Annotated in this window: 223 protein-coding genes, 2 tRNA genes and 1 other RNA gene (2 of these 226 only partly in view); 131 read left to right on the forward strand and 95 right to left on the reverse strand. The window is 49.2% G+C overall.

Annotated elements, in window-relative coordinates:
* The 5 genes in view from BDT_RS00595 to mltG are tightly spaced (at most 3 nt apart) and all read left to right on the forward strand, a layout consistent with a single transcriptional unit that may run on beyond the window.
* On the forward strand, window positions 1-1,153 hold the 3' portion of the coding sequence (locus BDT_RS00595; RefSeq protein WP_015089317.1) for an aminotransferase class III-fold pyridoxal phosphate-dependent enzyme. The gene continues 224 nt to the left of window position 1, outside the view; the window shows 1,153 of its 1,377 coding nt (coding positions 225-1,377); its start codon lies off the left edge, out of view; its stop codon occupies window positions 1,151-1,153.
* On the forward strand, window positions 1,154-2,500 hold the full coding sequence (locus BDT_RS00600) for a M20/M25/M40 family metallo-hydrolase (protein WP_015089318.1): 1,347 nt from the start codon (window positions 1,154-1,156) through the stop codon (window positions 2,498-2,500).
* Entirely contained in the window at window positions 2,497-3,525 is a 1,029-nt protein-coding gene (locus BDT_RS00605; RefSeq protein WP_041576755.1) for an arginine N-succinyltransferase, read from the forward strand. The genes BDT_RS00600 and BDT_RS00605 overlap by 4 nt, the downstream gene beginning before the upstream one ends.
* A 3-nt stretch (window positions 3,526-3,528) precedes the next feature.
* Window positions 3,529-5,046: a succinylglutamate-semialdehyde dehydrogenase gene (locus BDT_RS00610; RefSeq protein ID WP_015089320.1), complete on the forward strand. Its 1,518-nt coding sequence runs from the start codon at window positions 3,529-3,531 to the stop codon at window positions 5,044-5,046.
* On the forward strand, window positions 5,046-6,128 hold the full coding sequence (gene mltG / locus BDT_RS00615; RefSeq protein WP_015089321.1) for an endolytic transglycosylase MltG: 1,083 nt from the start codon (window positions 5,046-5,048) through the stop codon (window positions 6,126-6,128). The genes BDT_RS00610 and mltG overlap by 1 nt, the downstream gene beginning before the upstream one ends.
* Here the strand turns inward: mltG and BDT_RS00620 are convergent.
* Complete coding sequence (locus BDT_RS00620; protein WP_015089322.1) at window positions 6,125-6,619, reverse strand: hypothetical protein; 495 nt, start codon at window positions 6,617-6,619, stop codon at window positions 6,125-6,127. The genes mltG and BDT_RS00620 overlap by 4 nt on opposite strands.
* An 84-nt stretch (window positions 6,620-6,703) precedes the next feature.
* On the opposite strand from BDT_RS00620, the gene lysC reads away from it, so the two are divergent.
* From lysC to BDT_RS00650, 6 genes are all read left to right on the forward strand, one after another.
* Window positions 6,704-8,086: a lysine-sensitive aspartokinase 3 gene (gene lysC / locus BDT_RS00625; protein ID WP_041576757.1), complete on the forward strand. Its 1,383-nt coding sequence runs from the start codon at window positions 6,704-6,706 to the stop codon at window positions 8,084-8,086.
* A gap of 51 nt (window positions 8,087-8,137) precedes the next feature.
* Window positions 8,138-8,722, forward strand: a complete 585-nt coding sequence (locus BDT_RS00630) for a nitroreductase family protein (RefSeq protein WP_015089324.1) — start codon at window positions 8,138-8,140, stop codon at window positions 8,720-8,722.
* A 246-nt stretch (window positions 8,723-8,968) separates the two neighbouring features.
* The gene (gene dusB / locus BDT_RS00635; protein WP_015089325.1) at window positions 8,969-9,982 is read left to right on the forward strand and encodes a tRNA dihydrouridine synthase DusB; all 1,014 of its coding nucleotides are present in this window, start codon (window positions 8,969-8,971) and stop codon (window positions 9,980-9,982) included.
* 122 nt (window positions 9,983-10,104) lie between these two features.
* Complete coding sequence (gene typA / locus BDT_RS00640; protein WP_015089326.1) at window positions 10,105-11,916, forward strand: translational GTPase TypA; 1,812 nt, start codon at window positions 10,105-10,107, stop codon at window positions 11,914-11,916.
* Window positions 11,916-12,842 (forward strand): ABC transporter ATP-binding protein, encoded by a 927-nt coding sequence (locus tag BDT_RS00645; RefSeq protein ID WP_015089327.1) that lies wholly within the window; start codon window positions 11,916-11,918, stop codon window positions 12,840-12,842. The genes typA and BDT_RS00645 overlap by 1 nt, the downstream gene beginning before the upstream one ends.
* Window positions 12,842-13,630 (forward strand): ABC transporter permease, encoded by a 789-nt coding sequence (locus BDT_RS00650; protein WP_015089328.1) that lies wholly within the window; start codon window positions 12,842-12,844, stop codon window positions 13,628-13,630. The genes BDT_RS00645 and BDT_RS00650 overlap by 1 nt, the downstream gene beginning before the upstream one ends.
* Before the next feature lies 1 nt (window position 13,631).
* On the opposite strand, the gene BDT_RS00655 is transcribed toward BDT_RS00650, so the two are convergent.
* Genes BDT_RS00655 through BDT_RS00670 form a run of 4 tightly spaced genes read right to left on the reverse strand, consistent with a single transcriptional unit; the run spans window position 13,632 to window position 16,402 of the window.
* A complete protein-coding gene (locus BDT_RS00655; RefSeq protein ID WP_015089329.1) occupies window positions 13,632-14,039 on the reverse strand; it encodes a DUF523 domain-containing protein in 408 nt (135 codons plus the stop codon).
* Window positions 14,036-14,869, reverse strand: a complete 834-nt coding sequence (gene mtgA, locus BDT_RS00660) for a monofunctional biosynthetic peptidoglycan transglycosylase (RefSeq protein WP_015089330.1) — start codon at window positions 14,867-14,869, stop codon at window positions 14,036-14,038. The genes BDT_RS00655 and mtgA overlap by 4 nt, the downstream gene beginning before the upstream one ends.
* A gap of 7 nt (window positions 14,870-14,876) precedes the next feature.
* On the reverse strand, window positions 14,877-15,869 hold the full coding sequence (locus BDT_RS00665; protein WP_015089331.1) for an SDR family oxidoreductase: 993 nt from the start codon (window positions 15,867-15,869) through the stop codon (window positions 14,877-14,879).
* Entirely contained in the window at window positions 15,866-16,402 is a 537-nt protein-coding gene (locus BDT_RS00670; RefSeq protein WP_235046209.1) for a phosphatase PAP2 family protein, read from the reverse strand. The genes BDT_RS00665 and BDT_RS00670 overlap by 4 nt, the downstream gene beginning before the upstream one ends.
* Window positions 16,403-16,542: 140 nt before the next feature.
* Here BDT_RS00670 and BDT_RS00675 point away from each other — a divergent pair, with 140 nt between their 5' ends.
* Both BDT_RS00675 and BDT_RS00680 read left to right on the forward strand, forming a co-directional pair.
* Complete coding sequence (locus tag BDT_RS00675; RefSeq protein WP_038450500.1) at window positions 16,543-17,295, forward strand: flagellar motor protein; 753 nt, start codon at window positions 16,543-16,545, stop codon at window positions 17,293-17,295.
* A gap of 14 nt (window positions 17,296-17,309) precedes the next feature.
* Window positions 17,310-18,059, forward strand: a complete 750-nt coding sequence (locus BDT_RS00680) for an OmpA family protein (RefSeq protein WP_015089333.1) — start codon at window positions 17,310-17,312, stop codon at window positions 18,057-18,059.
* Here BDT_RS00680 and nagZ read toward each other — a convergent pair whose 3' ends face one another.
* Window positions 18,060-19,172 (reverse strand): beta-N-acetylhexosaminidase, encoded by a 1,113-nt coding sequence (gene nagZ / locus BDT_RS00685; RefSeq protein ID WP_015089334.1) that lies wholly within the window; start codon window positions 19,170-19,172, stop codon window positions 18,060-18,062.
* Between the two features lie 3 nt (window positions 19,173-19,175).
* On the reverse strand, window positions 19,176-20,054 hold the full coding sequence (locus BDT_RS00690; protein ID WP_015089335.1) for a hypothetical protein: 879 nt from the start codon (window positions 20,052-20,054) through the stop codon (window positions 19,176-19,178).
* A gap of 122 nt (window positions 20,055-20,176) precedes the next feature.
* On the opposite strand from BDT_RS00690, the gene BDT_RS00695 reads away from it, so the two are divergent.
* From BDT_RS00695 to BDT_RS00705, 3 genes are all read left to right on the forward strand, one after another.
* Window positions 20,177-22,396 carry a Tad domain-containing protein gene (locus BDT_RS00695; protein ID WP_015089336.1) on the forward strand — a complete coding sequence of 740 codons (2,220 nt, stop codon included), beginning with the start codon at window positions 20,177-20,179 and terminating at the stop codon, window positions 22,394-22,396.
* 95 nt (window positions 22,397-22,491) lie between these two features.
* The gene (locus tag BDT_RS00700) at window positions 22,492-24,000 is read left to right on the forward strand and encodes a hypothetical protein (RefSeq protein ID WP_015089337.1); all 1,509 of its coding nucleotides are present in this window, start codon (window positions 22,492-22,494) and stop codon (window positions 23,998-24,000) included.
* A gap of 8 nt (window positions 24,001-24,008) precedes the next feature.
* Window positions 24,009-25,019 carry a hypothetical protein gene (locus BDT_RS00705; RefSeq protein WP_041576764.1) on the forward strand — a complete coding sequence of 337 codons (1,011 nt, stop codon included), beginning with the start codon at window positions 24,009-24,011 and terminating at the stop codon, window positions 25,017-25,019.
* A gap of 54 nt (window positions 25,020-25,073) precedes the next feature.
* Here the strand turns inward: BDT_RS00705 and BDT_RS00710 are convergent, their stop codons facing one another.
* The 12 genes from BDT_RS00710 to BDT_RS00765 form a co-directional block, all read right to left on the reverse strand.
* On the reverse strand, window positions 25,074-26,267 hold the full coding sequence (locus BDT_RS00710; RefSeq protein ID WP_015089339.1) for an exo-beta-N-acetylmuramidase NamZ family protein: 1,194 nt from the start codon (window positions 26,265-26,267) through the stop codon (window positions 25,074-25,076).
* Between the two features lie 11 nt (window positions 26,268-26,278).
* On the reverse strand, window positions 26,279-27,268 hold the full coding sequence (locus tag BDT_RS00715) for a sugar phosphate nucleotidyltransferase (RefSeq protein WP_015089340.1): 990 nt from the start codon (window positions 27,266-27,268) through the stop codon (window positions 26,279-26,281).
* On the reverse strand, window positions 27,265-28,299 hold the full coding sequence (locus BDT_RS00720) for an aminoglycoside phosphotransferase family protein (protein WP_235046210.1): 1,035 nt from the start codon (window positions 28,297-28,299) through the stop codon (window positions 27,265-27,267). The genes BDT_RS00715 and BDT_RS00720 overlap by 4 nt, the downstream gene beginning before the upstream one ends.
* 41 nt (window positions 28,300-28,340) lie before the next feature.
* Window positions 28,341-29,210 carry a hypothetical protein gene (locus BDT_RS00725; protein WP_015089342.1) on the reverse strand — a complete coding sequence of 290 codons (870 nt, stop codon included), beginning with the start codon at window positions 29,208-29,210 and terminating at the stop codon, window positions 28,341-28,343.
* Between the two features lie 201 nt (window positions 29,211-29,411).
* Complete coding sequence (locus BDT_RS00730) at window positions 29,412-30,968, reverse strand: sigma 54-interacting transcriptional regulator (RefSeq protein ID WP_015089343.1); 1,557 nt, start codon at window positions 30,966-30,968, stop codon at window positions 29,412-29,414.
* A gap of 127 nt (window positions 30,969-31,095) precedes the next feature.
* Window positions 31,096-32,286 carry a mechanosensitive ion channel family protein gene (locus tag BDT_RS00735; protein WP_015089345.1) on the reverse strand — a complete coding sequence of 397 codons (1,191 nt, stop codon included), beginning with the start codon at window positions 32,284-32,286 and terminating at the stop codon, window positions 31,096-31,098.
* Window positions 32,287-32,306: 20 nt separating this feature from the next.
* Window positions 32,307-34,025, reverse strand: coding sequence for an ABC transporter ATP-binding protein (locus tag BDT_RS00740; protein WP_015089346.1), 1,719 nt, complete (start codon window positions 34,023-34,025; stop codon window positions 32,307-32,309).
* Between the two features lie 14 nt (window positions 34,026-34,039).
* Window positions 34,040-36,988, reverse strand: coding sequence for an excinuclease ABC subunit UvrA (uvrA, locus tag BDT_RS00745; protein WP_041576766.1), 2,949 nt, complete (start codon window positions 36,986-36,988; stop codon window positions 34,040-34,042).
* The gene (locus BDT_RS00750; RefSeq protein ID WP_015089348.1) at window positions 36,985-39,663 is read right to left on the reverse strand and encodes a penicillin-binding protein 1A; all 2,679 of its coding nucleotides are present in this window, start codon (window positions 39,661-39,663) and stop codon (window positions 36,985-36,987) included. The genes uvrA and BDT_RS00750 overlap by 4 nt, the downstream gene beginning before the upstream one ends.
* A 90-nt stretch (window positions 39,664-39,753) precedes the next feature.
* Window positions 39,754-41,148, reverse strand: coding sequence for a hypothetical protein (locus BDT_RS00755; RefSeq protein WP_015089349.1), 1,395 nt, complete (start codon window positions 41,146-41,148; stop codon window positions 39,754-39,756).
* 145 nt (window positions 41,149-41,293) lie between these two features.
* Window positions 41,294-41,728, reverse strand: coding sequence for a large conductance mechanosensitive channel protein MscL (gene mscL, locus BDT_RS00760; protein ID WP_015089350.1), 435 nt, complete (start codon window positions 41,726-41,728; stop codon window positions 41,294-41,296).
* A 15-nt stretch (window positions 41,729-41,743) separates the two neighbouring features.
* Window positions 41,744-42,454, reverse strand: a complete 711-nt coding sequence (locus tag BDT_RS00765) for a DUF481 domain-containing protein (protein ID WP_015089351.1) — start codon at window positions 42,452-42,454, stop codon at window positions 41,744-41,746.
* A gap of 71 nt (window positions 42,455-42,525) precedes the next feature.
* Between BDT_RS00765 and BDT_RS00770 the strand changes: the two genes are divergently transcribed.
* From BDT_RS00770 to BDT_RS00795, 6 genes are all read left to right on the forward strand, one after another.
* The gene (locus tag BDT_RS00770; protein ID WP_235046211.1) at window positions 42,526-42,828 is read left to right on the forward strand and encodes a hypothetical protein; all 303 of its coding nucleotides are present in this window, start codon (window positions 42,526-42,528) and stop codon (window positions 42,826-42,828) included.
* A 71-nt stretch (window positions 42,829-42,899) separates the two neighbouring features.
* Window positions 42,900-43,562, forward strand: coding sequence for a cell division ATP-binding protein FtsE (ftsE, locus tag BDT_RS00775; RefSeq protein ID WP_015089352.1), 663 nt, complete (start codon window positions 42,900-42,902; stop codon window positions 43,560-43,562).
* Window positions 43,559-44,452: a cell division protein FtsX gene (locus BDT_RS00780; RefSeq protein ID WP_015089353.1), complete on the forward strand. Its 894-nt coding sequence runs from the start codon at window positions 43,559-43,561 to the stop codon at window positions 44,450-44,452. Before ftsE ends, BDT_RS00780 begins: the two co-directional genes overlap by 4 nt.
* Before the next feature lie 3 nt (window positions 44,453-44,455).
* On the forward strand, window positions 44,456-45,571 hold the full coding sequence (locus tag BDT_RS00785; protein WP_015089354.1) for a murein hydrolase activator EnvC family protein: 1,116 nt from the start codon (window positions 44,456-44,458) through the stop codon (window positions 45,569-45,571).
* Window positions 45,572-45,575: 4 nt separating this feature from the next.
* A complete protein-coding gene (locus BDT_RS00790; protein WP_015089355.1) occupies window positions 45,576-46,952 on the forward strand; it encodes a S41 family peptidase in 1,377 nt (458 codons plus the stop codon).
* A gap of 63 nt (window positions 46,953-47,015) precedes the next feature.
* Window positions 47,016-47,576, forward strand: coding sequence for a hypothetical protein (locus BDT_RS00795; protein WP_015089356.1), 561 nt, complete (start codon window positions 47,016-47,018; stop codon window positions 47,574-47,576).
* A gap of 60 nt (window positions 47,577-47,636) precedes the next feature.
* On the opposite strand, the gene BDT_RS00800 is transcribed toward BDT_RS00795, so the two are convergent.
* Both BDT_RS00800 and BDT_RS00805 read right to left on the reverse strand, forming a co-directional pair.
* Window positions 47,637-48,338: a hypothetical protein gene (locus BDT_RS00800; RefSeq protein ID WP_015089357.1), complete on the reverse strand. Its 702-nt coding sequence runs from the start codon at window positions 48,336-48,338 to the stop codon at window positions 47,637-47,639.
* Window positions 48,339-48,464: 126 nt separating this feature from the next.
* Complete coding sequence (locus tag BDT_RS00805; RefSeq protein ID WP_015089358.1) at window positions 48,465-51,230, reverse strand: hypothetical protein; 2,766 nt, start codon at window positions 51,228-51,230, stop codon at window positions 48,465-48,467.
* 181 nt (window positions 51,231-51,411) lie between these two features.
* Between BDT_RS00805 and BDT_RS00810 the strand changes: the two genes are divergently transcribed.
* Together BDT_RS00810 and BDT_RS00815 are read left to right on the forward strand one after the other, a co-directional pair.
* Entirely contained in the window at window positions 51,412-51,762 is a 351-nt protein-coding gene (locus BDT_RS00810; RefSeq protein WP_015089359.1) for a thioredoxin family protein, read from the forward strand.
* A complete protein-coding gene (locus BDT_RS00815; RefSeq protein ID WP_015089360.1) occupies window positions 51,749-52,207 on the forward strand; it encodes a DUF4430 domain-containing protein in 459 nt (152 codons plus the stop codon). Before BDT_RS00810 ends, BDT_RS00815 begins: the two co-directional genes overlap by 14 nt.
* 94 nt (window positions 52,208-52,301) lie before the next feature.
* On the opposite strand, the gene BDT_RS00820 is transcribed toward BDT_RS00815, so the two are convergent.
* From BDT_RS00820 to BDT_RS00850, 7 genes are read right to left on the reverse strand one after another with little or no spacing between them, the layout of a single operon-like run.
* Window positions 52,302-52,937: a peptidylprolyl isomerase gene (locus BDT_RS00820; RefSeq protein WP_011162785.1), complete on the reverse strand. Its 636-nt coding sequence runs from the start codon at window positions 52,935-52,937 to the stop codon at window positions 52,302-52,304.
* 35 nt (window positions 52,938-52,972) lie between these two features.
* A complete protein-coding gene (locus BDT_RS00825; protein ID WP_015089362.1) occupies window positions 52,973-55,273 on the reverse strand; it encodes a glutamine-synthetase adenylyltransferase in 2,301 nt (766 codons plus the stop codon).
* Entirely contained in the window at window positions 55,266-56,651 is a 1,386-nt protein-coding gene (locus BDT_RS00830) for a PD40 domain-containing protein (protein ID WP_015089363.1), read from the reverse strand. Before BDT_RS00830 ends, BDT_RS00825 begins: the two co-directional genes overlap by 8 nt.
* Before the next feature lie 13 nt (window positions 56,652-56,664).
* Window positions 56,665-57,525 (reverse strand): TonB family protein, encoded by an 861-nt coding sequence (locus tag BDT_RS00835; protein ID WP_015089364.1) that lies wholly within the window; start codon window positions 57,523-57,525, stop codon window positions 56,665-56,667.
* Window positions 57,526-57,533: 8 nt separating this feature from the next.
* A complete protein-coding gene (locus BDT_RS00840) occupies window positions 57,534-57,950 on the reverse strand; it encodes an ExbD/TolR family protein (RefSeq protein ID WP_015089365.1) in 417 nt (138 codons plus the stop codon).
* A 2-nt stretch (window positions 57,951-57,952) separates the two neighbouring features.
* Window positions 57,953-58,690, reverse strand: a complete 738-nt coding sequence (gene tolQ / locus BDT_RS00845; RefSeq protein WP_015089366.1) for a protein TolQ — start codon at window positions 58,688-58,690, stop codon at window positions 57,953-57,955.
* A 60-nt stretch (window positions 58,691-58,750) separates the two neighbouring features.
* Window positions 58,751-59,617: a hypothetical protein gene (locus BDT_RS00850; RefSeq protein ID WP_235046212.1), complete on the reverse strand. Its 867-nt coding sequence runs from the start codon at window positions 59,615-59,617 to the stop codon at window positions 58,751-58,753.
* 196 nt (window positions 59,618-59,813) lie between these two features.
* On the opposite strand from BDT_RS00850, the gene BDT_RS00855 reads away from it, so the two are divergent.
* Genes BDT_RS00855 through BDT_RS00885 form a run of 7 tightly spaced genes read left to right on the forward strand, consistent with a single transcriptional unit; the run spans window position 59,814 to window position 66,215 of the window.
* Complete coding sequence (locus tag BDT_RS00855; protein ID WP_015089368.1) at window positions 59,814-60,269, forward strand: RrF2 family transcriptional regulator; 456 nt, start codon at window positions 59,814-59,816, stop codon at window positions 60,267-60,269.
* On the forward strand, window positions 60,262-61,719 hold the full coding sequence (sufB, locus tag BDT_RS00860; RefSeq protein ID WP_015089369.1) for a Fe-S cluster assembly protein SufB: 1,458 nt from the start codon (window positions 60,262-60,264) through the stop codon (window positions 61,717-61,719). Before BDT_RS00855 ends, sufB begins: the two co-directional genes overlap by 8 nt.
* Before the next feature lie 4 nt (window positions 61,720-61,723).
* The gene (sufC, locus tag BDT_RS00865) at window positions 61,724-62,482 is read left to right on the forward strand and encodes a Fe-S cluster assembly ATPase SufC (protein WP_041578198.1); all 759 of its coding nucleotides are present in this window, start codon (window positions 61,724-61,726) and stop codon (window positions 62,480-62,482) included.
* A 9-nt stretch (window positions 62,483-62,491) separates the two neighbouring features.
* Window positions 62,492-63,751, forward strand: coding sequence for a Fe-S cluster assembly protein SufD (gene sufD, locus BDT_RS00870; protein ID WP_015089371.1), 1,260 nt, complete (start codon window positions 62,492-62,494; stop codon window positions 63,749-63,751).
* Between the two features lie 5 nt (window positions 63,752-63,756).
* Window positions 63,757-64,986: an aminotransferase class V-fold PLP-dependent enzyme gene (locus tag BDT_RS00875; protein ID WP_015089372.1), complete on the forward strand. Its 1,230-nt coding sequence runs from the start codon at window positions 63,757-63,759 to the stop codon at window positions 64,984-64,986.
* Window positions 64,983-65,543 carry a NifU family protein gene (locus BDT_RS00880; protein ID WP_011162797.1) on the forward strand — a complete coding sequence of 187 codons (561 nt, stop codon included), beginning with the start codon at window positions 64,983-64,985 and terminating at the stop codon, window positions 65,541-65,543. The genes BDT_RS00875 and BDT_RS00880 overlap by 4 nt, the downstream gene beginning before the upstream one ends.
* 6 nt (window positions 65,544-65,549) lie before the next feature.
* Entirely contained in the window at window positions 65,550-66,215 is a 666-nt protein-coding gene (locus BDT_RS00885; protein ID WP_015089374.1) for a hypothetical protein, read from the forward strand.
* On the opposite strand, the gene BDT_RS00890 is transcribed toward BDT_RS00885, so the two are convergent.
* From BDT_RS00890 to ssrS, 3 genes are all read right to left on the reverse strand, one after another.
* On the reverse strand, window positions 66,186-66,743 hold the full coding sequence (locus BDT_RS00890; RefSeq protein WP_015089375.1) for a hypothetical protein: 558 nt from the start codon (window positions 66,741-66,743) through the stop codon (window positions 66,186-66,188). The genes BDT_RS00885 and BDT_RS00890 overlap by 30 nt on opposite strands.
* A complete protein-coding gene (locus tag BDT_RS00895) occupies window positions 66,725-68,710 on the reverse strand; it encodes a hypothetical protein (protein WP_015089376.1) in 1,986 nt (661 codons plus the stop codon). Before BDT_RS00895 ends, BDT_RS00890 begins: the two co-directional genes overlap by 19 nt.
* A 118-nt stretch (window positions 68,711-68,828) precedes the next feature.
* A non-coding RNA gene (gene ssrS, locus BDT_RS19020) (6S RNA) lies at window positions 68,829-69,008 on the reverse strand.
* 140 nt (window positions 69,009-69,148) lie between these two features.
* On the opposite strand from ssrS, the gene BDT_RS19140 reads away from it, so the two are divergent.
* Genes BDT_RS19140 through BDT_RS00925 form a run of 7 tightly spaced genes read left to right on the forward strand, consistent with a single transcriptional unit; the run spans window position 69,149 to window position 74,947 of the window.
* Window positions 69,149-69,307: a hypothetical protein gene (locus BDT_RS19140; protein ID WP_157865624.1), complete on the forward strand. Its 159-nt coding sequence runs from the start codon at window positions 69,149-69,151 to the stop codon at window positions 69,305-69,307.
* A 56-nt stretch (window positions 69,308-69,363) separates the two neighbouring features.
* The gene (gene xseA, locus BDT_RS00900; protein WP_015089378.1) at window positions 69,364-70,770 is read left to right on the forward strand and encodes an exodeoxyribonuclease VII large subunit; all 1,407 of its coding nucleotides are present in this window, start codon (window positions 69,364-69,366) and stop codon (window positions 70,768-70,770) included.
* 1 nt (window position 70,771) lies between these two features.
* Window positions 70,772-70,996, forward strand: coding sequence for an exodeoxyribonuclease VII small subunit (locus BDT_RS00905; protein WP_015089379.1), 225 nt, complete (start codon window positions 70,772-70,774; stop codon window positions 70,994-70,996).
* A gap of 2 nt (window positions 70,997-70,998) precedes the next feature.
* On the forward strand, window positions 70,999-71,868 hold the full coding sequence (locus tag BDT_RS00910) for a polyprenyl synthetase family protein (protein WP_015089380.1): 870 nt from the start codon (window positions 70,999-71,001) through the stop codon (window positions 71,866-71,868).
* Between the two features lies 1 nt (window position 71,869).
* Window positions 71,870-72,646: a TlyA family RNA methyltransferase gene (locus BDT_RS00915; RefSeq protein WP_015089381.1), complete on the forward strand. Its 777-nt coding sequence runs from the start codon at window positions 71,870-71,872 to the stop codon at window positions 72,644-72,646.
* The gene (locus BDT_RS00920; RefSeq protein WP_235046213.1) at window positions 72,615-73,616 is read left to right on the forward strand and encodes a patatin-like phospholipase family protein; all 1,002 of its coding nucleotides are present in this window, start codon (window positions 72,615-72,617) and stop codon (window positions 73,614-73,616) included. The genes BDT_RS00915 and BDT_RS00920 overlap by 32 nt, the downstream gene beginning before the upstream one ends.
* A gap of 8 nt (window positions 73,617-73,624) precedes the next feature.
* A complete protein-coding gene (locus BDT_RS00925; RefSeq protein ID WP_051026249.1) occupies window positions 73,625-74,947 on the forward strand; it encodes an aminopeptidase P family protein in 1,323 nt (440 codons plus the stop codon).
* Window positions 74,948-74,989: 42 nt separating this feature from the next.
* Here the strand turns inward: BDT_RS00925 and BDT_RS00930 are convergent, their stop codons facing one another.
* Window positions 74,990-76,306, reverse strand: a complete 1,317-nt coding sequence (locus tag BDT_RS00930; RefSeq protein WP_015089385.1) for a PAS domain-containing protein — start codon at window positions 76,304-76,306, stop codon at window positions 74,990-74,992.
* A gap of 297 nt (window positions 76,307-76,603) precedes the next feature.
* Here BDT_RS00930 and BDT_RS00935 point away from each other — a divergent pair, with 297 nt between their 5' ends.
* Complete coding sequence (locus tag BDT_RS00935) at window positions 76,604-77,968, forward strand: hypothetical protein (RefSeq protein ID WP_015089386.1); 1,365 nt, start codon at window positions 76,604-76,606, stop codon at window positions 77,966-77,968.
* On the opposite strand, the gene BDT_RS00940 is transcribed toward BDT_RS00935, so the two are convergent.
* Entirely contained in the window at window positions 77,961-78,704 is a 744-nt protein-coding gene (locus BDT_RS00940) for an HAD family hydrolase (protein WP_015089387.1), read from the reverse strand. The two genes, BDT_RS00935 and BDT_RS00940, sit on opposite strands and share 8 nt — an antisense overlap.
* A 51-nt stretch (window positions 78,705-78,755) precedes the next feature.
* Between BDT_RS00940 and BDT_RS00945 the strand changes: the two genes are divergently transcribed.
* Window positions 78,756-79,211, forward strand: coding sequence for a hypothetical protein (locus BDT_RS00945; protein ID WP_148278647.1), 456 nt, complete (start codon window positions 78,756-78,758; stop codon window positions 79,209-79,211).
* A 3-nt stretch (window positions 79,212-79,214) separates the two neighbouring features.
* Window positions 79,215-80,849, forward strand: a complete 1,635-nt coding sequence (locus tag BDT_RS00950) for a glycerol-3-phosphate dehydrogenase/oxidase (RefSeq protein ID WP_015089389.1) — start codon at window positions 79,215-79,217, stop codon at window positions 80,847-80,849.
* Here BDT_RS00950 and BDT_RS00955 read toward each other — a convergent pair whose 3' ends face one another.
* On the reverse strand, window positions 80,850-85,703 hold the full coding sequence (locus tag BDT_RS00955; RefSeq protein ID WP_041576772.1) for a hemagglutinin: 4,854 nt from the start codon (window positions 85,701-85,703) through the stop codon (window positions 80,850-80,852).
* 200 nt (window positions 85,704-85,903) lie between these two features.
* On the opposite strand from BDT_RS00955, the gene BDT_RS00960 reads away from it, so the two are divergent.
* The 9 genes from BDT_RS00960 to BDT_RS01000 all read left to right on the forward strand — a co-directional run bounded on the left by BDT_RS00960 (window position 85,904) and on the right by BDT_RS01000 (window position 95,897).
* Window positions 85,904-86,929 carry a hypothetical protein gene (locus tag BDT_RS00960; RefSeq protein WP_015089391.1) on the forward strand — a complete coding sequence of 342 codons (1,026 nt, stop codon included), beginning with the start codon at window positions 85,904-85,906 and terminating at the stop codon, window positions 86,927-86,929.
* Window positions 86,930-87,031: 102 nt separating this feature from the next.
* On the forward strand, window positions 87,032-88,075 hold the full coding sequence (locus tag BDT_RS00965) for a rod shape-determining protein (RefSeq protein ID WP_015089392.1): 1,044 nt from the start codon (window positions 87,032-87,034) through the stop codon (window positions 88,073-88,075).
* Window positions 88,076-88,134: 59 nt separating this feature from the next.
* Window positions 88,135-88,605, forward strand: a complete 471-nt coding sequence (locus BDT_RS00970; RefSeq protein ID WP_015089393.1) for a hypothetical protein — start codon at window positions 88,135-88,137, stop codon at window positions 88,603-88,605.
* On the forward strand, window positions 88,586-89,542 hold the full coding sequence (locus BDT_RS00975) for a zf-HC2 domain-containing protein (protein WP_015089394.1): 957 nt from the start codon (window positions 88,586-88,588) through the stop codon (window positions 89,540-89,542). Before BDT_RS00970 ends, BDT_RS00975 begins: the two co-directional genes overlap by 20 nt.
* Window positions 89,539-91,506, forward strand: a complete 1,968-nt coding sequence (locus BDT_RS00980; RefSeq protein ID WP_015089395.1) for a HAMP domain-containing sensor histidine kinase — start codon at window positions 89,539-89,541, stop codon at window positions 91,504-91,506. Before BDT_RS00975 ends, BDT_RS00980 begins: the two co-directional genes overlap by 4 nt.
* Window positions 91,507-91,538: 32 nt before the next feature.
* Window positions 91,539-91,754 (forward strand): hypothetical protein, encoded by a 216-nt coding sequence (locus BDT_RS00985; RefSeq protein WP_015089396.1) that lies wholly within the window; start codon window positions 91,539-91,541, stop codon window positions 91,752-91,754.
* 68 nt (window positions 91,755-91,822) lie between these two features.
* On the forward strand, window positions 91,823-92,566 hold the full coding sequence (locus tag BDT_RS00990) for a fimbrial biogenesis chaperone (protein WP_015089397.1): 744 nt from the start codon (window positions 91,823-91,825) through the stop codon (window positions 92,564-92,566).
* Complete coding sequence (locus tag BDT_RS00995; RefSeq protein ID WP_015089398.1) at window positions 92,563-94,980, forward strand: fimbria/pilus outer membrane usher protein; 2,418 nt, start codon at window positions 92,563-92,565, stop codon at window positions 94,978-94,980. Before BDT_RS00990 ends, BDT_RS00995 begins: the two co-directional genes overlap by 4 nt.
* Window positions 94,977-95,897, forward strand: a complete 921-nt coding sequence (locus BDT_RS01000; protein ID WP_015089399.1) for a hypothetical protein — start codon at window positions 94,977-94,979, stop codon at window positions 95,895-95,897. The genes BDT_RS00995 and BDT_RS01000 overlap by 4 nt, the downstream gene beginning before the upstream one ends.
* Window positions 95,898-95,950: 53 nt before the next feature.
* Here the strand turns inward: BDT_RS01000 and BDT_RS01005 are convergent, their stop codons facing one another.
* On the reverse strand, window positions 95,951-96,472 hold the full coding sequence (locus BDT_RS01005) for a hypothetical protein (RefSeq protein WP_015089400.1): 522 nt from the start codon (window positions 96,470-96,472) through the stop codon (window positions 95,951-95,953).
* 339 nt (window positions 96,473-96,811) lie between these two features.
* Between BDT_RS01005 and BDT_RS01010 the strand changes: the two genes are divergently transcribed.
* Window positions 96,812-97,417 carry a hypothetical protein gene (locus BDT_RS01010; protein ID WP_235046214.1) on the forward strand — a complete coding sequence of 202 codons (606 nt, stop codon included), beginning with the start codon at window positions 96,812-96,814 and terminating at the stop codon, window positions 97,415-97,417.
* On the opposite strand, the gene BDT_RS01015 is transcribed toward BDT_RS01010, so the two are convergent.
* The gene (locus BDT_RS01015; protein WP_235046215.1) at window positions 97,407-97,823 is read right to left on the reverse strand and encodes a JAB domain-containing protein; all 417 of its coding nucleotides are present in this window, start codon (window positions 97,821-97,823) and stop codon (window positions 97,407-97,409) included. The two genes, BDT_RS01010 and BDT_RS01015, sit on opposite strands and share 11 nt — an antisense overlap.
* A gap of 160 nt (window positions 97,824-97,983) precedes the next feature.
* Here BDT_RS01015 and lpoB point away from each other — a divergent pair, with 160 nt between their 5' ends.
* Window positions 97,984-98,583, forward strand: a complete 600-nt coding sequence (gene lpoB / locus BDT_RS01020) for a penicillin-binding protein activator LpoB (RefSeq protein ID WP_015089403.1) — start codon at window positions 97,984-97,986, stop codon at window positions 98,581-98,583.
* 3 nt (window positions 98,584-98,586) lie between these two features.
* Window positions 98,587-99,837 carry a COG3014 family protein gene (locus tag BDT_RS01025; protein WP_015089404.1) on the forward strand — a complete coding sequence of 417 codons (1,251 nt, stop codon included), beginning with the start codon at window positions 98,587-98,589 and terminating at the stop codon, window positions 99,835-99,837.
* A gap of 69 nt (window positions 99,838-99,906) precedes the next feature.
* Here the strand turns inward: BDT_RS01025 and BDT_RS01030 are convergent, their stop codons facing one another.
* Window positions 99,907-100,452, reverse strand: coding sequence for a polyhydroxyalkanoate synthesis regulator DNA-binding domain-containing protein (locus BDT_RS01030; RefSeq protein ID WP_011162824.1), 546 nt, complete (start codon window positions 100,450-100,452; stop codon window positions 99,907-99,909).
* 264 nt (window positions 100,453-100,716) lie between these two features.
* Between BDT_RS01030 and BDT_RS01035 the strand changes: the two genes are divergently transcribed.
* The gene (locus tag BDT_RS01035) at window positions 100,717-101,220 is read left to right on the forward strand and encodes a hypothetical protein (RefSeq protein WP_015089405.1); all 504 of its coding nucleotides are present in this window, start codon (window positions 100,717-100,719) and stop codon (window positions 101,218-101,220) included.
* Window positions 101,221-101,325: 105 nt separating this feature from the next.
* Window positions 101,326-103,209, forward strand: coding sequence for a tetratricopeptide repeat protein (locus BDT_RS01040; protein WP_041576775.1), 1,884 nt, complete (start codon window positions 101,326-101,328; stop codon window positions 103,207-103,209).
* 61 nt (window positions 103,210-103,270) lie between these two features.
* Here the strand turns inward: BDT_RS01040 and BDT_RS01045 are convergent, their stop codons facing one another.
* Window positions 103,271-103,909 (reverse strand): hypothetical protein, encoded by a 639-nt coding sequence (locus tag BDT_RS01045; protein WP_015089407.1) that lies wholly within the window; start codon window positions 103,907-103,909, stop codon window positions 103,271-103,273.
* Window positions 103,910-103,998: 89 nt separating this feature from the next.
* Between BDT_RS01045 and BDT_RS01050 the strand changes: the two genes are divergently transcribed.
* The 7 genes from BDT_RS01050 (at window position 103,999) to BDT_RS01080 (ending at window position 111,328) form a co-directional block, all read left to right on the forward strand.
* Window positions 103,999-104,553 (forward strand): hypothetical protein, encoded by a 555-nt coding sequence (locus tag BDT_RS01050; protein WP_235046216.1) that lies wholly within the window; start codon window positions 103,999-104,001, stop codon window positions 104,551-104,553.
* Window positions 104,554-104,629: 76 nt separating this feature from the next.
* Window positions 104,630-106,705: a PrkA family serine protein kinase gene (locus BDT_RS01055; RefSeq protein ID WP_015089409.1), complete on the forward strand. Its 2,076-nt coding sequence runs from the start codon at window positions 104,630-104,632 to the stop codon at window positions 106,703-106,705.
* Window positions 106,705-107,802 (forward strand): DUF444 family protein, encoded by a 1,098-nt coding sequence (locus tag BDT_RS01060; protein WP_015089410.1) that lies wholly within the window; start codon window positions 106,705-106,707, stop codon window positions 107,800-107,802. The genes BDT_RS01055 and BDT_RS01060 overlap by 1 nt, the downstream gene beginning before the upstream one ends.
* Before the next feature lie 3 nt (window positions 107,803-107,805).
* Window positions 107,806-109,335, forward strand: coding sequence for a SpoVR family protein (locus tag BDT_RS01065; protein ID WP_015089411.1), 1,530 nt, complete (start codon window positions 107,806-107,808; stop codon window positions 109,333-109,335).
* Between the two features lie 125 nt (window positions 109,336-109,460).
* A complete protein-coding gene (locus BDT_RS19025; RefSeq protein WP_015089412.1) occupies window positions 109,461-109,694 on the forward strand; it encodes a translation initiation factor in 234 nt (77 codons plus the stop codon).
* Between the two features lie 96 nt (window positions 109,695-109,790).
* Entirely contained in the window at window positions 109,791-110,468 is a 678-nt protein-coding gene (locus tag BDT_RS01075; protein ID WP_232468861.1) for a response regulator transcription factor, read from the forward strand.
* 47 nt (window positions 110,469-110,515) lie between these two features.
* Window positions 110,516-111,328 carry a gamma-glutamyl-gamma-aminobutyrate hydrolase family protein gene (locus tag BDT_RS01080; RefSeq protein ID WP_015089414.1) on the forward strand — a complete coding sequence of 271 codons (813 nt, stop codon included), beginning with the start codon at window positions 110,516-110,518 and terminating at the stop codon, window positions 111,326-111,328.
* A 13-nt stretch (window positions 111,329-111,341) separates the two neighbouring features.
* Here BDT_RS01080 and BDT_RS01085 read toward each other — a convergent pair whose 3' ends face one another.
* Genes BDT_RS01085 through BDT_RS01100 form a run of 4 tightly spaced genes read right to left on the reverse strand, consistent with a single transcriptional unit; the run spans window position 111,342 to window position 115,718 of the window.
* A complete protein-coding gene (locus tag BDT_RS01085; RefSeq protein WP_041576778.1) occupies window positions 111,342-112,874 on the reverse strand; it encodes a DEAD/DEAH box helicase in 1,533 nt (510 codons plus the stop codon).
* 50 nt (window positions 112,875-112,924) lie between these two features.
* Window positions 112,925-113,866: a tRNA adenosine(34) deaminase TadA gene (gene tadA, locus BDT_RS01090; RefSeq protein ID WP_015089416.1), complete on the reverse strand. Its 942-nt coding sequence runs from the start codon at window positions 113,864-113,866 to the stop codon at window positions 112,925-112,927.
* Window positions 113,866-114,618, reverse strand: coding sequence for a TerC family protein (locus tag BDT_RS01095; protein ID WP_041578205.1), 753 nt, complete (start codon window positions 114,616-114,618; stop codon window positions 113,866-113,868). Before BDT_RS01095 ends, tadA begins: the two co-directional genes overlap by 1 nt.
* Window positions 114,619-114,659: 41 nt before the next feature.
* Window positions 114,660-115,718: a hypothetical protein gene (locus BDT_RS01100; protein ID WP_015089418.1), complete on the reverse strand. Its 1,059-nt coding sequence runs from the start codon at window positions 115,716-115,718 to the stop codon at window positions 114,660-114,662.
* 178 nt (window positions 115,719-115,896) lie between these two features.
* On the opposite strand from BDT_RS01100, the gene rpsU reads away from it, so the two are divergent.
* The 5 genes from rpsU (at window position 115,897) to BDT_RS01125 (ending at window position 120,577) form a co-directional block, all read left to right on the forward strand.
* On the forward strand, window positions 115,897-116,091 hold the full coding sequence (rpsU, locus tag BDT_RS01105) for a 30S ribosomal protein S21 (RefSeq protein WP_038452062.1): 195 nt from the start codon (window positions 115,897-115,899) through the stop codon (window positions 116,089-116,091).
* A gap of 92 nt (window positions 116,092-116,183) precedes the next feature.
* Window positions 116,184-116,630 carry a GatB/YqeY domain-containing protein gene (locus tag BDT_RS01110; RefSeq protein ID WP_015089420.1) on the forward strand — a complete coding sequence of 149 codons (447 nt, stop codon included), beginning with the start codon at window positions 116,184-116,186 and terminating at the stop codon, window positions 116,628-116,630.
* Window positions 116,631-116,644: 14 nt separating this feature from the next.
* The gene (gene dnaG, locus BDT_RS01115) at window positions 116,645-118,513 is read left to right on the forward strand and encodes a DNA primase (protein ID WP_041576779.1); all 1,869 of its coding nucleotides are present in this window, start codon (window positions 116,645-116,647) and stop codon (window positions 118,511-118,513) included.
* Window positions 118,514-118,527: 14 nt separating this feature from the next.
* On the forward strand, window positions 118,528-120,357 hold the full coding sequence (gene rpoD, locus BDT_RS01120) for an RNA polymerase sigma factor RpoD (RefSeq protein ID WP_015089422.1): 1,830 nt from the start codon (window positions 118,528-118,530) through the stop codon (window positions 120,355-120,357).
* A gap of 143 nt (window positions 120,358-120,500) precedes the next feature.
* Window positions 120,501-120,577: transfer RNA gene (locus tag BDT_RS01125), tRNA-Met, on the forward strand.
* Window positions 120,578-120,750: 173 nt separating this feature from the next.
* Here the strand turns inward: BDT_RS01125 and BDT_RS01130 are convergent.
* The 3 genes from BDT_RS01130 to BDT_RS01140 are packed head-to-tail and all read right to left on the reverse strand — an operon-like array spanning window position 120,751 to window position 122,943.
* The gene (locus BDT_RS01130; protein WP_148278653.1) at window positions 120,751-121,176 is read right to left on the reverse strand and encodes a hypothetical protein; all 426 of its coding nucleotides are present in this window, start codon (window positions 121,174-121,176) and stop codon (window positions 120,751-120,753) included.
* A gap of 22 nt (window positions 121,177-121,198) precedes the next feature.
* A complete protein-coding gene (locus tag BDT_RS01135; RefSeq protein ID WP_015089423.1) occupies window positions 121,199-122,038 on the reverse strand; it encodes an FRG domain-containing protein in 840 nt (279 codons plus the stop codon).
* Between the two features lie 5 nt (window positions 122,039-122,043).
* Entirely contained in the window at window positions 122,044-122,943 is a 900-nt protein-coding gene (locus tag BDT_RS01140) for a GIY-YIG nuclease family protein (RefSeq protein ID WP_015089424.1), read from the reverse strand.
* Window positions 122,944-123,133: 190 nt separating this feature from the next.
* On the opposite strand from BDT_RS01140, the gene BDT_RS01145 reads away from it, so the two are divergent.
* The 3 genes from BDT_RS01145 to BDT_RS01155 are packed head-to-tail and all read left to right on the forward strand — an operon-like array spanning window position 123,134 to window position 127,633.
* Window positions 123,134-124,579, forward strand: a complete 1,446-nt coding sequence (locus tag BDT_RS01145; RefSeq protein ID WP_015089425.1) for an Eco57I restriction-modification methylase domain-containing protein — start codon at window positions 123,134-123,136, stop codon at window positions 124,577-124,579.
* A 2-nt stretch (window positions 124,580-124,581) separates the two neighbouring features.
* Window positions 124,582-126,261, forward strand: a complete 1,680-nt coding sequence (locus BDT_RS01150; protein ID WP_015089426.1) for an AAA family ATPase — start codon at window positions 124,582-124,584, stop codon at window positions 126,259-126,261.
* A complete protein-coding gene (locus tag BDT_RS01155) occupies window positions 126,239-127,633 on the forward strand; it encodes a 5-methylcytosine restriction system specificity protein McrC (RefSeq protein WP_015089427.1) in 1,395 nt (464 codons plus the stop codon). The genes BDT_RS01150 and BDT_RS01155 overlap by 23 nt, the downstream gene beginning before the upstream one ends.
* Here BDT_RS01155 and BDT_RS01160 read toward each other — a convergent pair.
* The 3 genes from BDT_RS01160 to BDT_RS01175 all read right to left on the reverse strand — a co-directional run bounded on the left by BDT_RS01160 (window position 127,593) and on the right by BDT_RS01175 (window position 130,383).
* Window positions 127,593-128,018 (reverse strand): hypothetical protein, encoded by a 426-nt coding sequence (locus BDT_RS01160; RefSeq protein ID WP_041576781.1) that lies wholly within the window; start codon window positions 128,016-128,018, stop codon window positions 127,593-127,595. The genes BDT_RS01155 and BDT_RS01160 overlap by 41 nt on opposite strands.
* Window positions 128,019-129,389: an SPL family radical SAM protein gene (locus BDT_RS01165; protein ID WP_015089428.1), complete on the reverse strand. Its 1,371-nt coding sequence runs from the start codon at window positions 129,387-129,389 to the stop codon at window positions 128,019-128,021.
* 331 nt (window positions 129,390-129,720) lie between these two features.
* Window positions 129,721-130,383 (reverse strand): hypothetical protein, encoded by a 663-nt coding sequence (locus tag BDT_RS01175; RefSeq protein WP_041576786.1) that lies wholly within the window; start codon window positions 130,381-130,383, stop codon window positions 129,721-129,723.
* A 65-nt stretch (window positions 130,384-130,448) separates the two neighbouring features.
* On the opposite strand from BDT_RS01175, the gene BDT_RS01180 reads away from it, so the two are divergent.
* The 3 genes from BDT_RS01180 to terL are packed head-to-tail and all read left to right on the forward strand — an operon-like array spanning window position 130,449 to window position 132,542.
* Window positions 130,449-130,652 (forward strand): RepB family protein, encoded by a 204-nt coding sequence (locus tag BDT_RS01180; protein WP_158320214.1) that lies wholly within the window; start codon window positions 130,449-130,451, stop codon window positions 130,650-130,652.
* Complete coding sequence (locus tag BDT_RS01185; protein ID WP_015089430.1) at window positions 130,652-131,107, forward strand: hypothetical protein; 456 nt, start codon at window positions 130,652-130,654, stop codon at window positions 131,105-131,107. The genes BDT_RS01180 and BDT_RS01185 overlap by 1 nt, the downstream gene beginning before the upstream one ends.
* Window positions 131,064-132,542 carry a phage terminase large subunit gene (gene terL, locus BDT_RS01190; RefSeq protein WP_015089431.1) on the forward strand — a complete coding sequence of 493 codons (1,479 nt, stop codon included), beginning with the start codon at window positions 131,064-131,066 and terminating at the stop codon, window positions 132,540-132,542. The genes BDT_RS01185 and terL overlap by 44 nt, the downstream gene beginning before the upstream one ends.
* Here terL and BDT_RS01195 read toward each other — a convergent pair.
* The 3 genes from BDT_RS01195 to BDT_RS01205 are packed head-to-tail and all read right to left on the reverse strand — an operon-like array spanning window position 132,539 to window position 134,576.
* Window positions 132,539-133,495 (reverse strand): DUF4268 domain-containing protein, encoded by a 957-nt coding sequence (locus tag BDT_RS01195; protein WP_015089432.1) that lies wholly within the window; start codon window positions 133,493-133,495, stop codon window positions 132,539-132,541. The two genes, terL and BDT_RS01195, sit on opposite strands and share 4 nt — an antisense overlap.
* Complete coding sequence (locus tag BDT_RS01200; protein WP_041576790.1) at window positions 133,492-133,854, reverse strand: helix-turn-helix transcriptional regulator; 363 nt, start codon at window positions 133,852-133,854, stop codon at window positions 133,492-133,494. The genes BDT_RS01195 and BDT_RS01200 overlap by 4 nt, the downstream gene beginning before the upstream one ends.
* Window positions 133,855-133,856: 2 nt before the next feature.
* A complete protein-coding gene (locus tag BDT_RS01205) occupies window positions 133,857-134,576 on the reverse strand; it encodes a recombinase family protein (protein WP_015089434.1) in 720 nt (239 codons plus the stop codon).
* A gap of 311 nt (window positions 134,577-134,887) precedes the next feature.
* On the opposite strand from BDT_RS01205, the gene BDT_RS01210 reads away from it, so the two are divergent.
* The 8 genes from BDT_RS01210 (at window position 134,888) to BDT_RS01245 (ending at window position 140,119) form a co-directional block, all read left to right on the forward strand.
* Window positions 134,888-135,895 (forward strand): hypothetical protein, encoded by a 1,008-nt coding sequence (locus BDT_RS01210; RefSeq protein WP_015089435.1) that lies wholly within the window; start codon window positions 134,888-134,890, stop codon window positions 135,893-135,895.
* A gap of 123 nt (window positions 135,896-136,018) precedes the next feature.
* Window positions 136,019-136,219 (forward strand): helix-turn-helix domain-containing protein, encoded by a 201-nt coding sequence (locus tag BDT_RS19515; protein WP_041576792.1) that lies wholly within the window; start codon window positions 136,019-136,021, stop codon window positions 136,217-136,219.
* A complete protein-coding gene (locus tag BDT_RS01220) occupies window positions 136,216-136,464 on the forward strand; it encodes a hypothetical protein (RefSeq protein WP_041576794.1) in 249 nt (82 codons plus the stop codon). Before BDT_RS19515 ends, BDT_RS01220 begins: the two co-directional genes overlap by 4 nt.
* An 8-nt stretch (window positions 136,465-136,472) precedes the next feature.
* Window positions 136,473-136,706 carry a hypothetical protein gene (locus tag BDT_RS01225; protein ID WP_041576796.1) on the forward strand — a complete coding sequence of 78 codons (234 nt, stop codon included), beginning with the start codon at window positions 136,473-136,475 and terminating at the stop codon, window positions 136,704-136,706.
* Entirely contained in the window at window positions 136,703-138,238 is a 1,536-nt protein-coding gene (locus BDT_RS01230; RefSeq protein WP_015089437.1) for a hypothetical protein, read from the forward strand. The genes BDT_RS01225 and BDT_RS01230 overlap by 4 nt, the downstream gene beginning before the upstream one ends.
* A 71-nt stretch (window positions 138,239-138,309) precedes the next feature.
* The gene (locus BDT_RS19520) at window positions 138,310-138,483 is read left to right on the forward strand and encodes a helix-turn-helix domain-containing protein (protein WP_419144692.1); all 174 of its coding nucleotides are present in this window, start codon (window positions 138,310-138,312) and stop codon (window positions 138,481-138,483) included.
* A complete protein-coding gene (locus BDT_RS01240) occupies window positions 138,473-139,567 on the forward strand; it encodes a tyrosine-type recombinase/integrase (protein WP_015089438.1) in 1,095 nt (364 codons plus the stop codon). The genes BDT_RS19520 and BDT_RS01240 overlap by 11 nt, the downstream gene beginning before the upstream one ends.
* A 9-nt stretch (window positions 139,568-139,576) precedes the next feature.
* A complete protein-coding gene (locus BDT_RS01245) occupies window positions 139,577-140,119 on the forward strand; it encodes a hypothetical protein (protein WP_041576800.1) in 543 nt (180 codons plus the stop codon).
* Window positions 140,120-140,453: 334 nt separating this feature from the next.
* Here the strand turns inward: BDT_RS01245 and BDT_RS01250 are convergent, their stop codons facing one another.
* On the reverse strand, window positions 140,454-141,131 hold the full coding sequence (locus BDT_RS01250; RefSeq protein WP_158320215.1) for a hypothetical protein: 678 nt from the start codon (window positions 141,129-141,131) through the stop codon (window positions 140,454-140,456).
* 116 nt (window positions 141,132-141,247) lie between these two features.
* Window positions 141,248-141,532: a hypothetical protein gene (locus tag BDT_RS01255; protein ID WP_041576802.1), complete on the reverse strand. Its 285-nt coding sequence runs from the start codon at window positions 141,530-141,532 to the stop codon at window positions 141,248-141,250.
* A gap of 96 nt (window positions 141,533-141,628) precedes the next feature.
* On the opposite strand from BDT_RS01255, the gene BDT_RS01260 reads away from it, so the two are divergent.
* Window positions 141,629-142,393, forward strand: a complete 765-nt coding sequence (locus BDT_RS01260) for a helix-turn-helix domain-containing protein (RefSeq protein ID WP_235046217.1) — start codon at window positions 141,629-141,631, stop codon at window positions 142,391-142,393.
* On the opposite strand, the gene BDT_RS01265 is transcribed toward BDT_RS01260, so the two are convergent.
* The 7 genes from BDT_RS01265 to BDT_RS01295 form a co-directional block, all read right to left on the reverse strand.
* The gene (locus BDT_RS01265; RefSeq protein ID WP_015089442.1) at window positions 142,390-142,632 is read right to left on the reverse strand and encodes an AbrB/MazE/SpoVT family DNA-binding domain-containing protein; all 243 of its coding nucleotides are present in this window, start codon (window positions 142,630-142,632) and stop codon (window positions 142,390-142,392) included. The two genes, BDT_RS01260 and BDT_RS01265, sit on opposite strands and share 4 nt — an antisense overlap.
* A 133-nt stretch (window positions 142,633-142,765) precedes the next feature.
* Window positions 142,766-143,251, reverse strand: a complete 486-nt coding sequence (locus BDT_RS01270; protein ID WP_015089443.1) for a methylated-DNA--[protein]-cysteine S-methyltransferase — start codon at window positions 143,249-143,251, stop codon at window positions 142,766-142,768.
* Entirely contained in the window at window positions 143,248-144,687 is a 1,440-nt protein-coding gene (locus BDT_RS01275) for an AlkA N-terminal domain-containing protein (protein ID WP_015089444.1), read from the reverse strand. Before BDT_RS01275 ends, BDT_RS01270 begins: the two co-directional genes overlap by 4 nt.
* 154 nt (window positions 144,688-144,841) lie before the next feature.
* Window positions 144,842-145,360 carry an outer membrane beta-barrel protein gene (locus BDT_RS01280; RefSeq protein ID WP_015089445.1) on the reverse strand — a complete coding sequence of 173 codons (519 nt, stop codon included), beginning with the start codon at window positions 145,358-145,360 and terminating at the stop codon, window positions 144,842-144,844.
* Between the two features lie 124 nt (window positions 145,361-145,484).
* Window positions 145,485-145,718: a hypothetical protein gene (locus BDT_RS01285; protein ID WP_015089446.1), complete on the reverse strand. Its 234-nt coding sequence runs from the start codon at window positions 145,716-145,718 to the stop codon at window positions 145,485-145,487.
* 194 nt (window positions 145,719-145,912) lie between these two features.
* The gene (locus BDT_RS01290; RefSeq protein ID WP_148278659.1) at window positions 145,913-147,454 is read right to left on the reverse strand and encodes a GIY-YIG nuclease family protein; all 1,542 of its coding nucleotides are present in this window, start codon (window positions 147,452-147,454) and stop codon (window positions 145,913-145,915) included.
* Between the two features lie 20 nt (window positions 147,455-147,474).
* Window positions 147,475-149,859, reverse strand: a complete 2,385-nt coding sequence (locus BDT_RS01295; RefSeq protein WP_051026252.1) for an ATP-dependent DNA helicase — start codon at window positions 149,857-149,859, stop codon at window positions 147,475-147,477.
* A 250-nt stretch (window positions 149,860-150,109) separates the two neighbouring features.
* Here BDT_RS01295 and BDT_RS01300 point away from each other — a divergent pair, with 250 nt between their 5' ends.
* On the forward strand, window positions 150,110-150,895 hold the full coding sequence (locus BDT_RS01300) for a hypothetical protein (RefSeq protein WP_235046218.1): 786 nt from the start codon (window positions 150,110-150,112) through the stop codon (window positions 150,893-150,895).
* Here the strand turns inward: BDT_RS01300 and BDT_RS01305 are convergent.
* Window positions 150,892-151,647, reverse strand: coding sequence for a substrate-binding periplasmic protein (locus tag BDT_RS01305; RefSeq protein WP_015089450.1), 756 nt, complete (start codon window positions 151,645-151,647; stop codon window positions 150,892-150,894). The two genes, BDT_RS01300 and BDT_RS01305, sit on opposite strands and share 4 nt — an antisense overlap.
* Window positions 151,648-151,698: 51 nt before the next feature.
* Between BDT_RS01305 and BDT_RS01310 the strand changes: the two genes are divergently transcribed.
* From BDT_RS01310 to BDT_RS01325, 4 genes are all read left to right on the forward strand, one after another.
* Window positions 151,699-151,971: a peptidylprolyl isomerase gene (locus tag BDT_RS01310; protein ID WP_015089451.1), complete on the forward strand. Its 273-nt coding sequence runs from the start codon at window positions 151,699-151,701 to the stop codon at window positions 151,969-151,971.
* A 2-nt stretch (window positions 151,972-151,973) separates the two neighbouring features.
* Entirely contained in the window at window positions 151,974-153,260 is a 1,287-nt protein-coding gene (locus BDT_RS01315; protein ID WP_041576806.1) for a Na+/H+ antiporter NhaC family protein, read from the forward strand.
* Window positions 153,261-153,374: 114 nt separating this feature from the next.
* Window positions 153,375-154,178, forward strand: a complete 804-nt coding sequence (locus BDT_RS01320) for a transporter (protein WP_015089453.1) — start codon at window positions 153,375-153,377, stop codon at window positions 154,176-154,178.
* A 153-nt stretch (window positions 154,179-154,331) separates the two neighbouring features.
* Complete coding sequence (locus BDT_RS01325; RefSeq protein ID WP_015089454.1) at window positions 154,332-155,618, forward strand: hypothetical protein; 1,287 nt, start codon at window positions 154,332-154,334, stop codon at window positions 155,616-155,618.
* On the opposite strand, the gene BDT_RS01330 is transcribed toward BDT_RS01325, so the two are convergent.
* A complete protein-coding gene (locus BDT_RS01330; protein WP_015089455.1) occupies window positions 155,599-156,486 on the reverse strand; it encodes a DMT family transporter in 888 nt (295 codons plus the stop codon). The genes BDT_RS01325 and BDT_RS01330 overlap by 20 nt on opposite strands.
* Window positions 156,487-156,636: 150 nt before the next feature.
* Here BDT_RS01330 and BDT_RS01335 point away from each other — a divergent pair, with 150 nt between their 5' ends.
* Window positions 156,637-157,191: a DUF4383 domain-containing protein gene (locus BDT_RS01335; protein ID WP_015089456.1), complete on the forward strand. Its 555-nt coding sequence runs from the start codon at window positions 156,637-156,639 to the stop codon at window positions 157,189-157,191.
* A 48-nt stretch (window positions 157,192-157,239) separates the two neighbouring features.
* Here the strand turns inward: BDT_RS01335 and BDT_RS01340 are convergent, their stop codons facing one another.
* From BDT_RS01340 to BDT_RS01350, 3 genes are all read right to left on the reverse strand, one after another.
* The gene (locus BDT_RS01340) at window positions 157,240-157,647 is read right to left on the reverse strand and encodes a glycine cleavage system protein H (RefSeq protein ID WP_041576808.1); all 408 of its coding nucleotides are present in this window, start codon (window positions 157,645-157,647) and stop codon (window positions 157,240-157,242) included.
* Window positions 157,648-157,730: 83 nt separating this feature from the next.
* Window positions 157,731-159,143: a type I glutamate--ammonia ligase gene (glnA, locus tag BDT_RS01345; RefSeq protein WP_015089458.1), complete on the reverse strand. Its 1,413-nt coding sequence runs from the start codon at window positions 159,141-159,143 to the stop codon at window positions 157,731-157,733.
* A 34-nt stretch (window positions 159,144-159,177) separates the two neighbouring features.
* Window positions 159,178-159,516, reverse strand: coding sequence for a P-II family nitrogen regulator (locus BDT_RS01350; RefSeq protein WP_015089459.1), 339 nt, complete (start codon window positions 159,514-159,516; stop codon window positions 159,178-159,180).
* 252 nt (window positions 159,517-159,768) lie between these two features.
* Here BDT_RS01350 and BDT_RS01355 point away from each other — a divergent pair, with 252 nt between their 5' ends.
* From BDT_RS01355 to BDT_RS01380, 6 genes are all read left to right on the forward strand, one after another.
* Complete coding sequence (locus BDT_RS01355; RefSeq protein ID WP_235046219.1) at window positions 159,769-160,371, forward strand: gamma-glutamylcyclotransferase family protein; 603 nt, start codon at window positions 159,769-159,771, stop codon at window positions 160,369-160,371.
* Window positions 160,364-160,846, forward strand: a complete 483-nt coding sequence (locus BDT_RS01360; RefSeq protein WP_015089461.1) for a tRNA (cytidine(34)-2'-O)-methyltransferase — start codon at window positions 160,364-160,366, stop codon at window positions 160,844-160,846. Before BDT_RS01355 ends, BDT_RS01360 begins: the two co-directional genes overlap by 8 nt.
* Before the next feature lie 131 nt (window positions 160,847-160,977).
* On the forward strand, window positions 160,978-163,644 hold the full coding sequence (gene secA / locus BDT_RS01365; protein WP_041576812.1) for a preprotein translocase subunit SecA: 2,667 nt from the start codon (window positions 160,978-160,980) through the stop codon (window positions 163,642-163,644).
* Window positions 163,645-164,427 carry a hypothetical protein gene (locus BDT_RS01370; protein ID WP_015089463.1) on the forward strand — a complete coding sequence of 261 codons (783 nt, stop codon included), beginning with the start codon at window positions 163,645-163,647 and terminating at the stop codon, window positions 164,425-164,427.
* Entirely contained in the window at window positions 164,408-165,013 is a 606-nt protein-coding gene (locus BDT_RS01375) for a hypothetical protein (RefSeq protein WP_015089464.1), read from the forward strand. The genes BDT_RS01370 and BDT_RS01375 overlap by 20 nt, the downstream gene beginning before the upstream one ends.
* Before the next feature lie 86 nt (window positions 165,014-165,099).
* Window positions 165,100-165,543, forward strand: coding sequence for an outer membrane protein assembly factor BamE (locus tag BDT_RS01380; RefSeq protein WP_041576814.1), 444 nt, complete (start codon window positions 165,100-165,102; stop codon window positions 165,541-165,543).
* Window positions 165,544-165,551: 8 nt separating this feature from the next.
* On the opposite strand, the gene BDT_RS01385 is transcribed toward BDT_RS01380, so the two are convergent.
* The 5 genes from BDT_RS01385 to BDT_RS01405 form a co-directional block, all read right to left on the reverse strand.
* Entirely contained in the window at window positions 165,552-166,244 is a 693-nt protein-coding gene (locus tag BDT_RS01385) for a hypothetical protein (RefSeq protein WP_041576816.1), read from the reverse strand.
* A 1-nt stretch (window position 166,245) separates the two neighbouring features.
* Window positions 166,246-166,902 (reverse strand): matrixin family metalloprotease, encoded by a 657-nt coding sequence (locus BDT_RS01390; RefSeq protein WP_015089467.1) that lies wholly within the window; start codon window positions 166,900-166,902, stop codon window positions 166,246-166,248.
* Between the two features lie 66 nt (window positions 166,903-166,968).
* Window positions 166,969-167,493, reverse strand: coding sequence for a hypothetical protein (locus BDT_RS01395; RefSeq protein ID WP_015089468.1), 525 nt, complete (start codon window positions 167,491-167,493; stop codon window positions 166,969-166,971).
* A gap of 76 nt (window positions 167,494-167,569) precedes the next feature.
* Complete coding sequence (locus BDT_RS01400) at window positions 167,570-169,069, reverse strand: acyl-CoA synthetase (RefSeq protein ID WP_015089469.1); 1,500 nt, start codon at window positions 169,067-169,069, stop codon at window positions 167,570-167,572.
* A 14-nt stretch (window positions 169,070-169,083) separates the two neighbouring features.
* Window positions 169,084-170,094, reverse strand: coding sequence for a ketoacyl-ACP synthase III (locus BDT_RS01405; RefSeq protein WP_015089470.1), 1,011 nt, complete (start codon window positions 170,092-170,094; stop codon window positions 169,084-169,086).
* Window positions 170,095-170,238: 144 nt separating this feature from the next.
* Here BDT_RS01405 and fabG point away from each other — a divergent pair, with 144 nt between their 5' ends.
* The 10 genes from fabG to BDT_RS01455 all read left to right on the forward strand — a co-directional run bounded on the left by fabG (window position 170,239) and on the right by BDT_RS01455 (window position 178,834).
* A complete protein-coding gene (gene fabG, locus BDT_RS01410) occupies window positions 170,239-170,988 on the forward strand; it encodes a 3-oxoacyl-ACP reductase FabG (protein ID WP_015089471.1) in 750 nt (249 codons plus the stop codon).
* A gap of 34 nt (window positions 170,989-171,022) precedes the next feature.
* Complete coding sequence (locus BDT_RS01415) at window positions 171,023-172,024, forward strand: alpha/beta fold hydrolase (protein ID WP_235046220.1); 1,002 nt, start codon at window positions 171,023-171,025, stop codon at window positions 172,022-172,024.
* Entirely contained in the window at window positions 172,021-172,797 is a 777-nt protein-coding gene (locus tag BDT_RS01420; RefSeq protein WP_015089473.1) for an alpha/beta fold hydrolase, read from the forward strand. The genes BDT_RS01415 and BDT_RS01420 overlap by 4 nt, the downstream gene beginning before the upstream one ends.
* A gap of 148 nt (window positions 172,798-172,945) precedes the next feature.
* Window positions 172,946-173,482, forward strand: a complete 537-nt coding sequence (locus BDT_RS01425) for a c-type cytochrome (RefSeq protein ID WP_041576818.1) — start codon at window positions 172,946-172,948, stop codon at window positions 173,480-173,482.
* Window positions 173,483-173,518: 36 nt separating this feature from the next.
* Entirely contained in the window at window positions 173,519-174,376 is an 858-nt protein-coding gene (locus BDT_RS01430) for an SCO family protein (RefSeq protein ID WP_235046221.1), read from the forward strand.
* A gap of 6 nt (window positions 174,377-174,382) precedes the next feature.
* Window positions 174,383-175,339: a cytochrome c oxidase subunit II gene (gene coxB / locus BDT_RS01435; RefSeq protein WP_015089476.1), complete on the forward strand. Its 957-nt coding sequence runs from the start codon at window positions 174,383-174,385 to the stop codon at window positions 175,337-175,339.
* 10 nt (window positions 175,340-175,349) lie between these two features.
* Window positions 175,350-176,957, forward strand: a complete 1,608-nt coding sequence (gene ctaD / locus BDT_RS01440; RefSeq protein ID WP_015089477.1) for a cytochrome c oxidase subunit I — start codon at window positions 175,350-175,352, stop codon at window positions 176,955-176,957.
* Window positions 176,944-177,609 (forward strand): cytochrome c oxidase subunit 3 family protein, encoded by a 666-nt coding sequence (locus BDT_RS01445; RefSeq protein ID WP_015089478.1) that lies wholly within the window; start codon window positions 176,944-176,946, stop codon window positions 177,607-177,609. Before ctaD ends, BDT_RS01445 begins: the two co-directional genes overlap by 14 nt.
* Before the next feature lie 3 nt (window positions 177,610-177,612).
* Complete coding sequence (locus tag BDT_RS01450) at window positions 177,613-177,948, forward strand: cytochrome C oxidase subunit IV family protein (protein WP_015089479.1); 336 nt, start codon at window positions 177,613-177,615, stop codon at window positions 177,946-177,948.
* 7 nt (window positions 177,949-177,955) lie between these two features.
* Window positions 177,956-178,834: a protoheme IX farnesyltransferase gene (locus tag BDT_RS01455; RefSeq protein WP_015089480.1), complete on the forward strand. Its 879-nt coding sequence runs from the start codon at window positions 177,956-177,958 to the stop codon at window positions 178,832-178,834.
* Window positions 178,835-179,045: 211 nt separating this feature from the next.
* On the opposite strand, the gene maiA is transcribed toward BDT_RS01455, so the two are convergent.
* Window positions 179,046-179,702, reverse strand: coding sequence for a maleylacetoacetate isomerase (gene maiA / locus BDT_RS01460; protein WP_015089481.1), 657 nt, complete (start codon window positions 179,700-179,702; stop codon window positions 179,046-179,048).
* 118 nt (window positions 179,703-179,820) lie between these two features.
* Here maiA and BDT_RS01465 point away from each other — a divergent pair, with 118 nt between their 5' ends.
* The 3 genes from BDT_RS01465 to BDT_RS01475 are packed head-to-tail and all read left to right on the forward strand — an operon-like array spanning window position 179,821 to window position 182,108.
* Complete coding sequence (locus BDT_RS01465) at window positions 179,821-180,492, forward strand: hypothetical protein (RefSeq protein ID WP_235046330.1); 672 nt, start codon at window positions 179,821-179,823, stop codon at window positions 180,490-180,492.
* Window positions 180,493-180,546: 54 nt separating this feature from the next.
* Window positions 180,547-181,104, forward strand: a complete 558-nt coding sequence (locus BDT_RS01470) for a porin family protein (RefSeq protein WP_235046222.1) — start codon at window positions 180,547-180,549, stop codon at window positions 181,102-181,104.
* A 23-nt stretch (window positions 181,105-181,127) separates the two neighbouring features.
* Window positions 181,128-182,108, forward strand: coding sequence for a fumarylacetoacetate hydrolase family protein (locus BDT_RS01475; RefSeq protein WP_041576822.1), 981 nt, complete (start codon window positions 181,128-181,130; stop codon window positions 182,106-182,108).
* A gap of 28 nt (window positions 182,109-182,136) precedes the next feature.
* Here BDT_RS01475 and BDT_RS01480 read toward each other — a convergent pair whose 3' ends face one another.
* Together BDT_RS01480 and BDT_RS19440 are read right to left on the reverse strand one after the other, a co-directional pair.
* Window positions 182,137-182,706 (reverse strand): superoxide dismutase family protein, encoded by a 570-nt coding sequence (locus BDT_RS01480; RefSeq protein WP_015089485.1) that lies wholly within the window; start codon window positions 182,704-182,706, stop codon window positions 182,137-182,139.
* Between the two features lie 57 nt (window positions 182,707-182,763).
* Window positions 182,764-182,886, reverse strand: coding sequence for a hypothetical protein (locus BDT_RS19440; protein ID WP_015089486.1), 123 nt, complete (start codon window positions 182,884-182,886; stop codon window positions 182,764-182,766).
* A 242-nt stretch (window positions 182,887-183,128) separates the two neighbouring features.
* On the opposite strand from BDT_RS19440, the gene BDT_RS01485 reads away from it, so the two are divergent.
* Window positions 183,129-188,597, forward strand: a complete 5,469-nt coding sequence (locus tag BDT_RS01485) for an alpha-2-macroglobulin family protein (protein WP_015089487.1) — start codon at window positions 183,129-183,131, stop codon at window positions 188,595-188,597.
* A complete protein-coding gene (gene pbpC / locus BDT_RS01490; RefSeq protein ID WP_148278661.1) occupies window positions 188,594-190,612 on the forward strand; it encodes a penicillin-binding protein 1C in 2,019 nt (672 codons plus the stop codon). Before BDT_RS01485 ends, pbpC begins: the two co-directional genes overlap by 4 nt.
* Here the strand turns inward: pbpC and BDT_RS01495 are convergent, their stop codons facing one another.
* Genes BDT_RS01495 through BDT_RS01510 form a run of 4 tightly spaced genes read right to left on the reverse strand, consistent with a single transcriptional unit; the run spans window position 190,613 to window position 195,295 of the window.
* Entirely contained in the window at window positions 190,613-191,020 is a 408-nt protein-coding gene (locus tag BDT_RS01495; RefSeq protein WP_015089489.1) for an OsmC family protein, read from the reverse strand.
* Window positions 191,021-191,072: 52 nt separating this feature from the next.
* Complete coding sequence (locus BDT_RS01500; protein ID WP_011162897.1) at window positions 191,073-191,576, reverse strand: response regulator; 504 nt, start codon at window positions 191,574-191,576, stop codon at window positions 191,073-191,075.
* An 11-nt stretch (window positions 191,577-191,587) separates the two neighbouring features.
* Window positions 191,588-194,983 carry a hybrid sensor histidine kinase/response regulator gene (locus BDT_RS01505; protein WP_015089490.1) on the reverse strand — a complete coding sequence of 1,132 codons (3,396 nt, stop codon included), beginning with the start codon at window positions 194,981-194,983 and terminating at the stop codon, window positions 191,588-191,590.
* Between the two features lie 6 nt (window positions 194,984-194,989).
* Window positions 194,990-195,295 (reverse strand): Hpt domain-containing protein, encoded by a 306-nt coding sequence (locus tag BDT_RS01510; RefSeq protein ID WP_235046223.1) that lies wholly within the window; start codon window positions 195,293-195,295, stop codon window positions 194,990-194,992.
* Between the two features lie 125 nt (window positions 195,296-195,420).
* On the opposite strand from BDT_RS01510, the gene BDT_RS01515 reads away from it, so the two are divergent.
* Window positions 195,421-196,314, forward strand: a complete 894-nt coding sequence (locus BDT_RS01515) for a phosphate/phosphite/phosphonate ABC transporter substrate-binding protein (RefSeq protein WP_041576825.1) — start codon at window positions 195,421-195,423, stop codon at window positions 196,312-196,314.
* Window positions 196,315-196,532: 218 nt separating this feature from the next.
* Entirely contained in the window at window positions 196,533-196,949 is a 417-nt protein-coding gene (gene rnk, locus BDT_RS01520) for a nucleoside diphosphate kinase regulator (RefSeq protein WP_015089493.1), read from the forward strand.
* Here rnk and BDT_RS01525 read toward each other — a convergent pair.
* Window positions 196,946-197,326, reverse strand: a complete 381-nt coding sequence (locus tag BDT_RS01525; protein ID WP_051026345.1) for a hypothetical protein — start codon at window positions 197,324-197,326, stop codon at window positions 196,946-196,948. The genes rnk and BDT_RS01525 overlap by 4 nt on opposite strands.
* A 125-nt stretch (window positions 197,327-197,451) precedes the next feature.
* Here BDT_RS01525 and BDT_RS01530 point away from each other — a divergent pair, with 125 nt between their 5' ends.
* Window positions 197,452-198,432: an NAD(P)H-quinone oxidoreductase gene (locus BDT_RS01530; protein ID WP_041576827.1), complete on the forward strand. Its 981-nt coding sequence runs from the start codon at window positions 197,452-197,454 to the stop codon at window positions 198,430-198,432.
* Window positions 198,433-198,438: 6 nt separating this feature from the next.
* Here the strand turns inward: BDT_RS01530 and BDT_RS01535 are convergent, their stop codons facing one another.
* The gene (locus BDT_RS01535) at window positions 198,439-199,365 is read right to left on the reverse strand and encodes a M14 family metallopeptidase (RefSeq protein WP_015089496.1); all 927 of its coding nucleotides are present in this window, start codon (window positions 199,363-199,365) and stop codon (window positions 198,439-198,441) included.
* 54 nt (window positions 199,366-199,419) lie between these two features.
* Here BDT_RS01535 and BDT_RS01540 point away from each other — a divergent pair, with 54 nt between their 5' ends.
* Together BDT_RS01540 and BDT_RS01545 are read left to right on the forward strand one after the other, a co-directional pair.
* Window positions 199,420-200,319: an aminoglycoside phosphotransferase family protein gene (locus BDT_RS01540; protein ID WP_015089497.1), complete on the forward strand. Its 900-nt coding sequence runs from the start codon at window positions 199,420-199,422 to the stop codon at window positions 200,317-200,319.
* Between the two features lie 86 nt (window positions 200,320-200,405).
* The gene (locus tag BDT_RS01545; RefSeq protein WP_015089498.1) at window positions 200,406-201,020 is read left to right on the forward strand and encodes a DUF899 family protein; all 615 of its coding nucleotides are present in this window, start codon (window positions 200,406-200,408) and stop codon (window positions 201,018-201,020) included.
* On the opposite strand, the gene BDT_RS01550 is transcribed toward BDT_RS01545, so the two are convergent.
* Together BDT_RS01550 and BDT_RS01555 are read right to left on the reverse strand one after the other, a co-directional pair.
* Window positions 201,017-201,865: a pirin family protein gene (locus tag BDT_RS01550; RefSeq protein WP_235046224.1), complete on the reverse strand. Its 849-nt coding sequence runs from the start codon at window positions 201,863-201,865 to the stop codon at window positions 201,017-201,019. The two genes, BDT_RS01545 and BDT_RS01550, sit on opposite strands and share 4 nt — an antisense overlap.
* Window positions 201,822-202,232 (reverse strand): STAS/SEC14 domain-containing protein, encoded by a 411-nt coding sequence (locus BDT_RS01555; protein WP_235046225.1) that lies wholly within the window; start codon window positions 202,230-202,232, stop codon window positions 201,822-201,824. The genes BDT_RS01550 and BDT_RS01555 overlap by 44 nt, the downstream gene beginning before the upstream one ends.
* 111 nt (window positions 202,233-202,343) lie before the next feature.
* Here BDT_RS01555 and BDT_RS01560 point away from each other — a divergent pair, with 111 nt between their 5' ends.
* Complete coding sequence (locus BDT_RS01560; RefSeq protein ID WP_015089501.1) at window positions 202,344-203,504, forward strand: benzoate/H(+) symporter BenE family transporter; 1,161 nt, start codon at window positions 202,344-202,346, stop codon at window positions 203,502-203,504.
* Here BDT_RS01560 and BDT_RS01565 read toward each other — a convergent pair whose 3' ends face one another.
* Complete coding sequence (locus tag BDT_RS01565; RefSeq protein ID WP_015089502.1) at window positions 203,505-204,122, reverse strand: 16S rRNA (guanine(527)-N(7))-methyltransferase RsmG; 618 nt, start codon at window positions 204,120-204,122, stop codon at window positions 203,505-203,507. It abuts the gene before it with no gap.
* Window positions 204,123-204,318: 196 nt separating this feature from the next.
* On the opposite strand from BDT_RS01565, the gene BDT_RS01570 reads away from it, so the two are divergent.
* From BDT_RS01570 to infA, 5 genes are all read left to right on the forward strand, one after another.
* Window positions 204,319-205,083: a hypothetical protein gene (locus BDT_RS01570; protein ID WP_080602313.1), complete on the forward strand. Its 765-nt coding sequence runs from the start codon at window positions 204,319-204,321 to the stop codon at window positions 205,081-205,083.
* A 61-nt stretch (window positions 205,084-205,144) separates the two neighbouring features.
* Window positions 205,145-205,642: a thiol peroxidase gene (gene tpx, locus BDT_RS01575; protein WP_015089505.1), complete on the forward strand. Its 498-nt coding sequence runs from the start codon at window positions 205,145-205,147 to the stop codon at window positions 205,640-205,642.
* 94 nt (window positions 205,643-205,736) lie between these two features.
* Entirely contained in the window at window positions 205,737-207,065 is a 1,329-nt protein-coding gene (locus BDT_RS01580) for a DEAD/DEAH box helicase (RefSeq protein ID WP_015089506.1), read from the forward strand.
* 229 nt (window positions 207,066-207,294) lie between these two features.
* The gene (locus BDT_RS01585; protein WP_015089507.1) at window positions 207,295-207,609 is read left to right on the forward strand and encodes an RNA recognition motif domain-containing protein; all 315 of its coding nucleotides are present in this window, start codon (window positions 207,295-207,297) and stop codon (window positions 207,607-207,609) included.
* A 65-nt stretch (window positions 207,610-207,674) separates the two neighbouring features.
* The gene (gene infA / locus BDT_RS01590; RefSeq protein ID WP_011162918.1) at window positions 207,675-207,896 is read left to right on the forward strand and encodes a translation initiation factor IF-1; all 222 of its coding nucleotides are present in this window, start codon (window positions 207,675-207,677) and stop codon (window positions 207,894-207,896) included.
* A 20-nt stretch (window positions 207,897-207,916) separates the two neighbouring features.
* On the opposite strand, the gene BDT_RS01595 is transcribed toward infA, so the two are convergent.
* A complete protein-coding gene (locus tag BDT_RS01595) occupies window positions 207,917-209,164 on the reverse strand; it encodes an NAD(P)/FAD-dependent oxidoreductase (RefSeq protein WP_015089508.1) in 1,248 nt (415 codons plus the stop codon).
* A 90-nt stretch (window positions 209,165-209,254) separates the two neighbouring features.
* Entirely contained in the window at window positions 209,255-209,839 is a 585-nt protein-coding gene (locus tag BDT_RS01600) for a dihydrofolate reductase family protein (protein ID WP_015089509.1), read from the reverse strand.
* A gap of 183 nt (window positions 209,840-210,022) precedes the next feature.
* On the opposite strand from BDT_RS01600, the gene BDT_RS01605 reads away from it, so the two are divergent.
* The 3 genes from BDT_RS01605 (at window position 210,023) to BDT_RS01615 (ending at window position 214,493) form a co-directional block, all read left to right on the forward strand.
* On the forward strand, window positions 210,023-211,252 hold the full coding sequence (locus BDT_RS01605) for a DEAD/DEAH box helicase (RefSeq protein ID WP_015089510.1): 1,230 nt from the start codon (window positions 210,023-210,025) through the stop codon (window positions 211,250-211,252).
* A 65-nt stretch (window positions 211,253-211,317) separates the two neighbouring features.
* Complete coding sequence (locus BDT_RS01610) at window positions 211,318-213,108, forward strand: sensor histidine kinase (RefSeq protein ID WP_015089511.1); 1,791 nt, start codon at window positions 211,318-211,320, stop codon at window positions 213,106-213,108.
* The gene (locus tag BDT_RS01615; protein WP_015089512.1) at window positions 213,108-214,493 is read left to right on the forward strand and encodes a sigma-54-dependent transcriptional regulator; all 1,386 of its coding nucleotides are present in this window, start codon (window positions 213,108-213,110) and stop codon (window positions 214,491-214,493) included. Before BDT_RS01610 ends, BDT_RS01615 begins: the two co-directional genes overlap by 1 nt.
* A 9-nt stretch (window positions 214,494-214,502) precedes the next feature.
* Here BDT_RS01615 and BDT_RS01620 read toward each other — a convergent pair whose 3' ends face one another.
* The 3 genes from BDT_RS01620 to BDT_RS01630 form a co-directional block, all read right to left on the reverse strand.
* Complete coding sequence (locus BDT_RS01620; RefSeq protein WP_015089513.1) at window positions 214,503-214,850, reverse strand: ArsC/Spx/MgsR family protein; 348 nt, start codon at window positions 214,848-214,850, stop codon at window positions 214,503-214,505.
* A 2-nt stretch (window positions 214,851-214,852) separates the two neighbouring features.
* On the reverse strand, window positions 214,853-215,404 hold the full coding sequence (locus BDT_RS01625) for a glutathione peroxidase (RefSeq protein WP_015089514.1): 552 nt from the start codon (window positions 215,402-215,404) through the stop codon (window positions 214,853-214,855).
* A gap of 69 nt (window positions 215,405-215,473) precedes the next feature.
* Window positions 215,474-216,331 carry a class I SAM-dependent methyltransferase gene (locus tag BDT_RS01630; protein ID WP_015089515.1) on the reverse strand — a complete coding sequence of 286 codons (858 nt, stop codon included), beginning with the start codon at window positions 216,329-216,331 and terminating at the stop codon, window positions 215,474-215,476.
* Window positions 216,332-216,480: 149 nt separating this feature from the next.
* Between BDT_RS01630 and BDT_RS01635 the strand changes: the two genes are divergently transcribed.
* The 3 genes from BDT_RS01635 to BDT_RS01645 are packed head-to-tail and all read left to right on the forward strand — an operon-like array spanning window position 216,481 to window position 219,205.
* On the forward strand, window positions 216,481-217,236 hold the full coding sequence (locus BDT_RS01635) for an SDR family NAD(P)-dependent oxidoreductase (protein ID WP_015089516.1): 756 nt from the start codon (window positions 216,481-216,483) through the stop codon (window positions 217,234-217,236).
* Complete coding sequence (locus BDT_RS01640; protein WP_041576830.1) at window positions 217,233-218,873, forward strand: CRTAC1 family protein; 1,641 nt, start codon at window positions 217,233-217,235, stop codon at window positions 218,871-218,873. The genes BDT_RS01635 and BDT_RS01640 overlap by 4 nt, the downstream gene beginning before the upstream one ends.
* Window positions 218,873-219,205 (forward strand): nuclear transport factor 2 family protein, encoded by a 333-nt coding sequence (locus tag BDT_RS01645; protein ID WP_015089518.1) that lies wholly within the window; start codon window positions 218,873-218,875, stop codon window positions 219,203-219,205. Before BDT_RS01640 ends, BDT_RS01645 begins: the two co-directional genes overlap by 1 nt.
* A 198-nt stretch (window positions 219,206-219,403) precedes the next feature.
* Here BDT_RS01645 and BDT_RS01650 read toward each other — a convergent pair.
* From BDT_RS01650 to BDT_RS19030, 8 genes are all read right to left on the reverse strand, one after another.
* Window positions 219,404-219,494 (reverse strand) — tRNA-Ser (locus tag BDT_RS01650).
* Between the two features lie 78 nt (window positions 219,495-219,572).
* On the reverse strand, window positions 219,573-220,076 hold the full coding sequence (locus tag BDT_RS01655; RefSeq protein WP_015089519.1) for a hypothetical protein: 504 nt from the start codon (window positions 220,074-220,076) through the stop codon (window positions 219,573-219,575).
* Complete coding sequence (locus BDT_RS01660; RefSeq protein WP_015089520.1) at window positions 220,073-221,182, reverse strand: 3-oxoacyl-[acyl-carrier-protein] synthase III C-terminal domain-containing protein; 1,110 nt, start codon at window positions 221,180-221,182, stop codon at window positions 220,073-220,075. Before BDT_RS01660 ends, BDT_RS01655 begins: the two co-directional genes overlap by 4 nt.
* 44 nt (window positions 221,183-221,226) lie before the next feature.
* Complete coding sequence (locus BDT_RS01665) at window positions 221,227-222,498, reverse strand: NAD(P)/FAD-dependent oxidoreductase (protein ID WP_015089521.1); 1,272 nt, start codon at window positions 222,496-222,498, stop codon at window positions 221,227-221,229.
* Between the two features lie 118 nt (window positions 222,499-222,616).
* A complete protein-coding gene (locus tag BDT_RS01670; protein ID WP_041576832.1) occupies window positions 222,617-223,960 on the reverse strand; it encodes an AmpG family muropeptide MFS transporter in 1,344 nt (447 codons plus the stop codon).
* Window positions 223,957-225,600, reverse strand: a complete 1,644-nt coding sequence (locus BDT_RS01675; protein ID WP_015089523.1) for a hypothetical protein — start codon at window positions 225,598-225,600, stop codon at window positions 223,957-223,959. The genes BDT_RS01670 and BDT_RS01675 overlap by 4 nt, the downstream gene beginning before the upstream one ends.
* Before the next feature lie 20 nt (window positions 225,601-225,620).
* Complete coding sequence (locus BDT_RS01680; protein WP_015089524.1) at window positions 225,621-226,076, reverse strand: GNAT family N-acetyltransferase; 456 nt, start codon at window positions 226,074-226,076, stop codon at window positions 225,621-225,623.
* On the reverse strand, window positions 226,073-226,606 hold the full coding sequence (locus tag BDT_RS19030) for an HNH endonuclease (protein WP_080602315.1): 534 nt from the start codon (window positions 226,604-226,606) through the stop codon (window positions 226,073-226,075). Before BDT_RS19030 ends, BDT_RS01680 begins: the two co-directional genes overlap by 4 nt.
* Before the next feature lie 160 nt (window positions 226,607-226,766).
* Here BDT_RS19030 and BDT_RS01690 point away from each other — a divergent pair, with 160 nt between their 5' ends.
* The 5 genes from BDT_RS01690 to BDT_RS01710 form a co-directional block, all read left to right on the forward strand.
* Window positions 226,767-227,240 (forward strand): FKBP-type peptidyl-prolyl cis-trans isomerase, encoded by a 474-nt coding sequence (locus tag BDT_RS01690; protein ID WP_015089525.1) that lies wholly within the window; start codon window positions 226,767-226,769, stop codon window positions 227,238-227,240.
* Between the two features lie 199 nt (window positions 227,241-227,439).
* Complete coding sequence (locus BDT_RS01695) at window positions 227,440-227,925, forward strand: YajQ family cyclic di-GMP-binding protein (protein WP_015089526.1); 486 nt, start codon at window positions 227,440-227,442, stop codon at window positions 227,923-227,925.
* 126 nt (window positions 227,926-228,051) lie between these two features.
* Window positions 228,052-228,408, forward strand: a complete 357-nt coding sequence (locus tag BDT_RS01700; RefSeq protein ID WP_041576834.1) for an RNA recognition motif domain-containing protein — start codon at window positions 228,052-228,054, stop codon at window positions 228,406-228,408.
* A 66-nt stretch (window positions 228,409-228,474) separates the two neighbouring features.
* Window positions 228,475-229,074: an arylesterase gene (locus tag BDT_RS01705; RefSeq protein WP_015089528.1), complete on the forward strand. Its 600-nt coding sequence runs from the start codon at window positions 228,475-228,477 to the stop codon at window positions 229,072-229,074.
* Window positions 229,071-229,398 carry the start of an ABC transporter ATP-binding protein gene (locus BDT_RS01710; protein WP_015089529.1) on the forward strand. 338 nt of this gene lie beyond the right edge of the window, so the window shows 328 of its 666 coding nt (coding positions 1-328); its start codon is at window positions 229,071-229,073; its stop codon lies beyond the right edge, outside the window. The genes BDT_RS01705 and BDT_RS01710 overlap by 4 nt, the downstream gene beginning before the upstream one ends.

Here is a 229,398-nt window from a genome sequence, read left to right on the forward strand (position 1 = left end):
TTACGTTGAGCTTGAAGACGGCAGCGTGAAACTGGATTTGATCAACGGTATCGGTATTCACCTGATGGGCCATTCTCACCCACGTGTGATTGCGGCCGCTGTGCGCGGATCTTTGGCGGACATTCTGACTCAAGGCAATTTGCAGCCGAACAACGAATACCGCCTGTTCACTGAAAAAATCGTTAAGCTGGCCAGTAAAAAAAGCCGCATGAAATATGCATGGATCGCCACTTGCGGCACCATGGCCAATGAAAATGCGCTGAAACTTTCCCGTCAGAAAAATTCCCCGGCTCGTTTCGTGATGGGCTTTAAAGACGCTTTCGCGGGTCGTTCCACAATGATGGCGGAAGTCACTGACAACCCGGCTTACAAGCAGGGTTTGCCAGAATATCACGAAGTTCTGCGTGTGCCGTTCTTTGATAAACGCGATCCGAAATCCGGTGAAAAAGCTTTGAACGTGATGAAAGAGCACGTGGCAAAACATGAAGGCAACATTTCTGTCTTTGGTTTTGAACCAATGCTGGGTGAGGGCGGTTATCAGGCAGCTCCTCGCGAATTCTTCATTCCACTTCTGGATTTCTGTAAATCCAAAAACATCGCTATCTGGGCGGACGAGGTTCAGACCTTCACGCGCACGGGCGAATACTTTGCTTTTGAAACTTTGGATATCGGTCAGTACGTCGACATCTGCACGATTGCAAAAACAGCGCAGGTGGGTGCGACTCTTTACACTGAAGAATACAATCCAAAACCAGGTCTGATCGCGGGCACGTTCTCTGGCTCCACACCTTCCTTGACGGCGGGTATGGAAATGCTGGACATGCTGGGTGAAGGATTCCTGGGTCCTCAGGGTCGTATCAATCAGATTCACAGACGTTTCATCGACGGCATCAACCGTTTGAATGAAACCACATGCAAAGGCATCGCTCAGGATGCGGGTGGTATGGGTCTGATGATCGCGTTCACTCCGCACGACGGCAAAAAAGAAAGCGTGAATGCATTCCTGAATAAACTGTTCCAAAACGGCGTGATCGCTTTCCCTTGCGGTAAAGATCCGGTGCGCGCGCGTTTCCTGGTGCCGGCGATCATTGAAGACGCGGACATCGACATCGCCCTGAAAGCGATTGAAAAAACTTTGCTTGAAGGAGTCTAGTTGGACTTCATCGAGGCCTGCCGACAACTGATCGCTATCGACAGCTCACCCACCCACGGCAATAAAGAATTGTCCAAGTGGGTGGCGGCCTTTTGCCGTCAGCGTGGATTGCACGTTGAAGAACAAGAGGAAGTTGTCGGGGACCTTGAGCAGGCAAATGTGATTGCCCGCCCCGTGGCAGAGCGCCCGGAAGCTGAGTTCCTGCTGCAAACGCATCTGGATACAGTGGACCCCGGGCCTTTTTCGCTTTGGACGGACACGGGCAGCAATCCGTTTGATGCGCATATCATCGATGGAAAAATCTACGGCCTGGGGGCTGCGGATGTGAAGCTGGATTTCCTTTGCAAACTGGAAGCTCTGGCGTCTTTCGGTGCCGACCGTGCGTGGCGTTTGCCGCCGGTGCTGGTTGGAACCTTTGGTGAAGAATCCGGCATGCAGGGGGCCCTGAAACTGATTCGCAAAAACAAGATTTCTGCGAAGATGGCCTTGATCGGGGAGCCCAGCGACTTGCGCGTGATTAATGCGGCCAAGGGTTTTGCCAGTGTTGAAATTCACGTGCCGTTCTCGGATGAAGAGATGCGCTATCGTGAAGAACACAACATGCGTGAAAGCACCTCGACACAGTCGAAAATTTTCCGCGGCAAGGCGGCCCACTCTTCCACTCCTCATTTGGGGGAAAGTGCGATTGCCAAGATGTTTGAATATCTCATGATGCTGCCGGATTCGGTGAACGTCATGGAGATGGATGGCGGCATTAACTTTAACACCGTTCCCAGTCATGCATTTTTGGAAATCGATATGGTGACCCAGATTGCCGAACCTATTTCCCGCAAGATTGCCAATATCTATCGCGCGGTGAAGGCTTTGGAGCTGGAGTTTTTGGATCACAAGGATGATGATTTTTATCCGACGACGCCGACACTGAATATTGGACTTATCCGCACGAATGAAGGTGACATTCAGATTTCTGGTTCCTGCCGTATCCCTCCGGTGATCACGCATGAAATCTATGAAGGCTGGATGGATCGTCTGCGCCAGGTGTGCGAAGCCAACGGCGCCACCTTCCGCGTGAATGATTATAAAAAACCCTTCCGAACCGAAGTGACTTCGATTCTGGCTAAGGGATGTCTGGATGAACTGCGGGCGATGGGTCTTGATGACAAGCCGATCACCCAGGCTTCGACGAACGAAGCCAGCATCTTCAGCCGCGTGGGCATTGAATGTGTGTGTTTCGGTCCCGGCAAAAGGGAAGGAAACGTACACACCCCTCAAGAGCATGTCTTGATTGAGGATCTACACAAAGCAATAGAGTTTTATAAAAGGATCATCGAAAGGTTTTGTTTATGAGTTTCATAATACGTCCGGTACATCACGATGATTTGAATCAACTGGTGGACCTCGCCAAGCAGTTCAATTTATTGAACCTGCCAGGCGATAAAAAAGTGATCGGTGAAAAGATCGATCGCAGTGAACAGTCGTTTGCAGGCAAACTTTCCAAAACCCAGTCCGAATATCTTTTCGTTCTGGAAGACGTCGAAGAAAAATACGTCGTGGGAAGTTCCCTGGTTCTGGCCAAACACGGTAACGACGAAGTTCCCCACAGTTATTTCAAAATTTTCAAACGTGACCACTTTTCCCAGGACTTGGGAGTGGGCTTTATTCATCAAGTTTTGCGCTTTCAGCTGGATTTTGACGGTCCAACAGAAATCGGAGGACTTCTTGTTGATAAGTCTTACAGACGTCGTCCGGAAAAGCTGGGAAAGCAGATCAGTCTTTCCCGTTTCCTGTATATGGGTCTTTATCCGGAACGTTTTGAAGATCGCGTGTTGTGTGAACTGACGCCGCCATTGACAGATGAGGGCCGCAGTGAATTCTGGGAGGCCCTGGGCCGCCGGTTCACGGGCCTTCCGTATCAGGAAGCGGATTTGTTGTCCCAGTCTCACAAGGAATTTATCGAAAGCCTGTTCCCGCAAGATGACATTTACCTGTGTCTGCTGGATGCAAAAGCGCGTCTGGTACTGGGGCGTGTGGGTGAAGCCACGAAGCCTGCTCAGCATCTTCTGGAAAGCATCGGCTTTAGCTATCTTGATGAGGTCGATCCTTTTGACGGCGGTCCTCACTATGGTGCAAACGTGTCCCAGATTCTGCCAATCACTCAAGGTCGTCGTTTGCGTGTGACCGAATTCAAAGATGCTGCTTACAAAGAGCAGGGTCTGGTGGCCACTACCGGCGAGGACTTTAAAGCTTCGTTGGCTTCTGCGGATATCCGTGGCAACGACGTGGCGTTGGCGCCGAAAGTGCGTCAGCTTTTGGGTATTGAAACCGGCGAAGAAATTTATATGTCTCCATTTAATTACAACAGAGGAAAATAGAAAATGAGCACCACCATCTTCCCAATCAAATACAAAGGTGACTTTATCAACGGACGTTTTGTTCCGGTCAGCAAAGGGGACGGCGAATTTAAGGACATCAGTCCTGCGGATCTGTCGGACCTGGTCATGACGGTGCCATTTAAACACGACCACATCGATGAGGCTTGCGTGGCCGCAAAGAAAGCCTATACAGGCTGGGCGATGCTGTCTGTGGACGAGCGCCGCGGTTATCTGATGCGTTTGAAAGAGCTTTTTGATTCCCACGCTGAACAAATGGCGCAGGTGATTTCCCGTGATACGGGTAAACCAACTTGGGAAGCATTGACTGAAGCAAAAGCCCTGGGCGCAAAAATCGACATCACTTTGAATCAGTCATTGAATCTGGTGGCGGAAGAAAGAATCCCCAACGCTCTTCCACAGGTGGAAGGTGTGATCCGTTATCGCTCCCGCGGGGTGATGGCGGTGGTGGGTCCGTTCAACTTCCCGGCGCATTTGCCGAATGGTCATATCATTCCGGCTTTGATCGCAGGCAACACAGTCGTATTCAAACCTTCTGAACAAACTCCGGCCGTGGGTCAGTTTATGGCTGAAATCTATGAAAAAGCCCAGTTCCCTCCGGGTGTATTCAACCTGGTTCAGGGCGATGGCGCTGCGGGCGGCCGCCTGGTGGCAAGCGAGCACGTGGACGGTATCTTGTTCACGGGTTCTTATGAAGTCGGTTTGAAAATCAAACAGGAAACCCTGACACACTACTGGAAAATTCTGGCTCTTGAAATGGGCGGCAAGAACGCCACAGTTGTCTGGGATGACGCTGATATGGACAAGGCGATCTATGAAAGCCTTGTGGGTTCATACATGACTGCGGGTCAGCGCTGCTCCTGCACCAGCCGAATCATTCTGCATCCGAAAATCGCCGAAGAATTCACAGAAAGATTCTATCAGGCAGCGAAAAAACTGACGATTGGTCACTGGACAGAAAACAACTTCATGGGTCCATTGATCAATGAAGCGGCGGTGGAAAAATACATTCGCTTCCAGGAAATCGCCAATCGCGAAAATTGTGAAAGCCTGATGCGTGGTAAAGCGCTGGATTTGAAACACAAAGGTTACTATGTAACGCCGTCGATCCATCTGGTGAACAAGTTTGATCCAAACAGTGTTTATCAGAAAAGCGAGATCTTTGGTCCGAACGTGGCAATCTATCAGTCTGACAACTTTGAAGAGGCGATGAACATCGTGAACTCTTCTGGATATGGCCTGGTGATGGCGCTGTTCTCCAAGAACAAGGAACTTTACGAGCAGGCTTTGTTGAAGGCTCGTGTCGGTCTTCTGAACTGGAATCGCACGACAAACGGATCCAGCTCCCGTCTGCCGTTTGGTGGCATGGGTAAATCCGGCAATGACCGTCCGTCCGCGCACTTTGCAATTCAGTATTGCACAGTTCCGGTTGCAAGCCTTGAAGATGCGACTCCTTTTGACCCGACAAAAATTCTGCCGGGCATGAACTTGGATATGAAGTAATGAAGAAAACGATTTTGGTTTTGGTTCTTGCGGTGGTGATCCTTTTGGCCTCTGTCGGTGGCGGCGTGGCCTATTTGGCGTATCAGTTTACCAGCTCCCGCCCTAGTGATGTGGCTCAGGATGTGGTTTACGAAGTCACTCCGGGAAAGGGTTTTGCCACGATTGCCAAAGAGCTTGAAGAAAAAGGCCTGGTGAAAAACGCCACGTTCTTTAATCTTTTTGCCCGCTTTAAAGGGGATCGTTCCAAAATCAAAGTCGGTGAATATCTTCTTCGTACCAACATGATTCCCGCTGAGGTTCTTGAGGCGATCACTTCCGGAAAAAGCATCGCCCGAAGCTTCACCGTCAGTGAGGGTCTTAGCACTTACGAGATTGCTGAACTTTACGAAAAGCAGGGCTTTGGCACGGCCGAAAGCTTCATGGCTTTGGTGCGTGACCCGGCTTTGATTCAAAGTCTTTTGGGTGAAAAAGCCGACAGTCTGGAAGGTTATCTGTTCCCGGAAACTTACATGCTGACCAAGTATACGGACACAAAAACGCTGATCTCAAACATGGTGAAGCGTTTCTTGTACGTTTATAACGAGGTGATGGCGCAGGCCGAAATCAAATCCATGACCCGCAATCAGGTTGTGACTTTGGCAAGTATCATCGAAAAGGAAACCGGGGCGCCGGAAGAACGTCCGCTGATTTCTTCAGTCTTCCACAATCGTCTGGCAAAGAAAATGCGTCTGCAAACGGATCCAACGGTGATTTACGGAAAAGCCGCAGCCTTGGGTAAAATCGTGATCAACATCACGCGCGCCGATCTGCAAACGCCGACTCGTTACAACACTTATGTGATCTACGGTTTGCCTCCGGGGCCGATTGCGAATCCGGGGCGTGAGGCGATTTTGGCGGCGGTGAAGCCTCAGGAAAGTCAGTATTTGTTCTTTGTCAGTCAGAACGACGGAACCCACGTGTTTTCTGAAGACTACAAAGGCCACCAGCGTGCGGTTCAGAAATTCCAGTTGGATCGTAAAGCGCGTGAAGGAAAATCCTGGAGAGACCTGCAAAAACGCCCAGGCACTCCGGATAAAAACTAGGGCTCAAAGCCCTCAGGAGCTGTCGCCCGGTCGAAGGATTTCGTATGCGGGTTGTAGCGGAAGATATTCAGTCTTGGCACCATCTGTTCATCGTAGGTTGGTGCCACAATCTCAAATGTCCCGTCCTTGTCCACATCCGTCAGTGCCAGATTCGTGGCATTTCCCTGAACCAGAACAAAGCCATCACGAACTTCATAAAGCGGCAGTCGGGCCATCAGGGTCAGGCCTTCGGCTGCGGCATCATAAACCTCAAGGCTGAGGCTGTTGCGGCTTTGAATTTTTAGCACCACCACTTTGGGGCCTTCCGGGCCCAGCGTGCCGTCCACTTTGGCGACGATCTTGCGCTCCGAACTTAAGAAAGCATCTTTGACTTTTCCGCGCAGGGAAGGGACCACGGCCACCACGGTCAGTGCCATGGCCACAAGGGCAAGGGCTCCCATAAGGATGATTTCTTTTTTCTTGAAAGTCGTTTCAGAGGTGGTCGCGTTCATAGGGAAAGTCTGCCATAAAAGTCGTTGAATGAAAAAGCATAACCGCATTAGGATATTCCCTGGCCCAAGGGCCAAGGAGTGCATGTGGCAAAACTGGTGGTTTCTAAATTTGGCGGCACCTCCATGGGGGATGCAGACTGTATGCTTCGTAGCGCGGAAGTCAGCTTCCGTCAGGGCTCTGGCCTGGTGGTCGTGTCGGCGACTTCTGGCACCACCAACGATCTTATTTCTTTGGGTAAGACGGCCGAATCCCAAGCCTGGCCGGAATCAGAAAAAATCCTTTCCAAGATTCAGGACAAACACAACAAGATCGCCCAGGATTTAAAACTGCCAGCGGATGCCAAAGCCCAACTTGAAACTCTGTTTGAAGAAATGAGCTCTTTGGCAAAAGGTGTGCATCTTTTGAAAGACTGCTCGGTGAAGGCCATGGACACCCTGATGAGTCTGGGCGAAAGAATGTCTTCGGTCCTTTTCACCGAAGCGATGTCTCAGGTTTTGAAAAAACACGGCGGCGTAAAAACGGCCGAGCTTTTGGATGTGCGCACGGTTCTGCGCACGGATGATCAGTTCGGTAAAGCCAAGCCCCTGACTTCTGAAGTCGCATCCTTGTGTCAGAAAAATCTTTCTTTCCTGCGCGATGGAAAGAAAGTCATGTGCACGCAAGGTTACATCGGCATGACCGAAGAAGGCATCACCACCACTCTGGGGCGTGGAGGTAGTGACTATTCCGCAGCGATTCTGGCGGAAGGTATTTCTGCTGACGTTTTGGAAATCTGGACGGATGTGGCGGGGATTGCAACGACCGATCCTCGTCTGTGCCCGAAGGCGCAGCCGATCAGCGAAATCTCCTTTAAGGAAGCTTCCGAACTTGCGACTTTCGGGGCGAAGATCTTGCATCCGGCAACTTTGCTGCCAGCAATTCGTAAGAACATTCCGGTTTTTGTAGGCTCCAGTTTCGATGCGGAAGCGCGTGGCACCTGGGTGCGCATGGATGTGAAAGATCACCCTTTGATTCGCGCGATGGCGCTAAGAAAAAAGCAGGTTCTGGTGACGCTTTCCACTCCGGAAATGTTGTACGCTCACGGTTTCCTGTTTCAGATTTTCAAGATCTTCAATGATCACAAGGTCAGCATTGATGCGATCACGACCTCTGAAATTTCAGTCAGTGTGACGTTGGATGACTCGACTTTGCTGAATAAAAATCTGATCAAAGATCTTTCCCAGATCGCCGATGTTCAGGTGGAAGAAAATCTGGCATTGATTTCTTTGATCGGAAACAACATCAACCACACGCCGGGCTTGGGAAAGAAAATCTTTGAAGCCATCCCGGACATCAACGTGCGTATGATCTGCCTGGGTGCGAGCAAACACAACTTCTGCTTCCTCGTTGCGGACGAACAAGGCCCTGAAGCCATCAAACGCCTGCATGCCTGCTTCATCGAAGCCGGCATCGAAGAAATGGCCTAAAAGGTACCTGCTACCTTTTGCATAAACGGTGCGACATGAAAGGATTTACGAATGGAAAAGAATGAATTTTACCAACTGTTGGAATCAAGAAAGTCCATTCGTAAGTACAAGGCCGAGCCGGTTCCTAAAGATGTGATCGAACGTGTGCTGGCCGCCGGGATGCAGGCGCCTTCGGGAAAGAATCGTCAGAACTGGAGATTCTTTGTTGTGACCGGAAATAAGCGCGACGAATATTTGAAGTACTCGCAAAAATCCTGGTTGGGTATCAAGGATGTTTTGTCGCAGCGACTGAAGCCTTCATTGTATGATTTCACCGAAAGATTTTTCTACACGCTGGGTGATGCGCCGGTGATTGTGTTCGCCTATTCCCACAACGATTCGGAAGAGCGCTATCACACCAGCATCGGTTCGGTGTACATGGCGGTGGAAAACATGAATCTGGCATGTCTGATGGAAGGTCTTGGCAGTTGCACGATGGGCGCCCCTTTGGAAATCAAAGAAGAGGTCGATCAGTTCCTGGGTGTGGATAAACTTCCGGAATACCAGCGAGGGGAGCTGGAGCTTCTGTGTGCGATGGTGATGGGATACCCGGATCACAACCCCCCGAAAGCCCCCGCCAAACCGAGGGTCGCGTAACTTGGTTTGAATAAGGAAAGTTAAGTATATAAAATCATTTATTTTTATTTAAACTAAAGGGTCCTTCCGGGCCCTTTTTCTTTGTCTTAAAACCACCTCAATCGAATAGAGATCCCGCGGGAAGGCGGATTCCCCGTAAAGTCCGTGGTCATCCGGCCTGAAAAACCTATAAGCTCTCGATTTCTTTTGTTTATTCGGCGGTTTTCTCTATCCATGGAAAGGGGATTTTGATATATCGCTTCCCCTATGAATCCAGTTGAAGCCTTAAAGACAAATCCCTTTGTCCTTGCCCCTATGGCCGGGATCACGGATCACGCTTTTCGCACCTTTATCAAAAAATTAGATGCCAGTGTTGTCGTCACCGAACTTGTCAGTGCCAGTGGTATTGAATACAAGTCTGATCGCACGTTGAAGTTGATGAGCTTTGATGAATCTCAGCGCCCCATCGGTATCCAGCTTTTTGGTGAAGAACCAGAAATCGTGGCTCGCGCGGCACAAGTGGCCGAGGCTGACGGCTGTGATTTCGTGGATCTGAACTTTGGTTGTCCTGTTCCGAAGGTCGTGAAGAAGGGGGCGGGTTCCGCCATCCTGAAAGACCCGGCCGCTGTGCAAAAGATGGTTTCCACCGTCAAAGCGGCGATTAAAATTCCTCTGACAATCAAGATCCGTACGGGCTGGGATGCGAATTCCCGCAACGCCACTGAGATTTGTAATATTGCCTACAACGAAGGGGTGTCCTGGGTTGCGATCCATGGGCGCACCCGCGCTCAGTCCTATACCGGACTTGCGGACTGGGACTTCATCGCCGACGTAAAAGCCAATACCAAGATTCCCATTCTTGGAAACGGAGACATCCTCACTCCTCGCCAGGCGAATTTGAGACTGCAGCAGTCCGGTTGTGACGGGGTTATGATCGGCCGTGGATGCCTTAAAAATCCATTTATCTTCATGGATGCCCTGTCCTTGTGGCGGGGCGAGCCGGTTAAGGACGTGAAGAGGGATTATGTGAGTCTGTTCCAGGGTCTGCAGAAAGAGATCGTGGCGCATTGTGATGAGCACATCACCGGGATCCAGCTCAGAAAGTTTGCAGCTTGGTTCTCAACAGGGTATTCTGGAGCGGCTCAATTCCGTAAGAATCTATTCCAGTCCAAAAGCAATGACGAGATCATGGCCTTAGCGAATGAGTTTTTCGCTGGGATTGGAAATGTAGAACAAGAAGACACCAGTCAGGAAGATTTCTTAATGGGCGGTCACGGTTAACAAACCGTGAACTGCAGGGGCCTCTGATGGCTTTTTGACAAGAGCCTGACGAGCATTTGTTTTGATTTTAGTTTAAGTTTTAAGTGTTTTGTTTTTAGAGAGTTTCATAACGAAGGGTAAATATGATTCAAGATCCGAAGAAAATTAGAAATATCGCGATCATCGCGCACGTCGACCACGGTAAGACGACACTGGTTGACCACTTGATTAAACAAGCAGGTACTTTCCGTGACAATGAGCACGTTGAAGAGCGCCTGATGGACTCCATGGATCTTGAAAAAGAACGCGGGATCACAATCGCGGCGAAGAATGCTTCCTTCATGTACAAAGATATCAAAGTTAACATCGTCGATACACCGGGGCACAGTGACTTCGGCGGCGAAGTTGAGCGTATCCTGAACATGGTTGATGGTTGTATCCTTCTTTGTGATGCTTCCGAAGGTCCATTGCCACAGACTCGTTTCGTTTTGAAAAAAGCTCTAGAGGGCGGCAAAAAAGTTATCGTTTGTATCAATAAAATTGACCGTTCTGATGCTCGTATTCAGGAAGTTCACAATGAATTGTTCGACTTGTTCATCGACCTTGATGCAACTGAAGAGCAATGTGATTTCCACACTGTATACGCTATCGCGCGTGAAGGTATGGCGACTTTGGATCCAGCGGTTAACACTGGTTCCCTGGAAGTTCTTTACGATGCAATCGTAAACCTGGTTCCGCCTCCAACAATTGAAGAAAACGCTCCACTTCAGGTTATGGTTTCCAACATCTCTTACAATGACTACGTAGGTCGTTTGGCGATCGGTCGTATGAGAGCGGGAACAATCAAAGTTGGTGACGAAGTTCTTTGCGTTCAGGCGAATGTTCAGAAGAAAGTTAAAGTATCCGCTTTGTTCCAGTACAAAGTCAGCTCTCAGGTTCCGGCTCAGGAAGTTGGCGCCGGTGACATGGTTGTTATCGCGGGTATGGAAGATTTCACTATCGGTGACACCATCACTTCTGTTTTGGATCCTCGTCCACTTCCGCGTATTCGCGTTGAAGAGCCGACTGTCGGCATGGTCTTCTCTGTAAATAACGGACCTTTCGCTGGTCTTGACGGTAAGAACGTTACTTCCCGTAAAATCATCGAGCGTCTTGAAAGAGAACTTCTGTACAACGTGGCAATTCGCGTTGAGAAAACAGACAGCACTGACGCCTTTAAAGTTGTAGGCCGTGGTGAGCTTCAATTGGGCGTTTTGATCGAACAAATGCGTCGTGAAGGCTTCGAGCTTCTTGTTTCCAAACCAACTGTTGTCTTCAAAGAAGAAAACGGCAAGAAAATGGAACCAATGGAAATCGCGGTTATCGATATCGAAGACGCTTACGTTGGTGCCGTAACTGAAAAGTTGGGTAAACGTAAGGGTGTGATGACCAACATGGTTCAAAAAGGTTCCGGCCGTACTCGTCTTGAGTTCCGTATTCCTTCCCGTGGTCTGATCGGCTACCGTTCTGAGTTCCTGACTGACACTCGTGGTACAGGTTTGCTGAACACCCAGTTCGACGGTTGGGATGACTACCGTGGCGAAATCGAACACCGTTTGAACGGTGCGATGATTTCTGACCGTAAAGGCACTGCAACATCTTACGCGATCTGGAATCTTCAAGAACGCGGTATTATGATGGTTGAGCACGGTGACGATGTGTACGAAGGCATGATCGTTGGTGAACACGCCAAGGAAAATGATCTAGAAGTGAACATCACTCGTGAAAAGAAATTGTCAAACGTACGTGCTTCGGGTTCTGATGAAGCTATCCGTCTGGTTCCAGTGAAAAAATTCACTTTGGAAAGAGCGATGGAATGGATCAAAGAATCTGAGCTGATCGAAGTTACGCCGAAGAACATCCGTCTTCGTTTGCGTGAATTGGATCCGCACAAGCGTAAAACATCGAAGGAATAATGAGTACGAATGTCGCCATTGAAATCAAGGATCTGACCAAAAAATACGACGACAAGATCGCCGTAGACGGAATCAATCTGGAGATTTACAAAGGCGAATGTTTCGGGCTTCTTGGTCCAAACGGGGCTGGCAAATCAACTGCAATGAAGATGATGTATTGCTCAGCCCTGGTTTCAAGCGGAGAACTTTATGTTCTCGGCCTGAATGTTAAAAAGAATTACCGCGAAATCAAATCTCGCATAGGGGTCGTCCCGCAAGAGGACGGCCTTGATCCTGACTTCACAGTCCTTGAAAACCTTCTCGTCTACGCAAGCTTTCATAATATCCCTGTTGCTGAGGCCGATCTTCGGGCTCAAGCCTTGCTGCGTCTGATGAAGCTGGAAGAATATCAGGACCGCTCGGTGGAAACGCTTAGCGGGGGCATGAAGCGCCGTCTGGCGATTGCCCGTGGACTGATTAATTCCCCGGAAGTGGTTTTCCTGGATGAGCCAACCACCGGTCTTGATCCGCAGGCGCGGGTTTGGATCTGGGATTTCTTCAAACATCTGAAATCTGAAAAAAGCACTCTGGTGCTGACGACCCACTATATGGAAGAAGCCGAGCAGATGTGTGATCGTGTGGCGATCATCGATGGCGGCCGCATTCTGACTGTCGGCAAGCCCCGCGATCTGATTCGCGAGCTGATTGGCAAGGAAGTGGTGGAGTTCGACACAAACCCTGTGGATCTGAACTATTACCTGGGCCGCTTGCGTGCCGAGGGGTTCTCTTATCAGGTTATCAAAGACACAGTTTCTGTTCTGGTGAAAGAAAATCAGGAAGGCCGCCGCGTGGTGGACCTGATTGCCAGCGACAAGATCTTCATCCGCAAGCCGACATTGAATGACGTTTTCCTGAAGCTTGCGGGCCATCAATTGAGGGATGAATAATGAAGCTGAAAGACTGCTTTACGATTCCCAAGGTTGATAGCGGTGCCACGAAAGTATGGTCCCGCAATTTCATGTACTTTAAAAAAACCTGGCTGGTGTCCCTGTTCTGGATTGTTCTTGAGCCGGTGATTTACCTTGGGGCCATTGGTTTTGGTCTTGGCGCCTTTGTGAACAACATGGGTGGCATGTCTTATATTGAATTCTTCTTCCCGGCATTGCTGTCGACGACCGCGATGATGGTGGCTTTCTTTGAAGGCACCTACGGGAACTACACCAAACTGACTCATCAGAAAACCTACGCGACGATCATGCTGACTCGTGTGGGGCCTGAAGAAATTGTGGCAGGCGAGCTTTTGTGGGCGACCAGCAAAGGTTTCTTCGGTGTGATCGGAGTCACGATCGTGGCACTGTTCTTTGGATTGATTGATTCTTATCGTATCTTGCTGGCGCTGCCGATCTTGTTCCTGATGAGTGCGCTGTTCTCGTGCATCGGAATGATCCTGACTTCTTACGCCCGCAACTATGATTCCTTTATCTATTCCACCTCCGGTTTGATCGTGCCGATGAGCCTGCTCAGCGGAACTTACTTCCCGCTGGATCAGTTGCCGGCGGCTCTTCGTTATGTGGCTTATTTGTTCCCGCTGACTCACGCTGTGGCGGCGGTGCGCGAAGTGCTGCATCAGGGGCCGACATTGTGGGTTTTGATTCACGTGTTGATTCTGCTGGCGGCGACCTGGATCTGCATGAACATTGCGTTCTTCCGCATTCGCAAGAAATTGCTGAAATAACTTAATCTATCGGGGTGACTTTGATGCCGTGTTTTTTCAAAAGCTCGGCAAAGACACCATCACCGTCTTTCTGGGCGCCAGTGAAGGTGCCGTCATAGATCTTTCCGCACCCGCACATCGGGGATTTGGATTTTAACAGGGCTTCAGTGGCGCCAACGAGCTTGGCAATTCTTAAAGCCTCTTCGGCACCTCGGGTGTATTGGTCAGTCACATCCACACCCTTGTTGGTCAGAACTTTATCGCCGATACGTTCTGCCGGAGGCCGGGGAGTTGAAAGTCCGCCCAATTGCTCGGGGCAAACCGGAATGGCTTCGCCGTTTTGCACCATCTCTTCAATCGGGGATCTTGTCTGGGCTTTGCAGTCATAGCGGCAGTGAACGCCGGAAAGGCAGGCGGATACAATTTTCATTCGGCCTCCTCGCTGCTTTCAAGCTGCTCTTGAGATTCCAGATTTTCCAGTTCTTCCAGGGTCGGAATAGCCTCGTCGGATGTCAGTTCTTCCGGTGGTGGTTCGGGTTGGAAGAAATAGGCCACTTGGGCGCTGGCGATGTCGTATTCTTCCTGAGAAATGCGATGATACTGGAAAAGATCATCAACAATGCGACCCAGTCGCTTGCGCGCAAACGGAGTCAGCTCTTTACGGTAATAGGACTGCGAATACTTCACCGGATTTGGCAGAACCATGGCCAGGAAAGAAGCTTCAACCACCGTCAGTTCCGCCGGGGATTTTTTGAAATAGTACTTTGCCGCGGCTTTGACACCATAGATGTCTTTTCCGAACTCAACCACGTTCAGATATCTTTCCAGAATTTCTTTTTTGGTCAGGGTGTGTTCGATACGGTCGGTGATAATTGCTTCAAGACCTTTGCGGATAAAGGTGCGGTCCTTATTCAGGAACATGTTTTTGGCAAGCTGCTGGGTGATAGTGGATCCGCCGCGTTTAAAGACGCCGGTTTCCCAACCTTCTTTGGCGTTCTTTTCAATCGCGTCCCAGTCAAAGCCCTTGTGATTATAGAAATTGGAATCTTCAGTCAGTATGATGGTCTTTTGCAGAATGGGGGCGATCTGTTTCAATGGAACATAGTTCTTTGAACCCGGACAAAGTTCGACCTGATACATTTTCGTGACCATGCAGCCGCGAATGTCTTTGTCCGAAGGAAGCCAGGCCCACAATGAACCAGCGGCCACACCCATCAACGTCAGAACACCCAAGAAAAAGAATATTAACTTTTTGATCATGTCAGGATTACTTTTTCACCATTCCGTGATCTTTCATCCATTGCACGGAATTGTGAATGGCTTCGCGGGCCGGTCTTGGCTGGAAGCCAAGCTCTTTCTGTGCTTTGGAAGAATCAAACCAGTGATACATCGTTGCGGTATAGGCATTCTCGCGACTGAGTGGACCCTTCATGCCCATCTTTTCCATGAAGTCACCCACTGCACCCACGGCATGCAAAAGGCCATCAGGCAGCTGATGTTTCGGAGGAGTGACTCCCGCTTCAGCGGCAATCATGGCAAAAAGATCTTTAATCAGAATATTTTCCCCGCAAAGAATATAGCGCTCACCTTTGCGGCCCACTTTCCACGCACTTAAGATTCCAGCTACGACATCCTCTGCCGCCACGACATTCACGCCGCCGGAAGTGTAGAAGTTCAACTTTCCTTGTGCGACTTTGACCTGCATCTTGCGGCTGCCTTTTTTGGCATCACCGCGACCATAGATCGTGGAAGGATTCACCATCACCGCATCGATTTCATTTTTATCGCAGGCGCTTTTCACCAGAATTTCAGCCTGGTGTTTGGTTTCAAAATACCCCAGATTCAAGTCGGCGATATTGTAGGGGGATTCTTCATTCAGTATCTGATCGGGAGTATATCCGGCACCGATGGCCACGACCGAAGACAAGTAAACCAGGCGTCGCACTTTGTGTTCGCGGCAGACCGCAATGACGTTGGCCGTTCCTTGCACATTGACCTTGTCCATCTGGGCGCGCTGGGACTTTTTATAGGCAATAACACCTGCCAGGTGAAAGACCGTATCCATGCCCTTAGTGGCTTCCAGTAAAGAATGAACATCCGTAACGTCGCCATGAACGTATTTGCACCTTACGCCTTCAAGTTCGGAAAGGTCACTTTTCGGGCGAACCAGGGCATAGACGTCGTGTCCTTCTTCCAGAAGGGCTTTGGTCAGCCAGCTGCCCAAAAAACCGTTTGCTCCGGTGACTAAAACTTTCTTCATGTTGTAACGGTCCCTTCTTCTTTGATGCGATCAAGGATGAGCTTGCACAGGCGTGCGAACAAAACACCAAAAATCATTCCAAGCAGTGCCCCACAGATCACGTCCGTCGGGAAGTGAACCCCGTTGTAAACCCGGCTGTAGGCCACCACTGTTGCCAGTGTATAAAGGGGCACTGCCGCTGGCGGAAAGATGACTGCAGTGAAGCTCGCGAAACTGAACATGTTGGTGGAGTGATTGGATACAAAGCTGTATCCGCCAAATGGTGCGCGCACCTGAACATCCAGTCCTTGCGTATTGGCCGGCCTCGGGCGCTGAACGGTTTTCTTAAAGGCCCAGTTCCCCACGCCGTCCGAGATTGACACGGACAGAAGAGCAAACACAAAGATGATCAGGCCTTTTTTAAGGCCACGACGCCAGATAAACAGCGCCAGTATCACTGGCACCAGGATGAACTTGAAAAACGGTGTTTTGTGCAGATCTGTGATAAACGGGAAGAATTGATCGGCCCAGGCCGCGGTCCAATGTGAATTCACCAATACAAAAAGACTCTTATCGAGAGACAAAATAAAATCGAGCATCAGAGTGACTTTACCCTAATTTTTCGCTCGCAGAAAGTCTAGGTTCTGCACTGGTCCAAGTGTCACCGGCAAGGGCCTATGGCATCATTCTGTTTATGGACAAAGCAACATGGATTGGGATTCTGGTAGGGGTCGGTGGGATACTGCTTGGCAACCTGTTGGAAGGCGGACACACAAGTTCGCTGATGCAATTGACGGCCTTTATTATCGTTTTAACGGGCACTATCGGAGCCGTGATGGTTTCCAGTTCTGAAAAAGACTTAAAGACCGGTTTGCAGCTGGCTAAAAAAGCCTTTCGTCACGAGGAAAGCCGCAGCAAAGTGCGCCTTAATGAAATTGTCGACTGCGCAAGACTTGCTAAGAAAGAAAACATCCTGGCTTTGGAGCCACGCCTTAATCGCATTGAAGATCCCCTGTTAAAAGGAGTCCTCAGAAATGTGGTCGATGGTGTCGACATAACCACTATTCGCGATATTTTTGAAACACAGATTCACACGGAAGAAGAAGAGCTTCTGGGCGGCGCCAAAATCTGGACAGACGCCGGTGGCTTTGCCCCCACTATCGGAATCATCGGGGCAGTTCTGGGTCTTATCCATGTCATGGGAAATCTGACCGATACAAGTAAATTGGGCGCAGGGATTGCGGTGGCCTTTGTGGCGACTGTGTACGGAGTCAGCTCGGCCAATTTGTTGTTCCTGCCTCTGGGAAACAAACTTAAGCGCCGTGTTCAGGCTTTAACCCGTGAAAAAATGATGGTCCTTGAAGGCGGTCTTCTGATTGCCAGCGGGATGAATCCGGTGGTGCTTGAGCAGAAGCTTTACGCCTATCTCGACAGCGATCAAAAATAGGTCGGAAAGAATTCATGGCAAAGAAACACCGCAAGCACGAGGAACATGAAAACCATGAGAGATGGCTGGTCTCTTATGCGGATTTCATTACTCTGCTGTTTGCCTTCTTTGTGGTGATGTATGCCACTTCAACTTCCAACGAAGAAAAACAAAAAGAATTTGAAGACTCTGTTAAGCTGAGCCTGCATCTGGTGGGCCGGGGCGGATCAGATGCCGAGCCAAACTCCATTGGCAGTATCATTGGCGAGCTTGAAATGCCTGTCGGGAACTTTCCCAAAAAGGGTGGGCCCGGCGAAGTTGAAGACTATGTGGAAAGAGCTCTGGATAAGTCCATGGACGGTGCTCAAAAAAAGCAGGCCATTCAGGATGTTTATCACGATGCGGTCGGGGTGAGGATTGCTCTTGCGGCGTCCACGTTCTTCCAGGAAGGTTCTGCAAAGCTGAAACCTGAAGCGCTTAAAAGCCTGGATAAAGTGGCGGATGTTCTAAAGACCCACAAAAAAAGAATCATTATCGAAGGTCATACCGATGATCTGCCGATTGGCGGGACTCTGTTCCCGAGCAACTGGGAGCTGGCGGGTGGACGTGCTTCGGCAGTGGTGCGCTATCTGGTGAAAGTGCATCAGATGGATCCAAAGCGTTTTGTTTCATTGTCTTACGGTGATCAGAAGCCGGTGGTGCCCAACGATACGGATGAGCACCGGGCGATGAACCGCCGGATCGAGATTTTCATCGTCACCGACAGTTCCAAAGTTGAAATTTAATTATTCTGGCAAAAGCCCGTCGGGAATCTGACCATTGGCGATCGCGGAAGCGATCTTCAGGTGTTCCGGACTGCCGATGATTTTGATCGCATCTTCCAAGGGAAGTGGATCAGGGTTCTGAATTTTTACCTTCTTAAAGTCCATGATGCGACGATAGCTGATTTCAAGGTCTTCTTTTTTTAAAGATCCTTGGGCCACGGCACCCAGGATGGCATCGTAGGCCTGCGGCGGAACCTCGGGATCATTGCAGTAAAGCAGCAGATCCACGCCGGCTTTCAAGGCGCGCACTGGAACCTCGTCAATTCCATAGTGCTTCGTCATGGCTTTCATTCCCAAGTCATCAGTGATGATCAAACCGCGATAGCGAAGTTCTTCGCGAATCATTTTCTTCACGAATGTCTCTGACAAAGTCACTGGCCACTCAGGATCGATGTTCGGGAACTTGATGTGTGAGGTCATGACCATATCCACGCGAGACTTGAAGGTCTTTCTGAACGGAATCAGCTCGCAGGCTTCAAGGCGGGCCAGATCGGTGTTTTCAACCGGCAGGTCCTCGTGACTGTCAACGATGGTGTTACCATGTCCCGGGAAGTGCTTCGCGCAAGTGATGACATCCGCTTTGATGTAACCACGAACCAGAGCCGAAGCGTGTTTTGCCACCATCTCGGGATCAGAGCTGATGGAACGGTCGCCGATAACGGTGTTGCCTGGGTTTGTGAAGATATCCACACAAGGTGCGAAATCCAGATTGATGCCCACGGCTTTCATTTCAAGGCCCATGCGGTTGGCAAAATGGAAAGACACGGTTGGTGCATCCAGATCGCCCAGTTTTCTCAGTGGTGGCCACACCGTAAATGGAGCTTTCAGACGGTGAACGCGGCCACCTTCCATATCAATACCGATAAACAGCGGTGCTTTGTCGACTTGCTTGTGACGCAGGGACTGGATTTCGGCGCACAGATCGCGAACCTGTTTTGGTTCAGCGACGTTACGGCCAAACAGGCACACACCACCGATGTTGTTTTCTACAATGAACTTCTTTTCGTCAGCGGTAAGGGCGTGACCTGATACGCCGATGAACATGTGCTGACCGATGATGTGACTGATACTCATGAACTAGTTCCCTTTTTTCTCTGTTTCCGGTTGAGCCTTGATGATGATTCCCTGTCCTTGTGGGACGCCCATTTGCTTGCTCGGAGCCGGGGCGTTGGCTTCTGCCGCTTTCAGCTTGGCCTTGCGAGTGACGACGTTGGCGTCACCGGCAGGAACCTTGCCGAATAAAGTTTTTAGCAGAGAGGCGCTGTAGGGGATGTTTCCAATGGCTTCAGAAGGATTTGCCACAAGTTCGGTGACGATGCCCTGGCCCATGGCATTTGTGCCCAGAACTTCGCCGCGTTCATTGACGTAGCTCAGGAACTTGATGTCTTTGTAGGTGTTAAGAATCTTGAAGGACTTAAAGCCGTTGTAGATCTCTTCTTTTCCGACCAGGGCTTGACCCTTGTAGATGGCGCCGTCTTCTTCTGCGATGGCCTGATATTCATAGTTGGTTTCTGATTTCAGACCTTCTTTGGACTTCAACATCAGATACACCAGGAACGTTGAAAGGAAAGTCCCTTTGGGGATCTTCTTTTCGATGCGAGAGACTTTTCCGCCGTTTTTAATCACCCCTGTCAGGGTGCCGCCTTTGAATTTGGCGTCGATGATCTTGGATTCTTTGCCGGCCAAAGAAGTGTATTCATAGGAAATCGGAGTCAGGTCGGCATCCGCATAGGCCTTCAGGCTTTCGGTGGTTTCACTGGGACCTTTTCCCGTTTTCAGGAAGTAGGTGGAAATGAACTGCTTTTTCTTTGGTTCAAATTCATAGCGGCTGATCACATACCCGATGTGTTCTTCGCCGGAGATAACTTTTGCATAGCCTTCAAAAAGAACATCCGCGTGAGCGTGGCCCGCAAACACCAATGTCAGCAAAATCGTCAGGCAAAGTCGTTGGACCATCGTCGAGTTCTCCCTTCGGAACCATGGATAAAAGTCTGTCATCTCACTATAGAACAAGTCAAAGTTTTAGAGGTCGAGTTGTTGCTTCATGAGACAACCTACGAGACAATGCTGGGATACAGATGTTGAACTCACGAAGCACTTTTATTCAGAATCTTAACAACAAGCGGGGGCAGATCGCCCTTTTCGTCGCGTTGATCTTTCAGATTCTTTTCCTGTTCTTTGCGATGGTCATCAACGTCGGTCTTTTGGTTCACCATAAAATCAACCTGCAAAACTCGGTCGATCTTGCTGCCTATTACGGCGCGATGAGGCAGGCCGAGGGCATGAACGTGATTGCCCACACGAACTATCAGATTCGTCAAAGCTGGAAATTGCTGGCTTGGCGCTATCGTATGCTGGGGACGGCGGGGGATTTCGAGGAACATCCGTTTGACAAGATCGGTGGTGGACGTCTGCGCAACAGTGATGATGACAGTATCAATCCTGCGGCACAGAACTTTTACGATTCTCCGTCCTTCTGTATCACTTATATTCCGTTCAAGCCGATGCCAGATGGAGAGAACACCTGCAAGGCGCTGTCTTCGCATACCGGTATCAGTGTCTTTAAGATCCCGCCTGTATTGATCGACTTACCAAGTGTTTCTGGAAGAACTCGAAGCCTTGCCCTGAACCTGCGTGCCAGCTTGATTGAACGCTGTAAGGATTTTGGATCCTTTAATTATCTGATGCTGGGTGGTTTCGTTGTTGCCTTCAATATTGATCAGGGCAACCGGGCCCTGTTGATGTCTTATCTTTCTAAGGCGATGGCACCTAGTTCTCCCGATGCAGATTTCTTTGATATTGATGGCAAGAGCGTGAAACTGGGTATGGAGAACACTCTTAAGAACAATCTCACTGCCGCCAACAACACGTCCGATTTGAAAATGAGCATCTATAATTCATTGGGGCATTCCGCCTGCAATGGTTCTCAAGGAGCCAAAGGGGAGCCAGCTCGTTGGTTGAAGCAGATTAAGACTTATCCTGGATTCAGTTACATTGATACTATCTGTACTACCTCAAGTATTACGCCTAAGCCCAAAATGCTTTCAAACGTTGAATCAGATCTTCCTAATGCAACTGTTGCAGACGGACGCTTCAGAACCGAAGTGGACGAACTGAAGAACTATATCGGCATCCGGGAACCCATCAGCGATATCTACAACTATTCTATCGGGGTGGAAAAGAACCCTTGGTGTATGGCGTATGTGGGTGTTTCCGCGTCAGCCCGTCCGAAGATTCCGTTTTCGCCTTTTGGTTCTCTTGAAATTAAGGCCCGCGCATTTTACAAACCGTTCGGCGGACGAATCGGTCCTTGGTATTACAATAAGTACCCGTCTGGATCAGCATCGTATAACGGTTCTCAAGGCGGTCCTAACGACAAAACAGATCCCAATCTGCCTCCTCGTTTGATGGACCAGGCCCATGTCGGTTTGCCCGGGGATCCGACGCGGATCGCGAATTATAGCCGTTATGTTGGCGATAAAGTGGGGCTGAAAAGTCGCCGGGTTCTTTATCAGTACGGCAGAGCTATCTATAAGTTAGATCCTAACTGGGTTGTGGGTTCTGACGGGAACGTTGAACCGGGCAATGCTCCGGTGAACTACGGAGACACGGCCCCGAATTTCGAGCACTGGAAGCACTTGCCATTTAATTTCTATCAACGGGGTGGAAATCAGGATTTACTCGCGTGGGATCATACTAATGATCAGCCCTCGCGCATGCGCATGCTTGAGTTGTCGGCGATTCTGCCTGATCCGTTTGATCTTACTTATTACTCCATTGAGCCAGATTTCTATCACAACTACTACACCCGCTTGCGTGATGGCTTCTTGAAATTAGTTGGTTCTGGCTACTATGCCGAAAACAAAGAGTTCCTAGGGGATATCGGAACCCACAAAGGTTCCAATAAAGAAGGCATCAATTGGGACAAGTTCAGCGTCATCGATCAGTACAAAGCTGTCGCCGGGAATACATTCATGCGGCAGTTTTTGGATATTGCCGGAAAGCTGACGTATATCTCAACCAAATGGCAGGATGTTCTGACTTCCTGGGCGCCCGTCAGTCTTGTGGACTACAGTTTGGATCCAGCCAAGTTCGGAAAATGCACAATCACTCCAAGAGGCGCTGATTCCGGTGAACCGGAAGTTCCGAACCCAGGAAACTGTGTTTCGGGTGGTACAACAGGTTATTCTGTAAAGATGGTTTCATCAGACTACCTTCGCCGCACGGATCTTGAGCTGGGTGGCGTCGGTGTGCGTGGGGCATTGCTGAATCCACCACCTGAAGACAGCGAGTTCTAAACAGATTTCATCTGAGCGTCTCATTCTAAGACAAGCCCTGAAAACTTAAGAAACTCTGACTTTTGTCCGAAAAGGATATAGTAGGGGAAATTCTTATGCGTAGTTTGAAGACAAGTCTTCTTTCGATGTTAATTGCATTGTCGTTCACGGCTTCGCTCGCCCATGCCGAGGGCGATGGAAAAACCAATGTTAAGGTTAATACAGATACAAAAGACGTAAGCGCCGCTCAGCAAAAGGTTGAAGGCAAAGGGTTTACCGAAGAGGCAAAACAGGTTAAGGCGACGACTTCGAATTGGTTGCAATTGGGTACCGCTGCACGTACAGCGGGTGCCGATGTCCCGGGTATAAATTTGCTTCAAGAGTTGGATAGTGCCGCCAGCTACTACAGCAATCTTCATGGTACTTGCGTAAAGACACAAGCTACCGCCTCCTGGCTTTGCCGAGAAAAGACAAGTCCTGAGCTTCAGAAAACACTCAATAATATTAACACTGTTGCCAGCATGATCACGGGGGTCGCCGTTCAGGATGCCTGTAGCAACTTGGCGAAAATTGCTCGTTTGGCGCAGGCGGGCCTGACTGCATATACGGCAGCATGTTCGTCGGCACGTGCAGCGTGTGAGGCCTCTTGTGATACCGTGAAAACAAATCTTGATCGTATCAAGAAAATTGTAGATTCCAGCGGTGCGACGCTTGGACAGTGCCAACCAATAGTCCCAACTAATGCTGCTGCGGCAACAGCCTGCACCAACTACATGACTGCCTTAAAAGGTAAAATGGCGATGGTTCAGCAGACCGTTGAAAAGGACTCTGCAATGACGGGTGATGCTGAAGCCGAAATTGCAGCACAGTCCATCGCCATGAAAGACAAAGCTTGTACTTATGCTTACGGAAACATGTTGGTTTCAGCTGGTGCGGGTATCGCGTCCATGATCTCTTCCTTCAAGCAAGGTCAGCAGTGTGACGAGGAATCCGACGGTACGGGCACGGATGTGGCAACTACGGCCACTGTCGACAAGTGTGCTGATGCCACAACAGCGGCTAACGATCCAGAGTGTATCTGTAAAGCCAATCCAAGAACTCCGGGTTGTTCCAACTCTTATCAAAAAGCTAATGACGGGACGACGTCTCGTTTGGCTTCTCAAGGTGCAGAGCTTGGTACAGCAGGTAATGGCGCTGGTGCAAATACGCTTCCAGGAATTGAAAGTGATCCTCTTGCAGGATTGCGTGATCTTGCATCCACAAGCGCCGGTGGCAGTGACTCTTCCGGTATCGGCGCACCAACAGGTGGTGGCAGTGGCCTGAGCGGCTTTGGTGGCGGCAGCGGCGGTGGTGCTGGTGCCCAGGGTGAAGCGGCTAAAAAAGGTCTGAACACGGATATCCTTTCCGGCGCAGGTGGCGGCGGAGGCGGTGGTGGATTCGGTGGCTTTAAAGGTTCCGATCCGAAACTGCGTCAGTACCTTCCAGGCGGGGCGAAAGATCCTTCTCAAGGATTGGCTGGTCAACAGGCGTGGAAAAATGAAGTGACCGGCCAGGGTGGCAAGTCCAACTGGGAAAAAATCAAAGAACGCTATCGTGACAACAAGAACACTCTTTTGAATAACTAGGGGATGCTATGACAAAATTAACAATCAAGTTCGTTTGTGTATTGTCGTTGATTTGGTCTCCGGTTATGGCGGGTGCTGTTACAGTCAGCGGCAGCAGCACTTCAACAACAACAAATCAGACAACGGCGGACAAAGGGGTTGAAACCACCACTGGTAAATCCACTTCCCCTTCAGTGAAGGATTCTGCAGATAAGTCAGGAAGCTCTAATAAGGGCGCTCAGGCGACTCAGTTCCTTACAGGGGCCTTGATGTTTACTATGGCGGCGGAAAAATGGGGTGAATGCTCCAGTCAAAACTATGCTGCCTGCGCGATGGCAGCAATCTTCACAGGCTTCGGCGTTTTGTCCATGAAGCAGGGTAAAGAGCACGGCAGTGCCGCGGGTTCTTCGGGTCTGACTAGCTTCCAATCTGACGGCTTGGGCAATGCCTATGACTATGGAAACATTGACCTGAATGATCCCAACAACCCACTTTCAAATGATCCGAATGTTAAAGCTTTGGGAACGAATACAGGAAAGCTGACCACCGGCGGTCTGTTGGATCCTAAGACGGGGATTATTAAAACACCGGATGGTAAAACATATAAGGCGTCAGATTTTGCATCTGCAGCGTCGATGGCAGCTGCGGGTATTCCGCAAGGTGCAATCCTTGCGGGTCAGGATGCTTATGCCCAGGTTTCCAAAAAGTCCGCTGATAAAGTTGAAAAGCTTAAAATTGGTGCGATGACTGCTTCCAACGGCTTCAGTGAAGGTGGTGGCGGCGGTGGAGGAGGCTGGGGCCCAGCTTCTCCAACTGATGATGGCTCAGGCAGCGGCTATGCCGGGGCTGGTGGTTCTGGTTCCGGTGGTGTAAGCCTGGAACGTGATCCATCAAGTCTTGCAGGCATGCAGAAGAACTATAACGGTGAACCTATCGGTGTTGCCGCTGACAGTATCTTCCTGATGATGACTCGCAGATATAAAGTCAAAGAAAGCCAAGAGTCTTTCTATACCGACGCTGAACTGGCTTTGCAGAAGTAAAAATTCAGATATCAGAAAAAAGAAAGGGTGCTGTTTCCAGCACCCTTTTTGTTTTTAATAAAGCAGGTATTTCTTTCTTTCCTTCACCCAGGATTTTTCATCCTTGGCTAAAGCTGCATCCAGATCCTTCGGAGTCGCTTTGGGATTTTCGATCCAGTTTTTCAGCGCCGGTCCGCCGTTAATCACATCAAATGCCAGACGGTCTTTCACGTACTCGTAAGCAAAATCTCGATAGATCGGATACTTCGGATGCATTTCGCGAATCACCTTCAGCATCAGTGCTGTCAGACGGAAAGGTTTGAATTGATCGTGTTTGTAACTGACGCCGTCCGTGTGGAACTGGAAGCCGTGGCATAGCTTGCCTACATGCTTGTGGAAAGTCGGCTCAAAGAAGCACTCACGCAAAGTCACGCCCTTGAACCACTGCGGTGCTTTCTTTTTCATGCGCACCAAAACTTCCGCATAATCAATATCCGAAGCACCGATGATTTCCAGAGCGCGGGTCGTGCCGCGAGCTTCTGAAAGCGTTGTGCCCTCAATCAGCACAGTTCCAGAATAAGCGCGCGCCATATTCAAAGAGGCCGCGTTCGGAGAGGGATTCACCCAAGGACGCTTCAGATCCCAGCCAAAGCCCGGGCCCTTGTCAGGATTGTAGCCTTTCATCTTCACGATCTGCAGATCCAGATCCATTTTGTAGTAGTCAGCAAAGTACAAAGCCAGCTCGCCCACCGTCAGACCGTGACGCATAGGAATGGGTGCCGCACCCACAAAGGATTCCCAGCCTGGCAGCATTTTAAAGCCTTCCACCGGGCGGCCTGCTGGATTAGGACGATCCAGAACGATGACGGTCTTTCCAAGCTTTGCGGATTCTTCCATGATGTACAAAAGCGTGGTGATGAAGGTGTAAATGCGGCAGCCCAGATCCTGAAGATCAAACAGCACCACGTCGAAGTGGGACATCATCTCGGCCGTGGGGCGACGAACTTCTCCGTACAGGCTGAAAACGGGAATCTTGTGAACAGGATCCACAAAGTTCGGGCTTTCGATCATGTTGTCTTGTTTGTCGCCGCGAACGCCGTGCTGGGGACCGAAAGCGCAGGAAAGTTTGATTTTCTTGGAAAGCAAATCCATGCTGTGCTGAAGATTTTCATCGACGCTGGCAGGGTGGCAGACCAAGCCCACGCGTTTGCCCTTAAGGCTTTTTAGCATTTTTGGATTTGCGAGAAGTACTTCAAGACCGAGTTTCATAAATGTCCTTGCTACAGAAAGAGAGTGTCTTTGGCCTGAGTGCCGGCTGGCACCCGGGCGTTGGCGCCCACGATGACGTTGGTCAGTTCACAGCCATTTTCCACAATGGCTCCGGGACCTGCGCAGAAAGTGCCGTGAATTCGTGAATGTCCCAGGAACGCGGATTTTGAAATCAAGCTGAAGCCTCCGTCAGTAGAGGCCAAAATGGTTTCTTCTTTGGAATATCTTTTCAGAGTTCCTTCCAGAGTGGTCTTTTGATAAGTCACAGGTCCCGCCAAATAGTGCAGGCACTTTTCAGAAGCCTCCAGAAAGTCGGTGGGGTTTCCTGTTTCAAACCAAGTGCATTCAAAAGGATAAGCTTCAACACTCAGGCCTTTTTTTATCGCCGCCGTTAAAGCGTCATACAGAATATTGGATTCACCTTGTGCCGGAATAAAATCAAAAACCCTGTCAGCAAGAATCTGAACGCCGACAAAATGCCATGCCTTCACGGCTCCGGCGACCGGGGTTTTTCCAAAGCCCAGAACGCGGTTGTGGGCATCTGTCCAGACGCCACCAAACTTTGTTCCCACGTCGGGATGATCCATCACCATCAAAGTCGCGATATTGCGCTGGTGACGGTGATGAGTGATCGCTTTTTTCATGATGTCAGCTTCTTTGGGAAGAATGATCTCATCGGCATTCATCATGACGAAGGAATCATCACCCATAAAGTGATCCCGGGCTTTACCCAGTCCGCCACCGCTCCCCAGAATCTGTCCAACTTCGTCAGAAAAATGCAAAGACTTCGCATGGTGGCGCAGGCTGTGGAAAAGGTGGTGGATTTCGCCGGGCAGGTGATAGGTGTTTACCACCAGCTTGTTGATGGCAAGATTTCCCAGAAAACTGAGAGAGTGTCCAGCCAACGGGACCGTTACAAACGGAATGGCCGGCTTTGGAAGTGTCAGCGTGTAGGGGCGAAGTCTTGTGCCTTCACCCGCCGCCAGCAGCATCACATTCATAGAGTTTCGTACTTTCTTTCCAGAGCACCGGAATCAATCAGGACATCGGCAAATACTTTGTATTCCGGGAATTCGTTGATGGCTTTCATCACACGACGAAGAGTTCCGGAAAGGTATTTTAGATAACGACGGTCTTGGCGCAGGTGATAGAAGCTGGCAAAGCTTCCGCACGCCTTAAAACAGCGCTGGATGGATTGCAGTTCATAGATGCGGTCAAACTGCTCGCGCGAGAAATCTTTTGGCAAATAATCTTTGGATCTATCCAGATAGTAGTCAATCAGGGTGCGCGCCATGGAATCATTCATGTCCACGTAAGAGTCACGCATCAGACTGACCAGGTCATACTGAATCGGACCCAGGCGGGCATCCTGGAAATCAATCACGCTCATCTGATCAAGTTTGATCATCAGGTTGCGGGAATGATAGTCGCGGTGAGCGATGCGTTTTGGTTCCTTGTCCAGGCGGCTGGAGATATCCACAAAGATATCCGTGATTTCTTTGTTCAAAGATTCACCGAATGGGAACTTCAGAACGCCGGAAAGCAGATTGTCTTTACCGTAGTTCATTTCCCACAGGAATTTTTCGGTGTTGAACTCGATTTTGAAAGCGGTGCAGTCAGATTTGTCCAAAGTAGCCGGGTGGTGGATCTTCACGATCTCGTCCACGGCCATTTGATAGAATTCCAAAGAAGCTTCCTGGCTTTGGCTTTCCCAGAATTTTCTTTCCAGGGTCAGATCGCCCAGATCTTCCAGCAGCATCAATCCTTCTTGCGGGGACTGCGCCACCACGGTGGGAACATGCACGCCGTTTTTAGCGAAGTGATTCAGCACGCTCAGGAACGGATAGTTGTTGGGATCAAAAGGCTCCCAGCGCATCAGCACCCAGGACTGGTTGTCCTGCACCACGCGATAGTAACGGCGGTTGGAGGCGTCTCCGGCCAAGGAAAAGACCTTGTAGTTGTCGGAGTTCAAAGCTTTTGTCAAAAATGGAACCAGGAATTCATCGTGAGTGACCATAAGAAAAATTCTCACAGACACTCACGGCATTATCAAGGATAAATCAGACGGGAAAATCAGGCGTCGATCGGACCATCTTTCATGAAGAACAGTTCCAGAACTTCCTTCAGTCCCTGCGGCGTCATCGGCGCGCGGTCGACTTCAAAGCAGTTCACGGAAATCTCATCCACGAATTTTGAATCCAGCGTGCTTTCACCCAGTTCTTCCAGGCTTTTCAGGGAGCTGGTAATGATCAGTGGCTCGTCGTCCAGATGCTCTTCGCTGATATAATCCATCAGCAGCTCCTGTTCGGCGGCATTCAGGTTCTCAACGTTTTCCACAAAGATTGTCATTCCACCCATACGGGCAATGTCCATAGAGGAATGCAGCTGGCCTTTGATGTCATTGAAAGGAACAAATGCCCAGCGGCCGGTCAGCTCGTGCAGTTGCAAAGCGACTTTCTTGTTGTTGTTTTCGGATCGGCCCTCAAGATGGATCAGGTGAGAAATCAATTCTGCAGCTGGACCTTCGTTGGGGACGATGGAATCGTCAGCCAGAAGCTCATCAATTGTCGGCATCGGTTCTTCACCGAACAGTCGGACATTGTCCAGATTGGGCTGAATTTTGCTGAGCTCTTCAAGGTTGGCTTCTTTCTGATCCAGATACCATTTGTACATGGCTGGTTCCAGAACCATTCTTACCAACTGAGCCACTCCAGAACGCTTCTCACTATTCAGATCATCTGCGGATGGCACCACAGCTGTTCCCAGGAAGTTCCCATTCACTCGAATAGGAATATGAAGGTCACGCCCCCGCGTGAACATTTCTTCCGCGCCTGAAACTTCAGACAGGTCCATCAATTGACGGATCTGTAAACCCTTCCCATAGCGGTTGGCCAGAATCTGCTTTAGTCTTTCTACAAAAGAGCTATCCAATGTTGTCTGCATAAAACCACGTACCCCTTACACAATACCTAGCTGGAACTTCACTACTACAAGAGCAATGCCAAGTCCGGATGGGGGTCAAATTATTAAGTATTTTCAGTGGGATAGACTGTTTTTGGCAAAAAAAAGTGGGCTTTAAGATTTGCTCTTAAAGCCCACTAAGTTTCGATCATTTAGGTAATTCTTTTAGGGTCGGTGCCCTTTTTAGCGCGCCAGTTTACGCTTATCCAGGCCGTACTTTTCGACCTTCATGATAAGACCCGCGCGGCTGATACCCAGTTCTTTTGCAAGCTTGGATTTGTTCCAACCGGTGCGGCGCAGACCCTCACGGATCATTTCGCGCTCTAGGTCTTCCAACGCATCCTTCAGCTTACCCTGCAAACGGGAACCCTGAACTTTGTTCTTTTCGCCAGCTTCCAAAACTTTCGGGGAAAGAAGTTCTGCCATCAGTTTTGTTTCGTCACCGGAAAGAACACAAAGTCTTTCGATCTCATTCTGCAGTTCACGCACGTTACCCGGCCATGGATAGTCATAAAGCTTTTCCAAAGCACGTTTGGTGATTTGGCGCTTAGGACCGCCTTGCTGATCGTGAATTTTGTTAAGGAAGAAATCCACCAGGAACGGGATGTCTTCTTTTCTTTCACGCATCGGAGGAACGCGGATGTTGATAACATTCAGGCGATAGTACAAGTCTTCACGGAATGTGCCTTGTTCTACCATTTCTTTCAGGTTTCTGTTTGTTGCCGCCACGATGCGCACATCCACTTTACGGGATTCAGTCGCACCCACCGGCATGAACGTACCTTCCTGAAGAACACGCAGCAGTTTTACCTGCATCTGCGGGGAGGTATCCCCGATCTCATCCAGGAAGAAAGTTCCTTTGTCGGCCATTTCGAAAAGACCTTTTTTGTCTTTTAAAGCACCCGTGAAGGAGCCTTTTACGTGACCGAACAACTCAGATTCCAAAAGGTTGTCATTGAACGCGGAACAGTTCTGGATGATGAAAGGTTTGTCTTTACGGTGAGAGTTATAGTGAATTGATTTTGCGATCAACTCTTTACCCGTACCGTTTTCACCCTGTACCAATACTGTGGAATCTGCACCTTTGATTTTATCAAGCAAAGCATACAGGGACTGCATTGGTTTGGACTTACCGATCATGTTGTCATACTTGAAACGGTTGCCCAGTTCTTTATTCAGTTCTTTGATGCGGTCTTCACGGGAAGAGATTTCCAGGTGAAGAGTCACGATCTCCTGAGCCACCAGTTCGCAAAGCTCATTGAAGTGAGCGCGCTCCTGATCATCCAGGAATTTCAGTTTGCCCAGGCATTTTTCAATCACTTCGCCCGACATACCGAAGGCCGCAAGGCGCTCGCGGATTTCTGTCATGCGGGAAGTGAAGTTGGAATCACGGAAGAAGCCCATAGCCACAACCGTACCCACACAGTCATTTTCGATCATGATCGGGAATACACCCACATCAAAACCAACCATGTCCCACTTGCGCAGGGAGAATCTGTTTTGGGAAGTGCGAAGATCATCCAGAGACTTGGTCACAAGTTCCGCGATGCTTTGCTGACCAGCTTCTTTTCTTACCAGAGCTGTGATTGCCGGATTGCTGAAGGTGACTTTATCAGAGTCATAACCTTTGAGCATTCCGCGCTCGTCTGTGAAAACAACGTCAATGTTCCACCACGCGCTGAGAATCTGTTTGAGCTTGTTGATGACATGTATATGTTCAAACTCATCCCAATTAATCATAAGTATCGTCCTTTCAGTGACTGTCAAAAGTATCGATACTTTTATCGTCAAGAAAGTAGACGAACTTTAGCGGGACTGTCTAAAGAGCGTGCAAAGCTGGACTAAGGACTGGGACGCACGTCTCAGATTAAGACTTATACTCCGCTGGGATGTGCTTTCCTTCGCCGTCACGAAGCGCATGATAGGTCGGCGACATAATTTCGATTTGAGCTTCGTTAAACAAATCCTGAATATTTCTGTATAGATCCGAATACACATCGTCAAAATTGTTTGCAAGACGGGTGTAACCATTCAGTTCATACTGCACATAAGAGTTGTCCAGTGCTGTCTGGAAAATAAACGGCTTCGGGTCTTTTAAAATACCTTCGGTGCGGGCTGCGGCCCCTAGTAAAAGCTCGTGCACCTTTCTCCAATTCACATCATAACCAATGGTTATGCGCGGGTTGAGAATCAAACCTTTGGTGTCAGCAACAGCACTAAAGTTGATGATGTGGCTGTTAAGTACGTTTGAGTTTGGAATGGTCACATCCACGTTTTTGATGGTGCGGATGCGTGTGACCAGCAGATTCTTTTCAACCACGTCTCCGACTGTAGTGCCCAGCTTCACGCGGTCGCCGACTTGAAACGGTCGCATGTAAGTGATCACCAGGCCGGCCACCATGTTGGATATTGCCGAGCTTGATCCCAGTGAAATCAAAAGACCCAGGAACACGGACACACCCTGGAAGGCCGGAGAGCTCGATCCCGGCAAATGCGGGAAGACGATAATCAGGGTGAAGGCGAAAACCAGAATGCGCACTAGATTGTAAGTGGGGTGGGCCCATTCCGCATGAAAACCGTCAAGCTTCAGATAGCCCGCTTCGATGCGCAGGAAGAACAGGCGAATGACCTTCAGCACATAGCGCATCACCAGGAAGATCACGATGACGTAAATGGCTTTCGGGATGTAGTCGACGATGGTCTTCAGCACTTCCTTCAGTGGATCCAGAATGTAGTGAAGCATGTTTTCGGAAAGATGCTGAGTGTCCGGGAAAAAGCCCAGCACCAGCGAGAAATAGAAATAAAGACCCAGGACAGTGATGATCAGTCGCAGACCCTTTAGCAAACTGCAGATGCCGGCGGTTAAGGACTGGGCGGTGATGATTTCAAAGTTATGGATCTTTAAAGCAGGAAGCTGGCTGTGGGACAGTGACTGAATCTTTTTCTGCAGCCACGGGAAAAACCAGCTTAGCAGGGACAAGGCCACAATCAGAATGATGGTGGCGATACCGGTGTTGATAACAGCGCTGCTCAGTTCGGATCCAAATAAAGTAGGCATACTTTATTTAGATCATAGAATTAAGTGTGTTGTAAACTGTGGAAGCGGAAGTATTCACCCTCATTTGACATGAGGTCTTTGTGAGTTCCGATCTCGGCGATTTCGCCTGATTTCATAACGACAATCTTGTCCGCTTTTTGAATTGTCGACAGACGGTGTGCAATCACCAGGGCCGTACGACCTTCCATCAGATGATCAATACCTTTTTGTACTTCGATTTCGCTGGCAGTATCCAGGGCGCTCGTCGCTTCATCCAGGATCAGAACTGGAGCATCTTTGAACATCGCGCGCGCAATGCTGATACGCTGTTTTTCACCACCGGAAAGAAGATTTCCGCGGTCACCCACGCGGCTTTGATAGCCTTGTGGTGTTTTCATGATGAAGTCATGAGCATTTGCAAGTTTTGCCATTGCGGGGATGTCTTCACGGGTGCGGTTGTAGTCACCGGCCCAGATGTTCTTTTCAATGGTATCGCTGAACAGGAACACATCCTGAGTCACCAAGGCAACATTGCGACGCAGATCCTTCAGGCCGATGTTGTGAATGTTCACGCCATCAATCAGAATCTCGCCGGAAGTGGGATCAAAGAATCTTTCCAGCAGGTTTACGATAGTGGATTTACCACTGCCGCTGGCACCGACCAAAGCAACCACTTCACCGCGGTTAATTTCGAGGTTTAGATTCTTCAGGATCATTTCTTTGCCATAAGTGAAGCTCACGTTTTTATATGTGATCTTCTTCCAGTCTTTCGGGAACGGAACTGGATTCGCCACTTGCGGAACTTCAGATTCGTTTTCAATGATCTCAAAGATACGGCGCAGGGAAATGGTCACTTCCTGAATGCGAACGTAAGCTTCCTGAACACGCTTGATGGGCTGATTAATCATCAACAAGGAAGCCACGAAGCCCACGAACGTTCCCGGAGTGCTGCGACCGGCGGCGATCTCGTAACTTACATACATGAATACACAAAGAACAATGGCTGTTGCCAGGAATTCGGTCACCGGACCGCTGGCTTCCTGACGTTTGTAGATGGTCTTGCGGATGCCAAGGTATTTGTCGGACTCCTTGATCAGGCGCTCGCCCATGTCTTTTTCAAGATTGAAGGACTGGATAATGCGAACACCGTCCAGACTTTCTTTGATGGTGGAGGTCATGTACTCCATCACGTCACGTTCTTGAGGAATATACTTGCGCATGCTGCGGGCGATGTTTTTCAGAATAACCGCAATCACCGGTGCAATAAGGAAGGTTGCCAGTGTCAGCTTCCAGTCGATGCGGATCAAATTGATCAGCAGGCCCACCAGCATCAGGGGATAAAGGAAAATGTCGGCCACAACGCGCAGACCGTCCTGGATGATGCGAATATCATTCAGAATACGACTGATCAAGCCGCCGGAACCAGCGGCATAGTTGTTATGGAAGGACAGATTCAGGCGCATGAACTTCTGCTGAAGCTTCTGGCGCAGCCCTTGAACCACGCGCTCAGCGGTGTAGTTCATCAGATAAATGTGGAAGTAACGAGAAGTCGCTTGAACCAGCGCCAAACCCAAGGCCATTGGCACCAGAGTGGCCATGGCCTGCTGCTGGTTTGCAGACAGTCCATCGAACAGCCCTTTGATCATATAAGCCAGCTGCGTGGTTGCCAGCGCGTTCAGAATCCCTGTGGCGGCGACGATGTAAAGGGTGCTTTTGTACTGCTTAAGTTCGCCCAGGAGTTTCTTGATTTCAGGTGACATCTTTTGTTTCCAGATTACGAGGTTTGGTGGCTCTCGATATAACGCTTGAGATATTGCCCCGTCAGACTTTTCTTCACTTTCATGATGTCGTCCGGAGTGCCCGTAGCCACAATGTTTCCGCCTTTTTTACCTGCTTCAGGACCGAGGTCAATCACATAATCTGAGCCACGGATCACATCCAAGTTGTGCTCCACGACGACAACACTGCCGCCAGTCTCGATCAGTTTGTTTAGAACCTTCATCAAAAGCTCCACCTCGCGGAAGTGCAGACCGGTGGTCGGCTCATCCAGAATGTACAGGGTGGACTTCTGTTGGACCTGAGACAGTTCCTTGGCGATTTTCAAGCGCTGGGATTCCCCACCGCTTAAGGAATTGGCTGGTTGCCCCAGTTGCAGGTAATCCAGTCCGACTTCTTTGAGCACGCTTAAGGGCTTGCGGATATTCGGGTGAGCCACGAAGAAATTCATGGCTTCATTCACGGTCATTGAAAGAATTTCGTGAACGTTTTTGTTTTTATACTGAATTTCAAGGATTTCGGGGCGGTACTTCTTACCGTCACAGACGTCACAAGGGATAACCACGTTATCCATGAACATCATGTCGATTTCCTCATAACCCGTACCTTTGCAGGCCGGGCAGCGACCACCATCCACGTTCAAGCTGAAGGTTCCGGCAGTGTAACCGCGGGACTGGGCCTCAGGAGTCGTGGACATGATCATGCGGATGGCATCAAACGCCTTCAGGTAAGTGATCGGCGAGCTTCGTGCAGACTTACCAATCGGTGACTGGTCAATCAACAGCACGTTTTTGATATGCTCAACACCATCCAGACCTGAATAGTCCTGGGCTGGCATATACTCGATATCCAAAGCGCGAGCCAAAGCTGGATACAGAGTTTTGGAAATCAGAGTCGACTTGCCAGAACCACTGACGCCGGTCACGGTCACCAGGCGATTCAGCGGGAAGACCACATCCAGATTCTTCAGATTGTGTCCTTTGGCGCCTTTGAGTTCGATCTTAACCTTGTAGCTGTCGACATCCACCGGGCGAATCGTGCGAAGAGCGGCCCAGTTTTTAGAAGGCTTCAGGAAAGGAACGGTATTGGACTTTTCATAGTCATAGAACTTTTCCGTCGTGCCGGCATAAACGACTTCACCACCCAGGTATCCTGAACCAGGGCCCATTTCGATGATGTGTTCGCTGGCTTTGATCACATCGTGATCGTGCTCAACGATAACCAGAGTGTTTCCAAGTTCCTTAAGATCCTTCAGGATCGAAATCAAACGATCATTGTCGCGCGGATGCAGACCCACGGTGGGTTCATCCAAAACATACAAAGCCTGGGAAAGACCCATGCCCAGTTGGTTTGCAAGAATCAGGCGCTGGTATTCCCCGCCTGACAGTGTGCGGGTTTCGCGTCCCAGAGACAGATAATGAACCCCCACGCGCATCAGGAATTCCAGACGCGAACGGATCTGCTTTAGCACTTCTCCGGCAACTTCCAGCTGGAAAGGCGTGACTTCCAGTTTTTGGAAAAAAGCATTCAGGTCCTCGATGGTCAAATTGGAAAGATCATTGATATTCGAGTTGGCGATAAGAACGTGATTGGCTTCCGTGCGCAGGCGTGCGCCTTTACAGCTCGGGCACTGGAACGGGCTGCGGAAGCGGGAGATAAACACACGCACGTGCATTTTGTATTTGATCTGATCAAGGTATTCAAACAGACCACGCACGCCGAAGAAATCTTTGTTTCCATTCCAGATCACATCACGCTCGGCCTTTGGAAGATCCTTCCAAGGGGTGTGAGTGTCGATCTTGGTTTTTTTGCAGTACGCAAGCAGCTGCTTTTTTTCATGAGCGGCACTGGGCATCCAGAACGGGCTGAGGGCCCCTTGAGCCAGGCTCAAGTTTGGATTTGGAATCACTTTTTCTTCGTCTATATCCAGAATATTTCCGAAGCCCTTGCATGTCGGGCAGGCGCCAATCGGAGAATTAAAACTGAACAGCTTAGAGCTCAGTGGCGGCGGAGTATAGCCACACACCGGACAAGACGCTTCTTCGCTGACTTGCAGACGTTCGCCGTCCGTGGAAAGAATGGTCGCTCGGCGAGTGATCAGATGCGTGTTGTATTTAATGCTGGCTTCATAGGCTTGAGTCAGTGAATCTGCCAGGCGGCCGCGTTCATCCTCGTTGAAGGACATACGGTCAATCACCAGATAGAACGTTTCTTTAGGCAGACCTTTTTTGATTGCGGCTGCTTCGCCGATTTCAACGACCGTACCCATTTCTTCATTGGTCAGGCCACCAGGGTTTGTGGGAACGACTTCTGGAGCCTCTACTTTTTTGGAGGCTTTCTTGCCCGAAGCTTTGGTTTTTTTGCCAGCGGCTTTTGCAGCAGGCTTTTTAACCTCGGTCACTTTCGGGATGTAGATACGAAGGTAGCCGTCCTGCAAAAGAAGTGAATGAAGCTTTTTGCCTTCAGCCACGCGGCCTTCGGCGTTGATTTCCACCAGCAGGTAGCCGCGCTTGCCCGCAAAGTTTTTTAGAACCTTGTCAGTGGCTTCGGTCACACTTTCTTTTTCGGTGGGGCAGTGGTGAGTCGGGCAGTAGGATTTCCCGATCTTTTCATAAAGCAGGCGAAGATAATCGATGATTTCAGTTGTGGTTCCCACCGTCGAGCGGGAACTTTTAACCGTGTTCTTTTGTTCAATCGAAATAGCTGGGGGAATATTGTTGATACCTTCGATGTCCGGTTTCGGAGCTTTGTTCAGAAACTGACGGGCATAGTTGGACATGCTTTCGATAAAACGACGCTGACCTTCGGCAAACAAAGTTTCGAAGGCCAGGGAAGATTTCCCGGAACCACTGGGGCCGCAGATCACAGTCATGGAACCAACCGGGATCTTGACCTCAATGTTCTTAAGATTGTTTTGTTTCACCCCCCAGAGGTGAATATCCTTCATTCCGATAAATCCTGTTTATAGAAGTCAGTTGCTTCTTCAGCTTTGTTGGAGGCGGCTGTAGGTTCAGTTCCTTCAACGAAAGCCTGACGAATGATCTTCTTGGTTGAGGCCGAAGCCAGTTTGCCAGTTTCGCTGTCGATATTAGCAAACACGATACCGTCCGGCACGGGGAAAGTCATCTGCGGAAGACCTTCGTGAGCCGCTTTCATGTAGTCGACCCAAATCGGCAAAGCAGAGCGTCCGCCGACCTCGCCTTTACCCAAGCTCTTTTCTTTGTCAAAGCCCACCCACACACCAGTGGAGATCTGAGGGCTGTAGCCGATAAACCACGCGTCAAAGTAGTTGTTGGTGGATCCGGTTTTGCCGGCAACTTCACGACCCACCGCTCTTGCGCGACCACCGGTACCGCCAGCGTCTTCAACAACGCCTTTCAACAGAGTTGTCATCACGTAAGCTGTGGAAGGACGAATCAGCTGGTCCGCATCCTGGAAGAAGATGCTTGGATCCAGCTTGGCATTCTTGCCTTCTTTTTTCTTCATTTCTTCAACCTTGGCTGGATCATTCATGGCTTCCAGGAAGGCTTTGCGACGCTCTTCGAAACCGTCATTGATGGTTTTGATTTCTTTGTCAAAACGGGCATCCAAAGAAACGGTTTTTAGCAGATTCTTTCCGTTGGCATCATCAACCTTGTGAATCAGCAGCGGAGAAAGTCTTTTGCCAAGACGACCGAATTCAGCAAAGGCCTTGGTCATTTCGTACAAAGTCACACTGCTGGAACCCAGTGCCAGCGTGAAGTCCGGATTCAAAGGACTGTAGATTCCCAAACGACGAGCGTAGTCCATGGACCACGGAACACCGACGTCTTCGATGATTTTCACGGTCGGGATATTCAAAGACTTCACCAAAGCATTGCGGAACAAGATGTCACCACCGAAGCTTTTTGAGTGATTGGATGGCTTCCAAACCTTCATGTCACCCTGGCCTTCGGCATCATCGGCCGCTGCGCCACCTTCTTCGTACACGATCGGGGCATCCATGATCGGAGTTGCGGGAGTGTAGCCTTTTTCCAGGGCTGAAGCGTAAACAATCGCCTTAAATGCAGAACCTGTCTGGCGGGGAGCCTGAATCGCACGATTGAATTCACTTTTTGCAAAGCTGGATCCACCGACCATTGCCAGGACATCTTGATTGTCCTGATCAAATGAAATCAAAGCACCTTCCACCAGCGGTTCCTGATCCAGCTCAAGACCGATGAACTTGGTCAAGTCCGGAGCAGCTGCGGTTGGCAGGCCTTTTTTCTTGCTGGCAATTCTTGTGGAGGTGAACTGATCTGCGACCACCTTCACCAGAATCACATCGCCTTTTTTCAGGGCCTCAGAGGGCTTTTTGATCGCTGCCAGATCATAGCGGGCATCAGAATCAGGCTTACGCGCCCAAGTCATGGTTTCAATATCAATCACCCCGCGGGTTTCAGGCAGCTTTACGTAAACCAGACCCAAAGTGTCGTCGATTTTTTCAACAACACCATTCACGGTGTCTTTCAGTTTGATATACGGAGGCAGCAACGGGTGCAGCTTTTCATCCTGAGCGGACTTCACCGGCACGATGTCGGCAAACTTTCCGTCCGGCAGAATGATTCTTTCTGGAGTGAAGTCCGAGATCAGCTTCTTTTGATTTTCTTTCAGGAACTCTTCAATGGCGTCTTCATCAGAAAGATTTTTCGAAGGACCACGGTAGCCCTGACGCTTATCCAAGGACTTCAGACCTTCTTTCACAGAATCCTGAGCGGCCATCTGTTTGGTCAGATCAAGACTGGTGTAGATTTTCAGACCCTTGTCCAAAACCATGTCTTCACCCAGTTGGTTCACCAGAAGTTGACGAACGGTTTCAAGATAGAACGGAGCATATTCTTCATAGTTTTCACGAACGTAAACCTTCACCGGCTCTTTGATGGCCGTTTCAGATTCTTCCTTGCTGACGTAACCTACATCGGCCATACGGCGCAAAACATAGATCTGACGTTCTTTGGCGCGCAACGGATTTGATACCGGGCTGTAGCGCGACGGAGCCTGAGGAAGTCCGGCAAGGATCGCCATTTCAGACAGGGTCAGTTTGGAAACCGGCTTGCGATAGTAAGTCTGGGCAGCCTGTTCAACACCATAAGCCCCTTGACCGAAATAAATCTGATTCAGGTAAAGAAACAGAATGTCTTCTTTGCTTAGGTTCTTTTCCATTTCAATTGCCAGAAGGATATCGCGCAATTTACGGGTCAGAGTTTTTTCAGAAGACAAAAGAAGAGTTTTTGCCACCTGTTGTGTGATCGTGGATCCCCCTTGAACGGACCGACCGGCACGCAGGTTGGCCAAAGCCGCACGGAAGATCGCCGTAGGATTGATCCCCTTGTGCGAGAAGAACTGATCGTCTTCGGCCGCCAGGAAAGCATTCACCAGATTTTTGGGAATCTTGTCGTAAGGAACCAACGTGCGGCGTTCGCGGAAGAATTCGCCGATTTTTTTATTGTTGCGGTCGTACACCTGACTGACCAGCAAGGGCTGATAGTCTTTCACGGTGATCAACTGAGGCAAACCGGATTTTACGGATTGAACAATAAGGTACAAACCGAGGATGCCGACAAGACCGAGGGCGACGCAAAATAGCAGGATCTTTTTTAACACTGTGGGGGGCTCCTTTAACAGGCCCCCATTCTAACAGTGCAAATGGGTAGGGTCTAGGGACACTGGCCCGAAGGCTGGGTCCCATATATGTTATTTTGCTTTGCTCGTATTTTTGCCGGAACTGCGTGAACGCTTCGAAGAGCCTTTCGCAGCATCGCCCAAATGACATTGAGCTGCCAATTCGGAGTTTGAAGCGACGGTGGACTTCACATCTTCAATAATTTCGGTTTGAGCAGAGATTTCGCTGGAAGCTTCTTCAGATGTGTACTCAGCTCCACGTTTTGGCGCAGGACCCAAAGTCATCAAACCATTGTTCGCCCGGTTCAAAGCCTCGGTGTAGCTTTGTTGTTTAGTAGCCAGAGCCTTAAGTTTGGTCTGCATGTTTTCCTGAGCCGCCTGCATTTTGTTCTGAGTCAGGGTCATCAGTTCAGTGACCTTCTTCTCGGCCTGGGTTTTTCTTTTGGTGGTATCCGCTTTCATCTGATCCAGCTGGGTGGAAGCCAGATTCAACGAATCATTCAATTCGTCCGTGCTGGCTTCAGCATTACGGATCTGATCGTTGATGGACTCCATTTTTGCAGTGCTTTGTTCATTCAAAGAAATGCGCGCCTGCTGGAAGCGGTTCATACACTTGTTGAATGCGTCCAGGGCAGCGGCTTTTTGGGCTTTGGCTTTGGAAATGTGGCTCTTGTTAGAGCTCGCACTCACTTTGCCATAGGATTCAGCGGCCTTGGTGTATTCTTGATTACAAGCATACTTGGATGTTTCTGCTGTCAGCTCCAGCATTTTGGTCGCTTTTTCACGAACCGCGTTGGTCATCTCAGAACGCAAAGCGATGATTTTGGAGTTGTATTCGCGTAGCTTTTCTTTGGCAGCATTTTGGCTGGCCTGGAACTCAGAAATTTTTTCGCGCTCTTGTTCATCCAAAGAGGTTTTGGTTTCTTCAAGTTCCTGCTGAGCAGTCGTCAATGCCTCTTGCAGATCCTGAATTGTGGTGTTGAAGGTTTCTTTGATCTCAGCTTCATCGTCAGCAAGTTCAGCGATGTCTTTTTGGGTGTCTTTGATTTCGGTTTCAAGACGTTTCTTTTCGTCATAGTAGTCACGACCGTTCATCTGAGGGCAAGAGCCGCCAATATTAGAACCAGCCGGAAGACCCATCAAAGTTCCAATAGCGTCCGTCGTATCAAAGCTGTCTGTGCCCAAAGTTTCGGAACACGCCATGGCTTTTTCAGCGCAACCGGAACCCAAACCGGATTTGCGGCAGGCTTCGGCAATTTTATTCTTAGCCGCAGTGATCTCGCTGCGTGCCTGGGAACATTGGGATTGCAAACGCGAAGCTTTGCTTTCAGCGACTTCTTCTGCGGACTTGGTGAAATTAAGTCCTTCAGCCAAAGATACGGATGGGGCTATCAATGAAAGCACGCTCAGGATGTTGATAACTGTTTTGACAGATGCATTTTTTTTAGAGCTTGAAATCTTATTCATTTGATTTCCTCCCCGATGATAATGAGTGGTGCAATACCAGTACCAATTATCGGCAGACCTGCCTAAAAGGTTTACGTCTCATAGTGAGAAATAAAAAAGCCCGGCTTGGGGCCGGGCTTTGAGGTGTTTTAGAGGCTGAAAAGGTCTAGGAAGCAACCGCACTTCCACAATGAGCACACTTGCGGGCTTTCATCGGGATGGTAGAGCAGCATTCCGGGCATTCTTTCGTGGTTACTGGAGCTGGCTCTTCAGCCTTTTTCATCTTGTTAGCGGCTTTCACAATCAGGAAGATTGCAAAGGCCACGATGACGAAATCCAGAACCATGTTGATAAAGATGCCGTAATTCACTGTCGCCACACCAGCCGCTTTAGCCGCATCCAGCGTTGGGTAAGACTCGCCGTTCAGGGCGACAAACAGATTAGAGAAATCCACCTTCCCCAGACCCAGCGAAAGAACCGGCGTCAAAACGTCAGCAACAAATGAAGAAACGATCTTGCCGAACGCCGCACCGATGATGATACCCACGGCCATGTCCAGGACATTTCCGCGCATGATAAACGTTTTGAATTCCTTAAACATGGTTGCGATCCTTTCTTAGAATTTCGCCACGAGGTTCATTGTACTCGTGGTCGTTGTGTACTTGCCATCAACAGGAATGGAATTTTGATATTGTAATAGATAAGCCAATTTCAAAGAGAAAACGGAATTCAGCATCACGTTCAAAGAAGCTTCCGTGTTGAACAGATAAGCATCTGTGGTTGTGAAGTTTGGCAGATATTCAGCCCAGTATTTGAATGACAAAGTTTTGTCCAAAGCTTTGTTAAATTCGGTGAACAGACGTCCCATGTTGTCATGAGTCGTGCCGCCAGTGGTTGGCAGTGTCTTTTGATAACGATAACCGACCTCGAAGAACCAGTTCATTTCATCAGACTTGATCAGGCTGTACTTCAAACCCAAGTCGGAAGAGTCCCTTTGGATGTAGCCATTGAAAACGTCACTTTCTGCCTTTTGACCGGCGAAGATCCCCAGATAGTCCGTCAATTCCCGCTCGTAACGAGCCCCGATTTCCCAGTTGCGGGCAGATTCAACACCGTTGGAGTCCGTTTTCAAATAACGACCGAACGCGGAGTAAACGTTCTTGTCCTGAGTGTAAGTGGTTTTCGCTTTTGCAGCATAGCTTTCAGAGTCACTGTTACCACTGACAACAACAGCACCGGCTTCTGCTTCACCAGTAAAGGGGGCAGCAACAGCAGAGAATGAACAAAGCAAAGTGAACACACTTGCAGCAATCGGGAACAACTTCATACGCAAATCTCCTTTTATTTATCCAGGATTTGACTCTAGTTTTAATTCGCTCTTCGTCCAAGAAAAAATTGATGAGAAACACAGTAAAATCTGCTAATTTTTCCGGGAGGTTTGTGCAGGTGCAAAAAGGTTTTAATTCAGATATTACAGTGCGTGGTCAGAAGTATCACATTCAGACAGAGGATTGGGGAACGCAGAACCCTTATCTGGTCAGCAGAATCTTCTGCAACGGGGCCGTTATGAAGACCATCAAAACACCCTATGACACTGTTTTAAAACTGGGCTCGGTTCAGTCTGAAGAAGCCATCAAATTGGCATTGCGTCGTCAACACACCACGATAATTGATACCCTGATGGCAGGAAGCCTTCCTTAAATCGTCAAAAAGACCAAAACCTCGACTTGTGGCGAGTATTCATCAGCAGTCATCTTTCATAAGATGGAGGGATGATTGAATTCTCTCACGTCTATAAGACCTATCCCGGCCCGGTTCATGCGTTGAAAAATATCGATTTGCGCATCGACAAGGGTGAGTTCGTGTTTTTGACCGGTCCCAGTGGGGCGGGAAAAACAACTCTGTTCAAGATGATCTCGGCCTATGACATCGCCACATCAGGCGATGTGAAAGTGGCCGGTCACGATCTCCTGACGATGCGAGATGCTCAGATCCCTTTCTTTCGCCGAAAAATCGGTGTGATCTTTCAGGATTTCAAACTTTTGAAGGATCGAACGATCTTTGAAAACGTCGCGCTGCCATTGCAGGTGCGCGGCGATAAGACACCGGCCATTCAGCGCCGCGTGTATGAAGTGCTGGAGCAGGTGGGCCTTGCCCATAAACATGACCAGTACCCGGATTTCGTTTCTGGGGGTGAGCAGCAAAGAACCGCGATTGCCCGGGCGATTATTCATCAGCCGGGTGTTTTGATCGCCGATGAGCCGACTGGAAATCTGGATCCGCGCTTAAGCGAAGAGATCATGGATCTTTTGGAGCGGGTGTGTTCTCAGGGAACCACGGTCTTCGTGGCCACGCATGATCATGAGATGGTTCGTCGTCGCAAGAAACGCACATTGCAGCTGCAGGACGGAATGATTGTGGGGGACACCAAGTGAGACCACACCAAAAGAACTGGGCTTTGAAGGTTTCCACCTTGGTTGTTGTGACTGCGTGTTTTGTGGTGATGGGCGCAGCTCTTCTGGTATCGCAGAACTTTCGAAATATCCTGACCCTGTGGGGTGAGGACGTGCAGATGACGGTTTATCTTTCTCAGGATCTGTCTGAAAAAGGCCGTCAGGATATTGAAAGCAAAATCAAAGAAAACGAAAATGTGGCAGGCGTGAAGTTCGTCACGCAAGAGCAGGCCTTGGGGGACTTCCGCTCCCAGATGGCAAGTTATGCTCCGGATATTTCCCAGGATGAAGAGCTGCTTCGCCTGATTCCGGCAAGCCTTCTGGTACAGTTAAAATCCGATGTGGCCGCCGCTGAACAGACCACGGTTTTGCAGTCCATGGCCGGAAAGCTTCGTCAGCTGGAAGGTGTGGATGAAGTCAGCTATGGTCAGGACTGGGTTGAAAAGTATGCAGCACTTGTTAATGCGATCGAGCTGACCTTGCGCGCTTTGTGTCTGGTGATTCTGGCGGCGTCCTTGTTTGTGATGTCCAACGCTATTCGTGCTTCAGTTCAGGCCCGCAAAGACGAGATTGTGGTGCTTGAGATGATCGGTGCGACTCCTTCCATGATCCGAAAGCCCTTCCTGGTGGAAGGAGCGGTTTTGGGTGTGGTGTCCTCGGTTTTGTCGCTGGGTCTTTGCTTCGGCGTTTATATCGGGATCAAAAATCTGCTGACCACGAAGCTAAGCTTCCTGCAGCTGGGGGAGCACATCCAGTTCCTGGGTCCGGTGCTTTTGGCGGTGTTTGTTGTCGCCGGCACGGGTCTGGGCGCTTTGGGATCTTATCTGTGTGTGCGCCGTATGAATGACGGCTTCGCCGGAAGTCAGGGGTAGTCGTTGAAGCTTGCACAGATTCTTCTGGCATTGGTGTTTTCATTGTCGTTGGGGGCGAAAGCCGCAAATCCCAGCGATGTGGACAGTCTTGCCAAGGACTTTGAAGCGACGAAAAAGAAGCTGGAAGACGCAGAACTGAAGCAACGTCAGGTCCTGTCGGCCCTTTATCAGTTGAATAAGAAAATCAAAAAAATCGTGACTGAAAAAGGGGAGATGTCCCAGCAGCGCGCTTTCCTGGAAGTGAATATCCGAAACCTCACGCAAAAAGTGGAGGACCTGGACCAGAAGTCCCGTCAGCAGAGAACCCTTTTGGCGGAACGTCTGCGTGCCATGTACAAGCTGGGCGGGCCCTCGATTGCGCGCTTTCTTTTTTCGTCCAGCAGTTCGGCCTCGTTGGAAAGAAATTTGAAGATTCTGGGTGTGGTGGCGGCTCGTGATCTGGAGCTGATTAAAAACTATTCCCGGGACCTTAAGGATCTTGAAACCAAACGCAAGACCCTGGCGCAGCGCCTGGATAACATGAAGTCGGTTGAACAGAAGATCGCCTCTCAGGAAAAGGCCCTGCGTAAAGAACAGGACCTTAAAGGCAAGCTTCTGGACGGGATCCGCAAGAACAAACTCTTTGCCATCAATAAGATCAATGGCCTTCGCGAAAAGTCCCTGCAATTCAATCTTGATGATGCCGGATTGTTTGATCTGCTCTTTAAACCGTCGTTTGCCGACCAAAAAGGTGAGCTTTCTGCACCTCTGGAAGGTGTGATCACCCGCAAATTTGGACTTATGAAAGGTCAGGATCACCCCTATACTTTAACTCACAAGGGAATCTTCATTTCGGCGGCCAAGGGTAGCAATATTAAAGCCGTGTTTGAAGGCAAGGTTTCCTATGTTGGAACGCTTCCGGGCTTTGGAACAACTCTGATTGTGGATCATGGAGATCATTACTACAGCGTCTATTCCCATGCACAAGAAGTGAAAGTGAACACCGGTGATGAAGTCACGGGTTCTCAGGTGCTGGCTCAAGTGGGTGAAGCCCCGCAAGACGGCAGTTCCGGACTGTATTTTGAAATTAGACATTTTTCCGAACCCTACGACCCGCAACAGTGGATGAAAGGACTCTAACACTATGCAATCACTCAAACGCTACTGGAAAACCTATATTCTGGGCGGCGCCCTTCTGCTGGTTTTGTTCATCATGGCAGAAACAGGTTTCCAGGTAAGAGCCTTTGCCCAGGAAAGGTATGCGGATCTGCAGAACTTCAGTAAGGTTCTTAACCTGATTCAACAGTACTACGTTGAAGAAGTGAACACCAAGAAGCTGGTGTACGGGGCGATCAAGGGGATGTTGCGCGAACTTGATCCGCACACGAACTTTATGCCACCTGAGATGTTCAAGGATTTTGAAACTGAAACCAGTGGTGAGTTCGGCGGTTTGGGTATTGAGATCTCAATTCAAAATGGCATTCTGACAATCATTTCTCCGATTGAGGATGCGCCGGCCTGGGAAGCGGGTATCAAGGCTGGGGATAAAGTTGTGGCTATCGATGGAACAACCACGAAAGGCATGAGCCTTGCCGAAGCGTCCGTGATGATGCGCGGAAAAAAAGGCAGCAAGATTGTTTTGCGTGTGGTTCGTGATAACGAAGACAAACCTCGTGATATCACCGTGGTTCGTGGCAGCGTGAAAATCAAATCAGTGAAATACACGGATTTGGGTGACGGTTTTGCTTACGTGCGTATCACAAGCTTCATCGAAAACACCTCCAAAGATCTGCAAAAGGTTGTTGAAACTCATATCAAGAACAACAAAAACATGTCCGGTCTGTTGATCGATATGCGCAGAAATCCGGGTGGTTTGCTGGATCAGGCAATCAAGGTCAGCGATATGTTCCTGAAACAAGGCACAATCGTGTCCACCATCGGTCGTAACAAAAACGAAAAAGAAGTGGCCACGGCTTCTAAAAAGGGTCAGTACACCAACTTCCCGATCGTGATTCTGGTGAATGAATACACGGCAAGTGCCAGCGAGATTGTGTCCGGAGCTTTGCAAGATAACAAACGTGCTTTGATCGTAGGTCAAAGAACATTCGGTAAGGGCTCTGTGCAGTCAGTGATCAAATTGGGTGATGGCAGCGGTCTGAAATTGACTGTGGCTCGTTACTACACGCCGAACGGTGTTTCAATCCAGGCAGAAGGTATTCATCCTGACATTGAAATCGAAGACGTGGATCCGGATGCGTTCTCTAAAGCGATTGTGAAATCTGTCACAACTCGTGAGGGCGATATCGCAGGTCACTTGAAAGGTGATCGTGAAAAAGCCGCCGAGAAACTTGATGTGAAAGAGGGCGCGGAAGAAGGCGCACTGGCTTGGTGGAAAGACGTGGGATCAAAAAAAGATGAAAAGCTGTCGCCGCGCGATAAGCTGTTCAAAGCTGATTACCAAGCATATCAAGCATTTAGCTACCTCAAAGCATGGGATACATTGAAGGCTTTGACGCGCTAGTTATTGATTAAGAATTTTAGAGGCCCTACTCTAGCCGCACATCCAAGGCAGAGGGGGCCTTTCATGTTAAAGCTTGTTATTTTCATCACAGCGCTGTGTTCTTTGGCTCACGCCCAGAACGCCGGCTTCGAAAAAGGGAATTCCCTCACAGTCACTCCAATTCAAGGACAAGTTCGTGTTATCTGCGGCGGTTTTAACGGCAACGGAACTGCATTGTATTCTTGTCGTGATATCGTGATGAAGCCAGGTGCCTACGATCATTTCGTGGGGCCACGTGATGCCCGAGTCACTAAGGTGGAGCTGACAGCTTTCCATCAGGATGGATCCAATCGTTCTAAGGCTGAAGACTATCAAGGGGCTCGCGGTATCAGTGCAGATGCTTTCAATCTGTGGATTTCCACCTTGTTCCAAAAGCCATTGCTTGAACTGGGCACGAATAACGTGAACTATCGTTTGACCAGCGGTAGCACCGTTTATGCGGAAGGTTCTTTCCAGGCGGTGGTTACGAAAACAGCCATGCGTGAATGCCCGATGGCCACTTACCAGTCCACCGATGTGAACGACTGCAATTCCCAGTATTCCATCTGCCAGCGCTACTTCAAAGAATTCAACAACTGCCAGTAAAAATAAAAAAGCCGGCGTCATTGCTGACCCGGCTTTTCGGAGTAGAGATTTTTTTAAGTCTTACACGCACTCTTTAAGCTTTTTCACAACTTCCATTGCTTTGGCTTTATCAACGCCTTTTACTTCCATGATCGCATCTACGAATGCTTCTTCGGAAGTGCCGCGTTTGCCGGATTCAACGATCTGGTCGTGGCGCTCGATGATCTGAGTGTAAGAGTCACGCTCTGCTTTAGAGAATCTGGTCAAGATCGCCTCTGGCAAAGTTTCCAGTTTGGACAATGCCGCTGTAGTTTCAGTCAACTCAGCTGCGTTCAGGTCTTTTGCTGTTTTACGAGCGCCCGTCAAAGAAGAGTTCGCCATCAGTTTCGCAGAAGCGGTGGCTGCTGCATCGATGGACTGACCTTCGTTAGCGTCGTTTTTGCTGATCTCAGCCGCCATCTTTTTAGCTGCAACGATCGTTGCCAGACTGTCCAGACGTTGTGCGGACTTGGATGGATCTGCTTTCAGAGCCATGGAAAGAGCATTGTTCTTACCAGAAGGAAGCGCCAGCTCATTGATGATATTGTCCTGAGCGACTTTCAGTTTCTGGGCATCCAAACCTTTAGAGGTCATGCCTTTACCGAAAGCGGCTGCTTTAACCTGCTTGGTGTATTCCACCAAAGCTTCACGCGCTGGTTTTGCACCAGGGGCTGCGTGGACCGTCAAAGACAGGGACATAGTTGTCACCAGGGCTGCCATACCGAACACAAATGCTTTTTTCATACTCTCTCTCCTTAGTACTTGTTAATTTTTTAAACAAGGCACTCCAATTTTTGGGACTCTCCAATCCCAGAAGCACCTTGCTTAGTTTAATCGTTTCAATAATCTATATATCAAAGGCCGTACCAACTATTGCTTGCCCGGCATCGCCATACCACGCATCTGAGCGATCTTGGCCTGAATCTCATTTTGGAACTGACCTTGTTCCGCATTGACACGTTTGATGTTGCGGATCTTGTCCCAGCTCACAGCATTCGCCATAGAGCCGTACATCATCACTTCCTGCGCCAGGGACTGAAGCTGCTCCAGCGCCTGAACCGCGATATCGCGTTGTTGTTGGTTCAAAGTCACCACCGCACCCTCAGTCGCGTCACCCACACCCAGCAGGGTGGATACGCCCGCCAAGGCTGTCTGAACTTTGGTCACTTGTTCTTCCAGCTGATAGTTTTCCAGAGGGGACTGAATCACTTCACGGCCCTCGATGGTTTTAACTTCAATTTTCTTCAGCAAATTGTTCAGAGCAAAGAACTCGCCCTCAACAGCCTTCAAAGCCGCGTGAGTAGGAGCGTTCTTCAGCAGACTTTCAAACTTCAGATCAAACTTCGCAGAAGGCTGAAGCATTTCCTGCAACAAAGACAGGTACACACGCTCTTCCTGGAAGACAGCATTGATGATCCCGTTTGCCATCGGGCCGCGGTTGAAGCTGCTTCTTTCGTTATTGTACATTTTACGAACCATCTTCACGACGATTTCGTCATAGCTCTTGGAGAATTCACCAAAGGCCTTTTGCATCTGGGATTCTGTTTTAGCTGTCCACCAAGCCGGGAATGCAGACTCTTCTTTAGAGCCAACCGCATTGTCACGGGCTTCGTGAACCAGGTATTCAACAAAGCCTGTATATTTTTTGCCGCTGGCTGCGCGCACTGGCCAGTTGTAGATTCTTTCAACCGGGGCATCAGCTTTGATACCGAAGCACGGATCAAATTCATCATTCTGATTTGCCAAAGTCGGCGGCAGGAACACCGACGGGAAGCCCGTGTGCGCGCCAGCAATCTTTGGAGTTTTCACAACTTTGCCGTTAGCTTCCACATCCGGACCACAGATCATCTGCATAACCAGGAAGTCCGTGATCTTCGGAGTTTTAAACAAACCCACCTGACGGTAGTAGCTAGTCCCTTGCATGGCTTCTGCCGTGCTTGGAGCTTTTTCGTAAGCCTGACCGAAGCCGCGGCCCACTTCCAGGGATGGATCCGGAGAACCCATATAGCTGCGGATCTCGTTCATCACGTGGAAATAGTTCTGAGAGCTGGAAACATTCTGAGCGGCAATGCGCATGTTGTTGTTCAGCTCCAGTAAACCTTTGCCGATCTGATCGCGGTCACCTGTTGAAAGTTTCGCGATGATACCGTTCAGAGCTTTCTTTTCTGCAGGGTACAGATACTTGGTCTTGTTGGACTTCATCAAAGCTTCGGCCTTGATTGCCGCTTCAGCCACGGTGTCCAGCTGCATGCCTTCGATAAACTGTGGGTGAGTCAGGTAAAGATCCTCACGGCCTTCAGCCATATCCAGCGGAGTCACACCATTCAGCGGAGCCGTGCGCAGCAGTGGCTGCACCTGGGATTCGTTGAATCTTGCGTTGCGGATTTCATTCACGAAATCGTTATAGAAAGAATAGCTGCTGTTAAACATGCTAGTCAGGCTCTTCAAAGCTTCAGACCAGTTGTGGTGAGCTTCATAGACTTCCGCCATGTTGATCATGCGCCAGTCCATCATCTTTTGATGGAAGTGCTTCATTTCATGTTTCAAGTTGTCAGTGGAGCCGTTCCACTTCGCGGTTTTCAGGGTGTTCACGTGGTTCACCATGTCGCGGTTCATGTCGTGGAAATCTGCACCATCAAACAAGTTCTTCCAGGCGAACGTCACATGACGGTTGAACCACATGTCCAAAGCCACGAACGCCGAGATCTGAAGGCCTTTAACAATCAAAAGGCGCAGACCTTTAACCTGCATCGTGCCTGGAGTCAGCCAGACCGCGATATCAACACCCGTTACACGCAAAACCACTTTCGTCAGAAGAGCCTGACCCAGAGCCGCAGCACCGGAAGAAATCAACATGGACGCGATACCCGGAGCGTACTCCCAGATTTTCTTGTGGATAACAAGGTACTCGTAAGCTTTGCCGCACGGGTCTTCCTCAACACCGGCAGCAGTGTCCTTCTGGGAAACTTTTCCGCCCATCATGACTTTCGCACACGCTTTCACGTTAGGATCAGAAGCGACAGAAGACAGATAAGTTTGCAGGAAGGCACCCACCGTCATGCCCAGATACGGGATCATGTGGTGGAATTTTGGATTCTTGATGTAAGTGGAAAGCAGGTTTGAAGTCAGGCCCTGGGAATACATGAAAGTGAAGAAACCAAACACACCCATAGGTGAAAGCTGGTGCTGGATATGCTGTTGCATTGCCACAGGATTTTGCGAATAGTTCGTGATCAACTGGCCGGCCACAACCGCACCCATCGCCACGAAAAACATGGCAGATTCCGTTGGTAGGTTTCTGACGGTGTGGGACAGGGATGCTTTGGAAGCATTTTTAATGCGAACCATTTCATCCAGCATCATCTTGTTGATGGATTTTGGAGAAAACTTGCGAAGTTGTTTTTCCTCACCAAATGGAATTTCCATCGCCAGCTTTTTTGTTGTTTTATCAAAGACCTGAGCTTTCTTGGATTCCTTGTCGACATAAAGGGTGTAACCCATTGGCTCCAGGAAATCGCGGTACTGGGCAAGTTGAGCTTTCTCTTTCTCAGTCCAATTGGCTGCGGCCTGGGCCACAGGGGCCAGGATCATGTTAACAGCGGCAATGGCAGTCAGAATCTTAGAGAACCATTTCATAGCTTCACCTCAGTCTCTGAATGTATAGAAGCAAGCTTTGGGCCCCTCAAAAGCGATTAAATGGCACGGGACTTGTCTCATACCGCGACGAGGCCGCAAACGGGCACTGGGGTGTCTAAATCTTGTGATTGTCTCATTCTGGGATTTGGGATAAGCCTAGCGCCACAAAACAGGAGGCCCCATGGCTGTCGTAGAAATCACCAAGAACAACATTCAAGAGATCGTTGAAAGCAACAACATGATCATTCTGGATTTCTGGGCAACCTGGTGTGCACCTTGCCGTCGTTTTGCTCCGATCTTTGAATCCGTGGCGGCGAAACATCCGGATGTGATCTTCGGAAAGATCGACACTGAAGCGGAAGTCGAGCTGGCGGATAAATTCCAGATCAAATCCATTCCCACTTTGATGATCATCAAGGAAAGCGACATCATCTTCAGTCAGCCAGGAGCTTTGCCAGAAGAAATCTTTGAGCAGATCGTGACAAAGGCCAAAGAAATCGACATGGAAGAGGTTCGTCGTGAAAACTCTTAAGCCCCTGTTGCCACTGCTGCTGGTGCTGGCAGCTTCCAAGTCCCAGGCTGTGTCCTGGAGAATCTTTGGTGCCTGCAAAAACACTCCGGTGCACGAGGGCACTTATCAGGCGGACCTGACTAAATCAGTAGGGGCTCTCAGTCTTGAGATTTTTGATGCGAACAAGATCCCGTACGTGGGATCTGCGGAAGGTATTAATTCCATCATTAACAGCCCGATCGGTTTGGACAGCATTGAAGTGGTGTCGGACACTGAACTGCGTGCCTACGGCTGGTGTTACACCGTGAACGGCAAGCAGCCGACGGAAATGCCGGACAAGATCCAGTTCAAATCCCAGGATGACAAGCTGACATGGTTCTATGCGTACTCCACCAATAAGAATAATGAGTGGACCGACTATTGTTCCCCAGCCTACTGGATCGCAGCCGACCAATTCTGCAAATAGGAAAAGGTACCTGCTTACTTTTTCCGAAGCGTCGCACAAAAAAAAGCCCGGTGTTTCCACCGGGCTTTTTAGTATTTAAATTGGAAATTCGAAATTACTTCTGGATCGTTACGTGTTTGATCACGATAGGTTCAACCGGGCGATCCATAGCTCCTGTTTTGGAGTTTTCGATGGATTTAACCACGTCCATACCTTCAACAACTTCACCGAACACCGTGTGACGGCCGTCCAACCAAGGAGTTGGAACAGTTGTTACGAAGAACTGGGAACCATTTGTGTTAGGACCCGCGTTCGCCATGGAAAGGATGCCTGGTTTGTCGTGTTTCGGAGCGCCAGCTGGGAACTCATCTTCGAAGCGGAAGCCCGGGCCGCCAGTTCCAGTTCCAAGTGGGCAACCACCCTGAATCATGAAATCTTTGATCACGCGGTGGAAAGTCAGACCATCATAGAATGGCTTTTTAACTTTCTCGCCAGTTTTAGGATCAGTCCATTCTTTGGTGCCTTCGATCAGGCCCACGATGTTTTCTACTGTTTTAGGCGCTTTATCTGCGAAAAGCTTTACTTTGAAAGTGCCTTTGGATGTTTCAAATACTGCGATCATGTCTTTTCCCTTCTTCGTAGCCTTTGCTTTGGATTCTGTCTTTGCATCTGCGCGGAAGCTGAAAGCTGCCAATAGGAATGCAAAAAGGTAGATCCAAAATACCTTCTTAACATCGATATTCTTCGACATTGCGGTCTCCTGACTTTTGTCCAACCCCTTCACTATTAGTGAGGCAGCCGTCGAGGGTCAAGTTCCTTCAAAAGTGCAACGTTGGCCTGAAGTAGGCCTAAGACTTCATTTAGAAGCTCTGATGGAGGCAGATGAAGCGCCAAGGCAAGCGCATGAAACGACTCATGATTTGGGCTCAGTTCGGCGAGCGATTCTGACGCAACAAGTTGAAGCATCTGTTCAATCTGGCGCAGTCGGTCATAGTTTTGGAGCAAAACGCCGGATTTCTCCTCTAAAGCGCTGATCAAATCAGCGGTTCCAGTTGAGGAGGGTTTGAGTTTCTTCTTCAAAACTGCGGTCTGCGCGGCCAGTTCCACGTCCACCAGGCCGCCTTCGCTGTACTTCAAATTGGGGTGGGCTCCCTCAACCTGCAACTGAGTGCGGATGCGCTCAAGCTCATCAAGCTCAACGGAAGAAAGGCCCAGATCCAAAAAGCCCAGATTGCCGTGAATGCTTTCGCCAATCCAACGGGCCTTCAGATAAGCCTGACGTTCCCAGGCTGAACTTTGAGTTTGCAGATAATCTTCCAGATCCTTTTGCACAATAACCAAGGGCCCGGCTTTTCCCGACGGGCGCAGGCGCATGTCGATGGAATAAATATTTCCACCGCGATGACTTTCAGTCAGGCGGGTGATGAAACGTTTGGCGAGCTTATAGTCAACTTCACCCGGTTCGTCCGGTACGACGAAGATAAAATCCAGGTCTGAGCGGAAGCCCATTTCGCGGCCGCCCCATTTGCCCAAAGCCAGAATGCGCAGTTGGGAGGGGTATTCCCTCTTTAAAGCTTCAAGCAAAGTGGTCGCGACGGAATCGGCGGTGGAAGTCAGATTCGCCGTCAGTTGCTGAAGGTTTTTATCCTCCAGGTACTCGCTTCCGTTGATGACCTCAGAAAGAAGCTTCTTTTCAGCCAGTTCTTCCAGCAGGGTGCCCAGATCTTCCGAGTGTTTGTCCTGAGCGCGGTACACGAAGCTGTCCAGCAGTTCTGGGCGGTTGCACAGAATGCGTGAAAGATACGGCGAATGACCAAACAGCCAGGCCAGTTCCTGCAGCAGTTCTTTTTCGCGCAAAAGCAGTGCAAAGAAACTGGCTTTGGCCCGCGTGCTGCCGATGAAATCTTTTAACAGCAACAAACCCCGGCGAATGTCGCCTTTTTGTTCCTGCAAGGTTTCAAGAAAAGCCGCCAGGAAAGCTTTGCGGGAAAGCTCGTCGCGGCCCTTGTTGCGGGAAAGAACTTCCTGCCCCAGGATCTCCTGCCAGAGTTCCTGCAGATCCTGATCCGGCAATCCGGTGCGTTTGAGCTCTTCTTCCAGTGAAATTTCTTTCGGGGCTTCCCCCAACAGACTTTTCACGATCGAATCACAGCGAAGCATGTCGAACTTTAAGTCAGGCAAGGCCTGCATCACAAATTCAGGATGGGATTCAGTCAACACCAGCAAGTGAGTCTGTTCATCGTTCAGCGCCTGAACATAGTTTTCAAGCCGACGCAGATTCCAATAGTGCTGGCGCAGGAACTTGGCTTCTTCCGACGGCAGAAGCTCTTTCATTTCCAGCAGCAGCAGGGCGTCGGTGGTTCCACGCACCTGCAAGGTCAGATCGCGGCCACCGTGAATGACCTGAAGGGCGTGGGTGAAAAGCTCGACATCGCGGATGCCCCCGATGCCCAGCTTTAAATCCACAACCTGATCCTGCGAGCGTTCCCAGTAATGCACCTGAATTTTAGAGCGCAGAGTTTTTAGGTCCTCCAGCAAAGTAAAATCCAGATGCTTGCGGAAAGAAAACTTCTGCGCAAACGCCAGAACTTCCTTTTGCACATCTTCGTCGCCCGCAATGGGGCGCAGGCGAACAAAGGCCAGGCGTTCCCAGGTTTCGCCATAGTTGCCATAATAGTCTTTGAATTGATCCAGGGTTGGAATCAGCGGCCCTTGTTTGCCGCCGGGGCGCAGGTCAAAATCCACACGGAAAACAAAGCCCGCCGCAGTTCGTTCAGTCAAAATCTTTTGAAACTTGCGCAAAGACGACAAACCTTGTGCAGAGTCCTCCTGGCTGACCAAAAGAACATCGACATCGGAACTTAGATTCAGTTCGGATGATCCCAGTTTTCCCAGGGCGAAAAGCGCGATTTTTTGACTGGAAAAGCAGTGATCAAAAGCATGGCGTAAAAGAAGATCCGCGGCCCCACTCCATTGCTGGCAGATTTGATCGGGGGCCATAGAGTCGGTCTTGGCGGCTTCGGCGTAGCGAGACCAGATCTCGCTGCGCTCCTGCCTTAACTGATCCTCGATGGATAAGTTAGTCAATGTTGTTGGACCATTTTGGCTTGTAGTAATTGTTGTTGTCGTTGGTCACGCGACGTTCTTCAGTGCCGTCCACGGTGGAAATATAGATCTGATTTTTCCCTGTGCGGTTGGAAGTGTACATCACAAATCTGCCGTCCGGAGAGAACGAAGGGTCTTCGTTACTTGCCATGCGGCCATTTGGTTTTTTCGCGGAAGTCAGACGGATCATTCCAGTGCCATCTGCGTTCATCACAAAGATATCAAAGTTGTTGTCGCTCTGGCCGGCAAAGGCGATTTTTTTACCATCCGGTGACCAGGACGGGGACGAGTTAAACACACCCGCAAAGGTGATGCGCTTCACATTATTCCCGGCAGCATCCGCAGTGTAAATCATTGGACGACCCGCGCGGTCTGAAGAGAAGCTCAGCAGCCCCTGTGGGGACACTGTCGGTTCAACGTTCAATGCTCCGGCAGGTCCATTGGTGATTTTACCAACCAAAGTTCCATCCAGTCCCATTTTATAGATGTCCGGGCTGTTGCCCTGGGAAATGGTCAGATAGATGTGTTTTCCGTCAGCCGAGAAAGAAGCCCCCGAATTGATACCCTGGCGGTAAGAGATCAAAGATCTTTTCCCCGTCGTCAGATCCAAAAGCAGCATATCGGCGTTTCTGAACTTCGCACCCACACGTTTCACATAAGAAGTGTAAGCGATCTTTTTGCCGTCCGGGGACCACGCCGGAGAAATCGAGATACTGCGGTGACTGGAAACTTGTTCCATGTTCGCGCCATCCCAGTCCATCGTGAAGATCTCTTTGCTCTGGCCGCTGCCTTTGTCGCTGGAGGCAACCACGCGGGAAAGGAACGGACCTTCAACGCCGGTCAGGGCTTTCATGACGTCGTTGGCGAAAGTGTGCGCAATACGACGGGCACTGCTGGTGGGGCCTTTATATTTTTTGCCCAGAACCAAAGCGGCGCGGGGAACGTGATAGGTGTAAGTTTCCAAAGTCACTTCATTGCCTACGACCGAATAGCCGGCGCGGATCAGGAAGTCAGCGCCAATCGAAGACCAGCTTTGGAATTTGAATCCATTTGGCAGGCCCGGAGCCGGCATTAAGCCGGTTTTGGAAGTGTCCTCCAGGAAGGCACTTTGGTTGATGAACTGGAAATAGGAAGAAACGGTCAAATCATTGGTGATCGTATTAAAGATCTCAACCCCGACACTTTGATTGCGAGACGCCGTCGAAGGGGAGCCTGTGTATTGCAGCGGCGGGAAAGCCATCAGACTTTTTTTCGTGCGCGCTTCGCCCAGTTTGATATAGATGCCGTTATTATTTTGGGCATGGGAGAAAAGAGGGAATAGGCCGATAGTCAGAACAAGGGCCAGTATCTGTTTCATCATGATGTCCTCCTAATTATTCCGGGAATCCGATCAGGATTCCGTCCACAGAGAATACGGCAATCAATTTTTCCGGCGGAGCCGGGAATGGTGCCGAACGGTCAATGGTTGCTAATACTTCTTCATCGTAGCTGGGATTGCCACTGGATTTAACAATTTTTCTGCCCAGAATATTGCCGCGCGAATCCACGAACACGCGCACTTGCGCTTTGTAATCGCGTTTCGCCAGCCATTCCGGGATTGTCCAATTTTGTTTGATGTGACGATCCAGATCAGAAATGTAGTTGTCGTTCTGAAGCTTGGCAATTCCAGTCAAAGACGTGCCAGGCGACAGGACGTTTCCTCTTACCGGTGCACTTCCGGTGGCGGCCTTGCCCGTTCCGGCGGCGGCTGCGGCTTTTTTCTTATCTTCCGCCACGTCCTCTTTGATTTTTTCCAAGGCAGCCATGGCTTTGAGTTTGTCCAAAGCGTTCTGCTGCTGGGATTTCACCTTTTCCAGATTGATGCCCTCTTCCTTGGCTTTCGCCGGAGGAAGTTTCACGGGCTCTGGTTTTGGCGGGGTTTTCTTTTCCACCACTTTTTCCGGAGCTTTTTCAGGAGGCTTTTCTTTTACTGGTTCCTTGGCAACTTCCTTGTCAGGAAGGGCCGGTTTGGGATTTTCTTTTGCCGGGGGGGCCAGATCCTTGGGTTCAACCTTGTCCGGCAGGCCCACCATATCCACACGCACCGCTTGCGAGAAATCAATTGGTTCCGGATCAAAGAAGACCGTCTTCAAAGTAAAGATCGAAACAATAAGCGCGTGCAGGGCAAAGGAGATCCCTATGCCGCGGGTTACTTGCTCATCATTCTGCTGATCTTTTTCCTCTAAATAGTTCACTGGTCAGGTCATTGATCTTTCGGCTGTGTGATCAAGCCGATGTTAAAGATGCCAGCGGCACGCACTTCGGCCATAGCTTCCGCGACGAAGCCATAGTCCACTTTGCGGTCTGCCTGAATGTACACCTGTTTATTTTTTTTGGTCTCGAAGATCGCTTTCAGTTTCGGGCGCAGTTCATTCATGGCGATCTTTTGTTTGGCGATGGTCATTCTTTGATCCGCATTGATCACCAGTACAAAAGGCTCTTCATTAACTTCAACACCGGAAGAAGAGGTCTTGGGCAGATCCACTTCAATCCCCTGTTGCATCAAAGGAGTCGTCACCATGAACATGATCAGCAATACCAGCATCACGTCCACCAAAGGCGTGATGTTGATTTCGCTTAATGTCGCCCGGCTTTTTCCGCCGCCGCCACTCATTCCCATGATTAGTTCCCTTGGAAGAAGTTACGTTTAACGATATTCAGGAAGTCCGCGCCGAAGTTGTTCAGCACGATCTCCTGCTTGCGGATTTTAGAGATAAAGTTGTTGTACAAAACAACCGCTGGAATCGCTGTCGCCAGACCGATGGCGGTGGCAATCAGGGCTTCCGAGATACCCGGCGCTACAACCGCCAGGCTCGCTGTTCCAGTCTGACCTATTTTGTGGAAGGAACCCATGATCCCCCAAACCGTACCGAATAGACCGATGAAAGGACCGGTGGAACCTGTCGTTGCCAGAACCGTCAGGCGGGATTCAAGTTTAGAGATCTCGCTTTCAGTGGCTTTGCGCAGAACACGCTCAAGGTTGTCGATCCCGGAAAGGATCGGTTTGTCGCCTTCGGTTTTGGAAAGCAGCGGGGATTCAGAGATCTTTTTCATCTCCAGATACACGGCTTTAAAAACGCGTGCGACGGAAGAGTCTTTATATTGGTCGATGTCTTCAAACAACGTGTCCAGGGAATTCACTTTCCAGAATTTGGACAGGAACAGTTCATCGGACTGTCGCATGTTTTTGAAAGTGACATATTTGGAGTAACCAATAGCCCAGCAGAAAACGGACATCACGATCAGCATCAACAAAGTCAGCTGAACAATGGGACTTGCTTGAGCGATAGCATCAATGGAGCTGGTGTTCACTGATACAGAGGGTGCAGCCTGGGCCGCGTTGACAAAAATAGGGGACATATCTAGACCTCCGTTAAGGTACGTCTTAAAACGATATGCCCAAATGCATTTTGGATCAACCTATTGAGCAGGACCTTGGTTTAGAAGACGGAGCAATTCTGGCAAATTCGTCGTGATAAGGCCTTCTGCCTTATAGCGAGTTGCATCAGCAAGCTGAGCTTCATTCTCGATAGGTCCCAGGAAGATTCTTTTATTGCGACGACGCATATCTGTGATGATCTCGTCGTTGAACGCCGGACGCTTCATCAACTTAAATGGAGCGATGAAGACATCACCTTTAAATTGAGTCGACGGCAGAATCCACAACGAATCAAAGCTGAGTAATCTCATAATATCCGGATGGCTGGTGCCGTACACCCATTCAGGTTTCAGCTCTTTGATGGTCGTCATCACGATCAAAGCGTCGCTTTGAATCAGCGTGCGCTTGTTGGGTTTGAAGCCGTCAATGGCGTTGACCACCGTGGAATGCACGTCGTGCACGTTATCCACGACATTCAGAACAAAACGCGTTTCCGGGAACTGTTCGTAGTATTCTTTCAGGGCCGGAGTCGTCTTATAGAATTCGTTGATCTGTTCCCACGGATATTCAGAAAGTTTTCCGCCGGTCATGATCTTCGCCGTTGGGTTGGCTTTTTGTTCAGCCGCCTTCATGTCGATGAATTCGCGGTCGCGGTTGGCCGGCAAAATGAACGGCACTTTATCTTGGGAAATGCGCACGTCCGCCCAGATCACCGCATCTGGTTTCAGTTTCAGGGTTTCTTGAACCTGTTCCAGGGTGTCGGCTTTGACAATCACGATCGGAGCGGGGCCAGAAAAGAAGGCGTGTTCATAGATCGGGAAGGATTGCCCCAGACCCCATATACGGGCCATAAGCAGTAGAATGCCAAGGATAAGGAAGCTGACAGCGGTAATGAAAAGGATTCTCATAGGCCTTTCGTATAGCATCCTAAGACTTTGAAATCAGCACATTTTTTCAAAACTAAAGGAAAGATTCCTGTCACAATCTTAAATACGTTAAAATTAGGCGTATTTCACCTTGTTTTTCAATTGGCTTTCTATTAGATAGAAGTCGACGCCGTGTCCGCAGAGGACCCTCTGAGGGTGCCGGTGAAGGGAACCTTACATGAATAAAATCAATCGCAAGCTTGAATATGCTCTGATGGCTCTGAAACATATGAGCCAAAAGATCCCCGGAGAGCTCACAACCGCCAAAGAAGTGTCGGATTCTTTCCATACACCTTTTGATGCAACTGCTCGTGTGATGCAGCAAATGGCCCAAAAGGGTGGAATTTTGCGCGCCGAATACGGAGCCAATGGCGGATATCAAATCACCAAAGACCTTGCGAAGGTTTCCATACACGACCTTGTTGAGGTGATTGAAGGACCAACCGCGTTGGTGAAATGCCTGCACAAGGAAGCGCCTTGTGAAATTCAAGGCACCTGCAACATCGTGTCTCCTATTACAACTTTGAACGACAGACTTACAGACTTCTACAAAAGCCTGAGTCTGAAAGAACTATTGGTGGAAAGAGTGGCAATGCCAGCGAAGAAATCCTCTGAGGCGGTGGCCCATGGATAACAACAAATCCTCCAGCAATCCGCTGGAAAGTTACGAATACAAATACGGTTTCACCACCGACATTGAAACAGATCAGGTTCAGCTGGGTCTGAACGAAGACATCATTCGTCTGATCTCGGCTAAAAAGAATGAACCGGAATGGATGCTTGAATACCGTCTGAAGGCGTTCCGCCACTGGCTGACAATGGTTGAGCCTGAGTGGGCGCATGTGTCTTATCCAAAAATCGACTTCCAGGCGATCCGCTATTATTCCGCGCCGAAAAAAGCGACGGATGAAGCTGCCAAACCAAAATCTTTGGACGATCTGGATCCGGAACTGATCAAGACTTTTGAAAAACTGGGTATTCCGCTGACCGAACAAAAGCGCATCTCTGGCATTGCTGTGGATGTGGTTTTTGACTCTGTATCGGTGGGTACCACTCACACGGAAGTGCTGGATAAGGCCGGTGTGATCTTCTGTTCTATTTCTGAGGCGATTCACAAGCATCCGGATCTTGTTAAGAAGTATCTGGGCTCTGTTGTGCCTCACACGGACAACTATTATGCCGCTTTGAATGCGGCCGTCTTTACTGACGGATCTTTCTGTTACATCCCGAAAGGCGTTCGTTGTCCGATTGATCTTTCCACTTACTTCCGTATCAACGCCAAAGACACCGGTCAGTTTGAAAGAACTTTGCTGGTATGTGATGACGGTGGTTATGTGAATTACCTTGAGGGCTGTACCGCTCCTCAGCGTGACGAAAACCAGCTGCACGCGGCGGTGGTTGAGCTTGTGGCCATGGACAATGCCGAGATCAAGTACTCGACAGTTCAGAACTGGTACACGGGCGACAAAGAAGGCCGTGGCGGTATTTATAACTTTGTGACCAAGCGTGGAAAAGCTCTTGGGAAGTATTCCAAGATCTCCTGGACACAAGTGGAATCCGGTTCTGCGATCACTTGGAAATATCCTTCCTGTATTCTGCAGGGTGAAGGCTCTGAAGGGGCTTTCTATTCTGTGGCACTGACTCACGACATGATGCAGGCGGATACCGGCACGAAGATGATCCACATTGGTAAAAACACCAAGAGCACGATCATTTCCAAAGGTATTTCCACGGACAAGTCCTCTAATGCTTACCGTGGTCAGGTGAAAATCCTGCCTTCGGCGGAAAATGCGCGCAATTATTCCCAGTGTGATTCCATGCTGGTGGGCGATCAAAGCAGTGCGCACACTTATCCTTATATTGAAGTAAAAAACAAAACTGCGACGATTGAACACGAAGCAACGACTTCACGTATCAGTGAAGATCAGATCTTCTATTTGCAGTCCCGCGGTCTGGATATGGAAAAAACAATTTCGATGCTGGTCAACGGCTTCTGTAAAGAGGTCTTTAAAGAGCTTCCTCTGGAATTCTCTGTCGAAGCCGTAAAACTTATCGAAATGAAATTAGAAAATAGTGTTGGATAAAAATATGAATTTACTAGAGATAAAAAACCTACATGCAAGAGTTGAAGAAAAAGAAATCCTGAAGGGTCTGAACCTGACAGTGAAGCCGGGTGAAGTTCATGCCATCATGGGCCCGAACGGTTCCGGTAAATCCACACTGTCCAAAGTGCTTGCCGGTCACCCGGCGTATGAAGTCACTTCCGGTGAAGTGAAATACGAAGTGAACTTCAACATGACCAACTTGCTGGATCTGGAGCCGGATCAAAGAGCCAAAGAAGGCATCTTCCTGGCATTCCAGTATCCGATTGAAGTTCCGGGCGTTTCCAACTTCACGTTCCTGCACACGGCTTTCAACTCTGTATTGCAGCACCAGGGTTCGGAACCAATGCTGGAAGGCGAGTTCCGTGAATTCCTTTATCAGAAAATGAAACTGGTCAGCATGAAGCCTGAGTATCTGGATCGTCCCGTGAACACAGGCTTCTCTGGTGGTGAGAAAAAGAAAAATGAAATTCTGCAGATGGCGGTTTTGTCCCCGCGTCTGGCGCTTTTGGATGAAACAGATTCCGGCCTGGATATCGATGCTTTGCGTGTCGTTTCTGAGGGTGTGAACAAGCTTCGTCGTAAAGACAACGCGATCATTCTGGTAACTCACTATCAGCGTCTGTTGGATTATATCAAGCCCGACTTTGTTCACGTCTTGGCGAACGGCAAGATCATTGAGACTGGCGACAGCTCATTGGCGCTGAAGCTGGAAGAAAAAGGTTACGACTGGCTGACGGTATAGGAAGTGACTATGAACCTGTTAACGAGCTATGAAAAATTCAGTCAATCCAACCCTGCCGAAGGCGCTTTGTCCGCTTTCCGCAAGGCAGGGTATGACTATGCTCTGAATAAAGGTCTTCCGACCCGCAAGGATGAAGACTGGCACTATACCAGCGTGAAGACTTTGAACGAAGGCACGTTCCTGCCAAGCGCAGTGAATCCGCTTGAACCAAGCCATGACACTTTGGTTGAAATCAAAAAATATCTGAACCCGGAATTTGCGAACATCGTTTTCTTCAACGGCGTTTTGAACAAAACCCTGTCGGCAGAACTGCCTGCGGGCGTGACTTTGAAGGATGTTTCCCAGTATCCGGTGCAGTTTGATGACACCTTTGATGCTTTGAACGGCGCTTATATGGCAAAACCGTTTGTGGTGACTGTTGCCAAAGAAACGTCTGTGGAAAAACCTGTGAATTTCGTCTTCTTCACGTCTGTTGAAGGGGGCCCGTCACTGATGGTTCATCCTCGTCTTAGTTTTGAAATCGGTGCGCGCTCTTACGTGCGTGTGCTGGAAAGCCATTACGGTAAAGCTGGCACGACTTATTTTGCGAACTCTGTCAGTGATGTGCATGTGGGCGAAAGTGCCAAGTTTGTGTACGTGCGTGTTCAGGCAGAAAGCGAAAGCGCAGTGAATATCGGCCGTACGCGCATGGTGATTGAAAAAGACGCCAACGTGGAAAGCCTGGCTTTTGCGACGGGCGCAAGTTTGTCCCGTCATTCTTTGGATGTGATACTGAACGGTCCTGGTTCCAATACTGAAATTCTGGGTGTGTACGCGGTTCGCGGCAACCAGCACTTGGATAACACGTCCTTGATCAACCACAAGGTTGGCGAGTGCAATACCAATCAGCTTTACAAAGGTATTCTGGACGGGGAATCCCGTGCCGTGTTCTGCGGAACTGTTCGCATCGAAAAGGGTGCGCAGAAAGCCAACTCGGCTCAGTTGAATAACAATCTTCTTTTGAGCGGCAAAGCGGAAGCTGACAGCAAACCTTGTCTGCAGATTTACGCTGACGATGTGAAAGCGGCGCACGGATCCACAGTGGGTCAGTTAAACCGTGAAGAGCTGTTCTATCTGCAGTCTCGCGCAATTCCGAAAGAGAAAGCCATCCCGATGCTGAGCTACGGGTATCTTTCTGAAGTGATTTATAAAATTTCCGACGAGAACATCCAGAAATGGTTGTCTCGCCATCTGGACGAGGCGTTCAGCAGCCTTGCCCTGAATCGGTAAGTGTTATGAGCAATCTAGACGACATATTTGCCTCTGCAAGATCCCAGTTTCCAGCCCTGACTCAGTTGGTTCATGGCAAGAAACTGGTTTATCTGGACAGTGGTGCGACAACTTTGAAGCCGCAGTCGGTGGTCGACCGTATTGCGCATTTTTATTCTTATGAAACCTCCAATGTTCATCGTGGCGCGCACTATCTGGGTGACGTGGCGACAGGGCATTTCGAAGCGGCTCGCCAGAAGGTGGCCGAATTCCTGGGCGCACGTCAGTCCGAGGAAATCATCTTTGTTCGCGGAACCACCGAGGGTGTGAATCTGGTGGCGAATTCCTGGGGTCTTTCAAATTTGAAGGCCGGGGATGAAATTCTGATCACCGTGATGGAGCATCACGGAAACATCGTGCCTTGGCAGATGGTCGCAGAAAAAGTCGGCGCGAAAGTCGTGGCGGCGGATATTCTGGACAACGGTGAGCTGGATCTTGAAGACTTCAAAAAGAAATTGAACTCTCGCACGAAGATGGTGGCGTTCACCGCGTCTTCGAATGTTCTGGGCACCAATACGGACATGAAGCTTTTGACCAAGCTTGCTCATGAAGTGGGTGCGAAGGTTCTGGTGGACGGGGCGCAGATCGTGTCTCAGCTGCCGGTGAATGTTTCTGATATTGATTGCGACTTTTTTGTCTTTTCTGCACACAAAATTTTCGGCCCGTTTGGTTTTGGCGCCGTGTACGGAAAAAAAGAGACCCTGGATCAGATGCCCCCTTATCAGGGTGGCGGCAGCATGATTTCCAAAGTGACGATTGAAAAAACCACGTTCAACGATGTGCCGACTCGCTTTGAGGCCGGAACTCCGCACGTGGAAGGCGCGGTGGGATTGCATGCGGCCCTGACGTTCGTTGAGAACATCGGTCTGGATAAGATTCATAAATATGAAATGGATCTTTTGAACTATGCGACTGGAAAGCTTCTGGAGATCCCGGACGTGAAAATCTACGGAACCTCCCAGAACAAAGGGGCGATCTTGTCCTTTAATCTGAAAGGCGCTCACCACTCGGACATTGGTCAGATTCTGGATCAAGAGGGTGTGGCAGTCAGAGCCGGACACCATTGTACGCAGCCGCTGATGGCGCGTCTGGGAGTTCCCGGCACCGTCAGAGCCTCCCTTTCAGTGTATAATAATCGTGAAGATATTGATTCTATGGTTAAAGCCGTGGTGAAAGCCCGGGAGATGTTGTTATGAGCACCCAAGATGTACTGATTCGTATTCAGGCAACTCCAAACCCTAACGCGTGGAAATTCGTGTTGGATCGCGCTGTTTTGAATGACGGCAAGGCGACCTATGCTGATGCTAAGGAAGCTGAACAGAGCATTCTGGCGTCTTCATTGTTCCAGGTGGAGGGTGTTCGTCAGGTTCACTTCTTCCAGAACGTGATCACGATCACTCACAACTTCGATGCAGATCCCGAAGAAATTCAGCGCAACGTCTGTTCGGTGATTCAAACCCGCATGCCGGCACATAATCCGGCCGTGACTCAGATGGATGAAAAGAAGCTTCGTCGCGCCAGTCTTCCTCCCGAGGTCCAGCAGATCGAAGAGATTCTGGACCAAACGGTCCGTCCCGGTTTGCAGGGTGACGGCGGGGATCTGGATGTGGTGAAATATGAAGATAACAAGCTATATGTCTTCTATCAGGGAGCTTGTGGAACCTGCCCGAGTGCCACTTCAGGAACACTGATGGCCATCGAGGGAATTTTGCGGGATCAATTCAATCCGACAATTGAAGTTATCCCGATGTGAGGATGAATGCAGTCAGCGCAAGGTGCTCAGAAGCAAACTCCGGACCGGGTTGAAAAATTTCGTCTGTTGTGTGAGCGCCTCGCCCTGGTTCTGCAAAAAGAGGGCTTGTCTGTCAAACCCTACCGTGACCCCGCTCTACCATTTTTTAATCAGCTGAATGAAAATCAAAAAGACATCGCCCTTCAAACCTTGAAGGACTATCTGGAAATCTGCCAGGAAGCCCACGCGGAAAGTTTCTCTTTAAAAGATTCCCCGCGCTTTTGTTGGAAGGCTTTGCGCCGCTGGGGCTTGATCCCGGCCTCTGACTTTTTCGACAAATTACAAGAAGCCGACTCGGTGGAAGTGTACACCGAAGAAGGTCTGCAGGTTTTTCGCAATCTGCGCTTCTTTGAGGTATGCACCTACACTCTGGAAGAGCTTTATTCTTTAGAGTGGTGGAAACTGTACGGTCGTGAAGAGTCGGTGACCCGTGATCTGTTTTCAATTTCTTTGGATCTGATCAACGGACGCATTGCGGGAACTTTGAATTTCGATACCGGCAAGCATGATTTGTGGGAGCTGTCTTCAGAAGGGATGCGCCGTTTTGTGGTGGAGCCTAGGCATGCGTGCTCTCTCCGTCGCAACGGAGAGATTCGTGGCTTTCTATTTACGACGACGGTGGACTGTCTCTGATCCCAGTTGTTCTTCTGCGGATCTTTTCATGTCGGGCGCGGTGGCTTCCATGGTGTCTTCGTTGCGGCTGACAATCACCGCTGAATTACCCAGAACCTCTTCCTGAGCCAAGGCTTTCACCGCCAAAGAGATGGCTTTCTGTTTTTCTTTCGAGAATCCCGTCACGGTGATCTTTAGTTCAACCACCTGGCCGATTTTAACGCCGGACAAAGTGTCAGAGGTGATACCGTCAACCACGCTCACGCCTTCCGGCAGAGACCAGGTGTACGCCAGATCCCCCTGCAGGGTCTGATTTACCAGAACGCGGCCGACAAGATTCACTTCGTCGCTGCCGGATTCAGGGATTTCGTCTTCGGATTTTAATTCAACATGGAAAAGAGCCAGATGCTTCCCAACCGGAGCCGGTCGCCATGTGGACTTGCCAGTCGAGGCGGGTGTGCGATTTTCAGACTTTCCCGCGAACGAGAAAACGGAAACGCCAACAAGCAGTGAGAGGACTGAGGTGATGGCTATCTTTCGGTTCCACATATGACTACTCCATCTTTTTTCAGTCTGTACGTTGCGGTACTTTTAAGTTTGTATTCGGCTTTTTCGTAAGCATCGATTTTTACATTTACAATATAGAACCCTGCCGAAAGTCCATTTAGGCTCACTGATTCGGTTGCTTGGGATGCTGTTTGACGACTTTGTTTGGCAAGGTATTCGCTGGAATATCCAGCCTTCCAGTAGGCGTCTTCGAAGTAGACATAGTCTTTCTTGTAAAGAATAAGATCTAAATTTAGGGGTTCACTGCTGGGGCCAACAGTTGATGAAGTGTATTCCAAGCTAAGAGTTCCCGATCCACCGCCATGATAGAGCAAGTAGAAGTCATTATTGACTTGTTGGTTTGAGCGGGTAACGGGATCTCTTGAGCTCATTTTGGTTTCAGGTGCGCCAACGGTGAAGGTGACATCTGAGCAGGTGGTTGAGCCCAGGTAGTAAGCATAGTCCTTCGTAGTTTTAGTCTGCTTCTCTTCTGAGAGAATGGCGTCCCATTTAGCGGTTGCGCCGCCGATGTTTACAGAAAGTAGATAGTTAAATAAGCCAACACTAGGTACAGGATAGGTCGTCGTGTTTACCAGACTGCTGGTTAGTGGCGTTCCTTTTTTGTGGCCGGAGGTGTCTTCACCCGCAAAGGTCTTCCAGATGTTTGTGAAACTGACGCCTCCACCATATTTTGTGGCTTCATACTGAGCGTCATCCTTGCGAGTGGCTTTATACAAAGCGCGTGACACAGAAACTTCACGGAAGGTTCCGGTGCCGGCAAGGTCTGCTGACGTATTGTCATAGCTAGCGGCCGTTCCATCCTGCCAAAGATTGAAGGAAATGCTGACGCCGGCCGTGTTGCCGGAAGCGCGATAGCCATAAGTATCAACATAGTAGTGATAACGAGGATCCGTCGGGGCGCGACTTTCATCGGCACTGTTATAGGCGGCATTCGCACCACTCAGTACGGCCGCTTGGAAATAGTTGGCCCAGCCTTCACTCCAGGAAAGTCTTGCATCAATGACAAAGTTCCCGGTGTGAGATCCGCCAGGAGATCCGGAGTTCCCGTACACGTCCTCAAGGAAATGACCGTATTCGTGCAGGATCACTGAATCATCAAAGTGGTCGGTGTCCGAAGACTTCACATCACCGTTCACGCCCCCTAAAATGTACAGTTTGCGTTCGCCAGGAGAATAGAATGACAGTGGAGTATTTGAACCAAAATAAGAGTAAGGATTGAATCCGGCCTTCCAGAACACGGTCACTTTGTCAGCCACCCACCAAAGGTTGGGGTTAACTGATGGGGTGCCACCATTGTTCTTGCTGATGTTTCTGCGGATGTATTCATTTGCCAGTAGGATATTGTACATGATGTTGAAGGCTCCGCCTTCAATTCTGGAGGAGATACTTTCGTTGGCTTCGGCGTAGACTGGGTCTGCACTCATGTCCTTAGATCCGGAAGCTACATTGTCAGAAGTTATGGTAATGGTTTTGGCAGCATAGTGAGGAGTGTTGGCATAGATATCCGCTAAGACACTCACTTTCAGATAGTCATTATAAGCGCGCGAAAACACCTTGAACGTGTAGGTGCCAGCCGTCTTTGGAATCATGAAAGAGGCGATCCCCTGAGTAGTGGTTTCGCCCTGTTGAATGCGGGTGCCGGAAGCATCATAGATATGGAATTCAGCAAAGGCGATCGGGATGGCATTGGCCGCAGAAACCACGGAGGTCAGTCCGTTGGTAGAGCTGCCTGGAGTGAAACTTAAACCACGATACAGGAACTTTGCCGGCAGTGTGACGGTCACGGACTGGGCGGCATCCATATCAGTGGGCTTGCCGTAATAGGTCGGTTCTGGGGATGCAGGGGCATTGGATGAATAGTCGCCGCCCTCAAGGCCGCCACCACCACAAGCTGTCAAAATAAGAGTCCACGCGCTGATAAAACCAGCCATCATCCGGTTCAAAGTCATGTAGAACTTATCGGACTTACGGGGGGTGGGCTGAACGCGCGAAAGCCCTATTTCTTAATCGAAATTATTGAGGAAATGACGAAGTTTTTTGCAGGACTGTCTCGGCTTGAGACAAATAAAAAAAGGCTCGAAGACCACTCTGAAAAAGTAAACCTGTTTTAGCTAAGGTGGGTAACCATGATAACAACTTTAGGCTTCTCAGTACGAGCTGAGCTTGCTCACCATTGTCAGGGACAGTCCCCAAAAATATGCTTGTAAGGTTTATTTTCGATAGAGATTTACGCCGTCGAACCCTTCTGTAAATCATTCTATCATGTCTTTCTATATCGTCAATCGAACCGGACTCTTACTTTCCGGTAAAGCTCCGATAAATTGCTTATGACACCAGAAAAGCTCGATTTTATTTTTCCCTTCGTGGTTTTTTTCTATGGACTCCTGATGGTTGTTGTGTTGGAGAACCCTGTCCTGGCGCGCATCGGGCAGGAGCGCATGGGTCAGGCCTATGCCAATTTGGCCAAACACAAATCCCTGGGTTGGGTGTGTTTTTTCGTGGGCGGATTGTGGTCCGTCCAGAACGTTTGGCACTCCAGTCTATAGGTCGTTGACTCTCAATGTATTGACTCCACCCCGAGGGAGCATTAGCCTCTGCTCCCATGTCGGACTCTCCTAATCAGCCTCTTCGCAAAACAGATGTTTCAGCCCAAGCCAGTCTTGGAGCTGCGGACCTATTGACGAAGACCAACGAACCTTCCGTGCTTTCCGTCGAGCAGCTGAATATCTATGTGAAGCAGCTGCTGGAAGGTCAGATCGGTCAGGTGTGGGTGAAGGGGGAGATTTCCAACTTCAAGGCACACACCTCCGGCCATTTTTATTTCAGTCTGAAAGATTCCCGTTCCCAGATCACGGCCGTGATGTTCCGTGGTCACAATGCCCGCTTGAAATTCAAACCCACCGATGGGATGGAAGTCATCGTTCGCGGCCGTATCACGGTGTATGAACCGCGCGGCAACTATCAGCTGATGTGCGAGATGATGGAACCTGTCGGTGCCGGAGCTTTGCAAAAAGCTTTCGAGCAGCTGAAAATGAAATTGAAGGCCGAGGGCTTGTTTGAGTCAGCCCGTAAAAAGCCGATTCCCACTTTCCCAAGACATATTGCGATTGTGACTTCTCCGACCGGGGCGGCGATTCGTGATATTTTGAATGTTCTTTCCCGTCGCGCCAAAGCCATCCAGGTGACGGTGGTTCCAACCATCGTGCAGGGGGAAGCGGCCGCTCCACAAATTTGCGAGGCCTTTAAAAAAGCCACGGCTCTTCCGGGTGTGGATGTTGTGATTGTCGGGCGCGGTGGTGGATCCATTGAAGACATGTGGTGCTTCAATGATGAACGGCTTGCGCGTTTGATTGCGGCAAGCCCGGTCCCGGTGATTTCCGCCGTGGGACATGAAATTGATTTTACTATCGCTGACTTTGTGGCGGACTTGCGTGCGCCAACGCCTTCGGCGGCGGCAGAACTGGTGGCGAAAAGCTCTGGCGAACTGGCCAACAAGGTTGTGTCGCTTGAGCGCATGCTGCATCTGACTTTTGAAAAGAAGATGAAGTTCCTGCGTGAAAAGATGCTGGGTCTTTCCAAGCGCTTGGTAGACCCGAAGCGCCGCTTGCAGGATCTGGAGCTTCGCAATGATGATCTTTTGAACCGTCTGGAGTTCGCGATCAACCGCCGTCTGGCGGAGCGCCGGCACCGGGTGGAGCTGATGAGTCAGAAACTGGGAAGCCCTCAGGATCTGATCGATGAAAAGAAAAAGGATCTGGAATATCTGAAAACACGTTCTGAAAAGGCGCTGCATTTTTCGATTGAAAGAAAAAAGGCCCGCATGGGCAAGGTCATGGCTATGCTGGATAGTCTCAGCCCCCTGAAGGTGGTTGAGCGTGGCTATTCAATCGTGACCAAAAATTCTGAAGTTATTAAATCTGCGAGTCAGGTGAAAAAGGGAGACCTTTTGGATATCCGTCTGGCTCAGGGCTCAGTGACCGCCATCGTGGATGGCGTGAAGGAGGAATAGAATGGATTTTGAAAAGAAACTAGGCCGTCTGGAAGAGATCGTGCAAAAGATGGAAAAAGGCGATCTGGCTTTGGAAGAGTCTTTGAAGCTGTTCGAGGAGGGCGTGAAACTTTCCCGCGAATGTCATCACCGTTTGAACGAAGCTGAATCCAAAGTGAAGCTTTTGATGTCCGTGGGGGCTGATGGTCAGCCTGTGACCACTGACTTCACTCCAGAGGAGAACTAGCCTTGGATCTCGCCATTCAGATTGATCAGGAAATCGCCGCGCGCACCCAGGCTGTGAATCAGTTTGTGGAAAAATATCTGTCTGACATGGAACTGCCGGCAGGCAATGCCATTTCTGAATTGCGAAAGTCCATGCTTTATTCCGCCACCAATGGCGGGAAACGTTTCCGTCCGGTTCTGTCCTTGCTGGTCGGTGAATTGTTCGGGGCCGGTAAAGAGCGCATCTTGCCTTTCGCCGCTGCCGTGGAAATGATTCACACCTATTCTTTGATTCATGATGATCTGCCGTGCATGGATAACGATGACATGCGCCGCGGGAAGCCTACCAATCACAAAGTGTTTGGCGAAGACTTTGCTCTGCTGGCCGGGGATGCTCTTTTGACTGAAGCTTTCATGCTGATTGCGGAAAACTATGGGGATAACAGTTTCCTGGTGGGTCATCTGACACGCCTGTTGTCTTCGGCAGCGGGAATTCGTGGCATGGTCGGTGGTCAGGCGATTGACCTGCGCGCCGGTGACAGGCAAATGTCACTGGAAGAACTGACTCATCTGCACCGTCTTAAAACCGGCGCGTTGATTCGTGTGGCGGTAGAGGGTGCGGCAGTGATTGCCGGGGCAAAGCCGACTGAAATTGAAAGTCTAAAAAAATTCGGTGAAGGTTTGGGGCTTGCTTTCCAAGTGGCGGATGATGTTCTGGATCACGGCGAAAAAGGTCAGGATTTTCGCAGCTTCACCGGTATCCTGGGACTTGAAGGCACCAAGACATATCTGAAGGATGTCAGTGCTTCTACTTTGGCGGAACTGCACAAGGTTTCCGCCGATGCTCCGCTCTTGGAGTATCTGATCAGCTTTAATCAAAACCGTCAGGTGTAACATGAGCGATAAACTGCGTTTGGATCTTTATCTTGTTGAAAAGGGTCTGGCGCAGTCGCGCACGCATGCTCAGGAACTGATCGAGGCCGGTCAGGTTTTTCTTTTTGAAAATTCGCAAAAGCGTATTCTGAAAAAGGCAAGCTTTGCTGTCTTGGACTCGCATCACGGAAAAATTGAAGTTGAAGCCGGTCCGGCGAATCGTTTTGTGTCCCGTGGGGGCCTGAAGCTGGAAGGTGCTTTGGCGCAAGCCGGGGTTTTCGTGCAAGGTCTGAAGGTTCTGGATGTGGGTATTTCCACAGGGGGCTTTACCGATTGTCTTCTGCAAAAGGGCGCAAGCGTGGTGTTGGGTGTGGACGTGGGTCATGGTCAGGTTCACAGCAGCCTTCTTTCCAATCCACGACTGACAGTTATTGAGGGCATCAATGCCCGCAATCTTTCCCGTGAAGAGGCGGTCAATCAGGCCACCCCGCCGGATAAGTTTGATTTGGTCGTTATGGATGTTTCTTTTATTTCTATCTCTTTGATTGTTCCGGAATTGGCGCATTTTCTTAAGACTGAAGGCTGTCTTTTAAGTCTGGTGAAGCCCCAATTTGAGGTCGGCGTTGACGGCCTTGCCAAGGGCGGTATAGTCAAAGATGTTTCACTGTACAAAGAAGTCGAGACGCGAATAAAGGATCTCTGTTCGCATAATGGATTTAAGGTTCTCGATTACTTCCCATCTCCGATTCAGGGAAAGGACGGAAATAATGAGTTCTTCGTTTTTGCCAAAAAAATCTAGTTGGATTGTCTTGTTCCTGTTTCTGGCAAGCTGCCAAAACTTAAGAACCCGGGAAGACATTCGCAAAACTCCGCAACCAACTCCGGGTCGTCCGGGTGTGACTCAACCGCGTCCGCCGGAAAATGTCGGCACTCCGCCACCGATGGAATCAGATGAAGAAGACGTGGCTGAAACGCCACCACCTCCTCCGGCGCCGGTGATTCCGACGATGCCCAAGATCGGTGTGATCCTGGGTGGGGGCGGGGCCAAGACCTACGCGCACATTGGTTTCTTGCATGAACTGCAAAGAGCGAAAGTTCCAGTTTACGCTATCGGCGGGGTTGAATTTGCAGCTCCGATGGCGGCTCTTTACGCCAACAAAGAACTGGCCAACGATGTAGAGTGGCAGATGTTCAAGCTGAAGGATGAAGAAGTTCTGAAAAAATCCCTTCTGGGCGGCGTGAACAAAAATAACGAAGTGACGGTGCTGAAGGACTTTGTCGGTGTGGCATTCAACCGCGCCAAAGTGGAAGACTTTAAAGTCCCGTTTGCCTGTCCGTCATACAACTTGAAGAAGAATCAGGTTTACCTGATGAACCGCGGTGGCATCGATCAGTTGATGTACTCGTGCATGGCGTATCCGCCGTTCTTTAAGCCTTATCAGAACAGTGTGGCGGGGGTTCGCGATATCACGGCTTTGGCGAATTACCTGCGCCAAAAAGGCGCCAACTATATCGTGATGGTCAATGTGCTGCAGGCCCCGGGGGGCTCCAAGCCCTTCACGCTGGAGTCCAGCGCTACTGACAACGTCTTATGGAGTGAAATTGCGGGACTGTATAATAAGCCTTTGCCAGGAGTTGACACTGTCATCTCGCTTGATACATCCAGCTATGGTATTATGGATTTCGACAAGCGTCGTGAGATCATGAACAAGGGCGCAGACTCTGCCGCCCGTCAGTTGAAGGGTCTTACCCGCAAGTGGGGACTTTAGGAGAATTTATGAGCAGAAAACCCATCTATGATATGAACATCTTTTCCGAGAGAAGAAAAAAAGCCGGGGAGCAAATCCCAGGTAGCGCCTTGGTAGTGGCTTCTCATCCGGAATACATCCGCAATCATGACTGTCATTTTCCGTACCGTCAGGATTCCAATCTGTTTTATCTGACTGGCTGGGAAGAGCCTGAATCCGTTTTGATTCATCGTCCGGGTTTGACTCCAGAAACCGTGATGTTCGTGCGCCGTCGTGACGTGGAAAGAGAAACCTGGGATGGTTTCCGCTATGGACCGGAAGGCTGCGAGCGCGAATTTAAAATCGACAAAGCCTATCCGTTTGATGAACTGACCAAAGTGGCGCCTCAGCTTCTGAAAGAAGTGGATCGTGTTTATTACAGTCAGTACAAAAACCAGGAGATGGATCACAAGATGCAGGACATTCTGCAAACGGTGAAAGCTCTGCAGGGTCGCATGGGGAATGGTCTTTTGGCGATTCACGATGCGGATATTTTGCTGGGCGAACTTCGTCTGGTGAAATCTGAATACGAACTGACTCAGTTGCGTGAGGCGTGCGAAATTTCCGCTCAAGCCCATTTGGCAGCAATGCGTTTCACCCGCCCGGGTGTGACAGAGCGCCAGGTGCAAGGGGTGCTTGCGCACAACTTCTATATGAGAGGCTCTGCCCGTGAAGGTTACAACTATATCGTGGCTTCCGGAAATGCCGCGACAACTTTGCACTACAACTTCAACGATCAGGTCTGCAAAGACGGTGATTTGCTGTTGATTGATGCTGGTGCGGAATTTAATTATTACACGGGCGATATCACCCGCACGTATCCGGTGAATGGCAAGTTCACGGACGAGCAGGCGCGTGTTTACGAAGGTGTGTTGAAAGTTCAAAAGCAGATTTGTGACTATGTAAAGCCAGGGATCTTCTTTAAAGACCTGCACGACATGGGCACGTCATTGCTGACGGATCTGATGCTGGATCTGGGTCTGTTGTCCGGTCGCAAGGATGATCTGATTCAGGCGCTGGCGCAGAAAAAGTATTATCCGCACGGTATCGGCCACTGGCTGGGTATGGATGTGCATGATGCGGGTTTGTACTTTAAAAAGAATGAACCTCGTCCGATCGAAGCCAACATGTGCTTCACGATCGAACCGGGTCTTTATATTCCGGCAGACGACGCGTCGGCACCTCAGAAATACCGTGGTATCGGCATTCGTATCGAGGACAACCTGCGTGTGACTTCATCGGGTTCCGAGAACATGACTTCGTCTGTTCCGAAAGAGATTGCTGACATCGAAAAGGTTGTCGGCCAGGTTTAAATGTTTAATGCCAAAAAGGCTCACCTCAGGGTGGGCCTTTTTTTATGCCATCATGCTGTTGTCAACATGGCGAAGACTTTGTGAAATCACGTAAAGATGATTCTTAAGCTCGCTGGAACGAACCAGGCCCCATTGGCTCTCGTTTTCGATCGAGCGCAGGGTTTTCTTAAAGCTGGCGGTCAGATTTTCCATGTCTCCCAGTAACGATTCCAGGGCGCTGGAAAATTCCTTCACCCGGGACATTTCGATTTTCCCCACGACACAAATCACGTCCATACCAGCGGTCACCTTCGACAGCATGTTGATAGACCGGTTCAGGGATTTGTTTTCATTGATCAATTTCTTGGCGGTTTCTTCCACGTCGGCAAAGTTGGCGGAAATAAGATTTTTCAGAAGATCGCAGTTCTTTAAAAGGAATTCCTCCTGATCGGAACTTTGGGTTTCCTCGATCAGGTGATTCATCATCTCAATCTGCAGACGTGACGTTGCCATGGAAAAATACATGCGCGAAGCCGCGATGCTGAAGTTGGCAAAGATCTCGTCAAACTCCCGCGAGCTTTCAGCAATTTCCAGCGCCAGTCGTTCCAGGTTCTTGGAAACCACACTGAGGGTTTTTCCAGCCTCGCCAAGTTTTGCGGCAGAGATGGTAAGGTTGGTCGTGACCATCTGCACTTCCCGGCAGATATCACTGATGCTTTGGGCCTGATTGTTGCGGCTGAATCGTTGGTTCAGCGAATCGGCCAGATCAAACGCAGTGCGCGCGGCTTTGGTGCATTTGCCCGAGGCCTGCTGCATTTCGCCCACACGTTCAGATCGATCGACGGTCAAAGAAGTTTTCTTTTCAAAGTGCAGCAGCAGTTGGTCACGGGACTTCATTTCTTCCAGCAGGGCGCGGGTCATAAAAGCGTCATAGCTATTAAAGCCCCGCTTGTGAAGTTCTGAAAGCAAAAGGCCTTCGCTTTGTTCCATGTTAAGCCCCGTCTTTTCGCGGGAAACCAGTTCAGTATAGATCTTTTGCACTTCGCCCAGAAAGACCGAGGTCGGTTTCAGTCGAATCGACAAATACCCATCGGCCATTGGAAAAGCCATGGCAAAGACCCAGTAGTACTTTCCGGTTCTGGATTTGTTCTTTACGAAAGCGGCGATGGGTTTGTTCGATTGCAAATAGTTCCAGAACAGTTTGAAAACACTGCGGGGCATATCCTGATGGCGAATGATGTTGTGGGGACGGCCCAGTATTTCATCTTGTGAATATTCACTGACCCTGACAAAGACCTGATTGCCTGACTCGATTCGCCCCTTAAAATCAGTTTTAGAGAAGAACAGCTCATCCAGTGCAAAGTCGGCTTCCAATGTCATCCCATCACCTCGTGCAAGGTCCGCTTTATACTCGACAGAAAATTCGCAGCAACAAATATGAGATATCCAATGGAATATTCCACCGCCTCGGTGGAGGTGTTCCTCGCATCTGTTGGGAGAAACGTTCGTCGAGTTTCCGGGCGCTGGTTGTTGCTGTGGGAGCGGATTTGCGGCGGTTATCATTTAGGGCCTGTAATAAGAGCAGATCGGAACGACCCTCTGCTGATCTGGTACGGAACACCTGCTTGGCATAAACATTGATCTCTAAGCCACTGAAAACTTAAACAGGAGATATCCATGAAAAAGAATTCAGTGAACTGGAACAAGCTGGGCTTGGTGAGTCTTTTGCTTGCGGCAGGTCCCGCAGGCGCGGCGGATAAAACCGTGCATTGGGATACGAATGCCTATTGGAGAGGTGGCGATCAATCCTATCAATGTTATGACCGGGGTGGAATTTACCACGAAGGCATCTGTCTGGAGGGCTCTGCTTCTGCGCAGGTGGCGGCGGTCATCAACAATGATCTTCGCCGCGAAGGTGGTAATGAAACTTCGATGGGCGACATGGTTACCGAGGTGGAAGGAAAGATTTCCAAAACTTTCGCCAATCGCCATTTCAAGCAGATCTTTATTTCGATCAGCGCCATCCCGAAAAATCAGGTGCTGGATTATAACGAAAAGAATGAACAGAACTTCCATAACTCCGATCGTCTGCGCGCCGATGGTTACGTGGACCGTCCATGGTTCCTGGCAAATATCGGAGCCAACATTGCGATGACGGATTCGCAGGATGTGACTGTTCTTGCCGGCGCGTTCCCGGTCAGCGGCCTGAATCCACTGCAAGGCAAGCCCAGCCGGTACTATGTGACAGCTCCTTATGGTTTGATGGTTCGTTATGACAAAGGGATTCAGATGAACTATCAGCTGAAAGAAGAGCTGGATCGTGTGTTGTTGGCATCCTTTAGCGTTGTTGACGGGGACACCATCAAAGGTGAATCCAGTCTGGATCCGGCAGACTCGCGTGCGAATTCCTATCCAGCCTATGGTGGCACGGTGGAATTGCGCGTAGCCAACGCCCTTCGCAAGGTTTTCGACAAATCAGCTCCGTATCTGAAGAATCATGATCTTTATATCGGTGTGACGGGCGCGCATGGAGACGTGGGAAGCTTCCCGGGTGAAAAAAGAGCCCAGGATGATATGACCACTTACTTGGGATACATGTTCACATCCAAGTACGGTGAGGCCGAAGTGCGCGTCTTCCGCGCGGACTTTACTCGTAACAAACAAGGTGATGGTAACGGCCGTCGTCCCCATGCCCAGCACGTGAATTCAAAAGCTCATGGTGTGGAAGTGGCGATGCGTGGAGTGGAGGCGGGGCCCTGCGCCTGGGACTTCTATTACAACCAGCATGTCTTTAATACGGACGCCGCATTTGCCGATGGTGAATTTACGTTTGAAAAGGTTCGCGGGGTGCGCGGCTGGGCTGCCGGCACCACTTGTCGTAATCTGTTGGGCATGAAGAATCTGGATATCGGTTTTGAATATGGCAGCACCCAGCTGGATCGCAAAGGTGCCAAGGAAAACCTGAAATATCCTAACAAGGCCAATCAGTTCAATTTGACGTTAAGCTATCGCTTTAATATGAATAAATTGTTCGTTAGATGAAGCGATGGGACAGCCAGGAGAACTTTTCCGCGTTCTCCTGCAGTTCTTTTTCGGTCTTGAACAGTTTGTCATCACGGGAAGCGGCGCTGACGGCAAGGCTCAGATGCGTCGCGGATTGCAGCAGGTTGTAATCGCCCATGGTGTTGCCGGAAGCAAAGAACGGCCTTTTACCGCCGGTGGCTTCCAGAAGGGCTTCCACTTTTCCTTCACGATAAGTGATCGTGCCTTTTTGGCGATCGCTGATCACGCCGTTATCCACTTGGGTTTCCACACCCAGCACATCGTTTTTAGTCAGTCCCAGCATTTCTGCGCCGGGCTCCACCGCCCATTTAACCGATGCGGTGATGATGTAGACTTTCACACCCCTGGAAAGAAACAGATCGATCAATTTCTTTTGCTCCAAAAACACCGGCACTGGAAAGTGACCCTTGACCGCGTCAACGGCCCACTGGTGCACCTGCTCCAGTTTTTGTCCCTGACAGATTTGGGCTAGCCAAAGGTAGGCTTTGCGCGGATCTGCGGCTTTCATGTCTTCGTAGTGTTCCCAGGGTTGTGGCGGAAGAGTCACAAGTTTGTTGTCGATCTGGTGATGAAAGAAAGTTTCGCCAAGATCGGTATCCCACAAAGTACCATCCGCATCAAAGGCGGCCACAGGTGCAGAATCCTGTTTTAAAACTTGGTCCAGTGTCGTATTTATGCGGTTCCAAATGTCGGTGGAATAGTCTTTGTATTTCATAGTGTCTTAGTATGAAATATGAAAAGTAAAATGACAAGGAGACCTGAGGGCATGAGCCTGTATTGCCGCGTGATTCAGCCGGAAGATTTGCAACAGATTTTGGATCTGGAAAATAAAAAGCTCGCAGAAACCTATCCGGATGAAATGGAACGAATGATTGCCACCTGGAATTCCAAATTCCGTGTCGAGGCTCTGAACCATTACATCGCCCTGGGCTGGAGTTTTCTGGCTGAGGAGCAGGGCACAAACAAGCTGATGGGTTATTTCATTGCCCAGCCGCTGTTGTTCCTGGATGGACAGACTCAGACCCTGTGGGTGGAGCATGTGCAGTACAACTCCCTGCAGGCCCGCGATGAACTTTGTGAGCTGGCCTATAAATTGGGCCGCGAAAAGCATCTGCAACGGGTTTACTTCCCCAACGACAACGGAGTACCGAACTCCGTAAAAGCTTTCAAGGCCGAAAGCTGGCAGCCGGGGACTCTTTCAGTCAAGACGACAAAAGGATAAGCCATGAAGAATTTCTCCTTCGCGAACAGAATTCAAAATATCAACAAGATGAAATCCCAGGATTTTGATCTGGTGATAATCGGAGGAGGAATCAACGGAGCGGGTGTGGCGCGGGACGCCTCGGCGCGCGGCATGCGTGTGGCTTTGATTGAGGCCCGTGACTTTGCATCTGGCACGTCGTCAAAATCCTCCAAACTTATTCACGGCGGCATTCGTTATCTGGAAAACATGGAATTCAAACTTGTTTTCGAGGCACTCAATGAAAGAACCCGCCTGTTTGAAATGGCTCCGCATCTGGTGCATCCGTTGCGCTTTATGATTCCACTTTATCAGGAAAGCCGTGTGGGCATGGGTAAGATGGGTCTTGGCATGTGGCTGTATGATGCCTTGTCATTGTTCCAGGCACCTGAAATGCACGAACGCCTGAATGCCCAGGCCTCTATCGAGCGCATGCCGGCAATTCGTCCCAATAACCTGCTGGGATCTTATATTTATTCTGACGCCTATATGGACGATGATCGTCTGGTTCATGAAACCATGAGATCGGCGAATGAAAACGGCGCGCTGTGTGTGAACTATGTGAAAGCCACCGGGGTTAACTTTGGCCCGGATGGAAAAATCCAGTCAGTGAAGTGCGAAGATCAGCATTCCAGGGAAAAATTTTCTATCAAAGCCCGCCATGTGATCAGCAGTGTGGGCCCGTGGACTGACGAACTGGGTGAAAGCATCTTTAAAGACTGGAAAAAGATTCTTCGTCCCACCAAAGGGATTCATCTGACTTTGCCGAAGCACCGTCTGCCTTTGACCAGTGCGGTGGTGATGGGTGCGGAAAAAAGTGATCGCATCGTGTTCGGGATTCCCCGTCACGAGATGATCATTATTGGAACCACGGACACCGACTTTAAGGAATCTCCGGAAAATGTGACCACCACACCCGAAGACGTGAAGTATCTGCTTTCAATCACGGATCACTATTTCCCGGGTGCCAATCTGACAGCTCACGATATTATCGCAAGCTATGCCGGGGTTCGTCCGCTTGTGGCAGATGGCTCCAGCAGTGAAGGCAAAACCAGCCGCGAGCACACGATTCTGTCTGACGACCGCGGCATTACTTTTGTGGCCGGTGGAAAATACACGACGTATCGCTTGATGTGCGAACAAACCGTAAAAGCGGCTTTAAAATTCTTTACGTTTGAAGAGCGTGTGACCTGGGCTAAATCCAACACCATCAAACCATTGAATCCCTACACCAGTGTTGATGCCTTCCAACAAGCCAAGGTTCAGGCGGATTTGTGGGCGCGTGAAGCCGGGCACTCGGCGGAAGACATGCGCCTGCTGGCAGAACGTTATGGCATGGAAGGCGAAGAGATCTTAAACAGATATTCTTCCGACATGACTTACTGGCAGCTGGAGGCAGCTCAGGCGATTGATTCGACGATGTGTCTGCATATGCGTGACTTCTTTGCGCGCCGGGTTCCATTGTTCCTGGCGGATCGCAATCACGGCGTGAAGCACATGGAGGAAATCGGTAAAGTCTTCCAGGAAAAGCTGGGCTGGAACGAAGCCCGCCTGAAAGAAGAACTGCACATGCTGACTGAATACATGGCCCACGAAGTGGAATGGAAAAAACATTTCTAATTAAGGAATGAAATATTCAGAAACTGCCGGCAGACCATTTTGCATGGCCATAAAGACCAGGCGCTTTGGTTTTGGCCCGGAAGCGGCCTTGATCAGAATGCGACGGCCCTGGCAGGTGATAGAGTCTGTCGGCATCGGAAGCTCGGTCACCGTAAAGTGAGTTCCGGAACCCAGCGGCCATACGGCGGTATTTCCCAGATCCCCGGCGTTGTGAATCGCCACCTTGTAAAGTTTCTTATCGACATTGCCGCAGTAATAAATCGCCGATCCCGCAGAATCATAGGCATACGCACTTGGAATCTGCGGCAGGGTCAGCAGGGTTTTTACATTTCCGGAATACAGCACGTGCATCTTCGCCGTCAGGATCGACACATGCACCGGAGGCGTATACATCCAGCCACTGAGCTGATCAAAGTACACCGGTGCTGCAACCCGGTGAACCCCCACGATACCCAAAGAACAATCTGTGGAAAGTCCATCCGGACAGTCATCGGCATCAGAATCCAGACTGATACGGCCCCCAACGTGAAGAGTGGTCGTTGGTGTGATCAGACGGAAGGTGGCATTGTTATGAGCTGTCCCGTTCCAATAAAGGTTGTTCATCAAAAGATTGCCGGACTTGTAAGCGACGATTTCAGGAGAATACCCCGACAGCAGCAAGTCCCCATGGTTGATGGAAGTTTGAGTGTAGCTTGGGGTTGCCCCTTCCCCATTCAGAATTTGTTCCCACAGACCGGTGGCGCGATTTAAGCGGCAAATGCTGTGATAAACCGTATAAGTGCTTGGAGGAGTGATCAGCACCTGATGGTTTGCGCAGTTCATGTAAACGTCGCCATTGGCAGGATTGGTGGCAAACTGATTGGCATCCCACCAGTTCCCCATAAGAATGGACTGCAGATTGGCGGCAACACCGAAGTTGACTCCACCGTTGGCACCATTACCCGCCACCAGTCGTACTTCCGGCAAAGAGCCCGGCGATACTTCACGCAGTTTGTTTTGCTGGTGATCCAGAAGCATCACGCCGTCGCCCACGCTGTGATCAATGTAGGTGACAGAAGCCAAACGCATATCAAATCCAGAACCACCATCGCCGGCGTCTTTGCGCTGACCAAACAGGGTGTAGACTTTCCCGTTCACCACAGTTCGGATAATTCCCCGCGCCGAGAAGAAGATCCGGCCATAACGATCGACAAAGACGTCATCCAGGGCCACCGGGCAGGATGTCGCATCGATGCCATCTGCACATTCCCCCTGAACGCCGGTTCCCAGAACCCGTATCCATGTTCCATCATCCTGCAACTGGCTGACGCCATTTTCGGTGGATCGATTCGCGCGGTACACGCGGCCATCCATGCCTTGGACTTCATAATAGTTCAGTGACGAGTTGCCAAACGGATGATTTGGGAAAACACCGTTACCAATCAGGGTCACCGGATCAAGTTCCGTCATCGGGCCATAAGCATTACCCGGCACACTGTGCACGCCTTGAACGTAAGCTTTTTGAATGGCACTGGTCGCAGGATCAAATCTTAAGCTGAAGAAGGAATAAGCCATTGTATCCAGATCCCAGGCAGGCTGACCAAAGACACCTGTACCAGAGAATCGGACGCTTTCCACACGAGGAACCGCCAGGGAGCCTTTGTACAGACGGATGCGACCGCTGTTGTTTTTGGCGGCTTGCGGTTTTTCGGAAATGAAATACAGATCCCCGTTGGGCATCGGAATAAATGGTGAACGTTTACGGATTGGCCAGGTTTCATCCACGGTCGGAGTTTTAATAATATTGATTTTTAAATCACGCGGATCGGCCACGGTGTCGGCAGTGTCAGTTCCAAGATTTCCCGCCGGGTCCGCGCCGATCAGGGTTTCGATTGTCATCGGAGTGACGTTGGTGTCGATTCGGCGGATCATCTCGCGGTCATAAACCAGAATGCGATTTTGATAATCGAGTGCGGTTCGCAAGATGGCCTTGGCGCGGGCTTGTTCCACCGGGATGCCGTCGCCGAAAGCATTTTCATTTTCTTTCGTCAGACGCAAAAGAACCTTCGAGTTGTTGGTGGTTGGATCGATATAGATGATCCCGTACGAAGAATCATTAAAGAAGATCTTTCCATCAGTGGTGACAAGCACCGTGCCCGGAGCCGTGTCCGTGTTCACGCTGGTGTTAAAGACGGTGCTCTTGGCATTGCCGTCATGTCCTGGGTCCTGATTGCCGGCGATCAGATTGTAAGCGCCGCTGTTCAGCGGGGGACTGGTAACCTGGGATGTTTGCCCGTTGTTGTCAGTCACACGAATCTGCAATTTAAAGAAAGTGTCGTTTGGAACGGTGGAGCTCCAAAGATAGCAACCCGTGCGGGGCGCCGAATAGGAACACGCGGTAGAGTTGCTGGAGTTGTTGGCCAGTGTGTTTGAAATCAAAGTGAACGGTTCACCGTCGATGGCGTAAAGCAGTTCGACTTTGGCGATAGTGCCATTGTCACTGGCTTGCCAGCTGATATGAGCGGCGGCGCCATTGGCAAAGTTCATATCGAAAGTATTCGGCGGATTGTTGGGAGTGGCTGAATTCACGGTCAGGAAGTTTGCCACCACGGGCGGTGGGTCGTTGACGTAATTGATGGTGTTATAATCTTTTTCAAGTGTGGCGGAATTGGTGCTGATATTGCCGCCGACATCCATCACCCACGCATAAATGTTATAACTGCCAAAATTAATTCCCAGGAAGAAATCAAAATCCACCAACGTCAGAGTGGGCAGTTCGGCAAGGCCCGGTTTGGGCGCCTTCACGCTGACCCAGCAGCTGTCGGAAGCGTTCGGTGCGCTGTTGGCAGTTTTAAGACAGAATTTAGTGATAGCCGTTTCTGCATCCGCAGCTTTCAAGCTGACGGTCACGTAAGATCGGACAGTGTCATCCGGATCCAGTTGTCCGTTTATTTTCATTTCACCGGCAGTGATCACAGGTTTGATTGTATCCAGAATCACATCAAAGGCATTGCTGGCACCGGTACCGGTCAGGCCGTGGCCATCCGTCAAGCGGGCGCGAACCTGCACATTGGTGTTATAGGCATTCGGTGTCCAGTTTACGGTGAAGGACTTGTTGTTCATCGGACCCGCAAGACCCAGCGCGCGACTCGTCGCCACATTCCAGGTGGCGCCGCCATCAGTGGAATAGTCCAAATACAACGTGTCAGCGGCGCTCACGGTGGCTTCGGTGACATACACCACAAACGGATAGCTGACATTGATCGCCAAAGTCGGCACCGGATCCAAAGTCAGAATCGGCGCTTTGCTGTCATAAGTGATAGTAAAGACCGTCGCGGTGGAAACGTTACCGGCTTCGTCACGGGCATAGAAGCGCACGTTGCGAAGGCCCTGTTGATCCCCATTGGCACTCAGATCAAAGGAATAGTTCTGAGCCGCTGTCGAGCAGGCAATCCAGCCGGAATCACCCAAAGCCGGAGGCGCATTGATTTCTTTTATCATAATGAAAGTCGCATCACTGCAATCGTTGACGGTGAATTGGGCATCAGGATTGTTTGTGGTTGCGGCGGTGTTCAGTGTCACCGACGGAGCCACGATCACATTGTCCCGTACCAAAGAATAAGCGGTGTGATGGGTTGTGTTGCCGGCTCCATCGGTCGAAGACAAAGTGAAGTTCTTCAATCCATCAACGGCCGTCAGGGTGACGTTGAAACTAAAAGTACCACCAACGCTGCACGTTCCGGTGGACGGCGACGTTGTATAGTCGCCGGCAAAGCTCAACGAAGCGCCTGCCTCGCAAGTGCCAGACACAGTGACGGCAGACTTGTGTTTGCTGCCAGCCAACGGGCTTGTGATATTCAGTGCCGGGCCCGCGGTGTCGATGATGACCGCGCCGGATTCAATGACGGCGGTGTCGGGCTGCCAGTTGTCAGCCTGGTCCCCGGCAATGAAACAAAGGCGGTATTCGCCATCCCCTGCAAAGCTGAAAGTCGCCGGAGTCCCCGCCGGAACCGGAGTGGTCGCCATGATCGCTGCCCACTGATTGCTGCAATCGGTGTCCTTCACAATCACATAGCGATATTGAGTGGCATCGGCAGGCACGGTTACAGTGACGGAGCGATCGGCATCGTTGTTGGAAAGAGCACTGCCTAAAGAACCGAAAGTCACCGGCAGAAGGGGCGCCAATGAATCCTTGTTGAAGGAAGAGCTGTTTGCCGTCCCTGTATTTCCGGCACTGTCGGTTTGGGAAACCTGTAAAATGGTTGCACCATCATTCAGGGCGCCCACAATCACCGGGCCACTGAAAGTGCCGTTGCTGCAGGTGAAGGTCGCCAGCGTCGTGCCCTGGAAAAGAACTGACACCGGTCCGTCATCATCTTCGCATGTCCCATCCACGGGCAAAGCGGCAATCAGCGCATTGCCAACTTCCGCTGGCAGTGGCGTGGCGAAGCTGACGTTCGGTGCGATGATGTCTTTGGTGACCGCAGTTTCATTCGAAGACTTCACGCCGGCCAAAGACGTCACTTCCAGTTTTACTGTGTACTCAGCATCCGGCCAGCCTTGAGTGTTCACATCCAGACTGAAGCTTCCGTCCTGACAGACGGTGGTGAATACTTTTGGCTCCATGGTCGACAGGCTGTTCAGGCTGGGCTGAATGATGACTTCGATTTTCTGCTTCGGATAGTAACATTCACCGCGCAGATTATAGTTTGAAAGGCTGTCAGAGGAATTGATGATCAGGGATTCAATTTTGGTTCCGGTACCGTCGGTCAGAACCGGTGCCGTCAGGGAATTATAGTCCGTAAGGTTGCCCACAAGGGTGCAACCCGAGACCAGACCCGTGATAAGGAAAATCCAAAGTGCCATTACGTTCATTGCATTACTTATCGGACGATGTTTCGTCATGTTTAACCGAAGATCACTGGCATTCAGCGAAATCTCGCGGAAAGGTGTCTCAAATTGTCACACCTGTCAGTGAAGTAACAGAAGACCCCTCTGGTTCCCTAACAAATGCATTATGACGTTGGCAGGGTCTTTGAAGTAAAGGCGGTGTTGACCGTGTGTGGAGGTATAGCATGCGCATTCATCTACAACTTGCTTTGTCTGTTTTAGCTCTGTCCGTGGCGGCTTGCTCCAATGGTGGTGGCGGTGGCGGTGCGGCTCCGGTTCCGACAACATCTACACCCACGCCAACTCCTGTCGATGTTCAGGGTGAATTCACCTATGAATACAAATTCAACGGCTGCACCACCGGTCGTCAGAAACTGACTTCCAAAAACGCTTATTGTGATGCCTTGTTGAACGATGCTTTGAATAACAACTGCGCCCGCGAAATGCGTATTGAGACCTACAACCGCATGTGCACCACCAACACTCAAGTCAGCAGTCCGGGCACTTTGCCGGCGATGAGCACGGCTCGTTGTGTGGTTAACGGGATGGATTTGAAAGATCGTACGTTCCTGCAGAATATGAATCCTTTCAATCCGCAACGACGTCAGATTTATCGCGACATGTTCTGGAGCGGAAAGAACGATCAGGGTTACGACATTCTGGGTAGTCTGGTTGATTCCTATGGCAAGGGCCGCTTGTTGTTAACACCATCGCAAACGGGTCGCGCCGCTTTGGGTGAAATCCAGCTGCATCAGCAGCGCGGGGACAGCAAGTTTTCCGTGCGTTCAGGCCTGGGTTCGCAGATCAGCCTGAAGGTCACCAATCTGGAAATTCAAAAAGAAGTCGAAGCGGTTTGTCTGTCGGACAAGTCTTTCAAGCGTACCAAGGCGGATCTGCGCCGGGTGAAATGCTCCCTGACTCACTCTGAATCCGGGCGCAAGGAAACCCGCCGTGATGAAGAGATCGTGTGGGATGTTGCCAACAAAGTAGAGCGCGAAATCTTCCGTGGACGTTCGACTGAAAGAATCACTCTGCGTCTGAAACCCGCTGCTGGTGGGCAAGACGAGCGCATCGCCATTGAGGCGGTGGATCTGGATATCGACAAAACCATGGTGGCGGAAACAACCTTGAACGAAGGTTTGGAGGTTCGCTTCCGTGGTCAGTTGACGGGCACGGACCTTGCGATCCAGTGCGCACCTGCGTCAAAATAAACTCAAAAAAGGCCTAAATATCAGTATTGACTCCGGTTTTTATAGAACCTAGACTTGAACTGTTTAAAGCCCGATGAATATTACACTGAAGTGAGATTCAGCATGAGTTTTTTTGACAAAGTTCAAGATTATTTTTCTAACGACATCGCCATTGACCTTGGCACCGCCAATACACTTGTTTACGTAAAAGGCCGCGGAATCATCCTTGATGAACCTTCCGTGGTTGCGGTCCAAAAAAATTATCGTGGCATGCAAAACCGCGTTCTTGCCGTAGGTAAAGAAGCCAAAGACATGTTGGGACGTACACCTGGCAGCATCGTGGCGATCCGCCCGATCAAAGACGGTGTTATCGCTGACTTCGAAGTCACTCAGTCCATGCTGAAATACTTCATCGGCAAATCCCTTGGCGAGAAAAAATCCTTCATCCGTCCTCGTATCATCATCTGCGTTCCTTACGGAATCACTCAGGTTGAAAAACGTGCGGTGAAAGAAGCAGCTCAGTCCGCAGGTGCCCGTGAGGTTTATCTGATCGAGGAACCAATGGCAGCGGCTATTGGTGCCGGTCTTCCGATCACGGAGCCATCCGGCAACATGGTTGTCGACATGGGCGGTGGTACTACGGGCGTGGCGGTGATTTCTTTGGGTGGTATTGTTTACTGCAAATCCATCAAAGTTGCCGGTGACAAGTTTGACGAGGCGATCGTGAACTACGTTCGTCGTCAGTTCAACCTTCTGATCGGTGAAAGAACTGCAGAAAACATCAAAATCCAAATCGGTAACGCTTATCCGTTTGAAGAGGAAAAATCCATGGAGATCAAAGGCCGTGACCTGGTGGCCGGTGCTCCGAAAACCATCGAGATCACTTCTTCTCAGGTGAACGATGCTTTGATGGATCCTTTGTCTGAAGTTGTTGATGCTGTTCGTACCGCGCTGGAAAAAACTCCACCGGAACTGGCTTCCGACATCGTGGATAACGGAATCGTTCTGACGGGCGGGGGCGCATTGCTGGCGAACCTGGACGTGCTTCTGAGAGAAAGAACTGGACTGCCGGTTTCTATCGCCGAAGACCCACTTTCCTGCGTGGTTATGGGTTCCGGTAAAGTTCTCGACCAACTTGACCTTCTCAGACAGCTTACAGTCGATTAGTATAGAAAGGGCATCCACGAAAGGGTGCCCTCGAACGCACGAATGGACTTAAAGGTGCTATGACCGAAGCTGACGTACAATCTATCGCTTTGTTTTTCTATTTTTCCTTGCTTGATGATCAAAAAGCGATAGAGGCTTCATCCCAAGCGCTGGCCCTTTGTCGGGCTCGCAAGGCGCGAAATCCTGATTTAAAAAATTCTGTAGCCATCGTTGCCGCCACCAAAACGGTTTGGGACAAATTTAAAGTGCGCGTTTCCCGCGGACGTCCCAACACCACCGTGGAATCGGGCTGGCTGATTCCTGATGCCGTCGATCTGGGCCCATGGCGTGAATTTCAGAAATCCGCCTCAGAAGACGAGCTATTGACCGTTATTTGGTCTAAAATCCTGAAGATAAGTGACGATGATATTTCAGCTGGTTTGGGCATTACCCAGGGCACTATTCGATATAGATTAGGCCGGGCGTTGCGCAAGCTGGGAAGCATGACCCAAGGTGTGAGTAAACTAAAGCATGGCTCAGCAGGAAAATAAAGTTCAGCTCTCCAAGAAAAATAAACGAGAGATTTCTCCGTTCATCGGGCATGAGCTGCTTTATGACTATTTGACGGGGACTCTGGATCCGGAACGCCGTTCCGCGGTTGAAGATCATGTGAAGTTCTCGCGCGATGCCCAGCTGGATCTGGGTAAAATCGAAAATGGTCAGAAGTACGCTGAACGCCTGGCCGACACACGTGTGTCCGAACCCATCATTTCACAAATCAACGCGCCTTCCAGCTATCTGACGGTGCTGATGCAAAAATCCAATTTCGACAAATGGCCTCAGGGTCTTAAATGGGGCTTGGAAGCTCTGGTTGTTGTCGGGGTGATTGTGACTTTGTTGTCCGTGACTCCATGGCAGAAAGTCATGCAGTTGGGCAGTTTGACCGGATCCAAAGATGTGATCCTGGCTGAAGTTTCCAAAACAGAAACCACCACCGTGGTGCAGGAAACTCCGGAATTCGTGGATGAAGGCGCTAAAGAGGCGACTCCTGCTGTAACGGCAAAAACTCCGGATAAACCTGCGGCAGCCACTCCGGTTGCGGTGGCTCCGGCGACACCGACACCAGCGGCACCGGCTGCGGTGGCGGCAAAACCTGAAAAACCGGCAGAGACTGCTCCAGCAGCGGCTTCTGGTGGGTTCCTTTATCGCGGTGAAATCTCTGCGACTAACATTGAAAGCATTGGCCCCAAGATCAATGACAAGATCCTTGAACTGGGTGGTCGTAAAGCCGGTTCCGTGGAACTGGGTTGGAAGAAAACTCCGACATCCATGTATTATCACCTTACAATTCCTGAGGCGAAGTATCAGGACCTGATGAACTATCTGGGCACTTATGGGAAGACCAAATTTTCCAAAGAAAAACACCCTCGTGTGATGCCGGACGGAATCATTCGTCTGATCTTCACTTTGGATGAATCCAAAAAGTGAAAACACTCCGGAAGAAACCCAAACGATCCCTGCGCACGATCTTGATCATCTGGTTCGTCCTGTTTTCAGTCGTGCCGCTGGCGTTCGTCACCGGTTATTCCATGATCAAATACGAAAAAGCCATCGATCATGAACTGTCCCAGCGCCTGAGCGGCAATGCCCGCGAAGTCGAATTGATTCTGGCGGATCTTTTGACAAGCATTCAGCAAAAGCGTGACCGTTATGTGCGTGATCCCAGCCTGGTGTATCACATGGCGGAAGGTGACAGTGGCACCATTCGCAATATTTCTTCCCAGTGGATCAAAGCCGACAATATTTCCAGTCTGACGTTCTTCAATCGTGAAGGCCGCATGCTGGCTTCGGTTTTCAAAGATGAAAAAGAAAACGTGCGCAGCTTCGTTCCCGTACAAGACGCCGTTTTCCTGTCAGCGAAATACATGGCACAGGTCAAAGATCAGCGTGAAATTTCCCTGGCTGAATTCGGTGACAAACAAAAAGTAAATCTGATCCTGATCTCTAAAATCACCGGGGCCGGTGGCCGTGTTGTGGGTTACATGGAACAGGTGATGGATCTGAACAAAGCCTTTGTATCCAGAATTAAAAGCCGCCTGAAGCTGGAACTGATTTTTTTCTCGGATAACGGTCAGGCCATTGTTGCCAGTCACCCGGATTTTTATCTTTATAAAAAAGACTTCTTCCGTCCTTATTTCCGTCCGGGGGCAGAGCCTTTCTTTGATCTGAATGTGCGCAGCACGCCATATGGCTTTTTGATCTATCCACTGGATTGGGGTATCACGAAGTTCTATGTGGCTTTGGGTGCTTCCAAGAGCGAAGCCAAAGCGGTTCTGAAGAACGTGAACTATGCCTTTATCAGCGTCGTGGGTGCGGTTATTGTTTTGTTGGTTCTGACGATTCTGGTGACTTCAAGCTGGGTTCTGAAGCCGCTTTACGAACTGGTTGAAGCCCTGCAGTCCTTTGAATCCCAGGAACAGGCCGTTACCATCCCGGTGAAAAACGACACTGAAATTGGTCTTCTGACAGAGTCCTTTAATGAAATGAGCAAAAAAATCTGGGTGGCCCGGTCGGATCTTCGCAAGAAAATTACCGAGCTTGAAGCGGCCAACAAAGAGCTGAAAGACACTCAGACCAAACTTGTTCACTCTGCAAAAATGGTCAGCCTGGGTCAGCTGGTGGCAGGTGTGGCGCATGAGCTGAATAATCCGATTGGATTTATTTACAGCAACATGACCCATCTTAAAGAATATTCTGAAAGACTGATCGAACTTGCTGAAGTCGCAGAAAAGGATCCGCCAAAACTTCCGGCCCTGAAAGAAGAGTACGAATTTGACTATATCGTGAAAGATCTGCCGAAGTTGGTGGCGTCTTGTCAGGATGGCGCTCGTCGTACCCGTGACATCGTTTTGGGTTTGCGCAATTTCTCTCGCTTGGAAGAAGCCAAACTGCAGGAAATCGACGTTCATCAAAGTTTGGATACAACTTTGAATCTGTTGCAGGGTGAAATCAAAAACCGTATCGAGATTCATCGCCAGTATGAGCCAACTCCGTTGATCCACTGTTATGCCAGCCAGGTGAATCAGGTGTTCATGAACATCCTGTCCAATGCAGTTCAGGCCCTTGAAGGCAGCGGTCACATCTGGATTTCCACTTCGGCTTTGAAGGACTATAAGGGTTCCAAGGACAAACGTGGTTGGGTGCAAGTCTCAATTCAAGACAGCGGTAAGGGCATGTCCGCCGATGTTCTGGAAAAGATCTTCGACCCCTTCTTCACCACGAAGGGTGTGGGTCAGGGGACAGGTTTGGGTTTGAGTATCTCTTACGGGATTGTTCAGAATCACGGGGGCGAAATTCAGGCCCGCTCGGAAGTGGGCGTAGGCACAGAGTTTATCGTGATCATCCCGGTTTATCCGCCGATTCAGGAAAAGAATCCCCAACTAATGTCCTAAAGCTTTAGTCCAGTTAATCCGAGAAGAAAGACATGCGTATCATGGCAGTCTTTCTTTCGATTTTGATGTTTTCCGGGATGGCAGTGGCAAAAAGTCATAAGCTGCATTTTTCTGGAAGAGTCGCAGAAAAAGTCGATGTGAAGACAGCGAAGAATGGTGAATTGCAAATCACCAAAAATTCACCTCACCTTAAAGTCGTAGTTCACAAGCGGGCTCCGGCTTCTGTTGTCACAGTTCAAGCGCCCTAAGACTAGTTGTTAAGAACTGGTTTAAGAAGTCTTCTTTTGCCTAAAAATAGCCCCTATCATTGGGATATATGGCAAAAATCATCTCAATGTCACTGATCCTGATTTCGGTAACTTTGGCAGTTCCGTCCCTTTCGTGGGCCTTCCGATTTTCTCCCATGGTTGTGGAGTTTGCTCCCAGTGGATCCAGATCCACTCAAGTGCTGGTGATTGAAAATCCCGGAGATGAAAAACTTCCCGTGCAAATTGAAGCCTTCGCTCGCACCACCAATCCCAAAGGGGAGGAAGTGCGCACCAAAACCGAAGACTTTGTGATCTATCCAGAGCAGGTTGTCCTGCTTCCAAAAGAAAAGCGCAATGTGCGCGTGTCATGGTCTGGCGAAATCAAGGACGGAAAAGAGAAAGCCTATCGCCTGGTGGCTTCACAATTGCCGGTGGACTTCCGCGAAAAGAACTCTGATCCGAAAAAAACCAGCGTAAATTTGAAGTTCCTTTTGCAGTATGTGGCCTCGGCTTATGTGATTCCGGAAGGGGCCGCACCCAAGGTCATCGTCAAGGAAGTGAAACGTGTGGGGGCCCGCAAAGTGGCCGTGACGTTCACTAATGACGGAAAAGCCCATAAGGTTTTGCTGTTCAAGCATTTGAAAATCAAAGCGGGTGAAACCGTGATTGCGGATCTGACCACTAACAAAGCCGTTGAATCCATCAATCTTCTGGCAGGCGACACTGCCACAGCCGAAGTTGAAACCGCAAAAGATGTCCCGGCCAATCAGGCTTTGAGCGCCACCATTGAATTGAAGGATCTTGAGAATTGAGATCCGGTTTTGTTTTGCTTCTTTTTCTTCTGCTTCCGGTGCTGGTCATGGCCCAAGGCCGTCCGCCGTTGGGGAAACCCTTCCTGATGGCGCCTGTGGTTTTGGATGGCCGTCCGCTGACGGAAGCCTGGCTGTTCCCGCGCGATCGTGCTGAAGAGTTTTCTGTCGAGGCGCGCACTTTGCTGGAAGCGGTAAAGCCCTACATGAAGGATGAATTGTTTTTGCGCCTGCAAAGCAATGTGACATCCGACGGTGTTTTGACCACGCAGTCTTTGGAGGCAGTGGGCTTTTTAGTGTCCTTTGATCCGCCCACGCTGGAGCTGCGATTAAGTCTGCCGGCCAAGTATCGCAAGGCCCAGGATCTGGATTTGAACTTTGTTGAATTTGAAAATCAGAAATATCTGCGACCCGATCAGCACAGTGGGTACTTGAATTTAAGAACCCAGCAATCCTGGCAATATGGGCCGGATGTGGAAAGTGAACGTCGCCCTCTGACGGGAAACCTGGAGCTGGTTGAAAACATCAGGGGCTTCGTCTTTGAATCCAGCGCGGATTTTTTAGAGGATGCCGATTCCCAATGGCGCCGGCAGGACACACGCATTCGCTATGACGATGAAGAGCGCATGATCCGCTACACCTTGGGGGATTTGACCTTCCGTTCGACCGGTTTTCAAATCACTCCGTCTATCGCGGGTCTTGCGGCAACGCGGGAATTTGCGATCCAGCCGTATAAAACTTTAAGACCGCTCAGTGACACGGAAATCATCATCAAACGAACTTCCATTGTGGAAATCTATGTCAACGGCCTGCTGTTCAGTCAGGTGCGTTTGGCTCCGGGGGTTTTCAATATTCGTGATTTCCCTTTGGCAACGGGCCAAAGCAATGTGCGTATCAAGGTGAAGGATGATCTGGGGCAGGAAGAGGTTTATGACTTCTCGCTGCTTTATGAAAACAGCCTGCTGGCTCGCGGGGTGGAAGAATTCTCGTACGCTGCGGGTCTTCCGTGGCAGGCATCCGGTGGTGACCGGGCTTATGATGATTCTGCTGCCTTTGTCAGTTTGTACAACCGCCGTGGGATCACGGATCAGCTGACCGTGGGTCTGAACTATCAGGGTTACTATGAAAAGATGCTTTTGGGCGCTGAGGTTTCCGGTGTGTCGAATCTGGGATATTTGTCTTTGCAGGTGGCTCAAGGGTCGCAGTCGTCTCAGGAAAGTGGTTTTGCCGAACGCTTGACGTATCGAAGTCTGGACAAGGTTATGGGCCGGCAAATGCCCTTGTTATTGGCGTTGGAGTTTGAAAATCAGGATCGTGAGTTCAGCCCGGTGACGGTGCAGGACCCGGTGGTGGATCCCTTGCGGTATTTGCGCCGTTATGATGCGCAGTTGAACTTCCGTTTGGATTCATCCTGGTTGTGGGGCGTGGGTGCCAACACTCTGGAATATATGACCGGTGAAGATCAGCGCACTTACAGATCCAACCTGATGATTCCGCTGAAAAGCCAGATGCGGCTGGAATTTGTGTATAATAAGATTCTTCAGGACAAAGAAGAAGACCGCTTCCTGATTTCATTCTATTGGAATGAAAGTCAGGGCTATTACAGTGCAAGTTCCTATTACGATTCACTTCAAAAAACCACCAATGCCACGGTGGCTCGCAACAACCGCTATCAGTATGATGACTATCGCTGGAATGCAAATATCCAAAACAGCGAGCTGGGTAACACCCGAAGCATTTCGGGGGAATATCTGAAGCAGCCCTTCAGTGTGCGATTGGATCACATGAACAATGCCCAGCAGGGGAGCGAATACAACCTGACGTCGTTGGGCTTGAATACCGGCTTTGCCTGGGTGGGTGGCCATGGAGCCTTCACGCAGCCGGTGACCGACAGCTTTGTGTTGCTTCACGCCAAGAACCTGGAGGACGGACAGGCTATCATGATCAATCCGACCGGGGATCGTGGGCAGGCTCAATTGGGGCCGCGCCGAACCGTGGTGCTGCGTGATCAGTCGTCTTACTACCGAAACACGGTGAACGTGGATATCACGTCTTTGCCGATGGGCTATTTACTGGATAAAGAATTCTATGGAACTCAAACCACTTATCGCAGCGGGATTTTGTTGGATCTGAAGATCGCTAAAAAAGTGATGGTGAAGGGTCAGTTGCTGACGTCTTCAGACAAAGCAGTGGAATACGCCGCCGGAGATGTGTTTGATGCCAACGGACAGCTTGTTGATAACACCTTCTTTACCAACAAACAGGGCCGCTTCCTGATTGAAGGATTGGAACCTGGTGTTTACCGGGTTGTGACAGATCAGTCGGGCCTTGCGCCATTCACATTTGAGATTCCAGGTAATGCCGATAAAATGCTTAATCTGGGCACTGTTAAAACCGGAACAAAGGAGCAACGATGAAACTGATCGTGGGTCTTCTGCTTGCAGCTCTTACTTTTGCCGCAGTCAGAGCTTCGGCCTGCTCTGCGATGGGCTTGATCTTGGCGCAGCCTGCGCCGTATTTCCAGACGGGCGGGACGATGAAGGACACCTTCAATGTCACTGTCTTTGGCAACACCACCAACGGAACCTGCAATTACTTTCTGACTTTCGATTACGGATCTTCGAATTCCTATACCAATCGTTCCGCGAAAAAAGGTTCTGATGTCTGGCCGTATCAGGTTTCAGCCGACAGCGCCGGTTTGCAGATCTTAAAGAAATTTCCGGAAGTGAATTCATGCTCGGATGTTATCTGCGACAAACTTCAGGGAAGTACCTTTTATAATACGAAGACGTCGTCTTACACGGTGGCATTTAATACGGCCAATGACTGGCGTTCGGCGGGAACTTACCTTGATACGGTGACGGTGCGTTTGTATCAGGGAAATACCTCGAACTATACGCTGGTGGCTTCGCAGGCGTTCCTGCTGACATTTGGTTCACACAAAAAGGCGGATTTGTCGGTGGTGTCTTCCGGGGGGACGTTTGATCTATCCAAAACCACTCACACCATCAACTTCGGAAATAATCTGACCACCGGGGCGCAGGGCACGGCTGATGTGATTGTGAAGTACAACTCGGGCTACAATCTGTTTGCCTGGTCTGACAACGGTGGAAAGCTGAAGCAGGTCAATGGCACAGACACGATTGATTATACGTTTAAGATCAACGGAACCACTTATGCGATCCCGTGGTGGACTCAGATTGCCACCCAGACGGGGACTTCCCCGGCCAGTGGGCTGGTGAATCCGGTGACGATCATCATCGGTAATACCAGCGGCAAGGCTCAAGGGTCGTACAGTGACACGATCAATCTGACTATTCAATCCAGCCAATAAAAAAAAGCCGGTCACTGGGACCGGCTTTTTAGTTTGTTTTTCAGTTTTTACAATTACTGAGCAGCGATCGTCACGGTCACAACGTCAGAGTATGTGCCGGATGGAAGAGCCGCAATTTCAGCTGCCGTGGAAGTGGCTTTAACAACCACAGAAACCGCAGAGCTTGTTTTCGCCGTCAAACCACCAGAAGAAGCTTCACATGCCGCCGTCAGAGCGCAGTCAGCAATAGTGATTTTTGCCGAGGAATAATCCAAAGAGTATTTTACTTTCGCTGTGCCTGGGCCGCGCAATTCACCGGCTTGAGCAGAGGACACCGTGATCTTGTAACCACCCGTGGAGTTGGAAACTTCATGGAAGATGCTTGCGAAGGTCTTGGAAGTCACCGCTCCGTTTACGATCTGATCCACATTCAGAGTCTGATCCACGTTGGCATCGTTGCCACCCATGCTGGTCAGGGAAAGATAAGTGTTGTTTCCAACAACACCAGTGATCGTCAAAGCGCCTTGGGAAGCGGCGAATGCGTTAACAGAGAAAGCCAGGGCACTGACAGCGGCAAGAGTTTTGATCATTTTCATGGAGGGGGGTCCTTTCAAAGGGGTTCGGGGGTAATGAGTTAAGTTGACAAGTTCTTAACTTCACTTTCTGTGCCGACACCGGAAAGGCCCTAAAGTGGTTAATGACTCGTGATTTGTGCGCAGTTTTTTGACATTTGAGACAAAATTTTAGCTCACCCGTTCGGCGTAGCCTGAAAAACCCGCGGCTTTGATCAAGGAAATGTTTGGAAGTCTCTGTTTTTAAACGAACTTTAACCGGGAACGTGAGGCAGTAAACCCACGGATCAATACTCTGAAAGTGTCTCATTTCAAGACAGTGCTAAACTTGAGAAATGGAACACATTGTCCGATAAGGGGCTTATGACATCGCAGAAGTCTCAAAAGGAAAACTCTATGCTTCTGGCTTTGCTGCTCTTTGTGGGGGCGGCAGTGATGATCTTTGTCTATTTGGGTTCAGAGGATCCACCGAAAAAAGTGGCCTCGGCCCCCGTCGCTGCGAAATCCGAAAAGTTTGAAAAGTCAGTGAACCGCCATCTGATGTTAACCAATGAAAAGATGGAGATGGCCCGCCAGCGCATGCAGGTGGAAAACGCGCGACTGATGAATTCGGATTTTAATTCCACCACGGCTCAAAGTGCTTATCACAATGAAAACCGTCTGGATTTGACTTCAGATACGCGTGCTCAGGAACTGGCAGAAGAGTTGGGACGTGGTTCGCGCAAAGAGGAAAGTCTTTCTCCGCACGACATTGTTCAGAAAGAACTATTCAACGCCGAACAACAGGCCGAATATTCTCAGGCTTATAAAGAAGAGTACGCTCGTCAGTTTGTTGAAAACGCCCGCCGTGGTGGATACCGCGTGATCTTAAGTGAAGATTTGTCCCGCGTTTTGTCGGTGACTCCGATTCGCAATCCAAGTGGTGCCGGGATGAATGTGTTCGACTACAGTTCTGAGGCTATACAGTAAGACTGCGTGACACGCGGGGCTTTCGCCATTTCTTAAAATACCCATGATCAGCCATGCTAAAATAGTTGTTTTCACAAACGACCAGATGATCGTTCAGGGGAATTTCAAACATCTGTGCCAGTTGATGAATTTTCCGGGTCAGGATCAGATCCTGTTCTGATGGCAGCACGTTCTGGCTGGGGTGATTATGCGCCAGAATAAATGAACTGGCATTGGCCTTGACCAGGCAGCGGAAGATGTCGCGCGGATGAATCATGCAAAAATCCACAGTCCCCCGAAACAGCATTTCTTTGCGCACCATATTCATTTGCGAGTCCAGGGCGATGACCCAAAGCTCCTCGGCATAGGGATTAATTTCGTTGCGCAGGATTTCATAGGCTTGCAGGCTTGTGGACACTTCTCTCATATTTGTCCTTTGTTGCAAAATTACGGGGTTTTTAATGGAAATCTGGCCTGATTTAGCGGACGGATTTAGGACAGCCGTCCTGAAACGGAGGGGCATGACTTGCGCCCCGAAATACCCCAGCATAGACTTTGGAAGTGTCCGAAATGGACAGGAAGGTATTATGAAAAAGAATCTGACTTTTGCAGCCGTGGCTCTTTCTTTCTTGGCACTGACCAGTTGTGGTCCGAAAGCTTTCGTGAAAGGCCAGTATGACGACGTGAACCGTGAAAATCTTTTGAATGATCAGTGGTCTGAAACTGACATGCAGAAAGCAGTTCAGGATCTGGTGGCAAGTTTGATGACTTCTCCATCCATCAATGGCGCTAAAAAAATGCCAGTGGTTATGGTGACCGGCCTTCAGAATAAAACCAGCGAACACATTGATACTCAAAGCATCATGGACATGGTTCGTGTTGAACTTATGAAATCCGGTAAAGTCGGCTTCATCGACAAGGAAGCCCGTCAGGATATCGCGGATGAATACAACTATCAGAATTCCGGCATGGTTGAAGAAGGCACCAAAAAAGGCCCAGGCGGTCAGATTGGCGCAGACTTCATCATCAACGGTCGTCTGGATTCCATCGTTCAGGAAGTCGGCAAAGACAAGTCCGTTTACTACAAACTGACTTTGAATCTGACCAACCTGAAATCCAGTATGATCACTTGGTCTGACCAGAAACAAATCCGTAAAACATTTAAAAAGAAATCCATCGGTCTATAATTGATGAATCGTTTTGCTCAAAGACTCACGCACGCCGTGGGTCTTTTTTTAGTTTTGCCCCTGATGGGCTGCGCGACTTACCAAAATAAGGTGCAGCCGGCCCGCGAGGCATTGGCTCGTCATGATTTCACCAAGGCACTGGCGGATTTAAAACCGCTGGCCGACAAGGAAAATGACGATCAGCTGGCGTACTTGATGGACTACGGTGTAGCCCTTCAGGTCGCCGGACAACTGAAAGAGAGCAATCAGATTCTGATGAAGGCCGACAAGCTGGCTGAACTGGTCGACTATCAGTCGGTTTCCCGCATTGCCGGTTCCCTGGCGCTGAACGAGGAAATGGTTCAGTACAAGGGCGACACTTTTGAAAAGATCTTCATCAATGCCTATCTGGCGATGAACTTCCTTGAGATGGATCAGCTGGATGAGGCTCTGGTTGAAGCCCGTCGTATCAATGAAAAATATCTGAAATACCGTGCCGATGAAAAGCAGGCGTTTGAACTGAACTCGTTCAGTAAGTATTTGTCGGCGGTGATCTGGGAAGCCAGTCGCAGTTATGACGATGCTTACATCGCCTATGCCGAAGCCTATAAAATTGACCCGTCCATTTCCACAATCCGCGAGGATCTGATTCGCTCGGCGAAACTGTCCCGTCGCATGGACAGCTACAAGGACTGGAAAAAGAAATTCCCCGATGTTGTGGAATCCGACCGTTGGTATGATCGCGCAAACGGGGAGCTGGTGATTATTTATCAGCAGGGTTGGGGACCGCGAAAATCCGCGGGTAAAAATAATGGTCATACATTACCAACACTGGTGCCGGTGGTCAGCCAAACTCAACGAGCTCGCCTGTATCTTTCCACCGACGTTGAACCTTTCTTAAGCCGCGAAGTTTACGATGTGCAGTCTGCTGCCATTAAAACCCTGGAAGAGGATTACGGAATTCTTTTCGCTAAACGAGTGGCGGGTGTTGCCACCAAAGCGGTGTTGTCCGATCAAATCCGTCAGCAAAATCAGGCCTTGGGGGATTTGGCTTACATCGCCTTGTTGATGGCGGATCGTGCGGATGTGCGACAGTGGTCTTTCCTGCCTCAGACTATTCAAATCATCCGGGTTCCGTTGCGCGCGGGAACCTACAAGTTCCGCCTGGAAGGTGTGGACTACAGCAATGCATCCACCGGGGAAGGTCTTGATTCCCGTGACGTGGAAATCAAAGCCGGTCAGAAGAAATTCGTGATCTGGAGATCCTTGAAATAGCTTATTTTGAATAAAAAAAAGGCCCCGCATTGCGGAGCCTTCTTTAGAAACCCTTGCTGAAAGGTCTTCTTAGTTGTTCAACAAAGAAGTGCCTGGCAGGTTTGGAGTTTCGTCGTCTTGTTGAAGACCTGGAAGTACAGTCGCTTTTTCAGCAGCTACTTTAGCAGTAGTGTCTGTGTTGTAGCGAGTCGCCGCAGTTGCAACGCGGTTTTCCAAGTTTTGTTTAACGCTGTCAGTAGAAGCGTTTTCAACAACCGTGTTCACTTGTTGCTTGGTCATGTAGTCCTGAGGGAACGCGCCAAGTTTAGCCAAGTAACCAGAGATGCTGCCGTTACCGTTCTGGATGATCTCACGCAGTGTGAAAAGAGGAGCGTACTGAGATGCTTTCTTTTCAGCCTCGAAGATGATCTGAGTCAGAGTCGCAGCAGTGATGTCATTTTTAGACTTGTTGTCGATAACCATCACTTCTTCGTTAGTGCGGATCATCTTAGCGATATCGTCCAAAGTCACATAGCAGCTTTGTTGAGTGTCGTAGAGTTTGCGGTTCTGATAGCGCTTGATGATTTTAACTTTAGAATTTGGCTTCGATGTCATTGTTTCGTTTTGGTTGATCAAAAGTGCCTCCCAATTTGAAATTTCCCCAAAGTCCCAAGGGGTTAACAGTGCCTTATGATTCGGCGTCCCCTTGCGGATGGGCGCAACCTATCCCTGCCGCCACCCCTTGTCAAGGGGTCCAAAAATCAAAAGAAAAGACTCTAGGCGTTATTTTTTCTGCAAATAGCCATTCGTTTTTTCGAATTTTACAGACCTTTGTCTAAAGTTTTTTCCAAAGCCCGCCGAAATGTTTAAGGACGACCTTCAATCTTTGGCGGATAATTAATGAAAAATGAGCAAAAACAAGAGTTTAAGTCCTCTGGTGTCTTGGCCCTGCTGGGTCTTGTAGGGTTTTCTACGGCCATCATTGCGACCCCCTGGAATCGCCAGATTCAGGACTCTAAAAGTGAGACAGCCCGCCAAAAAGCAGAGGTCGTAGGGTACCAAGTTGTACAAATTTACCGCGAAGCATCAAAAAATACAGTGTCGGAAGACAAAGCCGGAGGCAGGCTGCCAGCTTCGGTTTCAGAGGATAAGTCCGCTTTGAATGCTGAAAACCTGCGCAGCACGGGGACCATGGGAACCGACCCGTGGGGGCAGCCGTATCGCTATCGCATTCTGTCCGGAGCCGCCGATGCTGCCGGCAAGATCAAAATCCTGGTGTGGTCGTCCGGTCCAAACCAGAAAATCGAAACGGCATCTCTCGATGACGAGGCTAAATCCCTGGACACTCAGCCTCTTTATGAAGGCGATGATCTGGGAGTCCTTCTGAGTGTGTCTCATAACTAGGCACTTTCTCATCCGCGTCCTTGGTCGCGTTTCCTCAATGGGCGCTTAAGCCGCATCAAGCAATTCTCATAAGAAGCCGATCAGCCTAGTGACTAAGGAGATTTCATGTTTCCATACACTAGGACCGCAATCATCGTTCCTTTCCTGATGACCCTCACGGCTTGCGCGACCTTCACGTCAAATGAGTCTGACGATAAAGCCCCATACTACGAGGCATCATTCAACGATAGAAATCGCGCTCCTGCTTCCTTTGCTCCGGCGGTGGTCTCTCCGGAAGACAACGGTGCGGCCTCCTTGGATCCACTCTATATGCGCACTCAGGCGGACTATTACTTCGCGATGGGTGAGGCTTACGCTCTGGAAGGCAACTCCCAGAAAGCGGTTGAAGCTTTCAAGATGGTTCTTATTTACGACACGAACTCTCCGGCCGTGAACATGCGTCTTGCGGCAGAATTCCTGAAGCAGGGCATGATCACCGAATCTTTGGCGCAGGCTGAAGAAGCGGTGGCAAAAGATCCTAAGAACGTCGACAGCCACTTGTTGCTGGGTGGTTTGTATTCTTCCCTGAAGCTTTATCCAAAAGCGATGGAGCAATACAACACCGTGATGAAGCTTCAGCCCGAGAACACTGAAGCGCCACTTTACATTGGTGCTTTGTATTCTGAACAGAAGCAGTCTGACAAAGCGGTGAAGTACTTTGAATCCCTGCTGAAAAATCCTGAATACAACACTCCATACCTGGCTCACTATTATATCGGACGTGTGCGTCTGGAGCAGTCTGAAGCCAAATATCAAAAGGCGGCAGAGGCTTCCTTCAAGAAAGCTCTGGAGCTGAAGCCGGACTTCGCTGATGCGGTTCTGACTTTGGGTGTTCTTTATTCCAAGCAGAAAACGGAAGACAAAGCCGTGTCCCTGTACCGTGCTTTCCAGAAAGAAAACTCTCCAAGCCCGCGTGTGGCAGAAGTCCTGGCGCAGATCTATATCGAGCGCGGTGACTATGAAAATGCCTACGAGCAGCTGGAAGTGATGGAAAATGATTCCGACGAGCCACTGAATGTTCGCATGAAAATGGCTTTGATTCTGATTGAACAAAAACGATACGACACTGCGGTGGCGAAACTGGAAGAGATTCTGAAGGATGCTCCAGAGTCTGACAAAGTTCGTTTCTATCTGGCAGCGGTTTATGAAGAAACCCGTCAGCATGAAAAAGCCGTTAAAGAGTACACGAAGATCCCGTCCACCAGCACTTATTATGGTGAAGCCGTGGTTCACGCTGCTTACCTGCTAAAAGGGTTGGGCCGTTTGAATGAAGGTTTGGAAGTGGCGGCAGCGGGTTTGAAAGCACGCCAGGATCAGCCTCAGATCTTTGCGATGTATGCTTCCTTGCTGGATGAAAAAGGCGACTACAAAAATGCTTCCGCGACGCTGGAGCAGGGTTTGAAAAAGTTCCCGGAAAACGCGCAGCTTCGTTTCTATTACGGTACGATCAACGACCGTATGGGCAACAAAGATGTGGTTGTGACCGAAATGCAAAAGGTTCTGGAACTGGATCCAAACCACGTGCAGGGTTTGAACTATCTGGCCTTCACCTGGGCTGAAATGGGTGTGAAACTTCCGGAAGCAGAAAAACTGGCGCGTCGTGCGCTGGAGCTTGAGCCGACGGATGGCTATGTTCTGGATACTCTGGGTTGGATCTTGTACAAACAAAGCAAGTTCGCTGAATCCATCAAGTTCCTGGAGGCTGCTTACAAACATCAGTCCACAGTCAGCATCATTGCTGAACACTTGGGTGATGCTTACTACAAGCACTCGATGGTGGAAAAAGCCAAGAAGATGTACAAGAAAGCCGCAGACCTTGAAACTGAGCCTAAAAAAGTTCAGGAAATCCGCAGCAAGATCACTGCCATTGAAAAGCAGGAGCTGAACGGTACACCTCGCCTGCCAGCTTCGGTTGAAAAGCCAGTGGCAGAACACGCTTCTGAAAAATAGATTCTAAATTTAAAATTGAAACTAAAAAGCCCGCAGTTTCGCGGGCTTTTGCTTTTTGTGCTTAAGAGGCTGGTTCGGTTTTCTTTTCCTGAAGCAGGCCCCGTTCTTTGGTGGCCAGGAATGAATAGTGAGTGACATAGAAGATCAGCGGCAAAGTCACAATGAATCCGGCGCCCCACATAATTCCTGAAATCAACACGGCCAGCGCCATGTAAAAAGCGATGATGAAATATTCGCGGAAGTTTTTTATCGATGCCAGGGCGGCAATATCAACCGATCTTGCAAGAGCAGTCCCGTTTTCAATGGTCATGCGCAAGGCATGAGTCAGCACCAGATAGAAATACACTGCCAGAATCAGCAGACCCCAGGACATCGGGACGGTGTGCAGGAAATCCTGCGGGCTTTCCAGGACTCCGATGGCCGACCCCAACAGCGTGCTGGTCGGTAAAAGAATCAAAGAGCAGATAATAAATGACAGGGCATTTTCCTTCAGGAAATTCAGATCCCGTGGCCAGGCCTTCGTTGTCAGATAGCGATTGGTCACTTCCTGCAAAAACAGCAGGCCAAAGGAAATCAGCAGGGCACTAACATAAGGAGTAAAGCGCACCGCCAGAACGAACAGGGTGGCCGTACAGCCCAAAAAGAGGCTGTTTTTCCAGTCCGTTTTTAATTGAATCAAGGCTTGTTTAAGGGAATTCATTTCTCTATGCTAAGGCAATGATGAACAGGTTCAATTATTTTTTCATGTTCGTATTAACCCTTTTCCTTTCCGGGTGTGTCACTAAGACAGTGAAAGAGGGTGCGTTTCAAAAAGCGCAGTGGGAAACCAAGGCCCTGATCAAAAATCAGAAGGAAAATAAGACCCAGTCATTAAATATAGATATCTTCGCGATCAAAAACGAAAGAGCGCGCTTTGAAATCACTGCTTTGCTGGGGTTTCAGGTGGCCAGTGTTGTGATGAGCCCGACAGAGATCTCTTACGCTGTTTATCCTCAAAAGACGTTCTTCTATGGGCGCAATACCGAACGGGCGTTCGCCAATGTGATTGGCATGCCTTTGCATCCGATGAATCTGGCCAACATCGCTTTTGATGAACCTGTCAGAGGACCCGGTTGGAAATGTGGATTGGATCCCGCAGGGCTTATTTATCAATGTGAGAATAGCGCAAAACAAACGCGCGTCGAATGGCTCAATCGAAAAGAAGGGCAAAAGAAAGTCGTAATTACGGCCCCGCAATTTGAAATGCAGTGGCTGTTTGAAGCACCCAAGACTGAGGTCCAGTTTAAACCAGAGCTGTTCACCTTGAGACAACCGCAAGGGTTCAAAGCAATACAACTAAATTAAAAAACTCGTTAACCGTCTAGTAATGAGGCATACTCTAACAGAGTAGGTGTGTCACCAATCACCTTGGGGAGAGAATATGGCCTCTAAGTTTGATCTGCATTCACTGGTCGCCAACTGGCAAAACTCAAGCACTCATGCCAAAGAGCATTGGAGTGGCACCTTCGAGGAATATCTCGACCTGGTAAAACAAAATCCCAAAATCACGCGAAACGCCTATCAGCGCATGTATGACATGATCGTTGAGGAAGGCACTGAAAACTATATCGATTTTAAAAAAGAAGTCATTCGCTACAAGTTCTTCGATGACGTTCACAACAACGGCAAAGACGCGGTCTTCGGTCTTGATGTGCAGTTGATGAAATTGGTGAATGTTCTGAAAGCAGCAGCCCTGGGTTACGGAACCGAGAAACGTGTGATCCTGCTGCACGGGCCGGTGGGAAGTGCGAAATCCACCATCTGCCGCATGCTGAAAAAAGGCCTTGAGCGCTATTCGCACACCAAGCAGGGTGCGGTGTACACGTTTGAATGGATCGATGAAAAGCTTGAGCTTGATGGCATTCTTGGAAAAGGTGTGAAGGTCTTCCATTCCCCAATGAATGAAGAGCCTTTGCTGTTGATTCCGGAAGAGCTTCGTTCCACGGTTTATGATTCCATCAACAAAGGCCAGGAAGGCAGCTTCCGTGTGCATGTGGATGGTGAATTAAGCCCGCCTTCCCGCTTTATCTTTAAAGCCCTGATGGAAAAATACGACGGCAACCTGATGCAGGTTCTGTCGCACGTGCGTGTGAAAAGATTGTTCATCTCTGAAGCGGACCGTGTGGGTATTGGTACCTTCCAGCCAAAAGATGAAAAGAATCAGGACTCCACCGAGCTTACGGGTGACATCAACTATCGTAAAATTGCTGAATACGGATCTGATTCCGATCCGCGTGCTTTTAACTTTGACGGGGAGTTCAACGTCGCCAATCGCGGCATGATCGAATTCGTCGAGGTTTTGAAGCTGGATGTGGCCTTCCTGTACGATCTGTTGGGGGCTTCGCAAGAGCACCGTGTGAAACCTAAAAAATTCGCACAGACCCATATCGATGAAGTGATCATCGGGCACACGAATGAGCCGGAATACCGTCGTTTGCAAGACAATGAATTCATGGAAGCTCTTCGTGACCGTACCGTGAAGATCGACATTCCGTACATCACGCGCTGGAGAGATGAAATCAATATTTACAAACGCGATTTCAATTCCCAGAAAGTGCGTGGAATCAGTATTGCTCCGCATACGGTGGAAATGGCTGCGATGTGGGCGATTCTGACCCGTCTGGAAAAACCGAAGAAAGCCAATTTGACCCGTTTGCAGAAACTGAAGCTGTACAACGGAAAAACGCTGCCGAACTATACTGAAGACAACGTGCGTGAGCTTCGTAAAGAAACTCTGCGCGAGGGTCTTGAGGGTATTTCCGCCCGTTATATCCAGGATAAACTTTCCAACGCCCTGGTGGCGGCTCAGCAGTCCAACAAAGGATCTGTGAATCCGTTCATGGTGTTTAAAGAGCTTGAATCCGGTTTGAAAAGCCACTCGTTGATTGCCAATGAAGAGCTGAAGACCGAATTCAAAGAGCTTCTGGGTGTGGTCATGCAGGAGTACGAGGAAATCATCAAAGCTGAGGTGCAAAGAGCCATCAGTGCTGATGAAAGTGCCATGCAGCGACTGTGCGCCAACTATATTGATAACGTCAAAGCCTATACGCAAAGAGAACGAGTTCGCAATCAGTTCACCGGTAACGACGAGGAACCGGATGAGCGTCTGATGCGATCTATCGAAGAGAAGATTGAGATCCCAGAGTCCCGTAAGGATGATTTCCGCCGCGAGATCATGAACTACATCGGGGCCCTGGCTTTGGAAGGCAAGAAGTTCAATTATAAAATGAACGAACGCCTGCACAAAGCCATCGAATTGAAGCTCTTCGAGGATCAGAAAGACAGCATCAAGCTGACCACTTTGGTAAGCAACGTTGCTGACAAAGACACTCAAGAGAAAATTGATATTGTAAAAACCCGTCTCATCAAGGACTTCGGTTACGATGAAATCTCTGCTACGGATGTATTGCATTACGTGGCAAGTATCTTCGCCCGAGGGGACGTAAAGAATAAATAATGTCGATACGCGAAGACCATAACAGATTCAGAGAGATCGTTAAAGGCAAGGTCAAAGAGGATCTGCGCAAGTACGTCTCTCAGGGCGAAATGATCGGGAAGCGTGAAGATGAATTCGTGAAGATTCCGCTTCCGCGCATCGATATTCCCAACTTCCGGTACGGTCCCAAACAACAGGGCGGGGTCGGTCAGGGGGAAGGGCAGCCGGGTCAGGATGTCGGTGATCCGGGTGAAGGCGGACAGGGTCAGGCCGGAGAAGCTCCGGGCGAACACCTTGTCGAAGTCGAAATGTCGATGGATGAACTGGCAGAGATTCTGGGTGAAAAACTGGAATTGCCGCTGATTCAGCCCAAGGGCGCCAAAAACATTGACTCCCTGAAGACAAAATTCACAGGCCTTGCGCCAGTGGGCCCCGAGGGCTTGCGCCACTTTAAATCCTCTTATAAACGCGCTTTGAAGCGCATGGTGGGTTCCGGAACTTATAATTCCGAAGACCCGCTGGTGCTGCCGATCCGCCGGGATATGCAGTACAAGTCCTTCAAGAAAGTGCAGCAGCCACAAACTCAGGCCGTGGTCATCTATATGATGGACGTGTCGGGTTCCATGGGTGAAGAGCAGAAGGAAATCGTCCGTCTGGAAAGCTTCTGGATCAACACCTGGCTGCGCAAACACTATAAGGGCCTTGAAACCAGATTTATCATTCACGACGCCTCGGCAAAAGAGGTGGACGAAGACACGTTCTTCCGCACCAGTGAATCCGGTGGAACCCTGATCAGCTCGGCCTATAAGCTGTGTCAGGAAATCATCCAGACGGACTATCCCACGAATGAATGGAACATTTATCCGTTCCATTTTTCAGATGGCGATAACTGGTCGGGCGAGGATACGCGTCTATGTGTTAAGATGCTGCAGGAATTCTTCCTGCCGAACTGTAACGTTTTCAGTTATGGCCAGGTGGAAAGTAAATACGGCAGCGGGCAGTTCCTGAAGGATCTGCAAAAGGAATTTGGCGAGGATGAGAGGCTGACTTTGAGTCAGATCGAAAACCGCGACAAGATCCTGGATTCAATCAAAGATTTCCTGGGGAAAGGGAGATAGCTCGTGGCTAATCTGACACCCGAACTTGAAGCCGAAAGAAAAAGAATCTGCCAGATTGCGAAAGATGCAGGCCTTGATTTCTTTGAGACGATCTTTGAGCTGATCACCTACGATCAGATCAATCAGTTCGCCGCTTACGGTGGATTCCCGGTGCGCTATCCGCACTGGAAGTTCGGGATGGAATACGAGCACCTTTCCAAGAGCTATGAATACGGCCTTTCCAAAATCTATGAAATGGTGATCAACACCGACCCGTGTTATGCGTACCTGATGGAAGGTAACGCCATGATGGACCAGAAGCTGGTCATGGCCCACGTGTACGGTCACTGTGATTTTTTTAAGAACAACATCTGGTTTTCCAAAACCAACCGCAAGATGATGGATCAGATGGCGAATCACGCCACGCGCATCCGCCGCTACATGGACCGTCATGGTCAGGATGTGGTGGAAAACTTCATCGACGTGTGTTTGTCCCTGGAAAACCTGATCGATCGTTATAGTCCTTATGTGGAAAAGTCTGTGGTAAAGCCGCAGAATCCGCCACCGGCGCAGGAACCAAACTATTTGCTGCGCGTGGATCGCTCTTACATGCGCGACTATATCAACCCGCCTTCTTTCGTTGAAGAGCAGCGCCGCAAGGCCGATGCTGAAGCTCAGGCCAAAGCGCAGCGCTTCCCGGCGGAACCGGAAAAAGACATTCTTAATTTCTTCATTCATTATGCTCCGTTGACCGATTGGCAGCAGGATGTGCTTTCGATCATCCGTGATGAGGCTTATTATTTCTCGCCTCAGGGTATGACGAAAACTATGAATGAAGGCTGGGCATCTTACTGGCACTCGAAACTGATGACGACCAAGATTTTGGATGATTCTGAAATCATCGACTTTGCCGATCACCATGCCGGCACGATGGCGATGGCTCCGAACGGGTACAATCCTTACAAGGTCGGCATCGAACTTATGCGCGATATTGAAGACCGTTGGAACAAGGGTCAGTTCGGCCGCGAATGGGAAGAGTGCGATGACGTGCGCGAGCGCAAGCACTGGGACAAGAAATTGGGTCTGGGCCGCGACAAGATCTTCGAAGTCAGAAAGGTCTGCAATGATGTGACGTTCATTGATCAGTTCCTGACGGAAGACTTCTGCGTGCGCAACAAAATGTTTGTGTACAAGTTCAATAAGAAAACCCAGAAGTTCGAGGTCGACACCAAGGACTTCAAGGCGATCAAAGCCCAATTGTTGTTCCATATGACGAACTTCGGTCAGCCGATCATTCGCATTGAGGACGCCAACTTTGAAAATCGCGGGGAATTGCTTTTGACCCATCTGCACGAAGGCATCGACATGCAGCCGGATTTCATGAGCGAAACCCTGAAAAACGTTTTCAAACTTTGGAAGCGCCCGGTGAATATCGCGACCGTGATGGATGAAACTCCGCAGCTTTTTAGATTCGATGGAAAAGAGTATACTCAGCACAAGTTGGGTGAAGAGCCCAGCCCTAATCCATCCAATCAAGAGAGCTCAGGTTCGTGAAAAATACTCGCTTAGTTTTTAGTACTGATCCCCGTGACAACGTAACATGTCCGAATTGTAAGGAATTGAAATCTGAATGCCGCTGTCGTCCCGAGGACACGGTGCAAGAAGGACAATTCACAGTAGTGTTCCGCTTGGAAAAAGGGGGACGCGGTGGAAAGACGGTCACGGTTCTTGATGGATTCCCTCGTAATGAAGAGTACTTAAAGACTTTGGCCAAAGAATTTAAAGCCAAATGCGGCGTCGGTGGAACCCACATCCTGGGCGACAAGGCCGGAATGATCGAGATCCAGGGTGACAAAAGAGACCAACTGAAGAAGATTCTGGAAGCGAAGAAGATCAAGTTTAAAGGCATGTAAAACTGGACCCTGTGCAGCTTGCACTTTACATGTGTAGGGCTCATGCTTTTAAATATGAACATGTTTACGACTTCCACTCCTTTAAGGGGAACGGACTTGGCTGCAAAAAAAATCGTGATTGTAGATGACTATGAAGAAAGCTGTAAGCTCCTGGCAGAGATTCTCAGCTCCACGTATGAGTGTTCCTACACGTCTGACAGCACCTCTGCGTTCCGCCTGATCAATGAAAAACGCCCGGATCTGATTCTGCTGGATTATAAAATGCCAGGCGTGATGGGTGTGGATGTGTGCCGTATGGTTCGCGAAAGCGATTCCACGAAAAACACGCCGATCATCTTCGTTTCCGGTGCGGCGACGATTGATGAAAGAATCAAAGCGTTTGAAACTGGCGCTGATGATTTCATTTCCAAGCCTTTCCACGTGAAAGAGCTGATTTTGCGAATCAAAGCTCGCCTTTCTGAAAAAGAGCCGGAAGCGGCCTCTGAACTGAATGCGGCGAATTTGAAAATGAACCTTCTTTCCCGTCAGGTGTTTGTCGATGGTGAAGAAGTGAATCTGACGCCAAAACAGTTCGATATTCTGAAGCTGCTGGTGGCGGGGAAAAACAACCTGGTCACTCGTGAAAAATGTCTTTCAGAAATCTGGGGGGACACGGAAGTGACCTCCCGAAATGTGGATTCACAGATCAACTATCTGAAACGTAAAATTCACAAGTTCAACGGTCGCATTGTGGCGGTTCCTTCGTTGGGCTATCGCCTGGAAGCCCAGGAATAATTCTAAAGATTCTTGCCCTCGGGGTTTTCTGGGTCCACACTTAAAGTATGGACGCAGCAAAACCCTTGCTGATTGGTCTTTCTCCTCGTCTGTTGTACAAAACTCCGGACGGGTTTGAGATCAAAAGCAAATCCATTCAGTACCTTGAGCAGAATCTTGCTCACTTGATCGCAAAGCACGGCGGGTTGGTCTTTATGGTTCCTTCTTTGGAATCGTCGGGCTTGCTGGAAAAAGACGATCTGAACGTTCACCAATATGCGGAAATTCTGGATGGTTTGGTCCTTCAGGGCGGCGTGGATATCTGTCCAACCTTGTATGGTGAAGAACCCATCGAAGTCATGGCCAATCATAAGACCGATCCGATTCGTGATCGCTATGAGCTAAAACTGCTAAAAGCCTTCGCGACTCGCAATAAACCCGTACTGGGTATCTGTCGTGGCTTTCAGTTGATGAATGTCTTTAAGGGCGGAACTTTGTTCCAAGATCTGCCAACGCAGCTTCCCAGCAATTTGGCGCACTTTAAATCCGAACTTTATGAAAAGCTCACGCACCGGGTGGAAATCACTCCGGGCGGAATGCTTCAACAGATGTACACGGCGGGTGGGGAGATTGTCTCGATCCACCATCAGGGTGTTAAAAAACTGGGGAATGGTTTGCAAGTCGAAGCGACATCCGAAGACGGTTTGGTGGAGGCGTTTAGCTCCACGCAAGACGGTTTCTTTGTGGGCGTTCAGTGGCACCCGGAATTCCACATCGACGAGGAAGAAAGATTCCTGTCATCAGAACCACTGGTGAAGAAGTTCCTGGAGGCCTGCAAGGGCCCCCTGGTGAAACCTTCGGAAAATATCCTGGGTCTTTAAATAAAACTAAAACTTAGTCCTTGTTGCGCAGACGGCTCCAGAAGCTGCGCTTCTTTGGTGCATGCTCGCTTTTACCAGCGGACTTGCCTTCACTTTTATGAGAAGGCTTGTGAGCTGGTTTAGCGTGCGCAGGTTTTGAATGAGCTTTGTGAGAAGCTGCGCCTTCAGATTTACTCTCTGATTTAGCGTGGGGCTTGCTGCCGCCACCGTGGGCAGGCTTATTACCGCCGTGAGGTTTGCCTCCAGCTTTCTTTCCGCCGCCGTGGCCGCCTTGAGGGGCACCACCGCCGCCACCTTGACGACGTTGACCACCGCCACGGTTTTTAGCTTTGTTTTGCAGGCGCTGGCCTTCAAGGATGGCTTTGGCTTTACCCACAGTCATCACCGGAGCATTGGCAATTTCAGTGGAATGGAACGGATGATCTTCAACCACGTTCACTTTGGTGCGTGTGGTTTTCTCAATCGCAAACAGGAAGGATCTTTCTTCCGCGGTACAGAAAGAAATGGAAACACCAGCAGCGCCTGCGCGCGCAGTTCTTCCGATACGGTGAACGTAAGATTCTGGAATGTGCGGAAGTTCAAGGTTGATCACGTGAGTGATGCCGTCGATATCAATACCGCGGGCCGCGATGTCCGTCGCAACAAGCACGCGCACATCACCGTTTTTGAATTCTTCCAGCGCACGCTGACGCTGGTTCTGGGATTTGTCACCGTGAATGCCGGCAGCGGTAACGCCCGCTTTGGTCAAACGATCCACCACGCGGTTCGCGCCGTATTTCATCTGAACAAACACCAGCACTTTGGACAAAGCTTCATCCTTCAGAATGTGCAGTAATAGATCCAGCTTCTGTGGCTTATCGACGAACATCACATGTTGCTCAACTTTTTCGGCCGTGGAGGAAACCGGAGTCACCTCCACTTTCTTCGGATTCACCAGAATACGGTTGGCCAAAGTCTGAATCTCGTGCGGCATAGTTGCAGAGAAGAACAGGTTGTGACGCTTTTGTGGAAGCAGCGGCAGGATTTTTTTAATATCCTGCATGAAGCCCATATCCAGCATGCGATCGGCTTCATCCAAAACAAAGATTTCCACGCGATCCAGTTTCAGATGTTTTTGTCCGTGCAGATCCATCAGACGACCCGGTGTCGCCACCAGAATGTCCACGCCACCTTGCAGGGCGCGCACTTGCGGGTTTTGTCCCACGCCACCAAAGATCACGGTGTGCTTCATGTTCAGGTGTTTGCTGTAAGCTTCGATGTTTTCGTGAATCTGAATCGCCAGTTCACGCGTCGGAGTCAGAATCAGGCAGCGCGGGGATTTGGGTTCGATCTTGCGCGTGTGTTTGGAAAGGTTTTGCAGGATAGGCAATGAAAACGCCGCGGTTTTCCCGGTGCCGGTCTGGGCGATGCCCAATAGATCGTGCCCTTCAAGAATAACAGGAATTGCTGCCAACTGAATTGGGGTTGGAGTTTCGTATCCTGCTTCTTTAAGTGAAAATTGAAGAGGGGCAATCAAAGGAAGGTCAGTAAATTTAGTCGTCGTCATGTGACGGACTTTCTACAGGTCAGGGGGAGGTCTGTAAACCTCTATCTTCCTTAAGGTTTTTTAGCAGTTCTGGCGGCAACCTTTTGCGCGGTTTTGAGTAGTTTTTGCACGGCCCAGAGGATGTCTTTGTTGTATCCAAACACCTTGGCGGCGTCTTTGGCAGAGACCCAGTCAACGCCCTGGTGATAAGAGGCATCTTCAATTTTGCCCGGCGGGACCCATTTTTGATCCAAAACACCGACATAAAACACTGTACGGCAGGCGTGAACTTTGCCGTCCCAAGGAAAATTATAAACTCGCTCAAAGGCGGAATCTTGCAGAATGCGGATCTTGTAGCCGGTTTCTTCCAGGCATTCGCGGGCCGCGGTGGCGGCCGGGGTTTCGCCTTTTTCAACGGCGCCACCTGGCAGGAAGAAATAAGGCACTTGCGCGGTCGGATCCACGGCGTGGAATCCCAGAACTTTTCCTTCGTGCAGAACCACGACGCTGGCCCGGTCGCGGAAAACCTTTTGTGCTTTTTCAGATTTTTTTTCATCACGGCGGCCTTTGAAAAAGCCCTGCAAAAGTTCACTGCAGTCGTCTTCAAGAATGCCGGCGCTGACTTCGACCTGATGATTCAGGCGAGAATCATTCAGGATGTGATAAAGACTTTCAACCGCTCCGGCTTTGGCGTCTTTGGCTCCATAAACCACTCGTGAAATGCGCGATTGTTGAATGGCGCCGGCGCACATCACACAAGGCTCTAAAGTCACATACAAAGTGCAGTCACTTAAACGCCAGCTGCCGCGCTTTTGTGAGGCCTTATGCAAAGCCAAAAGCTCGGCGTGTCCCAGGGGGGATTGCTGGCGTTCACGGGTGTTGATCGCGTAAGAGATCATCCCCTCAGGTCCCACAACGATGGCGGCAACGGGCACTTCGTCACGCTCGGCTGCTTTTTTTGCCAGCGCGACAGCTTTGCGCATCCATTTTTCGTCGTGGGCAGGGGTGTTCACTATTTGCTTTCCTCAGCGAAACGCTCACGCAGTTTCACAGGCTCAGCCGGTTTCTTGCGACGCATGCGAATGTTCAGCATTTCCACACCGACAGAGAATGCCATGGCGAAGTAAACATAACCTTTTGGAATGTGAACTTCCAAAGCTTCCACGATCAAAGTGAAGCCGATCATCAGCAGGAAACTCAATGCCAGAATCTTAAGTGACGGATGAGAATCCACGAAGTTGCTGATGGATTTCGCCGACACGATCATCACCGCGGCGGAAATCACAACGGCTGCGATCATCACGGAAATCTCATTTACCATGCCCACTGCTGTGATGACGGAATCCAGAGAAAAAACGATATCCAGCAAAAGAATCTGGATAATCACGGCATTGAAAGAATGTGCGACTGGATTGGACTGGGAACCCTCAACACCTTCCAGCTTGTGATTGATCTCCATGGTGGCTTTCACAATCAGGAACAGACCGCCCAGAAGCAGGATCAGATCGCGGCCCGAAATTTCCTGACCAAACACTTCAAACAGCGGCGCTGTCAGGCCGATGATCCATGACAAAGAGAACAGCAGGATCACGCGTGTGATCACGGCAAGACTCAGGCCGGCGATGCGGGCTTTGTCCTGCTGCTCTTTCGGAAGTTTTCCGGCAAGGATAGAGATAAAGATGACGTTGTCGATGCCCAGAACCAGTTCAAGGGCAAACAGAGTGAAGAACGCGATCCAGATTTGGGGATTCGCAAGCATTTCCATCATAAAGGGGAACTCCTATTGTTGTTCCCCTTATTTATAAATTACTTCAAAGGTGTTGGGTACTTCAGATCGCGGTTCAGGAAGTCCTGCATCCAGAATTTTTTAGCAAACAAGCCGTCCCACTTGGTTTTCAGGTTGTGGGTGGCAAATGGGGTTTGGATTTCATACTCAAAGTCCGCATGCTGGGACATCACATAAAAGGTCAAACTTTCGGCAAAGTCCTCCCATGGGCTGACGGCCGCATAGGTGGTGACAAAGTCGGTCGGTGCCAGTTGATGATAGAATTCTTCCATGTCGGCGATGCCAAGGCGTTCTTTGCAGTCATAAAAGCACAACTTTGACCACAAAGGGAACAACTGGGATTCTTTGGGTTTGGCGGGTGATTGCCAGCTCAGGGCGGACCATGAATTTGGTGCAGGAACCATCTTCAAAAAATCATCCGGGTTGTTGGTGGGATCACAGGTTTCCCCGGCCGGGCAGACATAGTCATTGGCTTTGTTGGAAAAGTCCAGAATGTGGCCGATTTCGTGAACGATCACATAGTGCAAAGCTGACAGGGAATTCGGCAGTACGATGCTGGAACGAGGCCCCTCTGGCAGATGCACAAACGGAGGCGGCGTCAGTCCAAAAGCCTTCTGTTCTTTCCACCCGATCACCGAAGTGGCGTCGTAGTTTTGCTCTAACAAAGCTCTGCGAAGTCCCATGAAGGAACCCTTTGGCTGGCTATTGGAATCCCAGGTAAGAACCCCGGCGTATCCCAAAACTTCGGTGTCGTTTTCGATGAAGATCACCTGCATCGAGCAGAAGGTTTGTTGAAGTTTTGCCGGGATCACATCATAGATACGCTCCAATGCTGGAGCCATGGTTTCACTGCCGGGTTGGCAGCGGCGGGATTCTTTTGGATCCTGAATCGGATTCACAATGCAGGCGATTTCCTTCAGGCGGGCGCGGCAGTCGGTGGGTGCGGCCTGCTGGGAAAAGGCGGTAGCTGCCTTCGAAAAGCGCAGTTCATCGGGTTTAAGGACATAGAACGCTTCCCAAGCATAGGCTTGGCTGGTTCCGACGAACAACAGTGATATCAGATAGATAAGTGCTTTCATAGGGTCCCCTCTGTTGCATTTGTCCCATCCGATTTTGGCCTGTTCAATAAAAAAGCACCGACTTGAGAATAATATACCGCGTCAGGACCCCAGAACTTGCCCCTTTTGTGCTGCTTTGTTATACACTCTTTCTCTCAAATTCATAATCCACACGGGAAGGAAGGTGATTGTCGTGGCAATGGTTAAGATCAAAGACGGTGAGTCTTTTGAATCTGCGTTCAGAAAATTCAAAAAGTCTTGCGAAAAAGCAGGTATTCTTTCTGAAGTTAAAAAACGCGAAAACTTTGAAAAACCTTCTGTAAGACTTAAAAAGAAGTCTATCGCCGCTCGTAAGCGCGCTGTAAAAAAATCCAGAAAAGGTTGGAACGACTAGTTCCCTTTTTGAAAGTTTGTTTTTTCAAGAGGCGACCACTGGTCGCCTCTGTTTTATGACCGAATCCCATCTTAAGTCCTTTTGGAGGCACTATGGAAATCAGAGACAAAATCTCCGCTGACGTTAAAGCTGCCATGATCGCAAAAGAATCCGCTAAATTGGGAGCTCTTCGCATGCTCCAGGCTGCGATCAAAAACCGTGAAATCGACATGAGACCGGAACCCATCACTGCTGATGAAGTGATGAACGTGGTTAAAAAGCTGGTAAAACAGCGTAAAGAATCCATCGAACAATTCCAGACTGCAGGTCGTACAGACCTTGTTGATCAGGAAACCGCGGAACTGAAAGTTCTGGAAGTTTATCTGCCAGCACAAATGGGCCGTGACCAAATCGAAGCTCTTGTTACCGAAGTAATTGCAGCATTGGGTGCTAAAACCGTGAAGGACATGGGTCCTGTGATGAAAGAAGTCATCGCGAAATCCGGCGGCGCCGCAGACAACAAAGTAGTGAGCGAAGTTATCAAGTCCAAGCTTTCTTAATTTGTTGGAGAGGCATGCGATTTTCACAAGACTTTATCGAGAAGGTGTCCGAGGCCAATAACCTCGTCGACATCATCTCACAATATACTCAGTTGAAACCTAGTGGTAGCGGCCTTATGGGCCGCTGTCCGTTTCCTGATCACGCTGAAAAAACGGCGTCTTTCTCCGTTTCTGAAACCAAACAGGTCTATCACTGTTTCGGTTGTCACAAGAGTGGCAACCTGTTTTCGTTTTTGCGCGACTATCAAGGGATGAGTTTCCCTGAGGCAGTGGAATACCTTGCCGGTCGTGCCAGCATCCCGATGCCAGCTCCGGACAAGGAAGATGCGCAACGTGATCAGGCCAGCGATAAAAAGAAGTTGTTGTTAAAAGTAAATAAGCTCGCGGCTGATTATTTTTCAGAGCAACTTAAGCGTGTTCCAAATGACCACCCGGTGAAGAAATACATCGCCAGTCGTGGTCTGTCCCAGGAAGTGATCGAAGCTTTCGGTGTGGGTTATGCCGTGCCTGAATGGGACGGCCTGGAACGATACCTGCTTAGCAAGAATGTGCCGATGGCGCTGGCGGAAGAAGCCCGCCTGGTGAAGGCCCGCAACAACAAGTCCGGACACTTTGATATCTTCCGTGACCGCTTGATGTTCCCGATTCTTTCCGCGATGGGTGAACCGATCGCTTTCGGTGGCCGTTATTTAGAGAAAAAAGAAACTGAACCCAAGTATCTGAACTCTCCAGAGACTCCGGTCTTTGTGAAGGGGAAGGTATTGTACGGATTGTCGCAGACAGCCCGTTACATCCGCAGCGACGATCTGGCCCTTATCGTTGAAGGATACATGGATCTGGTGTCCCTGTATCAAGCCGGCATTCGCAATGTCGTGGCGACGATGGGAACCGCGCTGACGCCGGACCACGGGAAAATGCTTAAGCGCATGACCAAAAACGTGGTGGCCCTGTTTGACGGGGACAATGCCGGGATGGAAGCTGCCGAGCGCAGCTTGCCGATCCTGCTGGCAGCGGATCTGTATCCCAAGGGGCTGACGCTGCCGAATGGAATGGATCCGGACGATTATGTGAAGAAATACGGATCTGAGGCCCTGAAAATTGAACTGGATCGCGCTCCGGATCTGTTTGTGATGATTTTGGCCCGTTGGATGGAAGGTTATCGCGGTGACGCCTCTGAAAAGGTGAAGCTGGCGGATAAGTTGAAGCCCTTGTTTGAGTCCATCCCGGATCTGCGTTTAAGAGACCTGTACTTGGCAGAGGCGGCCCAGAAAATGAACGTAGGGCTTCCTTGGCTGCGTCAGGCTGTGGGAATACAAGGCAGCGGCCCTGTAAATTCACAAAATCGCCCTGCGATGACTAGGACGGTGCAGCCAAACCCGAATATGGGCTCGGCTAACCAGAAACCCCCGCAAGAGGTGTCCTCTAGTGTAGAGGGAGGCAAAATCAGTCTGCAGGGTGCCTCTAAAGCAGAGCTGATGCTGTTGGGATTGGTACTCAAAAGTCGTGCCAATTTCGATCAATTTGTGAATGAAAATCTGCTCGAGAGTGTGGCCCATGAAGGAGTGAAAAAGATCCTCGAAAAAGCCACGGATGTGTATAGACAAGATCTCGGTAAATTTGATAAATTGACCAGTCTGCTTGTCTCTTACGTCGATCAGCCTGAATATTTATTCCAAGTGAGCCCAGCGAATGAGGGCGATCCAGGGTACGACGAAGAGGCAGAAATGAAACTCCTGCGCGATTGCTTTAAGCGCGTAAAAGAAAATTTCCTGCGCGATCAAGCAAAGCGCTTAGCACGTGATCTTAAAAACGAACCTAGTTCGGATAAGTTGGAACAGATTATGAATATTCAGAGAAACCGAATCTCTCTGAATAAAGGGTAAAAGGCGGGTATTTGATGAAACCGAACCTACCAAACAAACAAGAGAAAGAGCCTGTGAAGGTTCTTTCTTTGCAGGAACAGGAAACTCTGATTAAAGAAGAAATCCAGAGATTCCTGAAGCTTGCAAAGGAGAAGGGTGCGCTGACCATTGAGGAAATCAATGAGCTCCTTCCCCCTGAAATTCTAGCTCCATCTGTGCTGGACTCGTTCATGCAGGGCCTTGAGGCCGGTGGTGTAGTAATTTCAGACTTGTCTGAAAGTTCGAAAGAGGAAGAGGGCGAAGGCTCCTTCCTGGAAAACGTCGATTCTGAAGACGAAGAAATTGATGATGAAGAAAAAGCCGAAAGTGAAGACGTTAAGGGCAATGACCCGGTACGCCTTTACCTGCGCAAAATGGGAAGCGTTTCCCTTCTGACCCGTGAAGGGGAAGTGGAAATTGCCCGTCGTATTGAAAAAGGGGAGCGCGAGATCGTTCGTGCGATCCTTTTGTCCCCTCTGGGTACCTACGAGATCATCCAGCTTGGTAAGCGCCTTGATGAAGGCCGTATCAAAGTTAAATCGATCTTCCGTGGTCTTGAGGACGAGGACACTCAGTACGATGAAAAGGAATACATCGATAAGATCCATGAGCTTATCGGTCGTGTGACTGAATACCAGAAAGCGGCGGAAAAGCTGTTCCTGACTCTTCGTAAAGAAGAGACGAACACTCCGGCTCGTCAGGCTGCCATGAAAGAGCTTGTTGTCATGAATGACAAGTTGATGGCGAACTTCGAGTCCGTGAATTTCAACCGTAAAACTATCAACCGCGTTGTGATCAAGTTCAAAAACCTGGTGAACCGTATCGGAACTCTTCGTCGTCGTATCAAAGACGGTGTTGAACGCACGTTCTCCAAAGACGTTGCAGCGATGGCTGAACGTATGAAACTGATCGATGCGAATGAAAAAGAACTGACCCGTATGACCCGCGATACTGGTTTGAACTATCAGAAGTTCAAATCCTACGTATTGCAGGCTCAGGAAGCGGAAAAGCGTATCAGCCGTTTGGATTCAGAAACTGAAATGAATCACAACTGGGTGAAAGAAACCTACACGGCCATCTGGAAAGGTGAGCGTGAAGCTGATGCCGCGAAATCCGAGTTGGTTGAAGCCAATCTTCGTCTGGTTGTATCCATCGCGAAGAAGTACACCAACCGCGGTCTGCAATTCCTGGATCTGATCCAGGAAGGTAACATCGGTTTGATGAAAGCCGTGGATAAGTTCGAATACCGTCGTGGTTACAAATTCTCGACTTATGCGACTTGGTGGATCCGTCAGGCGATCACTCGTGCTATTGCCGATCAGGCGCGCACGATCCGTATCCCTGTGCACATGATCGAAACCATCAACAAACTTGTTCGTACATCCCGTTACCTGATCCAGGAACTTGGCCGTGAGCCGACCCCGGAAGAAATCGCGGATAAAATGGACATGCCAGTTGATAAGGTTCGCAAGGTTCTGAAAATTGCGAAAGAACCTATCTCTCTGGAAACTCCAGTGGGTGAAGAGGAAGATTCACACCTGGGCGACTTTATCGAGGACAAAAAGGTTATCAATCCTGCAGAAGCGATTGTGAATCTGAACCTTGCTGAACAAACCCGCCGTGTGCTGTCGACTTTGACTCCAAGAGAAGAAAAAGTCCTGCGCATGCGTTTCGGTATCGGGGAAGAATCCGACCATACTTTGGAAGAAGTGGGTCAGGACTTCAACGTAACCCGTGAGCGTATCCGTCAGATCGAGGCGAAAGCTCTAAGAAAGCTTCGTCATCCTTCTCGCAGCAACAAACTAAAAGCGTTTGTTGATTCCTAGGGGCCCGCGGCCGCAGTGCCGTCAGGCTGAAGCAGCTCTTACTTCAAAGGCTCCCTTCGGGGAGCCTTTTTTCGTTTAGGCTAATGCACTGTGGTTTTGCCAAGCCTTTTTTAGTTTGATAGGCTCTCTTCATTCCAGATCGTGGGGGGCTAGCTTAGTTGGTTAAAGCACGGTGCTCATAACACTGGGATCGGGGGTTCAAGTCCCTCGCCCCCTACCATTTTAAACCGCTGCAAAGGCGGTTTTTGTATTTCTAAGAGTTCGTAAGTAAAAACAAATAATTAAGACAGAAATCGCGATAGGTCAGAAATTTTAAATATCATTCGAAATCACTCGAAATAACCACATTTGCAGTCTGTTTGTAGCTTGTGGACGCTACAGGTTTTCAAAACGCTACGGCTGAGATTTTTGATTTTTGAAGTAGTCCAAAAAGTATCTCGAGAACTCCATGTTTAGCTCTCGAATCCATTTTGGTGAGGACTTCTCCTCAATGAGGTCTGTAAACCTGGTATCAAAGTAGTTTTCTTGAAAATGAAAGACGCCGTTACGGTACCGTTTTAGATATTTCAGGTTCTCTTCATTTTTTAATAATTCGTCTATCTTGGGGTCGGAAATTTTTAAATTCTGCCAGCCTTCTACAACTACAAAAAGCTCTCCATACCAAAATGACATATACATGATGTACTCTAGATGCTCGATGCTCTCTGTGTTGAGAACGTCTTGCCTTTTAGATTTGAGCAATTGTTCGCAGTGGACTCGCATCCTATCTGCCCAAATAAAATATCTATGTAGGCTCATCATTTTTTCTGAAACGGACATAATTAGTTAGACCGCCTTTGTCTTAGCCAAAGAATTTATAAGAAAGAGCTTTTACCAGCGAGTCCTCAGTCGGTCCCATAATGTATGAGTCCGTGATGCCCTTACCTGTGAGATAATGCATGACCTTTTGTCGTTCTCGCCTTGGGATGCTGAACTTCAATGTTACGTCCTGTGCCTTATCATTCTTGGTGAGTACAAGTTCGTGCTGAGCGAAACTTTGAATGGATCCTGCTTTGGTAAGGCAAACCGTATATTCACTTTTTTGATTTTCATGGCGAGGGTGTATATCCAGAGTATTACCAATACTTAGAATCCTGGGACTCGAAGAGTTCACAATTTTTCCCCAGTTTAAGTACTCTAACAAAACATAGATAGAAACAAAGTCGCTATCAGATTGATCTCTAAAAGCAAAAAATGCCGCTATGTCATGAGATTGCGACCAATCCAATAATGGTGATGGAAAACTATGATGGCGTAAATAGGCAAGTGCCGGAATATATTTGTGAATATTTTCAGGCGTAAGAATTAAGTCAAAATCAGCAATATCGCCTAGGTCATGAAATATCGGAGCGGAAGGAAAGCTCTGACAAATTTCCCTACAGGCCATTTTAGCTATTGATAAATATTCTACTATTGGCGTCTCTGATCTACCACTGGCTCTATTCAATGTTGAGTCGAGCGACCAATTTGAGTTGGCATGACCCCTAAAAAGCGGTGGAGATACATATGTAGATCCTTGCTCCTCTTTTAAGGATTGAAGAGTTGTGCTCAGTCTATCCATTTCTTGCTGGAAATCTTCCCAGGAATTAACTTCATTAAACGTTTCAAAAGGTATTTCGATAGTTTTTTTAAATCTCTCCATGGAGGCTAAGCTGCTTCTTCCAGCTCACATTCAAAGAGTGGTTTTCCATCAGAGACCCGTTTCCAGTCGGTACGTCCGTTAGTTTGACCACCTCTCACAACGGCTGCCGCTGCTGATGGAGATTTAAACTCCATGTCCTGAGTTGTTTCCAGGAAGTTTGGATTTTGAGAGGGTCTAACAGCCTTTGAATTTGTTATTTGTTGCCACAATCCAAAGTAGCTGTGACTTTTGAAGCTGTCTCTTGCGCTTTTCCGTATCGGCGAGCCAGCCTTGAGAACAAATGATCCATCGGTAACGTGCATCAGCGCCTTCTGGTTTTCGCCATCATCAGAAAGATCTTTTGGGAGGGTTAGATAGTATGTTGGGGCATCTCCCGTGTATTGTATCGGATCATCCATGCGTTTTTCCGTCAGAAACAATCCGAATCCTAAAGTCTCAAGTACAAATATCATATTTGCCAAAAATTCTTCCATCGCGCAGACATCAGGCTCAGGAAGCTTAGATCCAGATGGCATATCTTCGTTCATTACTTTCAGCGACGAGACGGAAAGTTTCGCCAAGCGTACGAGTCTCTCTTCCAAGTATCTGACATGTGCCTTAGTTAAATCACGACTGACAAATACTATGAAATTTTCCCACCAGTCTTTTTTCGCGTGCTGAATAATTCGCTTAGAAGAAGAGTCGGTTTCTCCGATGTAAATTTTTGTGAGGTCTGAGTCCTCGTCGTCATGTAGTAGCAAATAAATACCAGTTTCCTCTAATTCAGAGATATCTCTCATTTGCTTCAAGTGACTTCTATTTCCCATAAACGCTTTGCCAGTCCAATTTACGATTTCAATGCTCTTGAGGGATCTGGCATTAAGTCCGCGAACATAAATTTTTAAAGTTTTGCCGATTATATTCATTAAGTTTTGATCGGTAATTTCACGTCTTTTTGGAGTACTGAAAACATAGACATTGGTAAAGAACGTCTAGTTAAAGCTGTTCAGAATTAAACAAATTTCTTATTTCAGGACCTATTTTAGACTTGAATCCCGTTACTTAAGGAGGGCATTAAACAGATAAGAAATCCACGTACTTACGCGTGGAGTAAACATGGAAAAAAATAAAGTTAATAAAGCCCAGGGAATGTACCCAACACCAATATCTCTCGTCAAAAAAAGCGTGCATCTATCTTTCTCCAAGTCAGATTTAAAAAAAGACTACTATCTGATCGAGCCTGGTGCCGGTACGGGAAATTATGTTATTGGCTATTGGGAGTGTGCTTTTGCTGCTTTAGATAAGCGTAGTATGGAAAGGCTAGTTGCCAACACAATCTGTTTCGAAAATCATAAAGAAACTTTCGGCATCCTTAAGTCTGAAACTGAAAAATGGCTTAGGTCTAAGAATATCGCTAGTCGTCCTAGTCTGATAAAAGACAACTTTCTGCTTTCAGCAGGCAAGCACATTAAAACGAACAAACCAATTTTTGTAATTGGGAATCCTGCTTGGGATGAATACACGACAAGAAAACATGACGAGACAAATATTACTGAAATTAAAGAAATAAGAAATGAACGCAATAAAGAGCACGAGTACTTTCGTAGTCTAGGGCACAAGAATGTTTATCAGTCATTTCTTCACGTCATTTTCTCACTTTCTTCCGCTGAGCTTACTTTGTCATTTGTGCTTCCAAGACAATTTCTTGGGGATAAATCAAGTTCGGAATTACGTAAAGAAATGCTGAGCAGTGGAGTCGTCAAGATTAACTCGTTCAAAAACAAGGACAATCCTGAATACGAATTTGAGTGTGTCGATAAGAATTTCGAAATTATCCTCCTGACTTATAAACGTACTTCACACAGAAAATCAGAAAACCTTTTTGTATGCAGAGGTCTTGAGAGAACTTATTTTTCGATTTCTGCTATCGGAGAGGATGCTACTATTCCTTGCCCAAGTTCAAATGAAGAAATTGAGTTAAACGCTGACTTACTATCAAGGCATTCTCTTGAAGAGTGGGCTGATCGTTATGGGGTAGAGATCTCCATGGGGAAAGTAAAACACTACGAAGCGGGATATAACAAAGCTTTGTCAGGAAAGACCATTTCTCCCTATGATGTTCATTCTGGAAAGACATTAAAGTTGGTACTTAATAAAATTCTTCCCAACTCTAATAGAAAAATCAAAGCTGCATTGGTTTCAAGCAATAAAGATGTCAATGAGTCGTTGGTTGAGATCAGTTGTCCGAACCAAGAAGTTCTTCATTATCTCTATTTGATGCTAAACTCTAAAGCAATTGACTCGGCATTAAGAAGTCTTGTCAGTAATATCAACCTAAACATTTTCAGATTGCTTTCGCTGCCAATTCCAGCTCCAGACGAAGTAGCGCTTAGACAATCTCGGAAATTGGTTGATCGGATTCTCAAAGACTCAATCGATCCAAACCGCGGAAGCCAAGAAATGTCTGAAAAGGTATTTGGCGTGCGTGCTAGCAAGCTAAAAATGCTTGAGGGGATCTACTTCGATCACGCTTACGGAAAAGATTTAGAGAAAGCAGCTTAAGAATGGCCAAAAAGAAAAAGAAAGATTACCAGATTTCTAATGAGGCACATCTCTTTGGGATGGCTCTTGCCTTCTTAAAGGAAAATAATGGAATTTCAAGATCAGAATTTCCGGGGAAATTTATTTCTTATTTGGAAGCAAATAAATTTTTGCTTCCAGATGACCTAAAGCTTCGGGGAGACCTAGGGCTGTCCAGAGAAACCGAAAAAGCAATTGAAGTGAATGTTCGTAATCTCTACTCAAGCCATACAACCCTTTTTAAAACTGGGCAAGTTGTCGAAAAAGGTGGAGCTTTCTATCTTGCGGCTGTGGCGGCAGGAGCGACGAAGAAAAATGAGTCATTTTCTGTGCGAAATTCCGACATGGAAAACGTAATCTATTATGGTCCTCCAGGGACGGGTAAGACCTATCTCGCAAAACGTCAGAATCCTGGTGCAGAGCCAACTTTAATTCAGTTTCACTCTTCTTACACTTATGAGCATTTCATACAGGGAGAGCGGCTTGTCTCAATCGGTGATCATCGAACTACTCAGATTGTCGATGGTCCACTAATGATTTGCTATCGACGGGCAACTGACACGCCAGTCAGAACCAAAGTTTGTGGACGAATACATGAGGAAAGGAAAGATGAAACAGAGATCATTTTTCCTACCGGATTACTTTCTAGATATGGGATCAACGATCCAGAAGATTTATTGGTGTCCTTCGATCCTGGCGATGAAGATGGTTTTTTGGAACCTTTTGAGCTACTCGGTGCCTCCGCAAAATTCAATAAAGAGTCTCTGCCTAAGAATTTGATCTCCAAGAATGGAGATTTAATTGAAGTCGAGTTTAAATCGGCCTCGTGGGTGAATAAGAGCCCCCAACTTCTAATCGTCGATGAAATTAATAGAGCTGATGCCTCAAGAGTATTCGGTGAACTAATGACTGCGCTGGCAGATATTGATGATGATGGAAACTCACAACCAATTGCACTTCAATATAGTGGTGAAAAGTTTCGTTGGCCAGATAATCTAAGAATGATCGGAACGATGAATAGCGCTGATAGATCTATTGGTGAAATTGATCAGGCGATGAAAAGAAGATTTAAAATTATTGAATGTCCTCCTCGTCCGGATCTTCTAAAGACTGAGGAAATAAGAAAAATTCGTCGTGCGATTGATGAGATTTCTCATGAGGTAGACCTCGCAAAGCTTAAGAAGAATGTAAAATCAGACATTAAAATCGATAAAGCGACTTGTGATAGCATCATTGATTTCTATAATAAGATTTGCGATTCCTTTGTCGGAAATCCTGAGTACCTCATTCCCTTGCCAAGCATGTCCCTTATGGCGCTTCACGACGTCTTAGATCTTCACAAAGACTCAATATTCGCTGTCGAGCGAAAGAAGATAGGCCATAGTTTTCATATGGAAGTATCTCAGTCCATTGCAGAAAAAATTGTGACGGCTATACATCAGGGAGAAATAAGCGAAAAGTTAATGAACGAAGATTTTGCGAAGTCTCTTAGGGCTTACTACGAAGAGTTTGTATCGCAGGAAATCAAGCCACAGGTTGCGTCAATTTGTTTGGAAAATGATCTTACAATCAAAGAAATTATTAAGTCGTGGTCACAGCGTGAAAAAGAAAGCTTGAAGTCATATTTGGGAAAATCCGTAAGTGATAAAGCAGCTAAAGTCTAAACTTAGTCAAAGTGCGCTGGAGCATGAATATGCTGGGATAGACCAAGACGGTGTTTATCTGCCAAAGTCGCTCAAGATGCTGTCTGGTGAAGATCTGAGAACGGCATTGCGTGGTGTTCAGTGCGCCTGGCAGAGGACTACGATGGGTAAAGGCATTTACTCAACCGACTCTGTAACCACCGATGCGTGCACTCATAAAGAATTTCTGGAGTTCCTAGTTTTGGTTTGGTTACGCCGATTCAATTTTGTGTTAGCACAGCACTTAAATCCTATTTTTGTCAGAGTAAGCAAGTCTCAAAATTTTTGTCTTGGATATGTTGATTATTCAAAGTTCGAAATTGAGAGCGAACTCGGGCAGACAGCATTCAATTGCGTATACAGTGAACTTACTTTTGATCGCGCGGAGTTTAGAGTAATCAAAGATGGCTATGTCCAATTTGTTAATCATTTAATCGCGCTAGGCCTCAATACGAAGTCGATTGTGCGAGAATGTACGAATGGACTTCAAATTGTGAAAGACATTCCGAAGTCATCTGATCCGATTTCAAATGCGCATAATGTTCGTCTAAGATCTGGGATAGATATTATGAAGAACCCCAGTTCTATCGAGCTACCAGTTAAGATGATGAGCCTCACAGAAGTGATCGATTTTTTTTCTCACTATCTGATGTATGGAATTAAAGGTGTTTCTAAGGACAAGTTTCGCTTCAAAGGCCTGCTTTTTAATCTGAACTACTTGCTTGAAATAGTTTTGCGGTGCTCTCTTCGTTCGCTTTATTCAGACTATTCGTTGCAAACTGAAGTTTTTAAAGATGATGAAATTAATGAGATACAAGTCATTCGGAATGGACAAGTTGTCAGATATAGAAACATGCGTCCCGACTGTCAGGGCGTTTTCTCTGAATTTCATCCGTCAGTTCCTAAGAAGTTGGCAAAGGATTTTAAAAACTCAATTTATCTCTTCGATGCTAAACACAAAGTACTAGTGAAAGATCAGCAGGTAGAGGATACAAAAAGGAACGATTTATATCAGATTGTTTCTTATGCTCGAACACACAATAACAGATTAAGTCTCCAGTCATTTTACGGTTTAGTTTGTCTGGATGAGGTAACCGGTATTGTTCCTTACGGAGATATCCTTCAAGGGAGATATATTAGATTTGGATCGGACTCTAATGCTCTCACGAACAAAATAATTTACGATGAAAACGAATTTGATATATTTCAGATTCCAATTAATTTCGCTCAACTCTTATTTGATGTCGGATCGGTGGCAACAAATGAGGAAGTTGATAAAATATTTTTTTTATTTGGAGTTGAGTTGTTATCTTCTATTCAAGAAACAAAAACTGCTCTGAGGTCTGCAGCTTAATAGAGTTTGTATAAACGATGCCTCGTCTTTTAGAAACGGGTATTGACTGCTTAAGTGGATATATTTTTGAAATAGTCCATCCCCATTTATTTTTTTTCTTATCCCACTTCCAATCAGATTTCCGATCTACCAAATGTCGATTTGAGTCCTTATAAAATGCAGCCTCACTTGTGTATTCAAAACAGGAGTCGAAAATGACTACAGCAATCGCACGCGCTGAGAAATTTCCCACACTACCTGGCGTCTCAATAAGCCACATTGGAATATTGAGATACTTTTTGGGGATGGGGTAAAATCTTGTTTCTACAGTTTTATTTCCAAGCCTTATTTCTTGAGAAATTGGATACTGTATATTTAATCCTGGAAGAGTTATTTCCTTTTTCATTTATAGACTAGGACCATCCCCAAGAGGTCGGTGTAAACTTTCTTCGGAAACTGGAAGCTGCGACTTATGAGCGGTAAATTTTAAGCGAGTCTCGAATGGTATATCTCGACTGTTGGTATGAAATGCCGGAACTCTATCTTTGATATTGCAGCAATCTTTTTTGTTTGACCAAAGATCCTGGTCTTTCCAAAAATGATTTTCTCCGTTGCCAATATAACATGTGGTAAACTGCACATTGCTTTGCTGGCATCTTTTTTTGATCTGTTCATAATAATAACGAATTTCGTTGTCGCTAAAGTGAAAATCACGTTTAGATTTTCGCACCTCATCCGTATAGAAGTTTCGTAGCCCAAATCCTGTAGCCTTTTCCAATTGAGTTAGCGAGTAGGTACTAAATCTTCCAAACCCTGCCAAGATCGACTTCACACCTGATGCGGCCATTTCATCGACCATATCGAAAGAGAAATAGTCAAATTTTGGAGTTTCATCTGTTTTTTGGAAGTTCGCATCCGTAAAGTACCCATCTGGATGGATTGGGAAAACTGGATTTATTCGGATAGTCGTCCAGTATCCAGCCTCGCTAATTTTTTTAATGGCAGCGAGACGTCTTTTGGCAGAGGGCGCACCAGGCTCAATCTTTTTATTCATTTCATCATTGGTGGATGAAATGCTGAACTGGATTGATGTTAGTTTCGGATCAATCAAGGACATATATTCATCTGTTGCTACTAAGTCTGAGCGCGTGAAGATTACATATGGATAGTTATAATGTTTTAGGATCTTTAGAAGATGCTGAGTTACTTTATACTTTTGATCCATCCACATGAATGAGTCACTCATAGAGCCAATTCGGAGAGGAATCCTTTTTTCTAGTATTGGTCGCCATTTTGAAGTTTTGTCGGTTTCAAATACTGTGTAGAAGACATTGTGAATTTCGTTAATATTTAAAGGTACTGGAAAGGGGTTGTTCCAGTAACCATGTACAGTCAATTGCGCTTTGGCATAACAGTAAACGCAGTTATGAACGCATCCTCTTCCGTACGTGTCGATTTCGAATGCGTACAGGCATTGTTGGCAAGTCGCGTGTGAATTGACGACTTTGAATGGAGTTTTAAAAAGAATGCCACCACGAATATCGACTTTTTTGCTTCTAATCTCTAAGTCTTTTATAGGCGTCCAATCGTAAGTGTCTTTGAACGATGATTTAGCAATTAATTTGCTTTCCTCGTCTTGAAGGTCATCAGTAATTGGAGTGTCCGATACAAAATCACCCGTGATTTTTAATCCTCTATGCAGATCGAGATTAATCAGCGAAGCCCCTTTGGATGGGTTGTTGTTTAGGTCGGCGACTGTAAGATCATTGTTGTCCATAAATCTCCTCTTTTTGGCTCTTCGGCTTTGCAACTGATTTCAGCTTTAGCGAAGGGTTCTCGATAAAAGACAAAATCGCGTGCCTTGCCAGCGATGAAAAATCGAAAAAGGAGTTCTGTTTTAGGAACTCCTGAATCAACTTCTCTTCATTTTCGGAAAAACGGATTGCTCTTGTCTTGGCCATGTGACGCCGTATAACAACTGCCTTAATGATGGGCAATTCGTTTGATGGTGTTTTACAAATTTATACGGATCAGGGCTAATGACCAATAGCGTCATACCTGAGGCTCAATCTAAGCCTATCTATAATGCCCCATTTTGAGGGTGTAAGTTACCTGCTAAACGCAAAAGGGAAAAAATGTGGGGCAAGCTCAAAGTCAATTTCAGCCCGCTTTTCAATCTTAGAGTATCCATACATAGCCAGGTCACACGTGCCTAGGGCCATTAGTGGCAGGTTACCGTGGAAGCTGGCTGTTGCGATTTTAATCGTACCTTTGATTAGAACTCTATTTGAGCTTTCTAAAAATGAGGCACGATCTTTTATGAAGCGATGAGCGCTCACCCCAGTATCAATCATTGCGATACCTGAAGCCAAAAAATCGCCGATGTTCAGACTCCCGAGATTTTGCGCAATTTTGGGGGAGATAAGGTTTTTGGTAACCGCTGTTTGGACACCAGGAAGTGGGATGCCGTTTGTCGTTAAAGAGTCTTTGCCGACTTCTCTAGCGAATCTAAATCCAAAGCGCCCCCACAAATCGGAGTCAACAATACTATGGCCACCGTATAGACGATGGAAACCGCCGTGCTTAAGTATGCCGCCATTCATGGTGTCCATAGTCTGGCTAACAGCGTTTGCGGTAAAACGAATGCCCTTCGTTAATTCGGTAACGCCTTCTGAAGCCGAACTTCCCATGCAGAGCGCGTAGCTTTTGCATTTCTTCAAATAAATTTTCATAGCATCTAATGCCACTTTGTTGGGCACAATGCCAATCATATTTGTTCGAGGGCTTCGAAATTTGTTTATACATTTGCATAAAATCGTATGTACAATCGTATGTAATGAACACACAAAAAGAATCTCAGATATTGGCAGCAATTAGAAAATCAGAACCTAAAAAGAAAAGGGTAACTTTCTTTATATCTGCAAACGCCAAATCAGGTTTGGCTGCGTGGTGTGGAAAACACGGTGTTACTGAAAGTTCTGCCATAGAGGAAATGATACGGTCTACGGTTCCTGAAAAGTTCTTTAAGCAGGAGGATTAGTGGCAAGACATCCCAAAGACACCACTCCAAAGCTCACAGATCAATTGATCGAAACCATCGCGCAAGCGATTCGTGTCGGTTCCTACGTAGAAACGGCAGTTGCCCTTGCGGGAGTATCAAAAGACTCGTTCTATCGTTGGCTTCGTCAGGCAGAAAGCGACGATTCGACACTTCTGACAGTAAAATTATCGGACGCAGTAAAAAAGGCGTTAGCTGAATCAGAAAAGCGTGATCTGGATGTGATCGATAAAGCAGCGCAAGAGGGCGAATGGACGGCTGCTGCCTGGAGACTTGAAAGAAAATTTCCCAACAAATGGGGACGCCAATCAAAGGTTCAACTCGAACATACTGGAATGGATGGCGGGCCAATTGAAATTCAGTCGATGACTGAGGATGAAATGGAGACGCGCATTGAAAAGCTCTTACAGAAACGAACTGTCCTTATCGAGGACTGAAAAAATTGAACTTCTAAAGCTTTTGGAAAATGAAAGTTACGAGCTGGCCGAGAAAAGCCTCTCTCGCTTCGTCATGGACGCTTGGGACGTGCTTGAGCCCAAGAACGCATATTTGCATAACTGGCATATTGGATTGATCACAGAGCATCTAGAGGCCGTAAGCAATGGCGATGAAAAGCGTCTGATCATTAATATTCCACCCCGTTACATGAAAAGCCTTTGCGTAAGTGTGATGTGGCCTGTCTGGTCTTGGATTGCACGTCCAGAGAACCGTTGGATTTTTGCCAGTTACTCTCAATCTCTCGCAACGAAACATTCAGTTGATCGCCGTCATTTGATTCAATCGCCCTATTTTCAGAATCGGTGGGGGAAGTTATTTTCTCTAACTGACGATCAGAATCTTAAAACTGAGTTTTTGAACACACGACGTGGTCACATGATTGCAACTTCTGTCGGCGGTACGGCAACGGGCAAGGGTGGCGACATAATTGTGGTTGATGATCCTCACAATCCTTTAGAAGCAAGTTCGGATGTCTTAAGGCAGAAAGCTATCGACTTCTTTGATCAGACCCTGACGACTCGTTTGGATAATAAAAAGAATGGGGCCATCGTCGTCGTTATGCAACGGCTGCACGAAAATGATTTGACGGGACATCTTTTAGAGCAAGGCGATTGGACGCACCTCTGCGTTCCAGCTTTGGCGGAGTCTCGAACAATCTATAATTTTCCTGTTTCGGGAAAAGTGAAGATTTGCAATGAAGGCGAAATTCTATTTCCCAAGCGTGAGGACACTGCAGAGATCGACCGACAGAAGCGAGCTTTGGGCAGCATTGCGTTCGCAGCTCAGTATCAACAGCAGCCAACTCCTAGCGAGGGGGCAATAATTCAGAAATCATGGTTCAGATATTATTCTGAGCTACCCATCAAGTTCGACGAAATAATTCAGTCTTGGGATATGAGTTTTAAAGACTCTGAAAATTCAGACTACGTTGTTGGTCAAGTATGGGGTCGTGTTGGCGCGAACAAATATCTTCTAGATCAAACTCGGAAAAGAATGGCGTTTCCCGATACTGTTCGTGCGTTTAAAGCAATTACGGAAAAGTGGCCGCGAGCCTTTCGAAAACTTGTAGAGGACAAAGCAAATGGATCTGCGATCATATCGACTTTGAAGGATAGCATTCCAGGAATTATCGCGATAAATCCGACAGAGTCAAAATTAGCGCGGCTCTCGGCAGTCTGCCCGCAAATTGAAGCTGGAAATGTATTCTTACCTGATCCCAATCTAAACCCGTTGGTAAGTGATCTGATTGATGAGGCACTTCGATTTCCGCGTGGGAAACATGATGATCAAGTCGATGCGATGACCATGGCGCTGAACGATTTTCAGAGCCGTCATAAGGCAATTACGTTTTTGGATAAAATCACAAAATTTTAATCGGCAGTTAGGTTTTCGATATGAGGCTTCAAAGCCTCGTGAAGTCTAATCATGGCGTCAATCATCTGCTCTTGAAGTCTGGCCCTGCTTTGAGGATTGTTAAAAGGATCGCCATCAATCGATATTCTAATTCGCGACGACCTGGCGCTTTCCATTCGTTCCCACTCAATTGGTCCGCCAAACACTCGTTCAATTTCGGCTTGGTGTTTCCGAATTTGATCGAACATTTTCTTGTTCTTCGCTCCGCCTTCTTGCTTGTCTTTGTCGATGACAAGTTCAGCGGTGCCTCTTTTGCGAGTGACAGTATAAGCAAAGTAAATTCCGCTCTGTCCGGCTCCCATGTTGATATAATGAAATCGCACTGGGGAGATTGTGCTAAAAAGTTTCGTCTTACCTTTGCTTTTCTCAAGTAGCTCAGACCAAAAAGAATATCGATCCAGGTGATTTGCGGCCCACTCCTTCTTTTTCTCGCCCACCTCTTTGATTTTTTGATTTGGCATAGCTAGGACAGTAAAAATAGGTGCGAACGGTGAGTCGCCAATTTTAGCGGCTTCGACTCGGACTAAATAGAAGCCTACATCTGTTGAGGATGCTTCATTCAGCCACTCAATGACCTTTTGATGTTCTGGGCGTGGTTCAGTTGTGATCCAAATTGCCTTCTTTGCATCGAGATTCACAAGATAAGTCAAAAGCTGTCCAAGATGATTGTGATTTGTCTTTTCAAGTTGGTTCTCTATGACTACGGCTCCGCCTTCATCATCTTCACAAACCAAATCGATGCTGAAATCGCCAACTTTTTGCTCTCGCGCTGTAACGGATAATTCAAAGCCTAACCGTTCGGTTAAGGCGTCAATATGCAGTTCAAGCCAGCGGGTGAAATTATGTGCTTCGTGTTTGAATGCCTGGCGTACAGGTACGATCTCGAGTTTTGCAACTTCTCTTAACTTGCTCATGATCTACTTTTAACTCGACGGAACTTTACTTCGAAGATGCCGCCAATCCATTCATCACCAAGCAAGGAACTGAGTTCGGTATGCTTTTTGGATTCTTCATCAGATCCACTTCCAAACATGAGATTGTCCAAGGTAACTCCAAGAGCATCGGCCACCCTTTTAACTTGTCGGACGTCACGGGGATTACTTCCCGCAAGCCATCCCGAAAGAGATTGCTTGGGTACGCTTGCTTTTCGCGCTAACTGAGCTGCGCTTAAGTCATGAGTGTCTAGATAAAATCTAAGCTGCTTTTTCAAATTCATTGAATTTACAATCGGCATTTTAATTCGAGTGTTTGATGTTAAGTCCGGCTTCTTCATTGTTAATCCTCATTGCCGGACGATTTGTCCTTTTCGTCGGACTTCTGAGTGCCCACTATTCGTTCGTTTGTGGGGCATTCAGATTCCGAATTTTGTCGGTTGAAATCATTGGGTTTTTTGACCGATGTTTCAGAGGGGTTTTTGGGGCACGCCTTGAGTACGCGCCAGATCGTCCCCTTAGATACTCCTGTGCGCTTTTGAATTTCTCTTTGGGAACAGCCTTCCTGATCTAACGAGAGAATCACATCGGAGTCGATGGTTCGGGGGCGTCCCAATGTCTTTCCCTTAGCCTTTGCATGCTGAAGCCCTAAAAGCGTTCTTTCTCGGACCAGGGCCTTTTCAAATTCGGCGAGGCTACCCAGAACTTGGACAAACAACCTTCCGCTTGGAGTGGTGTAGTCGATATTGTCAGTGACGGCGACGAACTCAATTCCAAGTGCTGAAAAGTCATCCAATGCTGTCACTAGATGTTTTAGAGAGCGAAATAGGCGATCCATTTTGAGGACGACTATGGCGTCGATTTCACGGCATTTAGCCAACTCCATGAGTCGCTTAAGGCCAGGACGTTTATCGTTTCCTCCGGTATATCCGTGATCGATGATCTCATGCTCAATTTTCCATTCACGCGAACGACAGAAACGTCGAAGTGTCGAAAGTTGAACTTCGGGATTCTGGTCGTGGTGCGATGTGGATACTCGAGCGTAGATGGCGGCATTTTTCATATTCGATGCATGGTATCAGTAATGCTGCAATATGTCAATACATTTGGATATACAAACGTAGTGCCAGTAATTACCATTACTTTATGGCACTTAAGAAAAAAGACGTACGAAACAAAAGACCTAATCCAATTTCTTTCCGAATGTCAGAACAGGCGAAAAGATCTTTGGAGATACTGGCTAAGGTGATGAATATGACCCAGGTTGAGGTCATAGAAGCATTGCTAGCTGAGGGGTATCAAAAGGCAAAGAAGAGCTATCCTGAAGATATGAAGAAGGCTGAGAAGTCCAGTCGACCACTGTCGGAGAAATAGATGACTGAAGGTGATAAATCCTTCCAGGAGCTTTCAAGAAGGCACGATAAACTTGAGTGGCTTGTCGAAAAATTAAAATCCCATCGGTGGCCAGTTGGCCCTAAACGACTATATTGGATCGATGCCCTTGCCAGGTTGTCTCAACGGGCGGGAACTCGAGAGCTGTTTGAGAGTGAGGATGGCAGCTTTATGCCTGAGAAGCCTTATCATGAACATAGCTATGCGTTTCAAAGAGATGCCCATCTTGAAGCATTCAATAACAGCTACGAAAATACTTTGAACAAAGTTTTGGTAAGCAAAACAACTTCAGCCGATTTTAAAGTTCTAATTCTTGATGAATATCTGAAGTTTCTTGCCAGAAACCACTTTGCATTCAGCGATGCAAAGTCGAACGCTCCATTGACAGCTGCATCGTTTCTATTTCCTGACATTGAACAACTAAAAGTCAGTTGGCTGCCAACTCTAGGTGAGAAAGAGTTAGTTGGTAGGCTAAGAGAAGAGCGAATCAGGCTCGTGGCGGAGTCCAGAAATAAAAAACGTAAGGACGCCGTCAGAATTGGATATAAGGTTTCTCAAGCGGTACTTGGTGATCCATTCTTTCCGCTTTCGTTTAAATTAGTCATCCAGTTCATTATTTCAAACTCGTCCGGCTTAGATATGACCCAGCGCAAATCTCTTTTAGGTATGCAGCTCTCAGACGTAGGCGATGAGATTTTCAAGTCCAAAAATTACGACCCTCACCAAGTTGATAATAGATCGAGGATTCAGTTTCAAAAGGACATAATCTTTGCTTACTTTTATGGATGTCTGAGGAACTATGGATCGACTGAAGCAACTAACTCCTTGCCATTGGACTTTCAAATACTGAGTCAAACTTTGGCGCTGATTGAGGAGTTCCATCCCGATTATAAATTACGAATTACGGGCATAGACTCTATTAAAAGTATTGTGTCTGAATTTGATGAAAAGGCCCTTTCATATCGTTGGGCTGCCCCTCCAACTGACTAAATATATAATATTATTAGACTTTAATTCTGACTAAATTCGTTGGCCCCCTAATCCCACTCATTTAGCCAACCTACTGATTTCGATCTTATTGTTGATGCTGTTGTTTCAACATGGAGGTCAGTAGTGAGTCTTAAGAAATTAATTGAGCAAAAAGGCATATCCCAGATCCAGTTGGCATCTGAACTCGGAGTTTCAGATGCATCGATTTCAAAGTGGGTGAATTGGGGATTTCCCATTCCCCCTAAGCATCTTCACAAGGTTGCCAAGATACTGAATTGTGAAGTCGAAGTTTTAAAGAAATTGAAGTCTGGAGGTCATAAATGAAACTGACCCCATATCAAAAGACGACTCTTGGTAAAAATGTCGAACTTGGAATAATTCTATTGAGCATTATTGAAGAGCGAGCATTGAACCTGCAGAGCACTTTAGCACCGCTACTAAAGATGGACCCAGATTCTGTGGCGTTTAGAGATTATGTGAACAATCTTGCGGGATACAACCAATTACTCAGCGTAATTCAGATCAACCTTCTTTGGAACGGCAATCCCAGTTCCATGAAAGTTCATTGAGGTGTGCGATGAAAGTTGAAACGCTGTTGCTCCTAATGGAGCACGCAATGATGCGAATGCAATTCAAGGTTTTCCGTGGATACCAGCGCAAGATTCGCGAAAAGACAAACTACGATTTAAAGGTCGATTTCACTGGGCTCGAAACCGCAATCGTAGCTTGTGAGCAGTTTCTGAATGTTTCAGAAGAATTAATTATAGCCGAAGATTCCGAGTATGGACGCTGGGGGAAGGGAACTCTATGAAGAGAAATGGAAAGCAACAACAGATCAGAAGTAATCAGGCAAAAAAAGTAATTGATCAGATCTTGACCCAGGACAATATTTCTTTGATCAATCATCGAAGAACAGATGGATTTATTCGCGTGCAGTACGACGACGGTGTGGACATTATGCCGATTAGTGGTTCGTCGATATTTGTGCAGCAAATAGCGTGGACACATTTCGAAACATCGCTTAGTGATGCCACAGTTAAGCAGATTCATCAGACTTTGAATGCTAATGCGATATTTGGGCGTGACGCTTCAGAGCTTAATAGTCGAGTCGCACATCATGATGGATCAATTTGGTATGACTTAGGAAGATCTGTTGTTCGCATTTCTTCGAACGGCTGGGAGATCGTTACAGATCCTCCCAACATCTTTAAGCGTTATTCCCAAGGCAAACGTCAGGTGATTCCTCAGCTTGGAGGAAACTACTGGGACTTGCACAACTTCTTCTTCATCACCCCAGAGCAGAGATTACTATTTGCGTGCTGGGTATTGGCGTCGTTTATTCCTGGCATTCCACATCCAGCTCTCGTTCTGCATGGAAGCCAGGGGGCTGCCAAGTCCTCTACCATGAAGGTGCTGCTAAAGTTGATTGATCCGTCCCAAAACGAAGATGCGCAAACCGACGATGAAAATCAGCTCTTGCTGAATGCCTCTCATCGACACGTCTTGCCGCTGGATAATCTGTCGATGGTTTCTCCAAGAATGTCTGACCTTCTTTGTAAGATCATCACGGGAAGTGGTCGCGTGAGAAGAAAGCTTTTTTCGGACGAAGATGAGGTTATTAATCAGCTTCAGAACGTGGTCATAATGAATGGAATAAATATTCCGGCATCACGTCCTGATCTATTGGACAGATGTACTACGATTAATCTTCAGAGAATACCGTCTGAACTGCGACTAGATGAAAAGACGTTGCGCGAGCGCTTCGATAGACAGCTCCCATTTATTCTGGGTGACTGTTTCACCCTAGTCAGCAAGGCGATGGCTCTCTATCCGGAAATTCAACTGACGAAACTATTTCGGTTGGCGGATTTCACAAAATGGGGAGCGGCCTTTGCGCAAGCTCTAGGACATTCAAAAGAAGAATTTATGGCGGCTTACCAGCAGAACCAGAATGATCTTACTGAAGAGTCATTATTGGCTTCACCGCTCGGTAGAGCGATTAAGTACTATATGGGCGATCATGAGGTTCTAGAGGGAACTCCTACGTCGATATTGATCAAGTTGAATGGAGTTGCGTATGAAGCTGGTGTAAATCCACGCGACCTTCCAGAAAATGCTTACAGCTTTGGACGACAATTCAATTCAGTTCAGACGAATCTTGAGCAATGCGGAATGCATGTTGAGTTCAAGCGATCTCGTGAACGAATTTATCGAATCTCAAATTCTTCAAAAGCAGGTGTCAGAAATGTCGAAACGTCGGTAGTTCAACAAACGCTGCCCCTTAACTCCGACGATTGCGACGTTTCCGACATGTTGCCTGAAGAAAACGGAGGTCCATCGTGAAAGACTTCCGTAGCGCGCAAAAATTGGATATAAACCCGCCAGACGATTGTTCTTTGAAAACTGAAGAGTGGATGACAACTGAAGAGGCTGCGGAATATTTGAAAATTCCAAAGGCTTCACTGTTGAACTTATCTAGTAATGGCAAAGTCCCTTACTATAAGTTTCAACGACGAAATCGATATTTAAAATCTGACCTGTTGCGACTTCTTCTGTCTAACCGAAGAGGAGGTTTCAATGGGAATTAAATTCGACGAAAAAACAAAAACGTGGACGGCTTATTACAGCAAAAGGCATCCGATTACTCGGGTGCCAAAGAACTACAAACGTATAGGCCTGAAATCCAAAGCCGAGGCAATGAAAGTTGAAAAAGAACTCGTTATTCAAATGAGTAACTACTTTCATCAAAAGATCGTTCCGAGCTGGCCAGATTTGGTAGCGGCCTATTTTAAAAGGGTAGATGAGCAGAATGAGATCATGAAAAGCACGATCTATAATCGTGAAAAGGTCCTTCGACACCATACTCTGCCCCTGTGGGAGAATAAGCGCGTCGATCAAATCACGACTCAAGACATTCACAAGATTTTGAGTGATCGCCTCGGTAGTAATGCTGAAGCTCACAAGAAATTCTTTGTGAAATGTATCAAAGGTGTTTTGCAGTACGCAGTCGAAGAGGGAATTATTCTGCGGAACCCGACGCCTTTGATCAAGTTCAAGGTCAACGACAAGATCAAATCAGTTCTTAATGAGGAGCAGATCCTATTGCTTTTGAGGCGATCTCAAGAACTCGATTGGCATTGGTACCCGCATTATGCTGTGGCTTTATACACGGGCATGAGAAATGGCGAGCTATATGCGCTCACTTGGGACAAAGTCAGTCTCGATAAACGTCAGATTCTAGTGAACTGTTCCTGGAGTAGCAAAGATGGATACAAATCAACTAAGTCTGGCGATGATCGTATCGTGGAAATTCCAAAGCCATTATTGCCTTTATTGAAGGATCTAAAACTTCAGTCAGGCGGAAATGACTTTGTTCTTCCGCGCATGAGTAAATGGGATAAAGGAGATCAGGCCAGGGAGCTTCGTTTTTTTCTTAAGTCACTAGGTCTGCCTGAAATCAGATTTCATGACCTAAGAGCGAGCTGGGCGACTCTTTTATTAAGTAAGGGCGTGGCTCCGAGCAAGGTCATGGCTATGGGAGGCTGGAAAGACATGGATACGATGATGATCTACATGCGTAAAGCAGGCATTGATATTAGAGGGGCTACAAGCGTATTGGACGGCCTACAAACTCATGGCATTGAGTCTGGAAAGCTAATATCCTTCAAGTAGAGGTCTGGCATGGGAAATTTTGAAAGTAACGGGACTACAGAAAATTCTGAGATGTTCACACACTATGGTAATGCGGTTTGGCTAGCACAGAAGTTTGAAAAGTGCTTAGCTGCTGTTTTACAGGGAGAATTTGCTTTCGAGAATAAGGGTAAGCTTCCCTACGAGAAGTATCACGAAGAAATATCGAAGCTATATAAAAGTAATTTGGGTGAACTTCTGAGAAAATTGAAAAAGCAAACAACCGTAGATTCCGACATTGAAGAGTTGCTTCAAAATGCCCTTAAAAGACGAAACTACTTGGTTCACGATTACTTCTATCATAATGAATCGAAGGCAACAGTCCCAGATGGTAGGCTAAGCATCGTTCAAGAATTGATTGAAGATCAGGCGACTTTTTTAAAGGCCATTATGTGGGTCGATCAGCGTTGCAAAGAGGGCCTACTAAAAATTGGGGTCGATGCGGCGAAATTTGCGGAAATCGTAGAGAAAAATCGCCTAGCTGAGGTCGCCAAGTTTAGAAATGGTGAACCTATCGATCTATTGACAAAGTAATGTAGTGATTTGTAGTCGGTCGGGAAAAAGAGCGTTGAAATCATTGGCGAATTTCAACCTCCGCACTCCCTACCATTCCTCTGTTCTTCTTAACTGCCGTTTATTCATACACTTAACTAGAAATTTGCTGGCTTTGTCGGGACGCGGATTATTGGGCATCGAGCCCAATAATCCTAAGCGGTCGACATTCACCGCCTTCGCGGTGAGAGCCTCCCGCATGCTCCACACTAAAAAGTGCCGCTGGCACTTTTTAGCGCGGGCACAACCTCGCCCCCTTTGTTTGTGCTGGGGGGGGCTTGCGCTTTGCGCTTGCCCATTGGGAAAGGGAGATTTGTTAGTGTGAGCCTTGGTCTTCTTTTGTTGTCGGGGCTTTGGCTGCTCTGGCTTCTGTTGGTTTTGCCAAGTGCTTTTCTGCTTTCTTGCAGGCGGCGTAGTCCTTTAGCAGGGTTTGCAGGGAGACTGCCGGTGATTTTTTGATGCCGGATTGGATGCCGGGGAAGACGGCTCCTAGTTTTTTCTCTACTTCGGGCATGAAGTCGTCGGCGCTTTTTCTGTTGTAGCTGATTTTGGCGGACAGGTCGGCGCACTCTTCGATTTTTTTAAGATCGAATCCGTAAGAACCTGAATCCACTTTTTCAATCAGTTCCTGGCAGATTTCACTGGTCTGTACGTCACAGGCGGTGGTTTTATTTTCGACTTGGAATTTGCATTCGGCCATTCCAAGTACGTCGCCTTTTTCATCCAGCTTGGTGTATTGCAGGTACACGCCGGTTTTATTTCTGTAGACCGTCGACACGTAGTCATTTTTCAGCGACACAATTTTCTTGAATTCAGATTTGGTCTTCTTTTCGTAGATTTCGTTGCCCGAGGATTTCACGACGGACTTGTACCCTTGAGCGACCATTTCGTCGTGGGTAAGGCCGAAGCCAAAGTCCTTCACCTGATTGGAATCAGCGAAAGTAAGTTGAGACACGAAAGTGGCGGCCATGCAGATTAAAAGTATTCTTAGCATGACAAACTAATCGGCAGATTTCGGACGGGATTTGATACTCGACTATAAGCCAGTAAAAAGGCAGACCAGTCCCTGATCTGCCCTTTCAACTTCTTACTATTGCCGGCGCGGGCTGTTTAGCAACCGGGCATGCAACCCTGGATGTTTTCACCCCAAGAGCAGCAAGCTGCAGCCTGAGTTTCAGCCGGGATCAGACTTTGAATGTATTGATTGTTGTTCGTTTTTTTCGGTTTTCTGCCGCCATAGCATTCGGCCACGCACTCGTAGTGATTGGTGTAGGCATCATCGATACAACCTTGATAACACCAGTAAGCCACGTTTTCTTTTGGTGGAATCCAGCCTGCCAAAGCCGTAGCGCTGAACAGAACCATAAGGGCCGTGTGGATAAGTACTTTGATCATTTGATAACTCCTTGTTGGAATTAGAAATGTCAAAATTAGATACTTTTATCAAATATGTTTAAATTGGTATCCATTGGTGATACTAAATTTATGAATATGGATCAAATTAGCCAACACACCGATGCCAAAAAGCTGCTTAAAAGCCTTCAAGAGGTTTTAAAATCCAAGAAGATCACCTATGCGGATCTGGCGCTTCAGATGGAAGTGTCTGAAGTCACAGTCAAAAGACTTTTCTCAACCCAGAACTGCAACCTGCAAACGGTCTTTAAGATTTGTGATCTTGTGAGGATTTCATTCTTTGATCTGGCGGCACTCGCGAATCAGGATAAAGAAATCGACTATGTTCTAAGTGAAGAGCAGGAAAAGTTTTTTGCGGCGAATCCGGCCATGTTTGGAATTTTCAGAGCACTTCATCGCGGAGTCAGTCCCGACAAGCTGGCCGAAATCTGGAAGCTTTCAAGTCAGAAGATGTTCAAGGTCCTTCGTAAAATCGAACAATTCGGATTGTTGGAAGTTCTTCCCGAAAATCAGGTTCGCATCAAAGCTGTTGGTAATATTCGCTTTCAACACAAAGGCCCCCTGGCCCGCGCGATTCTGCGACCGCAGATTATGCAGTTCCTGGATCACGTCGATGTGGTTTTAAAGAACAAAGATGTGTGCATGCATTCTGCTGAAGTGGAGCTTTCCAGAACAAGCATCACCGAGCTGGTGGAGGAAATTCATGCCCTCGGCGCGAAGTACCGCGCGCGAGCGTTGCGCGATAAAAATCTTTTATCAGCAGATCAACTGCAGTCTGTAAGATGGTTATATGCATTTGCGCCGTTTGAAACAAACTGGCAGCAGTACGAACTAAAAGATTAAAGACCGGCTTCGGGCTCTTTCGGCTTTTCGGTTTCGGCAGTCCATTCAAGCAAAGACAGTTCAGATGTTTTTGTCCAATCAACCTGTTTGCGGTTGATGATACGGATATTCACTTCGTCACCGTTCACAGTCCACAACAGGGTGTCGCCTTTGGCGATGCCCAAAGCCTGACGTACGCGCGCCGGGATTGTGGTTTGGTTTTTACGGGACGCTTTTGAAGTTGCACCTGATTTGCTCATTGATGTTCTCCGTCCCTTTATTTTAGGGGGCTGGGCTGCCATTGTCGCCAATAGTCTTGTTCCAAGCTTGTAAAACAATCCGTTGGTCTGTTTCTGAGGCACCCCGTTTGATCCGGACAACCTGTCTTCTTATTTAAAAATATGTCGATTCCAGTCTTAGCAAAGCTTCTTTGCGTTCCAATCCTCCAGAGTATCCGCCCAGACTTCCGCTGGCGGCAATCACTCGATGGCAGGGGACTATGATACAAATCGGATTCTTGCCATTGGCGGTTCCTACAGCGCGAACCGCTTTTTCTTTTTTTATCCGGCGGGCGATGTCGGTGTAAGACACGGTCTTGCCGTAAGGAATTTTCTTAAGCTGCTTCCAGACAGATTCTTGAAAATCAGTGCCGGTAACATCCAATGGGACATCGAAATCCTGGCGCTGGCCTTTGAAGTATTCGGCAAGTTCGGTTTCGGTTTGCTTAAGAATCTTAATGGCACCGTCTTTCCCGGTAAGGGACGAGGCGAGTGGAATCCCCGCAGTCTTTTTCCAATATAGGGATTGCAGGCCTTTTTCAGAGGCGACCAGATACAGATCCCCTAACGGGGAATTCATTTTCCATTGAAGCTGATTCATTTCTTTCTCCGGGTTTTCTTCAAGACGTGGGAATATTCGCGCCACAATAAGGCGGCGACATAACCGCGCCATGGGCTGAAGCTTTCAAACTTGGTCTTGGGATGTTCGGCAATCGCACGAGCAATAATCAAATCTGTGGCGGGAAAGGCGTCGGTGTGACGAAGAGCCTTTAATGCCATGTAACTGGCTGTCCACGGGCCAATCCCGGGAATGCTCAGGATCTTTTCCACGAAACTATCCACATCCTGGGTGGGTTCCAGCGAAAGTTCGCCGTTGATCAGGGCCCTGGAAAGGGCTACCAGAGTTTCTTTGCGGCGGGTGGTGGTTTTTAAACTTTTCAGATCTGTTTTAATCACTTGGGCAGGAGTCGGAAATAGGCGCACAGATTTTCCATCCCGCAAAAGTCCTGAGTCACTGCCTGCAAGTTCGATTAAATCATTTACCAGCGCGCGGCCCCGTTCAACACTCACGACCTGTCCCAGAATGGCAGCGACAACGACCTCAAAAGGATCCCAGGACGAAGGCAACCGGATGCCCGGATGTTTCTTCAGCAAGGCCTTCATGTCTTTGTCGGTTTCAAGCACGTTGGCGATAATCACCGGATCTGAATCCAGATCCAAAAGACTGCGCACGCGGGATATGATCGTGTGCAAGGCTGTTGTGTCGGGGAAGTCGATTTCCAGTTTCACACAAGATTCATCAGGCAGGTCGCTCAGGGTGATCTGACCTACTTTGCCGTTCACCTCGACGATTCTGTGCATGACGCCGCCTTCAAACCACTCCAGCTGTCCTACCGCGTGAGAGCGATAAAAGTGCAGCAGACCGTTGAAATCAAACGGGGGGCGATAAGCCAGACGGATACTTAGCGTGGATTCATTCTTCACTGGTTTTCGGCGGATCTCGGAGGGGCTTTTTTTGAAGCGCTCTTTAAAGGCATCGTTGAATCTGCGAATCGAGTTAAAGCCGGCCGCAAAGGCGACCTCGGTGATAGGCAGCGCCGTTTCGCTGATTAGCTGTCGAGACAGATTCAGGCGGTTTTCAAATGAAAGTTGTTTCGGGGTTTTGCCGACCTCTTCGATGAAAAGCCGGCGCAAGTGACGAGCGCTCACGCCAAATAGTTCCGCAAATTGGTCTTCGTTGAATTCCAGAGTTTCAATTTTGTCGATCATCTTGATTGCACGACGGACCAAGGCAGATTTCCCAATCCAGGCCGGGGACTGGGGCGCACTTTCCGGGCGGCAGCGCAGGCACGGGCGATAACCCGCTTTTTCGGCGGCCAAGTGATTTGAAAAGAACTCGACGTTTTCACGTTTGGGTTTTGCAGGGCAAATTGGACGACAATAGATGCCTGTGGTTTTGACTCCGATAAAAAACTTGCCGTCAAAACGCGGATCCCGGGCCAGCATGGCATTATAGAAAATATCATCCTTTTTCATGACGCCAGTATAGCGTGGTTTTACGGCTGACTATAGCCATTTTCGGACATGGTCGATTGAGGTGCTTCTAAAAACGAAAAGGGCCCTGGGTCGTGGCCCCAGAGCCCTTTCAAGTCGAGTTTTGGCAATCAATAAGTCAGGTTCAATTCATCAGCTAGAAGTTGTATGAAAGCACGGCATTCGCAAAATTATAGTGGTCTGCGGTTTTGTCGCTGAACCAGTTATAGATCGTCAGGTACTCGAAACCCACACCCCAAGTTGGATTGATGGTGTAGGTCGCTCCAATATTCAAAGTCGGTCCAAACAGGGTTTCATCATCTCCGGATGTTTGAATCTGATCCATGTTGGTCACCGCCACCCCTGGCGAAATGTAAAGATCCAGATCATTCTGGTCATACAGGTGAGACGCCACAAAGGCGCCCAGGGTGGTGCTTTCGGGTTTGTTCGCATCCGAGTTTTTCGTGGAGTGCATGAGCATGGCGCCCAACCCGAAAGTGCCAGTACGGCGCTCGTACTCAACGCCAAAGTTTACCGCGGCTTGAGTGGAGCCCAACAAGAGCTTTACGTTATTTGTTCCGTTTTTTATGTCTTCAGCAGTCTGGGCTTGAGCCAGAGTGGAAATGCCTGTCGCGATCAATAGGCCGGCAAATAGAACCATCAGATTCTTCTTCATGGTGTTTCTCCTTGTTGTGATTTTCTGATTGTGATTATACGGGAGAGGAGTCGGGGTCCCTCTGAAGAATGCAGGAAACAGAGGGACCCCTAGGATGCGTCATGGAGGTGACACAAACCGTTTGTTAGGAAATTTTTTGGAAACGAGTCGGTGGATACTCGTACTTTTTTAGTAAAGTCATCAGTTTGGATTTCACTTCTTCTTCGTGAAGTTCGCATTTCTGTTGAACCAATCCGAAGATGGCTTTGATGCTTCCGTGGGTGCTTTCGATTTCTTCCATGGACAGTTCATCCCACGCTGCACGCAGCTCGGCTTTTAAACTCTTCCAATTTTCTTTTGAGATTTGTTTGTTCATCATTCTACAACCCCTTGGTATCTGTTGAATGACTAATGCAGGATCGGCTCCAACTGCGAGCACAGCCTAAAATCGTTCTGACGAAAAACAGCCCAAATTTCGGGGCAAAAGTTCCCTTTCGTGAGGAGAAATTCCGACCAATTTGTATTTCGTTTTAGAAATGGTGTCCTATTTTGCTACAGAATCGGACTCGAAGTTCAATATTTCCGCTGGACTGAAACCTGGCCATTTTTGCTGCGAACTCGTTCCAGTTCGGTCAGCAGAACGGCCATGCGGTCATAGGTGTCTACGGAATGCCCGCTCCAGGTGTTGCGCTCTTGGAGGGTGGGCTCTGGGGTCGGATATCCACCGCGCAAGTGGAGTTGGAATTTTTTACCCTTGGCGCTGAGTGAGTATTCGATGTCGCAGTTTAAAAGCTTTGTCATACGGCGGGCGCGCAAATAGGCGTGCGCCGCCCGTTTAAAGTGCCGTTCAAATTTGTCAGCGATGTCTTCGGATGTAAGTTCGATCTCGACGTCTTCGGCGGTATCGCTAACGGCTTCGGCAGATTCTGGTTCCTGTTCCGCGCTAAGCTCGGTGTCTTCTTCCTCGTCAGGGGCATTTTTCACAAAGATCAAACCTTGCGCAAAAATAGACCTTAAGGACTTAAACACATCCGGGCTTTTTCCCAAACGCTCGCAGAAAAGAGCAAAACCGGATTTCAAAAGCTCTGCATCCAAAGGTTCAAAGAACATTTCGGGGTTGAAGCTCTGTTCCTCCGAAGTCAGTGATTCATTCAGTTTCAGGATAGAATCAAAAACCAAGGCGTTCGAAAAAGGTCCGATATTGTGTTCGTCATCCTGTTCCGGACTCATCGAGGTGAAGTCGCGGCTAAAGAAGACCAAACCGCGTTCTCCAGCTTTCAAGCTGATGTTATAGCGAGGGTTGTATTTTTTGATCTCGTCGGTTTCAAGCAAAGCGGATTCAAGTGGTGTCCGGCATTCTGTCACGATCAGATCATAGGCTTGAGTCAGCATCTCAAGCTTGAAAGAGTCTCTTCCTTTTTGCCCACGGAAATAACTGTTCACCCGGTCATGCAGGGAGGTGGCTTTGCCGACGTAAAGGATTTCACCCCATTGCGAGACATAGCGGTACACACCCGGCACCTTCGGCAGGTTCAGGCGTTTTTCCTTGGCCATTGGGTACTCATACTTGGTGCGTTTCTTCGGGGCTTCGGTGGATAACCAGGTCTGCATATCCACGAAAGTTGAAATGCCCTTGGCCTCAAGTTCTTTCACCAGGTGTTGCCAGATAATTTTCGTCGCTTCAACGTGGCTTGCGCCGCGCTTGAATTCACCCGAAGCATGACCAAAGTATCCGGCAAGTCCCTTGATTCCACGTGCAGGCAGGTTGGGGAAAAGTCGTTTGGCAATTTCATGGGTGCAGATGATTGGGAATTCGCTGCGCTCAAAAGTTTCAAAGGCCGCTTTCAGAAAGGGTCTTTCAAACTGGGCAAAGTGAATCACCGCCGGACGATCTTGAATATCCAGATACAGGCGTTCAAAGATTTTAGCCAGTGGTATCGCACTTTCAAGTTCTTCCGCGGCGATCCCGGTCAGGGATAAAATGCGGCGAGGCACCGGGCGGTCCTCGGCTTGCGCGGAAAGCATGCTGTGAACTTCGTCTTTGTCAGACAATGACCAAGCCACTTCCAGAATGTCGGCAGCGCCGGGCTTGGCACCCGTGGTTTGTAAGTCCAAAAAGAAAACAGGAAGATCTTTTAAGAGCATGGCGCTTCGCTGTTTTTCCAGAAGGTTTCAAGGTCAGCCAGAATTTTTTGCGACACCAGTTCACGCGGGCTGTCCTTAAACCAGCCTTGGGGCATGGCTTCGGCGTAAACCGGATTCAAGAAGCGGCTGTCCATCAGGATGATCACACCCTTGTCGGTTTCAGATCGGATCACCCGGCCTGCCGACTGAATGGCTTTGGCCATGGCTGGATATACATAGGTATAGTTAAAACCGTTTTCTTTGCCATAGCGGCCGTCAAAGTAAGTGCGAATCTGTTCACGCTCAAAATCAAAGCTGGGTAACGCCGGTCCAATGACAAAGGCCCCGATCAGCATGTCGCCCGGGAAGTCGACCCCTTCAGAAAACACACCGCCTTGCACACCTAACAACAAGATAGGTTCGTTGGCGGCTTTCAGTTCTTCCAGATAGATTTGCACATCCAGCTGCTTCATGTCGCGTTCCTGGCGAAGCACACGCAGATGCGGCACCTGCAGTTGTTTTTCAACTTGTGCTAAAAACTCAAAACTTGGGAACAGGGCAATGTAGTTTCCAGCCTTCACGCGTGTGACCCGGGAAATGACCTCGGCCACTTTGCCCGAACTGACCACGCGGTCGCTCAGTTTAGTTGAAATCTGCGGGATGATCATCAACTGACGGTTTTCAGGGCTGAATGGTGACTGGAATTCCAGGGTTTTGGAGCTTTCCAGATCAAACCCCAAAAGTTCCTGATAGTAAGTAAATGGTTTCAGGGTCGCTGAAAATGCCACGACGTTCTTAAACTGCTTATAGGCGATCTTTAGCTGCTCAGAGGCATCGCAACAGGTGACTTTCAGCATTTCCGTGAAACGGCTGTTTTGATAAGTCGTAAAGAATTCCGGCCCCCTGTATTCCAGGGCGGCAATAAAGTCGCTCCACAGATTCATCAGGCGCAGCATCGGATCACGGGTGATGATTTCGGTTTCGCTTTCAAGGTATTCCGTGGTCAGGGCGCGAATCGAACGCTCATGATCCAGGAAAGGTTCAATATCAATGTCGACTTTGCGGGAACCGCCGTCTTCGCCATACTCTTGTATCAGCGACTTGGCTTTGCGGATCAAGGACCCGGCTTGCAAAGAAAACGTCGGCGGCAGCTTTGTGAAATCACCTTCCAGAATATCCAGTTCCTGCACACTCAAAGATGGCGAGAAATAGTCCTGCGCCCGGCTGGGCAGATTGTGAGCTTCATCAATCACCAGATTGGGTTTTTCGCCGGCTTCCAGTAAAGGTTCGGAAAGACGGCCCAGCAGACTGCGCGGGGCGAAGGCATAGTTGTAATCACCAATCACGACGTCAGCACGCTCGATGGCTTCGACGGAAAGTTCAAACGGGCAGACTTCGAACTCTTTGCCCATTTCGACAAGCTTTTCCTGAGTCAGTGTGCGCTTTTTGGAAAGTTTGTTCACCAGATCGTGCTCGGCAAGTTTGGTGTAGTATTCGCGCGCAAATTCGCAATAACCCGGATTGCACAGGGTTTCCGCCTTCAGGCACATTTTGCTTTTTGCCGTCAGGGTCAAAGAACGGATCTTACTGCCTTGTTCCTGCAGTTTTTCCACCGCTTCTTCAGCGACGATGTGCTGTGAGTTTTTCGGAGTCACATAAACGGTCTTTTGCCCGCGCGACAAAGAGTCCTTCAAGTTGGGATAAAGCACACCCACGGTTTTTCCAAGGCCCGTCGGGGCCTGCACCAGCAACGGGTGTTCATCGGCCACCTGGGCTTCGATGCTTTCAATCAGCTCGCGCTGACCGGGCCGCGGGGTCGCAAACGGGAAGGACATTTCTTCCGCCATTTTCTGACGGGCTTTGAAAAGCTTTTCTTTGACCTTGGTTTCTTCAACCAGTTCATCCAGGCGCAAAGCCAGCCACAATTCATAGTGGGCGATGTCCAGCTCCACGCGCAGATCCATGGATTTGAAATTGCGTGAAGAAACCAGATGCAGATTCAAAAACGGAATGCGCCCGGTTTCCTTGTAGTGAAAGTATCCATACGTGCGCAGCTGCCAGATGTAGGGATGATTGTCATCAGCACGAAGCTTGCGCCAAAGTTCTTCGACATCAAAAGCAGTTTTGATCTCTTCAATCTGCACCGGGTTTTCAGTGATGCCATCGGCACGTCCGGAAATATGGAATTCATAAGGCCCGGCCTCAAAAACCCAGCTCATTTTCTTTTCCGGAGTATAGTCGTCAAACTCGCGCTGCCGGCGGCGCTGAATGGCCATATGGATTTCCTGCCCGCTCATCGGAGGGGCGCCATAGCCGGAATGCAGCTCGATGCTTCCGCGTCGAGGGCAGGGCAGGGCAAATTGTCGGACATCCAGGGATACTTTTCTCACCCTCATAAATAATCATAATCGGGGCGTAATAGCGACCCATGGCGTTCCACGTTAAGTGGCTGATTCCTGTAATGACAATCGTGAGTGGGCCCCTTAACCTGATTCCATGAGGTTGTTTTCGGTTCTTTTTTGTTTATTTCTAGTCAGTCCGGTTTATGCCGAAGAACCTCAAAATCCGCCCACACAGCCAAAACCCGGCGTCGTTCAGGAATCCATGGCCGTGGGCAGGGTTTATCTTGAAGACACTCGAGCGAGTTTGTCCAATCGAGTGATCCGTCTTTCTGAAAGCGTCGATGCTTTATTCGGAAACACCCGTGCAGATGACGCCCGTAATACCAGTACCCTGCGCGTGTCGCAGACCTATTATGTCCGTGACGGCGAATTGGGTTCCGAGGACATGTCGACATCTTTAAATCTTTATTTGCCGAACTTTCAGAAGTGGGAAAAAAGCATCCGGGACAAATACTTCTCGCGTAAAGACACCGGCGAGGAAAGCGGTCTGGATACCGAGGAACAGGCCCAGCGGTACTGGGATCTGAACACCGAGGCGGGATTGGTTGTGACCATTCCGGTGAATTACTTTGTGAAGCTGCGTCTGCGCCGAAACTTCCTGCTGGGAATCTTTGAAAACTCGTTCTATGAGGAGTTCCGCTGGTCCAAAAAAGACGAATGGGAAGAAACCACGTCTTTGACCACGGATTATGCTTTCAATCGTGATTTGCTATTTCGATTTATCAACGAAGCCAATTGGGCGATGACCAATGAACGATTCGGAACTCATCACGGGCCGTCGTTGATTCAGACCTTCACTGCGGATTCGGCTTTGTCCTATGACTTCCGTTTTAACACCAAGATGGAAGGTTATTCCCTTTACGGCGACAGTCTGGTGCTGTCGTCAACTTACACGCAAAGAACCAGCATCGACTGGATTTACCTGAAAACCACGCCCGAAATCGCCTGGGCCCGCAAAGATGACTTTGCCCCGGTCATGACGCTTTATCTGAAAGTGGATTTGATTTTCGGGGACGAAGGAAAAGATTAAAGCTTGTGTTCGCTGATGCCTTTGCTTTTCAGCAGGGCTGGCCAGGAGCCATCAGTCAGTACCAAATCAATCAGACGGTTCATTTCCACGGTGGAAATAGGGCTTTTTTCGCGGCTGATTAAAACACCTAATTCGTAAAGCTGATCGGGCTTTTTGGAAACCAGAATCTTGTCACGATCATCAGGATGTTTGCTTAGATAAATATCCAGATATTCTTTGGCAATGACGGCAATGTCGGCACGTTTCATCACGACCGAGCGGATGTTGCCGTCGGGAGTGTTGGTGAATTCAACGTTGAATCCTTTTAAGGCTTTGTTGCTGGTGGACAGTCCCAGGAAACCATAGTGGTAGCCCTGCATGCCCTTGATGGTTTTGCCCTTAAGTTCGTTGAAGAAATTTTGATCCTTGGCGCGTTCTTTGTTGGCGACAAAGACCTCAGCGCCAAAGCGGAAGATCTTACTGGTGTCGACCTGCTCGTTGCCCCAACCCCAGGATTTGCTCTCAAAAGCAATGATTTGATATCGCCCGGATTTCATATCGTGGTATCTTCGGGTGGACGTCGTAGGTACAAAGATGAATTGATACTTGCTCTGCTTTTTGTTTAGTAATGCGATAAAGTCCAGCGTCAGGCCTTCGTAGCGGCCGCTGGAGTTGATCACATAAGGTGGAAATTCATAACCACCGACATGGACTTCCACAGGTTTTGCCCATGCGGAAAAACTGAAAAGAAGCAGAAATAAAGTGAACTTCACATTTACGACCTTAAGGAACCTTTGAGTGATCGTCAAATTAAAAGGGACAGTATGAAAATCAGAGCCAGTCATATTTTGGTAAAACATCAGTATGAAGCCGAAGACATTCTGCGTGCGCTGAAAAGTGGAAAGACTTTTGAAGAACTGGCGCGGAAGTATTCTCAGTGTCCTTCGGCCCGTGCTGGGGGGGATTTGGGCGTTTTCGCCGAAGGCCGCATGGACGAGGTTTTTGAAGAGGCGGCTTTTGCTCTGAAAGTGAACGAGACAACCCCGCAGGCAGTGCGCACCCGATTTGGATATCACATCATCAAACGAACGGAGTAGGCATGAGACCCTTTCTTCCACTGCTGACCTTCATTACGGTCTTTTTGGGAAGTGGATTCTATTATCTGTGGCAGGGAGTGGACTTCGCTTTCTATCAATTGCCTTCTCCGGTCGCTACATTACCGGCGGTGATTCTGGCTTTCGTTCTTATGAAGGGAACCTTTGACCGAAAGTTGACAACATTCATGCAAGGCCTTGGGGATTTTAACGTTCTTACGATGTGCATGATCTATTTGTTGGCGGGGGCGTTCGGTTCCGTGGTGAAGGCCATTGGCGGAGTTGATGCCACGATTTACTGGGGATTGCAGGTGATTCCCGAAAGCCTGATGATTCCAGGTTTCTTTTTCCTGGCAGCGCTGATTTCAACGGCGATTGGAACCTCGATGGGAACTATTTCTGCCTTAGCTCCGATTGCCCTGGGGCTTTCCTCTGCTGGAGGCCTGGATAAGACCCTGGTGTTTGGTGCGCTTGTCGGAGGCGCCATGTTCGGGGACAACCTGTCCTTTATTTCCGATACCACGATTGCCGCCACACGTTCGCAAGGGGCTTCGATGCGTGACAAGTTCCGGGTGAACTTCGCCATCAGTCTGCCGGCGGCTGTTCTGACAATGATTCTTCTGTATTTCACGGTAAAATCAGGAACCGCAGTGCCGGTGAATTCGGCAGAGCTTTACAAAGCTCTGCCGTACGCGGTGGTTTTGATTCTTGCTTTGTTGGGTATGAATGTATTCTTGGTGCTGATGTTGGGAATAGTTTTGGCCGGAGCACTGGGATTGTTCTTTGCCGATTACACTGTTTTGCGCCTGGGCCAGGACATCTATGCTGGCTTTAAAGAAATGCAGGAGATTTTTCTGCTTTCAATGGTCATGGGTGGCCTGGGCCAGATGATGAAAGAGCAAGGGGGCATTCAGACCCTGAAGTCCTTGCTTAAGAAGATGCAGTTCCGAAATGCGCGGCTGGAAAAAATGTGGTCAGAATTCAGCATTGCCCTTTCGGTGTCTTTGGCAAACTTTGCCGTCGCCAATAATACGGTCGCCATTATCATCACCGGGGACCTGGCCCGCGAGGTTTCCAAGGCCGAAGGCGTTCCCCCGGCACGCAGTGCAAGTATTCTGGATATATATTCCTGTGTAGTCCAAGGGGTGATTCCCTATGGAGCGCAGATTCTGCTGGCCAGTCAGATGGCAAAAATTTCGCCGATGGATCTGGCCGGAAGTATTCATTATTGTTATCTGTTGGGCGCGCTTACATTTGTTTCGATGGTGTGGCGCAGTCGCCGTACGACCTGATGTCCATCATCCTTAAGGCACTTTGTCGTATACTGTTTTAAAGCAGGGGATTACCTTCCGTTGGATTTCTTCGGACTCTTCCGAAAGAATTATCAAAGTATAAAGGGGAATCTCATGTCATTGCTTAGAAATGTCATCGTTGTCTGGGCCGTTGTGGCTTCATGGACTGCTCAGGCCGCGGAAGTCGTTAAAGACAATTCGTTTCTGATTGAAGAGGCTTACAATCAGGATCCAGGCGTGGTGCAATTCATCCAGTCTTATCAGTACATGGATCCTTCCAACGAATGGACTTACAACTTTACCAACGAAATTCCCATGGGAAGCATGGATCACCAGTTTTCCTATGTGATTCCGGTGATGAAACTGAATGGGGCGGAAGACGACACCAATATCGGGGATGTTCTTCTGAACTATCGTTATCAGCTTATGAATACGGACCTGATTGCGATCGCACCCAGATTCACGCTGATTGTTCCCACTGGCGACTATAAAAAAGGCTTTGGCAGCGGGGTTGCGGGCTTTCAGTTTAATCAGGCGGTCTCTGTCACCCTGAGCGATCGATGGACCAATCATTGGAATGCCGGATTCACATTCACGCCGGATGCGAAAAATTCGGCAGGCGATACAGCCACCGTGTTTGGATTTAATTTCGGAACCAGCGTGATTTATAACGTCACCCCAAAAACAAATCTTTTGTGTGAGTTCGTCATGAACAGCAACGAAGTGGTTGTTTCCCAAGACGCCAAAGCTACCGAGCAGACTTATTATGTGGTGCCCGGAATTCGCACGGCCTTTGATGTCGGTGAAGAAACCGAGATCGTTCCGGGCGTGGGAGCCCTGCTGGGACTGGGGCCTTCTGCGGTGGAACATGAGCGCGGTGTGTTCGTTTATCTGTCCATCGAATCCAAGCTTTGGTAGCAGGGCCTGAGGCCTGTAAACAAACAAGCCTCGTGGTTGTTTCATTCACAATTTGCACACTTGTGGACAACCTGATGAAAAAAGTTTTTACACCAGAAAAAAGATTAAATTCCTAATGTGAGTCGACCGAAGACCTCTGTGAACGGAGGTCCCATGGTAGGAACCACAAAAATCACCAAGTTGCTATCGTTGTCAGGTCTGTTGGCAGCACTTTTGACCCTGGCGGCATGTGCGCCAGCAAACGATTTCCCAGCCATTGATGAAACCGGCAATGAAAGTGCATCGATCGTTCCGCCGACCACAGATGTGGAAGCTCCGGAAGAAGCCGGTGGCGATACCGGCCCGGGCAGTGGCAGTACTGTGACCAGTCAGAAGCTGTTGCTAAATCAGGCGATGACTTTGCGTTATGAAAAATCCGGCATCCTTGAAAACAAAGTGGAACTGCCTGCGGGAACTCAAATCGAAGTTCCGTCCAACTATGAAGTCAAACATCTGGATTACCGCACTTCCAGCGGGGCGCTGGAAAGATCCAGCACTGGTTTCTTGTATCCGGTGAAGATTGTGTCGGTGACCAACGCGTTTAAATCGCAGTTCCCACAAAGCAAGATTGATGAAATCAACAAAACTTCGGGTGGACTGTTTGTGTTTGCTTCGATTGTCGGAAACCTGGAAGGCACCGAAGGAAACTTTGCCGTGGTTCAGGCAGCCACGGCCGGAGAAGGCTTTTTGAAGCACTATCAGCCGAACGGAAAGCCCAAATTCAATTACGTCACCTCGGTCACCAAACGTTTTGGTGTGAAACTGAACAAGGGCCTCGATCCGGCTTCAATGACGACCGCTCAGCGTGAAAAGTATCAGAGCATATTCGCAGAATTGCAAAAAGCGGTGAACCGCGAAGTGGCCACGCCGAAATCGTACCTGATGGTGGATAAATCCATCGCCACCCAAAGATCCATCGACTTTGAAAAATCAGGGGTGATCACGACCACCGGTGCTTGGAGTATTGCGACTCAGGGCACAGCGGTTCGTCACGGTTTTTCGAATGTGCCTTGTGCTGAATTTCAGTCAGAGCTTTTGCGCCAGGCTTATCAGCGCGCGGGGTATCGCGTGACGGATGACTTTAATAAGACCAAAGGCAATCAGTTGATCTGGTCCAGCACTGCCGCCGTGGTGAACTATTCCATGGCGCTTTATAAGGCCGGCTGGATTGCCTGGGATTCCACAAAGTACAAACCGATTCTGGGTGCGATCATGATGAACGGTGCTGGATATACTCCGGGGCACACTTATATTTCAGGCAGCAATGACGGTTTGATCATCGTGGATAACGGCGCCCCGCAGGGCCGGGATTTAAGAAAGACAACAGACAAGACGATTTCCATCATGTTCCAAGTGGGGGTGTTCTTCCTTCCTCCGGGAATCAACCCGCCCGCTTGGTAAGCGTCAGCACATTTCCCAGCAGGCACAGAACCACACCAAGGACGATGTAAGGCGTCCACTGGAAGTTCTCAAAGAAGCTGGAAAGTGTCAGAGCAATCACCGGAGAAAGCACGCTGGTATAGGCGGCTTTCTCCGCTCCAATTCTGCCAGCCAGCGACAGATAGGCACCAAAAGCAATCACTGATCCGAACAAAGCCAGATAGAAAAGGGCGCCAAGGAAACGCGCATTCAGCGGGATGCTTAGATCATGCCCCAAAAACAAGGCGATGACCAAAGTGAACAGGCTGCCGTAAAGCATGCCCCAGGTGTTGGTGACCACCACTGGAATTTTTTGCTGATAGCTTTTTTGCGCAACCATATTTCCCAAGGATGCCGACAGGGTTGCCAGGAACCCCACCAAAAGACCCCAGATGGTTTTTGAGCTGGGATCAAAATTCAGAATCTCGTTCAGGAAAATAAAGATGATCCCCACACCACCCAGAAGTGATCCCCAGATCACATTGGGTGTGATGGGTTTTTTAAAGAACAGGCGCATGCCGAACATGTTGTAATAAACCAGTGCAGTGAAACTTAATGCCACCATTCCGGAACTGATCATGGTTTCAGCGGTATAGGTCAGCATATAGTTGATGGAAAACATCAAAACACCCTGGCCCGCGAACAGCAGATGATCTTTTTTGGAATACTTCAGGTTTTGTTTTTTCCAAAGGCAGAAGGCCCACAACAATCCTGCCGCCAGCAAAAAGCGCCAGAACACCGAAGTCACCGGTGATGCCGCATCAATCTGGAAGGTGATAACAAGCCAGGTGGATCCCCAGATCAGGGTGCAAATTGCGTATAAAATCAGATTCTCAAACCTTGCAGACATGGACGGAATTTAGCAGAAGGTCCAAAGAGGGTCACCGGATTCCTGTTGAATCGCAGTTTGGTTCATGAATCTTGTCAAAATTCCATAAGTCTTCTGCCGAAGGGCTTCGTGAAGGCGGATAATGGTGCTGTTAAAACAAAGGAGCATCTTATGGAACCGCAAAGATCGAACTTTGAAAAAACACCCAAACAGATTCCTAAACAAGAGAAAGTCTCGAAAACCATACAACGCCCTGAAGAAAAACCTGTGGTGCTGGCTGAAAGCGAAACTTCGCCCGCACAGTGGGTGTGTATGGTTGTGGGCGTGGCTTTTGTGCTGGTCGGAATGGCGGGCTTTGTTTTGCCAAACTTGTTTGGAATGCATCTGGGCTGGACCCATAACTTGGTACACATCTTCTCGGGTGTGGCAGCACTGTGGTTTGGGGTGAATAATTCACTGATTTCAGCCGAGCGCTTCAGTTACATCTTTGGGGCTATCTATGGAATGCTGGGGCTTGCCGGGTTCTTGTTCGGCTCCAACACCACGATGATTCCGCCAATGATGGACTATGATTCCTTCTGGTGGCGTTTGATTCCAGGATATCTTGAACTGGGAACTGCCGATCATATCGTGCACATTCTGATCGGGGCGGCGTTTGTGATCGGAGCCTGGTTGACGGCCAGAAAACTGGATCGTATGGCTCCGAAGGGAACCACCTGGCATTGATTTAAGAAATAAAAAAAGCCCCGGTTGTCCGGGGCTTGATCTGAAGGACTAGTCTTCGTCCTCATCTTCGTAATCGTCGTCTTCATCATCATCATCGTCGTCGTCATCATCTTCGTCTTCATCGTCCTCATCAGCTTCTTCGTCAGCCTCGATGCGGATCAACCAGCCCTCTTCATAAGGGTCTTCCATGATCAAAGATGGATCGTCAATAACCTGAGAGTTCACTTCCACCACAGTTCCAGAAACCGGAGTGTAGATGTCCAGTGGCCCGTCGTCAGTTTCCAAAGTGCCGATCACAACATCTTCTTCGACCTGTTCATTTTCTGCAGGCAAGTCCACAGAAGAAATGGATTCGAAGTCTTCAAGACCGTCTTCGTTGATACCGATAGTGATGAGTCCATCTTCCTTTCGGATCCACAGATAGCCCATAAAATTTCTTACGTCGTCAGATGCCATATTCTTTCCTTATCTAAATACTGAATCTAGTCCAGTGGTGCGAGCAAGCTCGCACCACATCCTCCGCGTGGCGGGGGGCGCGATTAGCAATCGTAGTACAAATGGAACTCGTAGGGAACCGGTCTTTGCTGAACCGGACGCACTTCTTTGTCGATTTTGTACTGAACCCAGGTTTCGATCAAGTCATCCGTGAAAACATCGCCTTTTTTCAGGAAGCTGCAGTTTTTCATCAGATGATTCAAGCTTTCTTCCAAAGTGCCCGGAACAGAAGGGATCGCCGCTGCTTCTTGAGGAGGCAGGCCGTAGATGTCCTTGTCCAGTGGATCACCTGGGTTGATCTTGTTGATGATACCGTCAAGACCCGCCATCAGGATGGCTGCTTCCGCCAGGTAAATGTTGGCAGATGGATCTGGAGTACGGAATTCAATGCGTTTTGCCTTCGGATTTGGACCGGAGTTCGGGATACGCATTGCCGCAGAACGGTTTTTGAAGCTGTAAGCCAGTTTTGTCGGAGCTTCAAAGCCCGGAACCAGACGCTTGTAAGAGTTGGTTGTCGGGTTGATGATACCGCAAAGAGCCGGAGCGTGTTTCAAAACACCACCGATATAGTACAAAGCCATTTCAGAAAGGCCTGCGTATTTATTGCCAGCAAACAGGTTTTTTCCGTCTTTCCACAGGGACATATGGATGTGCATGCCGGAACCATTGTCGCCGAAGATCGGTTTTGGCATGAAGGTCACAGTTTTACCGTAGCGTTTCGCCACGTTTTTCACGATGTATTTGAACCACATCATCTTGTCGCCCATATTCAGAGCGGTGTCGAAGCGGAAGTTGATCTCACCCTGGCTGGAGGCAACTTCGTGGTGATGACGTTCCACTTGCATGCCGCATCTTTCAAGCTCAAGGCAGATTTCGGTTCTTAGATCCTGCTGGGAATCTGTCGGCAGGGCCGGGAAGTAACCTTCTTTAGGGCGGATTTTGTAACCCAGGTTTTTACCGCCCTCGTCGCGTCCGGTGTTCCAGACAGCTTCGTCACTGTCGATCATATAGAAGGCAGAGTTGTTGGTTTGTTCGTAACGAATGTCATCAAAGATGAAGAACTCCGCTTCCGGACCGAAGTAAGCCGTGTCAGCAATACCGGTGGACTGCATGTAAGCAATGGCTTTTTTCACAACTTGGCGAGGGTCACGGTTGTAGGCTTGAAGTGTTTCAGGAAGGCAGACATCGCAGATCAAGGACAAGGTTGGAACCTGCATGAACGGGTCCATCATTGCAGTGGATGGATCCGGCATGATGATCATGTCTGACTCTTCGATGCCTTTCCAGCCGCGGATGGAGCTTCCGTCAAAGCCGTAGCCTTCTTCAAAAGCTTCAGCAGTCAGTTGGTGCAAAGGCACAGTCAGGTGCTGCCAGGTTCCGAGCATATCGCAGAACTTCAGATCCACCATCTTGGCGCCTTTTTCATTGGCGAACTTCAAAACATCTTTACCGGTCATCGTGAGCCTCCCTGGGGGGTTAAAAAAGCATAATCTAAAGAGCCTGCTCGTCCTTCTCACCGGTGCGGATGCGAAGGGCTGAGTCCACAGGAAGCACGAAGATTTTGCCGTCACCAATCTTGCCTGTGTGAGCTGTTTTGCGAATGGCTTCCACCGCGCTGTCAACCAGCGCTGAGGGAAGAACCACTTCAATTTTTATCTTTGGAAGAAAATCGACAACGTATTCGGCGCCTTTGTAAACTTCAGTGCGCCCTTTTTGCCGACCGAAACCACGAACTTCTGAGACAGTGATCCCCTCAACGCCGACCTCTGAGAGAGCATCGACCACATCATCAAGCTTGAAGGGTTTTATGATTGCCTCAATTTTTTTCATCTACTTCTTTGTTCGGGAAAACGAACTTCTAAATTTGGATTTTCAAAAGGATAGCAAAGGAACTCAGGAATGCAAAAACTAGAAAGGTCATTTATTTTTTTTAATTTCGTAATAACGCAGACCAGTAAGTGTCACTCCTTGGAAAAAAAGAAAAAGCGCTGCCAATGCGGCTTGCGGTGCCATGTGGTTTTTGGTACACACGGGACCTCATTTTCGGAAAATCAAACTTTGTTGTCGTACTCGGGGGGGATAATGACTACAACGCGTTTTTTCGTTTACGGTTCTTTTTGCGAGGGCATGGTCCATTTCGGCAAGATCCAGAATTTCGTGGAATCTTCAGTATTTGCAAGGGTTAAGGCGACAGCCTACCGCTTGAAAGTGGGTTTCCCGGCGATGGTCAAAGGGGGATCTGACCTGGTTCCGGGACAACTGATTGAGCTTAAGGGATCCGATCTATTGCTGAGCCTGATGGATGAATTCCACGGCTACAATCGCCTGGATCCGGACAAGAGCCTTTACTCCAGAGAAGAGATCGAAGTGCATCCGGAAGGCATGTCCGCTCCGGTGAAAGCTTGGATCTATTTCCTGAATCCTCTGAAGCTGCCGGTGAATGCCACCGTGATTTCAGGCGGCGACTGGAGACGCTCCATGGAAGAACAGCCGGTGCTGACTTCCAAACTGAGTGACAAGCAGGTCACTTATATTCAGAGACTGGGTCGCTCCTCTGGCCGGGAGATTGTACCGATTGATTTGACGCTCTATCGCGAGCTGATGAATCTTGAGCTGATCGTCGATAAAGGTCGTCGACTGGCGCTGTCCAAACTGGGCCAAGAGGTTTACAGACACCTTGCTTAATTCTCAGAAACTTTTCCGCATTGTTCTTATCGAGCCCGAAATCCCGCAAAACACCGGAAATATCGGGCGCACGTGTGTTGGTACCAACTGCGAACTGCACATTGTGGGAAAGATGGGCTTTGAGATCAACGACACCAACTTGAAGCGGGCGGGGCTGGATTACTGGCCTCACCTGACGTGGTATCGCCACGAAACCTTCGAGGACTGGTGGAAACACGTCGAAGATCCATCCCGCATCTGGCTTTTCACCACCAAGACCCAGCGCACCTATTTTGAACCTCAGTATCAATCCGGAGATTGGTTCGTTTTTGGTAAAGAAACGAAGGGTCTTGATCCTGAATTCCTGCAAAAGCACCCGGAACAAACCGTCACCATTCCCATGATCGGTGAGGGCGCGCGTAGCCTGAATCTGGCTACCAGTGTGGCGATCGCCGCTTACGAGGGGCTTCGTCAGGTTCAATTTTCATTGCGATAGTTTAAGGCTTTAGTCGAGGTCGCCTCATAAGAAAGTCTTAGAAATACTTAGTAAAATCGCGTCAATGACGCATCCAGAAATTGCCCCCTTACCTTGCCGCTTATGTCAATTTGGGTCTATCCTCATAGGCTATGGTTACACAAATTTTGACAAAAATGTTCGGAACGAAGCACGACCGTGAGATGAAAAAGATCCAGCCTACTGTGGATCGTATCAATGCCCTGGAACCTCAGATGGCAGCTCTTACGGATGATCAACTCAAAGCCAAGACTCCTGAATTTCAAGAGCGTCTGAAGAAAGGCGAAACAGTTCACGATATCCTGCCGGAAGCATTTGCGGTCTGCCGTGAAGCCTCTAAGCGTGTATTGGGAATGCGCCACTATGACGTTCAGTTGATCGGTGGTTATGTTCTGAATCGCGGCAACATCGCCGAGATGAGAACGGGTGAAGGTAAAACCCTGGTGGCAACACTGCCGGTTTATCTGAACGCTCTTACTGGCCGTGGTGTGCACGTAGTAACTGTGAATGATTACCTGGTTCGTCGTGATGCCGAACACATGGGTCGTCTTTACGGCTGGCTGGGTCTTACCACTGGTATCATCGTTCACGGTCTGAACGATCAGCAGCGCAAACAGATGTATGCTTGTGACATCACTTACTGCACAAACAACGAACTGGGCTTTGATTATCTTCGCGACAACATGAAGTTTGATTTGAACGACTATGTTCAAAGACCTCACTATTATGCCATCGTCGATGAGTGCGACTCCATTCTGGTCGATGAAGCGCGTACCCCGCTGATCATTTCCGGTCCTGCGGAATCCTCCACGGACAAATACTATGCTGTGAATCAGATCATCCCGCACCTGAAGCGCGATGTTCATTTCAACATGGAGGAAAAATCCAAAACAGCTTCCCTGACTGACGCCGGAAACGCGAAAGTCGAAGAGCTGATGGGTCTTTCCAATCTTTACGATCCTCAAAACATCGAGATCCTGCACCACGTGTATCAGGGTTTGAAAGCTCACTATCTGTATCGTCTTGATGTGGAATACATGATCAAAGACGGCGAGATCGTGATCGTTGATGAATTCACCGGTCGTTTGATGCCGGGTCGTCGCTGGAGCGATGGTCTGCACCAGGCCATCGAAGCCAAAGAAGGCGTTGAAGTTAAGTCTGAGAATCAGACTTTGGCGACCATCACCTTCCAGAACTACTTCCGTATGTACGACAAACTGTCGGGCATGACGGGTACAGCTGATACTGAAGCTGTCGAGTTCAAAAAAATCTACAATCTTGACGTGAACGTGATTCCGACCAACCGTCCGATTCAGCGGGCCGATCAGGAAGACGTGGTTTACAAGTCTGAAAAGGCGAAGTTCAAAGCCATCACTGCCGACATCAAAGAACGTATGGCCAAGGGTCAGCCGATTCTGGTGGGTACTGAATCCATCGAAAAATCCGAAGCTTTAAGTTCTTTCCTGCGCAAAGAAGGCGTTAAGCACGAAGTTCTGAATGCGAAACACCACGAACGCGAGGCGGAAATCATCGCTCAGGCGGGTCGTAAGGGTGCAGTGACCATCGCCACCAACATGGCCGGTCGTGGTACTGACATCATGCTGGGCGGTAACGCCGACATGCTGGCAAAAGCGCAGGTGGGTAACGATGATTCTCCGGAATTCGCGGAAGCGGTTCTGAAAATCAAACCTCAGGTCGAAGCGGAGCGCGCGGAAGTTCGCTCTGTCGGTGGTTTGTACATCATCGGTACTGAACGTCACGAATCCCGCCGTATCGACAACCAGTTGCGTGGTCGTTCCGGTCGTCAGGGTGATCCGGGCGAATCCAGATTCTATCTGTCCCTGGAAGACAAATTGATGAGAATCTTCAACGGTGAGCGCATCCAGAAGATCATGGAAATGCTGAACATCCCTGAAGATGAACCAATCACAGCAAAAATGGTGACCAACGCGATCGAAGGCGCTCAGCGCAAGGTCGAAGGCCACAACTTTGATATCCGTAAAAACCTGATGGAATACGACTCTGTGATGAATGCACAGAGAAACGCGATCTACGGCATGCGCCGCAAGGTTCTGGAAGGTCAGGAAATCGAAAGAACCACTTTGGACTGGCTGGGTGATGTTGTTTCCAATCTTTTGGACACTCACATTCCTGAAGGCGGCAAAAAAGAAGAGTGGAGCCTGGAAGGTCTTAATAACTCCCTGGCACAAAGCTTCGGTTTCAAAATCGATTTCACGACTATGGCGGTGAACACTGAAACTGTCACAGACGGCGTGAAATCCGGCGTGAAAGAAGTTTGGGATCGTCAGAAAAATTCCATGGGTCCGTTCTTTGAACAGGTTCAGAAAATGATCCTTCTTCAAAGCATCGATCATCACTGGAAAAACCACTTGTACGTGATCGACAAACTGAAAGAGGGTATCTCTTTGCGTGGTTACGCTCAGAAAGATCCTTTGATCGAGTACAAAAAAGAGGCGTTCAAAGCCTTTGAAACCCTGAACAACACCATCAAGTCTGATGCGATCGAAAAAGTGATGCGCGTTCAATTGGTGGCTCAGCAGAACGAGCAGGAAGTTTTGGAAAGCCTGCGTCCGGAAGAAGCAGACCTGGATGAATTGGATTATTCATCTCCAAGCGAAGCGGACATCGGCCACAGCCTGCCAGAGACTGAAGATGCTCCAAAGCGCAAGATGACCTTCCAAAGCGGCCCTCGTGACGACCGTCCGATGAACCGTGAAGAGCGTCGTCGTCAGGAAAAAGACACGAAGGGAAAAAGATAATTGGCTTCTTGTCCAAGTTGCCACCAGCCGGTAGAGATTCTTGATAAGCATCTGGGGACTCTTTTCACGTGTTCCCACTGCAATGCGGTTTTCTTTGTCGACTGGAATGGACAGCCAGAGTTGGCACAACACGAGCCGGAGCCAGAAACTCCGGCCGAGTCGTTTTCAGAGCCTGCACAAAGCTTTCAAAACGGCACCGACTTCCAGGGTGGACAGGAATTTGTCCCTTATACTCCCGATAATTCAATCCCGGAACAATCCTATCAGGATCAGCCGTATTCCAGCGATCCGCAGTATGCTGAGCAGGCTTACGAGCCTTCTCAAGATCCGGGGATGAATGCGCCTCCGCAGGACAATGTTTCTTACTCTGAACCTGTCGAGGTTCCGGGTGACGTCCCTCCAGCGGAAGAAGCCCCCTACGATTTCAGTCAGACTTTGGATTCGGTGAATTCTCAGCCGATGGCAGAACCTGCACCGATGTCTTCAGACACGGCGGATTTTTCTGATGTCACTGATTTTGCCAACGCCGACACGGCGGTGGGCCCACTGGCTTACACGGTCACGATTGATGGGATTGAATCCAGTCGTTTGGTGACCCAGCTTCGCGAGGCGATGACTGATTCCCGCTTTGGCTGGGATGTGACGGATCTGCTGTCGCACGTGGGCGGCGGAAGGCTTGTATTACGTGGGCTGACCCCGGCTAAAGCATCTGTCCTTATCAACCGAATAAAGTATCTGCCTTTTAAAATTTCCTGGAGGCAAGATGTCCTGTCTGGTTCCTAAAATTTCGTTAAGCTTTTTGACAATTCTTTTGTCTGCTTCCGTGGCTTTGGCCAGCGGGGGGGAAGAGCATGGCGGAGGCCACGGCGAAAAAAAGGAAGCGGCCCCGAAAGAGGTCAAATCCCGCGAAGAAAGCTATGGCGTGGTTCAGGCGCGGGTGGCGGCTTTGGAAGCCAAGATCAAGGCCGGGGAAACTGAAATTCAGAAACTGATTCTGGAAAAACAGCACACCAAGGACCCCGCCAAGGTGAATGAGATTCTGGGCCACATGATGACCTTGCACAAGGACATGGCAAAGAATCTTAAAGACTACGACAAAGAAAGAACTTTGCTGAAATACCGCTATCCTGAAAAGGGTCTGGCGGATAAGCGCGAATACGAGCGCATTGATTTAAAGACCATCGAAGAAATGGAAAATCAGATGAGCCTGGGTTCATCCGTGAAACGCACCCTGAAGAAGGTTCGCAGTCAGTACGACACACCGGAAGATGTAAAAAAGGTGGAAGCCTCTGAGGCTGCTGACGGGCATAAAAAGTCCGCCCCTCAGGCCCCGGCCAGTCTGACCGATCCGGTCATCCTGAAAAAATAAAAAACCCTGTCCCAGTTTGAGACAAAAGAAAGTTGCTCGCTTTCGAGGAACGGGCGAAGCTGGTACCTTAGAAGAATGGGGGAAGTATGCTCCGATATGCGGCTATACCGTTGATTTCGCTTGGCCTGATGCTGTCTGCCTGCCAGACATCCATGCTGAAGCAGTTTGAAGAAATCACGCCAGGAATGGAAAAAGACGACGTTCTGGATCTGATGGGAAGCCCCACCCAAACTCAAAGATTTCATGGCAAAGACCGTTGGACTTATGTGTTCTATGATAAGCGCATCAAGTTTGTGAAAGAAGTGCAGTTCTTTGAAGGCAACGCCATCTATGTTGGTGATATCTGGCAGCCGCCGGCAGAAAAGAATGCCGTGGCTCTGGATTCATTGAACGATCGCAAGAACCGCGAGATCGACGAACAGATTGCCCGCGATGTTGAAGGTCACCGTCGTTCCTATGATGAGTATGAAAAGAAATCAAAGGGCGAGGACAAGGTTCGTTATGTTCCGGATTTCGAGCCGGTTCGTTAAGGCAGGTTTTACTGACCCTGGGGCAATACCAGGGGTTCACCCAAGACAGAGATCACTTCATAACCGGTGATCTCTAAAGTGTCTGAAGCATCTTTTCCATAAAACTTCACGCCGGTCCAAGCCCACTCGCGCGGCCATTCATCCACGACATTGCGGAAGAAGATTTTGCCACCTTCACGAATGCCGGGGGCGGTGATGTCGAATTCAAAGTCACTGACCGGGCTTGCAAAGATCCGTGCAAACGGAATCGGGAAGGCTGCGATGTGATTCTGATCATCGCTGACCACGCAAGGAATTCGCACGACCATCTTCGGAATTTCACCGGAAATCGCCACGCCTTCTGCCGAGAACAAAAGATCCACGGTCGGATAGCGGTCACACACAAATACGCGGGACCCGGCAGGGCTTTTCATCAGGAACAGACCCAGCTTGATGCCGGGGCCATCGCTGAACTGATCCACTTCGACATTTTTTAGAATCTGGTATTTGAAGGCTTTTTTAAATTCTTCAGGGGATGCTTCGCTCAAATCGAAACTGTCAGAGATCGTGCCCACCGAACTTAATCCACCGTCGGAGGCGACTTTGCGTTTCGGCGAAAGTTTCTCGTTCAGAGTGTGCAATATAAACGGAAGAGCCGCCATCAGTAAGATCAGGCTCATCATGCGCGACATTTTTTGTGGCGGTGACTTTTGTCTCTTCATATTAATACTCGCACTTTATTGTATCACGATCCGCCTGAGTCAGGGTGTTGCGGATTGTGTCTGAACTTAGAATACTCCACATAACGCTGGCTATGGTGTTGTCGCGGTGTTTGAGACCCAACACATGTCCCAGTTCGTGCACCATCAAACTTTCCAGATGCACACCCGAACCCATAGACGGGGTGTCGTAAGTAAAGAAGTTAAAGAACTGATCGTTCAGAATCAGATCCGCTTCATAGATCTGGTTCGAGCGCCAGTACAGGGTCGTTAAAGCCTGATAGTTCTTTTTCGGAGCTTCCTGCCAGGGCCACGCTGTCAGGACGTGTACGGTGCTTTTGGCATCCTTGGCGGCGGCGTTGGCCTGGGAATCTGTCACGTGACTGAAGGTGAACAAAGTCATCCCGGCAGCGTCGTTCCAGTGCTGGGCGGCTTTGTTAAGCGCATCTTCGTATTCAGCCGGATAGCTGCTGTGAAGTTTTAATTTTACCGGAATGTTGGATTTCCAGGAAACACGCTGACCGTAAGAGTTCTGTACGAATCCGCAGTCGGCTTGATTTTCACTGGCTAATAGATCGTCGTCGCCGGGCCCAAGATTGGGGCCTTTTTCGCAGGCGCACAAAGATAGAAGGGTGAAAGAAAGGACGATCCACTTGAACATATACTTGTCAGTTTACACGAGTTTTATACGCGCAACCTGACAAGAAATGAATACTCGACCTAGGACCTATCTATAGAAGGACGCGATGTCGTCGTCGTTGCGAATATACGTTTTGAAATCTGGGGACACATAGCTGGACTCATGGATTTTGCCCATTGGACAATTTTCCAAGCCCGCCAAGGTTTCGCCATTCCAGCCACAAGCCCCGACATACCAAGCCATCTGGCTGTAATCGACTTTGTAAGCAACAACGACAGACCCTTTAAAGATCGCCACAACTTCTTCCAAAACAGTTTTACCGTCAGCGTGATAGTCACCTTGCAACACAGTGTCCATCCAGATGAAGGCTTGCTTGTCAGAGATGCGCTCAAGTCTTTCGAACTGGAACTTTGTCAGGAAGGAATCACGCACACCGTTGGTGTAGATGATTCTTTCGCGGTAAGGCTTTGCGCATTCTGCAGATTTGCAGACGGTTTTGTAGTCTTCGATCAAGTCATAGAATTTGTTCGCGCCCACGAATTGCTTGTCAGCAAAGGCATTGAAGGAAATCAGATTTACGGCCAACAAAAGGCCCGTCATCAGCTTTTTCATAAAAAGTCTCCGTTTAGGTGGACCTTGTATAACTCCGGCCCGGGAGTTTGTATAATTTAAAATGCGGAACTGCTGGCTAGATACTTTGATTCACCGTTTCCGCAAGGACGCGTTTCAGGATCTTGCCACTGTCGCCTTTGGGAAGGCTTGGCAAAAACACGAAATGCTTGGGAATTTTGAATTTAGCAAGGTTCTGAACGCAGTGCTGGTGCAGGGTTTCCGGCGTCAGGTCATTGCTGCTGCGAACCACAAAGGCCTTTCCAACCTCGCCCCATTTGTCGTCCGGAACGCCAATGACGGCGGCTTCCAGAACCCCTGGGTGGGTGCGCAGTATCTGCTCAACCTCTGGAGGATAAACATTTTCGCCGCCGGAAATGAACATGTCTTTTTTGCGGCCAACGACGTAGTAATATCCTTCTTCATCGCGACGGACCAGATCACCGGTGTATAGCCAGCCTTCCTTGATGGTGTCTTGCGTGGCCTTTTCGTTGTGCCAGTAGCCCTGCATGATCATCGGACCGCGCAATAACAATTCGCCCACCTGATTCGCTCCCAGTTCGCGGCCTTCGGGGTCGACAACTTTGGCTTCAGTATAGAAATTAGGAAAACCGATAGAGCCGATTTTGCGAAGGGCGTCTTCTTCATTCAAAGAAAACACATTCGGGCCAAACTCGGTCAGGCCGTAACCCTGGCGCACCGGAACGCCTTTTTGATCCCAGGTCTTGATCAGCTCCAAAGGCATGGGTTCGCCGCCGACAATGGCATAGCGGATGTTTTCTAAGTTGGTGTCGGTGAAGCGCGGGGATCTTGCCATCATTTCCATGGTGGTCGGAACGCCAAACAGCAATGTCGCTTTTTCTTTTTCACTTAAAGACAAAATCTGTTCAGCGTCGAATTTTTTCAAGAACACGACTTTGGCACCACGATGAATGAACGGCGTCGTCAAAACATTCCAGCCACCGGTGTGGAAGAACGGCAAAAAGATCACCGTGCAGTCGGTTTGCGAGATATTTAATCGCAAGGTTGTGTTGATCGAGTTCCAGAAGATCATTTTGTAAGTCAGGATGGCGCCTTTCGGGGAACCAGTTGTGCCTGACGTGTAAAGGATCATCGCCGGGTCATTTTCCTTGGGCACAAAAGGAACTTCCCCCTGTGCTGGCGGGCTTAGCAGGTCCGCAGCGAAGCTGTCTGGTCCCTGCATTAGATAGTGTCTGGTGCCGGGAAGGTTTTCGACGATGTCGCGATACGTTTCCTGGAACAGAACCAGCTTTGGGGAAGAGTCGGTGATGATGTGGTTGACCTCTCGCTGGGTCAGTCGGAAGTTGACTGGAACCATGATGGCACCCAGGCGTTGCAAGGCAAAGAACAGGAACACATATTCCAGCTCGTTGGTGGCCAGAACCGCCACGCGATCGCCTTTGCAGATGCCAAATTTTTCGTGCAGCACGTGTGCTCCGGCATTGGCCAGATCAAAAAATTCAGCATAGGACAATTCACGGCCCGTATCGCCATCTTTAATGGCGATATTTTTCGGTGAATAAAGCTTCCAGCGTTTCAGCCAATCCAGTTCCATCATTACCTTCTCGTGGATTAAGTGTCGTATCCCCATTCCAGAGCCAGTGCAGCCATGCTCATACCACCGCCAGAGCCCAACATAAAGACCAAGTCGCCTTTTTTCATTTTTTTCTGGTTGGCTGCATCCGCCACCGCCATGCCGATGCTGGCAGAGCCGGTATAACCAAAGCGGTCCATCACGTAGTGAGCGCGATCCCGCGGCAGCTCCAATTTATCCAGCGTTTCGTAAATGCTTTGCACGTTGAACTGGGTGATGAAGAAGTGCTTGATATCAGAAGGCTTCTTCTGGATGCGATCCAACAAAATATTAGTCAGACGCGGCCAGTGAATGCCGTTGGTTTCAGGGGGAATGCGTTTAGGGAAGGTCAGCAGGTGACCTTTGTTTTCTACAACCTGGTGGGTGACCGGCTGGGCGGTGCCTCCGGCATAGATGCCCATATAGTCATGATACTGACCATCGGTGTACATCTGACTGTCGATGAATCCTGAATTGTCTTTGGATGGCTGCAGAATCACCGCACCCGCGCCATCGGCGAACAGGGAGGCAATTTTGTAATCATCAAAGTTCAGATACTTGGACATCGCATAGGCGCCCACCACCAGAACATTTTTGTATTTGCTGTCAGCGAAAATATATTTGGAAGCGATATCACAACCCACAACAAAACCCGCGCACGCGGTGTTGATGTCATAAGTTCCTGCATTCACTGCACCCAGGCGGTAAGCCACCACCGAGGCGGTGGACGGGGAAAGATAATCGGGTGTGTCGGTAGAGACAATAATAAGATCCAGATCTTTCGCCGTGATGCCGGCGGTTTTCATTGCCTGTTCGGCAGCGGGCAGAATCAAATCAGACGTGCGCTGATCTTCAGTCATCCAGCGGCGTTCCTTGATGTTGCGGTTTTCCGCTAGGAAGGTTCCGATGTCTTTTTTGTAAAGATCATTGAAATATTGATTGGTGATCACACGCTCAGGCGCGTACATCCCGGTCCCTGCAATTGTCGCTTTTCTTGTCGTTGTCATCATTTAATCCTTTGCGATTTCGCTTATCTACAATTCAATTTCGCAACTTTGGCAAGAAAAGAAATTTAGAGCATTAACTCTATACTCCGAGCGAAAAAGTGCTTTTTCCTTTGACGGACCGGGGGCCTGTCGGGGTACTTCAAGTGCATGACAAATATTAATTTCGATTTCAAAAACAAAAATGCCATCGTAACCGGCGGAGCGTCCGGAATCGGTTTTCAAATCACTAAAAGCTTTTTGGAAGCCGGTGGAAATGTTTCCATCTGGGATTATTCTGAAGCAGCTTTGCAAACTGCCAAATCTGAATTTGCAAAATACGGATCTCAGATTCACATCGCGCAAGTTGATGTGGGCAATCGTGATTCCGTAGCGAAAGCCGCGGCGTCTTTGCCATGGGCTGTGGATATTCTTGTGAACAACGCAGGTATCACCCGCGACAAATCTTTTGCAAAGATGTCACCTGAAGACTGGGATGCGGTCATCAATACCAATCTGACAGGTTTGTTCAACGTCACAAAATCTGTTTTGGAAAAATTCAATCCGAACTCCAGCAGCAAACGCATCATCAATATCGCGTCTGTTGTGGCGCTTTACGGAAACTTCGGTCAGACCAATTACGTGGCGGCAAAAGCCGGTGTGATCGGTATGTCCAAAACATGGGCGAAGGAACTGGGTCGCAAAGGTTTCACTTCCAATGCGATTGCTCCGGGGTTTATCGCCACGGCAATGACCAAAGCGATGCCGGCTGAAGTGCTTGACGGCATGAAGGCGAAAGTTCCAGTGGCGCGTTTGGGTGAAGTGGAAGACATCGCCAATGCATGTCTGTTCCTGTCCAGCGAGCAGGCGGGTTATATCAACGGCGCGGTGATCAGCGTTGATGGTGGTTTGGTTCTTTAATGATCTGACAACTTTTTTATAAGGAGTGACTTCGATGAGATTTCTGTTCTTGGCTTTGAGTGTCTTGGTATCAGGTTTCTTTGTGTCCTTGGAATCTTTGGCAAAGGCTGAAGCATTCAAAGGCTTCGTTCAGGTTGCTCCGCAAAAAGAGTTGTTTGTGGATTATGTTCCCGCCAAAGAAAAACAGCCCACGGTTGTTTTGATCAATGGCCTGACTTACAGCACCCGTCAGTGGGATTCTTTTGTGAATGCTCTGCTGGCAAAAGGTCTCGGCGTTTTACGCTATGATCCGATCGGCCAAGGGCAGACGTTGCTGAAATATGCGCCGGTGGTGGCGCCGATTCCGGTGCAGGATCAGGTCGCTGATCTTAAGGCGCTTTTGGAGAAAATGAATTTAAAAGGTCCTTACAATTTAGCAGGACTGTCTTATGGCGGTGGTGTGGCTGCGGGCTTCACCGCCGCTTATCCATCTCTGGTAAAAAATCTGATCATGATGGCGCCGTTCACGCGTCCGCTGGATGGTCAGGATCAGTGGATCCGTGCGCAGATCTGGGCGACTCGCCAGATCTTCCCGTTTAATAAAATGTCGGATGATGATTTGTATGATTACTATCTGCATCAGATCATCTATGCGACTTATCCGCAGGCAGAACCCATTGTGCTTGAAAATCCATTCAAACTGGAAGCCACCTTCCGTCTGGTTCAGGGTATTCGCAAATACCGCCCTGTCGATCTGACAGATTCCATTCCGGCAAAGTCACTGCATTTGTTGATTGCGCGCCAGGATCAATACATCAACACCAGTGTGCTGGACGAATACTGGGATGCAGTTCCGGAAAAAGCCCGCGCCAGTCGTTTGTATATCAATGGTTCCGAACACAAGATGGTGGAAGCGGTTCCGAATTTCACGGCAGCCTGGGTTTATCAGATCGTTACGGGTAACAAAAAACTTTCTGAAGGCCGCGACTTTGAAGGTTATCCGTTCCGCGGTGAAGTTCGCAGCGGGCAGGAAGAAATTCAGGTGGGTCGCGAATGATTCACCATGAAATCGTCGACGGACTGGTTCCGGAAAGTGTTTTCTTCATCCATGGAAATCTGGCTTCCAATCGCTGGTGGTATCCGGCGCAGGAGTTCTGGGAAAAACACGCGGCAGGAAAAAGCTATTCCGGTTCTTTGATTTACGCTGAATTCCGCGGGTGCGGTAAAAGTGCCGCTCCCAAAGACAGCAGTGAAGTTGACATGCACCTGTTTGCCGAGGATTTCATCGCGTTGCTTAAGAACTTGAATAAGGGTCCGTATCACCTGGTGGGTCATTCCACCGGGGGGCTGATTGCGGCGCTGATGTTGTCAAAAGCACCCACTCTGTTTAAAAAAGCGGTTCTGCTGGATCCTGTCGGGGCACAAGGCGTCACGTTTGATGCTTCGATGATCACCGCGTTTGAGCAGATGAAGCAGGACCGCGCGCTGACGGCGGCAGTGATTGGATCCACGATTCATAATAATAATCCTCAATCCCAATATTTTCAGGAAGTGGTGGTGGCGGACGCCTATAAGGCTGTGCAAACCATCGGTCACTGGGTGCTTAAAGCCCTTGATGGGCTTGATGTTCGCGAGGATTTGAAGTCCGTGGAACATGAAGTTCTGGTGCTGCACGGGGAGCACGACAAGCTGCTTTCTGAGGGTGATTCTCAAGCTCTGGCGGCTCTATTTTCGCGTGGTAAATTTGCGCAAATTCCTGACTTAGGACATTGTCCAAATATCGAGAATCCTGAAACCTTTGTGAACATCACTCGGAGTTACCTGTTTTAGTGATGGCGTGGCGCATTGCGCCGCGCAATTTCAACTCGACCGGGTCGGCTTAATAGGTTGCCCATCAGCCTGTTTTCGGTTAGTTATCGTTTAATATATTACAATACTGTGACAAAACTACTTTGCGTCCCCCAGGGAGTGCCAACCTATGTCTGAGCCTAGAGATGAGTATAACCGTAGTGGTCTGCTGGCGTTTGCCTTTTCAATGGTATTCGTCTGTGCATTCTTCGTTTACATCGTTGCGATCAATAAAGGTGTTGATCTTGGCGAAAACGTTGTAGATCCAAATGCCCCTGCAGTAGAGGGTGCTATTCCTGTCTTCGATATCACCAAAGTTCAGGATCCTTGGGTTTCCACTCCAGAAATGGTTACTTACGGTAAGAAGTTCTACTCCACAAACTGCGCTATGTGCCACGGTAACGAAGGCAAAGGCGACGGTGCTGCGGGTGCATCTTTGAATCCAAAACCACGCAACTTGGTTGAAGGTAAATGGACTCAAGGTGAAGGCGTTATCGCTCACTTCAAAGTTTTGCAAAATGGTATCAAAGGTTCTTCCATGGCGGCTTACTCTCATTTCAAGCCGGCTGATCGTTGGGCTGTGATCCATTTCATCGATTCTATCACTGAAAATAAATCCAAAGACGATCCTGCTAAAGTTGCTGAGTTTGCAAAAACCGCACAATAATTAAGGGTTTAATTAATGCTTGCCAATGAGCTGGTATTGAAAACAAGAACAATGGGAACGGTGCTTACAACGGCCGTTCTTGTTTTGTTTTCAGCAGGTGCTCAAGCCTACGACGGCAAGCCGGCTCCGAAGGTTGCCAGCGAGCAGCCCAAAGAGCTTGAAGGCGTGGGTATCGACGAAAAGTTGGGTTCTAAAATCGACCTGACTTTGAAAGTGAAAGACGACAATGGCCAGGAAGTGGCGCTGGGGTCTTTCTTCGACGGTAAACATCCGGTGATCATTTCGCCGGTGTATTTTTCCTGTCCGGGTCTTTGCAACTTCCATTTGAACGGTCTGACAGACGCGCTCAAGTTGATGGAAAAAGATTGGACGATTGGTAAGAAGTTTAAGCTGCTGTCTGTGAGTTTTGACTCAAAAGAGACTCCCGACTTGGCGGCAAACAAAAAACAGACTTACATGAAGCTGTATGACCGTGCCGGAGCTGAAAAAGAATGGCACTTCATCACGGCGGACGAGTCCACAGTGCAGGCTTTGACGCAGGCTCTGGGATTCAAGTTCAGATGGGACGAGACGGCTCAGGAATGGGCACACGCTTCAGCGGCGATTGTGATCACGCCGGACGGAACGATCTCGCGCTATCTGCCGGGGATTATGTTTAATCCTCAGGACATCAAGATTGCTTTGAACGAAGCGACCGATGGCAAAATCGGAACCTTCGTCGACAGCTTGGTGCTTTATTGTTTTAAGTATGACCCACATCAAAGCAAGTACACGCTTGTTGCCTTCAACGTAATGAAGATGGGCGGAGCGGTGATGGTTTTGGTGATGGTAATTTGGTTATTGCCTGTATGGATTCGCTCTCGCAGAGAGCAGAACAATACGGCGGGGAGATAAAGGTACATGATGTGGTTTAATATTGCGAAGGCCCAATCCTTCATGCCCACGCAGGGAACCGAGATTGCGAAGCAGGTCGACAATCTTTATGGATTCTTGCTTGTAACAAGTTTGATCGCCTGCGTCCTTGTGATCGGTGGGATGATCTATTTCGTTTGGAAATACAGACGTAAGTCTCCAAACGACAAAACAGCCTATATCTCTCACAACACAGCGTTGGAGTTCCTGTGGTCATTCATTCCACTGGTTATCTTCCTGGCTGTGTTCGGTTGGGGCTGGTACATCTATCACCAAATGCGTGCGATGCCTGAAAATGCGTTGGAAATCAACGTGATCGGCAAGCAATGGGCTTGGGAAGTTGAATACAAAAACGGTTACAAAACCGTGAATGAAGTGGTTGTGCCTATCAATCAGGACGTCAAAATTCTTTTGACGGCTGCAGATGTGCTACACTCCTTCTATGTTCCGTCTTTCCGTATTAAACAGGATGCGATCCCGGGCCGTTACACGGCTTTGTGGTTCAAAGCTGACAAGCTGGGTGAATTCCACCTGTTCTGTACTGAGTATTGCGGTACTTCTCACTCCGGCATGATCGGTAAGTTGAGAGTTGTTTCCCGCGAAGACTTCGACAAATACCTTGAGCAAGGTCAGGAAGAAAGATTCCTGCCACTGGCTGAAAAAGGTAAAAAATTGTTTGCGGTTAAAGCCTGCGCGTCCTGCCACGCGGTGGATCACCCGGGAGCAATGGTCGGTCCTTCTTTGTTCCAGAAATTCGGTCACGAAGAAGTTATGGATGACGGCACCAAGATCATGTTCGACGAAAACTACATTCGCGAATCCATCCTTGAGCCAAATAAACACATCGTTAAAGGCTTCCCTAAGGGCGTAATGCCCACCTTCCAGGGTCAGCTGAACGAAAACGAACTGAGTGCTCTTGTCGAGTACGTCAAGAATCTGAAGTAAGGAGTTGAGCATGGCGAACACTAAAGCTCACGGCGACAACTATATCAATTTTGAAAAAGGCATCTGGTCCTGGCTGACTACTGTCGATCATAAACGTATCGGTTTGATGTACTTCATCACTGTTATGTTCTTCTTCCTTATCGGTGGAATCATGGCTTTGTTGCTTCGTTTGGAGCTTTTTGCTCCGAATGCGGCTCCGAACGTGGGTCAGATCCTGGCAAACGGTGACGTTTACAATCAGGTGATGACGTATCACGGGGCGATCATGGTCTTCATGGTTATCGTTCCTGGTATCCCGGCGATCCTGGGTAACTTCTTCCTGCCTTTGCAAATCGGCGCGAAAGACGTGGCCTTCCCAAGAATCAACCTGCTGAGCTGGTACTGCTTCATGGCGGGTGCGATCCTGGCGATTGCAACTTTCTTCACTACTAAGATCGACACGGGTTGGACGTTCTACACTCCATATTCTATCAGAACGGGTACAGCGACGGCGATGATGGTTCTGGCAGCCTTCATCATGGGTATGTCCTCCATCCTGACAGGTCTGAACTTCATCGTGACCGTGCACAAGCTAAGAGCTCCGGGCATGACCATGCACCGTATGCCTTTGTTCATCTGGTCTTTGTATGCCACAGCGATCCTTCAGATGTTGGCGACTCCGGTTCTGGGTATCACATTGCTTCTTTTGGCAGTGGAAAGATTCCTGGGTATCGGTATCTTCGATCCTAAACTGGGTGGTGACCCGGTATTGTTCCAGCACTTCTTCTGGTTCTACTCTCACCCTGCGGTTTACATCATGATCATCCCGGCAATGGGTATCATCTCTGAGCTGATCACGACCTTCTCCAAAAAAGTCATCTTCGGTTACACGGCGATTGCATACTCTTCTTTGGGTATCGCGGCGGTGTCCTTCTTCGTTTGGGGTCACCACATGTTCGTATCCGGTCAGTCTGAAACTACCGGTATCGTGTTCTCTTTCCTGACAATGCTGGTTGGGGTTCCGACAGCGATCAAGATGTTCAACTGGGTTGCGACGTTCTACAAAGGTTCTGTGGAATTCCGTTCTCCGATGTTGTACGCCCTGGGCTTCATGTTCCTGTTCGCCATCGGTGGTGTGACAGGGGTTATGTTGGCTACACTTCCAATCGACGTTCACTTCCATGACACTTACTTCGTGGTAGCTCACTTCCACTACGTGATGGTGGGTGGTACTTTGATGGCGTTGATGGGTGGTTACTACTACTGGTTCCCGAAAATGTTCGGCAAGATGTACAACGAAACCACAGCTCGTATTTCCTTCGTGTTCATCTTCATCGGTTTCAACGTGACCTTCTTCCCTCAGTTCATCCTGGGCGCGATGGGTATGCCACGTCGTTACTTCGATTACATCCCGGCTTACGAGAATCTGAACAAGATCTCCACAGTGGGTTCCTGGTTGATCCTTATCGGCTTCCTGGTTGGTCTGTACACGATCGTTCAGGGTCTGATGAAGGGTGAAAAAGCTCCGATGAATCCTTGGGGCTCCAAAACTTTGGAATGGCAGACGTCCTCTCCACCTCCACACGACAACTTCAGTGTTGAACCAGTAGTAACAGCGGGGCCTTATGAGTACAGATAATACAGTTCACGGCGCTCACACAGCACACGTAGCTCACCACTTTAAAACGGCTGAGCAACAGTATTCCTCTGGTAAAGAGGGTATCTGGTTGTTCATGCTGACAGAGATCCTGATGTTCGGTGCGATCTTTGTTGGGTATGCTATCTATCACAACATGTATCCAGCGATGTTCGCTGAAGGCGCATCTTCCCTAGATTGGAAGATGGGTTTCGTGAACACCCTGGTTCTGATCTTCTCGTCCTTCACAATGGCGATCTCGATTTCCTTCATCCAGAAGAACGAGCAGAAAAAAGCGGTCCTTGCCCTGGCAACGACAGTTCTTTGCGGCGCGATCTTCATGGTGATCAAGTACTTCGAATACCAGCATAAATTCCACCTGGGTCTGTTCCCGGGTAAATTCCTGGATGTCGCGAAAGTGGGCGCAGAGCACGCAAACCTTGGTTTGTACTTCGGCTTCTACTACGTAATGACAGGTCTGCACGGTATCCACGTATTGTTGGGTATGGGTCTGATCACTTGGTGTTTGATCCGCACTATCCGCGGTGATTTCCACAGTCAGTACTGGATCGTTGTTGAAGGTGTTGGTTTGTTCTGGCACATCGTCGACTTGATCTGGATCTTCCTATTCCCTCTTCTTTATTTGGTGGGGTAACAAATGGCTCAACATAACGACAACAACCCGAATGTTCTTCATCCGCACATCACTCCACTGGCAACTTACTTCAAAGTTGCCATGGCGTTGTTCGGTCTGACTTTCCTGACAATCATCGCCCACCACTTCAGAGCAAATCTGGGTGCTTTGGCGGCGCCGGTGGCGTTCCTGATTGCTTTGGTGAAAGCGACTCTTGTGTGTCTTTGGTTCATGCACTTGAAAGATGACACCAAAATCAACCGTTTCGTATTTGCTTCCGGCTTCTTCTTCCTGGCGCTGCTTTTCGTGATTTGTGCTATGGATATCGCGACACGCGTACTAGAAGTCAGCCCACTATAAGATCATCGTGTTACGTTTATACGCAGATCTTACCAAGTTTGGCATAGTCGTTTTCTCAGTCCTTGCGGGACTGGCCGGCTATGCCACTGGTTTCCAGATTGAAAATCCCTTTGATTGGAAAATCTTCCTTGAAGCTCTGCTGGGGATTTACTTCCTCAGTTCCGGTTCGCTGGCCCTGAATCAGGTGCAGGACTGGAAGCTTGATCAAAAAATGCCCCGTACAGCCAAGCGTCCGATCCCTTCCGGTAAAATCAAACCGGCAGCGGCGGGCATTCTTTCTGTTGGTCTGTTGCTGGTGGGTTTGAACATTCTGTTCAAGCTGGAGCCAGTGGCCGGCTGGGTGGGTTTGTTCTGCGTCTTCCTTTACAACGGTCCTTACACTTTATGGTGGAAACGCCGTTGGGTGTTTGCAGCCGTTCCGGGTGCGATCCCGGGCGCTTTGCCAGTGACCATCGGTTACGCGGTGGCAAATCCGGATATTTTCAACTCTGAATCTTTGTATCTGTTCCTGATCATGTTCCTGTGGCAGATGCCGCACTTCTGGGTGCTGGCGATCCGTTACAAGGATGACTATGCGGCCGGAGGTATTCCAACCTTGCCGGTGGCTTTGGGGATGGAAAAAACCATGTTCCAGGTCGGTCTTTACACCTTCGTGTATGTGGGTGTGGCTTTGGCGGCGCCGATGTTCGTTCACGCCAGCTGGATGTTCGTACTTCTGACATTCCCGTTTGTGTTCAAGGTTCTGCAAGAATTCTATCGATACTATAAGTCCAATGGGACCGAACGTTGGTTGGCCTTCTTTATGTGGCTCAACGTTTCGATGCTGGTGTTCATCATCATTCCAGTCATCGACAAATGGAACTTCCTCTTTATTCATCATAATTAAGACGGGCTGTTGAAAACGGCCCAATCGACTGCGTTGTTCGGGGGACCTCCTTCGCTCCGACGTGCTTGGAGCACGCCTCCGCTTCGAAGGGACCCCTCCGCCTTGCGCTTGAACCGTTTTGAACAGCCTGGTTTTGCGGGGAGGAGGGAGGGCTGGCCTTCGGCGTCGCCCTTTTTTTGGGGCTTTGCCCCTTGCCCCCAAATGGGGGGATTTATTTTTTGAATTCGTCTGGGGTGTCGATTTGTTTGAAGGGGTGAGCCTTTTGGAAGGCTTCCAGCTTCAGGCAGTTGTTGTTGATCTTTACCAAGGTTGGGAATTTGGTGATGTCGGCTTTGTAGCGTTGAGATGTTAAAAGCTGCGGGATTAGGAAGACATCGGCCATGGTGATTTCATCACCGAAGCTGTAAGTTCCCGAGAATTCTTTCAGGGTTGTTTCAAGAACTTCAAGTCCCTGATAGATCCAGTGCTGGGCCCATTCGTCTTTCTGGTCCTGATCGTAGCCGTGTTTGCCGGTCAGATACTTCAGGGTTTTCAAATTGGCCATCGGGTGCATGAAGGAATTAATCACCTCGCACACTTGGCGGATGCGGGCACGCTTGTAAGCATCTTTCGGCATCAGTGGGGTTTGTGGGAAGACCTCATCCAGGTATTCGATGATGGCAAACGATTCCGGGATGATCTTGCCGTCGTGAACCAGGGTGGGAACGCCGCCCAGAGGATTGATGGCTTTGTATTCGGGGGTCAGTTGTTCGCTCTTCAGCAGATTGATGGGCTTGTATTCAAAGGCCAGACCCTTGTGGTGCAAAGCCAGGCGAACACGGTACGAAGTGGAACTTCGAAAATAGTTGTAAAGTACTATCGAGGACATATACTGACTCCTATTGAGCCTCACATTTCATTCTGCTTTTGATTTTCAGTCAAAGGACTTTTCGATGCCCAATCGCTTTATCTTTTCTCTGCGTTTTTCTTCTAAAGTGTTTTTGAAAATGGCAGTTTTGGCGTTTGCCATGATCGTTTTCATGACCTTGTTCCGACTGAATCTCTATTTCTTGTCAGTGTTTCATGCGACTCCGGATGCGGCGTTTGTTGAAATTGCCCAGTCCTTCCTGGCCGGCTTTCGTTTTGATCTTTTGATTTTTGGTTTTCTTTTTATCCCGCTTTATTTCCTGGTGATGATTCAGGCGGTTTTGCAGAAATGGCCGCGCGCCGGGTTTTTGTTCTATAAGGCATATTTCACGGTTGTCTGGTTCCTGATCTGTGCGCTGACGTTTGTGGACTTCTTCCATTTCGCAAAGTACGGAAAGCGCATGCGCTTTGCAGATTACAATTCCTGGAACATGCAAAGCTGGCTGGAACAGTTCCAGTCCTTGCCGCAGAACCAGTCCTGGATCTTCTGTATCATCACAGTTCTTTTGTTCAGCCTTGGATACATGCTGGTGAAAAGCCTTAAGTTCGGGGAGTGGAAAGACGAGTATTCCCCGCAGGCCGGGTCGAAGTTTGAAACCTTGTGGCGTGTGCTGCTTCCATTGGTGCTGATTGTTTTGGCCGCTCGTGGAACCGTTGAAGCACACCACCTGGCTTTGGAGCACAGCGAGGTGTCGCTGGATAAGGTTATAAACGAGATGGCACTAAATGCTGTGTGGTGTTTTGATAAGTAATTCAAATTATGGGACTATTTGAGGGCTTCAATGAAAGCCTTTAGGAGGATTAAAATGAAAAAGTTGGCTCTAACAGTGATGGCGGCTTTGGGTATGATGTCATCCGTTGCGATGGCAGATATTGATTATGGTTTGGAAGTGGGTATTCGTCAGCAGTCCGGTGAAGTGGATTCTGATCTGGCTTCTGTAAAATCCCAAATGGGTTTCCAGTTCGGGGCAACAGCTCATTTCCCGATTTCCGGTGCATGGCACATGCGCACAGGTCTGCTTTACACTCAAAGACCGGTGGTTGTAGAAACCGATGCAACAGGTGATGAAAACAAGATCAGCATGAACTATCTGGATGTTCCGGTGGCTCTTATGTACAAATTTGAAGAATACGCGGGCGTGTTTGCCGGTGTTTCTTTGGGTCTGAACCTGGACAGCGATGCTGAAGTCGGCAAAGTGAACGATGTTAAATCTCCACTGACTCCGATCATCTTCGGCGCAAGCTTCAAATTTGCCCCGCAATTGGGCGCGACTTTGTATTATGAAACTGCCAGCGGTGATGCAGCTGACGGTCTGAAAAACTACCGCGCAGTGGGCGCGAACTTGCAGATCACTTTTGACTAAGATTTTTTGAAATAGGATACGACGTGAAATTAGGTTCTCTTAAATCGTCTCAGGGTATGGATGGTGAATTGTGTGTGATCAGCCGCGATCTGAAGACTGCGGTGAAAGCCACAGCGATTGCATCTTCCCTGCGTGAGGCGATGGAAAAATGGTCCGAGAAAGAAGCTTCCCTGAAGAAACTTTCTGACGATCTGAATGCGGGCAAAGCGACCGGTGCTTTTGCCGTTAAAGAAGGTGATTTCCACTCCGCGCTTCCGCGCACGTGGTTATTTGCTGATGGTTCTGCTTTTATCTATCACATCAAGCTTGTGCGCATGGCGCGCAAAGCTCCGCTGCCAGAGACTTTGAGCACCGTTCCCCTGATGTATCAGGGCGAATGCGGCCAGTTTCTGGCGCCAACAGAAGACATCCCTCAGCGTGATTTCGCGCACGGGACGGATTTTGAGGGTGAAGTGGGTGTGGTGACTGATTTCGTGCCGATGGGTGTGACGCCTGATGAAGCTCTAAAGTACATCCGTTTGTATGTTCTGATCAACGACGTGTCTTTGCGCGGCCTGATCCCTGAAGAACTGGCCTCTGGTTTTGGCTTTTTCCAAAGCAAGCCGGCATCGGCTTTGGCGCCATTTGCAGTGACTGCAGATGAGCTGGGTGAAGCACTGAAAGACGGGCGCATTCATCTGCCGCTGAACGTGAAATACAATGGTGAATTCTTTGGTAAAGCCAATGCGGGCGCCATGCACTTCCACTTTGGTCAGTTGATTGCCCACGCGGCAAAAACCCGCAACCTGGCGGCTGGTTCTGTGATCGGCAGTGGAACTGTTTCCAATGAAGATCATGCCAATGGTTCAAGCTGTCTGGCGGAAAAACGCATGATTGAACAAATCGAGACAGGTGCGATCAAAACGCCATTTATGAAGTCCGGCGACACCGTTGAGATGGAAATGTTCAACGCTCAAGGTGAAAGCATCTTCGGACGAATCTTCCAGAAGGTGAAGGCCGTTTAAGCCTTCACCCGTTCTTTCGGGCCCTTGATTAAAGGGCCTGAATCACTCCACAAGCAATACGCGCACCAGAGTTTCCTGCCGGTTGGGATTTCAAATCATCCTTGTCCGCGTGAATAACCACGGCTTTACCGATGATGCTTTCCACACCTGGCTTCATGGTCATGCCTTTGATCACCAGAGTTGTGATGGCTTTGGACTTGTTGTCGGCAATCAGATTTCCCATGTCACCCACATGGCGTCCATGACCGTCGTGACCTGCGTGAGATCCCTTGGTCGGATTGAAGTGGCCACCGGCTGAAGAAAAGTCTGCAGCAGAGCAATCGCCTTTTTCATGGATATGGAATCCGTGAGGACCTGGTTTGATTCCTTCAACCATGGTTTCGATTTTCATTTCGCCATCACCTTCGGTGAAGTGAATGATGCCTTTCAGTTTGGAACCTTTGGTGGTTTTCAGAACGGCCTGGGCTTTTTGCGGAGCGGCTGTCGCCGTCGGGGTTGGAGTGGAATCAGCAGGGGCTGGAGCTTCCGCCTTCTTGGATTTATGCATACAAGAAGTCATCGCAACGGCCAACAAACTGACAAGCAACATTTTCTTCATAGGGATCCCCTTTCAGTATTGTGCTGAATATTGTCACTGATCCCCTTATTGATGTCATCAGCCATTCGCCAGATAAGCAATAATACCGACCACGATGAATGTGGTCAGATAGAAATAAATTACCACACGTCCTAAACGAATTTTCGGAGCCAAAATAGCTCTGGTTTCAAGAGTCGTCATAGTGACCTCCCTTTACTAACCACCATTTTCTCATGGTTTTGTGTGAGCTCACCAATAGATAAAAACTAATCACCTCATAGAGAAAATCTTACGTCTCTGCCTTGTGATTTTGAGATGAGAACGAATACGGAACTAAGTCCAGTTTTGAGAATGAAAGCCCTTTGAGAACGTCGGCATAGGGCATCAACCAGTGACCTGAATGAAAGCCACAGACAAGCTTAAGAGGCCAGAAGGAGTCATCTATGATCAGTTTGTTTTTCTCTCTTCTAACCACGGTGTCTTTTGCTCAGCAAAAAGTGCAGGTGCAAACCTTCACGCCACAGGGGTTTGTAAAATCTGTCGAGCAAGTGCGGGTTGAATTCAATCAACCGATGGTCAGATTTGGCGAGATCAAACTGGATTCACCAGTGCAGAGCTCTTGCTTTGACGTCAAAAAAGGACAAGGCCGCTGGATCGACACCAAGAACTGGGTGTTTGATTTCACCGAGCCAATGGCCGGCGGGCAATCTTGTGAAGTGAAAGTCCAAGGTCAGACTTTTAGTTTCAACACCGGCGGACCGCATATTAAGAACATCTTCCCGCAAACATACCGCAATGTGGATCCCGAGCAGAGCTTTGTGGTCTTTGTTGATTCTGCAGTAAAAACCGAATCCCTGGCTGCGGGTGTTTACTTTGTGATTGAAGGACTGGGGGATCGTGTTCCGGTACAAGTCATCACCGGTGGTGAAGCCACGAAGACTTATCAGGCGGCAGAAAGCGAATACAAGTACGAAAAAGAATTGTTCAAAGGGGACTATGTCGTTCTGAAGGCACAGCGCCCATTCCCCGCAGGGGCACGGGTCAGTCTGGTGTGGTCGAAAGCAGTGCAGTCACCTTCGGGGTATGCTTCGAAAGAAGATGAAGTTTATGAATTCAATGTGCGTGAGTCATTTAAACTGTCTTTCAACTGTGATCGTGAAGCTGCGAACCGCCCTTGTGTTCCCTTGATGGGGATGCGCCTGAATTCTTCGTCCGCATTTTCGGCGAAGCTGGCGCAAGAAATTTATATCCAGTCCGCCGACGGGAAGAAAATCAAAGCCACGAATCTGGATGCAGCCTCAGGGAGCAAAGACACTGTCAGTTATTTGGAATTCAAGGGGCCTTTTGCCGCCAATAGCCAGTACACCGTTGTGATTCCGGCAAAAATGAAGGACGAGGATGACCGTCTTTTGTCCAATCAATCTCAGTTCCCGTTGAAAGTAAAAACAGGGGACGACCCGTCGCTGCTTAAGTTTGCCTCCACCTTCGGGGTGATCGAATCCGGTCCTGGAGCCGCGATGGCTGTGACTTTGCGTCGCGTGGAAAAGTCTGTGGACACTCAGTTTGCAGGCTGGACGGGGCAATTGAAGGCCAATGACTTTAAGTCCGTCATCAAAGCGCTGGGCGAGGTGATGCGCAATTCTTACGGCGAAGAAGCCATGAAAAGCTGGCAGGGAAAAACCACGCAGAAGATCAAAGTCGATAAGCCAGCCAAAGCCACGGACCTTGAGGTCGTGGGAATTCCTTTGAAGGCTGCGGGTTTCTATGTGGTGGAAATGAAAAGCCCGCTCTTGGGGCAAAACCTTCTGGATCAGAAGAAACCTTTTTATGTGCGCTCGGCAGGGCTTGTGACGAATATGTCCGTGCATGTTAAGCACACTCGCAACGAAGCCTGGGTGTGGGTGACAGAGCTTAAAACCACTAAAGTGGTCGCGGGCGCTAAGGTGTCCATCTTTGATAACGCCGGAAATGTTATTTCCAGCGCGACCACGGATGCGCGGGGCTGGGCTTCATTTAAGTTCGCAAAACCTGTTGATGATTGGGCGACTGATCCGCAAAGCAGTTTCTATGGTGGCTTCTTTGCCATGGCGGAAAAAGGCGAGGACTTCAGTTTCACGCACACCAGTTGGGATAAGGGGATTGAATCCTGGCGCTTCCAGATTCGTTCAGGTGACACGGATTCCCCATGGCTGGGCCACGCGGTTTTGGACCGCACTTTGCTAAAGCCGGAAGAAAGGCTTTCAGCAAAGATCGTTCTGCGTAAGACCAGCCTTGCTGGCTTCTCTTTACCGGCAGGGAATGAATGGCCGACCCGTCTGACGGTGGCCCATGATTCGGGCCTTCAGACTTTCAAATTGCCCCTGACCTGGAACAAACAAACCGGGGTGGCTCTTTTAACCTGGCCGGTGCCGGCGGGTGCGAAGCTGGGTCGTTGGACCCTGACCTTGGAAAAAGACACACCAGCCATGAGCATTGCAATCGGCGACGTGGCAGTTGAAAACTTCCGTGTGCCTTTAATGCAGGTAAGACTGGATGGAACAAAACCTGTTTATGTGCAGGAAAAGAACATTCCCGTGCAGGTGTCAGGGACTTATTTTGCCGGTGGCCCTACCGGGGAATTTCCAGTGAAGATGCGCTGGAACGTTGAGCCCGGATATTTCTCGCCACAAAACGAAGACTTCCAGGAATATGCTTTCGCCAACGGTGCTGTCAGTGAAGGTCTGTTCCGCCAAGGGGAAGAAGAGATTCAGCGTCACGTCCCACAAAGTGGCACGCGTGATTTCAAGCTGAACAAACAAGGCGTGGCCCAGGAATCCATCTCGGGAATTAAGTATGCAGCAGCTCCGCAGAATCTGCGCACTGAAATTGAATACAAAGACCCGAATGGCGAAATTCAATCCCTGAGCCGCACATTCCCCCTGTGGTCTTCATCTTTGGTTCTGGGGATGAAATCCCGCGGCTGGTCCGCAACCCCGGATAAGGTCGAATTTGACGTGGTCGCCCTGGATCTGCAGCAGCGCCCGCTGAAAAATCAGAATGTTCAGGTCGATCTGTATACCAGTCGTTATTACACTCATCGTAAGCGTTTGGTGGGTGGCTTCTATGCCTATGAAGATTTCCGTGAATACAAAAAGGTGGGCGAGCTTTGTCGCGGGGTTACGGATGCAAGCGGACAGTTCCTGTGCAAGGGAAAAACCAAGGTCTCCGGGTCCGTGATTGCCGTGGTGTCGGGAAAAGATACCCAAGGCCGCGCAAGCTACAGCAATGTCACTCAATGGATTATTCGTCCCGGTGAAAATCAGTGGTTTGGATCTGAAGACAATGACCGTGCCGATCTGATTCCATTTAAGAAAACCTATGAACCGGGCGAAACAGCCGAGTTCCAGCTGCGCACGCCATTCCCGCAAGCCAAAGTTCTGGTGACCGTCGAGCGTGATGGCATTTTGCATTCAGAAGTTATCGACGTCAGCGGTGACAGTCCGGTGATTCGTGTTCCGATCAAAAAGGAGTACGCTCCGAATGTGGTGGTGTCGGCCTTTGCGATCCGGGGACGACTGGCTGATCCAAAACCAACCGCTTTGGTGGACTTGGCCAAGCCCGCTTACAAACTGGGTCTTGCGCAGATCAAAGTGGGCTGGAAAGAAAACACTTTGAAAGTCGCGGTGGCTACGGACAAAAAGACTTACAGTGCACGTCAGAAATCCCAAGTCACAATCAGCGTGAAGGACAGTCAGGGGCGCCCGGCATCCAAAGCAGAAGTGGCTTTGGTGGCGGTGGATGAAGGACTGCTGGCTTTGCGTGACAATGATTCCTGGGATCTGCTGTCGTCGATGATGCGTTTGCGCCCGCACACGGTGCAGACCGCGACCTCGCAAACCCAAGTGGTGGGTCGTCGTCACTTTGGTTTAAAAGCCGTTCCTGTCGGCGGTGACGGTGCCGGGGGGCTTCGCCGCGAGCTGTTTGATACTTTGCTGTACTGGAACCCGAGCGTGCAACTGAACGCCAAAGGGGAGGCGAAAGTGGATATCAAACTGAATGATTCCACCACCAGCTTCCGCATTGTGGCGGTGGCCCTGCAGGGACAGGATCAGTTCGGCACGGGCTGGACATCCATTCAGTCGTCTCAGGATGTCATGATCATGCCGGGGCTGTCTTCGGTGGTTCGTGACAGCGATGAATTTCAGGCAGGCTTCACGGTCAGAAACGCCTCGGACAAAGTTCAGGATCTGAATTTGAATCTGGCCGTCACGCCAAATGCGGGGACGCATCCGGCGCAGGCGCTGCGTTTGGCGGCGGGTGAAGCCAAAGAGATCTTCTGGAAAATAAAAGTTCCGGCCGGGGCTTCCCAACTGGAGTACATCTTAAGTGCACGCACGGCTGACGGTCGCGCAGTGGATGAGATCAAAAAGACCCAGCAGATTCTTCCGGTGCGAGTGGCAAGAATTTATCAAAGCGAATTTGGCAACTGGCCTGATTTCAAGAAGCTTTCTTTGCAACAGCCTGGCGGGGCGGATCCTGCCAAAAGCTCGATCGTTGTTGAGTTGAACAGTTCATTGGGTGGTTCCACGGAGGGCATTCGCGAATTCTGGAAGAACTATGTGTATTCATGTCTTGAACAGCAGGTTTCAAGAACCGTGTCCTTGAATGACAAGAAGGCCTGGCAGAAGCTTGAAGAAAAGCTTGATACCTATTTGGATGGCAACGGGCTGCTGCGCTACTTCCCCGGTAATGCCGTTTCCGGAAGTGTCAATCTGACGGCTTATGTATTGAATATCGCGCATGAAGCAGGCTTCACTTTCGGCGATGAACATGAAAACCGCATGCTGGATGCGATGAATGCTTATGCAGAAGGCCGCTTGCGGGAAAGCCATGAAGCCGACCGCGCCGACAGTGTTCTTAAAAAGATCACAGTTATGGAAACTCTGTCCCGCTATCGCCGTTTGAATGTCGCCACCATCCCGGCGGTGGAGTATTCACCGAATCAGTGGCCGATGTACACATTGATTGAATGGTATCAGATTCACCTGTGGGAAAAAGATGTCCCGGGGCGCGAACAAACTTTGAAGGACATTGAATCCATTTTGCGCAACAGGTTTTATTTCTCGGCCAAACGTTTGCAGTTTAAAGACGAGCGTTTGGAATCCATGCCATGGCTGATGCGTGATTCAGAAAGCTCGGTCTTGCGTTTGATTCTGACCATGATGAAGCTTCCACAGTGGCAGTCTGACATTCCTCGCCTTTATCAGGGGGCTTGGTCTCTTCAACAGGAAGGGGCTTGGGCCCTGACCTCGGACAACGCCTGGGGCGCGATCGTGATGAGACGCCTGCAAGAACACTATGGCAAAGAAAAAGTCGAAGGCACCTTCGTGGCCGAGCTTGCCGGCGCGTCCGAAAAGTACGCTTGGTCCAAGGGAAGTTCTGGTTCCTTGAGTCTTCCTTGGCGCCAGGACAAAGCCGAGCTGAAAATGGATCAGCAGGGTGCGGGTCGTCCGTGGATCACGGTTTCAGTCAAAGCCGCTGTCCCGGTGAGCAAAGCGGTCTTCGCCGGGTTTAACGTCGAAAAAATCATCACAGCAGTTGAACAGAAAGAAAAAGGCCGCTGGAGTGTGGGTGATATCGCCAAGGTGCAGTTGAAGGTCAAAGCCAAGGCACCTCAGACATGGGTGGTGGTGGAAGATCCTATTCCAACCGGCGCCAGTGTGATTCAGGCTTCTTATGCCACTTCGGTTGAAAGAAAGGCTGAACTGATTCGTTTCTACCATTCCTGGTTCCCGCAAGAAGAACAGGTGATGGAATACACCCTGCGCATCAACCAGTCAGGAACCTATGTGCTGCCAGCTCCACGAGTGGAAGCCATGTACAGCCCCGATCTGTTTGCTGAATTGCCAGAATCCGTATGGAGCGTGCAATGAGAAAGAAACTGATCTGGGCACTTGCAGGGACCGGGTTGCTGGGTGGCGTGGCCGGTGTAGCCCTGTTTGCCAGCACGGTGCCGTCACTGCCAGTCTATGAGTCGGTGAAAAAGTCCTATGTCAGTTCTGATCTTTTTCTGGTGGACCGTCATGGCAAACCTTTGCATCAGTGGCGCCAGGATCTGAAAGAGCGCACATTGCTGTGGGCGGATCATAAGGATATTGCTCCGGCCATGACCACGGCATTATTAAAATCCGAGGATAAAAACTTCTTCCGTCACTGGGGTGTGGATCCGGTGGCGATGGCGGCTTCGGTGTACCAGCGCAGTGTGAAGGATTCTCCGCGCGGGGCCAGCACCATCACCATGCAGCTTGTGAAGCTGCTTCATCCCGATAAAAGAACCTGGCGGGGGCTGTCCGGAAAAATGCGCCAGTCTTTGGCGGCCCTCAAGCTTGAAAGCCAATGGAGCAAAGAACAAATTCTGGAAAGCTATCTGAATCTGGTCAGCTTCCGCGGTGAACTGCGCGGGGTGAACGCGGCGTCGTGGATGATGTTTGGAAAAAGTGCGGCGGATCTTTCCCGTGTGGATGCGACACTCTTGTCTGTCCTGATTCGTTCACCAAACTCTGAAACAGCCCAGTGGGAAAAGCGCGCCTGCTGGCAGGAACCGGATCTTTGTGCGACTTTCAAAGACAGCATCAGCCGCATCCAGCCGCAGAAAATGATTTCACAGAATCAGCAGGCTTTGCACCTGGCGCAGCGGTTTTCCAAAGATGGCCGACGTGGGCAGATTCAGACAACCCTGGATCGTGATCTGCAAAGCTATATCCAGGAACAGATCACCTCCCAGATTCGCAGACTGCAGGCGCAGAATGTAAATGATGCCGCGGTGATTGTGATTGAAAACCGCACCGGTGAAGTCTTTGCCTATGTCGGGGGATCCGGGGATCTGTCCAGTGCCCCTTATGTCGACGGGGTGCAATCCTTAAGGCAGGCGGGCTCAACTCTAAAACCATTTTTGTATGCCACGGCATTTGAAAAGAAACTTTTGAAAGCCGAATCCTGGCTTGAAGATTCCGCTGTGGATATCGTCTTTGACCGCGGGGTTTACAAACCCCAGAACCACGACCGCCAGTTCTATGGCTGGGTGATGGTGAAGACGGCTTTGGGATCTTCGCTGAATGTCCCCGCGGTGAAAGCATTTAAGCTTTTGAATGACGAATCTTTCTGGGGAAAATTAAAGGCACTTAATTTCAGAGATCTTGAAGAACCCGAACACTATGGCCCCGCCTTGGCGCTGGGGGTGGCGGACGTGACCTTGGAAGATCTGGCGCAAGGTTATCGAACCTTGGCACAGGATGGATTCTTGTCGTCGTTAAAATTTGAACCTTATCAGGAAATTGCCGAAGCCACGGAAGTGTTTGAAGCTTCCAGTGCGCGCGAAGTGAAAGAAATTCTGGCAGACAATCAGAACCGCGCTTTGGGGTTTGGTCTGGATTCGGCATTGGCCTTGCCCGGAGCGGCAGTGAAAACCGGAACCAGCAAAGACATGCGCGACAACTGGTGTGTGGGCATGAATGACCGTTTCACCGTCGGTGTGTGGGTTGGAAACTTCAGCGGGGAACCCATGTGGAATGTGATGGGCGTCAGTGGCGCCGCCCCGATCTGGAAACGCACCATGATCTGGTTGCAGGATCACTATCCTTCAGAAGCCAGAATGGCTGAAGCCGTTCCCGTCAAAGAGTCCATGCCTGAAGCTTATCCGGGGGCGCGCATTTTGTATCCTCAAGACGGTATGGTGCTGGCGCTGGACCCGGCGATCCCCGCGGGAAATCAGAAGATGCCGCTGCTGGTGGAAAATTCTTTAAAGAAAGATCTTTACTGGAAAATCAACGAGGATAAAAAAATAAAGGCGACCGATTCTTATCTGTGGTCGCCTTCACTGGGCCGTCACCACTTTGTGCTTTATGAAGGAGACAGCAAAGTGGCCGAGGTTTCTGTTCTGGTGAAATAACTAGATGTCATAATGGAACAAAACCGGAACCTGCATGTCCGGGTGAACGCTTTGTTTCACCGGGCAGGTCATGGCGATTTGTTCCAGTTTTTTTCTGTAGTCGTGCGGGATGCTTTGAGGCATGTGCAAGACGACGTTCAGCTTCACGATACGGCGCGGGTTCACACCCATTTCTTTTTCCACTTCAAAGCGGGCGCCTTTAAGTTCCACACCGTCTTTGTCAGCGGCAATCGCCATCACCGTCATCATGCAACTGCCCATGGCGGCACCCACAAGATCCGTCGGAGAAAATGACTCACCTTTGCCGTTGTTGTCTTTAGGGGCGTCAGTTTCCAGCGCGGCACCGGACGGGCCGTGTTTGATTTCACTGTGTTTGTGACCTTGATAGACTCCGGACATTTTAACCATGGGGCAACTCCTGTGAAGTTAACATGGCCTCAAATCGGGAGCCGGTCAAATCTTAGGACGACATTTCCTCGATAATCTTGCGCAGTCTCATCTCAGAGGATTTAGACATATCCGCATAGATTTTGCGAAGGTGAGAGGATCTCACAGCATCGTTTTTGGAGGACTTCATTTCCCGGCCGAACTTCAAAGCTGCACAGACGCTTTCAATCACGACTTTACGCTTTGAATCCTTGGTGATGAAGTCAAAGGCACCCAAAGAAAGAGCTTCCAGGGCGCGGGAATGATCACCGTGAGCAGTCAGCACCACAAACGGAGTCATCTGACCCAGTGAGCGCACGTAAGCCAAAAACTTAAGACCGTTCATGTGGGGCATTTCAATATCAGACAAGATGGTGTCGAATTCCTGGGCTTTGACGAATTGAAGGGCGGCAGAGCCGTCTTCGGCTTCCACGATTTCATCCACAAATTCTTTTAAGAAATGCTTCAACAGCTCTCGGATATCGGAATCGTCCTCGACGATGAGCAATCGGCTTTTCTCTTCTTGTGGCGCAGCCATCCTTGGTTCTCCTACAGAGAGTATTTGTTAATGACTCCCAACAGGGTGTCCTTCTTAAACGGCTTGGCGATGTGATCGTTGCAGCCGGCCCGTAAGGATTTTTGCCGATCTTCCGCCAAAGCATGCGCTGTTAAGGCGATGATAGGAACCGGAGGCTTGTGACTTTCCTTTTCCCATTCACGGATACGATCAGTGGCCGCGTAGCCATCCATTTCGGGCATTTGCACGTCCATAAAGACGATGTCAAACTCACCTGACTTTATCTGATCTATGGCTTGAAGTCCATTCTCTGCTTCAATTATTTCAAACGGTTCGTTCTTAAGATAATGCGTGAACAGTGTGCGATTGTCCTCGGTGTCATCAGCAATCAGGATCTTCACCTTGTGATTCGGGTCACGCGGCTTCGGGACAAAATCCAGTTCAGGGGTGCGCATTGGCACCGGCATATGGTTCACCGGGTTGTAAATCTGTTCGCGATACGGAATCGTGAAGAAGAAGGTCGTTCCAGAGCTTGGACGGCTCTTAAACCAGATCTGACCACCCATCAGCTCCACCAGGCTCTTGGAGATCGCAAGACCCAGCCCCGTGCCGCCATACTTTCGGGTGACGGAGTTGTCGGCTTGAGAAAACTTCTGGAAGATCATGTGCTGGCGATCATCGGGAATACCAATGCCCGTATCGGTAACACTGATAAGCAGGGTGTCTTTTTTGGACGGATTTTTACCAATGACCAGACGCACCTGGCCCTTGTGGGTGAATTTGATCGAATTCCCGATCAGATTGATCAGCACCTGACGAAGTTTCGTCGGATCGCCCATCAGGTGAGGCGAAACTCCCGGAGCAATTTCGCAAATGCAGTTCAGACCCTTTTCAAGGGCGCGGGGTTTCATCATATCCTCAACGTCAGCAATCAGCTTGGTCATCTCAAACGGAATGTTTTCGATAGAGACTTCACCGGCTTCGATTTTGGAAAGATCCAGAATATCATTAATCAAAGACATCAGAACTTCACCGGCTTTGCAGAAGATCGTCACATAGTACTTTTGATCGGCATCAAGCCGTGTCTCTTTCAAAAGTTCCGCCATCCCCATAATTGCGTTCATTGGTGTGCGGATTTCGTGACTCATCTGAGCCAGGAATTCAGACTTGGCCTGAGAAGCCTTCAGCGCTTCGTTCTTGGTGGTGATCAGGGATTGTTCGACCCGGCGAAGCTCGGTGATGTCCTGAGTGGTCACGTACATGAACAGGGCATTGCCATAATCATCGTATTCGGTACGGCCCTGACAGCGCACCCAGATCAGGTCATTGGAGTCCTGCTTTTTCATGCGCAGGTCCACATGGAAAGGGGCGATGTTCTTGTGCGCCTCAGCCAGTGCCTTATCAAAGACCGGCAGATCCTCGGACAAAATCAAAGACCGGAACAAATCATAGCTGGGAACCACGTTGTCCGGAGTTAAACCCAGCAGGTGGAATTCCTCTTCTGACCACAGGCATTTGCCGGTGCGGATGTCCCAGCGGAATGAACCGGTTCGGGAAAGGGACTGGGATTCTTTCAGCAGGTCTTCCTTCAGCTTCAGTTCTTTTTCAATTTCCTTTTTCCAGCGCATGTCGGTGCCCATCATGGCCAGCAGGACCTTGTCTTTGCTTTCCGTGTTCACTCGTGCCCAGGAAACTTCCAGCGGCACGCGTTCACCGGTGATTTTCTTTAAAGAAGCCTCGGCCGTGTGGGTGGATTTGTTGGCATCGCGCTCCCGCAATGAGTTTTCAATCACGGAATAGTCGGTTTCAAGCCACAGGCTTAAATCGCTGCTTTTCAGGGTGTGGGCCGGGGCGCCAGTCAAAGACTGTGCGGTGGGATTGAATCCACGCACGCGGAAGTTCTTGCGCAGACTGTCTTCAACGTCCTCCACTTCGACAATGAAAAAAACCTCGTTCAAAGAATAGACTACGTTTTCCAGGAAGTCGCGGGCGGCCTTGGTTTTGCGGAAGTCTTCGCGAACCTCGTCGAACTTTTGGTAAAGCTCTTTGTATTCTTCCTCTTCCGGTGTGGGCATGACTTCGCTGAAGTTGTGGGACTTCAGTTTGTCCATGCCGTCAGCCAGAACCTGGGAAGGGAAGAACATGCGGCGATAAACCAACCAGGCTCCGGCCAGGGCTAAACTCCACAGCAGGAAGCCGCCGATAAAGAACCATGGCAGCTTGTAAGAAAGTGGCGCCAGGCTTTCATTCAGATCCATTTTGCTGATGATGATCCAGTCCGTGTTGTCGGCAACATTCACGCGGCCCGCGGACTGCAGGCTGCGGGTGCCCATATAGTCTTCGCTGGAATCAAAGGCCACGCCTCGTTCCATATAGCGGCGAACTTGATTGGGCGGAAGAATCAAAGACAACGAAGCCGAGCGGGATCGTTCGATGCTTTCCAGAGCGGCCCGAGAATCCTCTTGCTGACGCACCTTTTGAAGGAATTGATCAGGACTTTCCAAATACAAGCGCGGGTTGTTGCGCACAAAACCGTCCGTGCCGAAAGCGACGATTTCGCCGGTCATGCCCAGTCCCAGCTCTTTCCATTTGCGGTTGTGGCTTAAGATCTGATCAATGCGTTCCAAAGAAAGCTGAAACACCAGAGTCCCGACAAAATTGGTCTGATCAAAAAGGGGCATCGTCAGGAACGCAGCAGGCGTGTGCCAGAAATGACTGATCGGGGTGAAATCAAAATACTTGCTGGCGCCCTTGGGCGCGTTCAGGGACCAGCGATAAGCTTGCGCCAGACGGGAATTTGAAAGCGGGCCGGAAATTAGATTGTCCCCCAGTGCCAGGGACTTGGCTGCTGAATAAGCCACGGTGCCGTTGGGCTCAATCAGCAGAACGTCGCTCAGTTGGGATCGTTCCAGGACATCAAAAAGTTTGGAATGAAGACCTTCATAGCTGCGGAAATAGTTCAGGTCTGAAAACCCGTTGACCGATGCCAGCTGAGGCAGGGGGCGGCTTTGGGTGCGAGCACTTTGTTGAAACTGATATTGTAAAAACAGGGGCAGGGCCGTGAACTGTTCCAGAATTCGGGGATAGTCAGAAATCTGAGAGGGATTGCGTTCTTCCATCTCTTTGCGCCAGGCCGTGGGCTTTCCGTTAGCGCGAAGCCAGTTCTGCATCTGCTGGTATTCTTGGGGATAACGGCGCAGGAACTGCAGGATCGGAGTATATTCCGAAGTCAGCACCAGGGCATTCTTCAGATAGGCAAATTCTTTTTGAATTTCGTCTGATTTGAAGTCGCGAATCTGCACCAGGCGTTCGCGGGTGCTTTGTTCCAGCGAAGAACTGCCCATCTTGTAACCGACTGTTCCGGCAATGAGCAAAGTGCCCAGTACCAGAACTGAGGTAAAAAGAAACAAGCGGTTCTTGTGGTTCATAGGCTCCTACATCGGGACGTAATGGATCTCGATATTCAGAAAGTGAATGCGCATTTTCTTCACAAGGTCAGGCAATGGAGCTGCATCGTTTTTCTTTGCGGCAACTTCCATTTGAGCTGCAAGGTCGCTGAGTTCGGCAAAGCCGTAGCCAGCAGCGGCACCTTTAATTTTGTGAGCCATTTGCGCGATGGACTGGAGATCATTTTTCTCCACGAGGGCGCTAAGGGACTCAATGTCCTTCTTCCGATTCTCAATAAACTGAGGAATCAGATCTTGTAGATCAGCATCGATTTCAACCTTCACCTTAGACATTTCCATGCCCTCCTTATCCTCGAAAACAGCTCATGTTTACAATCCATATTAGTTTATGACAGTGTTTATTGCATACATTTAATACCAAGAGTAAATTCGATGAGAAATCTGTTAGGAGAAGCACCTTGTTGAAGTTTTTTCTTGTCGTCCTTTTCCCGTTTCTTTTGATTACATGCACGTCACAAAAGGAATTGGGAAGCCGCGAAAAGCCAATTCAGTTTGCACTGGTTCCGGGCCAGGATTCCGCCGTGCTTATGGAGAATGGAAAGCTGCTGGAAAAGTGGATTCTGGAAAAATCCGGACTGCACGTGCGCATGCAGGTGCCGGTCAGTTACGTGGCGGTCGTGGAGGCCATCGGTTCGCAACGAGTGGATGTGGCGATCTTAAACACTTTTGGTTATGTGCTGGCTCACGACAAGTACGGTGCGCAGGCAAAATTGATTGGAGTGAACCGTGGTATTTCGGAATACTGGGGTCAGATCATCACCGCCGATCCGAAAATCAAATCTTTGAATGATCTGCAGGGCAAGAAGTTTGCGTATGTCGATCCCGCTTCAACTTCAGGCTACGTTCTGCCGGCGAAGCTTTTTAAAGATCACAACATCAAATTGGGTGACACGGTTTTTGCCGGCAAACACGACAGCGTGGTGACGATGGTTTATCAGGGCCGGGTGGATGCTGGGGCGACTTATCACACTCCTTCTGAAGACGGTGTTCTTCAGGATGCGCGCCGACTGGTGAAAGCGCAGTTCCCGGATGTTTATGAAAAAGTGCGTATTATTCAGAAGACCGACTCCATTCCCAGTGATCCAGTGGTCTTTCGCAAAGACTTTCCGGTCGAAATCGGGGCCCGTTTGATCGCGGCGCTGAAAAGCTTCTCGTCCACTCCGGATGGGGCCAAGGCGCTGAAAAACCTCTATCATCTGGAGGGATTCAAGGATAGCTCGGACAAAGACTATGAACAGGCCCGGAAAATCCTGCTGGAGATCAGTCAGCAAGTTCAAGAACCTGCAAAGTAATCAGTGACTTACGGTCTTTTCGCACTCGACCTTGAAAAAAGAGGCCGAGTGGGGTTTAATGACCTAATGAGCCGCGCAACATTCGCAAATCTTATTCTAAGATTCTGTTGCAGCAGAGAAATTCTGCTGAAGGCCTAGTTTTACCTTTTTAGTTCCCCGTACTTTTTCGAAATTCAAATCAACTTAAAACAAACGCTCTTATTCCTTTAGGAGGAGTTATGAACAACAACAACAGCACTGAGCCTCGTATTTTAGTCACTGATCAGGATTTCCATCGTCTGTCTGCATTGGTTTCCCAGGTGGAAGGCCCTTTTGCCGAAGCATTGGAAGAAGAACTGAGCCGCGCCAACGTGATCGCCCAAAAAGAAATCCCTAAAACCGTGGTGACGATGAATTCCCGCGTGCAATTTCTGGATGAAGTTTCCGGTCAGGAAAGTGAAATGACTTTGGTATATCCGCAGGATGCCAAACTGGAAGAAGGCCGTCTGTCGATTCTGGCGCCGGTGGGTATTGCACTTTTGGGCTTGAGTGTGGGGCAGGAGATCAACTGGAAGCTTCCAAATGGACAAAGCAAAAAACTGAAAGTACAGGCGGTGACTTACCAGCCGGAAGCTTCAGGAAATTTTGATCTTTAATCTTTAAGCTCTCGGCACACGAGAGCTTTCTTTTCTTCGTTCTTGGTATAGGTGGCTTTGAATTCACGGCCACCTTGCGAATAGGAAAGCTGCGCATCGACGCGAACGTCTTTCGAATTCCACATTTGCACATAAGTTTGGTTGTCCAAAAGCGGAATCTGATAAACGCGGGCGGGGGTGCTTTCCACCACCACCAGGTTTTGCAGCAGATCGATTTTGCCCATCTGCATGTTTTCTGCAGGATCAAAATACTTCTTCATGCGAATGGAGGAAAAGTTTCCGTACTCGCCGTCGAAGCGGCAGTTGTAGACGGAGCTTTCGTCAGCTTTCGCGGTGACAGCACTTGTGATGATTAAACCCAGAAGCCAGATTCTCATATAAATCTTATCGTGTTTCAGGCCTTCGGGCTTAACGCCCGGCAACTGGCCTATGGCCCAGTTTCAAAGTCTTGACGGCGGAATATCTGCGGCGCATTTTGAATGAATCCCAGAAGGAGTCACTGATGCGTGTAATTGAAATCACCCAACCCGGCGGACCTGAAGTTTTACAAGTGCGCGAGCGTTCAAAGCCTGAACCCTCCGCCACCGAGGTGTTGATTGAAATTCACGCAAGCGGCGTAAATCGCCCGGACTGCGCGCAAAGGCAGGGAAGCTATCCTCCGCCCGCGGGGGCTTCGGATATTCCGGGGCTTGAAGTTGCGGGTAAAATCATCGCAGTCGGAGCGGATGTCACTCGCTGGAAAACGGGCGACATGGTGTGTGCGTTGGTGACCGGGGGCGGTTACGCGGAATACGTGGCGGCTCCGGAAGGACAGTGTTTGCCGATTCCGGAAGGCATGAGTCTGATTGAGGCCGCCGCTTTGCCGGAAACCTTCTTCACTGTCTGGACGAACCTGTTTGAAAGCGGTCGCCTGCAAAAAGGCGAAAGCGTTCTGATTCACGGAGGCGCCGGCGGCATCGGCACCACGGCCATTCAAATGGCGTCCTCCATGGGGGTAAGGGTCTTTACCACTGTGGGAAAAAAAGAATCCGTGCAGATCTGTCAGGAGCTGGGGGCCGAGCGTGTAATCCTTTATAAGGAAGAGGATTTTGTCAGCGTGGTGAAATCACTTACGGCGGACAAGGGTGTGGATGTGATTCTGGATATGGTGGGTGGTGATTACTTCACTCGAAACATTGAAGCGTTGGCTGTGCAGGGGCGTCTGGTTCAGATCGCAACCATGCAAGGGGCGAAGGTGGAACTTGATTTGCGCAAGGTGATGTTTAAGCGTCTGACTTTGACGGGTTCAACCCTGCGCGCACGTCCAGTGGCGGAAAAGTCCCGCATTGCCGCGGCGTTGTCGCAGAATATCTGGCCGCTGTTGAATAAAAATCAAATGCGCCCTGTGATTTATAAAGTCTTGAAACTGGAACAGGCCGCTGAGGCCCACGCGATGATGGAAGCCAGTCAGCACACCGGAAAGATTGTGCTGACGGCCCGTTAGACAAGACTATTCCAAGTGCTCTCTTTGACGGGAGCTCTTGTCACATTTGCCGGTGAAGGCATGATTCACAGCGCGCTGTTTCGGCGCGTTTTCAAAGAAGCGGCGCAGACCCGGCACATTCACTTCAATCATTTGTTTCATCTGATTCTGGGACGGGGAATGAGTCGTGCCCATTTCAAAGAGCAAAGACCACACGCCGTGTTTCCAGTAAGCATAGTCTTCAAAGGCACCGTCGGCGGCGTAAAGAAGTTCTTTGGAGTTTCCGACTTCATAACCGCTTTCCACCACCGCATCTTTTGAAAGACCGATGAAGGTGCTGTCGTATTCAGTTTTGGTGTCACGGGTAGAAAAGCCCCAGGGATACAGAACGGCCGGCCAGTGGGTGTGCAAGGTGGCAGAACTTACGATCTTGGCGTCTTCCAGGAATTCCGCCAAAGCTTTGGTGGCCTTGGAACGGTGAGAAGTTCCGCTCACACACGGCCCCGGGTAATCGCGGTTTGGATCGACAGACCCCGCGGAAGTACGCTCATAGCGGTTGCGCGAATTGTATCCGGAGATATTCAGTACCGGAATCACGTACACGGTGTGACCTGGAATTGGATTTCTGGCAAAAGCTTCTGCAGCACCCAGGGCTACGGCGGTGGAGCCGTATTCATTGCCGTGGTGAGTGGCAACAATCAGATCAGCAATTTCACCGTTTCCGATTTTAAGACCCGAGATCATCTGGCCGGAATCAGACGGACCGATATCGATCCATTGAGCGTTGGTGGGATTTTCCTGAACAATGCGGCGAAGAGTGTCAGTCACACTCGCGTAATTGCTTGCAGGAGCGGCTTTCGTCATCAGAAATAAAGACAGAGTCATTTCTAGCATGAATTCAGGCTGGGCGCGTTCCTGTCTTAAGTCAAAAGTCCCCCAACCAATCTGGATCAAGGTCCAAAAGGTACCTGCTTACTTTTTCCGAAGCGCTGTGCCACAGTCAAGAGTATGAATTTTCCCGCTCCGTTTGTGAACAACATCCGCGATACTTTTGGCATTGCTGGCGAAGAATGGCTGCAAAGTCTTCCCTCATTGTTGCGGGGTCTTTGTCAGCGTTGGGATCTGACGATCACCGGGCGTGCCGAAGATCTGTCCTATAACTTTGTCGGATACGCGCGTACCAATGCCGATAAAAAACCTGTGGTCCTCAAAGTTCTATGTCCGGATGGGATTCTGGATAAAGAACTGCAATGGCTGAAATATTATCCCGAAGTCACTCCCGCGGTTTTGGCAGTACAAGCTGATCAGCGGGCCTTTATGATGCAGATGGTTTCGCCCGGGAATTCTTTAAAGTCACTGGTGAAACAAGGCAAGGATGCTGAAGCCACCGCGGTGATTGCAGAAATGATCCGGTCGTTGGGAAAAGAGCGCCCGGCGGGACCACTGCCTTACAAGCATGTGCGTGATTTTCTGCCGTCGCTATCACTGTTGCACGGAAAGCTTCCTTCTGAATTGGTCCTGCTGGTGGCGGTTCTTTATGATGAACTTTGCATGACATCCCCACGGGATGTTCTTTTGCACGGGGATCTTCATCATGACAATATTCTGGCTTCTGTTGATGGCTGGAAGATCATTGATCCACATGGTTATGTAGGCGATCCGGCCTTTGAAGTCGGGGCGATGATTTCAAATCCTCTGGATTATTATCCTTCGGAGCAGCCTCTGGAAAAGATTCTGGATCAGCGACTGGACATTCTTTATCGGGAACTTGCGATGGATCCGTATCGGATTCTGGGCTGGGCATTTTGTTATTCAATGCTGTCAGCCGCTTGGAGCGTGGAAGACCGCCAAGAGGTCCCCGAGAATCTTTTGCAGATCGTGCGGATTCTGGGCAGCAAATTGACATGATTAGTGCCTGATATTGCGGAAACCCCTGACAGAAAACATCCGGACAAAGGCCTTCGCTGAAATTAGAATAAGAACAGGGGGCGTTTATGTTGAATGAAAATCCTCTGGGCGAAATCCAAAAACTTGAAAATGATATCTATCGTCTGCAGCGTCGGCTGGAACTTTTAAGAAAAGACAATCCTCCGCTGGAAGTAAAAAACTACATCTTCAAAAACCTTTATGGCGAAGTCACCTTGCGCGATCTCTTTGATGGCAAGGACCGGCTGCTGGCCATTCACAATATGGGGCAGGGCTGCCGTTCCTGCACGTTGTGGGCGGATGGTTATAATGCTTTCTTGCCGGCCCTGGAAGATCAATTCACCGTGGTGATGTTTTCAAAGGATTCACCCGAAGTGCAGCGGCGTTTCGCTAATGACCGTGGCTGGAGATTTAATATGGTGTCTCACGGGGGCGGCCTTTATATCCGCGAACAGAGTGTAGTGCCGGGAAAAAACAATATGCCGGGGTTGGTGTACTATGAACGGCGCGGAGAGCGCATCTTTAAAAAGAACAGCACTGTCGTGGGCCCAGGGGACACCTTCTGCCCGGTGTGGAGTCTGCTTAGCCTTGCCGGTATCGGGATGGATGAATGGACGCCCCAGTATCATTACTGGAGCCGTCCTGAAAGAATGGATGACGGGGGTATGAACCTCAGTCTTTAGCCGAATTTTCCGGCCTGATAGTCTTCAATGGCCTCAATGATTTCTGCTTTGGTGTTCATCACAAACGGCCCGTGGGAAATCACGGGTTCATTGAAAGGATCAGCATGAGCAAAAAGAATCACAGCATCTTCTTCCGCATTCACCCTCAGGGTGTCACCGTCGTTGTTAAACTCAACCAACTGAAATCTTTCGGCGGTCTGTCCGTTGACGGTCACAGTTCCACGCACAACATAAAAGAAAACATTTCGCGGGGCTGAAGCGCTCAGGTCCAATTGGGCGGATGATTTCAGGTGAAGCACCTGGCACTGAATATCCACCAAAGGATTGAATGCGCCGTTTTCCCCCAGCCAGCTGCCAGAAATCACTTCGACGGTCACTTTACCGTCGTCGGTTTTGATCTTTGGAATGTCCGGGGCTTGCAAACCTTTGTAGTTGGGTTTGGTGCGTTTAAGTTTCGCGGGAAGATTCACCCACAACTGAAGAATCTCCAGCGGGCCGCCATTTTTCATGAACTCGGCAGAGGACACTTCTTCATGGATCAGTCCGTCTCCGGCTGTCATCCATTGCACGCCACCGGCGTTGATCACGCTTTCGTGCCCGCCGCTGTCACGGTGGGCGATGTCGCCTTCAAGGATAAAGGTCACCGTTTCAAAGCCGCGGTGCGGATGCGGGCCGAAGGGCAATCCATGATTCGGGGAGGGGTAAGTCTGCGGACCGTGATGATTCAAAAACAAAAACGGATCCACGATGCGCACCTGATTGGTGGGAAGTGCGCGTCGGGTGACAAGATCGTCAATATCCTCACGGATTGCGGAGGCCACTTGTTTTATTGATCGTTGCTTCATCCGGTTCCTTTTCCGCCAGCCAGGCGCGGGCCTGATCCAGCTCTTTACGGGTGAAAACTTCAATGTCAGTGCCCACAATCGGATCAAAGAAATTACTGACGTTTTTCACCCAGTGGATGTCTGTCACTATAGCAGCTTTTGGGATTTTCTTGAGATTTTTTATCCCGAAACGAAGGTCTTTCCAGAAGGCCGCAAGTTCGATCTTGCCGATATCACGCACTTCTTCCAGAACACTGACTTCACCCCAGTCATCAATACGTTTTTGTATCAGATTCAGAAGGGGTACGACGGAATCCTTACTAATATCCCCGTCGACCAGGATTTCTATGTATTTGAATTCGGGGTGTTCAGCGGTCACTTTCAACATGGCAAACTCCTTCTTGCGGATGAGCTTGTTATCGTCTTTCACAAGGTTCGGCGGGGACAAATTAAATTCCCCCTCCTTGTTGAACAGCAAACTGCGTGGTAGCGTTCAGGCATGAAATCAGTGACTTCTGTTCTTCCCAGTGTGGCGACAGGCATCGTGGCGGTGCTGGTGGGCTTTGCAAGCTCCGTGGCCCTTCTTTTTCAAGCGGCCCAAGCTGCGGGTGCCACGCCGTCTCAGGCCAGCTCCTGGGTCTTTGCCGTTTGTGTCGGGGCGGGGTTGGTTTCCATTCTTTTCTCGTGGCATTACAAGATGCCGATTCTTGCCGCGTGGTCCACACCCGGCACCGCTTTGTTGGTGGCAAGTTTTGCAGCGCCCATTCCGATGCCGGAAGTGATCGGAGCTTTTGTTTTCTGTGGTGTGCTGATTGTGCTATCCGGGGTCACGGGTATTTTTGCCCGCGTGGCCAACCGTATCCCGGTGGCGTTGGCGTCGGCCATGCTTGCCGGAGTATTGGTGCGTTTTGGGATGGATGTGTTTCATTCTTTGAAAGCACAACCAGTGCTGGTGCTGATCATGCTGGCGGTTTATTTTGCCGCCCGCCGATTCAGTCCGCGCTTTTCCGTATTGTTTGTGTTGTTGGCGGGTGTGCTGGTGGCGCAAGTGCAGGGGATGCTGGATTTTTCTTCCGTGCACCTTGAATTTGCCAAACCTGAATTTGTGATCCCTGCGTTTTCTTTCCCGGTGATGGTCGGGATCGGATTGCCACTGTTTGTGGTGACGATGGCTTCACAGAATCTGACCGGGGTGGCGGTGTTAAAAGCTTCAGGTTATCAGCCGCCGATTTCTCCGGTGATCACTGGAACAGGGCTTGCCACGATGTTGCTGGCACCCTTTGGGGCGTTTTCGGTGAACTTTGCGGCGATCACGGCGGCGATCTGTGCCGGGCCGGAAGCCCATAAAGATCCCGCCAAGCGCTATATCAGTTCTATTTCCGCGGGGGCTTTTTATCTGCTGATTTCACTTTTTGCCGCCTCGATCATGGCGGTGTTTGCAGCCTTCCCGAAAGAGCTGGTTTTGTCGGTGGCGGGCATTGCTTTGTTTGCGACGATTGCGAACGGTTTGGCTTCCGCCATGCGCGAGGACTGGAGCCGTGAGGCCGCACTGCTCACGTTCCTGGTGACAGCTTCGGGTGTGACGTTGTGGGGGATTGGTTCGCCGTTTTGGGGCTTGATCGCCGGAGGCATTGGCCTTGTGGTGACAAGGCCAAAATAATTAAATCAGAACCAGATGACGTTCCACTTCCAGCACCGGAGAGCTCAGGGGCTGGATAGTGACTTTCAGGTCCTTGAACTTCTTGCGGGCTAAAGTGACTTCTTCGTCGATTTTTTCTTTGCGGCCTTTTAGCAGGAAGTACTTGCCGCCTTTTTTATAATAATCACGGCTGAATTCCAGAATCACATCCACCGGCTTGAAGGCGCGGGAAGAAACCACTTCGATCTTTTCAAGCTTGGGCGGGATCTCGCCGTGAATGCGCAGGTTCGGCGCAATGCTTATGCAGCGATTTAAAAATTCCTGCTTCAGTTTTGATTTTTCAAACAGGTGGTATTCCACGTTCGGGAACTGAATGGCATAGATCACACCCGGAAGACCCCCGCCGGATCCAAAATCCGCAGCGACTTTGATGTCTTTTGGGAAGTCCTTGATTGGCAACAGGCAGTCGATGACGTGATTGTCGATCAATTCCTCGTAGGTCATTTTACGACTGATCAGATTCAGCTCTTCATTGGAGGACCACAACAGATCCAGATACGCCTTTAGCTGAGGCAGGGCGGCTTCGTTGAAACCAAGCTGTAAAAAGACCGGACGACGTTTTTCGAAATGTTCAGACATCCCCCAGTTGTAAAGACTTCGTCGCCAAAAGGGAAGGTCAGACTCTAGAGCCGTTCACTTTTTTGCCTCGAACAGGCCTTCGGTGTGTAGGAAATCCATGATTTTCGGTTTACGGAAAAAGGCCCAGAAAATTACAAAAACTTCGACAGTTTGAGCCACAGTCAAGCACAGGGAAATTTATGCCGATGGGTTAAGAATGAAAAGCACCCCTCAACACAAACTATTCTTCGTAGTCGCCCTGTTGCTTGTTGTTCAGATCCTGGCGGGTTGTAAATCCTCTAGCTCTTCGACGGTAGGTTCTTCGGAAAACTCCTCGTCGTCGACTCCTGATACCGATACCGGCACCACGACGCCGGATCCAGTGGAGCCGGAAGTGGTTCCGCCGGTGACGCCTCCTTCGGTGGATAATAATCTGCGCGAAGTCATTCCTCTTTGGGAAGACAAGGTCGCTGATGGCAAGGCCTGGTCCACGCATGTTTATAGTGCGCTGGATAAACTGGGTCCGAATCTGCTGGACGTGATGCCGGCGGACCGCAGCTTGTTTTGTCCGAAGTATTTCGGTTTGTCCTATGCACAGCGCAAGCAGTATTGGGCTTTTGTGCTGTCATCCATGGTCAGATTTGAGAGTAACTTTAAAACCGAGACCTCTTACACCGAGGACTTCAACGACAGCAACGGCAATCGTGTGATCAGCCGGGGTCTGCTGCAGATTTCCATCGAATCAGGCAATGCTTATGGCTGTGGCTTTAAGTCCACCAAAGATCTTCATGATCCTTTGCAAAACCTGAGCTGTGGTATCAGAATTCTGGATCGCTGGGTGGGTCGCGACGGACGTATTGCCGGCAAAGTGGACGGTGCCTGGAAAGGTGGCGCCCGTTACTGGTCTGTGTTGCGCGCCGGTGACAAGACCAGCTATAAGTCCATCGTCAGCTGGAGCCAGAATCTGTCCATTTGCAAGTAGATCGTTTTGATCTTCACCGGATCGGTGCTATGCTGGGTTCGCTTTAACAAAAGGAGCATCCATGGCATCGATCACACTCAAGGGCAATCCCGTTAACACTTCCGGCACTCTTCCTGAAGCGGGCACTGCCGCCAAAGACTTCAAATTTGTGCGCAACGATCTTTCTGAAGTCTCTTTGAACACCTTCGCAGGCAAAAAGAAAGTTTTGAACATCTTCCCAAGCGTGGACACCGGCACTTGTGCGGCGTCTGTTCGTCGTTTCAATCAGGAAGCTTCCAATCTGGATAACACAGTTGTTCTGAACATCTCTGCGGATCTTCCATTTGCTCAAGCCCGTTTCTGCGGCGCTGAAGGCATCAAGAACTGCGAGACTGTTTCCACTTTCCGCAGCTCTTTCGGCAAGGACTGGGGCGTTCAGATCACGGATTCCCCTTTGGCGGGTCTTCTTTCCCGTGCGGTGGTGACTCTTTCTGCTGACAACAAGGTTTTGTATGTTGAGCAGGTGTCCGAGATCGTGAATGAGCCGAATTACGAAGCGGCTTTGGCGTCTTTGAAGTAATCAGGTCTGTTATAATTGCAAAGCGGCTTTGGGCGAAGGCTTAAAGCCGCTTTTTTTTGTCTCTTTTCAACAGGTTGTGGTACACCTGCGCCCTATGAAACTGCATAATTCCCCCGTTCGCGCCAATAGCTTTCAGGATATGAACCTGGCATCCGTGTTGATGCCGGCTTTGACCAAAATGAAAATCACCAAACCGACGCCGGTGCAAAGCCAGGCGATCCCGGCAAGTCTTGATGGTTCGGATATCATCGCTATTGCTCAGACGGGCAGTGGCAAGACTTTGGCTTTTGCCTTGTCGTTGCTGACCACGTTGCAGAGAAAACCTGAGGCACGCGGTCTGATTCTGGTGCCCAGCCGCGAAATGGCCCAGCAGATTTACAAAGTCTTTCTGGAGCTTTGTGCAGAAATGCCGGTGTCGGTGTGCCTGGCCATCGGGGGCACCACGGGTTCAAAACAAGCCAACCAGCTGAAAAAAAATCCACGCCTGATCATCGCAACACCGGGTCGCATGAATGACCACCTTTCCGGCAACAAGCTGTTATTGCAGAATGTGGAAGTGATTGTGCTGGATGAAGCGGACCGTATGCTGGACATGGGCTTTGCCCCGCAGCTTCGTACCATTCAAAGCACTTTGCGTGGTCCGCGCCAGACGATGATGTTTTCGGCAAGCTTTGGTTCTAATGTTGAATCCATCGCCCAGCTGTTCATGAAACCTGATGTGGTGATGGTGCGTTCAGAAAAAGCCGAAGCGCCGGTGGAAAGCCTGAAACAAAAGGTTCTGTTCCTGGATCGCTCAATGAAAAATGACCGTTTGCTGGATGAACTCAACGCCACTCGCGGCGGGGTGATCGTCTTCACCGGCAATCAGGAAAACTGTGAAGCGGTGGGGAACTATCTGAAGGAATACGGTTTTTCGACTGATCTGATTCACGGCGGACTTTCCCAAGGGCAAAGAAACCGTGTGGTTCGTGGCTTCCGTGAAGGTGAAATCCGCATCGTGGTGGCAACAGATCTTCTGGCGCGCGGCCTGGATGTGCCGCACGTGGATCACGTGGTGAATTTTGATCTGCCTTTCCAGTCTGAGGACTTCCTGCACCGAATCGGGCGCACCGCTCGTGCGGGCCGTGGTGGTGAAGCCATCACCTTTGTCACGCCGTCAGACACGCGCATGTATACCAAAATCAAAGGCTACTTGCAGGGTGCCCAGGAAATCAAAGTCGATCCGACATTTGCCTTCATTGATCGTTCGAAAAAGTTTGATAAAAACAAGCCTGCCAAAGGCGGAGAGTCTGCACGCCGAAATTCAGCTCCTGCCGGTAAGCCCAAAAGCAAGAGTGGCAAAATCAATCCCTTTGCCGGGAAGACTGTAGCGCCCAAAAAAACATCAGGACCGAAGAAGTCAGGATTTGCGAAGAGAAAATAAATTCTGACTCGCCCCGATGAACGGCCTGCTGTATTTTGACTGATTTCTGGGTCAGTTCGGCGGTGAACGACTTGAGCTCTTACATTACATACTTTCTTCATATAAGGATTTGGCTATATCTATAGCCACTCGCGTGTGTTCTACTGAGCCCACACTGTCGTTCACATAGTTCATTAGATGTCCTTTTGTCTTCTGCGAATGGCCCCCAAGCTTTTAACGGAGGCAAAAAATGGGAAAAAAAATTTACGTCGGCAATCTTTCTTTCAATGTCGATCAAGATCAACTTAATCAGGTTTTTGCAGAATTCGGAACTGTTGATACGGTCAACGTGATCACCGATCGTGAAACGGGTCGCAGCAAAGGTTTCGCTTTTGTTGAAATGTCCACTGAAACTGAAGCTCGTGCTGCCATCGAGAAATTGAACGGTATGGATCTGGCGGGGCGTGCAATGAATATTTCTGAAGCTAAACCACAAGAGCCACGCTCTGGTGGCGGTCCTCGTCGCAATGGCGGCGGTTTCGGCGGCTCTCGCCGTTCTTACTAAGATTACCTTGGGAAGGCCGGTCCCCTAAAAAAGACCGGCTTTTTTATTTCAATGCAGGGAGGCCTATGGCGAAGGACGATTTGGTAAGCATCGACGGAAAAGTGTCAGACATGTCCGGCGGGGGTGTTTATTTCATCACTCTTGATAACGGAGTCGATATCCGCGCACGTTTGTGCGGGAAAATGAAAAAGTTCAGAATCAAAGTTGTGGTCGGTGACCGTGTCACTGTGGGGTTGTCCCCTTATGATCCAACCCATGGACTTATCACTCATCGCTTTAAGGCCTGAGTAAAAAACGCGAATCGAATTTAGAAACGATTCGCGTTTACAACGGACATATCAATAAACGGTTTCTTGCCTTCGACAAGATCTGCAACCAGCAGTCCCGTACCAGCACCGCTTTGCAGCCCCAGCATCTGGTGGCCTACAGCCAAAACCAGATTGTTCAAATTCTGATGATAGCCAATCAAAGGCACGCCATCCGGAGTGCACGGACGAAGTCCCGCCCACAGTTCCTGAACCTGAAGGTCGTCGGGAAGATGCAAAAATTCTTTCGCACCTTTTTTAATGCTTTCAACTCGTCTTTGGGTGATCGTAAAATCCTGATCCACCAGTTCCAGAGTGCCTGCGATACGCAGTGTGTTTTCGCGCGGGGTGATCGCGATCTTTTTTTCCACCAGCATGATCGGGTACTGCGGCTGCTTTTCCAAAGTCGGAACGATCATCGCGTAACCTTTACCGCCCAGAATCGGCACACGCAGGCGCATCATCTTGGCCATGGATTTGGACCAGCTGCCGGTCGCCATGACAATCTGCTTGGCACGAATGGTGCCTTGGGATGTTTTTACAGATTCAATGCGGTTGCCGGAAATTTCCATATCCTGCAGCTCGCAGTTTTCTAAAATCTCGCCGCCGTGTTGGCGGATCTCTTTCGCCAGTGCCTGAACCACCAGATAGGGTTCGGCCATGGCTTCTTTATCAAAATAAACTCCGCCCAAAAGGGGAGCTTTCAACGCGGGCTCCATCTGCTGGATGTCGTCGCCATTCAAAATCTTGCCGGTAACGCCGATGTCTTTGACGTATTCCAGTTCCTCAACGGCAGCGGCCACGCCGGCTTGGGTGCGGCTGACCATCATCAGACCTTTTTGCTGGAAACGGGTTTCCGGATAAAGCCGTCCCAGTTTTTCATATTCAGTCAGGCTTTTCTGGGAAAGCACCACCAGGGCATCCACCGCGCGGCGGGCCTGGGTGGCGTTCATGTTCTTCATAAAGTGGTACATCCAGGTGGCCAGATCCAAAGACAAAGAAGGTTTGATATAAAGAGGACCCTCGGGATTCAGCAGCCACTTCATTGATTTTATCAGCATGCCCGGCATTGGCAGAGGCATGGCAAAACAAGGAGTCATCCATCCGGCATTGCCGTAAGAGCAGCCTTTACCCACGGTGCCTTTGTCAATCACACACACTTTGGCGCCACGACGAGAAAGTTCCGCACCCACCGACGCACCAATGATGCCGGCGCCCACGACCAGAATATCCACTTCTTTATTTTGCATTTCTACATTTGATAAAGTTTCGTCCTCAAAAGCAAGTAGGGCTGGGCCATTAGAGAGCCGGTTGCGAGAAAATTCCTAATAAGTTCAGGCCTAGTGCAGGCCTTCTTGTGCTTGAGTGGGACGGTAGCGCAGAAACACGTTGCCATTTTTGAAGCTGCGGCATTCAACAAGCTTCAGGTCACGACGGGACTTCAAACCGTCAAACTGCGAACGGCCCGAGCCCAGAATCAGCGGCAGCACCACCACTGAATATTCGTCCACCAGATTGGCTTCCGCCAGTTGGGCAACCAGGTTGCCGCTGCCTAATATGGCGATATCCGGGCCATTTTGTTTTTTTAGTTTCTTGATTTCGCTGATCAGATCACCTTTGATCAGCTCTGAATTTTCCCAAGTGACTTCGTTCAGGCTTCTTGAAACGACGTACTTTTTCATGCGGTTCATGCCTTCGGCGATTTCGGGCATGGCCTCTTTCGCAGCAGACGTGGGCCAGAAGCTGGCCATCATCTCGAATGTTTTTCGTCCAAACAGCAGAGCGCCGCCCCCTTTGGCGTTTCCGGCAACGAAGGCGGTGAATTCGTCGTCCTGTTCCTGATTGTGGGCCCAGCTCATGTCCGAGTTTTTATCTGCAAAATAGCCGTCCATTGAGACGGAATTAAAGACGGTGATAGTGCGCATGGGGGCCTCCTTGTACCAGTTTATCTTAAGGCCGATTGGGGGTTTTTAAACCCTGCAATTTGTCATGTCGATTTAAGGCCCGTTTGAAGGGTAAATTCTGGAAATTTCTTCCTTTTTTCAATTAAAAGTCCCGCTTTTTTGGGCCCTGTGGTACATGCTTCGTTTAATTCCAAGAGGTCCCCCGTGAAGTTTGAAAAGTTCCATTTGTCTGAAGATTTGCTGCGTAACCTGAACGACAATGGTTTCTTCAGAACCACCGACATCCAGTACAAAGCCATTCCGTCCATTTTGAAGGGCGAGGATGTTCTGGCGATTGCCCAGACCGGAACCGGGAAGACCGCAGCTTTTGCTATTCCAATCATCAATATGATCCACACGGAAAAAAGCAGCAAACGCGCTATCGGGATCAAATGTCTGGTATTGGTGCCAACTCGTGAACTGGCTCAGCAGATCGGCGAGGTTTTCAACAAGCTTTCCAAGCACACCAAGGTGAAGCCATTTGCTTTGATTGGTGGCGTGGAGCAAGACGCCCAAATCCAGAAGCTTCAGGATGGTATTGATATTCTGATTTCGACACCGGGTCGTATGTTTGACCTGATTGCCCAGGGGCATGTGGATATCAGCCGCATTGAAACTTTGGTGCTGGATGAAGCCGATCACATGCTGGATCTTGGTTTCATCGACGACATCACTTCCGTGAAACGCAAGCTGACGAAGCGTCACCAGACGCTGTTCTTCTCTGCGACTATCAATCCGGAAATCAAGAAGCTTGCGTTCTCTCAAGTTCGCAGCAGTGCGATTCGTATTCAGATTTCTCCGGAAGATCCGGTTTCTAAAAACATCACGCACTCTGTGATGTTTGTGGAAATGGATGACAAACGCTTCTTCCTGGCCGAGTACCTGCGCCAGAATGCTGACGGCAAGTTCATCATCTTCGTCAGAACCCGCGTGCGCGCAGAACGTGTTGCGAAAGCTCTGGCCCGTGTTGAGGTCCAGTCTTTGACCCTGCATGGGGAAAAGGATCAGACCGACCGTGCTGAGGTGATGAAGACCTTCCGTAAAGGCGACTGCAAAGTTCTTATCGCCACAGACTTGAGTGCTCGTGGTATCGACATCCCGGATGTCACTCATGTGATCAACTATGATCTTCCTGAAAAGCCAGCCAACTATGTCCATCGCATCGGGCGCACCGGACGCGGCTTTAACAAGGGCGTGGCGGTTTCTTTTTGCAGCAACGAGGAAAAACCTTTGCTGGAAGAAATCCAGGCACTTTTGAACAAGACCATCGAAGTGATCAAGGTCAGCAAGTCCGACTATGAAATCATCGCGTCCCAGCCGGAACACGAGCTGAGCCTGCAAGAGATCATCGAGGCTGCCGAGGCGTCCATGAAGCCTCGTAAGAAACGCAAGTAAGCCGCATATTGTTTTGACATAAAAGGCTCATGTTTTAAGATCAATTCATGAGTCGAATTTCCCAAATGAGCTTTTCTAAAAAGATCTTTCTGGCAATCTTTGGGACGGCCGTCTTTTCCGCACTGACGGTGTGTCTGGTCCTGAACACCGCCCTTTCCAGTCATCGTATCACCGAATTTGAAGAATCCTACATCGATCACATGAACCTATTGGCGGGAACCCTGGTGCGCCTTGAGGGGGATCAGGCCAAGCTTGCCATGAACAATCTTTTGGAAGACATGATCCATCACGATGTGGACAATCTGAATGTGGAGCTGTTCGGCCCGGAAAACGAAAATCTGGGCAAGGTGACAAGACCCGAGTTTGAACCGACATTTGATTCCGCCGAAATGGTGTCCAAAGCCGATGGGGCCTACTGGCGTGATGGGCGTATGGTGGTTCTGACTTCGCTTGAAGACAAAAGTGGCAAAGAATACCGACTGGTGACGACAATCTCGGCGGCGACCATTGAAAAAGAACTCAATCGAATCAAGTACACGCTGCTGGGAACCGCGGCGGCGTTGATCCTGTTTTCATTGTGGCTGTCCCGTGTTTTGACCAGAACTTTGTTGCGCAAGGTGAATGCGATTTACACCTTGCTGGCTGAAATCACGCAGACTCAGGATTATTCCAAACGAGTGAATGTCGCCGGTGAAGAATCCGGCGAGGGCCCCGGCCGGAACTCCAGGGACGAGTTGGATGGCTTGGGCCGAAATCTGAATCACATGCTTCAGGCGTTGCAGGCCAGCCAGTCCCGTTTGCTGGAAGCCGAGCGCGACAAGGCCCGCAGCCAGGTGGCGGCGCAGGTGGCACATGATATTCGCAGTCCGCTGATGAGCATGAACATGGCGCTCAGCCAGATTGAAAATGCCCCGATGGAGCCTTTGGCAATTCTGAAAAGCGCCGTGGCACGTGTTGCAGGCATCGTACAGAAACTGTCCGCTTCGATTGCAAAACAGGATCAGGAATCCGGGGTGGAAGCTCCGAAGCTGACGTTGGTGGAGCCTTTGATTGCCAGTGTGGTGAACGAACACAGTGTGCGACTGAAGCCGGTACAGGAGCTGACCCTGACAGGAGTTTCACCTTTGCCTGAAATCTGGAGTGTCCTGCAGGTCAATGAACTTCAGTCGGCTATTTCAAATCTGATCAATAATGCTTTTGAAGCCGGCGCCACCAAGGTTGATCTGGTTCTGGGCGCGGAAGGCAAAAAGTGGACTTTGCAGATTCGCGACAATGGCAAAGGTATTCCGGCAGCGATTCTTGAAAAGATCTTTGAGCGCAGTTTCACCTCGGGGAAAGCCGGAGGTTCGGGCTTGGGTCTGTTCCAGGCCAAGGCCGCGATCGAGTGGACAGGCGGGACTTTGGAAGTTTCGACGGTCGAGGGCGAGGGAACTGTCTTTACCATGAAAGTTCCCAAAGAAAAGAACCCGGCGTGGCTGGCTCCATCCATTGAAGTTGCCTTAGATCAAAAGATCTTCTTTGTTGATGATGATCTGAACGTATTAAGTGCATGGCAGGCGAAGGCTGCGGCCTTGGGGTTGACTGCGGCGGCGTTTTACAGCTCCGTGGATAAGTTCCTGGCCGAGGTGCCGGTGACTTCCTTGCCGGAGTCTGCCTTGTTGATCATCGATCAGAATCTGAACGGCAGCAAAACGGGTCTTGAGATTTTAGAACAGGTGGCGCTCGCTAAAAGAGCGTACCTGTGTACTTCTGAATTTGACGAAAAATGGGTGCAGGACCGTGTTCGTAAGTTGAATGTTCACCTGATACCCAAGCCTTGGATTTCACAATTTGAACTTAAAGTAAGGACTTCCTAATGCGTATTCTGATTGTTGACGACGAAACACTTGTTCGTAAAACCATGCAATCTCAGATTCCCACCAGTCATGCGGTGACATTGGCGGATTCTATGGAAGAGGCCGTGGATGTATTGGATAAGCAGATTATTGATCTGGTTTTCACGGACCTGTCTTTGGATGAATCCGCAGAACGCCAGGGGATTGAGCTGATTCAGCATATTTCAAAACACTATCCAAGCACGGTGGTGGTGGCGATGACCGGTCATGATGAATCTCATCTGGTTGAGGCTTGCATGAAGGCCGGAGCGGTTGATTATCTGGTGAAGCCCTTTGATGGCAAAGTGCTGACGCAAGTTCTGCGCAAGGCCCCGGTACTGCACCGTCTGCTTCGTCGCAACCAGACCTTGAAGCATCAGGCGGGATCAAAGCTTGTTTCGCACATTAACTTATACACCAAGTCCCCGGCGTTTAAGGCCGTGATCGACACGGCCAAAAAAATCCGTGGCTCTGGTCAATCGGTTCTGATTCGCGGTGAATCCGGTTCAGGTAAAGAAGTGATGGCGCAGTATTTGTGGAGTCTTGAAAACGATGATTCCCGTCCATTCATCGCAGTGAACTGCGGTGCGATTCCGTCCCATCTGGCGGAATCCGAGTTGTTCGGTCATAAAAAAGGGGCGTTCACCGGGGCCACGGAATCCCGCGCGGGTAAGTTTGAAAGTGCTGATGGCGGGGATTTGTTCCTGGATGAATTGGCAACCCTCAGTCAAGACTTGCAGGTGAAACTGCTGCGCGCTTTGAGCAGCGGTGACATTTATCCGGTAGGGCAGGACTTCGGCAAAAAAGTAAACTGCCGCACGATTGCCGCCACCAATGAAAACCTGGAAGAAATGATCGCGGATAAGAAATTCCGTGAAGATCTGTTTTTCCGTATCAAAAAGTTCACGATCACTTTGCCGCCGCTTCGTCAGCGTAAAGAGGACATTCTGGATCTGGCGAACGAATTCCTGCGTGCGGGTAACTATGGGGATAAGTCCTTTAGTAAAAAGGCTGAAGAACTTTTGCTGACGTATTCCTGGCCGGGGAATATTCGTGAATTGAAATCTGCGATTGAAGTGGCATGTGTCCTGGCTGAAGACAATGAAATCCAAGTATCAGATCTGACCCCGCACCTTGTGCAGTCAGCTCCGGTATACGAAGAAGTTATCAAAAGCTCTTCTGTGGCAGAGATTGACGAAGCCGCACTGGAAGGGCGTTACAGCCACGTGGTGTCCGAATTTGAATTGAAGCTGATTGATTTTGCGCTGAAGAAAAAAGGCTCAGAATCCGCAGCCGCAAGATATCTGGGTATTCCACGCAGTACTTTGGGTGATATCCGTCGTCGTTTGCAGGGAATAAAGAAGTAGGTAATTGGCCTACTTCTTTTCTAGAAGTTCCTGAATCTTTTCAAAAGGACGTCCGATGGCAGCGGCTTTGCTGCCAATCAGAATTGGGCGCTCCAGCAATCGCGGTGTTTTCACCAGATTATGAATCACTTCCTCGGTACTATTCACATCAAAGGGCGCCTCGGTGAAGAGGGCCTCTTTTGTGCGCACCAAGCTCGACACCGGAGTGTCGAGCTTTTGGATGAGCGAGCGCAGTTCGGCTTCGTTTAAGGGGTTCTCAAGGTACTTGCGCACCTCAAGTCCTTCGATGGAACGAAGGGCTTCGATCGCCTCGCGGCTTTTACTGCAGCTGGGATTGTGAAGCAGAACCCACGTCATGATTAGCGAGCCAGCTCGGCTTCAATCGCTTTTACGATTGTTGGATCTTCCGGAGTCATGTCTGGCGCAAAACGCGCCACCACGTTGCCGGTTTTGCCGATCAGGAATTTTTCAAAGTTCCACATGATGTCAGAAGGACCACCGGAAAGAAGGCCGTGTTCTTCCAGAACAGACTTCAATTTGCCGCCTGGAACTTGTTGCGCTGCTGGTTGCAGGGAAGTCAGTTGCTGGTACAGCGGATGTTGGCCTTCGCCCTTAACAACCATTTTTGCAAAAACCGGGAACTTCACGCCGAATTGAGTGCGGCAGAACTCCTGAATTTGTTCGTTTGTGCCGGGCTCTTGTGCGCCGAACTCGTTCGCCGGGAAAGCCAGAACACGCAGTCCTTGGGATTCATATTTCTCGTGAACTTTTTCAAGCCCCTCGTACTGCGGAGTCAATCCGCATTCAGAAGCCACGTTCACAACCAGCAAAACTTTGCCGTTGAAAGCAGACAAGGTGGATTTTTTGCCGTCAGCAGTGTCGAACTGAATTTGATCAAGAGAAGTGCTCATAAGGAATCCTTTCTGAATGAAGTCCTTGGATAGCGAAGATCTATCCAATTTCCCCAAGCAGGTAAAGAGCTAAGTTTGGGCGACCAGGAACTCTTCGCCTTTGGAAGGTTCCAGCCCGTCAGTACGGCCCTTGAAGTACTTTTCAATGATCTGCTCGCGGGACACGTGCTTGGCATTGGGGAATCCTGCCTGCAAAGCCAGTGCGGTCATTTCTGCGGGGCGGAAGAAGCTAATGAAAGGCGTTCCCGCGGCTTTGGCTTTTTCATAAACCATTTGGTGGCCGGGGCGCTCTTCCGGATCAATCAAATCTAGCGGCACCATGTAAGTCATTGCAAGCGTTGAACCTTTCGCGAACTGAGAGACCTCGCGTAGGGTTTCTTTGTTCGCCGCCAGGGTCAGATACATGGTTACGCCGGTAGAGGCAATCACCGCCGGTTTGCCGGGATTGAAGCCATGTTGAATCAATTTTTCTGTCCAGGATTCTCCGGCTTCAAAGTCGACGGGCACGAACTGCAGATGGCCTATGGTGTCCAAGCGGGTTTCTTGCAGGCGTTTCTTTTTCCAGGCCTGGGTTTCAGGCTGATCGATTTCAAAGATGCGAACTTTGTCAGCCACTTGCGGGTGGCGTTGCGCGAAGGTGTCCAGGCCCGCTCCAAGAATCACATACTGATCCACACCATTTTTTATTTGCTCTAACACCAGATCTTCAAGAAATCTTGCGCGTCCTACGATAGAGGCGCGGTAGCCTTTTGTTCCCATCGGGTGCATGTCACCGCGTTTTTGCCAGCCCTCTTCCGGAGCGATCAGTTTCAATCCCACGTCATCATTGAACACCGGGGGATAAGCATCCAGCTGTAGATGGATGGCGCGCCACAAAGCTACGCGAACTGCCGTATGATCAGGGATGGTTTTTGGTGGATTCTTCATGGGAGTTCTCCTGGATCAAGACTAGCACGGGAATTTAATGGCGGTCTATGGTCCAGCTGATGCATTCAGTTTGTATTTAGTGTTTCCAATTCTGGACCTGCTTTCCTGTCGCTCTTGCTGAACTCCGGACGGGAATCCATAATTATATTATGGATTTATTTATCATTACCGGCGGTTCCAAGGGACTGGGGGAGCAGGTGTGTCTGCAAGCTCTTGAAAAAGGGCATCAGGTCATCAACCTTTCGCGTTCTCGTCCAAATATCAAATCTTCAAGATTCAGACATATCACGGCGGATTTCAGCCATGGTCTTAAGGTGATTCAGAAAATTGAATCGGTTCTTCAGAATGTGGACTTTTCTGATTTCAAAAAGATTCATCTGATTAACAATGCAGCGCTGATCAATCCGGTGGGCTCACTGCCGGATTTGAATCCGACCGAGATGAATACTCATCTGGTGACTAATTTGATTTCTCCGCTGTTGCTTTCACAAGCGTGCGCTCGGATAGCTACCGAAGAAAAAGTACCTTTGACGATCTTTAACATCGGATCAGGGGCCTCATTCCGTCCGATTGCTGGTTGGTCGATGTATTGTTCTTCCAAAGCGGGTCTGAAAATGTTTACCGAAAACACCGCTCTGGATTTACAAACTGCCAAGAACAAGAAAATCAAAATCTATCATTTCAGCCCCGGTGTTCTGGATACCCAGATGCAGCAGACCATTCGTGGATTTAAAAAGAAGGATTTCCCGGATGTGGCGAACTTCAAAAAGATGAAAGCCGATCATCAGCTGCGCGATCCGGCGGATGTGGCCTTTCTGGTTGTTAAATTCTGCTTGGCTGCTCAAGCGGCTAAGAAATTTTCCTGCCTGATCTCGGTTCAGGATTTAGAAGGGTCTTTGAAATGAATCGGATTTTCTTCTGTGCGTCAGTGATCGCAGCATGTTTTCTGGTGGGCTTTCAGGTTTCGCATCCGGGAGGATCATCAGAAGCGGAAAATGCGGATTTAAGCTCTACGGCGTCTCAGTTTCAGGATGTGACCGAGTCTTCAGGTATCCCGAAAGTTCATTCAGGCACAATTGTGTTTGGTGACTATGATGCTGATGGCTGGGTGGATATGCTGGCGGCGGGAAGACTTTTCCGCAACGTCAGTAATGGCAGCAACATCCGTTTTGACGATGTGACTAATACTGCTGGCATTTTGGATTTAAAAGGGGCGCCGCTGTTTGTGGATATCGACAACAATGGTTTGTTGGATATTCTGACCACCAAGGGACAGGCCTTTGTGCAAGTGTCTGCGGGGCGCTTTGCGGAATCTTCCAGGGCTTTAAAGTTTGAAATTCCAGAGCACGCTCATGATTTGGCCATTGTTGACGTTAATAAAGACGGTCTGATGGATGTGCTTGTTGGTTTTGCTGAACCCAAATTCGGTGATCCATTGCTGCCAGCAAAGATGTTTTTGAATATCAAGGGCAAGCAGTTCCTGGATGCAACGCCCACGGTGTTCGCACAGAATCCCAATTACCTGCGAGGTATCGCAGTTGCTGATTATGATAACAACGGACAGACAGATGCTTATTTCTCGAACTACCGTCTGCGACCGAACAACTTTTACACCTTGAATCCGACGATCATGGTGGATAAAGCTCCGCTGCTGAATGTTCAAGGGGCGCACGATCCGAAGAAGTTCTATGACAATAACCGCAAGGCCTACTATGGGCCTCAGTATGGGCATACCATTGCTTCAATCTGGGCGGACCTTGATAATGATGGCAATCTGGATTTGTGGGTTTCCAATCTAGTGCATAAGTTTGTCGGCATAAATCCAAAGAATAACACCTTTGATCAGCGCGGTTACCTGTGTGACGATTCAAAAATATATCGCAACACCGGACATCCGTCCTATCGGTTGGTTGATGTCAGAGCAGAATCTGGCATTCCCTATCGCCCGATCGGGGATTTCTCGAAATATAAAGGGGATGAGTTGTGGGCGCAGACCACGGCTGCGGACTTTGATAACGACGGCCTGCTCGATGTTTACATCAGTCAGGTTTATGATTTGGCCTACTCGTATTCAGTACTTTACAAAAACACTGGCAACTTCAAGTTTCAAGAGGTCAGCGCGGTTCACGGGACTCGTGTCTTTGACAGTTATGCGGCGGCTTGGGCAGATCTGAATAACGACGGCAAGATGGATCTGGTTCAGTCAGGCAGAGCGAAGAACAAGGAAGCTCCGGCCATCCGAGTTTTGCAAAACGTGATGGGGGATGCAAACAACTATCTGCGCGTGCAGATCAAGGGCACTCGTTCGGGGACTCAGGCCGTGGCAGCCCAGGTGCGGGTTTATCATTCGAGTGGCGTGTTCTTGCGTCAGGTTGATGGTGTGGCCGGGACGATGAATCAGCAGAATGATCCGACTTTGCATTTCGGGTTGGGGCAGGTGAAGGATATTTCCAGGGTGGAAGTTCGCTGGCCATCGGGGAAGGTTCAGGTCCTTGATAATGTTTCTGTGGATAGCACTTTGAAGATTGAGGAGCCTCGCTAATGACAACCGAACAACGAGTCGCATTGGTTCAGGGGCAGCTAGAGGCTTACAACGCCCGGGACATTGAAAAGTTCTGTTCGTTCTATCATGCCGACGTGACGGCGTATCGCCTGGGACAGGACGTGCCGTTCATGGTCGGGATGGAGGCTTTTCGTAAAAGTTACGGCGAGAAGTTTAAGAATACCCCGGATCTGCATTGCACTTTGAAAAGTCGGATTGTTTTGAGTGGGAAGGTCTTGGATGAAGAGTCCGTGGTTCCCAGTGGGTCGCATGTTGTGGCGATTTATGATTTTAAGGATGGGTTGATTAAGGATATTTGGTTTGTGTATTGAGCCTAGAGAGATTGGCTGCGCCCATCCTGGGCTTGGTCGCTGCGCGACTGTTGGCTGATGCCAACACCTAAAAAGCGGCTTCGCCGTCGCGCTGAAGCGCGATCGCGTCGTGCGCCTTTGTACGAACTCTGTCGTTCGAATCGGGCCGACGTTCATTGTCTCTAGTTTAAATTTTATGGCTTAGTTTTTTGGAATAAATGGCGGAGAGAGAGAGATTCGAACTCTCGGTAGGCTTGTGACCTACACACGCGTTCCAGGCGTGCGCCTTCAACCACTCGGCCACCTCTCCGCAAACAGGAACGTAAAGAGAAGCCAAAGTATCATAGCGCAACGCGGCAATGCAAGGACTTGTACCAAAAAAAGGGGTCTATTCTCCGAAGTATTCGTACAGATCTTCCTGTCGAACCCGGGCGTAGTGGGCCTTTTGCTTGGCTTTGCGGGCTTGAACCTCCACAAAGTTCCAATAAACCACCTGATAAATCAAAAAGACGAAGATTCCTCCGGCCACGGCCAGGAACAGCGGGCGATTGTCTTCCCATTCGGCCATTCCGGTGAATAGCACCAGCGGATGCATCAGAAACAGAACCGCATGCAGCCACATTTCTTCGGCTGAACAGTATTTGCGGTGAATCCATTCATCCTTGGTCACCAGCACGCAGGAAAGCCCCGCCATGATATAGTAAATCACTTCCGTGGTCGGAGTTCGCTGCACGAAGGCCAGAAACAGCAGGCAGGCGATCACGGACATGGTGTCGATGGGGTGCCCGATGCGTTCCCACCGCGGCAGTCCGCGTTTGCGGTGAAAAACGAATTCATCAAATAAAATTGCAGCCCCTTGAATACCCGATACAACCAAAAAAGCGCTGATCATAGTTTCTCCATCAAACTTCCGCACACAGTAAGTCCGGGACCAAATGCATAACTGATGATCGGTGTGCCCGACGGAACGCTGTCGTCGCGAAGAATCTGCTCCCACAAATGCGGAAGCGTCGCTGACGACATGTTGCCGCGCTGGCGAAGCAGCGAGCGGCTGTGGGCCACTTGTTCTTCCTTCAGCTCAAGATGCTTCACCACCTGATCGATGATCTTGGGACCGCCGGGGTGAACTGCGAACAGACCATTTTTAACTACGTGAGAAAGATCGTACCCGCGTTCCGCCAGCCAGCGAGTGGTAAAGTCGCGGATCTTATCCCCCACCATCATCGGCACATCTTTCGACAGGCTCATTTTCATGCCCCAGTCCGACACCATCCATTCCATTGCCGCTGTGGTGTTGGGAATCAGTTCTTCATACAGCGACAGAACTTTAAACCCCTGCTTTGGCTGCTGACTGGACATCGAGTAGGCGATACAGCCATCCGCGAACAGACTTTGAATCACCATTTGTTCCAGCGTCGGATCTTCCGGATTCAAATGCAGACTGCACAGTTCGGTGTGCACCAGATCCACGGTCAGTTTTTTTCCCAGAATATTTTCATTCGCCAGAAAGCCCGAAGCCATGCGCAGGGCGGGGAAGGCTCCGTAACATCCCATGTGATAGGAATGGGTGACGGTGACTGGTTTAGGCGCCTTCACCGCGGTCATCTGTGCGGCACTGGGCGAGATGTATCCGGTGCAGCTGACGTGAATCAGATCATCAGGAAAGGTGCGCTCTGAATAGATGCGCTCAAAAAGTTCTTTCACAGTTTTATGATAGTATTCGTGGCGCATGTGCATGCTGACGCCGTGAGAACTGGATTTGACCGGATAGATCGGTTTGTCATCCCAGTTGGAACGTTCCACATCCGGAATGAAGAAATACCTTTTTTCGATTTGGGTTTCCGGGCAGCCCACTCGTTGCAGCATCTTCAGGTAGTCCTCTTGCGAGTACCCCTGATTCTTTTGTGCCAGCTTGTGGGCTTCGGAAAGCCACTCAAGGCATTCCTTCTGGTTTTTTTCATATGGCGGCTGAATGGAGTGGAAGTTTTGTAAGTACATGTCTTGAGGCTAAGGACCGCCTCAAGACTTGGATAGATCCAGTGTTACGAAACAGGCGGCTTTGGTTTTGATCTCCATTCTTTATCGACAATCAATCGAGCACCTCGTTTGAACGTGAAGTAAGAGTAAGCCCACTGCCAGATGACGAAGACTCTGTTCTTAAAACCAATCAGATAATAGACGTGAATGAATAACCACAAAATCCACGCAAAGAATCCGCTGAATTTCAGATTGCTGATTTGTGCGATGGCTTTGCGGCGGCCAATTGTGGCCATCTGGCCCTTGTCGAGATACTTGAAATCAAGTCGGGGTTTGCCGTCGATTTCTCGCAGAATCTGATTCGCAGCATGTGTTCCTTGCTGCATAGCCACCGAAGCAAGTCCTGGCAAGGCTTGGCCGTTGTCGGTCAGATAACAAGCCTGATCGCCCAAAATAAACACTTCCGGGTGTTCTTTCAAACTTAAATCTTTTTCGATGATCACTCGTCCCGCACGGTCCAGCGGGACCCCGAGCGTTTTGTTGATACTGGATGGCTGAACACCTGCGGCCCACAAGATGGTGGCGGCTTTAATGACTTCATCACCCAGAACCACAGAATCAGACTTTACATCTGTGACTCGTGTGTTGGTCCAAATCTGCACGCCGAGGTCTTCCAGGTCTGCTGCGGCTTTGCGGGAAAGATCCGGATGGAAGGCGGCAAGAATTCTTGGGCCTGCTTCAATCAGAATCACCCGGGTGCGTGACGGATCAATGTGGCGGAAGTCTTTGGTTAAAGTGTGACGGCTGATCTCGCCAATGGTGCCTGCAAGCTCGACACCCGTTGGGCCCGCGCCCACGATCACGAAAGTCAGTTGCTGCTTCTGTTTTTCAGGATCGGTTTCTTTTTCGGCTCGTTCGAAAGCCATCAGCAGACGACGGCGAATTTCGGTGGCTTGTTCCAGGGTCTTTAAGCCCGGAGCATTTTCTTCCCACTCGGGATGCGCGAAGTAACTGTGCTTGGCTCCACACGCCAGAATCAGATAGTCATAATCAAGAGTGCGATCCGGAACCTGAATCTTTTTGTTTTTCAGATCAACGCTTTCCAGATTGTCCAGAAAGACCGAAACATTTTTGTACTTGGAAAGTATGCCGCGAATGGGACCTGAAATTTCTGCCGGGGAAAGTCCCGCGGTGGCTACCTGATAAAGCAAGGGCTGGAAAAGATGATAATTGCGGCGATCAATAAGAGTGACGGAAACATCTTCTTTGTTTCCAAAAGCACGCGCGGCTTTCAGCCCCGCAAAACCACCACCGACGATGACGACTTTTTTTGGCATTTGAACCTCTGCGCCCAATATAGCACTTTGGTTTTTCAGAATGAATCAGAATCCTAGTGGGAACTCGGTGAAAGAAAAGACACAGTGTTGTTTTTTGGCCCGGTGCCCGGGCCTTTTATCAAGCAGATGTTATTTTTGAAAGTTTGGTGGTGCTTCTTACCAGTAAAATACAAAGAAGCAGCGCAGGGATTCCGATCATTGCGGTCCCCAGGAAGAAGAGCGCGTAAGATTCCATCAAAGCGTGGGTTTCGTTAAGCTTCTGAACCGCAAGCCCCGAGAAGCCTTTCAGAACTTTTCCCAACAAAGCATAGAACGAACTCAGCAGGGCATACTGTGTGGCTGTGTATCCGAGCGTCGTCAGGCTCGACATGTATCCAACCAGCGCGGTCCCGGCAAAGCCCGTGGCAAAGTTATCCACGATCATGGCACCCGTAAACACTTCAGTGCTGGGTCCCATCATCGCCAAAACCGAGAAGCCAAGATTGGACGCCGGACCAATCACGGCACCAATAAGTAATGTTGAGATAAAGCCAAAGCGCACTGCCGTCAGGCCCGCCGCCGCTACGCCGACAACTGACGCGATCAAGCCGACAGACCCGCGCACCGCGCCCACGGTTTCTTTCGTCAAACCAAGATCTGCATAGAACGGATTTGCCATGGGACCCATGACAAAGTCAGAAAGGCGGTACAAGCACACGGCTGCCAGAATCAACAAAGCCCGCTGGCCATGCTGTTTGAAGAAAGCAATGAACGGACCCGCGACCGCATCAAACAAACCGCGCGCAGACCACAAAGACACAGCCCCGGGAACATTTGCCGGTCCGTGCTTTGGTTCAGCGGCAAATAATGTCGCGATTACACCCACGGCCATCAAAGCACCCATGGCAGAATAAGAAACCGACCAGCCAATCGCGCCCGCCAGAATCAGAATCAACGCATCCGTCACCAGCAAAGAAGCACGGTAACCCAGTTGATATGATGAAGACAATAAGGCCATATCTTCGCTGGCGTCAGAAACTTCAATCCTCCACGCATCCACCACAATGTCCTGGGTGGCAGAGGCAAAGGCCGCCACCGCCGCTAGCAGGGTGAACAGCGCCAAGCCGCCTTCGGGTTTGACATAGGACATGCCAAACAAGCAGATCCCCACCAGAATTTGGGAAATGATCATCCAGCCGCGACGGCGTCCCAGCCAGGCACCGAAAATCGGCGCATTCATTTTATCAATCAACGGAGCCCAGACGAATTTCAGCGAATACGCCAGACCCACCCAGGAAAGAAACCCGATGGTCGCCAGCGCGATCCCGCTTTCACGCAGCCAGTATCCCAGGGTGTTTCCGACCAGCATGAAGGGAAGCCCGGAAGAAAAGCCCAGGGCCAGCATGATAGAAACTTTCGGACGGGCAAGGGAGCGGATGGTGTCCATCCAGCTCAGGCGGCGTGATTTTTTTGCGGTAGTCATCTCTGCGTTGTCTTTCCCAGTTGTTTGCGCATCTTCCAAAGAAGGTGGCTGATATATGGCCGGCGAACTTCGCCCGTGGTCACCATCAGCAATTTTGTAATCTTCAAGTTCACCGCATCGGTGTAAAGAAGGATCAGCATTTCATAAATGAAGTTCGTGTTCAATGTCACGTGGTTGTCGGTGCCAACGCCAAGCTGCACACCTTTTTTCTCCCACCACGAAAACGGGTGATCCTTGTAGTCTTCAAACTTGCCGGTCAGCTTGTTGTTTGATGACGGCAGGGACACCAGGGTCACGCCTTTTTGAATCATGCGGTTCAAAACGTCGTGCTGATAATGTTCGACTTCGCGAGCGGTGTGGAACTTGGCTTTTACGAACAGAATGTCTTCTTCCGCGGTGATCTTGGTCCCTTGCAGGATTTTTTCCAGAACGTGGCGGTTGAAGCCCCAATCAAGTTCAGTCAGTTCGCGGTACAGCGGATCCTTTTCAGGAATCGGCTGACCTTGTTGGTTCTTCGCCAGAATATCCTGATAGATGCGGTGGAAGTATTTGTTCGGGTTGATGCCCAGACTGATTCCGTGCTCCAGCGTGTCGATGTGCCAGATGTTCATGGCATTGTCGACGGCCTGGATGCCTTTTTTCAGAGTGTGCCAGGTTTCACCATGGTGCGAACGGATCTTGAAGCCACGGTACTGAAGCTTGCGGAAGCCCGCCTGCATTTCGTTGAAATGCTCTTTGCGGTACAGTTCGCGTTCGTCGCCGACAGTGTCGACATCACGCAGGTGACGCTCCAGGAACGGATACTTGTCGATCATGTCGACCAGTTCGTTGATTTGTTCCATGAAATGTTCCTGGCGCGTTTTGAACTTTTCAGAATCGAAGTGATTGGATTCTTTTCTGAAAGACGGCGACAGGATGAAATCAAAATTCGGATGCTTTTCCTGGAAGGCACGGAAGCCGTCATACAGGCCCAGCACGACATCCTCGGAAGTCACATTGTCGATGCCCGGAATCTGTTCGGAAGAACTGGCGGTGGAGCGGGACAGCGAGAATTTCAAACGCACGCGGCCCACGTTAAATTTATAATACAGCTCTTCCGCCATGGAATAGGCCGCTTCCTTGTGAACTTCGCGATTGATGAAGATCAGTTTTGGCAGATACAGAATTTTCAGATAGCGCGAGAATCCTTCGTTTTCCTGCAGCCGGATCAGGCGGTCGACGTCTTCAACCGAACGGATGGGCAGGGCTTTGTCGCCATAGACCTCTTTGATTTTTTGTTCATAGATGTCTTTGTCCGGGCCTTCCATCAGTTTTTTCAATCTTGGATAGATGAATTCTGCGGTGATTGCGCCGGTCAGGTGAATGTGCTCTTCGTTGTATTTCAGGGGGAAATTTTTGAAGAACTCAAACAACGCCGCGGACATCGGGTGCTTAAGCAGTGACGAGATCGTCACCTGATTGATCTGAAAACGATTCAGCAGATCACGGAACTCGACAACAAGGCCGTAGGCATCCAGATTCTCTGTTTTCATTTTAGAAGACAAAAGCAGATCAATGGTGTCAGAAAGCGAGATCCCGTTGGTTTCGCTGATGATGGTGGTCAGTGCTGAGGTCAGCTGATTGTGAACATCCTTATTCACCGATTCCTCCTGCAAAGAGGTTAACGGGGAATAAGATGCTTGTACATGGTTTTATGGGGACCGATATCCTTGATATCAAACAGCGGTCCGTAGAATGAAAATCCGAGTCTTTCATAGAATGGAAAAGCCTTGATGCGCGCATTGAACCACACCAGGTCGCAGCGGCGGCTTTTTAATTCTTCTACACCAAAGCGCACAAGCTTTTGTCCCAGGCCCTGGCCGCGATAGCTGTCATCCGTGGCCATGCCCCGCAGGCGATAAGGATAGCCGGCAGAAAACGCAGGATGTGATTCCTGGATGAAAGTCGCGACAGAAACAAGTTTTCCGGAAATAAAAAGGCCGAAGTGGAACGTGGTCGGAAGATCGTCTCCCGGATTCACGCATTCTTCGGCGCGCAGATGAGGCTTAAGAACTCTTTGACGGATAGGAAGAGTCTCGGTGGTGGTGATGGTTTTGAATTCGTACTCTGTCGTCATCCGGTATTCAGTCTTAAATAGGGCGTCCAGTCGGGAGGCACGTGATCCTCGCCGATTTCCAGTTGCAGTGTTGGCAACCATGATGGGGCACGGGGTTCACTCAGTAAAGGCATATTGGCAGTGCGGGGTGTTCGGTTTGCTTTTCTTTGATTGCAGTCCCGGCAGGCGGAAACAACGTTGGTCCAGTTTTTCGGACCATTATGGGAGGCGGGAACAACGTGATCAAGAGTAAGGAGCTTGGCGGCGAGTTTGGTGCCGCAGTACTGGCAGGTATAATTATCGCGGATATAAACGTTTTCCCGGCAGAATCGGACGGCTCCGGCGGTCCGGGGTCGTACATACGTCTTCAGCCGCAGAACACTGGGCAGCTGAAACCTTCGTTGTACCGACCGGGCAAACGCAGAGTGATATTCCAATATCTCCACTTTTCCCTGAAACCACAATACCAAGGCTTTTTGCCAACCTACGACCTGCATTGGCTCGTAGCTAGAGTTGAGCAACAAAGACCTCAGCGAGGACATGTGCATCATGCTTTCCCCCCTCAGGCGCGATCCTAAATATGATTATATCTAGCTCTGCGTCTCAATTTCAAGTGTCTCGTTAAATATTCAAAAGAACTGGGTCTTTTCGGTTGCCTGAATAGGTCCAAAATGGGATACCGACGTTTTAAGCGCTACAGGAGGCATTTTTATGAAAAGAGTTCTGGCATTTAACTACGTTCTTAAAGGACCTGACGGCACTGTATTGGACGCTTCCGAGCGCAACCAACCGCTTCCTTTCCTGGAAGGCGCGGGTCAAATCATTCCTAAACTTGAAGAAGAAATCAAAGACCTGCAAGAGGGCGATAAAAAAACTGTGAAGCTGGCAGCGAAAGACGCTTACGGCGAAGTTAAAGACAACATGTTCATGGACGTTCCTAAAGCAGAACTTGCGCACCTTCCACAATTGGAAATCGGCGCTCACTTGCGTTTGGAATTGGGTCAAGGCGCACACATCGTACGCGTGACAAAAATCACTGACGAATCAGTTACTTTGGATGGCAATCACCCATTGGCTGGTCAGGATCTTGAATTTGCAATTGAGATGGTTTTGATTCGTGAGGCGACGGCGGAAGAGGTACTACACGGACACCCCCACGGACTCCACGGCAATAGTGGTCACTAAGCGGCCGATGAAAAGGGCCCATCCGACTGCGTTGTCGGGGGACCCTTTTCGCTTCGACGTGCTTGGAGCACGCCTCCGCTTCAAGGGGACCCCTCCGCCTTGCGGCTGAACCCTTTTGATCAGCCTTATTGGTTTGCGGATTTGGTTGATTAAGATTTTTAGTTCGAATTTCTTTATTATTCTTTTGGAGATATTTTCGATGCCTTCGTTTGATATTGTTTCTGAGATTGATGTTCAGGAAGTGGACAATGCTGTAAATCAGGCGCGTAAAGAGATTGAAGCTCGTTACGATTTCAAAGGCAGTAAGGCTGAGCTTCAGTGGGATAAAAAAGAAATGGTCCTGATGGCAGAGGATGAATACAAAGTTGGTGCCATGGCCAGCATCCTGCAAACAAAACTTCACCGTCGTGGGATTGATATCAAGGCGATTAAATTCGAAAAGATCGAAGAGGCCGGTGGCAGAATGCTTCGCCAAAAGGTCACTTTGGTACAGGGAATTGACCGCGAGATCGCTAAGGATATCATTAAATTGATTAAGGATTCCAAGCTGAAGGTTCAGCCGCAGGTTGCTGACGATAAACTGAAAGTGACGTCAAAAAGTATTGATGAACTTCAGGAATGCATCAGTCTGGTGCGTGGTGGGAACTTCCCTCTTCCCTTACAATTTAATAATATGCGCGCTTAAAATTGGGCTTGCACGTTTTTTGGGCTATGCTAGCGTTAATGCAGTTAAGTCCCCGTGTGAGTGTACTCGATTTTATCTTGTTCGAAGGCTTCCTCGGGTAATATGGCCCAACCATAGGAGGTCTTTGTGGCTAAGAAACTTTATGTAGGCAACTTGCCTTACTCTGTAGACGATGAGGCACTTCATCAACACTTCGCACAGTTCGGTGCGGTAGATTCAGCAAAAGTGATCATGGATAGAGAAACTGGTCGCTCTAAAGGCTTCGGCTTTGTAGAGATGACTGATGACTCTGCTGCTGATCAAGCTATCGAAAGAGGCAACGGTATTGAGTTGGGCGGTCGTCCTATCAATATCTCTGAGGCTCGTCCTCAGGCTCCTCGCGAAGGCGGTCCACGTCGTGGCGGCTTCGGTGGTGGTCGCGGCGGTGGCGGCGGCGAAAGACGTGGTGGATTCGGCGGCGGTGGTCGCGGTGGTCCTCGCTAAGCAGCCCATACTTTGACGAAGCTGGACTTGTCATAGTCTTAAAAACTAAGGTCTCATAGGAACCCTATGAGACCTTTTTTATTTCTCCTCATTCTTCTTTGCAGCTCTTTTTCCTTCGCACAAAAAAAACTGATCGTCCTGGGTGATTCGCTCACCGAAGGATATGGTGTTGCCAAAGAGGCGGCGTTTCCGGCCGTCCTTGAAAAGAAACTTCACGCGTCTGGCAAAAAAGAATGGACCATCATCAATGCCGGGGTCAGTGGTTCCACCACGGCGTCAGGTCTTAGCCGTATGAAGTGGGTCTTTAAATCAAAACCAGATGTCGTATTGCTGGCGCTGGGGGCGAACGATGGTTTGCGCGGTCTGAAGGTCGAAGACAGTGAAAAACATCTGGCCCAGTCCATCGAATATGCGCAATCTCAGAAAGTAAAAGTCATCTTGGGTGGTTTGTATATGCCGCCGAATTACGGCAAAGACTATACCGATAAATTCAAAAAAATGTACGAGTCGCTTGCTAAGAAATACAAGCTGACCTTCATTCCGTTCATCCTGGACAAGGTGGCGGGAAATCCAAAATACAATCTGGCCGACGGGATTCATCCCAACGAAGAAGGTCATAAGATAATCGCAGACAATGTGTTTTCAGTTCTAAAGGGGGCGTTGTGAGTTTGATCCTGAAAGATGTTAAAAAAGGTTTCCTGCAAGGGGAGTCCGAGATTCAGGTGCTAAAAGGCCTTAACGTCACTATCGAGCCAGGACAGGTCGTTTCTGTCGTGGGTCAGTCCGGCAGTGGCAAGTCCACGCTGCTTTCAATTCTGGCGGGTCTTGAGCGCGCTGACAGCGGCGAGATTCTGGTTGATAAGATCAACCTGACCCCGATGAGCGAGCAGCAGATGACTTTGTTCCGCGCCCAGAACATCGCGGTCGTCTTTCAGCAGTATCACCTGATCGCGCATTTGACTGCGGTCGAAAACGTGATGCTGGCACTGG

This window comes from Bdellovibrio bacteriovorus str. Tiberius, from assembly GCF_000317895.1.
GTDB lineage: Bacteria > Bdellovibrionota > Bdellovibrionia > Bdellovibrionales > Bdellovibrionaceae > Bdellovibrio > Bdellovibrio bacteriovorus_F.

Excerpts from the sequence above, each read along its gene's own strand:
- BDT_RS00700 (WP_015089337.1), top strand. The coding sequence starts at position 22,492 with ATGCGTAGTTTGAAGACAAGTCTTCTTTCGATGTTAATTGCATTGTCG.
- BDT_RS00690 (WP_015089335.1), bottom strand. The coding sequence starts at position 20,054 with ATGGTCCAACGACTTTGCCTGACGATTTTGCTGACATTGGTGTTTGCG.
- BDT_RS00880 (WP_011162797.1), top strand. The coding sequence starts at position 64,983 with ATGAGCACCCAAGATGTACTGATTCGTATTCAGGCAACTCCAAACCCT.
- BDT_RS00920 (WP_235046213.1), top strand. The coding sequence starts at position 72,615 with ATGAGTTCTTCGTTTTTGCCAAAAAAATCTAGTTGGATTGTCTTGTTC.
- BDT_RS01315 (WP_041576806.1), top strand. The coding sequence starts at position 151,974 with ATGAGACCCTTTCTTCCACTGCTGACCTTCATTACGGTCTTTTTGGGA.
- BDT_RS00975 (WP_015089394.1), top strand. The coding sequence starts at position 88,586 with ATGGCTCAGCAGGAAAATAAAGTTCAGCTCTCCAAGAAAAATAAACGA.
- BDT_RS01585 (WP_015089507.1), top strand. The coding sequence starts at position 207,295 with ATGGGAAAAAAAATTTACGTCGGCAATCTTTCTTTCAATGTCGATCAA.
- BDT_RS00725 (WP_015089342.1), bottom strand. The coding sequence starts at position 29,210 with ATGCAGACAACATTGGATAGCTCTTTTGTAGAAAGACTAAAGCAGATT.
- BDT_RS01385 (WP_041576816.1), bottom strand. The coding sequence starts at position 166,244 with ATGAAGAGACAAAAGTCACCGCCACAAAAAATGTCGCGCATGATGAGC.
- tpx (WP_015089505.1), top strand. The coding sequence starts at position 205,145 with ATGGCATCGATCACACTCAAGGGCAATCCCGTTAACACTTCCGGCACT.
- BDT_RS01145 (WP_015089425.1), top strand. The coding sequence starts at position 123,134 with ATGGAAAAAAATAAAGTTAATAAAGCCCAGGGAATGTACCCAACACCA.
- BDT_RS00645 (WP_015089327.1), top strand. The coding sequence starts at position 11,916 with ATGAGTACGAATGTCGCCATTGAAATCAAGGATCTGACCAAAAAATAC.
- BDT_RS00970 (WP_015089393.1), top strand. The coding sequence starts at position 88,135 with ATGACCGAAGCTGACGTACAATCTATCGCTTTGTTTTTCTATTTTTCC.
- BDT_RS00960 (WP_015089391.1), top strand. The coding sequence starts at position 85,904 with ATGCGCATTCATCTACAACTTGCTTTGTCTGTTTTAGCTCTGTCCGTG.
- BDT_RS01380 (WP_041576814.1), top strand. The coding sequence starts at position 165,100 with ATGCTCCGATATGCGGCTATACCGTTGATTTCGCTTGGCCTGATGCTG.
- BDT_RS01660 (WP_015089520.1), bottom strand. The coding sequence starts at position 221,182 with ATGTACTTACAAAACTTCCACTCCATTCAGCCGCCATATGAAAAAAAC.
- BDT_RS01670 (WP_041576832.1), bottom strand. The coding sequence starts at position 223,960 with ATGACTACCGCAAAAAAATCACGCCGCCTGAGCTGGATGGACACCATC.
- BDT_RS01035 (WP_015089405.1), top strand. The coding sequence starts at position 100,717 with ATGAAAAATGAGCAAAAACAAGAGTTTAAGTCCTCTGGTGTCTTGGCC.
- infA (WP_011162918.1), top strand. The coding sequence starts at position 207,675 with ATGGCGAAGGACGATTTGGTAAGCATCGACGGAAAAGTGTCAGACATG.
- BDT_RS00735 (WP_015089345.1), bottom strand. The coding sequence starts at position 32,286 with ATGCCTACTTTATTTGGATCCGAACTGAGCAGCGCTGTTATCAACACC.
- BDT_RS00965 (WP_015089392.1), top strand. The coding sequence starts at position 87,032 with ATGAGTTTTTTTGACAAAGTTCAAGATTATTTTTCTAACGACATCGCC.
- nagZ (WP_015089334.1), bottom strand. The coding sequence starts at position 19,172 with ATGAGTATCAGTCACATCATCGGTCAGCACATGTTCATCGGCGTATCA.
- BDT_RS01550 (WP_235046224.1), bottom strand. The coding sequence starts at position 201,865 with ATGAAGCAACGATCAATAAAACAAGTGGCCTCCGCAATCCGTGAGGAT.
- BDT_RS00945 (WP_148278647.1), top strand. The coding sequence starts at position 78,756 with ATGAGCCTGTATTGCCGCGTGATTCAGCCGGAAGATTTGCAACAGATT.
- BDT_RS01510 (WP_235046223.1), bottom strand. The coding sequence starts at position 195,295 with ATGTCTAAGGTGAAGGTTGAAATCGATGCTGATCTACAAGATCTGATT.
- BDT_RS00740 (WP_015089346.1), bottom strand. The coding sequence starts at position 34,025 with ATGTCACCTGAAATCAAGAAACTCCTGGGCGAACTTAAGCAGTACAAA.
- BDT_RS01320 (WP_015089453.1), top strand. The coding sequence starts at position 153,375 with ATGTCATTGCTTAGAAATGTCATCGTTGTCTGGGCCGTTGTGGCTTCA.
- BDT_RS01625 (WP_015089514.1), bottom strand. The coding sequence starts at position 215,404 with ATGAGCACTTCTCTTGATCAAATTCAGTTCGACACTGCTGACGGCAAA.
- BDT_RS01425 (WP_041576818.1), top strand. The coding sequence starts at position 172,946 with ATGTCTGAGCCTAGAGATGAGTATAACCGTAGTGGTCTGCTGGCGTTT.
- mltG (WP_015089321.1), top strand. The coding sequence starts at position 5,046 with ATGAAGAAAACGATTTTGGTTTTGGTTCTTGCGGTGGTGATCCTTTTG.
- BDT_RS01565 (WP_015089502.1), bottom strand. The coding sequence starts at position 204,122 with ATGTCTGAACATTTCGAAAAACGTCGTCCGGTCTTTTTACAGCTTGGT.
- BDT_RS00940 (WP_015089387.1), bottom strand. The coding sequence starts at position 78,704 with ATGAAATACAAAGACTATTCCACCGACATTTGGAACCGCATAAATACG.
- BDT_RS01195 (WP_015089432.1), bottom strand. The coding sequence starts at position 133,495 with ATGAGCAAGTTAAGAGAAGTTGCAAAACTCGAGATCGTACCTGTACGC.
- uvrA (WP_041576766.1), bottom strand. The coding sequence starts at position 36,988 with ATGAAGGATATTCACCTCTGGGGGGTGAAACAAAACAATCTTAAGAAC.
- BDT_RS01465 (WP_235046330.1), top strand. The coding sequence starts at position 179,821 with ATGGCAGTTTTGGCGTTTGCCATGATCGTTTTCATGACCTTGTTCCGA.
- typA (WP_015089326.1), top strand. The coding sequence starts at position 10,105 with ATGATTCAAGATCCGAAGAAAATTAGAAATATCGCGATCATCGCGCAC.
- BDT_RS19440 (WP_015089486.1), bottom strand. The coding sequence starts at position 182,886 with ATGACGACTCTTGAAACCAGAGCTATTTTGGCTCCGAAAATTCGTTTA.
- BDT_RS01180 (WP_158320214.1), top strand. The coding sequence starts at position 130,449 with ATGAACACACAAAAAGAATCTCAGATATTGGCAGCAATTAGAAAATCA.
- BDT_RS01595 (WP_015089508.1), bottom strand. The coding sequence starts at position 209,164 with ATGCAAAATAAAGAAGTGGATATTCTGGTCGTGGGCGCCGGCATCATT.
- dusB (WP_015089325.1), top strand. The coding sequence starts at position 8,969 with ATGAATCCAGTTGAAGCCTTAAAGACAAATCCCTTTGTCCTTGCCCCT.
- BDT_RS00955 (WP_041576772.1), bottom strand. The coding sequence starts at position 85,703 with ATGAACGTAATGGCACTTTGGATTTTCCTTATCACGGGTCTGGTCTCG.
- BDT_RS00695 (WP_015089336.1), top strand. The coding sequence starts at position 20,177 with ATGTTGAACTCACGAAGCACTTTTATTCAGAATCTTAACAACAAGCGG.
- maiA (WP_015089481.1), bottom strand. The coding sequence starts at position 179,702 with ATGTCCTCGATAGTACTTTACAACTATTTTCGAAGTTCCACTTCGTAC.
- ctaD (WP_015089477.1), top strand. The coding sequence starts at position 175,350 with ATGGCGAACACTAAAGCTCACGGCGACAACTATATCAATTTTGAAAAA.
- BDT_RS01635 (WP_015089516.1), top strand. The coding sequence starts at position 216,481 with ATGGATTTATTTATCATTACCGGCGGTTCCAAGGGACTGGGGGAGCAG.
- BDT_RS01245 (WP_041576800.1), top strand. The coding sequence starts at position 139,577 with ATGGGAAATTTTGAAAGTAACGGGACTACAGAAAATTCTGAGATGTTC.
- BDT_RS00765 (WP_015089351.1), bottom strand. The coding sequence starts at position 42,454 with ATGAAGTTGTTCCCGATTGCTGCAAGTGTGTTCACTTTGCTTTGTTCA.
- BDT_RS00830 (WP_015089363.1), bottom strand. The coding sequence starts at position 56,651 with ATGATGAAACAGATACTGGCCCTTGTTCTGACTATCGGCCTATTCCCT.
- BDT_RS01060 (WP_015089410.1), top strand. The coding sequence starts at position 106,705 with ATGTCGATACGCGAAGACCATAACAGATTCAGAGAGATCGTTAAAGGC.
- BDT_RS01015 (WP_235046215.1), bottom strand. The coding sequence starts at position 97,823 with ATGAGAGAAGTGTCCACAAGCCTGCAAGCCTATGAAATCCTGCGCAAC.
- BDT_RS00710 (WP_015089339.1), bottom strand. The coding sequence starts at position 26,267 with ATGAAACTCGGTCTTGAAGTACTTCTCGCAAATCCAAAAATGCTAAAA.
- BDT_RS01620 (WP_015089513.1), bottom strand. The coding sequence starts at position 214,850 with ATGACGTGGGTTCTGCTTCACAATCCCAGCTGCAGTAAAAGCCGCGAG.
- BDT_RS00610 (WP_015089320.1), top strand. The coding sequence starts at position 3,529 with ATGAGCACCACCATCTTCCCAATCAAATACAAAGGTGACTTTATCAAC.
- sufC (WP_041578198.1), top strand. The coding sequence starts at position 61,724 with ATGAATTTACTAGAGATAAAAAACCTACATGCAAGAGTTGAAGAAAAA.
- BDT_RS01210 (WP_015089435.1), top strand. The coding sequence starts at position 134,888 with ATGACTGAAGGTGATAAATCCTTCCAGGAGCTTTCAAGAAGGCACGAT.
- BDT_RS01445 (WP_015089478.1), top strand. The coding sequence starts at position 176,944 with ATGAGTACAGATAATACAGTTCACGGCGCTCACACAGCACACGTAGCT.
- BDT_RS01615 (WP_015089512.1), top strand. The coding sequence starts at position 213,108 with ATGCGTATTCTGATTGTTGACGACGAAACACTTGTTCGTAAAACCATG.
- BDT_RS01495 (WP_015089489.1), bottom strand. The coding sequence starts at position 191,020 with ATGGTTAAAATGTCCGGAGTCTATCAAGGTCACAAACACAGTGAAATC.
- BDT_RS00715 (WP_015089340.1), bottom strand. The coding sequence starts at position 27,268 with ATGAATGTGATGCTGCTGGCGGCGGGTGAAGGCACAAGACTTCGCCCC.
- BDT_RS01500 (WP_011162897.1), bottom strand. The coding sequence starts at position 191,576 with ATGGCTGCGCCACAAGAAGAGAAAAGCCGATTGCTCATCGTCGAGGAC.
- BDT_RS01525 (WP_051026345.1), bottom strand. The coding sequence starts at position 197,326 with ATGAGAATCTGGCTTCTGGGTTTAATCATCACAAGTGCTGTCACCGCG.
- sufD (WP_015089371.1), top strand. The coding sequence starts at position 62,492 with ATGAACCTGTTAACGAGCTATGAAAAATTCAGTCAATCCAACCCTGCC.
- BDT_RS01450 (WP_015089479.1), top strand. The coding sequence starts at position 177,613 with ATGGCTCAACATAACGACAACAACCCGAATGTTCTTCATCCGCACATC.
- BDT_RS00800 (WP_015089357.1), bottom strand. The coding sequence starts at position 48,338 with ATGAAAAAAGCATTTGTGTTCGGTATGGCAGCCCTGGTGACAACTATG.
- BDT_RS01400 (WP_015089469.1), bottom strand. The coding sequence starts at position 169,069 with ATGATGGAACTGGATTGGCTGAAACGCTGGAAGCTTTATTCACCGAAA.
- BDT_RS01230 (WP_015089437.1), top strand. The coding sequence starts at position 136,703 with ATGAAGAGAAATGGAAAGCAACAACAGATCAGAAGTAATCAGGCAAAA.
- BDT_RS01705 (WP_015089528.1), top strand. The coding sequence starts at position 228,475 with ATGAGACCTTTTTTATTTCTCCTCATTCTTCTTTGCAGCTCTTTTTCC.
- BDT_RS01285 (WP_015089446.1), bottom strand. The coding sequence starts at position 145,718 with ATGATGAACAAACAAATCTCAAAAGAAAATTGGAAGAGTTTAAAAGCC.
- BDT_RS19520 (WP_419144692.1), top strand. The coding sequence starts at position 138,310 with ATGACAACTGAAGAGGCTGCGGAATATTTGAAAATTCCAAAGGCTTCA.
- BDT_RS01000 (WP_015089399.1), top strand. The coding sequence starts at position 94,977 with ATGAAACTGATCGTGGGTCTTCTGCTTGCAGCTCTTACTTTTGCCGCA.
- BDT_RS01270 (WP_015089443.1), bottom strand. The coding sequence starts at position 143,251 with ATGAATCAGCTTCAATGGAAAATGAATTCCCCGTTAGGGGATCTGTAT.
- rnk (WP_015089493.1), top strand. The coding sequence starts at position 196,533 with ATGAACAACAACAACAGCACTGAGCCTCGTATTTTAGTCACTGATCAG.
- BDT_RS00675 (WP_038450500.1), top strand. The coding sequence starts at position 16,543 with ATGGACAAAGCAACATGGATTGGGATTCTGGTAGGGGTCGGTGGGATA.
- BDT_RS00605 (WP_041576755.1), top strand. The coding sequence starts at position 2,497 with ATGAGTTTCATAATACGTCCGGTACATCACGATGATTTGAATCAACTG.
- BDT_RS01085 (WP_041576778.1), bottom strand. The coding sequence starts at position 112,874 with ATGACGACGACTAAATTTACTGACCTTCCTTTGATTGCCCCTCTTCAA.
- BDT_RS01530 (WP_041576827.1), top strand. The coding sequence starts at position 197,452 with ATGCGTGTAATTGAAATCACCCAACCCGGCGGACCTGAAGTTTTACAA.
- BDT_RS01645 (WP_015089518.1), top strand. The coding sequence starts at position 218,873 with ATGACAACCGAACAACGAGTCGCATTGGTTCAGGGGCAGCTAGAGGCT.
- BDT_RS01375 (WP_015089464.1), top strand. The coding sequence starts at position 164,408 with ATGTCCTGTCTGGTTCCTAAAATTTCGTTAAGCTTTTTGACAATTCTT.
- secA (WP_041576812.1), top strand. The coding sequence starts at position 160,978 with ATGGTTACACAAATTTTGACAAAAATGTTCGGAACGAAGCACGACCGT.
- BDT_RS01130 (WP_148278653.1), bottom strand. The coding sequence starts at position 121,176 with ATGTCCGTTTCAGAAAAAATGATGAGCCTACATAGATATTTTATTTGG.
- BDT_RS00930 (WP_015089385.1), bottom strand. The coding sequence starts at position 76,306 with ATGACATTGGAAGCCGACTTTGCACTGGATGAGCTGTTCTTCTCTAAA.
- ftsE (WP_015089352.1), top strand. The coding sequence starts at position 42,900 with ATGATTGAATTCTCTCACGTCTATAAGACCTATCCCGGCCCGGTTCAT.
- BDT_RS01095 (WP_041578205.1), bottom strand. The coding sequence starts at position 114,618 with ATGGAAATGCTTGCGAATCCCCAAATCTGGATCGCGTTCTTCACTCTG.
- BDT_RS01255 (WP_041576802.1), bottom strand. The coding sequence starts at position 141,532 with ATGATCAAAGTACTTATCCACACGGCCCTTATGGTTCTGTTCAGCGCT.
- BDT_RS19030 (WP_080602315.1), bottom strand. The coding sequence starts at position 226,606 with ATGATGCACATGTCCTCGCTGAGGTCTTTGTTGCTCAACTCTAGCTAC.
- BDT_RS01205 (WP_015089434.1), bottom strand. The coding sequence starts at position 134,576 with ATGAAAAATGCCGCCATCTACGCTCGAGTATCCACATCGCACCACGAC.
- BDT_RS01310 (WP_015089451.1), top strand. The coding sequence starts at position 151,699 with ATGAAAATCAGAGCCAGTCATATTTTGGTAAAACATCAGTATGAAGCC.
- BDT_RS00855 (WP_015089368.1), top strand. The coding sequence starts at position 59,814 with ATGAATAAAATCAATCGCAAGCTTGAATATGCTCTGATGGCTCTGAAA.
- sufB (WP_015089369.1), top strand. The coding sequence starts at position 60,262 with ATGGATAACAACAAATCCTCCAGCAATCCGCTGGAAAGTTACGAATAC.
- rpsU (WP_038452062.1), top strand. The coding sequence starts at position 115,897 with ATGGTTAAGATCAAAGACGGTGAGTCTTTTGAATCTGCGTTCAGAAAA.
- BDT_RS00705 (WP_041576764.1), top strand. The coding sequence starts at position 24,009 with ATGACAAAATTAACAATCAAGTTCGTTTGTGTATTGTCGTTGATTTGG.
- BDT_RS01005 (WP_015089400.1), bottom strand. The coding sequence starts at position 96,472 with ATGAAAATGATCAAAACTCTTGCCGCTGTCAGTGCCCTGGCTTTCTCT.
- BDT_RS01545 (WP_015089498.1), top strand. The coding sequence starts at position 200,406 with ATGTTGAATGAAAATCCTCTGGGCGAAATCCAAAAACTTGAAAATGAT.
- BDT_RS01250 (WP_158320215.1), bottom strand. The coding sequence starts at position 141,131 with ATGCTAAGAATACTTTTAATCTGCATGGCCGCCACTTTCGTGTCTCAA.
- dnaG (WP_041576779.1), top strand. The coding sequence starts at position 116,645 with ATGCGATTTTCACAAGACTTTATCGAGAAGGTGTCCGAGGCCAATAAC.
- BDT_RS00655 (WP_015089329.1), bottom strand. The coding sequence starts at position 14,039 with ATGAAAATTGTATCCGCCTGCCTTTCCGGCGTTCACTGCCGCTATGAC.
- BDT_RS19140 (WP_157865624.1), top strand. The coding sequence starts at position 69,149 with ATGGTTGTTGTGTTGGAGAACCCTGTCCTGGCGCGCATCGGGCAGGAG.
- glnA (WP_015089458.1), bottom strand. The coding sequence starts at position 159,143 with ATGACCGGTAAAGATGTTTTGAAGTTCGCCAATGAAAAAGGCGCCAAG.
- BDT_RS00950 (WP_015089389.1), top strand. The coding sequence starts at position 79,215 with ATGAAGAATTTCTCCTTCGCGAACAGAATTCAAAATATCAACAAGATG.
- BDT_RS00630 (WP_015089324.1), top strand. The coding sequence starts at position 8,138 with ATGGAAAAGAATGAATTTTACCAACTGTTGGAATCAAGAAAGTCCATT.
- BDT_RS00935 (WP_015089386.1), top strand. The coding sequence starts at position 76,604 with ATGAAAAAGAATTCAGTGAACTGGAACAAGCTGGGCTTGGTGAGTCTT.
- BDT_RS01110 (WP_015089420.1), top strand. The coding sequence starts at position 116,184 with ATGGAAATCAGAGACAAAATCTCCGCTGACGTTAAAGCTGCCATGATC.
- BDT_RS01680 (WP_015089524.1), bottom strand. The coding sequence starts at position 226,076 with ATGACGACAGAGTACGAATTCAAAACCATCACCACCACCGAGACTCTT.
- BDT_RS01540 (WP_015089497.1), top strand. The coding sequence starts at position 199,420 with ATGAATTTTCCCGCTCCGTTTGTGAACAACATCCGCGATACTTTTGGC.
- BDT_RS00985 (WP_015089396.1), top strand. The coding sequence starts at position 91,539 with ATGCGTATCATGGCAGTCTTTCTTTCGATTTTGATGTTTTCCGGGATG.
- BDT_RS01265 (WP_015089442.1), bottom strand. The coding sequence starts at position 142,632 with ATGAGCAAATCAGGTGCAACTTCAAAAGCGTCCCGTAAAAACCAAACC.
- BDT_RS01040 (WP_041576775.1), top strand. The coding sequence starts at position 101,326 with ATGTTTCCATACACTAGGACCGCAATCATCGTTCCTTTCCTGATGACC.
- BDT_RS00820 (WP_011162785.1), bottom strand. The coding sequence starts at position 52,937 with ATGTCGAAGAATATCGATGTTAAGAAGGTATTTTGGATCTACCTTTTT.
- BDT_RS01055 (WP_015089409.1), top strand. The coding sequence starts at position 104,630 with ATGGCCTCTAAGTTTGATCTGCATTCACTGGTCGCCAACTGGCAAAAC.
- BDT_RS01045 (WP_015089407.1), bottom strand. The coding sequence starts at position 103,909 with ATGAATTCCCTTAAACAAGCCTTGATTCAATTAAAAACGGACTGGAAA.
- BDT_RS01100 (WP_015089418.1), bottom strand. The coding sequence starts at position 115,718 with ATGAAAGCACTTATCTATCTGATATCACTGTTGTTCGTCGGAACCAGC.
- BDT_RS01570 (WP_080602313.1), top strand. The coding sequence starts at position 204,319 with ATGAAAAGCACCCCTCAACACAAACTATTCTTCGTAGTCGCCCTGTTG.
- BDT_RS01560 (WP_015089501.1), top strand. The coding sequence starts at position 202,344 with ATGAAATCAGTGACTTCTGTTCTTCCCAGTGTGGCGACAGGCATCGTG.
- BDT_RS01260 (WP_235046217.1), top strand. The coding sequence starts at position 141,629 with ATGGATCAAATTAGCCAACACACCGATGCCAAAAAGCTGCTTAAAAGC.
- BDT_RS00885 (WP_015089374.1), top strand. The coding sequence starts at position 65,550 with ATGCAGTCAGCGCAAGGTGCTCAGAAGCAAACTCCGGACCGGGTTGAA.
- BDT_RS00790 (WP_015089355.1), top strand. The coding sequence starts at position 45,576 with ATGCAATCACTCAAACGCTACTGGAAAACCTATATTCTGGGCGGCGCC.
- BDT_RS00905 (WP_015089379.1), top strand. The coding sequence starts at position 70,772 with ATGGATTTTGAAAAGAAACTAGGCCGTCTGGAAGAGATCGTGCAAAAG.
- BDT_RS01225 (WP_041576796.1), top strand. The coding sequence starts at position 136,473 with ATGAAAGTTGAAACGCTGTTGCTCCTAATGGAGCACGCAATGATGCGA.
- BDT_RS00850 (WP_235046212.1), bottom strand. The coding sequence starts at position 59,617 with ATGAGAATCCTTTTCATTACCGCTGTCAGCTTCCTTATCCTTGGCATT.
- BDT_RS01200 (WP_041576790.1), bottom strand. The coding sequence starts at position 133,854 with ATGAAGAAGCCGGACTTAACATCAAACACTCGAATTAAAATGCCGATT.
- BDT_RS01135 (WP_015089423.1), bottom strand. The coding sequence starts at position 122,038 with ATGGAGAGATTTAAAAAAACTATCGAAATACCTTTTGAAACGTTTAAT.
- BDT_RS01240 (WP_015089438.1), top strand. The coding sequence starts at position 138,473 with ATGGGAATTAAATTCGACGAAAAAACAAAAACGTGGACGGCTTATTAC.
- BDT_RS00620 (WP_015089322.1), bottom strand. The coding sequence starts at position 6,619 with ATGAACGCGACCACCTCTGAAACGACTTTCAAGAAAAAAGAAATCATC.
- BDT_RS01415 (WP_235046220.1), top strand. The coding sequence starts at position 171,023 with ATGAGATTTCTGTTCTTGGCTTTGAGTGTCTTGGTATCAGGTTTCTTT.
- xseA (WP_015089378.1), top strand. The coding sequence starts at position 69,364 with ATGTCGGACTCTCCTAATCAGCCTCTTCGCAAAACAGATGTTTCAGCC.
- coxB (WP_015089476.1), top strand. The coding sequence starts at position 174,383 with ATGATGTGGTTTAATATTGCGAAGGCCCAATCCTTCATGCCCACGCAG.
- BDT_RS00890 (WP_015089375.1), bottom strand. The coding sequence starts at position 66,743 with ATGTGGAACCGAAAGATAGCCATCACCTCAGTCCTCTCACTGCTTGTT.
- BDT_RS00755 (WP_015089349.1), bottom strand. The coding sequence starts at position 41,148 with ATGAATAAGATTTCAAGCTCTAAAAAAAATGCATCTGTCAAAACAGTT.
- BDT_RS00915 (WP_015089381.1), top strand. The coding sequence starts at position 71,870 with ATGAGCGATAAACTGCGTTTGGATCTTTATCTTGTTGAAAAGGGTCTG.
- BDT_RS00680 (WP_015089333.1), top strand. The coding sequence starts at position 17,310 with ATGGCAAAGAAACACCGCAAGCACGAGGAACATGAAAACCATGAGAGA.
- BDT_RS01405 (WP_015089470.1), bottom strand. The coding sequence starts at position 170,094 with ATGATGACAACGACAAGAAAAGCGACAATTGCAGGGACCGGGATGTAC.
- BDT_RS01610 (WP_015089511.1), top strand. The coding sequence starts at position 211,318 with ATGAGCTTTTCTAAAAAGATCTTTCTGGCAATCTTTGGGACGGCCGTC.
- fabG (WP_015089471.1), top strand. The coding sequence starts at position 170,239 with ATGACAAATATTAATTTCGATTTCAAAAACAAAAATGCCATCGTAACC.
- BDT_RS01640 (WP_041576830.1), top strand. The coding sequence starts at position 217,233 with ATGAATCGGATTTTCTTCTGTGCGTCAGTGATCGCAGCATGTTTTCTG.
- BDT_RS01280 (WP_015089445.1), bottom strand. The coding sequence starts at position 145,360 with ATGAAGAAGAATCTGATGGTTCTATTTGCCGGCCTATTGATCGCGACA.
- BDT_RS01655 (WP_015089519.1), bottom strand. The coding sequence starts at position 220,076 with ATGATCAGCGCTTTTTTGGTTGTATCGGGTATTCAAGGGGCTGCAATT.
- BDT_RS01695 (WP_015089526.1), top strand. The coding sequence starts at position 227,440 with ATGCCTTCGTTTGATATTGTTTCTGAGATTGATGTTCAGGAAGTGGAC.
- BDT_RS01355 (WP_235046219.1), top strand. The coding sequence starts at position 159,769 with ATGACTACAACGCGTTTTTTCGTTTACGGTTCTTTTTGCGAGGGCATG.
- BDT_RS01420 (WP_015089473.1), top strand. The coding sequence starts at position 172,021 with ATGATTCACCATGAAATCGTCGACGGACTGGTTCCGGAAAGTGTTTTC.
- mscL (WP_015089350.1), bottom strand. The coding sequence starts at position 41,728 with ATGTTTAAGGAATTCAAAACGTTTATCATGCGCGGAAATGTCCTGGAC.
- BDT_RS00805 (WP_015089358.1), bottom strand. The coding sequence starts at position 51,230 with ATGAAATGGTTCTCTAAGATTCTGACTGCCATTGCCGCTGTTAACATG.
- BDT_RS01220 (WP_041576794.1), top strand. The coding sequence starts at position 136,216 with ATGAAACTGACCCCATATCAAAAGACGACTCTTGGTAAAAATGTCGAA.
- BDT_RS01350 (WP_015089459.1), bottom strand. The coding sequence starts at position 159,516 with ATGAAAAAAATTGAGGCAATCATAAAACCCTTCAAGCTTGATGATGTG.
- BDT_RS00810 (WP_015089359.1), top strand. The coding sequence starts at position 51,412 with ATGGCTGTCGTAGAAATCACCAAGAACAACATTCAAGAGATCGTTGAA.
- BDT_RS00895 (WP_015089376.1), bottom strand. The coding sequence starts at position 68,710 with ATGACTTTGAACCGGATGATGGCTGGTTTTATCAGCGCGTGGACTCTT.
- BDT_RS00795 (WP_015089356.1), top strand. The coding sequence starts at position 47,016 with ATGTTAAAGCTTGTTATTTTCATCACAGCGCTGTGTTCTTTGGCTCAC.
- BDT_RS01390 (WP_015089467.1), bottom strand. The coding sequence starts at position 166,902 with ATGTTCAAGTGGATCGTCCTTTCTTTCACCCTTCTATCTTTGTGCGCC.
- BDT_RS01325 (WP_015089454.1), top strand. The coding sequence starts at position 154,332 with ATGGTAGGAACCACAAAAATCACCAAGTTGCTATCGTTGTCAGGTCTG.
- BDT_RS00875 (WP_015089372.1), top strand. The coding sequence starts at position 63,757 with ATGAGCAATCTAGACGACATATTTGCCTCTGCAAGATCCCAGTTTCCA.
- mtgA (WP_015089330.1), bottom strand. The coding sequence starts at position 14,869 with ATGATCAAAAAGTTAATATTCTTTTTCTTGGGTGTTCTGACGTTGATG.
- BDT_RS01025 (WP_015089404.1), top strand. The coding sequence starts at position 98,587 with ATGAATCGTTTTGCTCAAAGACTCACGCACGCCGTGGGTCTTTTTTTA.
- BDT_RS01080 (WP_015089414.1), top strand. The coding sequence starts at position 110,516 with ATGGACGCAGCAAAACCCTTGCTGATTGGTCTTTCTCCTCGTCTGTTG.
- BDT_RS01140 (WP_015089424.1), bottom strand. The coding sequence starts at position 122,943 with ATGAATATAATCGGCAAAACTTTAAAAATTTATGTTCGCGGACTTAAT.
- BDT_RS00770 (WP_235046211.1), top strand. The coding sequence starts at position 42,526 with ATGAGAAACACAGTAAAATCTGCTAATTTTTCCGGGAGGTTTGTGCAG.
- BDT_RS01630 (WP_015089515.1), bottom strand. The coding sequence starts at position 216,331 with ATGAAGAATCCACCAAAAACCATCCCTGATCATACGGCAGTTCGCGTA.
- BDT_RS01335 (WP_015089456.1), top strand. The coding sequence starts at position 156,637 with ATGGAACCGCAAAGATCGAACTTTGAAAAAACACCCAAACAGATTCCT.
- BDT_RS01295 (WP_051026252.1), bottom strand. The coding sequence starts at position 149,859 with ATGAGGGTGAGAAAAGTATCCCTGGATGTCCGACAATTTGCCCTGCCC.
- BDT_RS01330 (WP_015089455.1), bottom strand. The coding sequence starts at position 156,486 with ATGTCTGCAAGGTTTGAGAATCTGATTTTATACGCAATTTGCACCCTG.
- BDT_RS01395 (WP_015089468.1), bottom strand. The coding sequence starts at position 167,493 with ATGAAAAAGCTGATGACGGGCCTTTTGTTGGCCGTAAATCTGATTTCC.
- BDT_RS00665 (WP_015089331.1), bottom strand. The coding sequence starts at position 15,869 with ATGAAGAAAGTTTTAGTCACCGGAGCAAACGGTTTTTTGGGCAGCTGG.
- rpoD (WP_015089422.1), top strand. The coding sequence starts at position 118,528 with ATGAAACCGAACCTACCAAACAAACAAGAGAAAGAGCCTGTGAAGGTT.
- BDT_RS01480 (WP_015089485.1), bottom strand. The coding sequence starts at position 182,706 with ATGAAGAAAATGTTGCTTGTCAGTTTGTTGGCCGTTGCGATGACTTCT.
- BDT_RS01160 (WP_041576781.1), bottom strand. The coding sequence starts at position 128,018 with ATGAAAAAGGAAATAACTCTTCCAGGATTAAATATACAGTATCCAATT.
- BDT_RS01165 (WP_015089428.1), bottom strand. The coding sequence starts at position 129,389 with ATGGACAACAATGATCTTACAGTCGCCGACCTAAACAACAACCCATCC.
- BDT_RS00840 (WP_015089365.1), bottom strand. The coding sequence starts at position 57,950 with ATGGGAATGAGTGGCGGCGGCGGAAAAAGCCGGGCGACATTAAGCGAA.
- BDT_RS01175 (WP_041576786.1), bottom strand. The coding sequence starts at position 130,383 with ATGATTGGCATTGTGCCCAACAAAGTGGCATTAGATGCTATGAAAATT.
- BDT_RS00730 (WP_015089343.1), bottom strand. The coding sequence starts at position 30,968 with ATGATTAATTGGGATGAGTTTGAACATATACATGTCATCAACAAGCTC.
- BDT_RS01505 (WP_015089490.1), bottom strand. The coding sequence starts at position 194,983 with ATGAACCACAAGAACCGCTTGTTTCTTTTTACCTCAGTTCTGGTACTG.
- pbpC (WP_148278661.1), top strand. The coding sequence starts at position 188,594 with ATGAGAAAGAAACTGATCTGGGCACTTGCAGGGACCGGGTTGCTGGGT.
- BDT_RS01690 (WP_015089525.1), top strand. The coding sequence starts at position 226,767 with ATGAAAAGAGTTCTGGCATTTAACTACGTTCTTAAAGGACCTGACGGC.
- BDT_RS01010 (WP_235046214.1), top strand. The coding sequence starts at position 96,812 with ATGACATCGCAGAAGTCTCAAAAGGAAAACTCTATGCTTCTGGCTTTG.
- BDT_RS00650 (WP_015089328.1), top strand. The coding sequence starts at position 12,842 with ATGAAGCTGAAAGACTGCTTTACGATTCCCAAGGTTGATAGCGGTGCC.
- BDT_RS01150 (WP_015089426.1), top strand. The coding sequence starts at position 124,582 with ATGGCCAAAAAGAAAAAGAAAGATTACCAGATTTCTAATGAGGCACAT.
- BDT_RS00925 (WP_051026249.1), top strand. The coding sequence starts at position 73,625 with ATGAGCAGAAAACCCATCTATGATATGAACATCTTTTCCGAGAGAAGA.
- BDT_RS01340 (WP_041576808.1), bottom strand. The coding sequence starts at position 157,647 with ATGGCATCTGACGACGTAAGAAATTTTATGGGCTATCTGTGGATCCGA.
- BDT_RS01275 (WP_015089444.1), bottom strand. The coding sequence starts at position 144,687 with ATGAAAAAGGATGATATTTTCTATAATGCCATGCTGGCCCGGGATCCG.
- BDT_RS00990 (WP_015089397.1), top strand. The coding sequence starts at position 91,823 with ATGGCAAAAATCATCTCAATGTCACTGATCCTGATTTCGGTAACTTTG.
- BDT_RS01470 (WP_235046222.1), top strand. The coding sequence starts at position 180,547 with ATGAAAAAGTTGGCTCTAACAGTGATGGCGGCTTTGGGTATGATGTCA.
- BDT_RS01600 (WP_015089509.1), bottom strand. The coding sequence starts at position 209,839 with ATGCGCACTATCACCGTCTTTAATTCCGTCTCAATGGACGGCTATTTT.
- BDT_RS01555 (WP_235046225.1), bottom strand. The coding sequence starts at position 202,232 with ATGTTGAAAGTGACCGCTGAACACCCCGAATTCAAATACATAGAAATC.
- lpoB (WP_015089403.1), top strand. The coding sequence starts at position 97,984 with ATGAAAAAGAATCTGACTTTTGCAGCCGTGGCTCTTTCTTTCTTGGCA.
- BDT_RS01665 (WP_015089521.1), bottom strand. The coding sequence starts at position 222,498 with ATGCCAAAAAAAGTCGTCATCGTCGGTGGTGGTTTTGCGGGGCTGAAA.
- tolQ (WP_015089366.1), bottom strand. The coding sequence starts at position 58,690 with ATGTCCCCTATTTTTGTCAACGCGGCCCAGGCTGCACCCTCTGTATCA.
- BDT_RS01485 (WP_015089487.1), top strand. The coding sequence starts at position 183,129 with ATGATCAGTTTGTTTTTCTCTCTTCTAACCACGGTGTCTTTTGCTCAG.
- BDT_RS01580 (WP_015089506.1), top strand. The coding sequence starts at position 205,737 with ATGAAACTGCATAATTCCCCCGTTCGCGCCAATAGCTTTCAGGATATG.